The sequence below is a fragment of the Mycobacterium cookii genome, assembly GCF_010727945.1.
Taxonomy (GTDB): Bacteria; Actinomycetota; Actinomycetes; order Mycobacteriales; family Mycobacteriaceae; genus Mycobacterium; species Mycobacterium cookii.
Genome location: NZ_AP022569.1, coordinates 4,230,515 through 4,461,200, shown reverse-complemented (window position 1 = coordinate 4,461,200; position 230,686 = coordinate 4,230,515). Strand labels below are relative to the sequence as shown.

The following is a 230,686-nucleotide window of genomic DNA, read 5'->3' as shown; positions in this document are numbered from 1 at the left end:
GGCCGTTTCCACCGGGTTCTCCTTGTTGGCGTGCATCTGGAACAGCTTGCCGAGCCGCTCCTTCTTGCCCTTGGTGGAGTTGATCACCTGCGAGCCGGAGTCGACCTTGCCCGAGTACACCCGGACGTAGGTCAGCTTGCCGAAGAACGGGTGGGTGGCGACCTTGAACGCCAGCGCCGAGAACGGCTCGTCGGTCGACGGCTTGCGCGTGATCAGCTCGTCTTCCTTGCCGGGCGCGTGGCCTTCGGCCGGCGGCACGTCCAGCGGCGACGGCAGGTAGTCGATGACGGCGTCCAGCATGGGCTGCACGCCCTTGTTCTTGAACGCGCTGCCGCACAGCACCAGGTAAGCGGTGGAGCTGATGGTGAGCTTGCGCAGCGCACCCTTGATCTCCTCGACCGACAGTTCCTCGCCGCCGAAGTACTTCTCCAGCAGCGCCTCGTCGGTCTCCGCGACCGCCTCGAGCAGCTTGGTGCGGTACTCGTCGGCCTTTTCCTGCAGTTCGGCCGGGATCTCGATCGTCTCGTAGGTTTCGCCGAGCTTGGTCTCGCCACGCCACACCTTGGCGTTCATCTCGACCAGGTCCACGACGCCCTCGAAGTCGCCCTCGGAGCCGACGGGCAGCTGGATCGGGATGACGTTCGCGCCGAGGCGCTCCTCCATGGTGCGCACCGAGAAGTAGAAGTCGGCGCCGATCTTGTCCATCTTGTTGACGAAGCAGATGCGCGGGACGTCGTACTTGTCGGCCTGCCGCCAGACCTGCTCGGACTGTGGCTCGACGCCTTCCTTGCCGTCGAACACGGCCACGGCACCGTCCAGCACGCGCAGGCTGCGCTCCACCTCGACGGTGAAGTCGACGTGGCCGGGGGTGTCGATGATGTTGATCTGGTTGTCGTTCCAGAAGCAGGTGGTCGCCGCGGAGGTGATGGTGATTCCGCGCTCCTGCTCCTGCTCCATCCAATCCATGGTGGCGGCGCCGTCGTGCACCTCACCGATCTTGTAGCTGATACCGGTGTAGTAGAGGATGCGCTCGGTCGTCGTCGTCTTGCCGGCGTCGATGTGCGCCATGATGCCGATGTTCCGGACCTTCGTGAGGTCGGTCAGCACGTCCTTCTGTGCCACGGGAGTTTTCCCACTCTTTCGATTGCTCGGTTAATTCGCTGTCTTACGCCCGGCGACTCTGCCGATCTTGCCGCCTGGTGGCGGTCTACCAGCGGTAGTGCGCGAAGGCGCGGTTTGCCTCGGCCATCTTGTGGGTGTCCTCGCGTCGCTTGACGGAGGCTCCCAGGCCGTTGCTGGCATCCAGGATCTCGTTTGCCAGGCGCTCGGTCATCGTCTTCTCCCGACGCTGCCGGGAGAAGCTGACCAGCCAACGCAGCGCCAGCGTGGTCGACCGCTCCGGGCGGACCTCGACGGGCACCTGATAGGTGGCACCACCGACGCGGCGGCTACGCACTTCCAGGGCCGGCTTGACGTTGTCCAGAGCACGCTTGAGCGTGATCACCGGGTCGGTGCCGGTCTTGTCGCGGGCTTGTTCGAGCGCTGCATAAACAATGCGTTCGGCCAGCGATTTCTTCCCTTGCATCAGAATCTTGTTCACCAACTGGGTGACCAGCTGCGATCCGTAGACCGGATCGTTGACCAGCGGGCGCTTCGGCGCGGGGCCCTTGCGCGGCATTAGCTCTTCTCCTTCTTGGCGCCGTAACGGCTGCGAGCCTGCTTGCGGTTCTTGACGCCCTGGGTGTCGAGCGAACCGCGGATGATCTTGTAGCGGACACCTGGCAGGTCCTTCACCCGACCGCCACGCACCAGCACCATCGAGTGCTCCTGCAGGTTGTGCCCCTCACCGGGGATGTACGCCGTCACTTCAACCTGGCTGGTCAGCTTGACGCGCGCGACCTTCCGAAGCGCCGAGTTCGGCTTCTTCGGCGTCGTGGTGTACACGCGGGTGCAGACCCCGCGGCGCTGCGGGCTGCCCTTCAAGGCCGCGGTTTTGACCTTCGCGACCTTGTCGCGACGACCCTTGCGGACCAGCTGCTGAATAGTTGGCATCTACCGGCTTCCTACTTCGTGTGTGGTGGTGCTATTCGTTTCTGGGTGGTTCAAGTCTCTGTACTGCAGTTATGCCCTTTAGCGGTCCCCCGCGGCCGGGTGTGTCGCACGCGCTCGCCGCAGGATGAAATCCGTTGCGTCGTGGACATGCGAATTGGCCCGGCGTGCGCGCCTCAGGTCAAGCGCCTTAAGCCGCCAGGCACGAGCTTCCACAATACCCGCCGCTGGACGGGCAGGTCAAAGCGACGGCGTAGAGGTCCGGCGAGCCCGCCCGACGAGGGCCGTCACCGCGTCTATTGTGCCGCAGATTCGCTGCGGCGTTCCATGCCGGCGGCCAGTCGCAGCACCATGTCGGAGAAGACGGAGTCGGTGTCGATGTCGTCCATCACGCCGGTCATCTCCAGCAGCACGAACCCGTGCATTGCCGACCAGAATTCCAGTGCCGCATAGAAAGCCTGCTCGAGGTCCAGCCCATACGAGGACAGCACCGCGATCACCGGTGTGGCCGCAGCGCGGGTGGCGGCGGTGTACTCCGGGTCGTCGCCAACACCCAGCGGCATGCGGGTGAAGGCCGAATACCGGCCGGGGTGGTGGTGGGCGTAGCTGCGGTAGGCACTCGCCATGACCAGCACGGCGTCGTCACGGGCCCGGCCCTCGCCGACCCGGTTGAGCATCGTGATGATGTCGTCGATGACCCGGATGCGCACGGTGCGGCGCAGGTCCTCCAAGCTGTCGACGTGGTTGTACAGCGACGGGCCCTTGGTGCCAAGTTGGGTGGCCAACGCGTTGATCGTCAGTGCGTCCCAGCCCTCCCGGTCCAGGAACGTGAGCGCGGCGTTGACGATGATCTCGCGACTCAGCCTGGTCGTGCGGGTCGCTGACTTCGCCGGGGCGCCCCCTCGTCCAGCCGATGACTCCGGCTCAGCTGGCATGACGGCCGCCCTTCGGTTGCGTAGACCAACGGACTCTAGTTGAGGTCGCCCGGGAACGAAGAACTCTAGTCTGCCGAGGCGTCCGAGCACGTAGGCTCTTTTCGAGCAGATCACCCGCCACGGCGACAGGAGCACGGGCATGCAACGGTCAGTTTTCCGTCGAACATCGGTGATATGCGCGATCGCCGTCGCGTGCGCCGCGGGCGCGCCGGCCGGGCACGCCAAGAACGGCGACACCCACGTCACCGGCGAAGGTATCGAGCAGACCGTCGACTGCGGCGGCGGCACGCTGATCGTCAACGGAACCAGGAACACCGTCAACGCGCTGGGAACCTGTTGGGCGGTGTCGATGATGGGCTCGGGCAACACCGTCGTCGCCGACAACGTCATCAACGACATCACCGTCTACGGCTACAACGAGTCGGTCTTCTACAAGAACGGCGATCCGGTGGTGTGGGATCGCGGTCGCGAACTCGGCATGGTCAATCGCATCAGCCGGGTCGGGTCGTGAGCATGATGCCCAAGGCGGGCGTCCTGATCCTTTCCGCGGCAGTGGTATTGGGGGCCGCCGGCTGTGGTCCGAAGAACAACAACACGGCGCCGACGACATCGCCGGGCGCGTCGTCCTCGCCGGCACCCTCGACGACGAGCAGCGGTGCGCAATTCGACATCGGCAACACGATCAATTACGGATCACTAGGCACCACAACCACTCTCGACTGCGGCGACGGAAAATCGCTGAACGTGGGCGGCTCCAACAACACGCTGACGGTCAAGGGCACCTGCGGCACGGTCAGCATCGGTGGCGCCGACAACAAGATCACCCTGGACAAGATCGACAAGCAGCTCAACGTCGTCGGGTTCAACAACACGATCAGCTATAAATCCGGCGATCCCAAGGTCGACAACCTCGGCAGCGGTAACACCATCAACAAGGGATAGCTCACGTAGCCGTGCCGTGGCGGCCGGCGCCGGCCGCGAAACGCCCCGCACCTTCGTTCGCCTCGGCGGCCACCCGCGAGATGCTGGCGAATTCGTAGTCCAGCGCCTCGGATTCGCTGCTCCCCCACTGATGCAACGCCGAAAGCCGATCCGATCGCAAGCACTGCTGGGGCAGCACGGCAAGCTCGGCAGCGAGCTGCTCGGCGGCTGCGCGGGCCTGGCCGGTGGGCACCACCCGGTTGGCCAATCCGATCGCCAATGCCTCGTCGGCGTCGACAGCACGACCGGTCAGGATCATGTCCATCGCGCGGCTCTGGCCGATCAGCCGCGGCAGCCGGATCGTGCCGCCGTCGATCAGCGGGACGCCCCAGCGACGGCAGAACACCCCGAACACCGCGTCCTGCTCGGCCACTCGCAGATCGCACCACAACGCGAGCTCCAGTCCGCCCGCGACGGCGTAGCCGCTCACCGCGGCAATCACCGGTTTGGACAACACCATTCGGGTCGGCCCCATCGGCCCCGGGCCCGTCCGGTGCACCGCGTTGGCATCCGGTGTGCCGAACGCCTTCAAATCCGCCCCGGCGCAGAAGGTTCCGTGATCGCCCCACAGCACCGCCACCGATGCGGTGTCGTCGCGGTCGAATTCCTCGAAGGCGGCGAACAACGCGGCAGCGGTCGGGCCGTTGACGGCATTGCGTGCTTCGGGCCGGTTCAGGATCACCGTTGTCACCGGGCCGTGACGCTCTACGCGTACCGGATCGCTCATGTCGCCTCCACTAGTCGGATGTCGTCGCGCCGCGCGAGGAGTTCGGTGGCGAAGTCGTGGTACACCGACCGCAGCCGGGCGCCGGGCCAGTCGGCCGGCAGCAACTCCTCCGGCAGCACTGGGTCGGTCAGCAGGTGCCGCACGATGGCGGCGGCGACCACGAATCGGCCCGGAACATCGGTGGCGCTTGCCATGTCGGCGATCAACTGCCGGCCGGTGCGTGCCCACGACGGCAGGTCCCACAACTGGCCGGCCAACTCCGCGGGTGCGTCGTCGCGGGCCTGCACGATCCGGACGCGATCGCGGACCTCGGCGTCCACGTCGAGGGCGAGGTTGTCCGGCCGCATCCACACCCCTTCCCGGAGCTCACCGAAACGGCCGTGCTGCAGCGTGTTCCGCAGCGTCGCACGGGTCCGGGCATCGGTGCCGACGCTGGTCACGATCACCGTCGTCCAGAGTCCGTGCCAGGGGCGCAGTTGCGGTCGCATCGCATCGTCCTGTCGGCGCTGGCGGGCCAGCAGGCGGTCGGAGAGTCGATAGCCGTCAGCGGAGCGGACCAGGTCGCCCGCGCTGACCATTCGGGTCAGTGCGACCCGCAGGGTGGCTTCCTTAATGCCGAAGTCGCTGGTGAGCCGGATCAACTCGGCGGCACTCGCCCACGCCGGATGAGCGCCGAGTAGCACGCTCAGCACCACCGACCGGGCGGGCATGCGTGCCAACGATTTCGGCATGGGGTCACACCTGAGAAGCGCGCCGGCCGTGATCACCGAACGGTTCGTCGCGGTGCTTGACCGCCTCGCGGAAACCGTGCTCGACCGCGTCGGCGACGAACGCATGGCCTTCGGGGGTGTGCCGGGCCACGCCGTCGAACACCGTGCTGACCATCCTGCTGGTGGCCACACCCTGTTGCAGCAGAGCGGAATTGAGCGCGAGCTTGACCATGATCAACTGGTTGACCGGCACCGCGGCAATGCGCTCCACCAGGCGTTCGGTTCGCTCGTCGAGGTCTTGGGGATCCGGCGCCTCGATGGCCAGGCCCCACTCGGCGGCTTGGGCGCCGGTGATGCAATCCCCGGTCAGCAGAAGGCGTTTGGCGCGCTGATCGCCCAGCCGATGCGCCCACAGTCCGGCCGCCGGCACACCCCATACCCGGGTCGGCGGATAGCCGATCTTCGCATCGGACGCGGCGATCACCTGATCGGCGTGCAGCGCGATATCGGTGCCGCCGGCAACGCAGTAGCCGTGGATCTTGACCACCGTCGGCTTGTCGGCGTGCATCAGGCTGGAAAAGCCTCGCACGAAGCGGCTCATCATCTGGTAGTCGATCATCGGATCCCACGGCTGATCCGGTAAGTGGTTGACGCCCTGCGTCTTACCGTCGAGCACAGTGCCGCTGTAGGCCCCTGTGCCGCCCGCCGAGCCGGTGCGGTCGGCGTAGGCACTCAGATCGAAACCGGCACAGAATCCCTCGCCGCGGCCCGACACCAAGATGACGTGCACGCTGGGGTCCAGGTCGGCGCGTTCGACCAACGCCGACAGCTCCAGTGGAGTGTCAGCGACGATCGCGTTGCCATTTTTGGGGCGGTTGAAGGTGATTCGCGCAACCCGGCCGGTGACCTCATAGGTCATCGTCTTCAAGTTGTCGAAGTCGACCGGCCTGATCGCGTGCGTCATTGGCGCCACTCCTCCCCGTCGCTTCGCTCCGAATCGTCGTTGGCGCGTGTCATCCCTTTACTAGAGCACGCTCGATGATCGGCGCGAGATCCAGCCCGGTGGGCATGGTTCCGAACGCCCCGCCCCATTGCCGGTCGAGCCGGGTGACCAGGAACGCTTCGGCGACCGCCGGGTGGCCGTGCCGGACCAGCAGCGAGCCCTGCAGCGCCAGGCAGATGTCTTCGGCGACCTTGCGGGCCCGATACTGAATGGTCTCCAGCTCACCGAGCTGCGTGCGGAGTTTGGTGACGTGGCTGTCCAGCCGGGCATCCTGACCGGTGCTCTTGGCCAACTCGTCGAACAGCACCTCGACAGACTCCGGCCGAGTTGCCATGGCGCGCAGCGTATCCAGCGCGCTGACATTGCCGGAGCCTTCCCAGATGCCCATCAGCGGCGCCTCGCGGTACAGCCGCGGCATACCGGATTCCTCAACGTAGCCGTTGCCACCCAGGCATTCCAGCGCCTCGACGGCGTGCGGCGCGGAGCGCTTGCACACCCAGTACTTGCTGGCGGCCAAGCCGATGCGGCGAAGCAGGGTCTCGGTCTCATCGCCGCGCACGGCGTTGTCGGTGGCGCCGGCCATTCGCATCGCAACCATGGTGGCCGCCTCGGCTTCGACGGCGAGATCCGCGATCACATTGCGCATCAGCGGCTGATCGATCAAATACTCGCCAAAAGCCTTGCGGTGCTGGGCGTGATGAACCGCCTGAGTCAGCCCGGTGCGCATGCTGGTGGCGCTGCCCAGCGTGCAGTCCAGCCGGGTGAGGTTGACCATCTCGATGATGGTCGGGACACCGCGGCCCTCCTCGCCGACCAGCCACGCGGTCGCGCCGTCGTACTCGACCTCACTGGACGCGTTGGCGTTGTTGCCCAGCTTGTCCTTGAGGCGTTGCAGCAGCATCCGGTTGCGGGTGCCGTCGGGCAGCACGCGGGGCAGGAAGAAACAGGACAGCCCGCCTGGCGCCTGCGCGAGCACCAGGAACACGTCGCACATCGGCGCCGAGGTGAACCACTTGTGACCGGTCAGCGAGTAGCTGCCGTCGCCGTTGGGGGTGGCCTGCGTGGTGCCGGCACGGACGTCGGAACCACCCTGCTTCTCGGTCATCGACATGCCGGCGGTGATTCCGACTTTGGTTGTGGCGAGCCTTAATTCGGGGTCGTAGACACGACTGGTCAGCAGCGGCTCGTAGATCGCGGAGAGTTCGGGGTTGAACCGCAACGCCGGGACGACCGCGTAGGTCATCGAGATCGGGCACATGTGCCCCGGTTCGGCGGTCCACACACTGGTCTTGGCGGCGCGCACGACGTGCGCGCCCGGCCGGTCGTCGGCCCATGGTGCGGCGTGCAGGCCGTGCTCGATCGCCACCTGCATCAGCTGGTGATAGGCCGGGTCGAACTCGACCTCGTCGATGCGGTGTCCGTACCGGTCGTGGGTGCGCAGGGTGGGCCGGTTGCGGTTGGCCAGCTCACCCCAGCGCTGCGTCTGCCGGGCGCCTGAGATCGCGCCGACGGCGTTCACCTCGTCCAGGCCCCACTGGCCGCCTTCGCGGATCAGCGCCTCGATAAGGACCGGAGACGAGGCCGGGTTGTGCTCCTCGAGGAGCGGCACCTGATTGACGACGGCATGAGTTTCTGGCATGCCCACCACTGTTACATTTTTTCGACAACTGCACAAGAGGTGTAATGCTCAGCGGGGATGGGCGGCGAAGAACTCCCACAATCTTTTGCTGGCGAAGTCGGGCCAGTGGTGGCCGCCGTCCGTGACGGTGACCAGCACCACGCCGCGGTTGTCGGTGCAACCGGCGGTCGAGGTGGTGACCGGACCGCTGGTCTCGGCGGTCGGCTTCTGACAGTGATCGATGTTGCGCCAGAACGCATTCAACTCCGGTACCGGTGGACCGTTGACATGCGCGAAGCCGCGGCCGGGCCCGCCGCCGTAGGGCACCAGCGGATCCGCGGTGCCGTGCACCGCCATGACGGAGACGGGATGGGGTGAGCGGCACGAGCCTAGTTGGGTGCCGGAGACCGGGCCGATCGCAGCGAACAACGTGGTGTCGCAGGCCAGCGTGTAGGACATCATGGCGCCGTTGCTCATGCCGGTCGCATACACCCGTGCCACGTCGATGCCGACGTTTTGGGCGACATCGGCGACCGCTTTGCCGATGAACGCGACATCGTCGACGTTCTCCCGGGCCGGCCTGCCACAGCAGCCTCCGCCGTTGACGTTCCATGCCCGGTTGACACCGTCGGGATAGGCGACGACGAATTTCTCCGAATCGGCCAATTGGTCCCAGCCGTAGGATCTTTCGGCCTGCTCGGCGTTGCCGAAGCCGCCGTGCAGCACCACGACCAGCCGTGCCGACGCCCGCAGCCCTGCGGGTATGTGCAGCCGGTAATGGCGCTCGCGGCCGACGAGGTTGACGGTGTGGATGCTGGTGCCGGTCACGAAGCCCGACGGCGGCTTCGGATGCACGACCGAGCAGCCCGCGATGACCAACGCGACGCCCACCAGCGTCGCGATCCGACGAAGCATGTCAGCGGCTCGTCTTCTCCCGCAGGAAGGCGATGTCGTCTTTGCGGCCTTCCTCGGCCGTCTCGCAGATCACCGGCGCGTCCGCGGCCTCGACCACAGCCACCAGCATGTCGGGGTCGATCTGCCCGGTACCGAAATTGGCGTGCCGGTCGCGGCCCGAGCCCGCCGCGTCCTTGGAGTCGTTGCAGTGCACCAAGTCGATCCGGCCGGTGATGGCCTTGATGCGGTCGACGGCGTCGACCAACGCCTCACCGGCCGCCCAGGCGTGGCAGGTGTCGAGGCAGAAGCCAATTCCGCTGTCGCCGATGTGATCCCACAGCCGACCGATGGTGTCGAAGTGCCGGGCCATGGCGTGGTCACCGCCGGCGGTGTTCTCCAAATAGACCGGAACCTCGGACTCCAACCGGTCGAGTGCCTTGCGCCAGCGATCGAAGCCCTCGTCGAGATCGTCATCTTCGGTGACGTGGCCGCCGTGCACGATCACGGCCGCCGCGCCGATGTGAGCCGCCGCCTCGCAGGTGTCCTGCAGGATCTTGCGCGACGGGATGCGCACCCGGTTGTTCGCCGACGCCACGTTGATCAAGTAGGGCGCATGCACATAGATCGGCAGCGCCGCCGCCTTGAGCTCCGCGGCGTCGTCACGCGGTTTGGGTGCCTTCCAACTCTGCGGGTTGCCCAGGAAGATCTGCACGACGTCGGCGTCTTCGGCCGCAGCTGCGGCCAGCGGATCTTGCGGACTGACATGTGAACCGATCAGCACGCGGCCAGTCTAGTGGGGCACGTCGACGCGGCGTCCGGCCGCATTGTCGCTATGAGGCGGGCACAACGGCATGCGAAAAAGACCCCGGGAAAACCCGGGGCCTTTTTCGTGTACGCCGATAGCGGGGACTACCGGTAGTCCGAATACCCGTAATCGTCCAGCGGAACCGCGGCTCCGGTGGCCTGGCCGAAGTCCGGGCTGTAGTACTGATCCTCGTACGACGGGATCGTGTACGCCGCGGCGCGGGCTTCCTCGGTCGGCTGCACCTGGATGTTGCGGTACCGGTTGATGCCGGTACCGGCCGGGATCAGCTTTCCGATGATCACGTTCTCCTTCAGACCCTGCAGCTTGTCGCTGCGGCAGTTGATCGCCGCATCGGTCAGCACTCGCGTGGTCTCCTGGAACGACGCCGCGCTCAGCCACGAGTCGGTGGCCAGCGACGCCTTGGTGATACCCATCAGCACCGGACGGCCGGCCGCGGGCTCGCCGCTCTCGGCCACCACCCGTCGGTTGGACGCCTCGAACTCGGCACGGTCGATCAGCGAGCCGGGCAGGAACTCCGTCGAGCCCGAGTCGATGATGGTCACCCGGCGCAGCATCTGCCGGACGATCACCTCGATGTGCTTGTCGTGGATCGACACACCCTGAGCCCGGTAGACCTCCTGGACCTCCTTGGTCAGGTGGATCTGCACTTCGCGGGGGCCCTGCACACGCAGCACCTCGTGCGGGTCCGCGGAGCCCTCCATCAGCTGCTGGCCGACCTCGACGTGGTCACCGTCGGCGAGCAGCCGCTCCGAGCCGTCCTCGTGCTTGAAGACGCGCAGCCGCTGCCGTTTCGACAGCTTGTCGTAGACCACTTCCTCGCCACCGTCGTCGGGGACGATGGTGATCTTGTAGAAGCGCTCGCCGTCTTCGAGGTGCACCCGTCCGGTGACGTCGGCGATCGGTGCCTTGCCGCGCGGCACCCGAGCCTCGAACAGCTCCTGCACACGGGGCAGACCGCCGGTGATGTCCTCACCGACACCACCCTGGTGGAAGGTACGCATGGTCAGCTGCGTGCCGGGCTCACCGATGGACTGCGCGGCGACGATACCGACGGCCTCACCGATGTCGACCAGCTTGCCGGTCGCCATCGACCGGCCGTAGCAGGTCGCGCACACCCCGGTGCCGGTGGTGCAGGTCAGCACCGAACGCACCTTCACCTGAGTGATACCGGCCGCGAGCAACGCGTCGATCTCCGGGTCACCGATATCGTGCCCGCGGGCGACCACGACGTTGCCGTCGCCGTCCACCGCGTCGGTGCCCAACGTCCTTGCGTACGCCGAGGTTTCGATGAACGGGTCGCGGATCAGCGTGCCGTCGGGCTGACGCTCGGCCAGCTCGACGATGATCCCGCGCTCGGTGCCGCAGTCGGTCTCGCGGACGATGACGTCCTGGCTCACGTCGACCAGACGACGTGTCAGGTAACCCGAGTCGGCGGTACGCAATGCGGTGTCCGCCAGACCCTTCCGGGCGCCGTGGGTGTTGATGAAGTACTCCAACACCGTCAGGCCTTCACGGAACGACGACTTGATCGGGCGCGGGATGAACTCACCCTTCGGGTTGGTCACCAGACCCTTCATGCCGGCCAGCGTCCGGGTCTGGGTGAAGTTACCCGTGGCACCCGAGTCGACGATCGTGATGATCGGGTTGTCGGCGGGGTAGTGCTCGCGCAGCGCCTCACCAACCTGGTCGGTGGCTTCCTTCCAGATCTCCACCAAGGCCTCGTTGCGTTCGTCGTGGTTCAAAGCACCACGCTGGAACTGCTTTTCGACCTTGTCGGCACGCTCTTCGTACGCGTCGAGGATCTCCTGCTTGCCCGGCGGCACCAGCACGTCGGCCATCGAGACCGTGACACCGCTTCGGGTGGCCCAGTAGAAACCGGCGTCCTTGAGCTTGTCGACGGTCTGTGCGACGACGATCATCGGGTAGCGCTCGGCCAGGTCGTTGATGATCGCAGCCTGCACCTTCTTGTGCATCTGCTTGTCCACGAACGGGTACCCGACGGGCAGCAGTTCGTTGAAGATCACCCGGCCCAGCGTGGTCGACGCGATCCAGGAATCGCCCGGCTGCCAACCGTTTTGGCCGAACAGCTCAGCCTCCAGCTCGGCAGGCGGACGCAGCTGAGTCAGCCGCACCTTGATCTTCGCGCGCACGCTCAACGCACCGCGGTCCATCGCCATGATCGCCTCGGCGGGCGAGGCGTACACGCCCGACTCCGGACGGTCCTTGGCGGGAGGCTGGTATTCGCCCTTGTCACCGTCGATCTCGGTGGTCAGGAAGTACAGCCCGGTCACCATGTCCAGACGCGGCATGGCCAGCGGACGACCCGAGGCCGGCGAGAGGATGTTGTTGCTCGACAGCATCAGGATGCGGGCCTCGGCCTGCGCCTCCGCACTCAGCGGCAGGTGCACGGCCATCTGGTCACCGTCGAAGTCGGCGTTGAACGCCTCACACACCAACGGGTGCAGCTGAATTGCCTTGCCCTCCACCAGCTGTGGCTCAAAGGCCTGAATACCGAGGCGGTGCAGGGTCGGTGCGCGGTTCAGCAACACCGGGTGCTCGGCGATGACCTCTTCGAGCACGTCCCACACCTGCGGACGCTGACGCTCCACCATCCGCTTGGCGCTCTTGATGTTCTGCGCGTGGTTGAGGTCGACCAGACGCTTCATCACGAACGGCTTGAACAGCTCCAGGGCCATCAGCTTGGGCAGACCGCACTGGTGCAGCTTGAGCTGCGGACCGACCACGATGACCGAACGGCCCGAGTAGTCGACACGCTTACCGAGCAGGTTCTGACGGAACCGGCCCTGCTTGCCCTTCAGCAGATCCGACAGCGACTTGAGCGGACGGTTGCCCGGGCCAGTGACCGGACGACCGCGACGACCGTTGTCGAACAACGCGTCGACCGACTCCTGCAACATCCGCTTCTCGTTGTTGACGATGATCTCGGGCGCACCGAGGTCGATCAGCCTCTTCAGACGGTTGTTGCGGTTGATCACGCGGCGGTACAGGTCGTTCAGGTCACTGGTGGCGAACCGGCCACCGTCGAGCTGAACCATCGGACGCAGCTCCGGCGGGATCACCGGGACCGCGTCGAGCACCATGCCCATCGGCGAGTTGCTGTTGGCCTGGAACGCGGCGACGACCTTCAGACGCTTCAGGGCGCGAAGCTTCTTCTGCCCCTTGCCGTTCCGGATGACGTCACGCAGCGTCTCGGCCTCGGCCTCGATGTCGAAGTTCTCGATCAGCTTCTGGATCGACTCCGCACCCATGGCGCCGGTGAAGTATTCGCCGTAGCGGTCGACGAGCTCGCGGTAGAGCACCTCGTCGACGATCAACTGCTTGGGAGCCAACTTGGTGAAGGTGGTCCAGATCTCCTCCAGCCGGTCCAGCTCACGCTGGGCCCGGTCGCGGAGCTGACGCATCTCGCGCTCGCCGCCGTCGCGAACCTTGCGCCGCGCATCGGCTTTCGCGCCTTCGGCCTCCAACTCGGCCAGGTCGGCTTCCAGCTTCTGCGCACGGGCCTCGAGGTCAGCGTCACGCTGGTCTTCGACCGCCTTGCGCTCGACCACCATTTCGGCCTCGAGCGTGGACAGCTCGTTGTGCCGCATCTCGTCGTCGACGGCGGTGATCACATAGGCGGCGAAGTAGATGATCTTCTCGAGATCCTTCGGCGCCAGGTCGAGCAGATACCCCAACCGTGACGGCACACCCTTGAAGTACCAGATGTGGGTGACCGGTGCGGCCAACTCGATGTGGCCCATCCGCTCACGACGCACCTTGGCGCGAGTCACCTCGACGCCACAGCGCTCACAGATGATGCCCTTGAAGCGCACGCGCTTGTACTTGCCGCAGTAGCACTCCCAGTCGCGAGTCGGTCCGAAGATCTTCTCGCAGAACAGGCCGTCCTTCTCGGGCTTGAGCGTGCGGTAGTTGATCGTTTCCGGCTTTTTGACCTCGCCGTAGGACCAGTTGCGGATGTCCTCCGCGGTGGCCAGGCCGATGCGGAGTTCATCGAAGAAGTTGACGTCTAACACGTAACTCCCTTTCCCCTTTCGGGATTAGAAAACAAAACAGTTAGCGCCGCGGCTTCGCCGCGATCAGGCTAGGTCTTCTACGGACGCAGATTCGTTGCGAGACAAGTTGATTCCCAGGTTCGCAGCAGCGCGCTCCAGGTCCTCGTCGTCGCCGTCGCGCATCTCGATGGCCGCACCGTCGCTGGACAGCACCTCGACGTTGAGGCACAGCGACTGCAGTTCCTTGAGCAGCACCTTGAACGACTCGGGGATGCCCGGCTCAGGGATGTTCTCGCCCTTGACAATTGCCTCGTACACCTTGACCCGACCGACGGTGTCGTCGGACTTGATGGTCAACAGCTCCTGCAGCGTGTACGCGGCGCCGTAGGCCTGCATGGCCCAGCACTCCATCTCGCCGAACCGCTGACCACCGAACTGCGCCTTACCACCAAGCGGCTGCTGGGTGATCATCGAGTACGGGCCGGTGGAGCGAGCGTGAATCTTGTCGTCGACCAAGTGGTGCAACTTCATGATGTACATGAAGCCGACCGTCACCGGATACGGGAACGGCTCACCGCTGCGACCGTCGAACAGAACAGCCTTGCCGTCCTTGTTCACCAGCACTTCGCCGTCGCGGTTGGGCAGCGTCGAGGCCAGCAGGCCCGTCAGCTCGTCCTCCTTGGCGCCATCGAAGACCGGGGTCGCGACGATGTTGTTCGACTCGGCTTCCAGCATGCGCTCGGGCAGGTTCTCGGCCCAGCCCGGGACGCCGCCGGCGACATCGACCTTCCATCCGCTGTGAGCGCACCACCCGAGGTGGGTCTCCAGGATCTGGCCGATGTTCATCCGTCGCGGCACACCGTGGGTGTTCAGGATGATGTCGACGGGCGTGCCGTCCGGCAGGAACGGCATGTCCTCCTGCGCCAGGATCTTGCCGATGACGCCCTTGTTGCCGTGTCGACCGGCCAGCTTGTCACCGTCGGAGATCTTGCGCTTCTGGGCGACGTACACCCGCACCAGCTCGTTGACACCGGCGGGCAGCTCGTCGTCGTCCTCGCGGGAGAACACCCGGATACCGATCACCTTGCCGGACTCACCGTGCGGCACCTTCAGCGATGTGTCGCGGACCTCGCGGGCCTTCTCGCCGAAGATCGCCCGCAGCAGCCGCTCCTCCGGGGTCAGCTCGGTCTCACCCTTCGGGGTGACCTTGCCGACCAGGATGTCGCCGTCGCGGACCTCGGCGCCGATGCGGACGATGCCGCGCTCGTCGAGGTCAGCCAGCACCTCGTCGGAGACGTTCGGGATGTCCCGGGTGATCTCCTCGGCGCCCAGCTTGGTGTCGCGGGCATCGATCTCGTGCTCCTCGATGTGAATCGAGGTCAACACGTCCTCCTCAACCAGGCGGTTGGACAGGATGATCGCGTCCTCGTAGTTGTGGCCTTCCCACGGCATGATCGCCACCAGCAGGTTCTTGCCCAGCGCCATCTCACCGTTGTCGGTGCACGGCCCGTCGGCGATGACCTGTCCCGCCTCGACCCGCTCACCGGCGTCCACGATCGGACGCTGGTTGGCGCAGGTGCCGTGGTTCGACCGGGCGAACTTGCGCATCCGGTAGGTGTGCCGGGTGCCGTCGTCGGCCATCACGGTGATGTAGTCGGCGGACACCTCCTCGATGACGCCGGCCTTCTCGGCGACGACGACATCGCCCGCGTCGATCGCGGCACGCAGCTCCATACCGGTACCCACCAGCGGTGCCTCGCTGCGCACCAGCGGAACCGCCTGGCGCTGCATGTTGGCACCCATCAGGGCGCGGTTGGCGTCGTCGTGCTCGAGGAACGGGATCATCGCGGTGGCCACCGACACCATCTGGCGCGGTGACACGTCCATGTAGTCGACCTCGGACGAGGACACGTACTCGACCTCGCCGCCCTTACGGCGGACCAGGACGCGGTCCTCGGTGAAGTGGCCCTCACCGTCCAACGGCGAGTTGGCCTGGGCGACGACGTGGCGGTCTTCCTCGTCGGCGGTCAGGTACTCGATCTCGTCGGTGACCACACCGTTGACGACCTTGCGGTACGGCGTCTCGATGAAGCCGAACGGGTTGACCCGGGCGTACACCGACAGCGAGCCGATCAGACCGATGTTCGGGCCTTCCGGCGTCTCGATCGGACACATCCGGCCGTAGTGGCTGGAGTGCACGTCGCGGACCTCCAGGCCGGCGCGCTCACGGGACAGACCACCCGGGCCCAGCGCCGACAGGCGACGCTTGTGGGTCAGACCCGACAGCGGGTTGTTCTGGTCCATGAACTGCGACAGCTGGCTGGTGCCGAAGAACTCCTTGATCGCGGCGACCACCGGCCGGATGTTGATCAGGGTCTGCGGCGTGATCGCCTCGACGTCCTGGGTGGTCATCCGCTCGCGGACCACGCGCTCCATCCGGGACATGCCGACCCGGATCTGGTTCTGGATCAGCTCACCGACCGTACGCAGCCGGCGGTTGCCGAAGTGGTCGATGTCGTCGGTCTCCACCGGAACCTCGACGCCGCCGGGGACGGTCATCGAGGTCTGGCCCTCGTGCAGGCGCACCAGGTACTCGACGGTCGCGACCACGTCTTCCTCGGTCAGCGTGGTCGACGACGTCTCGGCCGGCGTGGCGCTCAGGCCCAGCTTCTTGTTGATCTTGTACCGACCAACGCGGGCCAGGTCGTAGCGCTTCTCCTTGAAGAACAGGTTCTCCAGCAGCGTCTGCGCGGACTCCTTGGTCGGCGGCTCGCCCGGACGCAGCCGGCGGTAGATCTCCAGCAGCGCCTCGTCGGAGTTCTGGGTGGGGTCACGCTCGAGGGTCTGCATCATGATCTCGGAGAAGCCGAAGCGCTCGCGGATCTGCTCGTTGCTCCAGCCCAGTGCCTTGAGCAGCACGGTGACGGCCTGGCGACGCTTGCGGTCGATGCGGACACCGACGGTGTCGCGCTTGTCGATGTCGAACTCCAGCCACGCACCGCGGCTGGGGATCACCTTGACGCTGTGCAGCACCTTCTCGGTGGACTTGTCGATGGTGTCGTCGAAGTACACACCGGGTGAGCGGACCAGCTGGCTGACCACCACACGCTCGGTGCCGTTGATGATGAACGTGCCCTTCTCCGTCATCATCGGGAAGTCACCCATGAACACCGTCTGGCTCTTGATCTCGCCGGTGTTGTTGTTGATGAACTCCGCGGTGACGAACAGCGGGGCCGCGTAGGTCATGTCCTTGTCTTTGCACTCGTCGACAGGGGCCTTGACCTCGTCGAATCGTGGGTCGGAGAAAGACAGCGACATCGAGCCCGAGAAGTCCTCAATCGGTGACAGCTCTTTGAGCACCTCTTCGAGGCCACCGGTCGGGTCCGACTCACCTCGCGCCTTGGCGATCTCGCGCCAGCCGGGCGCGCCGACCAGCCACTCGAACGAGTCGGTCTGCACGTCCAGCAAGCCCGGAACCTCAAGCGGCTCGCGCAGCTTGGCGAACGAAATGCGATCGGGCGCCCCTGGTACGGAGCTATTGGAAGAAGCGGAACCTGCAGAACCTGGTGAATTTTTCTTGCTCTGGCGGGAGAGTGCCAAGATGCATCCTTCCAGCACCTCATGCGACTAAAGACCCGGCGGCCACCGGACCCGTTCGCCGCTACAACTTGTCGGTTCGGCTGGCGAACGCTCTGCCCGGTCTCACGCACGCAGCTAGATCTCTGAACCAGAGATAGCTCAGGCTAGGACCACTGTGTCGGGTGGCAGGTGTGAGGTGGGCAGGAGGCAGCCAGCGCAACGTCCAACAATAGCGCAGGACGGCGCATTCCTCAACTACCGTGCTCGGGGGTATCGGCGCTGGCTGGCGATTCGAACTTCCCGTGCATACATACTGCCCAACAGAGTGACCCTTTGGGCCGCTTCCGTCAAGAGGTGACGCGCGGAGTCGGTGGACAAATCCTTTCGTGACGGTCGCAAGCGCGGCGAAGCCGGGTGCAGCGGGCCGGCACCATCAACTCCCGCTCAGTACCCGCGCTGGGTGGGGATGGATGCGGTGTCGGCGTCGTCGCGGTGGCGAGAGTGGGCGTCGTAGTCCTTGCTCTTGGCGGTTTCGGCCTTGTCGTTCTCGAAGGACTCCAGGATGGCCTCCTGGGCGTCTTTGGGCAGCAGGTGCAGGTTCTCCCGAACACGCGCCTGCCGGCGAGCGGCGCCTTTGCGCTCGGGCATACCGGGGGTCGCGGTGATCTGCGGCGGCACACCCTCGACTTCGTCGGTGCCACCGTCGTGGTGGCCGGCCTCCAAGTGGGCCTGCTCCTCGGCCATGGTGGCCTCGTCTTTTTCCTCCGACATACCGATCGGGCCGATACGACGACCGTTGAGGAACTGTTTGACGACCGGCTCGTCGCTGGTCAGCAGCACCTCACGAGGCCCGAACATGACCAGCTTGCGGCGGAACAGCATGCCCATGTTGTCCGGCACCGTGCGGGCGATGTTGATGTTGTGCGTCACGATCAAGATCGTGCAGTCGATCTGGGCGTTGATGTCGATCAGCAACTGGCTCAGGTAGGCCGTACGAACCGGGTCCAGGCCGGAGTCCGGCTCGTCACACAGAATGATCTGCGGGTCGAGCACCAACGAGCGGGCCAATCCGGCACGCTTGCGCATACCACCGGAGATCTCACCGGGGAACTTCTTCTCATCCCCGCCCAGACCGACCAACTCCAGCTTCTCCATGACGACGTCACGGATCTCGCCTTCCTTCTTCTTGGTGTGCTCACGCAGCGGGAACGCGGTGTTGTCGAACAGGTTCATCGACCCGAACAGCGCGCCGTCCTGAAACATGACACCGAAGAGGGTGCGGATGTCGTAGAGCTCTTTGGCCGAGCACTCGGTGATGTCGGTGCCGTCGACGATGATCGAGCCGCGCTCGGGGCGCAGCAGACCGATCAGTGACTTCAAGAAGACGGATTTACCGGTACCGGACGGGCCCAGCAGAACGCTGACCTCACCCTCGGGGATGTCCATCGTGACGTCTTCCCAGATCCGCTGGGCACCGAAGGACTTAGTCAGCCCCTCAACTTGGATACCGATACCCATCCGAAATCCTCCCGCCGACGTTGCTCAACGCAGCCCAAGCCCAGCTTGTGGCTTGAGTCACTGTAGCGCACAGGCAGATCGGTAGTGGGCTACTGCAACCATCGCCGAAAATTGGACGTGGGCGGCAATTCGATCAGTCCCGCGGCGCCCAATTGCCGTGAAACCCCATCGGCACGCGCTGCGGCAGATGAACCGTAGCAACTGATTCGCACGTCTGCGCATCGAGCAACACCAACTGACCTTCGTCACGTCCGCGGTGATAGCCGTAGCCGATCAGCACGCCGTCGTCCTCGGCCGAGTCGCCGGGGCGCGGGATGAAGGACATCTCGCCGATCAGCAGGTCGGGGTCTAGCGGGGCCACCATGCTGGACCCGTCCGCGTAGTCATGCTTGTAGAGCGACGTCGACATTTTTGTTCTGCCTGAGTCGACGAACCCGCCGGCGACACCCACGGTGTAGCCGAACCGGTGCCGGCTGCCCAGCAGCGTCTCGTTGATCCGGGGGAACTCCTGGGAGCGATCGTCCCGGCGTTCGCTGGTCACCGCGCCGGTCGTCAGGTCGATCGTCCAGCGGTCCAGCGTGGGGGCGACGTCGCCCGGCCCGCGTCGGTCGCGGTCGAACATCCGGTCGTAGCGCACCACGTCGAGCACCAGAACCTCATGGCCGCTGCGCATCTCGGAGTAGGCGTTGACCGGGTGATAGACGTAGCACGGTTCGATGTCGAACCACCGGACGTCTTTGTTGCCGCCGTCGCGGGGCATGACGCCGATCCGGGCCGGATAGCGCGGGTTCCAGGAATACGGCATCTGGTAGTCCTGTCGCTCCTTGCGGTTGATCATCGCCGCGATCGGCCCGGGCACCTTTACCCGACCGATGACGGACTGGGCCACCAACCGGGCCGGTTGCCTCAGCCACGAGGGCACCTTCACCGGCATCGCCTGCATCGGGTCGAGCGTGACCGGCAGGTCGTAGAGCACCACATACCTATCTGTCAGCGAGAAGTCGTGCATCATCGGCGATCCCGACACCTCGATGTCGACGGTCCGCCGCGCGTGACCGTGGATGTCGATCACCGAATACTGCACGGTGTTGCCGCGGGCGAACGAGTAGGACACCGCGTGCAGTTCGCCGGTGCGCGGGTCGCGATGCGGATGAGCGGCGTAGCCGCCGTAGAGGGTTCCGTCGAAATCGCAGGTGCCGACGGTGTCGAGGTCGTCGGTCAATTCGTAGTTCGCGACGCCGCCTTCGACGAGGGCCAAGGTCTTGCCGGCGTGCGCCAGCACGTTGGTGTTGGCTCCCAGGGACTGCATGCCGGTCCGCGGATCAGGGGCGTCCGTCGCCGGCTCGCCGAGCTGCGCGCGCACCGCGGCGCTGCGGACCCAGCGGTTGCGGTACCAACCGGCCTTGCCGTCCTGCAATGCGACGCCGTGCACCATGCCGTCGCCGGTGAACCAGTGGTAGGTGGCGGGGTCGACTTCGGCCACCGGGTTGGGCCCGTTGCGCAGGTAGCGCCCGTCCAGGAAGTCGGGGATGTGCCCGGTCACCGGTAGGTCGGTCGCGGTCACCTCGGCGCTGACCGGCGCCAGGAAGTCGTCGAGGTACGGGTTGGCCGGTGCTTCGGTGATGGGTGCGCTCACGAGGGCTCCTAGCTGGAATAACGTTGATATGTCATTGTTACACCGATAGTGCGCCGACTGTGTCAAGATGTCAACCGATGACTTCAGAAATTCCGCGAAACGTGCGTGACGAATTGCTCCGGGTTGCCGTCGACACGCTCAACCAGGACGGCCCCGACGGGCTGCAGACCCGCAAGATCGCCAGCGCTGCGGGCACGTCGACGATGGCGGTGTACACCTATTTCGGCGGAATGCCCGGGTTGATCGCAGCGGTTGCCGACGAGGGGTTGCGCCAATTCGACGCGGCGTTGACGATGCCGTCGACGTCGGATCCGGTCGCGGATCTGATAGCGACTCGGATCGCCTATCGGCAATACGCGATCGATCGCCCGCACATGTATCGGTTGATGTTCGGCAGCACCAGTGCAGACGGCATCAACGCGCCGGCGCACGACGTCGTCACCCTGAGCGTCGCCGAGATCAACGAGCACTATCCCAGCTTCGCCCACGTCGTACGCGGTGTGCACCGCTGCATGCTGGCCGGTCGACTGGCGGGGTCGCCCGACGACGACGCAACCGTCGTCGCTACCGCCGCACAGTTCTGGGCGGCCGTGCACGGCTTCGTGATGCTCGAGCTGGCGGGCTATTACGGCGCGCAGGGCAGCGCCGTCGACTCGGTGCTGACCGCGTTGACCACGAATCTTCTTGTCGCGCTGGGTGATTCACCGGAGCTGGTGCACAAGTCGCAGCACGACGCGGTGCAGCGGTCCTGAATGCACGAAACCCCCGGAGCCTTGCGGCGCCGGGGGTTTCGTTGTGTTGACTACTTGACGCTGACGGTGGCGCCGGCCGCCTCGAGCTTGGCCTTGGCCTCCTCGGCAGCTTCCTTGGGCGCCTTCTCCAGCACGGGCTTGGGCGCACCGTCGACCAGGTCCTTGGCCTCTTTCAGGCCCAGGCCGGAGACGATCTCCCGGACAACCTTGATGACGCCGATCTTCTTGTCGCCGGCGGCCTCGAGGATGACGTCGAACTCCGACTGCTCCTCAGCGGCCTCGGCGGGCGCGCCACCGGCGGCGGGGCCGGCAGCAGCCACGGCGACCGGAGCGGCGGCGGTGACCTCGAAGGTCTCCTCGAACTTCTTCACGAACTCCGAGAGCTCGAGCAGAGTCAGTTCCTTGAAAGCGTCGAGCAATTCGTCGGTGGACAGCTTGGACATGGTGTTGGGTCCCTTCCTGATTGATACGGGGTTTTATTCGGTGGTCTCGGCGGGGGTTTCCGCGGGAGCCTCGGTCGATTCCGCCTCGGCGGCGGGCGCCTCAGCGACGGGCGCGGCAGCTTCGGCGGGGGCCTCGGCAGCCTTCTTCTCTTGCAGCGCGGCAGCGAGCCGGGCGACCTGCGAGGCGGGCGCGTTGAACAGCCCGGCCGCCTTGGACAGGTTGGCCTTCATCGCGCCGGCCAGCTTGGCGAGCAGGACTTCGCGCGACTCCAGGTCGGCGATCTGCTCGACTTCGGCGACGGTCAGCGCGCGACCGTCCATGTAGCCGCCCTTGATGACCAGCGCCTTGTGGTCCTTGGCGAACTTCTTGATCGCCTTCGCGGCGTCGACGGCCTCGCCGCTGACGAACGCGATCGCGGTCGGGCCGACGAAGAGCTGGTCGAGCCCTTCGATACCGGCCTCCGATGCGGCACGCTTGATCAGCGTGTTCTTGGCGACCGAGTATGTCGCCGAGCCGGCCAGCGACCGGCGCAGCTCGGCCAGGTTGGCGACGGTCAGACCGCGATACTCGGTGATCACGGTGGCGGTCGACGCCTTGAACTGCTCAGCGATGTCTGCAACGGCGGTGGCCTTGTCAGCCTGGGCCATGCATCCCTCCTTGGGTTCTCGACCCGGGAATGACGAACGCCCCGACGCAGGAAGCGGTCGGGGCGTGAAGTGTCGGCCTTGGGCCGGCGACGGTCTGCCTCGTCCTCCTGCGTGGGTCGCCGGGAATTCCCGGACCTTCAACCGATTGCTCGGTGACCGACGGTCTTCGGTGGATCGCCGACCACCATACAGTGCACAGCCGTCATCAGCCAAAACGATCGGACAGCGGCCGAGGACCATATGCCCTTTTGCCCGCCTCTGAGCGACAACGGGTGCCGGGACGCGCCTCAACTGAGTGCGTTGTCGCGCAGAGGCGGGCAAACCGATGTGCGGGTCCGCCCAGTTGCTTACGTGGCAGAAGAGGCAAGCGCCGCCGCACCGATCAGCCCGGCGTCGCCGCCGAGCGCGGCCGGCACCACGCGCAGGTCGCGAATGAAGCTCAACCCGGTGTAGTCGGCCAGCGCGGCATTGAGCGGATCGAACAGCGTCCGACCCGATTTCGCCACTCCCCCGCCGATGACCACACAATTCAGGTCGCACACCGCGCCGACCGAGGCGATCATCGCGGCCAGCGCGGTAGCGCCGCGGTGGAATGCCCGCACCGCGACCGGATCACCGGCGGCAGCCGCTTCGGCCAGCACCGCGGCGTCGGCGTCCGGCGGGCCGGCCCAGCCGTTGTCCAACGCCCACCGCGTCATCCATGGGCCGGCGGCGACGGTTTCGACGCACCCGTGGCTGCCGCAGTGGCACAACTGCCCGTGGGGTTCGACGACGACGTGGCCGACGTGGCCGGCATTGCCCGTCCGCCCGTGATACGGCACCCCATCGAGCACCAGCCCCCCGCCCACACCGGTGGACACGACCATGCCGAGCATGAAACCGACGCGGCGGCCCGCGCCGCGCCAGTGCTCACCGACCGCCATACAGACAGCGTCGCCGGCCAGCACCACCCGCGCGCCTAGCACCACGCCCGCAACCCGGTCACGCAGCGGAAACTCTTGCCACGCAGGGATGTTGATCGGGCTGACCGTCCCGGCGGTCGAGTCGATGGGGCCCGCGCAACCGATGCCGACCGCGCTGATGGCGCCCTCGGCCGCTTCGACCGCGTCGGCGATCGTCTGCCGAAGTGCAATCCAAACATGTTCTGCATCATCGGTTTTCGGGGTGGGACAGGTGGTCTTGTGCACCAGCGCACCGGCCGGGTCGACAAGGCCGGCGGCGATCTTGGTGCCACCGATGTCGAGGGCGAGGGTCAACACGTCATCGCACTGTCACGTTCACCGCGTGCGAATAGACCAGGTTGCCCGCGCAACCGATCCTGACCAGCGCCCACCACCGCCCCGGCTTGATCCACGGCGGCGGAGCGACGTCGAAGGTCAACTCCGCAGTGCCACCAGCCGACAGCACTGCTCCCCGGGTCGCCGGCCCGATCCATTCCCAGGTCCCCCACGGGCTGACCAGATGCGCCTCAAGGGCCAGCTCGCCGCAGGCAGCGCTGCCGACGGTGACGGTCAACTTTGCCGAATCACCCGCTGCCACTTCGACATCAGCCGGCTCGTCGACCAAATACACCAGCGCGCGCTCGTCGACGTCCCCGACGGTCACCAGGCACACGTCCTCCACGACCTGATGCCACGACGGCGGCAGGTGATCGCCGCTGACCCGCAGCTGCGCCCGAACCGGATAGACCCCTGGCTCGACGTGCTTCGGAATCCGCACGGCCACCGGGCATTTTCTATGCCCACCGGGCGGCAGTGCGAAACGAACCGACTCCGCGGACCAATCCGGCGGGCAGACCAGTGTCACAACGCCGTTGAGCTCCGCGTCGACGCTGTCGCTGGCGATGGTCAGCCGCAGCGCCAGCTCCTCTCCGGAGGCCGCGACCCGATGTGGATGTAGATATGCGACGACCGGCAAGCCACCCAGCGGAGCGGGCCCGCGGTTGTGCAGCCAGTACCGCGCATACAGCGGCTGGCAGTTCTCGGCGTCCGGGGCCAAGGCCGTTGTCGTGCAGTCGATCAGACGCGGTATCTCCAGGCGGGCCAACTCGGTGCTGATCTGGTAGCCGTCCAGGGTGGCGTTCCGCCGGGCCGGTCGGCCGGGCAGCGGGCTCTCCAGCAGGTCGGCTGCCCGCAGGGTCGAGAGGCTACCCAGCGCGGACCGCACCTCGACGTCGACGGTGCGACCACGGGTTTCGACCAGTCGCAGGGCCACCGCCGCCGGGTCGACGGGCCGAGCACTGCTGCGCACCAACGGGTTTCCGGCCGGCTTGAGCGCGGTCAGTTGGGCGCCGTCGACCTCGAGCAGCGAGCCGGCCACGGGTAGCGTGCCGGATCCGCCGGACCGCTTGACCGCCAGTAACGGCTCGGAGAACTCGGCGCTGCGGGCCGGGATCGCCGCCTCGCGCCAATCGCCGTCGCCGGCGACGAGCGCGTAGTCGAAGCTGTGCGTCCAGTGCTGCAGCTGAAAGCTGGTGCCGTCGGGCGCGGTGCGCCGCGGGTCGTCGATCCAGGCCCGCGACGGCCATCCGGTGCACGAGCGCATCAGCGCGGTGTGCAGGGTGCCGTCGCTGTCGACCGCGAAACTCGGTGTCCCCCGGTTCAACAGCGCGACGGTCCGCGACTCGCCGTGCCGCATCCCGGAGGGCACCTTCTGGTCGATCGTTATTTCCGCGTCGGCCAAATCGGCGACCACCGAGGCCACTGCGGCGCCGAGTTCGGCGTCGTCGGCCGACGCGATCACCAGCACCGGCAGCGCGGCCGGGTCGCGCAGGTCAGCGCCGGGCACCCAGCCTTCGGTCAACGACACCGCCGCGGGCACCCACACCGCGGCGCGGCCGGAACGGGCCAGTTGGCGGTCGACCTCGGCGGCGTAGTCCCGATGCGCCCTCGCCAGAACAGTTTTGGTGAACGCATTCTGACTCGGGCCGCCGACGACGATGCGGGCGTCCGGCAGGTTGGAGTCGACGCCGAGGTAGCCGTAGCGCGGCCGGTCGGCGCCGCTGCAGGTCGCGGTGACGCCGGCCCGCGCCAACGCCACCATCAGGTCACGCGCCAACGAGCCGGACTCCGTCTCGGCCGGCACCACCACCTCGGCGACCGACACCGCCCGCACGCCGTCGCCATTGCGGACACGCAGCGCCGACGACAGCCCGAACCAGCCGTAGGCCGGGTTGTCCAGCGTCCACGGGTACACCGCGGAGTCGACCGATTCAGAACCGTTGCCCAGCAACGCGAAACCGCGGCCGATGACCGCATCGCCGACTTCGCTGACCGGCATCGCGCCCGGCACCGGACACGGCCAGCGCAGCCGGAGTAACTGGTCGGCGTCGTCGAAGTCGTCGATCGTGGTGCGACAGTCCACCCGGTCGATGCCGTACCACAGCGTCAGGGTTTGGGTGTAGCGCAACATGTTCCCGAGGCGACCGCGCACGACCATCCGGTGTCCGACCGGGCTGTACTCGGCGCTGACCCGGGCCTCGGTGTCCGAAGAGCTGACCACCATCCCGTTAGGCACCAGATGCCACGGGCCTTCGCCCTCGCGTGGGTGGGCCGCGTATTCCTGGTAGGCGGCCAGCTCGTTGCCGACCCGGCCGCCTGCGATCAGCTGTCGCCCATGGTGAATCAGCGACGACACTGCGCCGCCCCGCGACGGGTCGACGGTGAGCCGGTAGTGCTCGTTGGCGATCTCGTTGCCCGCCAACGGCTTCCAGCTGAAGGGCGCGCTGCCCCGACCCAGCTGGTAGGCCCGCCAGCCCAACGACGGCACGTCGCGGGCCAGCCAGGTCAGCGTGTGTCCGTCGTCCTCGACGACCGTCGGCAGCGCGGCGCCGTCAGCATCGACGACGCACACACCGACCTCGACAGGCGTGTCGAGGTGCACCGTCACCATGTCAGTCCGATTGTGCGTCAAAGGGTTCCACACCACCATCGACTCACCCGCATCGACTGCGCGGGACAACACGGCAAGCGAGTTGTCCCGCGCACCTCGGCCCAGTTCCCACGCATCGCGCCAACCCGTCAGCAGGTCCAGGTAGACCTGGTCGGACTCCGAGCCGGTGATCGCGTCGTGGTGGGCGCCGTAGACCAGCTGAACCCACGCCCTGGCCAGCGCCGCCGACGGATAGTCGACGCCGGCGGCCTGGGCGGCGAACACCGCGAACTTCTCCGCGGCCAACAGCGTGTGCTCGGCCGCCCGGTTGGCCAGCTTGGTGTCGATATAGGACACGTGGCAACCGGTGTAGATCGGATTCATGTCACGGGTCTGCGGCGACGGCGTCAGCCCGCGGCCGTCCAATTCGGAACGCACGGCAGCGAAGAACTCCCGCGGCAACGCGCAGACGAAGCGCGGCCAGGTGTAGCGCGACGCCCAGTCACGGTGGATCGAGGTGATCCACCGGTTCGGTGGCGTGTAGTCGGTGCCGACCGGCAACAGCACGTTGCGGGTCAGCGCGACTTTCTTCAAATCGGCGAACAATCGGTAGACGGCGTCCTCCGCGTCGGCCAGCGACGGCGAGTCGTCCATCCACCAGCCCGCCGCGTAATGCGCCGGCATGTAGTGGGTGAGCAAGCCGCGGCCAGACGGCGCGACCCATTCGAACTCGCTGGAGAACTGCATGCCGTCGACGCCGCATTCGTTGTGCACCGGACCCCATTGGTGGTGCGGCCCGCGCGCCCATGCGCTCGACGTCAACCCGGCGTCGGCCGCCATGCCGGGAAACTGCGGGTCGTGCCCGAACACGTCGAGCTGCCACGCCGTCGCCGGGTGGGCGCCCAGCACGTCGCGCTGAAAACCGAAGCCATGCACCAACGTTCGGATCGTGGTCTCGGGGCTGATCAGGTTGGTGCTGGGTTCGTTGTAGGTGCCGCCCATCACCTCGACGCGGCCTTCGGCGATCAAACGCCGCAGATCGGCCCGGTTCTCGGGATGGGTGTCCCAGTACGGCTTGAGGTAGTCGACCTCGGCCAGCACGAACTTGTATTCCGGTTCATTGCGGGCTTTTTCGAGGTGCATCCCGATGAGGTCGAAGGCGTGCGTCTGCCGGCACCGGCCGGGCGGGCTCTCGGTCCAGACGCTGGTGTAGGCACCCTGGGTGTTCCACCACACCGGATCGTAGTGAAAGTGGTTGACCATGAACATCGTCCAGCCGGGTTCGGCGACGGTGAACACGAACGACGTGACGGAATCTCTTAGACTCGCCTGCGCAGTGCGGCGTTGTCCGATCACCGGCGCCTGCACGTTCACCGGCACCTCGATGACGTTCTCGCCGGCCGCGATCACCGCCGATCCGCTCAGCCCGTCGCCCTCGACGCGCACCGGCATAGACTCGGTGACACCGTCGACCGTCACCCGCACCAGCTGCAGCGGCGCGTCCGGTGGGCCCGAGAAAAGCTCCGTCGACTCCGCCGAAATGACCTGCATTACTGCACCCTACGGCCGGATGACAGGCTTGCGCCTAAGCAACAGGAAGGATCGCCGATGCCCGCTCTCGCCTCGCCCGTATCCGACGAACGCAGCGCGCTGCGCGAGTACCTGTCCTATCACCAGAGCGCGTTCTTCGCGGTGGCCTACGGCCTGACCGACGAGCAGGCCCGCCTGGCGCCGACGGTCAGCGCGTTGTCGGTCGGTGGGCTGGTCAAGCACGTCACCGCCATGCAGCGCACCTGGATGGCACGGGTTGCGGCGGCACCGGAGGCACCGCCGAAAGATCCCCGGCCGTTCGAGGAGGTCGCCAAGGAATTCGGCGATCAGCACCTGATGCGGCCCGACGAGACGCTGGCCGGCCTGCTGGCAGCGTTCGAAACCCAGAACGCCGCGTCGCTGCGACTGGTCGAGACCGCCGACCTCGATGCGAAAGTGCCGGTGCCGCAGGATATTCCGTGGTTCCCGAAGGGCATCAAGGATTGGTCGGTGCGATGGGTCATCCTGCACGTGATCAACGAGCTGACCCGGCACTCCGGCCACGCCGACATCATCCGGGAGAGCATCGACGGCGCCACCATGTACGAGCTGCTCGCCGGGCTGGAGGGCTGGTCGATAGAGGGCTGGGTGCAGCCTTGGAAGCCCAGTGCTGACTCGTAGGGGTCTGGCGCGGCACGGCGACATCGAGCTCTATTACGAAGACCTCGGCGACCCGAATGACCCGCCGGTGCTGCTGATCATGGGCCTGGGCGCCCAGCTGCCGATGTGGCCGGACGGCTTCTGCGCACGGCTCGTCGACGCGGGCTTCCGGGTGATCCGGTTCGACCACCGCGACACCGGGCTGTCGGCCAAGCTGCACGGCCAGCGCGCGCAGGGGTCGGTCTATCGGCGGGTCGCGCGGTACGCCGTGGGCCGGCGCAGCCCGGTGCCCTACACGCTGGTCGACATGACGGCCGACGTCATCGCCCTGCTCGATCACCTCGAGATCCATCGGGCCCACGTCGTCGGCGCCTCGATGGGCGGGATGATCGCGCAGATCCTGGCCGCCACCGAGCCGGACCGGGTCGCCTCGCTGGCGGTGGTGATGTCAGGCACCGGCCGGGCGTTCTCCCGCCTTCCCGCCTGGCGGGTGATCCGGCTGGCATTCACCGCGCCCGGCGATGACGCGTCCGACGAGGAGAAGCTGGCCTTCGAGGTCCGCAACGTCGCGATCTTCAACGGCCCGAACTTCTTGCCACCGGAAGCAGAGCTGCGCAGCCGCATCGAGCGGCTCGCCGAGCGTTGCAGCTATCCCCCGGGCATGCTGCGCCAATTCGACGCGGTGCTGGGCACCGGCAGCCTGCTGGAGTTCAGCAAGGCAATCACCGCGCCGACCGTCGTGCTGCACGGCTCACACGATCCGATGCTGCGGCTCCGCAACGGCCGGGCGGTCGCCGCGGCCATCCCGGATGCCCGCTTCGTCGTGGTCGACGGTATGGGCCACGACCTCCCCCAACCGGTGTGGCGGCCGATCCTGGAGACGTTGACCGAGAACTTTGCCAGGGTCGGCCTTCGGTGAGCCGGTTCACAGCGATTGGGCTTGACACCACCGATTTGGCAGACTGCTCCAATGAGTACCAACAACCACCGCGAGGTTGCCAGGCTTGACCGGGTGCCGTTGCCGGTCGAGGCGGCGCGCATCGGCGTGACGGGTTGGCAGCTCACTCGCACTGCAGCCCGCGTCCTGACCAAGCTGCCCGGCAAGGGGCCACTTCAGCAGAAGGTCATCAAGCAGCTCCCGCAGACCTTCGCCGACCTGGGCCCGACCTACGTCAAGTTCGGCCAGATCATCGCCTCGAGCCCGGGCGCCTTCGGCGAACAGCTGTCCCGCGAATTCCGCAGCCTGCTCGACCGGGTTCCACCCGCGAACAAAGACCAGGTGCACAAGCTGTTCGCCGAGGAACTCGGCGCCGACCCGTCGGAGTTGTTCGCCAGCTTCGACGAGGAGCCGTTCGCGTCGGCATCCATCGCCCAGGTGCACTACGCCACCCTCAAGACCGGCGAGGACGTCGTCGTCAAGATCCAGCGGCCGGGTATCCGCCGCCGGGTGGCCGCCGACCTGCAGATCCTCAAGCGGTTCGCGCAGGCCGTCGAGATGGCCAAGCTGGGCCGCCGGCTGTCCGCGCAGAACGTCGTCGCCGACTTCGCCGACAATCTGGCCGAGGAGCTGAACTTCCGCCTCGAGGCGCAGTCGATGGACGCCTGGGTCTCGCACCTGCACGCGTCGCCGCTGGGCAAGAACATCCGGGTGCCCCAGGTGCACTGGAACTTCACCAGCGAGCGGGTGCTGACCATGGAACGGGTGCAAGGCATCCGCATCGACAACGTCGCCGAGATCCGCAAGGCCGGGTTCGACGGCACCGAGCTGGTCAAAGCCCTGCTGTTCAGCTTGTTCGAGGGCGGCCTGCGGCACGGCCTGTTCCACGGTGACCTGCACGCCGGCAACCTCTACGTCGACGACAAGGGCCGCATCGTGTTCTTCGACTTCGGCATCATGGGCCGCATCGACCCGCGTACCCGCTGGCTGCTGCGCGAGCTGGTGTATGCGCTGCTGGTCAAGAAGGACCACGCGACCGCAGGCAAGGTCGTCGTGATGATGGGCGCCGTCGGCAAGATGCGGCCGGAGGCCGAGGCCGCCAAGGACCTGGAGAAGTTCGCCACCCCGCTGACCATGCAGACGCTCGGCGACCTGTCATACGCCGACATCGGCAAGCAGCTCTCGGCGCTGGCCGACGCCTACGACGTCAAGCTGCCCCGCGAGCTGGTGCTGATCGGCAAGCAGTTCCTGTATGTGGAGCGCTACATGAAGTTGCTGGCTCCGCGGTGGCAGATAATGTCCGACCCGCAGCTGACCGGATATTTCGCCAACTTCATGGTCGAGGTCAGCCGCGAACACCAGTCGGATATCGAGGTCTGACGCATGCAAATCCGCACCGGCACAGCCCGTTCGGGCGACTTGGACATCTACTACGAAGACATCGGCGACCCCGACCACCCGGCGGTGCTGCTGATCATGGGGCTCGGATCGCAGCTGCTGCTGTGGCGCGACGGGTTCTGCGGGAAGCTCGTCGACGCCGGATACCGGGTGATCCGCTACGACAACCGCGACGTCGGCCTGTCCAGCAAGACCGAACGGCGCAAATCGGGTGGCTCGGTGATACCGAACATGGTCAAGTTCTGGATCGGACTGCCCGGCGACGCGGATTACCGGCTGGAAGACATGGCCGACGACGCCGCGGCGATACTCGACCACCTCGAGATCGACGGCGCGCACATCGTCGGCGCATCGATGGGCGGCATGATCGCCCAGATCTTCGCGGCGCGGTTCAATCAGCGCACCCGTTCGCTGGCGGTGGTGTTCTCCAGCAACAACCAGCCGTTCCTGCCGCCGCCGGCGCCGAAGGCCCTGCTGGCGATACTCACCGGTCCCCGGGCCGATGCACCGGTCGAGGTGATCGCCGACAACTCGGTGCGGGTCTGGCGGACCATCGGCAGCCCCCGCTACCCCGCGCCCGAGCACCGGTTGCGCGCCGAGGCGATCGAAGGCTACGAGCGTTGCCACTACCCGTGGGGCGTCGCCCGGCATTTCGGCGCGATCCTGGCCAGCGGCAGCCTGGCCCGTTACGACCGGCAGATCACCGCGCCGACCGTCGTCCTGCACGGCAAGGCAGACAAGTTGCAGCGGCCGTTCGGCGGCCGGATGGTTGCCCGGTTGATCCGCGGCGCCCGGCTGGTGCTGATCGACGGCATGGGCCATGACCTGCCCGAACAGCTGTGGGACCGGATCACCGGCGAGCTGACCGCGACGTTCGCTCAGGCCTGACCGGCGGTCCTTCCGATTCGGCCTGACCAGGCCGATCGACTAACATGGCAGTCATTGTCGGGGGGCGGGTAGCCATTCCCGCGATCGGGTGGATACCGAAAATTAGGAAGGCGCGTAGCGCAATGGCCCAAAAACTCAGGCCGCATTTCGAAGACGTCCAGGCGCACTACGACCTGTCCGACGAGTTCTTCCGACTCTTCCTCGACCCGAGCCAGACCTACAGCTGCGCCTACTTCGAGCGCGACGACATGACCCTCGAAGAGGCCCAGCAGGCCAAGGTCGACCTTGCCTTGGGCAAGCTCGGCCTGGAGCCCGGGATGACGTTGCTCGACGTCGGCTGCGGCTGGGGCAGCACGATGCGCCGCGCGGTGGACAAGTACGACGTCAACGTCATCGGCCTGACGCTGTCAAAGAACCAGGCCGGCCATGTGCAGAAGACGCTGGACGAGATGGACAGCCCGCGTACCAAGGAAATCCGGCTGGCCGGCTGGGAGGAGTTCGACGAGCCGGTCGACCGGATCGTGTCGATCGGTGCATTCGAGCACTTCGGCCACGACCGCTACGACGACTTCTTCAAGATGGCGAACAAAGCACTGCCCGACGACGGGGTGATGCTGCTGCACACGATCACCGCCCTGGTGCCGTCGCAGATGACCGAGCGCGGCATGCCGTTGACGTTTGACCTGGCCCGGTTCATGAAGTTCATCGTCACCGAGATCTTCCCTGGTGGCCGGCTGCCGTCGATCGAGATGGTGGAAGAGCGCTCGGCGAAGGGGGGCTTCACGTTGACGCGCAGGCAGTCGCTGCAGCCGCACTACGCCAAGACTCTGGACTGTTGGGCCGCCGCGCTCGAGGCACACAAGGACGAAGCGATCAAGATCCAGTCCGAAGAGGTCTACGACCGCTACATGCACTATCTGACCGGCTGCGCCAAGGGGTTCCGGGTCGGGTACTGCGACGTCAATCAATTCACCCTGGAGAAATAGCCTGCAAATGACCGCTGAGGGTCAGTCCGATGATCGCCAATCACGGGTATTGTCCTGGCACAACCCGATAACGTGCACAGTCGGCGAACACCAACTCGGTTGAGGCGAAACAAAAGCAGTAGGAAGGGCAACAAGACGATGATGACTGACAATCCAGTCTCACCGACGGACACGCGTACGCGCCCCGAGGACATCCAGGCACACTACGACCTCTCCGACGACTTCTTCGGGCTGTTCCAGGACCCGACGCGGATGTACAGCTGCGCCTACTTCGAGCGTGACGACATGACTCTGGAAGAAGCCCAGATCGCCAAGATCGACCTGAACCTCGACAAGCTGGACCTGAAGCCCGGCATGACGCTGTTGGACATCGGCTGCGGCTGGGGCACCACGATGCGCCGCGCGGTCGAGAAGTACGACGTCAACGTCATCGGGCTGACGCTGTCCAAGAATCAGCACGCCCGAACCACGAAGGTGATGGACAGCATCGACACCAATCGCTCGCGCCAGGTGCTGCTGCGTGGCTGGGAGGATTTCAGCGAGCCCGTGGACCGGATCGTGTCCATCGAGGCGTTCGAGCACTTCGGCTTCGAAAATTACGACCGGTTCTTCAAGAACACGTTCAACATCATGCCCGACGACGGCCGGATGACCGTGCAGAGCAGCGTGGCCTACCACCCGTACAACCTGCACGCGCGCGGCAAGAAGATCACCTTCGAGACCGCACGGTTCATCAAGTTCATGCTCACCGAGATCTTCCCCGGTGGCCGGCTGCCCAGCACCGAAATGATGGTCGAGCACGGCGAGAAGGCCGGTTTCGTCGTTCCCGAACCGCTGTCGCTGCAGCCGCACTACGTCAAGACGCTGCGGATCTGGGGCGACGCGCTGGAAGCCCACAAGGACGAGGCCATCGCGGTCGCCTCCCAAGAGAACTACGACCGGTACATGCGGTACCTGCGCGGCTGCGAGGCCCACTTCGCCGACGAGACGATCGACTGCAGCCTGGTCACCTATCTCAAACCCGGCGCTGTCGCGTAACTTTTTTTCTGGCCGCTGTCGGATTGCGGGCGCGCCGTTCGTCGCACAGGTAGAGAGTGGAACACAAGGTTCTGCTCACTACCGGAGGTGACGACATGCAGTACCTCGCGTTGTTGATCCGTCAGGATCGCGATCTCACGCCCGACGAGCAGGCCACCGAGATGGCGGCCTATCAGAGCTTTCACGCCAGCGCGCGCTCGGCGATCCGCGCCGGTGATGCGCTGACGCCTGAATCGACCCGGATCAGCGGTGGTCCGGACGCGCCGACCATCACCGACGGACCGTTCGCCGAGGGCGCCGAAGTCGCCGGCGGTTATTACGTGTTCGAAGCCGAAAACCTCGACGATGCACTCGAATTGGCCCGCGGCATCCCCGCCGCCCGGCACGGCGCGATCGAGCTTCGGCCGATCTTCCACACCTTCGACGCCGAGTGGTCGCGCTCGGACGCGCAGTGGTTGGCGCTGCTTCTCGAGCCGCCGTCATCGGTTAATACACCGGGCACACCGGAATGGCAGGCCGAAGCGGAGCGGCATGGTGAATTCGCCGCCGCGGCAGGCGATCACATCGTCGGGGGTGCGGCCTTGCACGAGCCCGCGACGGCGACGACGGTGCGGGTCCGCGACGGCCAGGCATTGCTCACCGACGGGCCGTTCGCCGAAAGCGCGGAGATCGCGACGGGCTTCTATCTGCTGACGGCCGCCGACCGTGACGAGGCCGTGAAGCTGGCGTCGATGATTCCCGCTTCTACGGTCGAGGTGCGACAGCTGGCCGGGGTGTCGGGGCTCTAAACCACGAATGGTCGACCTGGACGGCGTCTTTCGGCGGGAGTGGGGTCCGGCCGTGGCCGCGCTGGCGCGTTGGTCGGGGGATCTCACGGTCGCCGAGGACGCCGTCCAGGAAGCGTTCGCCGAGGCGCTGCGAACATGGCCCCGCGACCGCGTGCCGGACAACCCCGGCGGCTGGGTGCTCACCGTGGCGCGCAACCGCGCTCGCGACCGGCTGCGCCGCGAATCGGTCCGACCGGGAAAGGAATGGGGCTACGTGGTCGAAGAGATCCAGGCCATCCGGGCTCGCACCGATCACGCCGACCCGCACCCGGTTCGCGACGACGAGCTGCGGATGATGTTCACCTGTGCACATCCCGCACTCGACCGGCTGTCACAGCTGGCGTTGACGCTGCGACTGGTGTCCGGGTTGACCGTCGCCGAGATCGCCCGCGCGCTGCTGCAGACCGAAACGGCTGTCGGACAACGGATTACCAGGGCCAAGGCCAAGGTGCGACACGCGAACATCCCGCTGCGGGTGCCGCCGGCCGAATTGCTGCCCGAACGCACGCCGCACGTGCTCGGCTGCATCTATTCGGTGTTCACCGAGGGCTACTGGTCGACGGCCGGGCCGTCGGCGATTCGCGACGAACTGTGCGACGAGGGCGTCCGGCTGGCCTCGGAGCTGTGCACGCTGATGCCGAGCGAGCCGGAAGCCCACGCGCTGGCCGCCCTTGTGCTGCTACATGATTCGCGACGGTCGACCCGGGTCGACGCTGACGGCACGTTGGTGCCGCTGGAGGAGCAGGACCGCGCGCGCTGGGACCGCGGCCGGATCGCGCGCGGCCTGAATCGGCTGCGACTGGCGCAGGGTTCGACCGGACCCTACCTACCGCAGGCGGTGATCGCCGCGCTGCACGCGACGGCATCGTCGTGGGACCAGACCGACTGGCGGGCGATCTGTGCCGCCTACGACAAGCTGGCGGTGATGACGGACTCACCGGTGGTACGCGCCAACCGGGCCCTGGCGGTGGGCTTTCGCGACGGGCCGGACGCGGGCCTGGCCGCGCTGGAGAAAGTCGCCCACGATCCACGGCTGGCCCGGTCCAACCTCGTCGCGTCGGTGCGCGCCGACCTCTTGCGACGAGCCGGACGGCGCGACGACGCGCTCACCTGGTATCGAACGGCGTTGGCGTCCAACGGTTCCGAGCCGGGCCGCGACTATCTGCGCCGCCGGATCGCCGAGTGCGGCGGTTAGTGGTTGCGGTGACCCAGTTCGCCGCTGAGATAGAGGGCGCGACAGGCACGGCGCGCGAGCTTGCCGCTGGTGGTGCGCGGGATGACGCCGGCCGCGACCAGCAGTACCTCGGCCAGGGGCAGGCTGTGCCGGCGGGACACCGCGGCGCGGATGTCGTCGATCACCGGTTGCGGGTCACCTCGGCCGGCGCCCGGCGCTCGTTCGGCGACGATGACCACGCGCTCGCCGACCTCGTCGGCGGACGCCCCCGGCACCTCGTTGGCCGGCACCGAAAACGCTGCCACATAACCCGATCGGACCTTCGGCGACGCCTCCGCGGTAGTGGCCTCGATGTCCTGCGGGTAGTGGTTGCGGCCGTCGACGATGATCAGGTCCTTGATCCGGCCGGTGATGTGAAGCTCACCGCCGATGTAGACACCGAGGTCGCCGGTCCGTAGCCAGGTGGCATCGCTCGGCGCACCCTCGGCGTGGCTGCCGGTCGCCAGTCGGCGCTGCAGCTTGTTGCCGAACACCTGGTTGGTCTCTTCGCGGCGGCCCCAGTAGCCTCGGCCGATGTTGTTGCCGTGCAACCAGATCTCGCCGACCTCGCCGTCGGGCAGCTCCGCCTCGGTCTCGGTGTCGACGATGACGCCCCACTGGCTGCGGGCGATTCGACCGCAGCCGACCGATGCGATCGCGTTGGGCGCGTCGCGCGGGACCGGGACCGCATGCCCGGCACCTAGCTGCTCACGGTCCAGATAGACGACGGTGGCCGCGGCGGAGAGGTCGATGGTCGAGACGAACAAGGTCGCCTCGGCCATGCCGTAGGACGGTTTGATCGCCGTGCTTGGCAGACCGTAGGGCGCGAACGCCGTGTTGAACTTCTCCATCGAGGTGATCCGCACCGGCTCCGAGCCGTTGATCAGCGAGACGACGTTGGTCAGGTCGAGGTCCTCACCCTCGTCGGGCAGCCCTCGCTCGACGGACAATTCGAAGGCGAAGTTCGGGGCCGCGGCGAACGTGGGGCCGTGCTTGGACTCCGCGGCCAGCCGGCGAATCCAGCGTTGCGGCCGGCGGACGAATGCGGCCGGCGACATCAGCGTGACCTGGGTGCCGAACACCGCCACGCACACGATCATCAGCAGACCCATGTCGTGGTAGAGCGGCAGCCAGCTGACGCTTCGGATGTCCCAGTCGATTCCGGTCGAGATCACCATCTGCAGCACGTTGGTACCGATCGCGCGGTGAGTGATCTCCACGCCGACCGGGGCTCGGGTGGACCCCGAGGTGTACTGCAGGTAGGCGATGTCGTCGGTGTCGAGCCGAACCGGCTGATAAGTGGCACCGACCGAGTCAGGGACTTCGTCGATCGCGATGATCCGCGGTCTGCTGTCGCGCGGAAGCGAGCGGACAAAGTCCGCAACGGCCGCGGCCGCCGCAGCGGTTGTCAAGACCACCGACGGCTTGGCGTCGCTCAACACCGCGTCGAGTCGCTCGGCGTGGCCTGGAAACTCCGGCGCGAACAACGGCACCGCGATGTCGCCGGCCTTGATCGCGGCGAAGAAGCCGACGATGTAGTCGATGCCCTGCGGCGCCAAGATCGCCACCCGGTCGCCGCGGGTGGTCACCTGCTGCAGCCGAGCGCCGATGGCGCGCAGCCTGGTGCCCAGCTGTCCCCAGGTCAGCTCGATCACAGTGCCGTCGGCGTCGTGGGAGTAGTCGAGGTAGCGGTACGCGACGGCATCACCGACGCTGTCGATGTGCCGGTCCAGAAATGTCACCAGGCTGACACCGTCGGGCAGGACGATGGATCCGTCCGCGTCGAGGTAGTCGGTCAACTCCGGCCGGTCGAACCGACTGCCCTCATTCCTAAAGGCGTCTGCCATGAGGAGATTCTAAGAGATAGGGGTACCGTTCCCCGGCAGCGACTGTCGGGGAACGGTAAACGTCCTTACGCCTCGGCGAAGTTACGCGTGACCGCCGGGTCGACCGGGATGCCCGGGCCGGTGGTCGTCGACACGGTGATCTTCTTCAGGTAGCGACCCTTCGACGACGACGGCTTGTGCCGCAGCACCTCGTCGATCGCCGCGCCGTAGTTCTCGGCGAGCGCCTTCTCGTCGAACGATGCCTTGCCGATGACGAAGTGCAGGTTGGCCTGCTTGTCCACCCGGAAGTTGATCTTGCCGCCCTTGATGTCCGACACCGCCTTGGTGATGTCCGGCGTGACGGTTCCGGTCTTCGGGTTCGGCATCAGACCACGCGGCCCGAGGATGCGCGCGATGCGGCCGACCTTGGCCATCTGGTCCGGGGTGGCGATCGCGGCGTCGAAGTCCAAGAAGCCGCCCTGGATCTTCTCGATCAGGTCGTCGCTGCCGACCACGTCGGCGCCGGCTGCCGCTGCCTCTTCGGCCTTTTCACCTACGGCGAACACCGCGACGCGGGCGGTCTTACCGGTGCCGTGCGGCAGGTTGACCGTGCCGCGGACCATCTGGTCGGCCTTGCGGGGGTCGACGCCGAGTCGGATGGCCACCTCCACGGTCGAGTCCTGCTTGGTCGACGACGTCTCCTTGGCCAGCTTGGCGGCCTGCAGCGGGGTGTAGAGATTGTCGCGGTCCACCTTCTCGGCCGCGGCGCGATATGCCTTGCTGTTCTTGCTCATTCGTTCATCCAATCTGATGTTGGGTTGTGGTTGGATTTTGTCGGACTCCTCCTCAGGCCGTTGACGGCCTGCATCGTCGTCCGACGGCGGGCCGAAGCTGGCCCTCCCACGGGTATTCAGTTGTTGGGGTTCCGCCTATTCGACGGTGATCCCCATCGACCGCGCGGTGCCGGCGATGATCTTGGCGGCCGCGTCGATGTCGTTCGCATTGAGATCGGCCTTTTTGGTCTCGGCGATTTCGCGGACCTGATCCCAGCTGACCTTGGCGACCTTGTTGGTGTGCGGCTCGGCCGACCCCTTGGCGACGCCGGCAGCCTTGAGCAGCAGCCGTGCCGCGGGCGGCGTCTTGAGCGCGAAGGTGAAGCTGCGGTCTTCGTAGACGGTTATCTCCACCGGCACGACGTCGCCGCGCTGGCTTTCCGTCGCGGCGTTGTAGGCCTTGCAGAACTCCATGATGTTGACGCCGTGCTGGCCGAGCGCCGGACCGACCGGCGGGGCGGGGTTGGCCGCTCCGGCCTGGATCTGCAGCTTGATCAGCCCGACGACCTTCTTCTTCGGGGCCATGAGTGTTGGTGTTCCTTCTTTCTAAAGCCGGATTGCTCCGGCGCTCCTTAAATCTTCGAGACCTGGGTGAAGCCCAGTTCCACAGGTGTTTCGCGGCCGAAGATGGACACCAGCACCTTGAGTTTCTGCTGTTCGGCGTTGACCTCGTTGATGGTGGCCGGCAACGTCGCAAACGGTCCGTCCATCACGGTGACCGACTCGCCGACTTCGTAGTCGACCTCGACCACCGGGCGTTCCAGGCCACCTTCGCTGGCCGCGACCGCTGTGCTGGCCGCGCCCTTGGCGGGCTTCTTCGCCGCGCCTTGTGGCAGCAGGAACTTCACCACGTCGTCGAGCGTCAGCGCCGACGGGCGCGACGTCGCGCCGACGAATCCGGTAACGCCCGGCGTGTTGCGCACCGCCGACCACGAGTCGTCGGTCAAGTCCATCCGCACCAGGATGTAGCCCGGCAGCACCTTGCGGTTGACCTGCTTGCGCTGGCCGTTCTTGATTTCGGTGACCTCTTCGGTGGGCACTTCGACCTGGAAGATGTAGTCGCCGACGTCGAGGTTCTGCACACGGGTCTCGAGGTTGGCCTTGACCTTGTTCTCGTATCCCGCGTAGGAGTGGATGACGTACCAGTCGCCCGGCTTGGTGCGCAGGTCAGCCTTCAGCGCGGTGGCGGGGTCGACGTCTTCGGCCTCGTCCTCAGCGGCAGCGGGGGTCTGTTCGACCGCTGGTTCCGCTTCAGCCGTCTCGGGGACGTCGTCGGCGGAGACCTCGTGCAGCGCTGCTTCGATGTCGACCGTCTCACCCACGGGCAGATCGCCGTCGGAGGTAGTCACGGATTATGGGTCCTTCCTCAATACGTCAGTCTCGATGGCCTGTACCAGGCTCAGCCGAACACCAGGAGCACTAGCTTGGCCAAGCCCAGGTCCACCACGCTGATCAACGTCACCATGAACACCAGGAACGCCAACACCACCGAGGTGTACGTACCCATCTGCTTGCGGTTCGGCCAGATCACTTTGCGCAGCTCGGCGACAACCTGGCGCAGGTAGGTGATGACGAAGACGATCGGGTTGGTCGACTCTTCGCCGGCCTTGCCCGACGCCTTGGCTTTCTTCGCCTTCTTGGCTTTCTTGCCCGTCGCGTCGTCGGCGTCGCTGTCAGTGAGCTCGACCGCGCCGGAGCTGTCGGCGTCGTCAGCCCTGTGACGGGACCGCTTTCCGCTGGGTCGCTGCGGCCGCGTCACAACGGCCGTCCGACCGCCTTGCGTGTCGTCGGTTCCGCCGCCGTCGGCTGCGGCGTCGGCATCGTTGCGTTCGTCGCTCACCGCATGCTCCTTCGTTCCATGTCGTGCGGGGTGATCACCTTCCAGTGTCCACCATCAGCAGGGGCGACAGGACTTGAACCTGCAACCTGCGGTTTTGGAGACCGCTGCTCTGCCAGTTGAGCTACGCCCCTTCGCTGGTTGGCAGGCCAACCTGCGCGTGCCGGGGCTTCATTGACGCGCGCACTCTCCAACTTCGAAGGAAAACACGCTGGTAATGGGAAAACCCCGAGGTCCGAGTGTACAACGGAGAAAGTCTCAGGTACTAATCACGCCGTCCTGACGATCTGCCCCGACTCCTTGTCCCATTTGAGATTGATCGAGTTGTCGCCCTCGTGGCCCATCACCGTGGTGTAGGACTCCATTACGAGTTCGCCCTGCTGGTTGATCAACGTGTTTCTGGTGACGACGATGTCGGCGCCGAAGCGCTCGACGACGGACTCGATTTCCATCCGGGCATGCAGCACGTCTCCCGCGAGGATCGGCTTGTGGAAGACGAAGCGTTGGTCGACCTGAACCATCTGCAACGTTTCGTAGCCGGTGTCGACCTTCCGCATGAAGTCCGCCTGGACCAGCTTCCCGAGGATGGTGACGAATGTCGGCGGCGCGACGATGCCGTCATACCCGAGTTCGGCGGCCGCCCCCTCTTCCAGACAGGCCGGATCCTCGGCCTTGACCGACCTGGCGAATTCGCGCACTTTTTCCCGGCCGACCTCGTAGCTGTCCGGGTAGTCCCAGACCATGCCCAGGATGTCGGTGTTGATCGCCACCGTTACGCCAACTTCGCCGAAGCAATCGCTCGGCCGAAGATCTTCTTACCGTCGGTGGTGGCCGTCAGCGCGATCGTCACCGACTTGCTCTCCGGGTCGACGGACTTCACCTTGCCGCTGAACACGATCTCGGCGCCCTTGCCGTCGTTGGGCACCGGTACCACCGCGGTGAACCGCACGTTGTACTCGGTGACCGCCCCGGGATCGCCGACCCACGAGGTGACGAAGCCGCCGCCCAGGCCCATGGTCAACATCCCATGAGCGATCACGGTGTCCAGCCCGACAACCTTGGCGATCTCGTCATCCCAGTGAATCGGGTTGAGGTCTCCCGACACGCCCGCGTAGTTGACCAGGTCTTGCCGGGTCAGCGGGTAGATCTTCTCCGGAAGCTGGTCACCCACCTTCACCGAATCGAACTCACGCAGTGGCATGCTTGAAGCCCTCTTCTCCCTCTTCGGCACGACCCGCCAGGGTCGTGTAAGTCTCCTGTAGGACCTCACCCATCTCGTTGGTGATGGTCTGCTTCGTCATGATGATGTCGGTCCCGTGCGCGCGCCGAACCGATTCGATCTCCACGTCGCAGTACAGGCGATCGCCCACCACGATCGGCGCGAAAAACTTCAGCGCCTGGTCGACCTGAACGACCTGGGCGTCGTGGGTCTCGATATTGGCCCACTCGAAAAATGCCGCGACAGCTTTGTATCCGAACACCGAGATGAAGGTCAGTGGAGCGGTCAGGCCGGCGTAACCCAGCTCCGCGGCCGCCTTTTCTTCGAAGAACACCGGATCATCGTTCTTGACCGCGACGGCGTACTCCCGGATCTTCTCCCGCTCCACAATGTAGTGGTCGGGGTACCGGAACCGCTTTCCGATGACGTTTTGACCCAACGACGACACAGCTCTGGAACCTACCTAGTCAGACTGATGAATATTTGCTCGCGGGAAGTCGCTAGCGCGTCTCGCGGTGAGCTTGGTGCTTGCCGCAGTTCGGGCAGAACTTCTTCAGCTCGAGCCGGTCGGGGTCGTTGCGGCGGTTCTTCTTGGTGATGTAGTTGCGGTGTTTACACACCTCGCACGCCAAGGTGATCTTGGGCCGTACGTCTGTACTGGAGGCCACGTCAGTTCTCTTTTCCGGTGGTCGTTGTTCTCTTGTAGCGATGGCCGGACTCGAACCGGCGACCTAACGATTATGAGTCGTTCGCTCTAACCGACTGAGCTACACCGCCTCGCTGCGCGCTGCCCAACTGCTCGGCGTCCGCCGAGCCCCCTAACGGAATCGAACCGTTGACCTTTTCCTTACCATGGAAACGCTCTACCGACTGAGCTAAGGGGGCCTCACCCGTAGCGACCAATTGGGTCACGCCTCGGGCCTAAAAGAGGGTACAGCCTGGTCTGCTAGCGCACCAAACGATGAGGTTTCACCAGGATTGCCGGGCCCACTCGGCGCCGGGCTCCGGTCTACGCTGAGCGGGTGTCTGACTTCTCTTCTGGGGACCGGCTGTACTTCCGCCAACTGCTCTCTGGACGCGACTTCGCCCAAGGCGACGGGATCGCAGCGCAGATGCGCAACTTCGCGTATCTGATCGGCGACCGGCAAACCGGTGACTGCGTCGTGGTCGACCCGGCCTACGCGGCCGGCGACCTGGTCGACGCGCTCGAGGCCGACGGGATGCACCTGTCCGGCGTGCTGGTCACCCACCACCACCCCGACCACGTCGGCGGCTCGATGATGGGCTTCGAGCTCAAGGGGCTGGCCGAGTTGCTCGAACGAGTCAGCGTCCCGGTCCACGTCAATTCGCAAGAAGCGCTTTATGTCTCGCGGATCACCGGGATCCCGATGAGTGATCTCACTTCGCATGAGAACGGTGACAAGGTCAGCGTCGGCGCCATCGACATCGAGTTGCTGCATACCCCCGGGCACACGCCGGGTAGCCAGTGCTTTCTGCTCGACGGCCGGTTGGTTGCCGGCGACACCCTGTTCCTGGAGGGCTGCGGGCGCACCGACTTTCCCGGCGGCGATTCCGACGAAATATTCCGCAGTCTGCAAAAGCTGGCAAAGCTTCCGGGCGATCCGACGGTATTTCCGGGTCATTGGTATTCGGCTGAGCCGAGTGCGTCACTATCGGAGGTGAAGCGGTCGAATTACGTCTATCGAGTGGCTAACCTTGACCAGTGGCGAACGCTGATGGGTGGGTAATCATGCGCGGACAAGCGCTCCAGCGAATTCTCGCGCGCGCGTAAGCGCCGCGATTTAACCAAGGGGATGGGTTCTTCGATGGAGTGGATCCAGGAACGTTGGCACCAGGTGGCGCACGCCGGGTCAGGCGCCTGGCTCGCGTGGGCCGTCTGGGCCCTGCTCGCGCTCGGAGTGATCGCACTGCTCTATATCGGTCAGCAAAATCGGCGTAATCGTCGGCTGGCCGCCGACGAAACCCGGCCCCACGTCGGAATGTTCATGGAGCCGCACGCCGCGGATTGGCATGTGATCGAGTTGGTCGTCCGGAATTTCGGCAAGACTCCGGCCTACGACATCTCGTTCACGTTTCCGCACCCACCGACCGTCGCCGAATACGAAAACGCCACCGACGGTTATGCCGACGTCGTCGAATTGCAGCTGCCCAAGCAGGTGCCAACCTTGGCGCCCGGCCAGGAGTGGCGCACGGTGTGGGATTCTGCGCTGGACCGCAGCGAGCTCGGTGAGGGCATCGAGTCGCGCTTCCCGGGCACCGTGACCTACTACGACCGCTCCGAGACGCCGCGAGGGTGGAAGTTCTGGCGCAGCCGCCGAGCCGCATTGGAGACCAAGGTGGTGCTGGACTGGGCGTCACTACCGCCGGTGCAGCGCATCGAGTTGATGACGAACCACGACCTGGCGAAGCGGGAAAAGCAGAAGCTCGAGCTGCTGCGCAGCCTGCTGACCTATTTTCACTACGCCTCCAAGGAGACTCGGCCCGACGTGTTCCGCGGCGAGATCGAGCGGATCAACCGTGCCGTCGACGAGACCAAGGATCGCTGGCGGACCCGCCAGATCGAGGCGCCGCCGACCGATGTCAGCCTGCGCTGGGGCAACGCCGAGGAAGAACTCGGCAGGCATCACGGCGAGCGGGTCTGAGTACGCCGCTCCCATCGGCGCATTGCCGGTCTGATTGAATTCCCCCATGAGCGGACCGGTCAGCTATCGCCTCGACGAGTCCATCGCGTTCATCACCATGGACGACGGCAAGGTCAACGTCCTCGGGCCGACGATGCAGCAGGCCCTCAACGAGGCGCTCGACCACGCCGACCGCGACGGTGCCGGTGCGGTCGTGATCGCGGGAAACCACCGGGTTTTCAGTGGCGGGTTCGACCTGAAGGTCCTGACGTCCGGCGACGTCCAGCCCGCGATCGACATGCTCAAGGGCGGTTTCGAGCTGTCGTACCGGCTGTTGTCCTACCCGAAGCCGGTGGTGATGGCGTGCACCGGCCCCGCCATTGCGATGGGCGCTTTCCTGCTGGCCAGTGGAGATCACCGAATCGCGGCTCACGCCACCAGCATTCAGGCCAACGAGGTCGCGATCGGTATGACGATCCCGTACGCGGCGCTGGAAGTGATGAAGCTGCGACTGACGCGGTCGGCCTACCAGCAGGCGGCCGGGCTGGCGAAGATGTTCTTCGGCGAGACGGCGGTCGCTGCCGGCTGGCTCGACGAAATCGTATTGCCTGACATGGTTCTCAGCCGCGCCGAAGAGGCCGCTCGGGAATTTCTCACGCTCAAGCAGCACGCCCATCTGGGAACCAAACTGCGCACCCGGGCCGACGCGCTGGCGGGCATTCGCGCCGGAATCGACAATATGGCAGCCGAATTCGAGATCTAGCCGCTCAGGCGACCGGCCGCCGGAAGTGCTCGAGATAGCTTTGCCAGCTCCACCGAGACAAGAAGTCGATCGCCGCGTTGTAGCCGTTCTGGTACAGCTCCTGCATCTGTCTGGCGCCGATGTTGAAGTCGAGAAAACCGACCTTCGACGAGTCGACGCGGATGGCGCGCGAGTCGACCCATGGCTGATTCAGATACGTCTGATCGCGGCCGACGATCATCGTGGTGATCAACGCCTCGATCAGCGGCGGGCCACCGAAGAGCCAATTCACCGGCCCCAGAACCGGAATCACTTTGTCGTTGCCCTGCGGAAGGTTGGGCAGCAACGTCACTCCGAATGTGGGCCAGCGCGGCAGTTTGCCGTCCCGCCGGTCGAAGGAGTCGATCGGGAAGTTCGACAGCATCCCGCCGTCGACCAGTGTGGACGTCAAGCCCGCGGCGCTCGTCAACTTCGTGGTCCTGAAAAAGAATGGAATCGACATCGAGGCCCGGACCGCGTCGGCAACCTGCTGCTCGTCGGGGTCCAGCCCATAGAGCCGGTCGTAGTCCCACGGCAGGCGGACCATCTGCCCGGTGGTCACGTCCGCTGCGGTCACGACCAGCCGGTAGCGCTGTTCGCGCGGCAGGTGCGGGGCGTCGATGGCGAGGTCGCCGAAGGTGTGCACACCGAGGTTGGCCAGCTGTGAACGGATCCACTCGTGAGCGAAATCGCCTTTGTAGATCCCGGTTTCGCTCAACACTCCCCACGCCGGGCCGACCAGCGGGATGGCGGTGATACGAGTGGGGTCGAGGAATTTGCGGTAGGGCAGCGTCATGGTCAGCTGCTCGACCTCTTCGGGCCCCAGCTTGTCGGCGCCGGCCGCCAGGATCGCACCGACGATCGAGCCGGCCGACGTGCCGGAGACTCGCTGGATCCCATATCCGGCTTCCAGCAGCGCGACGGCAGCGCCGGCCAGGCCAATGCCCTTGACGCCACCACCGGAGAGGACCAGGTCTGCTTTCAGTGCGGGAGTCACGCCCGAACTGTAGCCGCTGGACCGACCAGCGCCATGACCGCCTCGAACCGCTGTGTGACGTCCGCCCGGTCGGAGGCATCGGCGACCGAGGCCAGATTCGACCGCTGGATCGCTTCGGCCTGGCGGATCAGCGCGGTCCGGGACGCCCGGTCGGGGACCTGTTCGATGACCTTGGCCACCGCATCGAGCTGCCGAATCATGATGGCGGGCATGCCGACTGCCGCCTGCCGGATCGTATCGAAGGTACGCTCCACCAGCCGGACGAAGTCGGGCTGGAAAGCGATGACCCGGATGTTGCCCTCGGCGTCGCGGCGGACTCGGTGCGGATGCCAGATTGGCGCGATTCGGCACAGGCAGTCGGCGATCCAGTCGACGCACGTCATCCCGGTGAAGGTGTCGTTGACCGCCGGCGACAATGCCCGCAAGGCGATCTCGACCAATTGGTCGAATCCGAATGAAACATCTTGCGGAAGCGTGCGATACGCGCCCGCAACGTGGCCGAGCGCCAGCCGCTCGGCCACGGCGTCGGCGGCCTCCGGCGGCCAGACCCGCGCGATCACCTGGCCCGCGACCATGAAATGCCCAGGGCGGTGCGGTAACTGGACGACGGCGTCGGCCGCCGTAGCGATCTTCACCAGGATGTCGTGCCGGATCACCTGGAGGTAGCCACTGCGCGGCGTGCGGATCTCGGCACCGGACTCGGCCAGGTTGTTCAGCAATTCCTCGTGCGAAGGTCCGCGCGCCGCGCCGAACCCGAACTCGCTGTACCGCTCCATCGCGGTGACCTCGTTGACCAATGTGGTGGCGATGCCGGCGATCACCACCGGCAGCTGAATCATCGTGGCGATGTGGTTGAGGAAGTAGATCAGCACCGCGACGTCGAACAACGTGAGCACCAGGGTCACCGTGATCGACAAGTGCGGAACGAAATCGCCGTGCGGTCCGCCGCCCACCGAGACCAGGGCGACCATCGCGTAGCAGAAACTTGCCACGAATGTGCCCAACGCCAACTGGGTTCCGGGGTCCCGCACGAAGTTGCGCAACATCCGCGGACCGAACTGCGTCGACGCCAGCGTCAGCGCGACGATCGTGATCGAGAAGACGATGCCGACCACCGTGATGATTGCCGCGGCAACGGTGGCCAGCAGCACCCGTGCAACGTCGGCGGTGCCGCTGAGAACCCACGGGGGCAGCGTGACCACGCCGTCGTACGCCGAGCGGTCGACCGTGTAGGTGATGACGAAGAGCACGACCACGACGACGGTTTCGGCGACCGGGACGAGCCAGAGATTGGTCCGCAGCGCCTCGCGTCGCCAATCGGCCTCGAAGTAGGGACCACGCATCTAGCAAAAGCTAAGCGTGCGCGGCCCTCGGCGCTGGTTTCTTGACGATTTATTTACGAATCTGCCGAAACCCAATCGTAGGGAAGAAATTTGCCGTCGAACGTCACGACCACCCGGTCACCGCTCGGATGAGATTTCTTCTGCAGGTCGACGCTGAAGTTGATCGCGCTCATGATGCCGTCGCCGAAGTTCTCGTGGATGAGCTCTTTGAGCGCCCCGCCGTAGACCTGCAAAGCCTCGTAGAAGCGGTAGATGGTCGGATCGGTGGGCACCGCCGTGGGCAGCCCACCGCGCATCGGCGGGGCGGCCAGCACCGCGATTGCGGACTCGTCGAGTCCCAACATGTCGACGAACACCTTGCCGATGTCGGCGGGGATCGGGTGCTGGCCGAGCAGCGCCGACGTTGTCCACACCACCGGCCGGCCTACCGCGTCGGCCAATTCCTGCCAGGTCAGGCCTTTGGTGAGGCGGGCGAGGACGATCTGTTCAGTGATCTCGTTGCGCGTCATGGGTATAAGGATGAGCCCTGGCGGCCTGTCTGGACCAACGACCGTTCTCGATTTCGTGGCCACCCGCGATATCAGTCGACCTTTGGCTGGTGAGAGGCGGCGATCAAGTGACTTTGGACTCTCGCCGCCGACAGCCCCGGCGCGAAAACATCACACACGATCAGTGAGTCGTCCGCCGGGGAAGAGAACGTATTACCAAGCCCAGCCGCCAATTGGCCGCGACGGTCGTACTTGTGGCGGCCATCGCGACCCTGTCGGCGTGGGCGCACCACAGCGTGTCCACCGCGCATCCGGCCCGGCCGAGCACTGGGACGCGGTCGGCGAGCGCGTCAGCCCATCCCCCGATGCGCGCCTGGCTCAACGAGGCCGAGCCGTCGATCAATGCGCTTTTCATCGCGGGCGACAACATCGTCACTGCCGCGACCCCACCCGAGATCGCGAATGCCTGCCACGCCGCCGCCGGCGTGATCGCACGCGCGCAGCACGACCTGACCAGTCCGGACGTAGCACTCAACAGCGTTCTGCGACAGGCGATTACCGATTATCAAGCGGGTATCCGAGACTGCATCTCGGCAACCCGCCGCGGGGACACCGTAGACACCGGCTACGTCAACCAAGCCATCACCGATTTGCAGAATGCGGTCGAGGTGCTCGAAGGTGACCTCTCCCGCGATGCGCGTCAGCCGGAGAAACTGACGGTCTAGCGTCAGGCAGAGGTGCGAACGATCAGCACATCGACCTTGGCCCGGTTCGCGACGGCTCCGGGGATGGAGAACACTCGCCCGACGATCGCGGATCGGGCGTCCAGCCCGACATTTCCGACCACCAGAAGATCAGCTCCGACTTCCTCGGCCAGGTCGACGAGCGCATGCACCGGACTGTCTTTGATCGGCCGGTCCTCGATGTTCTTCGCGCCGGCCGCCTTCGCCCGGTCGTGTGCGTCGTGCAACGCCGCATAGATCGGCGCATTGCCGCGCACCTTGTAGCCCTCTTGCCCGAGCGTGTCGGCGGCGCGCAGATCGTCGGGCGACGGAAAGTAGCCCGTCGCGATCACCAACTTTGCGTCCGAGTCGGCCGCGATCGTGGCGGCACGGTCCACCGCGCGCAGTGAAGACTCCGAGCCGTCGGTGCCGACCACCACTGTTCGATAGGTCGTCATGTGCCCTCCACAGCGTCGTTGTTGGTGGTAGAAGCGGGATTACGCTGTCCGGCGAGGCTCGTCCCTGGCGGCTGACTCAATGCGGGCGACCAGCTCGCCGCGCCGGACGACGTCAATTGTCTCTCCGGCCGCAACCCGGTCAAAACACCGCCCAGCACGTGTCCGCAGCTCGTCGAGCCCAACGACCCACCCGCCGGCCGCGGTGGCTTTCATCGACCGCTCAGGGATCGGCGCCACCCGCGCCACCAGCTTGCCGCGCCGCACGACGTCGATTGTCTCCCCGGCGCCGACTCGATCGAGATACCCACATGCGTGACTCCGGAGTTGGCCTAGGCCAATCACTTCCCGCATCTCGCTCCGATCTCTGCGCTGCGCGTCCGGCCCAGTATATGACTGTACGTGCGGTCAGTGTCAACAAACACGAGACTCAGCCGGCCGGCGCCAGCATGTCCTTCCACCCGTTGTCTCCGGTCTTTCGAGAATCTTCGATCGTGTATTTGGCGCCGTCGGGTCCTACCAGTTCACCGCTCTGTGGGCTGTAGACGGCCGTGGGCGGTCCGCCAGGGGTGTACACGCAGGGGTTCGGCTGTTGACCGTTGCACTGCACGCTCCCCGCTCCCGGCCGCTGCAACGGATCGCTGACGGGAGGCGGCGTCTGTCCCCCCGGCGGCAGCCGGTCGGCGGGCGCCGGGTTGAGGCCGGTGTTGATCGACGGCGCGGGTATCACGAAGCCCGGTTTCACCGCCTGGTCGCAGCGCCCCCCGGGGGCCGGGCAGTTCAAGATCTGGTTGGGGTCGCCGTACCACGGGTTCGTGCCCAGTGGAACGTACGGTTTTGGGTCGCGGCACTCCCGCGGCGTCGCAGCGCGTTTACCGGGAACATCGACACACGGAATGTTGCGCGCCCCGCGCACATTGTTACCTGAAGCGTCTTGTGGGACTTTGCAATACGTCCCGGACGGCAGCGGCGCCAGGCTGCTGTCCGCCGGCGACCGCCACTGGGGCGCCGGGAGAAAGCCGGTCATACACGGCGGAGGCTGGTTGATCGTCAGCGCGGTGTCCAGCGATGCGTAGCCCGGGAACGCCACTGTTGCCGTCTGAGCGGCCGCAGCGTTTTGCGGCAGGAATACCAGCAGTTGCTCGACGCCCTTGTGGTAGCGCTTGAGCATGTCCAGCACGATCTCGAGATTCGCGAACGTCTGCGGAAGCGACTCGCGGACATCGCTGAACACCGAGTTGACCTGATCGGCAGTCGGTGCCCCTTGGCTGAGGATGCTTTGCACGTGCTGGTCGTTTTCCGCGGTCTGCGCGAACAGGACATCGAGATTGTGCGACCAGCGCCGAATCGCGTCGCCCGAGTTGACCTGGCTGTCCAGGATCGGTGCGGAGTTTTCGATGATGTCGTTGATATCGGAGATGTTCGTCTTGAAGTCACCGGCGATCGCCTGGGTCGCGTCGACGAGACGTTGCAGCGCGGGCCCCAGCCCGCCGACCGCTTCGGACGTCTCATCGAGCAGCTCCGCGATCTTTTCTTTGGGCAGCGCGGCCAGCCCGCGGTTGGCGGCGTCCAGCGTCGGCCCGATCTCAACGGGCACAGTGGTTTTGGTGATCGTCTGGCCCGGCGAGAAGTATCTGCTCTGCTTGCCTTCCGACACCAGATCCACGTATTGCTCACCGACCGCCGACACCGAATGCACGTTCGCCGACGCGTCGATCGGGATCTTGAACCGGTCCGCGATACTCATGGTCGCCTGCACACCCGACTCGGTCGGCTCCACGCTGGTGACCTTGCCGATGGTCTCACCGCGGTATGTCACGTTCGACGTCTTGTACAGACCTCCCGACGTCTGTAGGTCGAGCTTCAGCGTGTACTGGCCGATCCCCACCGCAGTGGGAATCCGAAGGTAGTACCAGCCCAAGGCAATTGCCGTGACCACGCTCAGCATCGTGAAGAGAATGAGCTGACGCCAGACGAAGCGGGTCAGCATTGCCTGTCCGCCCGTTCGACCAGCGGCCCGCCGGGGACGTCATTCGGATTCGGCGTGTACCGGACGTCGGGAATCATCGTCTCGGGGTCACGGCCGTACGACTGCTCCAGTGCGCGCAGCGCTCCAGAGAATCCGGTTCCGGTGAGTACCGCGTTGTCGACAGCGCTGAGGGTCAGGTCGAGCGTCAGCGAGAGGTTGAAGTAGTCCCCGCGGAACGACTTCGGCACGGCGTCCAGATCGAACGGCTGGACGAGGATCAGCTTGAGTGCGCGGATCAAATACTGTGAGGCACGACCGAGTTCCCGCAACGGGCACTGCAGCGCCAGCAGGTCCTGATGAAGGTCGCCCCGCGACGCGGACAGGTATTGTTCGGCAACTTCACTGAGTCGTCCAATCGCGTCGACCGCATTAATCAAGAGGTTCTGTTTGTCGGCGAAATGCTTGATCAGTGGCGGGAATTCGGTCAGCACCCGTTCCAGAACGTCCGAGCGGGAAGCCACATAGGCTAGCAGCCGGTTGGTGGAGTCGATGGCGTGGGTGATGTCACCGCGTTGCTCGTCGATTCGGGCGGTGAAGGTATCCAGCTTGCCGAGGAAAGCACGGATCTGCTCGGCTCGCCCGTTCACGACGTTGTAGATCTCGTTCTGCAACGATTCGAGGTTCGGGATGCCGCCGCCGCGCAGGATCAGTGCGAGACTGGCCAGCGTCTGCTCCGTCGAGGGGTAAGCGGACGAATTCTGCAGCCGGATGGTGTCGCCGTTCTTCAATCGCGTCGGGGACGGGTTGGGTGGCGCGGCCAGCTCCACGTGCTGAGAACCCAGCAGGCTTGTCTGCCCGATCTTGGCGGTCGCGTTGCTGGGTAATTTGACGCTCTTGTCCAGACTCAGCCTCAGCGTGGCGACCCAGTTCTTGAGCGTGATCCCGCGCACCGTGCCGACGAAGACATCGGCCACCCGCACTCGGCTGTTGTCGTTGAGGGCCAGCGTGTCGGGCATCTGCACGTAGACGATGTAGGAGCCGGGTCCGCTGCCCGGGCCGCCGGGCATCGACACATTCGCGATCCCGTGCCAGCTCGCGCACGAGCTGAGCACAAGCCCGGCCACCAGCAGCGACAACCCCTGCCGGGCCCGGCACATCAGTCGCTTGTTCCTCGCGCGGATCGCGCTCGTCACGCGCCTCACGAGCCCGGCCCTGTCGAAGCGCCCGCCTCAGCGGGCAGCGGTGGACCGGGTAGCGTCGGCCCGGACAACGGCGCCGGCGTCGGCGCGACGGGACCGGGAATCACCTCGGGCCCCGGCGGCGGCGGTGGTATCGGCGCCGGATTGCCGGGTACGCCGATGAAGGGCGCCGGGCCGGGCTCCTCGTTGTAGGCGTTCGGCGGTCCCGGTGGGGTTTGCAGGTTTGATTGAACCGGTGCGATGTCGGGGCCGCCCATGAGTTCGGCCAGCGAGTCGGGGGTCAGCAGCCCCGCCGTGATCGGCCCCACCTTCACGCCCTGCATGCCCGGCGCGGTGATCCAGCCGTGCTGAGTGTTCTTGTGGGACAACGGTGTATCGGGCACCCAGATCCCGGGGACCGTGGTGTCCTTGTACCCGTTCGGCGGGTGCAGCCGGTCCTCGGAATAGGCGACCTCCTTGGGCAGCACCTCGGAGGTGCTGAATGCGTTGAGCCCGAACGGTAAGTAGTTGAACTTGATCGCATCGAGAATCGGTGCCAGGTACTGCGCACACAGTTCGGCGGATTCTTGGTAGCCGAGCCGGCTGCCGGCCTGAATCATGCTGCACATGAACTGCATCGGGTTGGTGAAGTTCGGGATCGCCGGAATGGACATCACCGCGCCGTGCGACGGGTGGTAGATCTCGCTGAGGTTCGCGCTCAGGGTCGGCAGGACGTGCAGACCGGTTTCCAAACCGTTGAGCGGCTCGGGCTGCACCAGCGTGGTGGTCACGTCGGCGAGGTTGTTGATGTCGTGTGTCAGCACCTCGCGGTTCTTGTCGAGGAACGGGCGAACTGTCGTGAGCAGACCGTCGAACTGCTGTATTGCGTTGGCCAGCTCCTGATCTGAGTTGGTCAGGTTGTCGGTGAACTGCGCCAGGTTGGTGTTCAACGCGACGAACTGCTTGTCATCTTTGTGCAGGGCGTTGACGAACATCGCCAGGCTGCGCGCCACCGCGAAGAAGTCGCCGCGGCCCTTGTTCAGCGTGGTCAGCGCCCCCGACAGGCTGTTCAGCGTGGTGTTGATCTGCTTGCCCTTGCCAGCCAGCCCGTCGGCGTAGGACTCGATGACTTCGCCGAACGGTCCCTTGGGCTGCTCGGGCGTCGGGCCGAGTTTGTTGATGATATTGGCGACGCTGCCGCGAAGTTGGTCCCACTCCGTCGGCACCTGAGTGCGTTCGATCGGGATCACCGCGTTGTCGGCCATCACCGGACCGTCTTTGTAGGGCGGCTCCAACTGAATGTTCCGCGACGCCACCAGGGTTGGGTTGAGGATCACCGCCGATGCGTTGGCGGGCACCTTGTACTTGTTGGCGTAGTGGAAGGTGACCTTCATCTTGTCGCCGGCCGGCTCGACGTCGTCGACGGTACCCACCCGAACGCCCATTATCTCGACCCGGTCACCGGAATACAGGGCGTTGGCGGCCGGGAAGTACGCCACCACAGTGTTATTCGTGGCTTTGTTGTATAGCTGAAACCCGACGAACGCGAGGATGAGCGCCAGCACAACGGCGAGCGCGCCGATGATCACCGATGCCTTAGGCCGCTTAAACGAGATGCCGCTCAATTCTGGTTACCTCCCGTCACGCCGCTGCCGCCGGCTCCACCTGTGTTGCCGATGAACGGTGCCGGCAGCTGCCCCCCGGGTCCCGGTGGGGCCGGGGGTCCGGGTGGCCATGCTGCTGGTGGGGGTGCCGCCGCGGGATTCGCCGGAGCGGGACCCGGTAGCGGTCCGAGTGGCTCGGTGCGCGCCCCGGGCGGTCCCGGCGCCATCGGCACCGGGGTGCCAGGTACGTCGGGTTGCACCTGCCCGGGTCGCCCGGCGATCGGGATTCCCGGTGTCGGCGGCAGACCGTTGGGGTTCGGCGGCGAGGAGGCAACGTTGGGTAACGCCGGATACGGCCCATTCGGTCCGAACGGCCCCACGTTTTGGTCGATACCCGCGCACGGCATCGGGTTGCCCGGGCGCGGCAACAACTCCGGCGGCGGCGCATAAGAGCACGGCGATCCCGGCGCTACAGCGGGCTCCGGGTGGTCCGGGGTGCCCTCGAGCACCGGTGGCGCGGGCGGCGGCGCACCGTTGGAGAACCGGGTGCCGTTGGGGTCGGGGAACTTGAACGCCGGCAAACCCGCACTGCGCCAGAAGTCCTCGGGGTCGATACCGCGCTTCTTGAACGCGGCGTCCACCCAGGGCTGCAGGATCCAGTACGGCAGCAGATTGGACAGGACGATCTTGAAATACGGTCCCGACGAGACGGTTTCACCCAGCGACGCCGCGAATTGGCCGACATACTTGAGGCTTTGAGCCAGATCGTCCTTGCGTGCCACCAGCACGTCGCTGATCGAGCGCAACTGCTCCAGCACGGTATTCAGATTCGGGTTGTCGTTGATGAGGTTTTTCACCTGAGCCGAAAAAGCGGACACGTTGCTCAGCAGCGCGTCGATGGCTCGTCCACGTTCGTTGAACGCGGCCAGCAGTGTCTTCGCGTTGACCAGCAGCCGGTTGATCTGTGCGCTGCGGTCACCGAGCACGCTGGCCACCTTGTCGGCCTGCGCCAGCAGATGGGTGATCTCCTCGTCGCGTTTGCCGATGGTGTCGGAGAATCTGGCCAGCCCGTCGAGGGCGGGGCTCAGATGCGAATACGTCTGATTGACCGTCTGTGACAACACATTCAGTGATTGCTTGACGGTGTCGATGTTCCAGCCCGCCGCGGCCTTGGTGATATCAGTATTCGCGTCGTAGAGCTGATACGGGATGGTGCTTTGACTCAGCGGTAACACACCCCCGGGCCGCAGCGCCTGGCTTCCCCGCGGCTCGATCTCGAGCACCTTCTTGCCCAGGATGGTGTCGGTCTTGATCGCCAGCCGGCTCTCGGTGCCTATGGTGTTGCCGCCGGTCGAGAACTCGATCACCACATGATCGCCGTCGATCTTGAGCCCCTCGACCTTGCCGACGACCACGCCGGTGATGCGGACCTTGTTACCTTTGTTCAGCTGGCCGGTGTTGGCGAACTGCCCGTAATATTTGGGCTGGGCGAAAAGCATTGGGGCACTGGTGAAGCTTTGGCCCACGACGACGACCAGCGTCAAGATGAGGGTGCCCATGAATCCGATCCGCACCCGGTTGGAAGGCTGCAGCGACCTCATTGCGGCGTGCACCTCCCCGTGGGCTGCTGCCAGAGCCTGACCGTGCGCGTCGGCCCGCCCGATTGGAGCCCGTTCCACTTGATGGTGAGGTCGCAGAGGTAGAAGTTCACCCAGTCCCCGTAGAGGCCGATGCTGCGCCCGATCAGGTTGAACGCGGTTGGCGTCTTGTGGATCAGGTCGCCGAGTTGGTCACTCTGGTCGACGAGCGGTTGCTGAAGACCCTGCAGGTAGCCAATCTCCTTGTGCAGCAGAGCGCGGTTGTCGCCCAACAGGTCTGCGACCGTGCCGGCGGCGTTGCTGATATTCGCGGTGCCGGCTGCCAGCGGATCGGCATGGTTCTTCAGCCCAGTGATCAGTCTTTCGAAATTGTCGACGGTCTGGTCGAACTCCTGCCGGTGCTTGGCCGTGATGTCCAGCACGGTGTTGAGGTTCTTGACCACCTCGCCGATCGCCTGGTCACGTTCGGCGATCTCACTGGTCGCCTCCGCGGTCTGGTCGAGGATGTCGTTGATGGTGCCGCCCTGACCCTGAAAGACCGTGATGATGGCCGACGCGATGGTGTTGACCTTCTCCGGATCGAGCGCACGGAACAGCGGCTTGAAACCGCCCAGCAGAGCGTCGAGATCCAGCGCCGGTGACGTGTGCGACAGCGGAATGAATCCGCCCGGCGGCAGTACCCGGTCAGCGCCCTCACCCTCGCCACGGTTGAGTTCGACATAGCGGTCACCGACCAGGCCGAGATAGCGGATCTCCGCGGTCGTCGACTGATAGAGCGGCACCGCGCGGTCGACGCTGAAGTCGACCCGCACCCGATGGCCGTCATCGACCAGCTTGATTTTTTTGACCTTGCCGATCTCGACACCGGAGGCGCGGACGAACTGGCCCTCGCGCAGCCCGCTGCCATTGCTGAACTCCGCCGAGTAGCCGTTGGTGCTGTTGAAGCGCATCTGACCGAACACCACGACGATCATCACGGTGAGGAACAGCAGCACCACCGAGATGATGCCGAGTTTGATTGCGGTGCCGGTGATTTTCATGGGTTGATCGTTTGATCCCCCATTTGGCGGCCCCAGACATACTCGACCGCCCACGGTGAGCCGACTTCGATGTGGTTGTAGGGCGCGAGACTGGCGCCGGTGTCCATCACCAGCATGGGCGCCGGCCACAGATCACGGGTAATGGGCTGCCAGCAACCCGGCGCTCCTCCCGGGCCGCCGCGGGCGTTCACCCGGGGCAGATTGTCCGGATAGACATAGGGATTGGGCGCCCCGCCGACCAGTCCGGCCACCCCGAGAAGTCCCGCCGTGCCAATTACGCCGGCCAACCCGGGGAGCGTCAGGATGCCTCCCAATCCAGACATCAGCTCGGTCATGGTTCTCAGCGCGTAGCCGTTGCCGCCGCCGACCGTCTGGTAGGCGGCGGGTTCGGCGTCGTGGTAATTGCGTATGGTGCAAAAGATCTCGGGACTGTAGGTGTCGAGCAGCTGGGCGGTGGGCAACAGATCGGCGACCCCCCGCTGAAAGTACGGCCCGCCGCGCCGGAAGATCTCTTCGCCGGTGTTGCCCAACCCGGTCCCGGCCAACAACGCGGCATCCAGGTCGGCTTCCTGCCGGTGCAGCGTGCGCGCCGTGATCACCGCATTTTTCAGAGAGTCGAACAGATCCGGTGCGGCGCTGGCGTAGGTGTCACCGAGCGCTGCCAGCTGCTGAAAATCGTGTCGGATCTGCGGCATCCGCGGATTGACGTCGTCGAGGATGGCGTTGCCGTTGACGATCGACTGCCCGAACTTGTCGCCCAGCCCGGTCAATGCCTGCGCGGCCGCGGCCAGCGTCAGGTTCAGCTTGACCGGATCCACCTTCTCCGCGATCGAGGTGAGGGTTTCGAACAACGTGTTGAACTCCGTCGTCACCGACCTGGCATCAATCACATGCTGTGGCGAAATACGCTGCGGAGTCGGGTGTTTCGGCGACGTCAACGACACATACTTGTTGCCGAAAACCGTGGTCCCCGCGATATTGGCATCCACATTGGAGGGAATCAGGCTGATGTACTTCGGTTTGACATCCAAGACGAACTGGGCCGCCGGCGTTCCGTCACGCTGGATCTCCGAAATGCTGGCCACCCGACCGACTTCCACCCCGTTGTAGGTGACCTTCGACCCCGGATCCATCACCAAACCCGACCGGGCAGCCACCATCGTCAAGGGCGTCTTCGGCGTGAACTCTCCCCGGAACTGCAGCCAAAAGACCGCCAAGCCAAGCGCATTGATCAACAAGAACACCAGAGCCCTGGTCTTGTACCGCGGGATACGGGGCGGGTTGATCTTTCCTGTCGGCGGCATGGCGGCTACACCGTGAGGTTGAAGTTGGGGTTTTTGCCGTAGACCGCCATCGCGGTCAGGACCACCACGACGACGATCGTGATCAGCGACAACCGCATCGACCGACCGACCGCTTCACCGACGCCGACCGGCCCGCCGCTGGCGGTGTAGCCGTAGTAGCAGTGGGTGGTCATCACGACCACCGCGACGAGGATGACCTCGGCGAACGACCAGCCAACGTCGTTGAGTCGCAGGAACGTGTGGAAGTAGTGGTTGTAGGTGCCGACGGATTGCCCATACAACAACGTGGTGGTGAACTGCGCGGACACGAAGGCCAGGGTGATCGCCAATGCGTACAGCGGGATGATGACGACGAAACCCGAGATCACCCGGGTGGACGCCAGGAAGGCGATCGACCTGATGCTCATCACTTCCAGCGCGTCGATCTCCTCGCTGATGCGCATGGCGCCCAGTTCGGCGGTAGCGCCGGCGCCGACCGTGGCGGCCAGCGCCTGACCGCAGGCCACCGGCGCCACAAATCGCACGTTGACCATCGCGGCCAGAAAGCCGGTGAACGCCTCGACGCCGATGTTGCCCAGCGACGCGAAGCCCTGGATGGCGACCAGTGAGCCCGCCGACAGGGTGATGAATCCGACGATCGCCGAGGTGCCGCCCGCGACGGCCATCGCGCCGGTGCCCATCCCCATCTGGGCGACCATCCGCAACACCTCTTTGGGGTAGCGGCGAACTGCGAACGGGATCAGCGCGAATGCAGTCATCGCAAACGAGACCATCTGTCCGATCTCGACGAGCACCTTCGCCGGGGCGCGGCCGTAGCGGTCGAGGACGCGGCCCGTTCGGAAGAGTCGGGCGAACGGTAGGACGGCCGTCGACATGTCAGCGCCCCGTCCCGAACCGGACACCGATGGTCGTCATCACGGCGTTCACCGCGAACAGCGCGATGAAACACAGCACCACGGTCTCGTTGACGGCAGTGCCCAGACCTTTGGACCCGCCGCGGGCAATCAGCCCGCGGTAACAGCCGACCAGCCCGGCGATCAGCCCGAAGATTGCGGCCTTGACGAGCGCGATGATCACCTCGGGCAGGCCGGTGAGCACCGTGAGCGTGGAGAGGTAGGCGCCGCTGGAGACGTTCTGTAGGTACACGCTGAACAAGTAGCCGCCCGTCAGGCCGACGGCGATGACCAGGCCGTTGAGCAGCACGGCGACCACTGTCGAGGCGACCACGCGGGGCACCACCAGTCGGTGGATCGGGTCGATGCCAAGCACCTCCATCGCATCGACCTCCTCGCGAATGGTGCGAGCGCCGAGGTCGGCGCAGATCGCGGTGGCCCCGGCACCGGCGACCACCAGCACCGTGACGATAGGGCCGAGTTGGGTGACCGCGGCGATCCCCGCGCCGGCGCCGGAGACGTCGGCGGCGCCGAACTCGGCCAGCAGGACGTTGAGCGTGAAGATCAGCAGCACCGTCTCCGGAATCGACACCGCGATGGTGGGCAGCAACGACACCCGCATGAGAAACCAGCCGTTCCAAATGAACTCGCGCCACTCGAACGGCTTCAGCAGGGCTTTGCCGGTCAGCGCGCACATCCGGAAGAAGCCGCCGACCACTTCGGCACCGGGCCGCAGCTGGTTGCCGATCTTGCTGGCGATCACGTTCGAGGTCGTCATCCCCGGGTTATCGCATCCGTCACGCAGTCACTATGGCATTCGACCGTCCGTACAGTCAATAAGGTAAGAATTAGCTCGAGAATCGAACGCCAGGCAACCGACGCTGCGCTGAAATTGCAGTTCAACGGCCGTTTAGGTCGATTTGGCGTGGCCGGCGAGAATCGCGGCTACGCGAATGGACCGACTATACGTACAGTCACGAGCTGCCGCGACCTGAAGCGTTCGGCGAATCGGTTACAGCTCAGTTGCGCCAGGCGTTTCCGCAGCCGCGAGGGTCAGTTCGTGGCGCCCGTTGCGGTGGCCAGGCATTGCCGAACGACGGAGACGACGTCGGCGGACGGGTCCGCCCACTTGCTGAGCTCGAGGCGGTCGAGCAGCAGCCCGCCGAGGAACACGTCGACGAATGCGGCGCCGACGTCTTCCGGAGTCCGCGGGCCGGCAGGGTCGAACCACACCCACAGCGACTGCAGCGATCCCCACAGCTGCAGTGCCGCCAGCTCGACGTCGACGTTCCGGAACACGCCGCTGTCCACGCCGTTGCGTATCTCGTCAATTGTCAATGCCTGCAACTGATCACGCAGCTTCTGCACCTGCTGCATCGATGGGTCGTCGGACAACTGCACGACCTCCCGCTGGCTTGCCACCGTCGCATCGCGGTCGATCACGTGCAGCAGCGTGGAGGTGTAGATGATCGCGACGATGCGCTCCTGCGGCGCGGCCAGCCGGTCCCACGCCGTCCGCAGGACATCGAGTTGACGGCTCAGGTGGGTCTCTTCCAGCTCCCGCAACATCTGCGATTTGGTGCCGAAGTGGTGGACGATGGTGCCCTTGGACATGCCCAGTTCGTCGGCGATATCCCCGATATTCGTCCGGTCGTAGCCGCGCTCGGCGACATAGCGGACGAATGCGTCGAGAATCTCGCTGCGCCTGCCGGGCGATCTGGGCATCTCAAACCTTCGGACTAAACTAACCGTACGAACGGTCTATCATAACTTCGGCGACGTGAATATCCCCAGACCGATGCGGCCATTGCTCGCGCAGATCCGGCAGCGTCAGTTCGGTGACAGGCGGCGTGAATCGACACGGAAGCCTGAACTCGCCGGGCCTCCGCCGGCTCAGCGGGGCCTACAGCGCCCTGCGACCACTGAACCCATCCGGCGCAGTCAAGACGTACATGTTCGCGCCGGGGACCGCTCTGATGTCACCGGTGGTGTACATGGTCATGAGTTCTCTGCCATCGCTGTCGGCGACGCACACATAGGTGTCGGACTCAGCGTCGTAATGGAAGCTGTCCCAAGCTAATACGAATGCCAAGCAGTTACCGTCGCGGTCCGTGATGACGAGCTTGTGGGCACCCGACTCCTTGAGGACCTTGGCGTCCTGAGTGCAGTGCTGTTGAGCGCCGTCCTGGACCGGCACGCTTTTTAACATCGTTCACTCCTTTGACATTGATTAGTTCGATCCGCTACCTCCGTTGAGTGCCGCGGTGTGCGGATCGACTAGGAGGGCGTTGCGCAACCGGCTTGATACCGGACGGTGTAGACGTCGGCCAGCACGCACCGCGACGCCCCGACTCATCCCAGCTATCGCGGCATTCATCATGGTCGTCTCACCTGGTCAGCGGCTAGTCACTGAAGTTTGCCAGCTGCCGGCTTGGATCGGATCAAAGTCGCGAAAGCAGTGACTTTGGTCCCCGATCTTCTCAATAACCGCACGCGTCGACCGCGTACGGTAATGCGGTGGCCGACATCGAGCGCAGCCGCACCATCGCGGCCGACCCGAAACACGTGTGGGATGTCCTCGCGGACTTCGGTGCAATCAGCTCATGGGCGGACAACATCGACCACTCGTGCATCCTTTCTGAGGCCAGCGAGCCGGTCGGCACTACGCGGCGAGTGCAGATCGGCCGCAACGCCCTGGTGGAGACCATCACCGAGTTCGACGAAACCCATGCACTCGCGTACGACGTCGAGGGCTTGCCGAAGCGCCTGCGCCGGTTCAACAATCGCTGGAGCCTGCAGCCGGCCGGCGACGGGGCAACGACCGTAACACTGACCAGCACGGTCGAGATCGGCTCTCGCCCAGTGCAAAAGCTCGCTGAACGCGCGGTGTGCCGCGTTCAGGTTCGGCAGTCCGACATCATGCTCGCCGGTCTTGCACGTCGATTGGAGAAGGCCTCGTGACTAGTCAGCCCGACATCATCGTCGTGATGACCGACGAGGAACGCGCGACACCACCCTACGAATCGCCCGAACTGCTCGCCTGGCGCGATCGAACGCTGCACGGCCGCAAGTGGTTTGACGAGCACGGCGTCAGCTTCACCCGGCACTACACCGGTTCGCTGGCCTGCGCGCCGAGTCGTCCCACCATCTTCACCGGCCACTACCCCGACCTGCATGGCGTCACCCAGACCGACGGGCTGGGCAAGATGCCCGACGACTCGCGGATGCGCTGGTTGCGTCCCGGCGAGGTGCCGACGATGGGCAATTGGTTTCGGGCCGCGGGATACGACACGCACTACGACGGCAAGTGGCACATCTCGCATGCCGACCTGCACGAGGCCAACGGTTCGGTGGTGGCCACCAACGACGCCCGCGGCGTTGTCGACCCCGCCGCGGTGCAACGCTATCTGGACGCCGATCCCCTTGGGCCGTTTGGCTTCTCAGGATGGGTCGGGCCGGAGCCGCACGGCGCGTTGTTGGGCAACTCCGGCGTGCGGCGTGACCCGCTGGTCGCCGACCGCGTCGTCACCTGGCTCATCGACCGCTACGCCGCCCGCCGCGCCGGCGACCCCGCAGCGCAGCGTCCGTTCCTGTTGGTGGCCAGCTTCGTCAACCCGCACGACATCGTGCTGTTCCCCGGCTGGGTGCGCCGCAGCCCGCTGAAGGCGTCACCGCTGGATCCGCCGCACGTGCCCGCGGCGCCGACCGCCGACGAGGATCTGGCGACCAAGCCGGCCGCGCAGATCGCGTTCCGGGAGGCATATGCCTCCGGGTACGGCCCCCCTGCGTTCGTCGACCGGGCGTACAAGCGCAACGCGCAGCGCTACCGCGACCTGTATTACCGGCTGCACGCCGAGGTGGACGGGCCGATCGACCGGGTCCGCCGCGCGGTCACCGAGGGCGGGTCGGACAACGCGGTCCTGGTGCGCACCTCCGATCACGGCGAGCTGCTCGGCGCGCACGGCGGGCTGCACCAGAAGTGGTTCAACCTCTACGACGAGGCGACCCGGGTGCCGTTCGTGATCGCCCGCATCGGTGCGCAGGCGACGTCGCCACGCGTCGTCACGGCGCCGACGTCGCACGTCGACTTGCTGCCCACGCTGCTGGCCGCCGCCGGTGTGGACGTCACCGCGACCGCCGCTCAGCTCAGCGAGAGCTTCACCGAGGTGCATCCGCTGCCGGGCCGCGACCTGACGCCGGTCGTGGGCGGCGCGGCGGCCGATGACGGCCGGGCTGTCTATCTGATGACCCGCGACAACATCCTCGAGGGCGACACCGGCGCCTCAGGTGTAGCGCGACGTCTCGGACGGACGTCGAATCCGCCTGGGCCGCTGCGCATCCGGATTCCCGCCTACGTGGCGTCCAACTTCGAAGGCCTGGTGGCCCGCGTCGACGGCCGGCTGTGGAAGCTGGTGCGCACCTTCGACGATCCGGCGACCTGGACCGAACCGGGCGTGCGTCACCTCGCGGCCAACGGGCTGGGCGGCGAGGCGTACCGGATGAGCCCGCTCGACGACCAGTGGGAGCTCTACGACCTCAATAGCGATCCGGCCGAGGCCGACAACCGGTGGACCGATCCCGGCTTGCACGAGCTACGGCAGGAACTGCGGGCGCAGTTGAAGCAGGCGCGGGCGAACTCGATACCCGAGCGAAATCAGCCGTGGCCGTATGTGTCTCGGCGGCCGAGTTAGGTCTTGGCCGCGGCCATCTGCTTGAGCATGCTGTCGTGGATGATGTCGATGCGAGAGCGGGCTTCGGCGGCCACGTAGGGATCGCGGATCACGGTCAGCTGATTGTCCTGTTTGGATTCGCCGCCGCTGGACCAGTTGGTCGACCCGGTGATGATGTCGACACCGTCGACGATCACCATCTTCAAGTGCATGATCGCCGACTTCTCGCTGTGGCCGATCGCGATGCTGTTGCCGATCTTGTGGTTGAGCCACGGTGCCAGTAGCTGATGCTCGGCCTTGCCCGCGGCCTGGCTGGAGTCGAGACTCATTTGCACATACAGCTTTTCGTCGTTCAACGCCGACAACAGCACCGAGTGCAGCTCGGGATCGTCGTAGCCGTACATCGCGACGACGATGCTCTTGTTGGCTGATTCCAAGAGGTCCTTGAGGGCGTCGTGCACCTGGTCGACCGGGCTGTAGAACGTGCGGATGGTGTCGGGATAGCCGGGCGGAAACGGCGCGGCTTTGTGCTTGTCCAGTGCGGTCAGCGAATCCAGTGCCATCGCGATTGCTCCTTACTGATCGGTCACACCCGGGACTTTAGTCGTCCCTGCGGTCACACCAGCCACCTGAGCACCAGAGAGTCGGGGGCCAAATGATCTTGGAAACGCAGGCGCCGGTGATATCACCCGGGCGCTGATATCGCATACGCGTTCAATTCGTAGAAGCAACTAGTCCTCCAGCTGGTGGCTGAAGGGGCTGGTGAGATCGCCGAAGCTCGCTAGAACGTGTTGATCAGCTGGTGTTTTTCGGCCATCTGCCGAGACATGGTGTAGTGGTGGTAGTGCATCGCGCACTTGATCACGCAGATGAACAACAGACTCGGATCGGGCCTTCGACGCAGCATGGTGGCCATCCGACGCCGATAGATCCGGCGTAATTTCGGGTCGGGCACGTTCTTCATCAGCCGCAGGAACAGGCCGGTGGCCAGCACGGCATCGACCGACTGCGACTTCAGCTTCCGCCACGGGTGTTTGCGCCAGTAGGCGTTGCGGGCGCGTGCCCAATCGAATTTCCTTGTGAGGAACAGGTTCTCGAGCCGCTCGAAGTAGAAGTCGGGATCGTAGAGTTCCTTCATCAGGTCGACGTACCCGTCGCGCAACTCTTCACGCGTCATGCCGAGCGGAATGACGTTGGTGCCGAACGGTTGTTCGTCGTCGAGGTCGAGGCGGCCCTCGTTCTTCAACCGGGCGTGCAGCGGCGTCTTCGGGATCGCCGAGAGCATGCCGACCATGGCGTGCATGATGTCGGTCTGGCGCAGGAACTCGTGCTGGGCCTTGAAGATCCGGGTGTCGTCGTGGTCGAAGCCGACGATCATGCCGCACCAGACTTCGATGCCGGCGTCCTGCACTGTGCGGACGCGGTCGACAATCGACCCGGTCTTCTTGACGTTCTGATATTTCTTCGTCTCGCGCAGCGATTCTTCGTTGGGGCTTTCGATGCCGATGAAGACGGTCACGATGTTGGCGGCGTCCATCAACTGGATCAGTTCTTCGTCTTCGGCGAGGTTGAGCGACGCCTCGGTGAAGAACGTGAAGGGATATCCCTCGGCGACTTGCCACGCGGCGAGCTCGCGCAGCAGCTCCTTGACCGCGGCCTTGTTGCCGATCAGGTTGTCGTCGACGATGAACGCGATTTTCAGGTGTTGCTTGCGCATCGCTTCCAGCTCGGCGATCACCTGCGCGCTCGTCTTCAGCCGTGGCCGGCGACCGAAGGTGACGATGATGTCGCAGAATTCGCACTGGAACGGACAGCCGCGGCTGAACTGCACACTGCCGAACAGATAGTCCTTGGCCTTCAGCAGGTCGTAGCGCGGCACCGGCACCTGCGTCATGTCGGTCGGCTCGGCCTGCTGGTAGCGGTACTGATGTCGGCCCTCGGCCCATTCTTCGAGGAACTGTGGCCAGGTCGTTTCCGCTTCGCCGACGAAGATCGCGTCGGCGAGGCCGTCGAAGTAGTCTTCCTGCACGCTGACCCAGGGACCCCCGACGATCGTGAAGACGCCACGGGTTTTCAGTTCGCGCAGGATCTCGAGCATTCGGGCGCGCTGGACCGTCATGCCGGTGAGCCCCACGATGTCGGCCCGCGCCAAACGGTCGTAGTCGATCGGCTCAACGTTCTCGTCGACGATGGTCACGGAGTGGCCGGCGGGCGTCAACGCCGCGAGCAGCGGAAGGCAGGCGGTCGGTAGGTTGCATTTCTTACCAAGCAACGGAAGTGCGTGCTCAAGGCCCCAGTAGGACACCTGGAACCGAGGATTGATCAACACGATATCGGCCACAGGACTCCTTTCGGTGCCCCCCATGGACCGCTTAGCCGGAAACACATTTTCGCACGTAAAGAGATTGCGCGTAAGTACTGAAGTGTTCTAGCTTGGCGATCGTGCAGAGAGAACCTGGGCTGGCACGACGTTTCTTCGATCGGTTCGAGCCGGTGCACGGCGTGACATACTTCGCGCCGGAAGTCCGCGAGGCGCTGGACGGGCTGGGCTACAAGGGCTACTGGATGGGCTATTTCGCCGCGCGGTCGGCGCCGCTCGGTCCGGTGCCGCCCGAGGTGGTGACGGCCATCTTCTACAACTTCGCGCCCGAGCGGGTGGCCAAGGCGCTGCCCGCCGCGTGGGCGATCGCCGGTCCCGAGGACGCTTTGCGCGTCCGCCTGGAGACCGCGGTCGCGGTGCTGCGCCGGTACGGCATCGAGTCCGACGAAAATGTCACGACCGCCGCGGAATTGGCGGGCAAGGCGGCACGCACTGCTCCGCTGTGCGGGCGGCCGCTGTTCGCCGCGAATCGCTCGCTGCCCTGGCCGGACGAACCGCTTGCCGCGCTGTGGCAGGCCACCACGTTGCTGCGCGAGCATCGCGGCGATGTGCACACGGCGGTGCTCAGTGCCGCCGGTGTCACGGGTCGCGAATGCAACGTCTTGCATGCGGCCGCCGGTGGCATCCCGCGCGAGTACATCGCCCGCACCCGCGACTACGACGACGAGGCGTGGCACGAGCAGGAGCGGCGGCTTGCCGAGCGGGGTCTGCTCGACGGCGACGGGTCGATCACCGACACCGGGCGCGCACTCAAGGATGAGATCGAGGCCCGCACCGATGCTCTTGCCGTGTCGGTGCTCGACGCGCTCAGCGACGACGAGGTGGAGACGCTGTTCCAGGCGCTCACGCCGATCACCCGCGCGGTAGTCGAAGGCGGTGACGTGCCCGCGGTCACGCCGATGGCGTTGCGCCGCAACGAATTAGACGACGGCAGCGCGCATCTGACGTCTTAGCGCGCCAGCGGTTGGTAGAACACGATCCCGTTGCCTTTGTTGTCGTAGACGACGGCGCGGCGTTCGTGCGCGTCGTCGTAGGGGCCTTTCACGATGCCGCCGCCGCTGTCCTCGACGGCCTTCGCTGCGGCGTCGACGTCGTCGGTCTTGATCCCGACGACAACCTGCCCGGGGATCGGGTGGTCGACCGAGGTGGCCAGCGCGAGCGTGACCGGCCCGCCGTCCAGGGCGGCGAAGTGGGCGCCGTCGCGAAACTTCAGTGACATGCCCAGGGTCTCGCTATAGAACCGGATCGACTCGTCCAGGTCGTCGGTCGACAAGATGACCATCTTGACTTCAGTCATGATGCGGCCTGACGCCTGCTGGCATATCCATCAATGTTTCCGATCATGATGGCCAGGCTAGTCAGCCTCGGCGCTCGGTTGGCCGATACTCAGAGGATGCTCGGTCACATCGGGATCAAACTGGAGGCGGTATGCCATCACGATCGGGACTGAGCATCGCCTGGATCGTCGGGCCGATGACGTATCTGATCCTGGAAGCCGTTGCGGCTGCGGCTTTTCCGCATTACAGCTACACCCAGAACTTCATCAGCGATCTCGGCACGAGCGCCTCCCCGCGGGCTGTCCTGATGAACATGGCGTTCTGCGTTCAGGGCACGCTGTTTCTGGTCGGCGCAATGTTCTTATACAGAGCCCCGCTGTTTCTGAGCTTTGCGGCCGAGAATGCTCTCGGCAACATTCTGGTCGCGACGTTCCACCGCGGAGTGCCCGCGCATGGCGTCGGCGCCGTGTTGGCGATCGTGGGCGGGAACGCCGCGATCCTGGCCGGATCTCGTGTCGGCGGGCCGTCCTACCGCAAGGTGTCGCTGGGACTCGGGGTGTTCGGCCTGCTCAGCTTCGCGATCTTCGCTGTGGCGCGTAACGGTGCCTGGGAGCGGTGCAGCGTCTATTCGATCCTCGCCTGGCAATTGTTGACCGCGGTCGGGGTTTTATGGTCGAGACTGGACCAATGACAGATTCCGGCGAGGGCCGTGTTGCGGTGTACCTCGACTTCGACAACATCGTCATCTCCCGCTACGACCAGGTCAACGGCCGCAACTCGTTTCAAAAAGACAAGGCCAAAGGTCTGGAGAAGCATGCCGAGCAGTTGCAGCGAGCCACCGTCGACGTCGGCGCGATCATCGACTTCGCCTCCTCGTTCGGCACGCTGGTGCTCACCCGCGCCTACGCCGACTGGTCAGCCGAGGTCAACACCGGATACCGCGAGCAATTAGTCGGCCGCGCAGTCGATTTGGTGCAGCTCTTCCCGGCTGCGGCCTACGGCAAGAACGGTGCCGACATCCGGCTGGCGGTCGACGCGGTCGAGGATATGTTCCGGCTGCCCGACCTGACCCATGTTGTGATCGTCGCCGGCGATTCCGACTACATCGCGTTGGCGCAGCGCTGTAAGCGGCTCGGCCGCTACGTGGTCGGCGTCGGGGTGGCGGGTTCGTCGAGCCGGGCGCTGGCGGCGGCCTGCGACGAGTTCGTCATCTACGACGCGCTGCCCGGGGTCCCCGTCGCGCCGAAGCCACGTCGCACGAAAGCCGAACCGGACGAGGCGCCCGCAACCGACGACCAAGCCGCTGCCACCTCGCTGCTGACTCGTGCGTTGCAGATCGGCACCGAGAAGGACGACGTCGATTGGCTACACAACTCGGCGGTGAAGGCGCAGATGAAGCGGATGGACCCGTCGTTCAGTGAAAAGTCCTTGGGATTCAAGTCTTTCAGCGACTTTCTGCGGTCCCGCACCGACATCGTGGAGCTGGACGAGAGTTCGACGACGCGGCTGGTGCGCTTGCGCTAGGTCCGCGTGGCAGAGATCAAAAGGTGCGCCGGGCCGGCATCTCCGAGTCCCTGCGCGGGCGCGCGGCCGTAGCTGGCCATCATCTGGTCGGACGGCGTCACGGTCACATCCCACCCGTGGTGGCGTAACCAGTCGCCGACATCATCGCGTTCCTCGAAATACCAGAGCTCGTCGGTCGTGGGCACCTCGATCGGCGAGTCCGTCTTCGCCATCAGCTCGCGGACCCGATCCATCCGCTGACGTCGCTGCGCGCGGGACTCGGGGTCGGCGAAGTCGGGCTCGAGCCCCTCGACGGCGAGACGACTACCGGGCGCGGTGAGCTCCTGGATGCGGGTGAACAGCAGGTCCTGGGCCGCGGCCGGCAGGTACATCAACAGGCCCTCGATCGACCAGACGCTCGGGGCCGACGGGTCAAAACCGGCCTGCCGCAACCCTGTTGGCCAGTCCTGCCGCAAATCGACTTTGACCTCGACCCGGTTGGCCTTCGGCTCTGCGCCGTGTTCGCGCAAAGTCGTGGCTTTGAAGTCCAGCACCCGGTCCTGGTCGAGCTCGTAGACCGTGGTGCCGTCGGGCCACGGCAGCCGCCACGACCGGGCGTCCAGGCCCGCAGCGAGGATCACCGCCTGACGGATGCCGGCGTTGGCGGCGTCGATGAACGACGTGTCGAAAAACTTGGTCCGCGTGGCGAAGTAGCTGACCAGCGCCTGCATGCGCTGCGGCATGTCGGGTTCGGCGGCGACCACCTCGGCGGGCAGCTCAGGGCCGCCATACCAGTTCCACACGCCGTCGCCGACGCGGTCGAGGAACACCCGCGCGAACGGGTCGTTGATAAGCGGGTCGTCGCTCTCGGTGTCGGCGGCGCGGGCGGCGGCTACGCCGAGTGCCGTCGCGCCCACGCTTTCGGTGATTTCCCAGCTGTCGTCGTCGGTTCTCGCCACGCCCCGACCTTACGTGAGGCGGTATGCGGAAGAATCACGGCCAACATGACCTCTGAAGCCACTTCCCGCCGACCTCACGTCGTACGGCTTGCGGTGTTCGTCGTCTTCCTGGTGGCGATGTTCTATCTGCTGGCCGTTCGGCATGTGGTCAACATCGAGGATGTGCGGCGCACGGTCGCGGCGACGGGGCCGTTGGCTCCGCTGACCTACGTCGTGGTGTCGGCGGTGCTGGGCGCGATCTTCGTGCCGGGCCCGATCCTGGCGGCAAGCAGCGGGCTGTTGTTCGGACCGCTGCTGGGTGTCTTCGTGACGCTGGGTGCGACGGTCGGCACCGCGGTGGTCGCGAGCCTTCTCGGCCGTCGGGCAGGCCGCGACAGTGCGCGGGCGCTGCTCGGGGCGTCACGCTCTGAACGCATCGACGGGCTGATCGAACGCGGCGGGTTGTGGGCGGTGGTCGGTCAGCGCTTCGTCCCCGGCCTGTCCGATGCACTGGCGTCCTACGCGTTCGGTGCGTTCGGAGTTCCGTTGTGGCAGATGGCTGTTGGCGCGTTCATCGGCTCGGTGCCGCGGGCATTCGTCTACACCGCGCTGGGCGCGTCGATCGGCAACAAGTCACCGGCGTTGGCCTACACCGCGATCGGAGTGTGGTGCGTGACCGCTGTGGCCGGCGCGTTCGCCGCGCGCCGGGCCGTCAAGCACTGGCGTTCCGCGCATCACGAGGCCGAGGCGCCGCCGGACGAGTAGGCGAATTGCCCGCCTCTGAGCGACTTTTCAGGGCAGCGAGATGCTACGGGTGCAGGTCGGCGTAGTCGATGCCCATGTTGACTTGGTCAATCGCCCGGTGGACCAGGTCGACCGCCATGTCGCGGTGGCCACCCTTGTCCGGGTCGGCCGTCTGCAACTCGAACAGGGCTTGGTTCAGGTGCTCCCGGGCATTGACCATGTGGGGCTGATAGGCGGCGGCCACACCGGCACCCGCGAGGCTGAAACTGGCTGCGGTCACTACGCCGGCGACGGCAAGACGGAACTTCGAGATCTGCACGATGCGTCCTCCTGGTTGAGGCTTGTCCATTCGTCCGGACGATAACGCAGCACGCGCTTCTATCAAAGGGATCGCACGCTTTCGGTGCCTGGGCCGCACGACGAGCGCGAAGCCCGTAGGTTCGAACTATGCTCCTTCGGCTTGCCGCTCTGATCGGTGTGCTGCTTGCCGTGTCGGGGTGTTGGGCGGGGGCTCGGAACGAGACCAGATTTCGGGACGGCACAAGCTTGCACACCATGGCATTTGGCGGGCTGAACCGCAGCTACCGGGTACATCAACCGGCGGGCCTGACAGCCGCGGCACCGCTTGTGGTCATGCTGCACGGGGTGTCTGGTAGCGGAGAGCAAGCCGAAAACTCTTATGGCTGGGACCCATTGGCCGATTCGGCGAAGTTCGTCGTCGCCTACCCGGACGGCGTCGGGCGGGCCTGGAACGGGCACGGCTGCTGTGGCCTGGCCGCCCGTGAGAACGTCGACGACGTCGGTTTCATCACCGCGATGGTCGGCCAGATCAGTGCCGCCATGGCGATCGACAAGTCACGGGTCTATGCCACCGGAATGAGTAACGGCGGCATCATGAGCTACACGCTGGCCTGCAACAGCGGCATCTTCGCGGCCATCGGTCCGAACTCGGCGACCCAGCTCGACGCCTGCGCCGCGCCGCACCCGACGTCGGTGATTCACATCCACGGCACCGCCGACCGGCTCGTTCCGTACGACGGCGGAAAGGGCACGAGCTTCGTCAACGGGCCACCGATCGCTGACGTCAACGCGTTCTGGCGCAATGTCGATCATTGCGGCCCACCCGATAGTGCCACCAACGCTTTGGTCACCACATCGACCGCCGCGTGCGCCGACCATCGCAACGTCATGCTGATCACCATCGACGGCGGTCGGCACGAATGGCCCGGCGGTAACACCGCTCTCGAGCGAGCCGACCCGACGTCGCACGCGCTGAACGCCACCGAGGCCATCTGGCGGTTTTTCGCGGCCCACCCTGCGTGAGCAGCGGATAATCAACGGCCCCAAGCGGATTGCGCCTTAGCCGATCGCGTCGCGCACGTGTCCGCGTGCCCGGTCGAGCCGGACGACGGCCTCGGCCGCGTCGACGCCCGCCAGCAACGCGACGATCGCGGTCTTGGCGTGACCGCCCGCAGCGGCCAGGGCGGCTGTCGCGACGTCCTCGTCGACGCCGGCAGCGTCGCGGACGATCCGCACCGCGCGGCGGCGCACCTTCGCGTTGGTCAGGCGGAGGTCGACCATCCGCGGTCCGTAGGCCTTGCCGAGGGCGATCATCACGCTCGTCGAGAGCGCGTTGAGCACGATCTTCTGGGCCGTTCCCGCGGTCAGCCGCGTCGAGCCGGCGAGTACCTCGGGCCCGGTCAGCAGCTCGATCACCAGGTCGGCGGACGCCTCGCTGCCGGGGTTGTTGACGATCGCGACGGTCAGCGCTCCGATACCGTGCGCGTGCTCCAGCGCTCCGAGCACGTAGGGCGTGCGGCCCGACGACGTGATCCCGACGAGCGCGTCGGCGGCGGTCAGATCGGCGAGATCGGCGGGATCGAACGCGTCCTCGGCGCCCTCGATCGCCTCGGTCAGCGCCGCCGGGCCGCCGGCGATCACGCCTCGCACCAGGTCGGTGCCGAACGTGGGCCCACACTCGGCCGCGTCGAGCATGCCGAGTCGCCCGGCTGTTCCGGCGCCCGCGTAGATCAGGTGGCCGCCGCGCTCCAGGCGCGCGGCGATCGCCTCGGCCGCCGCCGCGATCTGCGGGATTGCCGCCGCCACAGCGCCGTGCGCCTCGCCCTCGGCGGCGACCAGCAGCGCGACGACCTCACCGATAGGCCTCGCGTCGAGGTCGTCCAGGTCCGGCCGCGTGCCCTCGGTGGCGAGCGCGTCGAGGCTTTGCAGGACAGCGGCTTTGGCTTCTACCCGGATCACGTGCGGCTCGTGAATCGCGCGCAGGCGCAGCGCGCCGTCGAGGGCGTCGCCGGCGGCTGGGACGAGGTCGAGCTGCTCGCGTAACGCGTTAGATCCAGCCAGTCCACCGACTACCGCGACCGGGCCGTCTCCCACCGCGCGGGCGGTCGCGGCGAGCGCTTCGGCAGCGGCGCTGACGATCGCCCTCGCCGCGGTGTCGCCCTCCGCTGCGAGGACGTCGGGCGCGAAGGACGCGAGCGCGGCGGCATTGGTGAGCTGCGCGGGCCACGTCGTCGGCGGCCCGAAGCGGGCGCGGGCGGCGTCGAGCAGCGTGGTGGACGGGCCGCGGCCGTCGTGGGCGCGCAGTGCCGCGCGCAAGCCGGCGGCGCCGATCCACGCGCCGCTGCCCTCGTCGCCCAGCCACGGCCCCCAGCCGTCGGCGGTCCGCAGCGCGCCGTCCGCATCGATCGCGAGCGCCACGACGCCGGTGCCCGCAATCAGCACAACGCCCGGCTCCCCGTTCAGCGCGCCCGCGTGGGCGATCACGGCGTCGCTGGTGACCGCGACGCGTTCCGCCCGCAGCGATCTCAGCAGCGCATGGCCGAGCGCGCGCGCCGCATCCGGCGCGGCCAGCGCCCCGGCGGCGCCCACGATCACCTCGTCGACCGGGCCGAACTCGCGCGCGACGGACAGGATCGCCGCCTCCGCGGCCTGCACGCCGTCAGCCGTCGCGAGCCCCGGCGCGCCCGCACCCTCGGCCCTCCGGCCGGCTGCTGCGGCCCGGCAGGATGTCTTGCCGAGGTCGACGGCGAGGATCACCGGACAATCCTGTCACGAGGAGCGGTGAATCTTGACTGAGTTACGAAAGCCGTTGCCGCTCAGAGAGATGCGCGCATGTACTCGAGCACTTCGTCGATCTTGGCAAAGCCGCCGAGGTGGCTTTCGCCGGATCGCTCGACGAGCTCGCCGTCTTGCAGCAGTGCTACGGCTTTCTGGACGCCGGCGATGGGAACAACGTGATCGGTGTCGCCGTGCCACCACCGCACCGGCACTTTTACATCGACCAACCGAAAACCCCAATCGCGCCCCAATAGTCGAGCATCGTCGACCATCGCCAGGCAGCGACCGTGGAAAGCATTCACCATGTCGTCGACGAAGATCGCCTGAACTTCTGGATCGGCGAGCACGCGCCGGTCGTCCTCCGGCCACCGGCTGGCGTAGATCCGATAGGCGTAGTGCGCAAAGGGAATCAAGGGGGCCAGCAGGATCGTGCTGAGCACGGACAGCGGCCGGCGCAACTGCGTGAGTAGCCGGTGGAAGCGGTGCGCGACATCCACGACACCGCCTGGGGTGGCCTCGGGGCCGACCGACGGGACGGTGCCGTCCAAGACGGCCACGGCAGCCACCCGAGCGACCAGCGGGGCCAGCGCGCCGCAGGCCAGGGCGTAGGGCCCGCCGCCGGAAAGACCCACGACGCCCAGCCGCTCGACGTCGAGCGCGTCGGCCACCTGCGCGATGTCGGCGACCCAGTCGCTGACCGAGCCGTAGCGATGCGAGTCGGACCAGCCCGTGCCCGGTCGCTCGATGATGATGACCCGCAGGCCGAGCTTTTCGGCCGCGCGCCGCCCGATCATCGGGAATTGCCGTCGCGCGCCCAGCGTGCTGTGAAACCACAGCACCACCGGGCCGGTGGGGTTGCCGAACTCGGCGTAGCCCAGGCGTCGGCCGCCGGTCAGGTGGAATTGGCCCTCTGCGCGCGGCTTCTCGACGCGCGGAACTTTGGGCGGATGCCGCAGACGGCTGCTCAGGCTCATCGGTTTCCAGAGTCTAGGCGGTGTGCTGACCAGCCGATCATCGACATAACCTTGGCAACCAACAGATTTCTCACCGTTGGGGAAGTGTTCGCGCCTGGTTCAGCCGGGCTTTGTCGCGGTGACCAATCGGGTCGAAATCCACGGGCCGCCGTACCACATTCGCCAGCCGACGCTGCGGCGATTTACCTGCAACCAGCCCTGCTGCTTGAGGTGATCGGCGTGCTGGCGGGTCTCCCATAGGTCGGCGATGGCCAGGCGGCCGCCGGGCTTGAGGACGCGCATCGCCTCGTTCAGGGCGTGGCGCCGTCCCTCACGTGTTGGAATGTTGTGGATGGCAAGGCTACTGACGATGGCGTCAAAACTGTTGTCGTCGAACGGTAGTGCGGTCATGTCGCCGGTGTGCAGTTCGATGCGGTCGGCGACGCACTCCAGTTCCGCGTTGGTCAGCGTGGCCGACTCTGAGTTGTCGGTCTGGTCGGCCTGCCAAATGTCGACGCCGACGGCACGCCCGTGTGGCAGTCGCTTGGCCGCGGCCAGGAGCACGGCGCCGCGGCCGCAGCCCATGTCGAGCACGGTCTCGTCGCCCTTGAGGTTGAGGTCGTCGAGAACGCGATTCCACACTTCGAACTTGCCGGTCTTCGTGGCATAGATGTAGAGGGCGGTGCTTGCGGCGATGCCTGTTGCTGAGATGCCGGTCAGCGCAGCGGTCAGGCGCTTGCCGCGGATAAGGCTGACCGCGGACCATACCGCTAACGCCGACGCCTGGACGCCGATGCCGATCGCCTGTTGGCGGGCGGAGAGGGTGTGGAACGAACCGTCGATTCCGTAGTCAGCCTGGCGATCTGGCGGTAGAGCGTGTGACATTTAACCGACACTAGACCGGCGTAGTACGGATATGGGTGAGGTAGCTGCTTTCAAATCCGCAGGGCCTGGGCTGCCGCCGTAGCCACGTCACCTCGCAGAGCTGAGATTGGTGGTCTGCCTCGCGGATGAATTGAATTCGCAAGCAGGATTACGTACGTATCTGAGCCCGGATCCATCCACAGCGACGTCCCGGTAAACCCGGTGGCGCCAAAGCTGCCGATGGGAAAGATCAGGCCACGCGGCTTAGAAAAGTCCGTGTCGATATCCCACCCAAAGCCGAACAGTCGTTGATCCTTGATCGCCGGATAGTTCGGCGCGAGCAGAGGATCTGTTGTGTTCGGTGTCTTTGCGATGGCCTCACGGGCAGCACCGTTAGCTGCCGAGATTTGTCCGGCTGTGTGTCCGGGCTGCTGAGGAGTAGTCATCAAAGCCAGAGTCGCCTGTCCTAGTGGAAACTTGCTGGGGCGGCCGGCAAGCCGATCAAGCAACGCCTGGGCATACAGGCCGACATCGTGCGCCGTCGAGAACACACCGGCATGCCCGGCCACGCCCCCCATGCGACGTGTCGTCGGGTCATGCACGGTACCGCGAAGCAGGTAGCCAAAGTCGGGATTCTTGGTCGGGTCGGCTTTGCTTTCATCGTCAATGGCGGTTGGCGCGATGCGCGGCAACAGGCTGGTGCTCCAGGTGCCGGCAGGACAGGGCCCTTGCGGCCCCGGAGCCCAGGCAATCGCAGCTCCCCGATTCGTATGTGGGCCGCAAGCTTTGGCCAGAGGAAGGTAGCGGGTCTCGTCCATACCGAGCGGCGCAAAGACATTCCGCTGAACGTAAACGTCTTCGTCTTCGCCGGTAAGTCTTTCGATCAGCGCGCCAAGCAGGATGTAATTGATGTCGGCGTAACGGAATTCCTCACCCGGACCTGACTGCAGTGGCGTGGTGAGCGCGCGATGAACGCCTTCTGCTTTATCGGCTGCCTCCAGTCCCCAAGAATCTTGGAGGTTGACGTCGATCGGTTCGCCGGAAGTGTGCGTCAGCAACATACGGACCGTGACCAGTGCACGCAGGGGATCGTTCGCCGGATTGAACTCGGGCAGATACTTCTGCACGGGATCGTCGAACTGAACCTCGCCGTGTTCGTATCGCTGCATGACAGCGGTCGCCGTTGCAAGAGATTTCGTCAACGATGCGATGTCGAAAATCGTGTCTTCGGTCATTGGCTCGGCGGGTGCGGGTGAACCGTCCAGCCCCGGCTCGCCGGCAAGCTTGCGTGACCCGTAGGCGCGGTGGAAGGCGATTGTGCCGCCATGCCCGATCACCACCACACCACCTGGCAATTTCCCTGCCGCGATTGCGTCGTTCATAAGCGTCGAGATTGTTGCGAATTCGGTTGCGGGAGCTGGCATTCCCCTCCTGCTCACTACATACCTGGCCGAAGCCGCCGCCACGAACACCAGCAAAGCCGCTGCAATAGCGACGGCTATTCGCACCGCCCTCACCGGCTCCACAGGATCAGTCTCGTCGCGGAGCGGATCGCGCCGCAACCGGCTCGCGCGCGGCCAAAGTCACATCCGCCACATAAGCCTCTCGGATCGAGGGAACGCTCTATGCCCGCCTCATAGCGACAACTTGCGGCTGTTGTGCCCAAGTATGCGCATCCGGTGCGAAAATGAGGGATGCCGAATCACGGCACGCCTCAGCGCCCCGAGGGTGCGCAAGCCAACGCGGAGGAGTGGGCGCGGTTCTTCGAACTATTCGGCCACGCCAGGATTCGGCGCGGAATTCGGATGCTTTCGAAGCTGCCGTCCGCCCCGCGGTGCGAAGCCTGTGGCAACCCGTTCGCGGGTGTCGGCGGCTGGCTGATGCGGCGGATGGAAAAGGGCCCGTCGCGAAAGAATCCGCGTTGGTGCAAGGTGTGCTTCGAGGCGGCGCCCCAGGGCGGCATGACCATGACCATCGGGGTGCTCTTCGCCGATATCCGCAACTCGACCGCGCTTGCTGAGACGCTCCCACCGGACGAGATGGCCGAACGCCTCAATCGGTTCTACGCCGAGCTCACGCAGGTGATCGTCCAGCACGGGATCGTCGACAAGCTCATCGGTGACGAAGTGATGGGCCTCTATTTTCCGCCCCTCACGCCCGACGGCCGCTACGTCGACGCGATGGTGAGTGACGCTCACGCCATTCTGCGTAGGCAAGGTCGCGACTCGGCCAAGGGCCCGCGGCTCGAGGTGGGGATCGGCCTGGGCGTCGGCCCGGCGTTCGTCGGGGTGGTTGGCGAGGGCGAGGTCCGCGACTTCACCGCAATCGGCGACGTGGTGAACACCGCGTCGCGGCTGCAAAGCGTTGCAGCCGGGGGCCAGATCGTCATGCCCGAGAGCGTTGCGCGCATCGCTGCCGTCGACAGGGGCGAGGTGGTCACGCTCGACCTCAAGGGCAAAGCCGAACCCGTGACGGCGCGCCGGATCACGGTCGCGAGCTAGAGGTAGCGGCGCGCGCCCCAGTAGTCCTCGTCGAGTCGAACCGGGGTGATGCGCACCGGCGCCGACTTGTCGAATGCCTCGATCATCTCGCCGTTCCCGGAATACATGGCCACGTGGTACATGTCGTCGGGATTGACAGGATCCTTACCGCCGTGCGAATAGAAGAGCAGATCGCCGGGCTGCAACGCGGATTTGTCGATCGGGCGGCCCCGGCGGTCGGCGGCTTGCGGGCCGGCGTCGCGCGGCAAGGTGATGCCGTGCACCTGGTAGGCGGCGGCGGTCAGACCCGAGCAGTCGATCCCGAACCCGGAAACGCCACCCCAGACGTACGGAATGCCTACAAATGTCGCGGCGTACCGAACCAGATCGACTCCGGTGGGATGCGGTATGTCCGTGGGCTTTTCGTAGACCGATACCGTTTCGGCATCCAGCCACTCCAGGCCGCGATCGGGGGCGAATACCTGGACGGCCTTGTCGGTGCGGGTCAGGACGGGAAGCCTGGTGTTGGTGCTGATCTCGAGATCTCGATGAGACAGTGCGGAGTCGCGATAAAGCCAGGTGGTGACGCCGCGGTCGGCCACCGCGAAAGGAGCGTGGTCCTTCAGTGCGCCGTAGCTCACGTCGATGGTCAACTGCGCCTTGGGAATCCAACCGGGATAGCCCTGGGAGTCCTTGGGCGTGGGCTGGCCGGGGACCACTACCTCGTCCCAGTCGCCCTGCTCACGCACCACCAAGACGCGGTCGCCGAACAGGGCCTGCGTCTGGTTGAGATTGTCACCGGTGAGCGCTTCCTGCTGGTCCAGCGTCATGTCGGACAGCCAGCCGCGAATATCGACGGGATTGGTCAGGGCGCGACGGTCAACCGGGCGCGGGCTCTGCGGCGTGGTCCACACCGTGGCCACCGACACTGCGACGTAAGCGCTGCGCGGCGCCGGCGACGCGGAGAGGTGGGCGGGATCAGCGGTCACGGACGCCGCCGCCAGCACAGTGGACAACACACCGGCAAGCACTGCTCGGGTCGCGGCGCCGGTCACGGCTTCGACGTTATCGGAGCTGCGCCGGCGTGTCCGGTAACCGGGCGACGATCTCGCTGGCGTCGGCGCCCGACCATGGGCTCTATGGCCGATGCCTGGCGCCGCGGGTCGGGGCCCATCTCACGGCTATGCCCGAACGAGTTAGCTGTGTTGCAGTCTGCTACATTTGTAGCAGACTGCAACACCGGGAGGACTCATGACGAACACTGCCGACCGGGTAACTCGAGTTGCGGCCGACCTCATGGACAGCGCCGCGACTGAGGGCGCGCGACAGAGCCGCTCGGCCAAGCAGCAGCTTGACCACTGGGCGCGGGTGGGGCGCGCGGTATCGAGCCAGCAGACGGCGGCCCGGCGGCGGGTCGAAGCCGCGCTGGCCGGTGATCTGGAGCTGCGCGAACTCAGCGTCGAAGAGGGCGCGGTGTTCAACGCCGAGGTCGCCGCGGCCATTCAAGAGAGCCTTGCGGGATCGAATTACGGAAAGCTGCTGGCCGAACGCGGCGTCACCACCGTGGCTCTCGATGACAACGGTGACATCGTCGAGCACCGGCCTGACGGGTCGTCGGTCACGCTGACCGCGAAACGCCGCCCGGCACGGCGCAGGAAGGCCAGCGCCACGCCCACCCGATGAAGCGGCTCGATCTCGTAGTCGGACCCAACGGAGCCGGCAAGACAACGTTCGTCGAACTCACGCTGGCGCCGCTGTTGCCTGGCAGCGCCTTCGTCAACGCCGACGAGATTGCCAAACAGCGCTGGCCCGAGGACCCCGCCTCGCATTCGTATCAGGCCGCGCGGGTGGCAGCAGAAACGAGAGCCAAGCTCATCGGGATGGGCGCGTCGTTCATCGCCGAAACCGTGTTCTCCCATCCGTCGAAGCTGGAACTCATCGATGCAGCCCACGCGCGGGACTACACGGTCGTGCTGCATGTTCTGCTGATTCCCGAGGAGCTGGCGGTCGAGCGGGTCCGGCGCCGAGTCAGTGCCGGTGGACACGATGTGCCCGAGAACAAAATTCGCGAACGCTACCAACGTCTTTGGGGACTGGTCGCTACTGCGATCATCCGTTGCGATTCGGCGACGGTTTACGACAGCAGCAGGCTCAAAGGACCCCTCATCGTCGCTCAGATGAACGACGGCTTTTGCGTCGGCCCGTCGGCTTGGCCGTTGTGGACGCCTGAAGTCTTAAAGCATAACGCGACCTGATCACCAATGCCCTTGGTGCACAACCTCTTCGAACGGTCGCCGATTCGGCTTGCGGATCGGCTTGAGCGCCCGGTCAGCCGGATAGCCGACTCCGAGTAGGTAAGCCACCTGATAACCCTCGGGGACGCCGAGGATGGCGCGCGCTTTATCCTGATCCCCCACCGAGGAATGACCGGTGCCGATGCCGAGGTCGGTGGCGGCCAGCATCATCGCCATCGTGGCCTGCCCGACGTCGTACTGGTCGGTGACTCTCCGGCGCTCGTCGGGCGGTTCGGGGATCACGAAGGCGATCGCCGCCGCGGCGCCCGCGATGTGGCCGGCGCCCTGCCAGACCGTCGAAAGTTTCTTCAGCTGCGTCTTGTCGGTGACGATCACGAAATCCCACGCTTGGCGGTTCTTCGCCGACGGTGCCCGCCAGCCCGCCTCGGCGATCCGATTGAGGTCATCGTCTGACACCGGATCGGATTTGTACTGGCGCACATTGCGTCGGGCTTGGATTGCGTCCCAGGTTTCCATCTCGTTGCTCCCCTCGTATGTGCCGTTACCTACCCCGAGCTAAACCGAATGACCCACCCGTATTCCAGCGCGTTGATCACCTCGCGACGCTCGTCGACCATCCAGTTATCGACGCGCTCGGAAGACACCTCATCGCGCGAAAGGTGTGACCGGCCCGCAGGTTTTCCGGACCCGCATCATCCGCCGAGCGCGGATTCGACGCCCGTGCGACCGAAATCCTCGCCCTTCCACAACAGTGACTCCCGTAGATCGAGCGCGAGGGCATAAGTGAGGCAATCACCGAAGTTCAACCCCGCTGGGTGCCTGCCTTTGCCAAAATCTGCGTAGGCCCGACGGGCCAGGTGGGCCTGGTGCTCGGTCACCGGCTCGATCACGAACTCGGCTTCCTGGATAAGCTCGTCGAGAGCTCTGCTGATTATCGGGTCTCGCTGAGAGTCGAGGACGATCCCACATTCGAGATAGCTTGCCGCAGAGAGCCTTCGGGCGCCGGCGTGCGCGATGGCCTGCGCGTAGAGCGCGGCGTCGTCTTCGCCTTTGAGGATCGCGATCACTGCCGACGTGTCCACGATCATGCTGGCAGCCCTCGCTCGTCGTACAGCAGCGCACCGTGGTCCAGCATTTTGGTCTCGGGGCTCATCCGGCTGGCGGTCTTGTGGCCGATGGCGAGAAGCCGGGATGCGAGATCGTCGCCCTGCAGTCGGGCCAAACGCTCATTCACCGCCGTCGCTACCGCCTGCGCCTGGGACTCGCCGGTGATTTTCGCGATCTGCTTCACCGCTTCGTGCACAGACACATCTTTGATGTTCAACGCCATGGGATACCTTTCTACCACCCCGATGGTACCAAGGTGCACCGCGCGTTGCTGGAACAAAGCGCGACGACGGGAATCCTGCGACATAGGCCCTGACGTGTTGATCACCAATGCCCATGGTGCACAACCTCATTGAATGGCATTCGGTTCGGTTTGCGGATCGGCTTGAGCGAGCGGTCTGCGGGATACCCGAGACCCATGAGGTAAGCCATTGTGTGATCGTCGGGCACGCCAAGGACGGCACGGGCTCGTTCCTCGTCGCCGATTGACGAGTGGCCGGTCCCGATTCCCAGGTCGGTGGCCGCGATCATCATCGCCATCGTGGCTTGCCCGATTTCGTAATGGTCAGTCCGTGTCCGGCGGTCATCCTCCGGCGGCGGCACGACGAATGCAATCACCGCTGCAGCCTTCGCGATGTGGCCGGCGCCCTGCCATACAGTCGAAAGCTCTTGTAGCTGTGCACGATCTGTCACCACAACAAAGTCCCACCGCTGACGATTCTTCCCCGACGGCGGGCGCCACCCCGCCTCGGCGATGCGGTTTAGGTCCTCATCCGACACCGGATCGGGCGTGTACTCGCGTATGTTGCGTCGGGCGGTGATCGCGCCCAGGCTTCCATCGCATTCCCTCCGTCTGACGTTCATTCGCCATGGTGCCACCGGAGTCGAGGCGAGCCGATATGTCAGACCCCTACGAGACAATCAAGGCGTGGAAGGTTACGACATCATCGGCGACATCCATGGCTGCGCCGAGAAACTCGAGGCGCTGCTCGGCGATCTCGGCTACCAACTCGAGAGCAGCACCGGCGCGTATCGACATCCGAAGCGGCAGGCGATTTTCGTCGGCGATTTGATCGACCGCGGGACCGGTCAGCTGCGTGTCCTCGAGATCGTCAAGGCAATGGTGGACACCGACGCTGCCCAGATTGTGATGGGCAACCACGAATTCAACGCGATCGCTTACGCCACCGAGCACCCCGCCGGCAGCGGGCAGCACCTGCGACGCCACAACGAGAAAAACACCAAACAGCATCAGAGCTTCCTCGACCAACTCACCAGCGCACAGCGCAGCTTGTACCTGGAATGGTTCAAGACCCTGCCGCTCTGGCTCGATCTGGGCGATATTCGCGTCGTGCATGCGTGTTGGCACGAGGATTCGATCGGCGTCGTCGAACGCCAGTTGGGGTCAAATCGGTTCGGCACCGTGGAGGACCTGGTCCGAGCCAGCACCAAGGGCGACGAACTGTACGTGGCGATCGAGATTCTGCTCAAAGGCCCGGAGATCAGCCTGGTCGATCACCGTCAGCTGCCATACATGGATAAGGACGGTCACCTGCGCACCAACGCGAGGATTCGATGGTGGAACGGTGACGCGATGACGCTGCGCGATATCGCTGAAATAGCAAGCACTTTCACCACAGAGGATGGCGCACCGTATCCAGATCTGCCGGATATCGAGATTCCGCCGCGGGATCGCTCGTTCGTCTACACCGGGGCCGTGCCGGTGTTCTACGGCCACTACTGGCGCCAAGGGCGCCCCGATCAGCACCGCGACTGGAACTCCCGCAGCGCCTGCGTGGACTTCAGCGCCGTGAAGGGCGGAACGCTGATGGCCTACCGCTGGTCAGGCGAGAAGCAGATAGACCCTCGGCACTATTTACCGCAGCAGGCTTAGCGCCGGTCACGCGTCGTCGGATCCCGATCGCGGCTTCCGTGGACCCCAGGTCCAGCCCGGCAGTTCTTCGAGCCGTCGCGAATGATCGGGCTCGAGCATCCCCCGCTTGAAGCGATCGCGTTGCTCAACAACCCAAGCACCGAGCCGGTCGCCATCTTCGCTGATATGCGGGGGCGGAACTCGAGCGTCCCCATGATCGCGAACATATTTCAGGAGTTGCCCGTAGCTTTTCTCCCACCGCTCGATGCGGACCCGACGTTCTCCGCTCTGCCAACCCTCTCGCGGCGACGCCCTACCGGGTTCGGCTCCGACATCGTCCTTATACCAACCGTCGTAGGCAGGCTCGATGTCTTCTGTCCTGACGAGGATCCCGTCACCGACCGCTCGCAACAGTTGCCGTTTGAGTTTCTCGTCGGTGCGGTTCGTCGTGATCGCGATGTTCTTCAGTTCGTCGCGCGAAGCACTCTGCTCGAAGTACTCGATGGTTTCGCGGAACCGGTCGTCGAGGCGCTTGTCGCCGAGAGAGCCGGGGTTCGCCCGAACAAACTCGATCAGGGGATCGACAGATTTGACCATGCGAATCAACGCTGCGCGGCTTTCCCTCATCAATCGTTCGACGTCACTGAGGTACAAGTCCAGATCGGCGCGCGGGACGAGATTGTTCAATCCGAAATTCAGCACGCGGGCGATAGCCAAGGCCTCCCCGAGTCGCGGCTCCCGTTGGCCGGCCTCGATTCGCGTGATTGCCGACGTGTCGAGGCGTACCCCGGTCTCGTCTCGCAGTCGTTCAAACAGTTGCTGCTGCGTCAGACCTGCACGGAGCCGCGCAGACTTCGCCCGCTCGGCGAAAGTAGCCGTGACCTCGTCATCTGACAGCGGGAATTGACCTCCGGATTCCTGCACAGGTGCAGCTTACTCTGCGTGATTGCAGAATGTCAGTCTGAGATGCTACTGTGATGACACAGCGCACACTGCATCAGTGCAGCAGCAGACCAACCCGACGCCACCCGGCGCCGGCGAGAACACCCCCGGCGGGGGCATATCAAAGGAGGCCTGCATGACGTCGTATTTCGACATCGTCGACGGTGCCCGGCCATGGCAAAGCGTGCTGGACCCGTCGGTCATGAGCGACGACCTGGTCCGCGCCGGCCATCAACTAGCCGACGCAGCGAAAGTCGGAGATTGGCCGACGGTCATGTCCGTGCTCGATAACCAATCGAAGTGGTTGGTCATCAACCAGTGGCGTCCGGGCGGCACCGCATGGTTCACCGCGCTGCATCAAGCCGCCTGGCACGGCGCGCCAGTAGACGTCGCCAGAGACCTACTCGATCGAGGCGCACTCCGGTCGCTTCGCGATGCGAAAGGCCGCACCGCATACGACGTCGCCGTTGAACACGCGAGTTCACCAGGTTTGCAACGACTGCTGAGTCCCCCGCGCAGCCGATCGAGTTCTCGGCAGATCGAGGCTCTCGACGCACGGCTCGCCGAACTCATCGACGGACGCATCGCCGGCCGCCTTTTCGAAGGCGACTTACGCACCGTTCTCAGGTACCCGCCGGTTGAGATCCTCCACGAGTTGCCGGGTCAACGCGTGTGGTTCCCGCTTCCCGGCAAGTACGGCTTCCACATCGAGCTGCAAAACGGATCCCTCGAAGTCAAGAGCTGGTGCGGCCTGGTCGAAGGTTCCGGCCAAACTCACCTGGTGACGCCCGACGGATCGGTGCTCGTCGATCAAGGATTCGTCTGACCACATGTCCGCACAACCAAGGAGGTTGTCCATGAAATTAACTGCTGCACAACGTGACCGAGCCTGTGGCGCGCTACTCGCCTCTGCGGCCGGGGACGCCCTGGGCGCTGGCTACGAGTTCGGGCCACCGCTTGCTCCCGACACCCCCGTCGACATGATCGGCGGCGGACTCGGGGCATTCGAACACGACGAGTGGACCGATGACACATCGATGGCCATCGCCATCGCCGAGGTCGCGGCCACCGGGGCGGATCTGCGCGGCGAGCAAGCGCAGGACCTAATCGTGGAGCGTTGGAGCTTCTGGGCTCAGACGGCTAAAGACATTGGCGTGCAGACCAGCTCGGTCCTGTCGGCCGCGAAGCAGCGCGGCATCTCGGCGCGAACCGCTCACGATGAGTCCGCGGCCTTGCACAAGCGCAGCGGCCACACCGCCGGCAATGGATCGTTGATGCGGACCGCGCCGGTGGCCCTCGCCTACCTCGACGACAAGGACGCGCTCGTCGAAGCCGCCCGCGCGATCAGCGAACTGACGCACTTCGATCCCGAGGCCGGCGACGCCTGCGTGCTGTGGTGCGTGGCGATCTGCCACGCCATCCTCACTGGCGCACTCGATGCACGAGTTGGGCTCAACCGCATTCCTGTCGAGCGGCGCGATCTATGGTCGTCTCGACTGAACGAGGCTGAAGCTTCGCAGCCATCGACGTTCTCCGACAAAAACGGCTGGGTCGTCGCAGCACTGCAGGCCGCATGGTCTGCGATCGTGAATACGCCCGTCCCTATGGATGATTCGGAATCGGGCATGTTTCGCGCTGATCATCTGCGACTAGCGCTCGAAGCGGCGGTACGCGGCGGTCACGACACCGATACGGTTGCGGCCATCGCCGGCGGCCTGCTCGGCGCGACCTACGGCGCTTCCGCGGTGCCCGCGCAGTGGCGATTGATGTTGCACGGCTGGCCGGGCCTGGACACCCGCGGCTTGATTGCGCTCGCCGACAAGATCATTGACGGGGGTCGACCCGACACGTTCGACTACACCTACGGCGGGTATCCCGAAGCACGCCAACTCGTTCAACATCCGTACGACGACCAGCTGTGGATCGGCGGCGCCGCCGCGCTGTCGAAGCTGCCGAGGGAAGTAGAGGCGATCGTGTCGCTATGCCGCGTGGAAGACTCGCAGCTTCCCGACGGCATGACGCACCTGGATGTTCGGCTCATCGACTACGTCGGCGAAAACGAGAACCTCGATTTCGTGTTGCTCGATACCGTGCGCGCAGTGGAGCAGTTACGCGCCGAGGGCCGGACGGTGTTCCTGCACTGCGTGCAGGCCCAAAGCCGCACACCCACCATCTCGGCGCTGTACGGCGCCCGCAGGCGCGACGTCGACATCGCCACTGCACTGCGCGACGTGAGTGCCGTGCTACCGGGTGCCCACCCGAACGCCGATTTCAAAGTGGCGCTGGGGCGGCTGCGCCCGAAACCTTTGGAAATTCAAGTTGTCGACGCGCATCGAGTACGCCCCAAGTAGCGACCTCTAGTACCACAGGCGGTTGTGCGGGTCTTTGACGCCGAATCATGGTTAAGTCACTGACCAGCCAGGACGCGAAACTTGTAGGTGCCGACTGGCAAAATGTCCTCATGCCGTACTACCAGGAAAATCGTCGCCAAGACGATTCCCTGGCAGGGCTCGTCACCGAGCTCAGAGCCGCGCACCGGACCACGTTGTCCCGCCAGAGTCTTGTTGCCCGTATGGCCGCACTATTAGATGAGACCTGATTCGTCGGCGCCTAGGTCGCGTAATAACTCGGAGACCCGCCTCCAACCATTGCTGGATCTTATCTTTTCGTCAGCCTCGCCAGCCATTTTGACGAGTAATTTGCGGAGTGCGGCATCATGTTTTGAAAGCCCGCTCCTGTAACGTTCGTCCAGGAGGTACTCGCTCGCAAGTTTGCTCTGCGTGGCGGCCGTCCACACGAGTCGGTCGAGAAAGATCTCCAACCGTCGCGCGCCTTTCGTCGGATTTTGACTGTCCATAGACAGCATCTCGAGGTCTTTGTATTTCGCCCGCCTACATTCGTCGTCGGTCAAGGCGAGGGCCGTTCCAGGCCCCGGCAAGTCTGAATCCCGTGCTCGTGACCGAACGCTCGAAACCGCCGCGGCTAGCTCTAGAAAATTCTCGTCGGTGAGGCTGAACCCGATGAAGAAGAGGTGGCTCGTCAAGAGCAGACTCTGGACCACGCCTTCGAGCGCTTGGCGTTCGTCCGGATAACGCACGAGGTCGCTTTCGGTCAACACGATCGTCGCCGGATCCGCTACGTCGCCATTAAGCTTCAACAGCCAAGGCCAGCCACCACGCGCAAGCTGGCGCGTCAACACGCGGAAGTCGCTTCCCGTGGGCTCCTCTAAGGCGATCTCCATGCAGCGGTCGAAGTTCGTGGTGACCATGCGACTTGTGCCGAGGCTCGCCAGCAGCGCGTGACCAATACCGTAGGTCCGCCGCACCAAATGGCGACGAAGCGCATCGTGGTACTTATCGCCAAGTGCGCGCACGATCGGTTCTGCGACTTTGTAGGGGTCTCCCTCGAGCCTAGGCGCGTGATCACCTGCCGCCTCGGCCAGAGACGCAAGGAGTTCGCGCCAATCAGGCAAACCCACCGGCTTCGACACTCCAGCTCCGAGGAACAACGAGAGTTCATCCCGCGCCGCCAACTTCCCCAATCGGTCGGCGTGGTCGATAAGGTTGGTCGGCAGCTCAGCCCAATCCGTAAGCGCGCGGCGCTCTTGCACCGCAGCAAAATCGCGGCGATCAAACAGAACCAATGCGACATCGGCATCGAATAAGGTTGCGCGGAAACCATCGAGGAGCCTCTCGATCACCTCAGCACGCCGCGTTTGAAGGCCGCCGTGTCCTGTGCCCGGCAGTGGGATACCGATCAACGGCGCGGCACGGTCACCATGGCTTGCGAGTTGCTCAGAGACATACTTGAGTGCTCTCAGTGTTCGAGTGGCGACCCGCTTCGGTGTAGCACGGACACCAATGTCGACCGTGGAGAATGCCCACACCTGACGGCCGTCGACGGCTGGCAGGCGTACCACGCCAGCTTCGTTCGGACGTACTTGGAGCGTCCTCCATCCGCGATAACGCTCTGATGGTGGCAAGCCTTTCGGTAGGACCGCGTCCCACACCTCGTTCACGTTTGGAGCTGAATCACATGGAATCAGTAGGGCGTCGCAGGCCAACTTCGTCAGATCACCGCGCGCCGCAAACAAGTGGCTCACGGCCATGACTTTAGCCGGGCGCTGAATCAACGCGGCCCGTACAAAGACGTAGACGGCCTGGAGTTTTCCTACGAGGAAGCCGAGTACTGAACACGCGTCTAGTACGTTCGTACAAGAAATCCTGCGATCTCGCCAACGACGTCGGCCCGCCGTCCTAGGGTGGAAATCGATGCCACTTCATCTGCATCGTGCCGAACGCACCGACCTGCTGGCCGACGGGTTAGGGGCGTTGCTGGCCAGCCCACTGCCAGACCCCTTCGCCGAGGAACTCGTCTTGGTGCCGACCCGCGGGGTCGAACGCTGGCTGAGCCAACGGCTGTCGCATGTCCTGGGTGCCAGCGGCAGGGGTGACGGCGTCTGCGCCGGAATTTCATTCCGCAGCCCGGCCTCGCTGCTCGCCGAAATTACCGGTACGACCGACGACGATCCCTGGTCACCGGACGCCATGACCTGGCCCCTGATAGAGACCATCGACGCGTCACTCGATCAGCCGTGGTGCGCCATCCTGGCACGGCACCTCGGTCATTTCGACAGTGGCGAGGAAGCTGAGTTACGAAGGGGCCGAAGGTATTCAGTCGCGAGACGGCTAGCCGGACTATTCGCCTCCTATGCGCGGCAGCGTCCGCAACTGCTGATCGACTGGCTCGACGGCAACACGGGCGGTCTCGATGACGATCTTCATTGGCAACCCGAGCTGTGGCGGGCGCTCGTCGAGCGTGTCGACGCCGATCCTCCACACATCCGCCAGCAGAAGACCGTGTCGCGGTTGCACGAAGGACCGAGCAACCTGCCCCCACGGCTGTCGCTGTTCGGGCACACCCGGCTCACATCAACCGACATCGAGCTACTGCAGGCGGTGTCCACCCACCACCAACTGCACCTGTGGCTCCCCCACCCCAGCGACGCTCTGTGGAAGAAGCTCGTCGGACACCGTGGTGCAATCCCCCGTCGCGAGGACACCAGCCACCGCGATGTCGACCATCCGCTACTGGCCACGCTCGGCCGCGACCTGCGTGAACTGCAACGCAGCCTGCCGGCGGAGCTGCAGACCAACGAATTCCTGCCCAACGAAGACCACGAAGACTCACTGCTTGGCTGGCTGCAGCGCGATATTGCCGCCAATGCCCTCCAGCCACAAGGCCGTGTGCTTGCCGACGGCGATCGTTCGGTACAGGTGCACAGCTGCCACGGCCCGGCCCGTCAGGTCGATGTGCTGCGTGAGGTGCTGCTCGGTCTGCTGCAGGACGACCCGACGCTGGAGCCGCGCGACATCCTGGTGATGTGCCCCGACATCGAGACGTATGCGCCGCTGATCGTCGCCGACTTCGGACTCGGCGACGTGGTGCATAGCGCGCATCCGGCTCACCGACTGCGGGTCAAGCTCGCGGACCGGTCGCTGATCCAGACCAACCCACTGCTCGCGCTGGCCGCGCAACTGTTGGCGTTGGCCGACGGCAGGGTGACGGCCAGCGAGGTGCTCAACATTGCGGAGACCGCACCGGTGCGGGCCCGGTTCGGCTTCAACGATGATGACCTCGAGTCGATCACCCGGTGGGTGCGGCAAGCGAATATCCGATGGGGTTTCGACCGTGAACAGCGCAAGCCGTATCACGTCGACTTCGTCCACAACACATGGCGTTTCGGCATCGACCGAATCCTGGCCGGAGTCGCGATGTCCGACGATGCCCACGCCTGGATCGATACCACGCTGCCGCTCGACGACGTCAGCAGCAACCGCGTCGAACTCGCGGGACAGCTCGCCGAATTCGTCTGTCGGCTCGAAATGACCGCCAACGCTTTGTCCGGCGCACGACCGCTGCGCGACTGGCTGAACGGTTTGACCGAAGGAATCAGCTCGTTGACCCGGACCAGTGACGCCGATGCCTGGCAGACGCGGCAGGTCGAGCGCGAATTCGCAGAAGTGTTGGAACAGGCCGGTTCTCGCAGCGACACGCCACTACGGCTACCCGACATCCGCGCACTGCTCGACCAGCACCTGGCCGGCCGCCCCACCCGAGCCAACTTCCGCACCGGCACCCTCACCGTGTGCACGATGGTGCCGATGCGCTCGGTGCCGCACCGGGTGGTCTGCCTGGTCGGCCTCGACGATGGCGTCTTTCCGCGCCTGGGCGTTGTCGACGGCGATGACGCGCTGGCCCGCGATCCGATGACCGGTGAACGGGACATCCGGTCCGAGGACCGACAGTTGCTGCTCGACGCCATCGGCGCAGCCACTGAGAAGCTGGTCGTCACCTACACCGTGGCCAATCAATACTCGGGCCTACCCCGCCCGCCCGCGGTACCACTGGACGAGTTGCTGGACACCCTCGACATGACCACGACCGAAAAGATTCGGAAACGCGTCGTCGTCGAACATCCGTTGCAGCCGTTCGACATTCGGAATGTGGAGCCCGGCGCTCTGGTGCCGAACGTACCGTTCAGCTTCGACCCGACCGCCCTGCGCGCGGCTCGGGTCAGCGCCGGCGATCGTTGCGAGCGACCTCCGTTCATCTCCGGACCGCTGCCAGCTCCGCCCACCGACGACGTCATCCTGGCCGACTTGATCGGATTCTTCAAAGATCCGGTGAAGGGCTTTTTTCGAGCGCTGGAGTTCACGCTGCCGCGCGACGTCGACGGTATCGAAGACGCCATGCCGGTGGATCTCGACAACCTCGAAGAGTGGACGGTCGGCGACCGGATCCTCAACGATGTCCTGCGCGGCATGACCACTGACCAAGCACGCGAAGCGGAATGGCGCCGCGGCACCTTGCCGCCGGGACACTTGGGGTGGCGCAAGGCGACCGAGATCCGCGATCAGGCTGACCTGCTGGCGAAAGAAGCGCAGCAATATCGCACCACGGACGCGAAGCCCTACGACGTCGACATCAACCTTGGTGGCGGACGGCGCCTCAGCGGCACAGTGCCGGCGGTGTACGGCCAACGCCTGGTATCGGTGACCTATTCAAAGCTGGACGGTAAGCATCTGCTGGGATCATGGATTCCGTTGCTGGCGTTGTACGCCCGGGATTCCCGCCAGGATTGGTCGGCGGCATGTATCGGACGGCCGAAGCGAGGCACCACTCCACGCGTGGAAGAAATCGGCCGCCCCGATGGTGACGCCACCGAGGTGCTGCGCGAGCTGGTGGCGATCTACGACGCAGGCCGCCGCGAGCCACTCCCCTTGCCCGTCAAGACTTCGTACGCCTGGGCGGTCGCACGGCACTCGGGCGACGACCCCGAGAAGGCCGCGGGGTACCGATGGCGGAGCGGTCAGTATCCCGGCGAAGACGCGTCGCCGGCGAACGAGCGAGCCTGGGGTAAAGGCGCGTGGCTGTCTGCGCTGATGACGCCGCTGCGTCCGGGTGAGGAATTCGACAACGAAGACAACAGGCTCGGCGCCTACTCCTCCCGGCTATGGCTTCCCATACTGCGCGCCGAAAGGATTCCGACGTGATGGAACCTTTCAACCTGCTCGGCCCACTCCCGGCCGCAAACGCGACGACCGTGCTGCAAGCCAGCGCGGGCACAGGAAAGACGTTCGCGCTGGCCGGTCTGGTGACGCGCTACCTCGCCGAGGGTAAGGCGACGTTGGATCAGATGCTGCTGATCACGTTCAGTCGGTCGGCGAGCCAAGAACTCCGCGAGCGGGTTCGCCGCCAGATTGCCGATGCGGTAATCGCTTTCGATGATCCGTCGACGGTCGGCGAAAACCAGCTGGTGGCTTATCTGCTCGACGCCCCCGTCGACGAGCGCGAGGCCCGTAAACAGCGACTGCGCGACGCGCTGGCTGGGTTCGACGCGGCGACCATTGCCACCACTCATCAGTTCTGCCAACTCGTTCTCAAATCGCTTGGTGTTGCGGGCGACACCGCCTCCAACGTCACCCTGCTCGAAGGCCTCGACGACCTCACTGCCGAGATCGTCGCCGATCTGTATCTCGCGCACTTCGGCCAGCAGCGCGACGATCCGATACTGGAGTACGGCCCTGCATTGAAGTTGGCTCACGAGGCCGTCGGCAACCCCGCCGCTGAACTGCGGCCCCGGGACGCGGACCCGGGATCGGAGGCCGCTGCCCGGGTGGATTTCGCGAAAGACGTTCTGGCCGAATTGGAAACCCGCAAGCGCCGGCTCGGCGTCCTCGGTTATGACGACCTGTTGAGCCGACTGGCTGCCGCGCTGGACACCAACGACTCCCCCGCCCGGGCGCGGATGCGCCACCGCTGGCCCATCGTCATGGTCGACGAGTTTCAGGACACGGACCGGGTCCAGTGGGAGGTGATCGATCGCGCGTTCAGCGGGCACTCCACGGTGATCCTGATCGGTGACCCGAAGCAGGCCATCTACGCGTTCCGCGGCGGCGACATCGTCACGTATCTGGGGGCGGCAAAGACGGCCGATGACCGGAAGACGTTGGCCACCAACTGGCGCAGCGACTCGGCTTTACTCGAGCGCCTTCAGGTGGCGCTGGGCGGCGCGCAACTCGGCGATGCCGACATCGTGGTTGAGGATGTTGCAGCCCACCACAAAGGTCATCGGCTCGTGGGTGCGCCCCACAACGATCCGTTCCGGCTGCGTGTCGTCGCGCGAGAGACGCTGGGCCGCAGCGGTGTTACGCATCCCCCTATCGACGCGATACGGGATCACATCGGCGCCGACCTCGCCGCGGACATCCGCGCGCTGCTCGCCAGTGGCGCGACGTTCGGCGATGAGCCGCTGTGTGCCCGTGACATTGCGGTGATTGTCGAGCGGCATAAAGACGCCGAGGTCTGCTTCCAGGCGTTGAGCGGCGCAGGCATTCCGGTGGTCTACCCCGGCAACACGGACGTGTTCACCTCGGCCGCCGCGGAAGACTGGCTCTGCCTGCTGGAAGCGTTCGACCAGCCGCACCGACCCGGGATGGTGCGCGCGGCCGCAGCGACGGTGTTCTTCGGTGAAACCGCGGAAACCCTTGTGGCCGGCGGAGACGCGCTGACCGACCGCCTGGCCGAGACGTTGCGCGCATGGGCGGCGCACGCGAGAGAGCGCGGGGTCGCGGCGGTCTACGAAGCCGCGCAGTTGCGTGGGATGGGCGCACGGGTGCTTTCGTGGGTAGACGGCGCGCGGCGGATGACCGATCTCGCACACGTCACCGAGTTGTTGCAAGAAGTCGCCCATCAGGAACAGTTGGGCTTGCCGGGACTGCGCGACTGGCTGCGCAAACAACGCGAAGAGCGCAGCGGCGCAACGGAACGCAACCGTCGACTGGACAGCGACGCCACCGCCGTGCAGGTGATTACGGTGTATGGAGCCAAGGGTCTGCAGTTTCCCGTTGTGTACCTACCGTTCGCATTCAACCGCAACGTCCAGGATTACGACACAGTGGTCTTCCATGACGAAGATGTGCGCTGCCTGTACATCGGCGGGAAGAACGGCCCCGGCGTCGCGGCCGCAAAACAGCAGGGCCGCATCGAAGAAGCCAACGACGTCAGCCGACTTAGCTACGTCGCGATGACGCGCGCGCAATCCCAGGTGGTGGCATGGTGGGCGCCCACCCGCGACGAGCCCACCGGTGGCTTGTCGCGACTGCTGCGCGGCCGTCGCCCCGGCGAGGCGCACGTGCCCGATCGCTGTGATCCCCCGAAGATCGCCGACGACGATGTAATGGCCCGGTTGCGGGAATGGGAAGCCGCCGGTGGACCGGTCATCGAAATGTCGGTGATCGCAGAAGCCCCGCCGGTCCCGATCAAACCGGAACCGACGGACTTGGAGATGCGCCATTTCCATCGCTCCATCGACACCGGCTGGCGGCGCACCTCGTACTCGGGCCTCGTCCGGGTAGCCGAGGCCGTCGGGGTGACCAGTGAACCAGAGGTCACCGAACTGGATGACGAGACCGGCGATATTTCCTTGACAGAGAGCGCATCTGGACCTTTGCTGGTATCGCCGATGGCGGACCTGCCGCGCGGAGCGACGTTCGGGTCATTGGTGCATGCGGTGCTGGAGAACGCCGATCCTTCGTCGGCAGACTTTTCTTCGGAACTCGAGACTCACGCGCGTCGCGAGTTGAACTGGTATTCGGTTGACGTGACCGCGGCCGACCTGGCTGCGGCGTTGGTGCCGATGAACGACACTTCGTTGGGCTCGTTGGCCGACGGCTTAACGCTGCGGCAGATTAGCCTGTCAGACCGGTTGCGGGAGTTGGACTTCGAGATCCCGCTGGCCGGCGGCGATGTGCGTGGTGCCGTGCCGAATGTGTCGGTGTCCGATGTGGGCGAGCTGTTGCGCGCCTTCTTGCCGGACGACGATCCGTTCGCGCCATATATCGATCGTCTGACGTCGGCCGCGCTGGGCAACCAGTCGCTGCGCGGATACCTCTCTGGCTCCATCGATGCGGTGCTGCGACTGCCCGACCAGCGCTACCTGGTGGTGGACTACAAGACCAACTACCTCGGGGACAATGCCGCCGACTATAACCCCGCGCGGATAGCCGAGGCCATGCTGCATTCCGACTATCCGTTGCAGGCGCTGATGTACACCGTTGTGCTGCATCGCTTTCTGCGATGGAGGGTGCCTACTTACGATCCTGCTTCGCACCTCGGTGGAGTGCTGTATCTGTTCGTCCGGGGAATGAGCGGCGCTAACACACCGGTGACCGACGGACAGCCGTGCGGGATCTTCAGCTGGAAGCCTCCCGCCGCGCTGGTGGTCGCACTCTCGGACCTTCTTGACGAGGGAAGGCAGGCGGCGTGACCGTCACCGATGTAGAGCTTGCCGTCGGCACGTCCGGTTTGTTGGCGGCGTTCAACGAGGCTGGCGTGCTGGATGTTTCGGACGTTCGGGTGGCGGATCGAATTTGCTTCCTCGGCAAAGAGTCCGATGAGCGGGTGGCCTTGGCGGTGGCGCTACTGGTGCGCGGACTACGCGGCGGATCGGTCTGCATTGAGTTGGAGACCATCGCATCCGATATCGGCGTCGACGACTTGCCATGCCCCGAGCCGGGGGTGTGGCTCGCAGTGGTGCGGGACAGTGCGCTGCTTGGCAGCGTTCTCCATCTCTACGATGATCGGCTGCTATATCTCGACCGGTACTGGCGCGAGGAAAAGCAGGTCTGCGACGACCTGCTGGCGCTGCACGTATCCAAGCCGATAGGCGACGTGCCCGCCTCGGAGCGGCTCTTCCCCGCCGGATTTGAAGAGCAACGCGAGGCCGCGGAAATTGCTCTGGCGCAAGCGGTCACGGTGCTGACCGGAGGTCCCGGGACCGGAAAGACCACGACGGTTGCGCGGCTACTGGCGCTGTTGGCCGAGCAGGCGCAGCTTGCCGGCGCACCTCGTCCGCGGATCGCTCTTGCAGCGCCGACCGGCAAGGCTGCCGCTCGGTTGCAGGAGGCGGTGTTACTCGAGGTCGCCAAGCTGGGCGAGGCCGACCGGGCGCGGCTCGGTCAGTTGCAGGCGATGACACTGCATCGGCTTCTGGGCAGCAAGCCGGACACGGCGTCGCGGTTCCGTCACGATCGCGCAAACCGGTTGCCGCACGACGTGATTGTGGTCGATGAGACGTCGATGGTGTCGCTGACCATGATGGCACGGTTGCTGGAGGCAGTGCGGCCAGACTCCAGGCTGATCCTGGTCGGCGATGCCGACCAATTGGCGTCAGTGGAAGCCGGCGCTGTGCTGGCCGATCTGGTGGAGGGAATTTCGGCGCGCACCGATATGCGGGTGGCGACACTGAAGACCTCGCACCGCTTCGGCGAGTCGATCGGCCTTCTTGCCGAGGCGATCCGGGTCGGTGACGCTGATCGCGCGTTGGAGTTGTTGCATGCCGGCGGCGAGCACATCGAATTCATCGAGGCCGACGACGCGTCCGATGCCTTGCGCTCAGTACTGCTGCCACACGCGGTGAGGCTTCGCGAAGCGGCGCAGTACGGCGCCGACGATGTCGCGCTGGCGACGCTGGACGAGCATCGGCTGCTGTGCGCGCACCGGAAAGGTCCGTACGGGGTGCGGCACTGGAATCGGCAAGTCGAGCAATGGCTTTCCGAAGCGACCGGCCAGCCAGCGTGGTCGGAGTGGTATCCCGGACGCCCGCTGCTGGTGACTGCGAACGACCACGGGCTGCACGTGTACAACGGCGACACTGGCGTGGTCGTCGCCCGTCCCGACGGCCTTCGGGCCGTCATCGCCGCCGCCGGCGGGCCGCTGGACTTCGCGACCAGTCGGCTCTCCGACGTCGAGACCATGCACGCGATGACGATCCACAAATCTCAGGGCAGCCAGGCCGACGAGGTGACAGTGCTTATGCCAGGGGAAGATTCACGGTTGTTGACGCGGGAGTTGTTCTATACCGCGATTACTCGCGCGAAGTCGAAGGCGCGGGTCGTCGGGTCTGCAGCGTCGGTGCGGGCCGCGATCGAACGCCGGGCGGTTCGGGCAACGGGTCTACGAGCGAGGTTGCGAAAATGACATCAAGTACCAACGATCCCTGCTTCGGATACTGCCCTGACGTCAACCGGCTTGATCTACCACTCGATCGAGCAAGGTTCTCCTGCGCGCTCGTACTCGATCATCCAGTCACGGATCTATTCGATCGCGCAGACGAGTGCCGAGTTCTTTGGCAGGCCGACGTCCCTCTACCCGAAGGAATTTACTGGTTCGAGGGTCTCGAACGACCGATGCTGTTTCAAGTCGCTAGCGGAGCGCCTCCAGGCGGTTCCACAATCGTCCCGCTGACAGAGCTCGACGAAACCCATCCCCTTGCTTCAGCTTTGGCATGGGCCCAGGATTTGTGGCAGCAGGCCGTCGAAGTTCCCAAACCACAGTTTCACATCAACGAGGACCTGGTCACCGAGTCGGGCGACGTCGATGTCACCGTGCGCGACCGAAGATTCCTCAGCGGTCAATGGTCGTACACGGTCGTAGTCCAGGGTCGCAAACAAACCATCATCGAGTCGAAACTGAGGCCACGCCCGCGGATAGACGGTCCGCAGAGCTGGGTGACGGGTGAACCAACACCCGCCGACCGATTCGGCGCCACGCTGACCCGCGCGAAGCTTCTGGGCAAATTCTCCAACACCCTTTTCTCATTTCGGGCAACCAGAACAACCTTCCGCCCCTACCAGTTCAAACCAGTACTCAAACTGCTGCAAACCGGCAAGGCTCGCCTACTCATTGCCGACGAGGTCGGTCTCGGTAAAACGATTGAAGCGGGTCTCATTTGGACGGAACTCGAGGCCCGCCGGGAAGCAGATCGCGTTCTGGTCGTTTGTCCGTCAGGGCTGCTCAACAAGTGGAAGGAGGAAATGGCCGACCGGTTTGAGTTCGAACTCATGGAGCTCGACGGGAACGGACTGAAGAACTTCGCGGAGCAGCATCGCCAGAATCGGCTACCTCAAAGGCGTGCGTATATCTCCAGCCTCGAACGGCTGAGGAACTGGGATGGACTCGATGATCTGACAGAGATCCCGCCCGAGTTCGATCTTGTCATCGTCGACGAAGCCCACGCGATGCGCAACCAGGACACGAAGAGCTACGCGCTGGGGACCGAGATTGCCGAGTGGGCTGACAATCTTGTCTTCCTCACGGCGACACCGATAAACCTTCACCAACAAGACTTGCTGAATCTATTGGAATTGCTCGCACCGGAAGACTACGGGGACATCCGAGATCTCGAGCTCCGACTAGAACCCAACCGAATCACCAACAGTGTTGCGGCCAAGCTCCTCCAGAAAGGTGTAAGGGGTCGCGATCTGCTCGCAGAGCTAAACAAACTCGGCGGCACGGCTATGGGCAGACCGCTCATGCAGCGTGCTGACTTCAAGCTTCTCACCCAACTGCTTGACAGAGACACGTTGACGCCGCGCGACCTCGTCGATGCCAAAAGGTATCTCGCCGACTTGAACACTCTGTCTACCGTGATCACCCGGACCAAGAAGGTCGAGGTCGACGACCGCAAGGCCAAACGTACAGAAGATCGACAGGAAGTCTTCTGGACCGAGACCGAAGAGAACTTCTACGCGGAGTACCTTGCCTGGTGCGGAATGCGCGCAAAGGCCATGGGGCGTCCACTCCACTTCGCAATGCAGATGCCGCTGCGACTTGCCAGCGCGTGCCTGCCAATGGCCCGGCGCGCGGTGCTCGACCCCGTTTCTTTCGGAGCGATCTCCGACGCGGATTCCGGCGAATCGGCGACGAGGCTAGACCCGCATGCCGGCCTGATCGCAGCCGCTCATCTTCTCCCTGAGACCGTCGACACCAAATTCGATCTGCTCTACGAGGTCCTGCTTGGCTTGTACGAGAAGCGAAAGCGCGCATTGCTCTTCACTCATTCCAGACCAACTCTGGCGTATCTGCAGCAGCGGCTAGCGCATGAGTTCCGAGTGGCCGTCATGCATGGGGGCGTGGATCGCGAGGGCCGCCGTAAGATCATGGCTGGCTTCCGCGCCGGCGAATACGACTTCCTTCTCGCCAATCGGGTTGCGAGCGAGGGCCTCGACTTCGAATTTTGTTCTGCAGTGATCAATTACGATCTGCCCTGGAACCCGATGGAGATCGAGCAGCGAATCGGCCGCATAGACCGGATTGGTCAGCAAGAAGAAACCATCGTCGTGGTCAATTTCGTCAACGAAAGCACCATCGACGAACACATACTCGCTCGACTTCTCGACCGCATCGAGATCTTCGAATCCTCGATCGGCGCGCTCGAGCCGATCATCGCGGTCGAAGCGACCAAGGTGTTGCAGGCCGGGTTCGATTTCACATTGAGCCCGGAGCAGCGAGAGCAGCGGCTTCACGAGGCAATCACAGCCATCGAGGAGCAAAAAGCAGGCGTACAGGACATTTCAGATGCGTCGAGTGCATTGATGGTCAGCAACGACGTCGACGTCGCTGGGCTAGAACACGACCTCGTCCGCACCGGTAGCTACATCGGACAGCGTGAGCTGGCGTTGTTGATCGATGACTGGGCGCGAATCGACGGAGCCGAAGGCGTGAACTTCGCACGTGATGTTGGCAGCATCGAACTTCGGGGCAACCCCGCGATGGCCGCGAGAGTTGACGAACTCGCGAAATCGCAGCAAAGAACGCGCAACGAAGTCAGCTCGGTGACGTCCTTTCTGCGCAACGAGCTGCCGATGCAGCTCTTGCTAGACCAAGAGTTGGCACGCACTAGCGGCGGCACCCTCTTGACCGCGACAAGCCCGCTCGCGATGGCCGCGGCAGCTGTTCCTGGTCACCGGCAGGCAAGATTCGCGTCGCTCCAGATCAGAACTCAGGAAGAAGATGTCGTACCGGGCATCTATGTTGCGGTGCTAGCGACGGCTGTGTCTGCCTCTCGTGCGGGAGATGAAATCTGGGGATGCGCGGTGACTGACCAAGGACGCAACGCGGGCGAAGGGCCCGTGCATGCGCTGCTCGCCGCGCTCGCCCAGGGCGGGCTCAGTGATGCGCCCTTGCCGTCACTAGAGCGACTGGATCGACTTGCCGAGCGGGCAGCCAACCAACTTGATTTCCGGCATGTACATGAACAGGCGAAAAGGGACAGCGAGTTCAGTGCGCTAAGGGAAGCAAAGCTGATCAGCCTGGCAGCGCAGCATGAACGGCGAAGGGCTGCCATCGAAAACCGCATTACTACGACCCTCAGCCGCGGTCGGAAAGAAAGTTCCACCGACCTGTTCCGAAGTCAATTACGTAGGGCTGAAGAACGATTCGCAAGACTCAGCGGCGAGGTCTCGAATGAATCGCAACCAGAGATCCGTCTCGAACATCTAGCCGTTTGTGTCCTCGAAATCATCGCTGGAGAGCCAGAATGAGCAATAAACCTAAGGACCTTGAGCTCGAAGACGAGCGGACCTCTCAGAAGCAGTACACCGAGGTGTTGATGGCACGAGCACGTAAACCGTCTGCATATCAAGGCCCGCGTAACAGCACGTGGGTCGGCGGCAAACTACCGAAGAAGCGTGAGATCCGCAGCGGCGAACTAGTTGGGCGGGTTGCGCTCATCCGTCCAGACGAGGAAATCCTCGACGGCGAGGCCGACTTCTATATCGGCGAAACCTACGCAAATATCAACGGTATCAATGTATTTGGTTGGACAGCACCCATCGCCTGCACTTTCTTTCGTGGTTCAGACCATCACTACATGTGCGATGACGTGGCAGTCGTGCGCGCCTTCAGCCGCCAGAATGGGCAAATCGTCGATTTCATCGACGAGGCCTTGCGGGCTGATGCTCCCGAAGATCCGTTCAAGAAACGCGCGCTCACCATTCCAGCGCCTCCCAAACCGCCCAGCCTCCCCACGCTGCCGCCGGCCGTGACCGATCGCGCATCGCGTCCAAATACGATCCCTGAAGAGGCGCTCGACAGCCATCCGGCGAGCACATCGAAGGAAACCGGCGGGCCCACGGAAGAACTGCCCCCTCTGCGGGCAGAAGGTCTGCTGCGAGCCCAGATGCTGGCGCCGAGAACGAAAAGCCTTGCGCCCGTTCTTTCGACGTTGCAGCCCGACCAATATTCACTCGTCACCATTCCTGCCATGGACAGCGTGATCATCGAAGGCCAGCCCGGCACCGGCAAGACGATAGTTGCTTCGCACCGCGCCGCCTATCTCGTGAACGAAGAAACACCTCCTGAGAACGGACTTGACGGGGACGTGTTACTGGTCGGACCGACGGCCGGTTACTCGCGGCACGTTCGGCAGGTGGTTGCGCGGCTTACCGGCGACACCGAGCGAGTGAAGGTGTTATCGGTGCACGAGCTCGCCGACCTGATCATCGGTGGGAAGAAGTCCCCGCATGGAGGTGTCTCGCGCAGTTATCAAGACGTCGATTGGAGGTTGGCGAAATTCTCCCGTTCTGCGATCGTCAGATTGAAGGCCGCCAAGGGCGTGACGCCGACTCCTGAGCAGGTATACGAGTACTTGCGGTCTCACAGCGGAATAGTCACACCCGAGAAGGACTGGTCGCTCTATCTACGCCAGCTTCCGCCCTACAAGAAGGCGCTGACGCAGCGAGTTCATGCACCACTCGTCGCCTTCATCAAATGGGAGATCGCGAGGCCTACCGAATTGGCCAACATCGAGCACGTCATTGTGGACGAAGCGCAGGACGTGACCCCTTTGGAATGGCTGCTCTTGGACGAGATCAACGAGGCGGACGCCTGGACGGTCCTTGGAGATCTCCACCAGCGCCGTTCCGATCACACGCTGGGCGACTGGGCTCAAGTGCTGGAGGTGATCGCCATCGATCCAGAAACCCCGATTCGGCAGATGAAGCGGGGATATCGTTCGACGAAGCCAATTTTGGACTTCGCCAACCGCCTGCTGCCGCGAGCCGCACGCAAGACGCATGCGCTACAAGACGTAGGGCCCGACCCCGCCATTCACAAGGTGAGCCCGAAAGAACTCGATAGCAGCGTTGTTCGAGAAGTCAAGCGGTTAACGGCCGAGTATTCGACCGGCACCGTGGCCGTCATCTCCCCGACACCGTCGGTGATCGAAACCGCTTTGCGCACAGCAGGATGGCGCACATCTGACCGTGGTCCGCAGCTCTGGGAGAAAAACGGCCGGGAGGTCACCGTCACTTCTCACGACGCCGCGCGAGGCCTGGAGTTCGACGCCGTTGTGGTGGTCGAGCCGGCTGATTTTCCCGAGAACTTCAGCCGAAAAGGCCCGCTGTACACGGCGCTCACCCGAGGGAATCGCGAGCTGTCAATTGTGCACTCCAGTCCGCTTCCAAACGAACTGCGACGTAAGTAGGTCGAAATGGTCACACATTTGTCGATGCGAGTACCTTGGCGCGACCAGCCGTGGGACGACCGTCTTTGCGCGCACCCGCTGGACAACTCGTCATGTCTTCTCCTGAAGAACATCGGCGCGAAGCGCGATGACGATTACGAAGTCGCTCACGCGCTCCAAGACATCGGGACGCTGAATGCGATTCCTTGCTTGAGCGAGCGAGGGACCTTCATGTCACCGAATGGGTATCAGGTGACGAAAGTTCACCCGTATGGGACATACCCGGCGCTCAAGGGACACCTCGAGCCTACGGTTCTCAGCATGCCGCCGTACTCATTTGAGGCTGTTCCGTTTAGGTGGATGGCTCGCGAATCATTCGAAAAAGATTTGTGGCCGAACTGGCGCGGTGATTACGACCCGGACGCTGAGGCGCGCGTGGGTCAGGTGCTCGGGCTCAAGAAGCCAACGTGGATCATGGATGGCCGCAATCAACAATCAGTGATTCGTTCGTTCTTCGAACCCGTCCTGGTCGGCTCCAGTCTGGTTTTCGTCTACCTCAAACACTCTCCGCTGCAAGATGATCGGACTGACCGGCTACTGGTAGGCGCTGCGATGATCGAGTCCATCGCGTACCCCGGGTTCTGGAATCAATCCGGCGATCAGCCGTTTGACTCCTCGATGTGGGAAACGAAAGTCGTGCATTCACTGCGCGCCGACCAGCAGCAGGGTGTACTGCTCCCCTATCAGAAACTAGTCGAGCTGATGGACCAGGGTGTCGATGTTTCGCCTGCACTTGCATGGGTGCCGGAAGGACGCAATACCGAATTTTCCTTCGTGACAGAGCATGTCAGCAGTGATCTCGCTATCGACGCGCTTGCATCGCTGCGATCCGCAGCCGAGGGCATGCAGAATTTGGGCATCGAGGTGCCAGCCTCCGCTTTATCGTGGATCGACAGACAAATGCACCGGCTCTGGGATGAGCGAGGACCCGTGCCAGGTTTGGCCGCAGTGTTAGCGCACCTGCAAGTCCGGCATGCCCATGTCGTTGCACGCGAACTGACTCAGTCGCGCAAGGAGCCCTGGCAGGTACTGGACGATGGCTTTGCCGATAGCACCACTTGGCCCGAAGCGCTCCGAGGGATGATCTCGCCGTCGGTCGGTCTCGAGTGGACCCACACCGACCCTCGCGTACGAACCGTGTACAAACTGCTATCCACGATGGACGTGCGGCCAGATCAGATTGCGATGATCATGTCTGGCAAGTCGGCAGGCGGTCTCGAAGCCGTTGATCTGCTTGACGATCCGTATCTCGCAGCAGTATGCACGTACTCGGACCTGCAGCAAATCGGGCTTCGGACTGTTGACCGCGCACTGTTTCCATCGGCGCACGCCCGGTGGGCGTCGCAGGTTCCCCCGGAGTGCCGAATTACGGACCACCGCGACTGGCGCCGCGTCCGAGCATTGATGACCGACGTCTTGAGGATGGCTGCAACTAGCGGCGACACTATCGTCGCTGCATCTGACGTGATCGATCGGATCAAAGGCATGGATATCGTTGATCCGGTTACTCTTTCGCCTGCTCTACTCAAGGGGCTGAAGCTCGACGCAGAAAATCTCGAGTCTGCAGACCTCTGGTCTCCGTTCTACGGAGCAAAGCTTGGAAAAGATCAGCCTGCTTACAAACTAGCTGAGCTGATAGAAGCTAAGCGCAAGATTCTCGAGTGGACAGAGCCGCGGTTCGAGGCGTCGACGTTCCCATTCAACTTCGATCCACGCAAGCAGATCGACATCACGCTGAAAGCCGGCGGCCATGGCTCCGCGCTCGACGAGGACGAAGAAGCGGCTCGGGCGGAGAAGGCAGCCGGCCTCGTCGAGTTATTTCGTTCGCGCATTTCAGTCCTCGTCGGCCCAGCCGGCACTGGTAAAACCACATTGCTCAAGGCATTGGCCGATCTGCCAGAGATCTCCAACAAAGGTGTATTGCTGCTGGCTCCCACGGGCAAGGCCGCAGTGCAAATGAGAACGAAGGTGGGGCGCGAAGCACGAACGCTGGCATCATTTCTCGTCAAGAAGGGTGGCTTTGACCCAGATCGGGACCTCTACCGTCAAGTAGATTCCAAGTTCGCCCAGGACGCTGGCTTGGTTGTGATCGACGAAGCGTCGATGCTGACGGAAGAGATGCTTGCGGCGACGCTATCGGCCTTGGGCAACGTTCAGAGGTTGGTGCTCGTCGGCGACCCCCGGCAACTGCCCCCGATCGGCGCAGGTCGCCCCTTCGTGGACCTGGTCAACCGTCTACGACCCGAATCGTTCGATACCGCTGCGCACGTCGGCCCCTCATATGTCGAACTGACCGTTTCGCGCCGACAGGGTGGTGACGGTCGGGATGATGTCCTGCTCGCGCAGTGGTTTGGCGACGGCGAAGTAGGAGCGGGCGCGGACTCTGTGTGGGAGCGTTTGCGAGCTGGAACCACTTCGGAGCAAGTCGAATACCGACCGTGGAGCAAAGGAGACATCGTCACATCAGTCGACGAGGTCCTCAACGAGGTCGTTGACTGGTCTAAGCATTCGGACCTCGAGACCGCTTTCAAGCTCAGTTACGGCGGTAAACTGTCCGAAGACGGCAAATACCTCAACTGGGTGACAGGCAAGGGTGGGGCCGGTGAAGGGGTTGAACGCTGGCAAATACTGAGCCCTTTCAGATCGCGCGCGTTCGGTACCGTCGAGATCAACCGCCACATCAAAAGAAAACTGCGAACGCACGATCTCGCCCTCGCTTTCAGATACAAGGGATGGCGGAATCCAAAACCGTTGGGACCGGAGCAGATTGTCCGCGGCGACAAGGTCATGCAAACGCAGAACAACTCTCGAGCGAAAGCCTTCCCCAAGGAATCAGGACTAGATTACGTTGCAAACGGCGAAATCGGCGTAGTAGTCGGCCGATGGTCCAACACGCCTCGCATGCCTGCAAATGTCGAGTTCTCGTCTCAGATCGGTGCAACCTACGGCTACTGGCCGAGTTCGCAGGAAGATCCGCCACTAGAGTTGGCATGGGCCGTGACCGTTCACAAGTCGCAAGGTTCGGAGTTCGAGACCACGATCCTCGTGCTGCCCAAACGCGCTCGCGTGTCTCGCGAGCTGCTGTATACCGCTCTCACCAGGCAGCGAAACCGGGTGGTGATCCTTCATGACGGATCAGTCGAGGAACTGGTGGAGCTGGCTCACCCAAGGTATTCAGAAACGGCCCGACGACTAACCGACCTCTTTGTTGCGTCCTCTCCGACAGTGATCGAAGTCGACGGCGTCCCACAACCTTTCGATAGCAACTTGATTCACGTCGCCATCAATGGAGAAATGGTCCGCAGTAAGAACGAGGTGATCGTCGCGGACATCCTCGAAAAGGTCGTTCCCGGACGGTGGCGGTACGAAGTGCTTCTCAAAGGCGACGACGGAAGGTGGTGCCGCCCCGACTTCACGATCAGCCGGCCATCAGGAGTACCGGTCTATTGGGAGCACCTTGGAAAGATGAATCAACCGTCCTACGCGAAGCGGTGGGACGAGAAGCTCGAATGGTATCGCCGTAACGGCATCCCCCCTGCTCTGGACTCAGAGGGGCGTCCGCTCGCTGAGATCAAAGAAGGGCCGAACGGACTTTTGGTGTGGACTGATGACGCGAAAGGCGTTGATACGCCGGCATGGACGGAGATGGCACGGGCGATATTAGGCACTACCGCGGCGACTGGAAAGCCGCGTCAAGGCAGCAAGGTGGCGCGGCCTTCGTGAAATACCTCGACTGTCGCGCGCCAGCCCATGCGGATCGCGCATTTGCTTGCAATAGACATCGCCGTCGCAACGAAATTGTTCCCGGCAGATCTTCGCCGCCCATAAGTCGGCTCAGAGGTCCGCATGGTCACGAAAAATCAACTGCCGAAAAGGCTTTCGAATCGCCACGAGAGCCTTCGCCTACAACTGATCTTTCCGAGACCAGGACACTTGGCTGCCTCATGGTCGTTCCGTTCGGTACAATGCTTGAGCTGTCCATACTTGTCGACTTCAAAGCGTTCCGTCTTTACCTGCGACCGGATGCCTTCGTGCCACGCCCGCCACACTGCTATGTCAACCCATCCCAACCGGGCTGCGTCGAATTCGTCCTCACGGAGCCGGAGGTATCGGCGCGCATACGTGGAGTCGTGGCGCAGACGATCGTCTTCCACGAAAAGCTCGGCCACTTCCCAGTAACGCTTGATGTAGACCTGAGCGAGGCCGAATTTACGCGCGCGCGTCTGAGCGAACAGGCCTGCAGCCGCGATGAAAACTCCAACTGCCGTGGCGGCTCCTGCAATCTCGCCGATCAACTGATCTCCGTTCGTGACGGCTCGTGCGCTCGCCTGCCGCTGGCTCATTCGAAGAAGGCCCGCGAAACGTTGGCCGCAGGATTAGGTTAAGACGAGGCGCAAGCTAGGTGGGGATTTATGCGAAACTGCGAACGGTAACCAAGCCGTGCCTAGGTACAAATTCCGTTGGTCGAACCTGCCGGGGGTCCTACTTTGTCGACTCTTCGATCAGCTGGTCAGGGCGGCGAGGACGCTGCCGACGCCCTCGACTCAGATCTACGGAGCGCGACCGAAGGACGAGTTCGTTCGCGAGGCGTGGCCTGCGTTGCGAGAAGTATGGTTGGGCAGCAACAAACAATCACGCACCACGGTCGTTCGAGCACTGCGCAACAGACGGCGTGAGCCTGGGCAGATCTCCAATCGAAGAGCACAACTCGAATACCTCCGAAGCCTCCGAAACACGAGGGGCCTCCGTGATGTTTTGCTCGATGAGTTCATCAAATTCGGTGAGGTCGACCACAACGACAGCCGCGACTGTCCGCCAAACGACGTCAAATCCAAAGTGGCGACGCCACTGCCACAAAGATCTGGAGGTAAAGTGCTAGTCAGTTCAGCGCAGTCGAAAGATGAAACTTCGCAAGATGAAACACCCTCCACGGAACAGCTGAGCCCGTTTTCGACCGCCGTACCCGAAATCGGCCAGATCGTGAGCGTCCGGGGCGCCAACTGGGCAGTCACTGACGTCCACCAGCAGAGCCTCCCCCGGAGTGCGCATGACGACGCAGTCAGGCAACTTCAACACGCGGTGACGCTGCAGTCTGTCGAAGACGATCGCCTCGGCGACGAGCTACGCGTTGTCTGGGAACTAGAGCCTGGTCGCAGCTTGAGGCCGCCCCAAGACCTGCCAACTCACATTGACGCCAGCAAGTTCGACCCACCGGAACGGCTCGCCGCCTTCATCGATGCACTCCGATGGGGTGCGGTGACTAGCGCGGACGTGAAAACTGTTCAAGCTCCATTCCGTTCGGGGGCGAAGGTCGAGCCCTATCAACTCGACCCGCTCATGCGTGCGCTCAGCGCGCCACGCGCCAACCTATTGCTCGCTGACGATGTCGGCCTCGGCAAGACCATCGAGGCAGGGATGGTGATCCAGGAACTACTTCTCCGTCACCGCGCACGAACGGTGATCGTCGTCTGCCCCGCCGGCCTTTGTGTGAAGTGGCAGGACGAGATGCGCGACAAATTCGGCTTGGAATTCAGGATTGTCAACTCGGAAACAATGAAAGACGTCAGACGGAGCTACGGAGTTCATGCCAATCCGTTCACTCTATTTCCCCGCATCATCGTATCGATGGCATGGCTGCCCGGCCCCCGGGCGCAGCGACAGCTACGTGACGCACTCATCACGAAATCGCGTGGGACCGCATCACGATTCGCGTTCGACATCCTGGTCGTAGACGAGGCTCATCATGTTGCACCGAGCGCACCGACGAGGACGGACAAGGCGGGATTGCGCAAAGGTTATGCCGTTGACTCGCAACGCACTCGGGCAGTCCGCGACCTAGCCGAACGCTCCGAACACCGCCTCTTCCTGTCGGCCACCCCACACAACGGATACACCGAGTCATTCACAGCACTCCTCGAGATGATCGATCCGCAGCGATTTGTTCGAGGCAAGTTTCTGGACGAGCAGGCTCTCAAGGACGTGGCCGTCCGCCGGCTCAAAAAGGACCTCCCGGGGCAGTTCAAAAATCGAAAGGTCAAAGAACTTCGCTTCACACCGTCCTCTGACGAAGCATCCGCCTACGACCGCCTGATCGCCTTTACCACACGGCGCGACAAAGCGACGAAGGGCAGTGCGAATGCGGCGAAGGACATGGCTACTCTGCTGCTGAAAAAGCGATTCTTCTCCAGTCCGGTCGCGTTTGCTCGGACGATTGACGTCTACCGCGACACCCGGATGCGTGGCCTCGCAGTCGACTTCGAGGCCGAGTACGACGAAATCCTCGGCATGGACGCCGACGAGCTCGAAGAAGGCCGCGTCGAACAGCCTGAAACGCAAACGCTTCAGCTGACCAAGAACGCACTTCCCCCGCTGAACGATGAAGACAAGACCGACCTACAGTATCTGCGCGACTGGGGCCACAGCTACGAAGCGCGGCCCGACTCCAAACTCAAGGCCCTCATCGAATACGTTGAGGCAAACGCGAAGACGAGCGATGGTCTCTGGCTCAACGAACGCGTTGTCATCTTCACTGAGTACGTCGACACTCTTGAGTGGATACACGAGATCCTGCGGCAGCGAGGATACGAATCGGACCGCGTGGCAGTCATCGACGGATCGACGGACTCGGATGAGCGTGAGGTGATACGGGCACGATTCAATACCGACCCCTCGCGAGAAAAGCTCCGGGTCCTCCTGGCGACCGACGCCGCCGGCGAGGGCATCGACCTTCAGGACTATTGCTATCGACTCGTCAACTACGACATCCCATTCAACCCGAACCGGCTGGAGCAACGTATCGGCCGTGTCGACCGCTACGGACAGACGCACGATCCGGACATCCGTCACTTCGTATCGGAAAATGCGAATTCTGAACTTGCGCAGGATGTTGACCTACTTGCACGGGTAGCAAAGAAAGTCGCTCAGATCATGGCCGACCTGGGGTCGGCCAACGAGATCATCGCACCTGATTTGCAGCGTCAACTCGCCGGCATCAACGCACCGACGTCGAAACCTCAAGCGGAGAAGAGCCCAATTGGCCGGATGCTCGCCGGTGGCCGTGACGTCAGTGCTGGGCTGACACAACTTGCACAGGAAATTGCCGAAAGCCGAGAAACGCTGCATCTCAGGCCTGCGAACCTTCAACGTGTCGTCGACGTCGCATTCGAGCTCGACCGCTTACCACCGATCGACGAGGTGGGCTCGGATCGCACCAATGTTCCAGTGTTTCGGCTTCCAGCGCTCGGCAGCTCCTGGGAGCAAGTCACTCGTGGGCTGACGACTGCGCTCGATCGCGAGCATCTTCGATCTATCGCGTTCGATTCCCAGGTGCTCGTGGATGATCCCGACGTCGTCTACATGCATCTCGGCAGTCCACTACTTCAGCGCGCCACACGAAGATTGAGAGCCGCACTGTGGGGCGGCGAGCGATCGCTGGAACGCGTGACCGCGGTCGTGGTCCCCGGATTGGAGGAATCATTCGCTGCGGCGGTCACGCGGCTTGTACTCATTGGACAAGCGGGCGTCCGCCTGCATGAGGAAGTGTTCTTGGCGGGCACTCGGCTGAGCCGTCGCCAGGCAGTCGGTGAGCAGCGGGCTGAAGACCTGCTGGAGAAGGCCCTTGATCTAACGACCTTCGAAGCTCTGCCATCCCAGGTCCAGGATCAACTTGAGGAAGCTTGGAACGACGGCAAGCCCGATGGGCTTCGAGCGCGGGTGGCGCAGGCAGTCGCCGAAAGGGTCGAGCGCCGCCGGCGCGCCGTCGAATCCCTGCTGGAGGCCCGGAGAACGACCGATCGCGACCGCGTCACTGCAATCTTCGACAGATTCGGCGCGACGCTAGTGTCGGCTCTAGCCGAAGCGCAAGAGATCGAATCACAGCTGGCGCTGTTCGACGACGAGCGCCGGCAGAGCGAGCGCGATCTGCGCCAAATCCGCGCGCGTGTGGATGCATTGGCTGATGAGCGGGAGCAGGAGTTGGCAGCTGTGGATGCACGCTATCTGGATATAGAACCTCGAACTTTCCATGCGGCTGTCCTATTTGCGTTGTCGCCCAGGGATGTCGAGAAGGGTCAGGTGAGCATCCGATGAGCAAGCCTCGTCACCATGCTGGACCGGACTATGGCTGGTTACGACAGTTCGATGTCGATGGTCCGTTTTTGTCTTTGCCTGTGGTGAAGGCATTTTGGCCTAGCGGAGTTGATCGTATGGGCGACGCCGATGACCGATTGGTGTCGTTCAAGCAGGGCTTCACAGCGTGGTTGCGCGCCTACGACCAACGGTCGGTTGAGAAGCGGGACCAGTATGCCGAAGTTGCGAAAGCATGGGTTGACATCATTCTCGATCAGCTCGCCGCTTGGGACGGTCTGCGCGTGAGCGCAGACGAATTACCCGGCGAGTTCGAGACGCATTCGCCGGGTGAGCAAATCATCATCCGAGCAGATGGCGGGCTGCGGGGCCGAGAGAGCGGTGAACTGGCGGCGCTGTTGCGGGTCGTGACCCCGAGTGAAGACCTGCGCGGACCAGGGCTTGACGGGTGGGCAGCCTCCGAAATCGACCGCATGGCTGCACTTTTGCGGAAATCGGGTGTCTCGATAGGGCTTGTCACCGACGGACGGTGGTGGGCGATCGTGTGGGCCGGGGAAGGAAAGACGACGGGGTCGGGCATCGTCGACGCGGTCACCTGGGGTGAAGAGCCGCTGTTGCGCGATGCATTCCTGACCCTGATCGATCAGCGAGTTCTTCGCGCCAAGAACCCCGATCACCGGCTGCCGCAGTTGCTGGCACGCAGCGAGCTCGAAGCGGAAGAAATCACCGAAGCGCTGGGAATGCAGGTGCGACGCTCAGTCGAGCTTCTGGTGCAGGCATTTTCTGAAACCCGTTTGTCCGCAGTGGAGAACGGCGATGTAGACCCGCTGGCCGAGACCCCGGATGAGGTCTATCAGGCCGCGGTTACCGTCATGATGCGGGTCGTGTTCCTGCTGTTTGCCGAGGAACGCGGAATGCTCCCGAGCGAGCGACTCTACTGGGATTCCTACGCCGTCCGCGGTCTACTCGATGATCTCAAGCAGCAAGCCGCCGATGGCGAAGAGCACCTCGACGGATCCCACGACGCTTGGTACCGGCTACTAGCAGTCAGCGACGCACTGTATCGCGGTGTGAATTACGACGAGATGCGCATGCCTGCCTACGGCGGCTCGCTACTAGACCCCGCACGCTTTCCCTGGTTGAGCGCGACCGATCCACGTGGCCTGCGGGTGCAGGTCTCCGATCGGGTGATGCTGCACGTGCTGGAATCCGTGCAGGAGGCCAGCGTCGGAGGAGAGGCCAGGCGAATTTCGTTCCACGACATCGACGTTGAACAAATCGGCTACATCTACGAAGGCCTACTTGGGTATTCGTGCACGACGGTGACCGACGATGTCGTGATTGGGCTGGTCGGCAGGGATGGCCAAGAACCCGAGATAGCCTTGGCCGAGCTCGACCAGCTGCGCGAAAACAGCTCCAGCGCCGAGGCGTTTGCAAAGAAGCTGATCGAGTGGGTCAAAAATAATCAGCCTGCAGCGTCGACGAAGACGGCCGCTCAGCTGAAAAAATTGATCGACGCAAAGATCGACGACGCCGAGCTACGTCGCCTACTCACACCGATCGCAGGGTACGATGCGGCATTGCTTGATCGACTCATCCAATGGGGCAACGTGATTCGTCGCGACCTGCGCGGCATTCCGCTGGTCATTCCTCCGGGCGGACTTGTGGTCGTGGAAACTCCGTCGCGGCGCAATGCCGGCGCCCACTACACGCCCCGCTCGTTAGCCGAAGAAGTGGTCAAGTACGCGCTCGAGCCTGTCGTTTACGAACCTGGACCGTTGCAAAGCAACGACGCCGACGCGTGGAAGTTGAAGTCCAGCACAGCGCTTCTGGATCTCAAGGTCGCCGACATCGCCGCGGGTTCTGGAGCATTCCTAGTGGCCGCCGCACGGTTCCTCGCCAAAAGAGTCACCGAGGCTTGGACGGAAGAAAAAATGCTCAGTAAGGCCGAGTTTGCCAATCCCGCGCTGACCGAAGAGCGAGCCATTCGTGAAGTGGTGGCTCGGTGCCTCTACGGAGCCGACATCAATCCCATGGCTGTCGAGATGTGCAAGCTCTCGCTGTGGCTAGTCTCTCTCGACAAATTCAAGCCGTTCTCCTTCGTCGACGACAAGATCTTCTGCGGCAACTCGCTTCTCGGAGTCACGACGCTAGACCAGCTGCGCCATCTACACATCGATCCCGAAAAGAAGCGGAAGTTCCTGCAGCCCTTCGTCGATGTCGACGCCGTCCTCTTAGACGCCGTACGACTGCGACACGAACTGGCCTCACCGATCGACGAGAACGATCCGCAACGCTCGACGGCCGGGAAGGTCCGGTTGCTGCAACAGGCCGATGAGGTAACCGCACAACTACGGCTCATGGCAGACGGCATCGTCGCTGCCGGCCTCGCTTTCGGTGGAAAACCATGCGCTCAGCTGGAGGATGCTTACAAGTCGCTGGAATGGGCCCTCGCCGAAGCTTTCCCAAGCAACAGGTCAGACGGCAATCGGCAAAAGCTCGACGCCATCATCACCAATGGGCTGACCCCCACAGTTGACACCGATTACCAACGATGGCAGCCATTGCACTGGGCCATCGAGGTCCCCGACGTCATGGAACACAGCGGTTTCGACGCTATCATTGGCAACCCACCTTTTCTCGGTGGCATGAAGATCTCTAGCGCAATGGGGCCAAACTTCCGGGAGTGGCTGGCAAACTGCGTTGCGCATTCGCGTAGTGGTGGCCGGACCGATTTAGTCGCTTACTTCTTCTTGCGCGCTTACGCACTTCTGCGCAAGCGCGGATCGCTCGGCTTAATTGCGACAAATACGATAGCGCAAGGAGACACACGAGAGGTCGGGCTGGACAGAATGGTAAAGCTTGGCTTCACTATATTCCGCGCGATTCAAAGTCGAAGTTGGCCAGCTGCGAGCGCAAATCTCGAGTATGCTGCGGTCTGGGGGATACATGGCAACCTACCTGCAGGCGTCCGTGCAATTTGCGACGAGAACCCCGTGAGGAGTATATCGACTCTCCTTGAGCCATATGGCGGCGTAGAAGGCCAGCCACGACGGCTCAAAGAAAACCGCGGCATGACATCAAATGGCTGCGAGCCTCACGGGCAAGGATTCGTGGTCGAGGCCACCCTGGCTCAGCAGTGGATTGCTGTCGACTCCCGTAATTCGGACGTACTGTTTCCATACCTCAACGGTGACGATCTCAATTCGCGCCCCGATTGCTCGGCTTCGCGCTGGGTTATCAATTTTGGCAACCGCAGCGAGCTGGAGGCCGCTGCATACGAATTACCTTTCTTGCGCGCTGTGGCCGAGGTTAAGCCCGAACGCCAGCGCACAAGGCAAGATGGGAGCTATGTGTTGCGGCGCCCGCTGCCACAGAAGTGGTGGCAGTACGGCGATCAGCGTCAAGGACTAATGAAGGCTATTACCGAACTTGATGGAATGCTCGTTATAGCGCGGGTAAGCAGAACGATCATGCCAGTTCGTGTGCCAACTAGCCTAGTGCCAAGCGGAGCGCTTGTTGTGTTTGCTACGGATTCATTCGGTCAACAGGCAGTGCTTTCATCTACACTCCACCAATTGTGGGCAATCAAGTATGGCTCGGGAATGCGTAACGATCCGCGCTACACCTCCACTGATGTGTTTGAGACCTTTCCACGCCCTCAAGTCACAAGCGAGCTTGAGAGCATCGGAAGGCGGTTGGATTCCGAGAGACGGCAGATCATGCTTGGCCGTCGGCTCGGGCTTACTGACTTGTACCGCCTGGTGAACAGTGCCGCTATCACCGCAGACGATGACATATCGCGCTTGAGGCAGATTCATGCCGAACTCGATAGGCAGGTTACCTGCGCATATGGATGGCGAGACGTGGACCTAGCGCATGGATTTTATAGTTACCGCCAGATGGAACGCTTTACATTTCCTCCAGCCGTTCGCGTTGAAATGCTCGACCGGCTATTGAACGAGAACCTTTTACGAGCAGACGCTCCTAGCGATAGATTGTCGCGCGAACAGGAGGATCTGTTCGCATGATCGCTGGGCCGTCGACCATCGTTCGCGGTGACTTACTCGCTCTCATCGAGCTGGAGCTTCTAGGACCTCGGGGCGGCACCGAGGAAGAGATCAAGGGAACACCTCGCGCCGCGTACACAGTGGGCGCACTCGCGCCGGTAACGGTCGATCCCTCGATGCTTGCTGACCGCGTCTCGGAGTCTGGAGATCCAAATGACACCGGACTGGCGATTACCGACGCGGACGCGGAGCACGCGGAGCAACGCGGCGTGTTGGTGAATACGGACGAGGAAGCCGGCGCTGCCGACGATGAAGAAGACCGTGACGAAGGCCCGAAAGGTGCCCTCACACATCCGTCTTCGATGGGCCTCCGCTTTCAAGTCGCGCTTGACTGCAGCCTGCTTGCAGTCAAGGCAAGCTGGGGACGATACGAGACCTTCCGTCACGAAGACAACGACGGGCGAAAGGTCCAGTGGTCCCGTCGCGTTCCGGTTGAGAAAGTCGTCGAGGTCGATGTTCGCGGGTACGACAAACACGTCGCGCTGGAGCCCATCTCACTTGAGGAGTCGGTAACGTTACGGGTCGAACTGTTCCCTCGCGATGATCGCGTAATCGTCGAGCTCGCGCTGTCGAACGACAAAGTCACTGACATGAATGCGCCACCAGGCGACTGGTTGTTCCAGACCAAACTCCAGGTTGAGGCGAACAGCGGCGAAGCAGTCTTTCTGCCAACCCGTGATGTACTACAGGAGGGCTATGACGAACTCGACGAAGAACGACAACGGTTGGACCTGCAATACCGGCATCGGCTCGAATTCGCGGTCGGACGAACCACTTCCGTCAGCTGGATCGAGCCGACTGACGTAAACGGTAACGGCATCCGTCGAGCCGCTAGCGTCGAGACAAACTGGTTACCAACGGCGGATATACCTCAAACTAGGCCCGGCTCAGCTGGCGATGCGGTCACATCGATGCGTGAGCTGGCCGAACTCCAGGCAGGGGAGGTCGAGGACGCTTTTGCACCACTGATCAACGGTTACCTTGAGTGGCTTGAGAAACAACGAAGCGTTGCGAAACAGCTGCCAGACCACCTGCAGGGGCCGGCCGATGACGCGATCGCCGAGGCTGAGCTCTCGGCCGCCCGGCTACGAGAAGGCGTCGATTATCTGACTTCAAATCCTCAAGCGTTGCAGGCGTTCCGCTTCATGAATCGGGCTATGCGCGATCAGCGCACCCGCAGCCAGGTCGCCATTCGCCGCGCCGCCAATGATTCCGAATCCGTCGATGACGCATTGAGCGCTATCGAAGCGCAAGGCGATGCTGCCGCATCCTGGCGCCCATTCCAACTGGCCTTCGTCCTGCTTCAGATCCCAGCACTCACCGAACCTGCGCACCCATTCCGCAGCGGCGACGCGGCCAATGTCGAGCTGCTGTTCTTCCCCACCGGTGGCGGCAAGACCGAGGCCTATCTCGGATTGGCCGCCTACACGTTCGCGATCCGCCGACTCCAAGGCACCCTGGACACTCACGACGGTGCTCTGAATGGCGGCGACGGCGTCGCCGTACTCATGCGCTACACGCTGCGTCTGCTAACCTCGCAGCAATTTCAACGAGCAGCCGCGTTGGTCTGCGCCGCTGAGCTCATCCGTCAAGAAGACGAATCGACCTGGGGTGACAAGCCGTTTTCGATTGGGCTGTGGGTCGGAACCTCAGTCAGCCCCAAGCGTTTCGCTGATGCCAAGTCTCAAGTGGAAGAGGCTCGATCAGATACAAGCAAAGCATTCGGCCTCACGGTCCTTCAACTTCAGCGATGTCCATGGTGCGGTACCAAGATAGACCCGAAGCGCGACCTCGGAGTCGTCGCCCCGACCGAGCGCATCGCCGTGTATTGCGGCGATCGCCTGGGAGATTGCCCGTTTAGCAGCGATGGTGATGCGACTGGAGCATTGCCGATCCTCACCGTCGATGACGAAATCTATCGCAATCCACCGACTTTCCTTCTCGCGACGGTCGATAAATTTGCCCGCCTGACACGCGAAGGACCCGCCGCGAGCCTGTTCGGCTACGTCAGCGAGTGGTGTCCCCGACACGGGTACCGGCATCCTGACAGTGCCGGCTCTTGCAAGGGGGCATCGCACAATGCAGTCAACGGTGGTCGCAACTATTACCCAAAGGTCACGGTTCAACCCGTCAATCGACTTCGTCCGCCGGACTTGATCATCCAAGACGAACTTCACCTGATCACGGGCTCCCTGGGAACCGCGGTGGGACTGTTCGAGAATGCGGTCGACTTGTTGTGTTCCTATCGGCGCGGCACTGGGACGATTCGCCCCCTGATCGTCGCCTCCACCGCGACAGTGCGGAACGCAGAAAATCAGATACAGGCGCTGTACGGGCGCGGAGTGGACATGTTCCCCCCACAGGTGCTTGATGTCCGGGACACTTACTTCTCGAAAGAAGTACCTGTCTCTGACGAAGCTCCGGGCCGAAAGTATCTCGGGGTATGCGCCCACGGAATTCGGTTGACGCTAGCGGAGATCCGAGTCTCGGAGATCTTGCTGCTTGCCGGTCAAAAGCTATTTGACGAGTCGGGCGGAGACCCGACTGCCGCCGATCCCTATATGACTACGGTGGCGTACTTTTCGGCTACCCGCGAACTAGCCGGTATGCGACGCTACCTCGATGACGACGTCACGACGCGCGTCACGGGTAGAACAGAACCATTCCCCCCACGAACAAACGATCTAGAAAGGCTTGAGATTGGCGAACTAACATCACGAATCTCGTCAGAAGAAATCTCGGCGACACTTGACAAACTCTCGCTGCCATTTACCGCGCGCTGGAGTACTTCAGGTCGCAAGGAGTTCTTCAAAGAGCGCGATGCCGCGCGCGCCGCCGGCAAGCGAGAGCCCGAATGGGGAACCAAGCCTTACGATTTCGTTCTAGCCACCTCGATGCTTCAGGTCGGCGTCGACGTCCCGCGCCTTGGCCTCATGCTCGTCGTCGGCCAACCCAAGAACACCGCCGAGTACATTCAGGCCTCGTCCCGAGTCGGCCGAGACGCTTTGAAGCCCGGACTCGTGCTGGCATTGGCCAACTGGGCAAGGCCTCGCGACATGGCACACTTCGAACAGTTTCGGCACTACCACGAGACCTTCTACGCCCAAGTCGAAGCCCTCAGCGTCACACCCTATTCCGACACCGCGATGGAGCGCGGCCTCATGGGTGTGCTGGTCAGCGTTGCCCGCGTTGCGCAAGCACGGTCGGCTGCTGGGATGTCACCCGAGGCCGGCGCGGGCCAGATTCTAGGTTCGATGGCCAAGGTCGCAGACCTCATTGAACAGATCACCGCAAGAGCTATGCCGGCCGTAGAAGACGCGGACGTAGCGGAAAAGCTGAGACTCAAACTCGTTCAGCGGCAGGACCGCTGGTACGGCAAGGCCGATGAGGCAAAGGGAGCTCTCTACTATGAGCGGGTTCCTCAAAACAAGACCGCATGGCCGCTGTTGATCAGCCCCGAATCCATGTTGATCAAGCCGACCGATCAAATATTCGTGGTGGCGAACTCGATGCGAGAAGTACAACCGGAGATCAACCTGTTGGTCAGCCCGACCGCTGAAAACCTTGCATTCAGGGAGAAGTCCAGTTTCCCGCAATGGGACGTACCTGCCGAAAGTGACAAGAAATGACCGAGGCTACCGACCTGGGAGTGATCGAGGAGGCACAACCCGTAGCGGTGGGCTCTGAGACACTTGACCCCATCACCGACGTCGAGGCGAAGACGTCGAAAAACTATGCGCGAGTTGGCTCGATACGACCGTCAGCGATGTTGTACACCAATGGCATTGGTGCGACTGTCGACTTACCTCACTTCGCCGTAATGCCCTCGGGCACCGACGCGTGGGAGCGAGTTTACGCCCGTCGGGCCGGCGGTGCTGACACGATCGCAGAACCCAGACTGCTGGAACTGACCCGAGCCCATCTGGGCAGCCAAGTCGTCGAACTCCGCAAGCCACCATGGGCACCGGAAGAGAAAGGATGGTCAGCCGGTTCAGCTATCGATCTTGGCATCCCGTCGAGAATCTTCCCGCAATGGCTGCGGTGCACGGGATGTGGTCGACTGGCGCCAGTGTCGCACGAACTGTTCGTCTATCGCAACGTCGTAAAGTATCGGCCAGACCGCGCCGAATTCTTCCATGACAAGTGCAAAGGGTTCGAGGGCAGGAAGAAGCCGTTCAGAGCGGTAGCGCTGCCGGCTCGCTACCTGATCGCGTGTGTCAATGGGCATCTCGATGAGTTCCCTTACGACGCTTGGGTTCACCGCGGGGCATCTTGTCCGTCAGGTAGCCCCTTTCCCACCCTTCGGATGCGGGAATGGAAGAGCAATATCGGTCCTGACGTGCAAATCCACTGCTTGTCTTGCCAACAGAGCCGCGGCATGCTGGAGGCTGTCGGCCCGAAGGCGGCAGAGAAACTTCCGATGTGTAGGGGCCGGCATCCGCACCTCGACGCATTCTACAAATGCGGACAGCGCGGTCGATTGATGATGCTCGGCGCGGCCAATCAATGGTTTGCCTCGACGCTCGGGCTCCTGGCCCTGCCTCGTGAGGAGGTCAAGTCGGCCAAGGATCTGGTTCCTTTGCTGCGCACGTTGCAGAAAAGCGATCTGGACATGCCCAAGAGCGTGGATGACATCAAGATGTGGCGCAACTACGCCGCGTTACTTGCGAATACAGAAGACTTCGATGGTGTACCTGATGAACTCCTCTGGGAGGCAGTGCAGATTGCGCGCGATACCGCCGCCAGGGCGACACGCGAAACCCGAGAGCCACCTTCAGACCCGCGTGCGATTCTCGCCCCGGAGTGGGCGGTCCTGAGTGATGAAGCCAAGTACACCCGTCTCAGCGGTTCTCGCGACTTTCGCGCTCTGCGCCGAGATGTACCTCCGCCGCTGGAGCCGGTTCTGACAGCAGTCGCCGCGGTCGAACGGCTCAAGAAAGTCAACGCGTTTCTGGGGTTCACAAGGATCGATGCACTTGACCGCATTGATGATGCGGCGACTCGCGTTGCACCTCTTTGCGTTAACGGCAAGCCAACGTGGGTACCGGCTACCGAGGATAGAGGCGAGGGAATCTTTCTGCAGTTCGATGAGTCGTGCGTCGCTGCGTGGGAGGAGGAGGTAGTCGACCTCCAGGTGTGGACTGCATTCCGAGAAGCGCACAGAATCAATTTTCGCCGGCGAACGAGTAAGACCGCGGATGACATCGATCCGGATTCACGTTTCCCCCCTCCACGCTACTGGGCCATACATTCGTTGTCACACTTGCTCATTCGCGAAGCTGCGATGTTGAGCGGCTACGGGAGTGCCAGCTTGACGGAGCGGATCTACGCCTGGCAGGCGAGCGATGAGTATGCGCCAGCAGCAGGATTATTGATCTGTACTACCGCTTCCGACGGTGAAGGGACGCTAGGCGGTCTTGTTGAGCTTGCGCGGCCCGCAAAACTCGAGAAACTCTTCAGGGACGCAGTTCGTCGCGGACAGCGATGCTCATCAGATCCCATCTGCTCGCATCGCGCCCCAAAAGGGAAGGAGGAATTCCTGCATGGCGCCGCGTGCCACTTCTGCCTCTTCCTGAGTGAGACAAGCTGCGAGCGAACGAACCGCTTCCTTGATCGCCGGTTGCTGCTCGGGCTGCCGACCGACCCGGAAGTGCAGACTCCCGGTCTCCTAGGGGCGCTTTCGATTCTGTCATGAGCACCGGAGAGATCGCACGGCTTGGTGAGCTCCTCAGCGCCGAAGAAGCCAAGTCGATCGCTGCCGCTCTGCGTCAGGTCAAAATGCCACACGTTGCGGCCAAACGTGCTTACCCCGCCCATCGTTCCGAAGTCGAACGATTGCTGAAGCAGTTGATCTCTCGCGACACCGATGCAGCACTAGTCGCGGCAGTACTCGACGGTATCGCCGCGGTCCCAAAGGTTCATCGTCCAGTAGTTGTGTGGACTTCGCCCTCTATCCCGGGATCGACCGGCCACACAACGCTCGCCGCTCTCGACATGATCAACGATGCAACCACGCACATACACGCTGCAACGTATTCGGCAGGTAAGGATTCGCCGCACCTGGCTGCCCTCCGCAACGCTCTAGACCGAGGCGTCACCGTGACTGTCGTCGTTGATGTCAAGGAGAGAGCCGATGCCGCCGCGCTGATTGCGCAGAGGCTCGACGGCGCGCGTATTTGGACGTTGGCCGAGCCCGCAGGTGGCCAGTGGGCGATTCAGCACTCCAAGCTGATCGCAGTAGACGACAGGTGCTCGTTTGTCACTAGTGCAAACTTCTCGACTGCGGCGGCGATGCGGAGCCTTGAGTGCGGCATGTTCAGTCAGGATGCGCTTATCGCCACGGGTATCCGCGAGCATCTCGAAAACCTTCACGCGCATGGCATTTTGATCGACTTCAAGACGTGATTGAAGTTTCGACGGAAATGCTCGAGGATTCTTGTATGCGCGCGGTCGGATTGTTCTCAGGCATCGGCGGCTTCGAGGCGGGGTTGGCGCAGTCTGGAATCACCACGGATGTGATGTGTGAGAACTGGGAACCCGCGGCCCGGGTGCTTCAGCGGCGTTTTGACTCAGACATTCTAGGAGACATTCGGGACTTGCCCGCGCTACCCAGATGCGACGTCGTCACTGCCGGATTCCCGTGTACTGATCTCAGTCAGGTCGGGCGCACGGCTGGGATCGATGGGGCTGAGTCAGGTTTGATCCGCGAGGTTTTCCGACTCGCCACCAAGCGCGGACCGAGCTGGCTCGTGCTCGAGAACGTGCCCAACCTCCTCGCGTTACACCAGGGAGCGGCAATCCGTTTCATCGTTCGATGGCTTGAGGACCACCGATGGAACTGGGCATACCGAACGGTGGATTCTCAGTACTTTGGAGTGAGACAGCGACGTCGCCGCACATACCTTGTCGCTTCACGCACTGAGGACCCTCGAACCGTCTTGTTTGCGGATAACGCCACGCTAGCTCCAGTTCGCCCAATCCACCGCGCGTACGGCTTCTATTGGACCGAAGGCAACAGAGGACTCGGATGGGGCGAAGGCGTCACCCCGACGCTCAAGGGCGGATCGAAGCTCGGAATCGCTTCTCCCCCAGGCGTATGGCTTCACGAGCGCAGCGTTGGTGATGCGATCGTGAAACCCTCGATCGCTGCCGGTGAGCGGTTGCAAGGGTTTCCGTCCGGGTGGACCGATGCGGTAAATCGCGAAGGCGAGCGATGGAAGCTCGTTGGCAACGCCGTGACCGTTCCTGTCGCAGAGTGGATCGGCAGCAGATTGGTCGATCCGGGCAAGTCAGTAGACGTTGAGCGAAGGTCCTTCGACGACCGCAAGAGCTGGCCAAAGGCGGCAGCAAATGTGAGAGGAGTGCGCGAAGCCTGGACACTCAGCGAGCGCCCCCTGAAGATCGCGCCTAGGGCGTCGCTGGCGGCGGTCATGGATAAGTACGGGGCGGTTCCGTTGAGTATTGGCGCAACAACAGGATTCGCAACACGCTTGAAGGCGAGCAGGCTGCAAAGCCGTGCCGGATTCATCCAAGCGCTCGATGCTCATATAGATGCCTTCCGAAAAGCCTGAACCTCTGGATGACTCAATCCGTCGGCGGATGCAGTCGCAGCTCCGACGGGACACCGAGCTCGAGCTCAGAACACGTAAGGCTCTGCATCGCATGGGTTATCGCTACCGGGTCGACTACCGCCCCGAAAAGTCACTGCGCTGTCGAGGCGATCTCGTGTTCACTAAGCGGAAAGTAATTGTGTTCGTCGACGGCTGTTTCTGGCACGGCTGCCCTCTGCACGCAACATCACCCAAGAACAACGCTGATTGGTGGCGTGAGAAACTCGACGCAAACGTCAAGAGAGATGCGCGAAATAGTGTCGCGCTGAGCGATCTTGGCTGGACAGTAGTTCGAATCTGGGAACACGAAACGGTGGACGAGGCCGTTGCCCAAGTCCGACGGGCGCTCGAGCAGACGCAAGCCGGTTAACTCACGTTCTTGAACATTTCGAACCGCTCGGCAAGGCGGTCTTTCGAGGGCCTGTCTGCTCGCCGCTTGGGTAGCGTAAGCCCGCGTCCGTCCATCTCTTGCAGTCCGTGCAGAAGCATCGGCCCGTCAGTCTCCTCCATCAGCTCGCCGTTGATACGCACGACATAATCTGGTGAGATGCCAAGAAGATTCGCATCGTATGCCGCGTGGTGAATCTTGCAGAGACTGAGGCCGTTATCGACTGAAGGAACGCCATGGACCTCAGCATCTCCTATGATGTGAGCGGCATCCAAAAGCTTGCCATGCTTCAAAGTGCATACGGTGCAGCGTTGTTCGTAGGCATACATCACCCGACCTCGAAACTCGGGCTGGTGCAGGCGTTGCTTCATAACCCGCTCTGCGTAGACGCGCTCGATCGGCTCCAGATGAAGTGGATCAGCTACTGACTGGAGGCTCGCGTCCAACGCAATCATGAAGCGGTGGTTAGCGGCGTCGTCAGCGATGACGTAAGCAGGAAAGATAGGAACGTAGACGCCGTCTTTGATCTTGCGAAGCAAGATGATCGGCAGTCTCAGTTCTAATGCCCTGCGCATCTTCACGTTGTCGCCAGCCGTCGTGTCCCTTTGGTAGTCATACGCGAACAGCGATTCGCCGACGTGGGCGTCGGAGTATCCGCCGTCTGGGCTTGAAACGACTGACAACGTGGCGAGAAGGTCCCTGGGATTCCAGATGCCTTTACTGCGGTCGATGATGCGACGGGTTTCGCCACCGACTTGCAGAGCGTCCAGCTGCTTTCGCGTGACAACGCCATATTCCGAAACGAGCTCGGCTAGCTGGCTGAAGATGAGTTCGCGTAAATGAAGTTCGGCCGCACTATCCACTCCCACAGTTTTTCATGCATCGCAAGGAGAACTGATCGCTTTGCGAATCGAGCGACTATTCCGCTCCGAGCACGGACTCTGTGCAACGTGCCTTCGACTTGAATGGGTTGTCTTTTCGCAACTCCATATGCAGCAAACCTTGCGGTCAGCGATCTCTCTCCCAAGACGTGCGCATTGGACCGCGTACCTCGCCCCAACCCCGTGAGTGTTCTGACGAGCAGGCAAGGATGTCTTGGCGGTCCATCCGTTCACGCGCAGGCTGTTGGTCACGCCTGAGCGGCGACTAGCCGTCTTAACTGCTCACCGTGCGCGCGTAGCGGGTTCCCGATGACCCGCTGGTGCGCAAACATCGAGGCTCAACACCTTGTGCCAGCCTTATCTAGCTGCAAGTCCCTTGAATGATGTTCAATCGAGTGGTGGGGGTAGCCATAACGCCAGAAAGTTCCAAATCGCAGCCTAGCCACGCTCTACCGGGGCCGCGATCGTGACGTCGACCGACGAAGCGCCCCGCCTCGCCAATGACACCGAGCGCAAGGTGTACCAAAGTCTGCGGGACCAGCTCCAACCGCACGACGTGGTAATCCCGGGCCAGCGCGTGACGGACCACCTCAAGGACCACGAGGTCGATTTCGTCGTAGCGATCGAAAGTGCCGGCATCGTGTGCCTCGAGGTCAAAGGTGGCGAGGTCTGGCACGACGGCACTTCGTGGTGGCAAAGGCGCCACGGGCAAGACCACGAGATCAATCCGGTTCGCCAGGCCCGCGAAGCCTGCTACGCGCTGCGCACCTTCGTCGAAGACGACGATCGCTGGACCCAGGGCCGTCTGCGTTGGGACCACGTCGTGGTCTTCCCCAATGCAAAGATCGACGACGAATTCGCCCTGCCCGAGTGCCCACGCTGGAAAGTGATTGACCGCGAAGACCTTTCGAAACTCGTCGTGAACCTGAAGAGCGTATTGCTGCGACACGAGCTCGACCGCCCGCTGCTGACCAGGCGAGGCATCGAGCAGCTCTCGATAGCATTAAGCGGCAGAGGGTTGCCGCAACGTGATGTTGTCGCCCGCGCACTCGCTAGCGAGGACGCCGCTGACGCCCTGACCGAGCATCAAGCCGTCATCCTCGGCGCGATCAAATTGCTGAATCGCGTTGAGATCCGCGGCGGGGCGGGGAGCGGCAAGACCTTTCTCGCCGTGGAACAGGCTCGTCGACTGTCCGCCGCCGGCCAGCGGGTCGCTCTGGTCTGCTACTCCCATGGGCTCGCTTCCTACCTGCAACGGATCACGACCAAATGGCCGCGCCGGCAAAAGCCCGCGTACGTCGGTGGGTATCACGCGCTGGGCATGCAATGGGGAGCGCCTGTAGGACCCGACGAGTCCTTGCGCACTGACGAGACGGTCCAATTCTGGGAGCATGACCTGCCGCTCCAAATGGCTGACCTGGCAACGCAACTCGCACCAGGTTATCGTTTCGACTCGATCATCGTCGACGAAGCCCAGGACTTCGCTGATGCATGGTGGGATCCCCTTCTCGCAGCCTCAAAGACGACGAAACGGGCGGCCTGTATGTCTTCAGTGACGAAGGCCAGCGCGTTTTCAGCCGCCGCGGGTCCCTACCGGTACCACTCGTGCCACTGATTCTCGATCACAATCTCCGCAACACCCGCCAGATCGCGACGGCGTTCCAGCCGCTCGTCGATCAACCCATGCGCCTTCTCGGCGGCGATGGACCCGCCGTCAAGTTCGTCGAGTGTCGACAAGACGAGGCGATGAACGCTGGTGACGACGAGGTCGGGCTGCTATTGGAGCAGGGATGGCGGCCGGAAGACGTTGCCCTGCTTACGACGGGCACGCGTCACCCGGAGCAGAAGGAACGGCAGGCAGCGGGCAGCGCCGCCTACTGGGACAGCTTCTGGGATGCCGACCAGGTTTTCTATGGCCACGTCCTCGGCTTCAAGGGACTCGAGCGCCGCGCAGTCGTACTCGTCGTCAACGAGAAGTCCGCAGTCGAGCGCTCGCGCGAACGTCTCTACGTCGGCCTCTCGCGCGCCCGTGACCAACTCGTCGTGTGCGGTGACCTGAACTTCATCCGCGAAGTCGCCGGACCCGATGTGGCCCGCCGCCTACGGCTGGAAGCGGCCGGGTTCGAAGTTCACTGACGTCCCTATCCAGGAAGAGCTGACACGTGCCTTACGACAAAGACGGCAGTTTCGTCTCGATGAACGACGCGCTCGATGCTTGGGAACCGCAGGCCGTGTCGCTCCTGCTGGACACGGCGAAGAAATACAACGGTTTTGTCACGTACAAACAGTTGGCGGAAGCGGTTCAGCAGCAGTCGGAAATCAGACACGACGGTCTACTGACCAACTGGATCGGAAGTGTGCTGGGCCGGGTTGTTGATCATTGTGTAAAGGAAGAGATTCCACCTCTCAGTTCCCTATGCGTCAAAGAAGACGGAACAGTTGGCGATGGCTACCGACACGTCCTGCTCGCTCGCGGCGAGGTAGTTGATATGGAATACGACCAGTTGGATGACCACGCCGCGAAAATGAGGCTTGAGTGCTACCGCCACTTTGGCGCCTATCTTCCGGCGGGTGGAGGGGTTCCGACACTAACCCCCAAGGCCAAAGCAGCAAACGACTACAAGAAGGCACAGGCCAAGCTCGACGAGCCGCCGAAGTTGTGCCCGACGTGCTACACGGTGCTTCCGATGACTGGAAAGTGCGACAACTGCGAGTAGGGGCGGTCCGGCTTGACATCAAGTGGGACAACAGACCGACCCGCCCCATCCTTCGCGGGTTCGCACCGCCCCCAGCCGCCAATTCCACCCCGGACCACCGCGCGGCAGCGCTACGGTGACCTCATCCCGTTGGAGAGGTCAGGGTCGCAGCGATGGACCTGCTGGAGCCGTTGGACGTGGCGATGATGACAGCGGAGCTGCTGTCCGACCCGCTGCACGTCGCCGCGTTGCTGATCCTGTCGCCTCCCGCCGACGCGGGCCCAGGCTACGTCGACGAGCTGTACCGCGATGCGCTGACAAGCACCGCCGAGCTTGATCCGCGATTTCGCCGGTACCCGCACGTCGGCGTCGACACTGCGGGCCTGTGGGTGTGGCGCAGCGACGACAACGTCGACATGCACAACCACATCCGGCGCCGGACGCTGCCTGCGGGCGCCGATCGCGACGCGCTGTCGAAGGTGATCAGCGAGCTGCACAGCGAACGGCTCGACCGGTCGCGGCCGATGTGGATTACGTATCTGATCGACGGTCTCGAAAACGGTCAATTCGCGCTGTACATCAAGGTGCACCACACCGTGGTCGACGGCGTCGCGGGCCTGCGGATGATCACCGATGCGATGACCACCGACCCCGATCGCCGGTCGATGCCACCGCTCTACACCATCGCGCCAGGCCAACCCGCCGAGCGGTCCGCGGCCTCACGCGGACCGATCCCCAACCCGTTCCGACTCGTGCGCTCTGCAGTCAACGCCACCACGTCGGGCCTGGGCTTTGTCCGCCAACTCGCCCTCGGCGAAATATCGACCGTGGTCGCCGGCCTCGCGGGCCGAAATACGTTGCTGCCCTTCGGCGCCCCCTACACCAGGTTCAACGGCCGGCTCGGCCGCGAGCACGCCTTCGCGGGTACCAGCTGGCCGAAGTCGCGCATCCGGGCCGTGCAGAACGCGGCCGGAGTCACCGGCAACGATGTGGTGACCGCCGTGGTGGCGGGCGTGCTGCGGGAGTGGCTCACCGCGCACAACGAGCTACCCCATCAGTCACTGGTGGCCATCTGCCCGATCACGGTACGCAGCCGCGAGCACACCAACGACGACGATCAGCACGGCAACTTGTTCGGTCTGGAGTTGTGCCCGTTGGCCACCGACTCGGCTGATCCGGCCGAGCGGCTGGCCCGCATCCACCGTGCGATGACGTGGGCCAAGCGCCAGGTGGCCAGCCGCGGGTCGAACGTGACCACGCTGTTGGTCGCGCCGAGTATCGGGTCCACGGTCCTGTTGCCGATGGTGCCGCTCGCGCCGCGGCTGCGCCGCGGCTACAACTTGTCGATCTCCAATGTTCCCGGCCCGCAGGCCGACTTGTATTGGAACGGAGCACATCTGGAGGAGATCTACCCCGTGTCGACGGCGATCGGCGGGCAGGCGTTGAATGTGACGATGTGCTCCTATGCCGACCGAGTGACGTTCGGCTATGTTTCCGGCCGCAATGTGATGCCCGACATCGAGTCGCTCATACCGTTGACTGAGCGCGCACTGGTCGAGCTGGAGACCGCCGTCGGAGTGGTGGCGTGACGGCACACAGGAAGGCAAGCTGATGGGTACCTACGCGGTCACCGGCTCGGCCTCAGGCATGGGGCACCAGGTCGCGCAGAAGCTGCGCGACGCCGGGCACATCGTGATCGGAGTGGACATCAAACAGGCCGACATCGTCGCCGATCTTTCGACCCGCGAGGGACGCCAGGCGGCGGCCGCGGGCGTTCTACAAGCTGCCGGGTCCAGATTGGACGGCGCCGTGCTGGCCGCCGGGCTCGGCCCCACTCGGGACCCGGGCCGTGCGCGCCTGATCGCCCAGGTCAACTTCTTCGGCGTCGTTGAGTTGCTCAGCGCGTGGCGCCCGGCTCTGGCCGCCGCTGACCGCGCGAAAGTCGTTGTCTTCTCCAGTAATTCCACCACGACAACGCCTACCGTTCCCGCTCGCATGGTGCGGGCCTTTCTTGCGCGTGACGCCGACAAGGCGGTTCGATCCGTGAGATTTCTCGGCAAGAACGCTGCGGTGTTTGTCTACGCCGGGTCCAAGATCGCGGTGAGCCGCTGGGTTCGACGCGAGGCGGTCAAGGCCGAGTGGGCGGGCGCCGGCATCCGCCTGAACGCGCTTGCTCCGGGGGCGATCATGACGCCTCTTCTGGAGGAGTCGCTGGCATCGCCCAAGGAGGCGAAGCGCATCCGGTCGTTTCCCGTCCCGATCGGCGGTTTCGGCGACGCCGGGCAGCTGGCCGACTGGGTGCTGTTCATGCTGTCGGATGCGGCCGACTTCTTATGTGGGAGCATCGTATTCGTCGACGGCGGGTCGGATGCGTACTTCCGCGCTGACGACTGGCCGAGCAGCGTGCCGGCGTATCGACTGTTGTCCTACCTCAAGCGCTTCCGCGGGCAGTCGGGCTGAGAGCTGCGCGGTGCATCGAAAGGTCCTCACATGGTCAAACCGTCGTTGAGCCAAGTGTTCGCCATGGCGGGCGTAATGACACTCGCCGCTGGCGCCGGCATCGCGTCCGCCGATCCCGATCTGAGCCCGGCCTTCAACACCACATGCACCTACTCCCAAGTGGTTTCAGCTCTCAATGTCGAATTTCCGATAGCTGCTGCACAACTCAACGCCTCGCCGACAGCGCAGGCTGCATTGCGTGGATTCCTCGACTCGTCGCCTGATCAGCGCCGCCAGATCGCGGACGAGCTGGAAAGCAAGCCGGGAGCTCAGCCGTACGCTCAGCAGTTCGGCGGATACGTCGTGCAGATCGCCACCACCTGCAACAACTACTGAGGCGAAAAGCTCTTCGCGAGAGCCGAATCAACCACCCTCCACCCCGCCCTCCCCCACGGCGACCAGCAGCGTGAACGTCCGCTCCCCCTTACCGGCCTTCGTCGTCAGCGTCAGCGGGTAATAGCCGGCTGGCGCCGACTCTGCCACCTTGATTGTGACCGTCGCCGTCGCCGACCCGTCGTCACCAAACTTCCCCGACACCGACTTCGCCGAAATCCCGTCGTAGGGCTTCGCGCTGATCGTGTACTCCCCCGGCCCGTCGACCATCCGCTGCACATTGACGGTCACATACGTCGACCTCCCCGGATCCACCGTGACAACGGCCGGCGAAACATTCACCGTCACAGCCAGACTGCCCGCACCGAACGACGGCGGAGCCGACGATGCAGCAGTCCCCCACGTCGTGTTCGGATGAACCGACAACGAGAACGCCAACTCGCCGCCAGACTCGATAAAACCCGCAGGCAGATAGGTCTGGTCGATTGATCGCCCGTCGACATGCAGGCTGCTGATGTACTGCATCCGGTGATGCCCGGACGCCCCGGGCGCGGAGATCCGAATGGATTTGCCTGCGGGAAGAGCGATTTCGATCCGGTCAAACAGCGGCGTGTTCACGGTCAACACCGATGTACCCGGGACGCTGGGATACAGGCCCATAGCCGCCCAGACGTACCAGGCCGACATCGCACCCAAGTCGTCGTTGCCGGGTTCGCCATCGGGTGTCGGGCTGAACAGTGTGCTGCGGATCCGGTCGACCAATTCCTGTGTCTTCCAGGGCTGTCCGATGTAGTTGTACAGCCACGGCACCCCGAAATCCGGCTCGTTGCCGGCCCACAGATACGGATCCTCCGGGCCGACATTGAGCTGCGAGGTGAATTTGTCGAGCCGGTCAGCCACCGCCTGACGGCCGCCGAGCGCGGTCACTAGACCGGCGACGTTCTGCGGCACATACCAGACGTACTGCTCGGCGTTGCCCTCGTCGAACCCGACCTGGCTGAAGCAGCCCACCGCGGGCGGCACCACCGCGGGACCCACGCGGAAGAACCCGAGCGCATTGCGCGGCGAGATGGAATGCGTTGTGGGGTTGAACAGGTTCTGCCAGTATTGCGCGCGGTCCTGAAAGTCGGCCGCCGCCGCCGAATCGCCGAGTGCAGCGGCGAATTGGGAGATGGCGAAGTCGTCGACCGACCACTCCAACGAGATCGACGCCGCCGGGAACGAACCGCGGCAGGTCGCCGTCGTCGGCAGCGGAAGGTAGCCGCGCCGCAGATACGTCTCGACCTCGGGCCGCTCCACATACCCGTTGCGCCCGGCGCCGCCCTCCTTGGCCGCGTCGAGCATGAAACGCAACGCCCGATGCACGTCGAAGTCCTTGGCTCCGAACGCAAAGAAGTTCGCGATCAGCGGCACCACGCTGTCACCGGTCATCTCCGCCGTCGCGGTATTGGCCAGCGCCCAGCGGGGATACGACCCGCTCTGCTCGGCGTCGTTGACCAATGACTGCGCCATGTCGCTGGCCTCCTGCGGGAACACCAGGCCCTGCAAAGCCGCGACACCGCGATAGGTGTCCCAGTCGGAGAAGTTGGCGAACTGGGTATGGCCCTCATCCACGGTGTGGATGTTGTTGTCGAATCCGATGTAGCGTCCGTCGGCGTCGTTGAATGTGTTGGGATTCAGCAGCGCATGGTAAAGCGCGGAGTAGAACGTGACGATGTCGTCTTCGGTGTAGCCGGCAATCCTGATGCGCGACAACGCATCATTCCACTGCGTCGACGCCGCGGCGCGGACGTCGTCGAAGCTCTCCGCGGCTTCGTCGAGATTCTTGCGGGCACCGTCGACGTCGACGTAGGACAGTGCCGTACGCACCTCGACCTCCGAACCGGCCGGGAATTCCACGTAACCCCCGCTGGAGCCCTGGTAACTCGCATACGCGCTGCGACCTTTCGGGTATATCGAAGTCCCGTCCCACGTGCCGAAGTTGATGAATGGCTTGCTGAACTTCATCGCGAAGTACACCGTGTAGACGTTGTCTTTGCCGCAGAATCCGCCGGTGGTGGCCGAGCCGGTGATCGTCGTGTTGTCGCCCTCGATCTTGATCTTGTCCGCCGAGGTGCCGCCCAGCGACGACCCTGACCGCACCAAGAACCGCGCCGGCCGGTGCCGCGGGAAGTGGAACCGGCCGACACCGGTGCGTCGGGTGGCGGTGAGTTCAGCCGTCACGTCCGCGGACGGTAGCCGCACCGAGTAGTAGCCGGGCACGCCGACCTCGTGGTCGTCGTGGGCGATCTCCTCGCTGGCATCCCACGGCGCCACGCCGACCGGGCCGGTGGTCGGCAGCATCGAGATGTCACCGAACGCCGCGCACCCCACCGAGGCGTGCGTCATGCTGAACCCGGTCGCGTGGTCGTTGGAGTGGCTGTAGCCCGCATAGTTGTCGACGGTGTCCGGGGAGTACTGCACCATGCCGAACGGCACCGATGGCCCCGGGAAGTTGTTGATCTCACCAACCGTCTTGCCGCCATTGCCGGTGCCGATCAGGGTGTTGACGTGATCGACCGGTTTCGCCACCATCTCGGGTGGTTCGTAGGACGTCGGCGTGGCGCTGACCAGCATTGCGCTGACCAGCAGCGCCGCCGTCACTAGCGCCACGGCACCCCGACGTGACCGCATAGCCGAATTCTGCTCCTTCGCCGGCACTTGGTGTGGGAGCCGGGCCGGTAGCGCGAGCATTTGGCCGGGTTCAGGTGTGGCAAACGCCGCGCGAATGTCGCCGCCTCCCGGCATACTGCGTGCTGTCAGGGGAGGAGAGAGTGAGCACGGGTAGTTCACGCGCCGGGACCACGTTCGGTAAATACACACTCAACCGTTTGCTCGGCAAGGGCGGGATGGGCGAGGTCTACGAGGCCTACGACAACGAGAAGCGCAGAAGCGTAGCTCTGAAAATCCTTGCTGAGCAATATTCACAAGACGAGCAGTTTCGTACACGCTTCCAACGTGAGTCATATGCTGCCGCGGTCCTTCAAGAGCCCCACGTCATCCCGATCCACGACTGGGGTGAAATCGACGGCAACCTTTACATTGATATGCGCCTGGTTAAAGGCCAGACGCTGCACGACTTGATCGAGCAGGGACCGATCGAGCCGAAGCGGGCCGTCGCCATCGTCAATCAGGTTGCGGAAGCTTTGGACGCCGCGCACGCCGAGAGATTGATTCACCGCGACGTCAAGCCGCATAACATCATCATCACCCCCGGCGATTTCGCCTATCTCCTCGATTTTGGTATCGCCGAGGCACAGGGCGACACTCGACTGACAGTGGCCGGCTACCAGATCGGCAGCTTCGACTACATGGCGCCCGAACGATTCGGCGATCAGCCGACCACCCCCGCGGCCGATGTCTATTCCTTGGCTTGTGTGCTTCACGAGGCGTTGACCGGGAAAAAGCCATTCCCGGGCGGAAGTGTCGAGCAAGTCATGGGCGCCCAGATCGCCGCACCACCGCCGCGGCCGAGTGTCATAAACCCTTCTGTACCAGCAGCTTTCGATGATGTCATCGCACGCGGCATGGCCAAAGATCCCGATGACCGTTACGGCAACGCGGGCGCGCTCGGACGAGCCGCGCAGCGTGCGCTTGACACGAACCGCTCCAACCCCTCCCAGACCGCGACTCAGCTCGCTCCCGGCTACCCACCGCCTACCGGCAATCCCCAGCCGTACATGGGGCCATTCACCGGCCCAACGGGCGTGGCAACCGCGCAGTATTCGCGGGACCGTTCACGGGCGTGGGTCTTGCCGACTGTCGTAGCGGTCGCCGCCGCGCTTGTGCTGAGCGCGATCGGGGTTGTGATCGTCCTGCTGGTGAATCAACAGTCTGAGCATCGAGCGCCCCCTGCAACGGCGACCGCCTATCCCTCGCCTACCAACCCCGCTCCCGAATCGACGTCGGAAGAGGCCGCGCCGACGGGCACCGAGACAACAGCACCCGAAAATTCTGAAGTGGCCAGCGAGCAGCGGCTGCAGGAACTTGCCGCATCGGATCGCCCCTACGTCGGCGAAGTCCTCGCCGGCCGCTGGGTGCCCCAACTCAGTTCCAAACGACCGGGCGTTTTCGACGAAGGGCATACCTGGGACAACAGGGAGACGCTGCAAGAGCATCTTCGACTCCGAAGCCGCTTTCCCGGGGTTCGACTGCTGTGGTCGGGCGACTGGTCGACGTTCTCCGATTCCAACTTCTGGGTCACGATCGTGGGGATCACATTTCCCGATTCCTCGGGTGCCCTCTCGTGGTGCAGAAACCAAGGTTTTGACTCAGACCATTGCGCCGCCAAGGTCGTAAGCACGTCGATGCCCGTCGAAGGAAGCACCGCGTACAACTGATGTGCAGCTTCCCCGCGCCACGATGCTTCCCGAAATCTGCGCCCAAGACGAGGAAGTGACGCGGTTGCTTTCAGCGCGTCCAGATCCGAAGCGGTGTGCAGGTGGCGAGGCGGTCAAAGTCTGCGTCCGCGTGCAACAGCGGAACACCGGTACGCACACAGGGAGCTGCGATCAGACAGTCGAGAGTCTTCCGGATGGTTACACCAGCACGTCGCGCCGCGCGATACAGCTTGGCCGCCAGCACAAAATCGTCGAGCTCCGCCAAACGAAGGATTGGGAAGGCGCGTAGATGCCGCTCCACCCGCATCGCCTCCCGATCCGACCGCAGCCCCTGCAGGATCTCGGTCAAGATCACGTCGGTTAACGCAACTGGCTGTCCGGCTTCAATTAGCTCCACACAACGCGTCGCCTGAGGCGCGGGAGTGTCGTTCAGGACGTCGATCCAGACACTGGTGTCGACGACAATCACGACCGGCCGCTACGGCTCTCGGCCAAGTCGCCTTCCCAACGCACCTTTCCGCGCAGTTGCAGGATCCCGACCTGGCGATGCCGGGCAACGAGTTCGCGCAGTGCCAGATCGACGGTGTCACGCTTAGTTTTCGTACCGAGCAAGCGCTGAGCCTCGCGCAGGACGTTGTCGTCGATCTCAATATTGGTGCGCATACACCTCAATTTACACCACCTATGGTGTAAATACCGACAGGTGCGCGCAGCGCCGGATGGCGTGACAGTATCCCGATATGCGATCGAGCATTCAACGCGCCGGCGCCGTGCTGGCCGCCCTGCTGATGATCACATCGTGCGGGGGCAACGACCAAGCGGCGAACCCGTCGAAAACGTCTGAGACGCCGGGCTTGTCGGAGTCCGAAGCATCGGACATTGCGACCGAGGCCTACGTGTACGCCTACCCGCTGGTTTCGATGGAATTCACCCGGCGCGGCTTGACGAATGTCCCCACCGCCGAAGACATCAAAGCCCCGATGGGGCAGATCGCTCGTATGCGCGTCTACCCGAAGCCGTCGTCCCGCACGATCACCGCGCCGAACGCCGACACCCTGTACACCCAGGCGTGGTTCAACGTGGCCAAAGAGCCGTGGATCGTCACCGTCCCAGAAATGGGTGACCGCTACTTCCTGCTGCCCATGCTCGACGCGTGGACCAACGTCTTCGCCTCACCAGGCACCCGCAACGGCGGCGGCAAGCCGCGCACGTTCGCGATCACCGGACCGGGCTGGCACGGCACGCTACCGCCGGACGTGCTGAACTACGAGTCGCCGACGGCCCTGGTGTGGATGCTGGGCCGGATCTACTGCTCGGGCACCCCGGAAGATTACGACGCGGTGCACAAGCTGCAGGACCAGATCACCGCCGTGCCGCTGTCGTCATTCGGCCAGCCATGGCTGCCACCGTTCGCCACGGTCAACCCGAACGTCGACATGAACACCGCGGTACGCACACAGGTGAATGCCCTGCCCGCACAGGACTATCTCGCGCTGTTCGCCCGACTGCTGAAGACCAATCCGCCCGCCGAAGCCGACGCGCCGACGATCGCGAAATTCGCGAAGATCGGCCTCATTCCCGGGCAGGATTTCGACGCGACCAAACTGTCGAAGGCGGTGAACTCCGGCATCGCCAAGTCCGCAAAGCTCGGCCAGGACAGCATCAGCAAGTGGCGCGAAGACGGCGTCGTCGCAGGCGATTTCATCTCCAAGAACGGCTGGGCCTACACCATCAAGGCCGGCAATTACGGCACGAACTACCGGCAACGCGCCTACGTCACCGAGGTCGGCGTCGGCGCCAACCTGCCCGAGGACGCCGTCTATCCGACTTCCGACGGCCCGGAGGTCACCCAGAAATACAGCGGCGCAACGAAATACCTGATGCACTTCGACAAAGACCAGCTGCCGCCCGCGCGTGGGTTCTGGTCGCTCACCGTGTACGACGCCGACCACTTCTTCGTCGACAACCCGCTGAACCGCTACACGCTGAGCCTGCGAGACAAATTCACGCCGAATTCTGACGGCTCGGTGGATTTCTACATCCAGGCCGACTCCCCCGGCCCGGGCAAGGAATCGAATTGGCTGCCCGCGCCGAAGGATCAGTTCAACCTCATGCTGCGGCTGTACTGGCCGAACGACAAGAAGCCGTCGATTCTCAACGGGACGTGGCACATTCCGCCGGTCAAGGCGATGCCGTAGCTACCCTCGCTGCGCGAACACGAACTCGTTGCCCGGCACCATGTCCTTGACCGCCGGCGCAGCGGCGCGGCCGAAGTCGGCCATCAGCTCGGCGGCCGGCGTCACCGTCACATGCCAACCGTGACGCGCGTACCACTCGCCGACCGGCTCGCGCTCCTCGAAGTAGAACAGCTCTTCAGTGCGCGGAATCTCGCGCTGCGGATCCACTTTCGCTGCGAGCGTGCGCACCCGCTCCATCCGCTCGCGGCGTTTGGAACGGATCTCCTCGTCGAGGAACGTCGGCCCCAATGCCTCCACGGCGACCCGACTACCGGGGGCCGTGAGTGCGTCGATGCGCTCGAACAGCAGATCCTGCGCTGCGGCCGGCAGGTAAGGCATTAGGCCTTCGGCTGACCAGACGCTCGGCTGGGACGGGTCAAAACCGGCCTCCAGCAACGCCTTCGGCCAGTCCTGCCGCAGATCGACCGCGACCTCGACCCGGTTCGCCGCCGGCCGCGCCCCGCGCTCCGCCAACGTCGCGAGCTTGAAATCCAGCACCCGGTGCTGGTCGAGCTCGTAGACGGTCACGCCGTCCGGCCACGGCAACCGCCACGACCGGGCGTCGAGGCCCGCGGCCAGGATCACCGCCTGCCGAATGCCCGAGTTGGTGGCGGTGAGAAAGAACGAGTCGAAAAACTTGGTCCGCGAAGCCATGTAGCTGACCATCGCTTCCCTCTGCAGCGGCAACTCAGGCTCAGCCTCGACGAGCTCGGGCGGCAGATCGGGACCACCGTGCCAATTCCACACCCCGTCGCCGGCGGCGTCGAGGAACACCCGCGCGAACGGGTCCTGGATCAGTGGGTTGTCGCTCTCGGTTTCGGCCGCGCGGGCCGAGGCCACGCCCAACGCCGTCGCCCCCACGCTCTCGGTGATCTCCCAAGTGTCGTTGTCAGTTCTCGCCACGCGATTCCCCTTTCTGGCAGCAGTACTTTCGACCGTACGTGAGCGTCCTAGGTGCCGGCTGTGGGTCTCCTGCCGATTGATATCGCATGTGAGTCCGTTCTGAAAACACATGTCATGCCCACTCTCTGGTGCACCCGTGACTGCTGTGACCGCCGAGCAAGAAGGTGATACACGTCACCGCATGCGGGCGATCAGCACTTGGTCGGCTAGGCTGGCAACAACGTCGGCGCAGAAATGCCGACAGCGTCGTGGAATGCTCCGACATCCAAAGCTTCTTTCGCGGCGATCGATTTTGCCGACTGGCAATCTCGCCACCCTTGCACCCACCAGCTGCATGACAATGCGGTCGCGGCCACGCGGTGCAACCCGATGCCCGAGAGGCACCGAAAACATGACTACTGCAAGAACTTTCACCGAACTTGGCGTGCCCGAGTCCCTGTCCAATGTGCTTGCACAGCAAGGGATCACCGCGCCGTTCCCGATCCAGGTCGACACCCTGCCGGACACACTCGCCGGCCGTGACGTGCTGGGCCGCGGTAAGACCGGCAGCGGCAAGACGCTGGCGTTCTCCATCCCGCTGGTCGCCCGGCTCTCATCCGGCACGCGGCGGCCCTCACGGCCGTCCGGCCTGGTGCTGGCACCCACCCGCGAGCTGGCAACCCAGATCACCGCAACACTCATCCCGCTGGCCTCCGCCTGCGGCCTGAAGGTCAGCACGATCTTCGGCGGCGTGCCGCAAGGCCGTCAGGTGTCCGCGCTCAAGGCCGGGATCGACATCGTCGTCGCCTGCCCGGGACGCCTGGAAGACCTGATGAAGCAACGCCTGATCAGCCTCGACTCGGTGGAGATCACCGTGCTCGACGAGGCCGACCACATGGCCGACCTCGGCTTTTTGCCGGGTGTAACCCGCATCCTGGCCGCAACGCCGGCCGGCGGTCAGCGCCTGATGTTCTCCGCCACGCTCGACAACGGCGTGGACAAGCTGGTCAAGCGGTTCCTGCGCAACGAGAAGACCCACTCGGTCGACGAGGCGAACTCGCCGGTGTCGGAGATGACGCACCACGTCTTCCACGTCGCCGGTGTCGACGCCAAAAAGCAACTCGTACACCGGCTCGCGTCGGGCAGCGGCCGCCGGATCCTGTTCATGCGCACCAAGCATCAGGCCCGCAAACTGGCCCGCCAGCTCACCGAGGCCGGGGTGCCGTCAGTTGACCTGCACGGCAACCTGTCTCAGCCGGCTCGCGACCGTAACCTGGCCGCATTCACCGCCGGCACCGCGCGCGTGCTGGTCGCCACCGACATCGCCGCCCGCGGTGTGCACGTCGACGAGGTCGAGTTGGTCGTGCACGTCGACCCGCCCGCCGAACACAAGGCCTACCTGCACCGTTCCGGACGCACCGCGCGCGCCGGCAACAGCGGTGACGTCGTCACCGTCGTCCTGCCCGAGCAGCGCAGAGACCACGCGGCGCTGATGCGCAAGGCCGGCATCAACGTCCGCCCGCAGCAGGTGACCGCCGACTGCCCGCCCGTCGCCGACCTGGTCGGCGAGCCCGCGGCCTACCAGGCGCCCGCACCCAAGCCGGTGCAGCACACCCCGGCGAACAACTCCCGCCGGCCACGTCCCGCTTCCGGGGCGCGAGGGGGCCAGCGGCCACATCGGCGCAGGAAACCCGTCACCACCTAAGCCTGGGTCAGACATCCGAGGCTGGTCTCCGGTTATGTTGTCCGCGGGTCGCTGACAGGCGCGGGGCCGGAGGTTGTTAGGACATGCTCGTCGACGGGCGTCAAGTCACCGTCACCGGTGACTTGCTGCAGCCGCTGACCCGGCGCACCAACGACATCCTGCGGGTCGCGCTATCCGGGGCCTTGTTGACCGCGGTGATCACCAGTTCGCTGGTCACCCGCACGCGCTGGGACGAGCTGGAGAAGTCCATCTCCCGGATCGTCGGCGTGCTCACTCCCACCCAGTCCGACGTCGTCTACCTGGTCTACGGCCTGGCCGTGCTGGCGCTGCCGTTCATGATCCTGATCGGCCTGATCCTCGCCCGGCAATGGCGGCTGCTCGTCCCCTACGCGGCGGCCGCGTTTTTGGCCGTGCTCGCGTTGTCGATCACCGGCAAGGGGCTCGCGGCCCCGAAATGGCACTTCGACCTGTCCGACCGGCTGCGCACGGTGCTGGCCCAGTTTCTCGACGACCCGCGCTGGATCGGGATGCTCGCCGCGGTGCTTACGGTGTCCGGCCCCTGGCTGCCGGCCCGCTGGCGGCACTGGTGGTGGACGCTGCTGCTGGCGTTCATTCCGATCCATCTGGTGGTCAGCGCGATCGTGCCGGCCCGTTCGCTGCTGGGCCTGGCGGTGGGCTGGTTCGTCGGTGCTTTGGTGATCCTGGTCAGCGGCACGCCCGCGCTCGAGGTGCCGCTGGACGGGGCGGTGCGCGCGATGGCCAAACGCGGCTTCGTCGTCACCGGGCTTACGGTGCTCCGCCCGGCCGGATCCGGCCCGCTGATCCTGTCCGCGGCCACCGAGGATCCCGAAGACGACACCGCCGTCGTCGAGATGTACGGCCCGCATCAACGCAGCGGCGGCGCGCTGCGCCAAGCCTGGCTGCTCTTCCGGCTGCGCGGCAGTGAGACCGCCCCTCTGCAGGCGTCGATGCGACGCGCCGTCGAGCATCGCGCGCTGATGGCCATAGCGATCGGCGACCTCGGCGTGGCGAACACCTCGACGATCGCTGTCGGTTCCCTGGACCGCGGCTGGACGTTGTACGCGCACAAGCGCATCCGCGGGGCGCCGCTGGCGGAGTGCCACACGTCGACGCCGGTCGCCGAGGTGTGGGAGTCGCTGCACAAGCTGCAGGAGCACCAGATCTCCCACGGCGACCTGCGCGACAGGGAGATCACCGTCAGCAACGGCGCCGTCTTCTTCGGCGGGTTCGGCAGCGCGGAATACGGCGCCAACGACAACCAGCTGCAATCCGACATCGCCCAGCTGCTGGTGACGACGACCGCGCTGTACGGCGCCGACGACGCGGTGGAAGCCGCGATCAGCGTGCTCGGCAAGGACGCCGTGCTCAAGGCGTCGCGTCGGCTGACGAAAACGGCTGTGCCGAAACACATCCGCGATTCGGTGAATGACGCCAAGGGGGTGATTTCCCGCAGCCGCGCGGCGGTGATGCGCCAAACCGGCACCGAGAAGATCAAATCCGAGAACGTCACCCGGTTCAGCCGCAGCCAGCTCATTCAGATGGTGTTGCTGGTCGCGCTGGTCTACGTCGCCTACCCGTTCATCAGCACCGTGCCGACGTTCTTCAACGCGTTGAGCCGAGCCAACTGGTGGTGGGCGCTGCTGGGATTGGTCATCTCGGCGTCGACGTACGTGGGCGCCGCGGCAGCGTTGTGGGCGTCGGCCGACGAATCGGTGAACTTCTGGCGTCTGTCAATTGCTCAGGTGGCCAACACGTTTGCCGCCACTACCACTCCGGCCGGCGTCGGCGGGTTGGCGCTGAGCACCCGGATCCTGCAGAAGAGCGGGCTCAGCACCACGCGGGCCACCACGGCGGTCGCGTTGCAGCAGTCGATGCAGGTGATCATGCACGTGCTGCTGCTGATCTTCTTCAGTACCGCCGCGGGTGCCAGCACCGACCTGTCGCACTTCGTGCCGAAGTCCACCATGCTGTATCTGATCGCCGGCGTGGCTTTCGGCCTGGTCGGCATCTTCCTGCTGATCCCGAATGTGCGGCGCTGGCTGGCGGCCGAAGTCGCCCCGAAGCTCAAAGAGATCACCACCGACATCATCGAGGTCGCCCGCGAGCCCAAACGACTGTCGTTGATCGTCTTAGGCTGTGCTGGAACGACTCTTGGCGCGGCCTTGGCGTTGTGGGTCAGCGTCGAGGCCTTCGGCGGCAGCGTCTCCTTCGTCACGGTCACTGTGGTGACGATGGTCGGGGGGACGCTCGCGTCGGCCGCGCCGACGCCCGGCGGAGTGGGCGCTGTCGAAGCGGCACTCATCGGTGGCCTGGCCGCGTTCGGCGTTCCCGCGGCCGTCGCCGTGCCGTCGGTCCTGCTGTATCGCGTGCTGACCTGCTGGCTGCCGGTGTTCGTCGGGTGGCCGGTGATGCAGTGGCTGACCCGCAATGACATGGTCTAGGGCCGCGACTGCAGCGCCGGTGCGGCGGCGGCGAGGATCTCGTCGCGACTCCCGTTGAGCGGCGGATAGATTCGGCTGCCGTTGATGGTGCGCTTGGTGGCCTTGGCTTCTGCCCCGCTGGCGACCACTTGCCGATCCCAGCCTTCGGTGTAGACCGCCCCCGCCGGACCGAGGTCCAAAACGGTGACATACCAGGGGATCCGGAGGGGCAACATCGGCGCACCGAGCAGATCACTGATGACGTTGTAGCCGGCGAACCGTCCCATCGGCCTGCCGTGCTGGCACGACATCACCGACAGGTGCTCGTCGTCCATCCGCGCCGCGGCAACATCGCCGGCTGCGAACACCCCTGGCACGTCGATCACCCGCAGGTAGTCGTCGACCGCGACCCGGCCCAGACCGTCACACTGAACGCCCAGATCCGCGGTGCGCGGGTTGGCGCGCATACCGGCGCACCACACCACTGTCGACGCGGCCAGCCGCTCGCCCGTCGACAATGTCACGCCGTCGGCACCGATCGCGGCGACGCCGACACCCAACCGGGTCTGCACGCCGTTCGCCGCCAGCGCGGCCTCGATCACCGGGCGCGCCGACACACCCATGTCCGAGCCGACCTGCTCGTTGCGGTCGACGAGTACGACGCGAGGGGCAATGTCGCCGAACGCCAGCCGCGCGGGCAGCTCGCAGGCGGTCTCGATGCCGGTCAGCCCGGCGCCCACCACGATCACGGTCGCCGCGGCAACCGTGTGTGGACCGCCGGCGACCTCCTGCAGGTGCCGCTGCAGCCGCTGCGCGGCGTCGTAGGTGTCGACGTCGAAGCCGAATTCACCGAGCCCCGGCACGTCCGGTTTGACCACCCGGCTGCCCAGCGCCACCACTAGACGGTCGTAGCCGCGGGTCCCGAGCGTCGTGGACACCGTTCGGGAAACCGGGTCGATCGCCGTCACCTCGGCGGCGACGTGCTCGACGCCGACCGGGTCGAGCACATCGCGCAGTGCAATGCGGCACGCGGTCAGGTCGGCCTCGTAATTGCGCACGCGGATGTTGTGGTACGGCTGCGAGCTGATGACCGTGATGTTGACCTCGCCGGGCGCAACGCCGAGTTCGTCGAGGCGGCGGGCCGCACCCAGGGCGGCCCACAAACCGGCGAATCCCGACCCGAGCACGACGACGTCGCTCACCGGGCTCACGGTAGCCGCCGGGCATTAGGTTCTTCATATTTGCGCTTGCGAGGCCTACTCTTGGTGGATGCGGCAAATTTTGCTGCGCGCAGTTTTGCTTCTCGGATCGTGGGCGATCGGATTACTGGTCGCTGCGTGGGTAGTTCCCGGGGTTTCCTTGTCGGTGTCGGGTTTCATCGTTGCCGTGGTGGTGTTCTCGCTGACGCAGGCGCTGCTGTCCTTGCTGATCGTTAAACTGCCGCATGGCTACGCGTCGCTCCTCCTCGGGGGCACCGGCCTGGCATTGACCGTCGTCGCGTTGGGTCTGGCCGCGGCAGAGACACACGGCCTCGCCATTCACGGCTTGGCGGCGTGGGTTGCCACGACGCTCGTGGTGTGGCTCGTGACAACCATTGGGGCCGTGTCACTTCCCGAAGTGTTCCGCCGCGAACTCACCGAATCGGCCTGACCAGGCGGAGGGAATTGTCATGGGCGACACTCACCACGATCCGACGGACCACTCGCGGACCACGCAGCCGCACGCCGGCATCGCCATGAAGGACAACTTCATGTGGCCGGGCCTGATCTTGCTGGCCGTGTCCGCCCTCGGGATGATCAGCACCGCCGTCGCAGCGGCCTACCGGCACCACGAGTGGCTCGCGACGACGGTGCTCATCGCCGTGCTCGGCGCGATAGCCGGCGCGCTGTGGATCGTCGTCGAGCATCGTCGGGTGACCCGCATCGAGAAGGATTGGCACACCGCGCATCCCGACGCCCTGCTGCGCTAGCGCGCTACGCCGTAAGGGCGGCTAGGTTTGGCGCCGGACCGGCAGGCTGACCTGCGTGGTCGGCTGAGCGGACCACATCCTTGCCCTGCGCGTGGGCAGCGCGCGATGATGGCCGCATGGATCCTTTCGTAGGCCAGCTCGTACTTGTCCCATATGATTTCGCCCCCCAGGGATGGGCGCTTTGCAACGGCCAATTGTTGTCGATTGCGCAGAACGAGGCGCTGTTTACCCTCCTTGGGACCAACTATGGCGGCGACGGTGTCAGCACCTTCGCGCTGCCTGATCTCCGCGGTCGTGTGCCGGTCTCGTCCGGTCAAGGCCCTGGATTGTCGAGCTATGTCGTTGGACAAACGTATGGAGCCGAATCGGTGATGCTCGATACGACTCAGATCCCGTCTCACACGCATTCAGTAAACTGCGACTCGGCCAAGGGGAAAGAGGCTGGACCAACCGGGCACTTTCCTGCTGAAGCATCAACCAAAATCTACGCGGGTACCGCAAACGCGCAAATGAACCCAGGAATGATCGGGGGCACCGGAGGCGGGGCGGCGCATGAGAACCGTCAGCCCTCTCTCGTGCTGAATTGGATCATTGCGCTTCAGGGTGTCTTTCCCTCTCGTTGAGCCTTTCTGGGGTTCGGTCAAGTCCGGGGCACCAATTACCATCGAGCGCTATGAAGGCGACTCGTTCGAGTACCACCGCGGAGCAGATGGCGCTGTCACGAGCGATCGAGACACGCAAGCCTGCCGCCGAGCGGATCTGCTGCGATCCGTTGGCGGAACGATTTCTCGGCGCGAAATACCGAATGCTGCTGTGGGGTAGGCCGTTTCGAGATGTGGTGGAGGGACAGATCGAACGGCGCTTCGCCGGGCATCATTACTACGTCATCGCCCGTACCCGCTATTTCGACGATCTCTTGCAGCAGCGGCTGGCGGGCGGCGCTAAGCAGCTGGTGATACTGGGAGCCGGCTACGATTCGCGGCCCTATCGGTTTGCCGATCGGCTGGGTGGTGTGCAGGTGTTCGAGGTGGATCATCCCGCGACATCCACGGCGAAGCAGGCCAAGATCCGTGCCCTTATCGGTGAGATCCCGGCAAACGTGGCCTACGTTGCAGTGGATTTCACGGTGGACACGCTTGCCGACAAGCTGCTGGCGCGCGGCTACCGCGCGACGCGTCCGACGGTGTTTCTGTGGGAAGGCGTGACGCCCTACCTCGACCTGGCCGCCGTGGATCGGGTTCTGAGCTTTGTGATGGACAGCGCCGCGGGCAGCGCGATCGTGTTCGATTACATACTGCGCTCCGTGGTGGACGGTACGTGCACGCTGCGTGGGGCGGCGAACGAGTTCGCCAAGATGGGGCGCACCAGCGAGCCGCTCAGTTTCGGTATCGACGAGGGCCAGGCGCCCGCATTCCTTGCCTCACGGGGCTTCCAGAACGTGGTCGACGTGGGGGCGCAGGAGCTGTCAGACCGCTACTTCGATCCGCACGGCAAACATCGCTACATCAAACCGTGGTGGCGGATCATCTCCGGGGAAGTTGGCAGCGCCCTAGGTGTCGTAGAGCCCTAGCCCGAGTTGGTGCGCGATCTGAGTGATCGCGGCCTGAGCGCGCACACTGTTACCGGCCTTGTCCAGCGGAGGCGAGAACGCGGCGATCGCCAGTTTGCCTGGCGCCACAGCGAATAGGCCGCCGCCCACACCGCTCTTGGCGGGCAATCCGACGGTGTAGGCCCAGTCACCAGAGCTGGTGTACAGGCCTTCCATCGTCATCTCGGCCAGCACGTGCGACACGTTGGCTTTCGCGATGACGCGCTTGCCGGTGACCGGGTTGACACCGCCGTTGGCCAGGGTCGCGCCCATGACTGCAAGGTCGACTGTGGTGACCATGGTCGAGCACTGCAGCGTATAGACGTCGCAGGCCTCCATCGGGTCGCTGTACATGTATCCCCCGCACAGCAGCAGCCACGCGATGGCCCGGTTGTGAAAGTTGGTGGCCCGCTCGGATTCTGCGAGTTGTTCGTTGACGGTGATCGGACGCCCGGCGAAGTCGCTTTGGATCTTGACGACCTGGCGCTCACGGTCCATGGCGTCGGTGGCCGATATCAGGCTGGTCGCCGTCATCGCGCCCGCGTTGACCATCGGCGAGTTCGGCTTGTCGTTGTGCAGTTCCAGCGCCAGCACGGAATTGAACTCCGCGCCGGTCGGATCGGCACCAACCTTGCGGTGGAACACTTCTGGGCCTGCCTGTTCGACCGCGAGCGCGGCGGTGAACACCTTGGAGATCGACTCGAGCGCGAACTCACAGTCGGCATCGCCGGCCGAAAACGTCTGGCCGTCAACGGTCGCCGCGCAGACACCGAACAGCTTAGGGTCCACCTCGGCCAGGGCCGGTATGTAGCTGGCGTTCTTGCCATTACGGTTCGCTTTGTGACTGTCGTAGGCGGCGGCGACCGCCTCGGCGATCTGCTCGGACGTGATCATGCTGCGGTGGTCACGACGCGATGGATGAAGCCCAGTTTGGCCACGACGTGCGGGAAGATCGTGAACGGATACAGGTCGTCGCGGCCCATCGAGTTGTTGACCCGGTTGAGCACCCCCGACAGCACCAGCCAGTCCGCCATGATGTCCTCGATGGTGGCGTCGGCGTAGGACTCCCGAGCGTCGATGTTGGCGGCGAGGTCCCACTTGACCCGGTCGGCTTCGACGACGAGGCCCGAATCCGCAATGGTGGCAAGGGTTCCGGTGATGTGCAGGTAGTGCGCCCACGTTTCGGCGAAGTCCTCCCACGGGTGGGCGGTGGCGTACTCCGAGATGAAGTCGTGCTGCCAGTTCGCCGGGGCGTGGCCGTGGTAGTGCTGCTGCAACGCGGCCTGGTAGTCCTGCCGGTCGTCGCCGAACATCGCTCGGGCGTCGTCGATCAGCGGGGTGTCCTGCACCAGCAGCATCTCGTAATAATGGCCGACCTCGTGGCGGAAGTGGCCGAGCATCGTGCGATAGGGCTCACGCAGTTTGATGCGCAGCCGCTCCCGGTACAACTCCAGCGACTCGGCCAGGTCGATGGTGATGACGCCGTTGGCGTGCCCGATCGTCACCGGCCGCTTCAGCGTCTTGCTCGACAGCAGATCGAACGCCAGCCCGCACGGGTCGGCGTAGTACGGGTGGACCGGCAGGCCCAGGTCCACCAGCTCGAAGATCAACCGCCGCAACGCCTTCAACGTCGAATCGAGCTCGGCCATCGCCTCGGTGTCATCCGGTGCGGGGCCCTCCCGCACGAAGCTGTCGGCAAAGCAGCAACCGGATGCGGAGTCGTCCGCGGCCAGCCAGTTACAACCGCGCTCCCAGTGCGCGCACCGAGTCCAGTCACGGCCGTCGACCGTGACCGTCTGCGACGGTGCGCAGACCATTTGCCGCGACGGCGGGTGATAGCCGACCGTCGTCGCGCAGGTCGGGCACTGCTGAACCTCGAAGGCGACCGCCTGACCGCAGTTGGGACACCTGAAGGCACGCACAGACCCTCCTTGGTCGCAACCCCCCGCGCGATGAGCTTAGTGCACCAATCTGGTCCCGCAGCATGGATTTACCGCCTGTTGGGACCTACGGTGAATCCATGGCCGACCAGTCGAACCCGATCACGATCTCGCACCCGCCCAAGGCGCTGCTGCGCGTCGTCAACCCGACGCTGAAGGTGCTGCTGCGCACGCCATTCGCCGGCCCGGCACGCCAACAGCTGATGGCGGTGGACTTCACCGGCCGTAAAAGCGGCCGGCATTTCTCGTTGGTGCTGACCGCCCACCTGATCGACGGCATCCTCTATGCGCTGACGGGTGCGACCTGGAAGTACAACTTCCGCGACGGCGCCACCGCGAAGGTCCTGCACGGCGGAAAGACCAGGCAGATGCGCGGCGAGCTCATCGAAAACCAGCTCCTGGTCACCGACCTCTACTGCCGCTGCGTGGAGACCTACGGCGTCGCACACGCCGAGCGCGTGATGGGGATCGCGTTCCGCGACCACCGGATGCCGACCCGCAACCAATTCGCCGAGGCGGTTAACGAATTGCGTCTGATGGCGATCCGGTTCACCCCGGCATAGCACCGTCGGCGGCGAACGTCCGGGTGATCACCGGCTCGTCGTAGCCCGCGGCGCGCACCGCGGACCGCACCGCCGCGCCGACGGCGTCGGCCTGGTCCAAGGCGACCAGCGCGATCACGCAGCCGCCGAATCCGCCCCCGGTCATCCGGGCGCCCAGTGCGCCGGCAGCCACCGCGGTGTCGGCGATCAGGTCGATGTGTGCGGTGGTGATGCCGAAGTCGTCGCGCATCGACACGTGCGACGCGGTAAAAATGCGTCCAACCTTGGTGAAGTCCGAATCGTTCAATGCCGCAACGACATCGAACACCCGCTGGTTCTCGGTCAATACATGGCGGGCACGACGGGCGTCGACCGGGTCGGTGACACCGTCCAGCGCCGACAAGCCGCGGTCCTGGATCTCGCGCAACGACACCACGCCCACATCAGCGGCGGCCCGCTCGCACGACAGCCGGCGCGCGGCGTATTCGCTGTCGACGTGCCCATGCCGTTGCCGAGAGTCGATCAGCAGCAGCACGACATCCGACGCCGACGGGTCGAACGGCACCGGCGACACGCTCAACGTCCGGAAGTCGATCAGCAGCGCCGTCGACGCCGCGCCGAACAACGACGACAGCTGGTCAAGCAAACCCGTTGGCGCACCGACATACTCGTTCTCCGCGCGCTGGGCCAGACGCGCTCGGTCCAGCCGGTCGATGTGCAGACCCGACGTCAGGGCGCCCAGCGCCGCGCATTCCAGCGCCGCCGACGACGACAGCCCCGATCCGATCGGGACCTCGCTGGTGATCGATATCGATCCACCAGGCACGGAATGCCCGGCCATCCGCAGCGCCCACACCACACCGGCGACATAGGAAGCCCAGCCCGTCACGTCACCGGGCTTGGTGGTCAACGGAATTCGCACCACGCCGTCGGCGCCGTCGCTGCGCACCTCGAGGGCGTCGCTGTCCGACGGGTCAAGCGTCACCACGGTGCGCTGCGGCAGCGCGATCGGCAACGACCAGCCGAGGTTGTAGTCGGTGTGCTCGCCGATCAGGTTGACCCGGCCCGGCGCGGAGTAACGGATCGTCATGCAAGTTCTCGGAGGCGTTCGGCGACGGCCTCGGGCAGTACATCGCCGATGAACGCGTCCATCGCCGACTCGGATGCCGCCAGATACTTCAGCGCGGTCGCGCTGCGCCGGATCGACATCAACTCGACGTGAAAGTAGCCCTCGCGCAAGGCATCCGAATCCGAGTATTGATGCAGCGCCGAGATATACGGCAGCGGAAAAGGATACATCCGGTCGAACCGCCGCAGCACGTCGAGGTAAACCTCGGCGAACCCGTCCAGCTCGGCGGCCGTCAGGTCAAGAAGGTTGTGCACGAACCTGTTCGGATAGATGTGCACCTCGACCGGCCAGCGCGCCGCGAACGGGACGAAAGCGGTGAACAGCTCGGTTCGGGCGATCACGCGGCTGCCGTCGGCGACCTCCGCCGCCAAGAGGTCGGCGAACAGGTTGCCGCCGGTGTGCGCACGCGCCTGCTGCATCATCGCCGCGGTCCGCGGGGTCAGATACGAGTAGCCGTAGATCTGGCCGTGCGGATGAGCGAGCGTCACGCCGATCTCCTCGCCGCGGTTTTCGAAGCAGAACACCTGCTGAATACCGGGCATTGCAAGCAACGCCGACGTCCGGTCCCGCCACGCGTCCACAACCAGTCGTGCGTGCGGCACCGGCAGCTCGGCGAACGACCCGGTGTGCTTGCTGGAAAAGCAGATCACCTCGCAGCGGCCGACGCCGGCCTGAGGAATGAAGCCGTCGGGCACCGTCGCCGCGTGCCCCGCGCCGGACAGACTCGGGAAGCGGTTCTCGAAGACCACCACGTCGTAGTCGGGGGCGGGCACCTCGCTGGTCAACCCGGTCGGTCCGGGACACAGCGGGCACTGGTCGGGCGGCGGCTTGTAAGTGCGGTCCTGACGTCGTGCCGCGATGGCTACCCATTGGCCCGTCGTCTGGTCGTAACGCAGTTGCGACTGCCCGGGCTCGAACGGCGGCAACGGCCGGCGGTCGGCGACCGGCGCCGGGGTGTGGCCGGGCAGTGAGAAGAACAACAGCTCGCGGCCGTCGGCCAAGGTCGTTCGCACGCTCATCGGGTCTCATCTTGGCCGCTGTGTCAGAGTCAAGTCACCATAGACATGCAGTCCGCCGAAGAGAGGCTGGTCACGAGTGTTCGAGCGGGCGCGCAACTGGGCGATCGGATCCGATCCCGGCCTGCTGCGGCTGCGGATGGCCACCCGCACGACCGGCGCCCTGGCGACCGCGCTGCTGGCGCTGTTCGCGTTGACCAAGGCCGCCCATCAGCCGCTGACGGTGGCAGTGCTCGGTGCGCTGATCACGATGATGTCGGCGCGTTCGGTCAACGAGCCCGATCCGCGGGCGCAACGCATCACGATGGCGTTGCTGCCGCTGCCCACCGCGCTCGCGATCACGTTGGCCGCGCTGGTGTCACCACACCCGGTGATCGCCAACGTCCTGTTCGTCGGGGTGGTGTTCGTCGCGGCCTACGCACGTCGGTTCGGCCCACGCGGAACGTCGCTGGGCATGGTCACCTTCATGGCGTATTTCTTCTCGCTCTACCTGCAGGCGAAGTTCTCCCAGCTGCCGTGGCTGATCGGGGCGACGGTGGTGGGCACGCTGTGCAGCTACCTGTGGAGCGCGTTCATCCTGCCCGATCGGCCGGAAAGTGTTCTCCGGGGCAATATTCGGGCGCTGCGGGCGCGGATGGCGATCGTCGTCGACACCACCGCGGACACGGTGCGAATCGGCAACCCCGACGAGCGACGGCAGCGCCGGCTGCGAATACGGCTGCGCCGGCTCAACGAGACCGCGCTGACGGTGCAGGCGCAGATCGAAGACCGGGTCAATCCGGGCAAGCTGTGGCCCGGGGTCAGCGGAGATGACCTCGCGCTGTGGCTGTTCGACGCCGAATTGACCGTCGAACGACTTGCGATCGCGGGCGCCCGGGCGGCCGTGGCCGACGTTCCCGCCGCCACCCGCGCCGAATTGGCCGACACGATCGCCCTGCTGTCGCGGGCGATCCGGACGCCGCGCGCCGACGCCCTGCGGCTGACCGCGGACCTGGCTCAGCAGCAGTTCGACCGCTATGCGGACGACGTGCCGGTGCGGCGCGTGGCGCTGGCGATCGTCGACGCGGCCAAGGCCACCGCCGAGGTCCGCCAACGCATGGAGCGGGTCGCGATCGAGGCTGTCGAGCAGCCATCGCCCCCACCAGACGAGCCGCAACTCAGTGCGGGTCTGCTGCCGACCACCCGGCAGGCCATTCAGGTGGCCGTCGCCGCGGCGCTGGCCATTGTCGTCGGCGAGACGGTGTCGCCGACGCACTGGTATTGGGCGGCGATCGCCGCGTTCGTAATTTTCGCCGGCACCAATTCGTGGGCGGAGACGCTGGACAAGGGCTGGCAGCGGTTGCTCGGCACGGTGCTCGGCGTGCCCAGCGGCGTGCTGGTCGCCACGCTGGTGTCCGGCAACACCATCGCCTCGATCGCGATGATCTTCGTATGTTTGTTCTGCGCTTTCTATTTCATGAAGGTCACCTACAGCCTGATGACGTTCTGGATCAGCACCATGCTGGCGTTGATGTACGGCCTGCTTGGTGAATTCACGTATGGCCTTTTGCTGTTGCGGATCGAGGAGACCATCGTCGGCGCGGTCATCGGGATCGCCGCCGCGATGCTGGTGTTGCCGATCAACACCAGAGCGAAGATTCGCGGTGACGCGCACACGTTCTTTTTGACGCTCGCCGATCTCGTCGACGCCTCGATCGCCAGCCTGCTCGGTACCCCGGCACCCGCGCGGTTGACCGAGATGGCACGTCAACTCGGCCGCGACCTGGCGCAGTTCCGGATTACCGCGAAGCCGATGAGCGCCGGGGTGGCCGGTCTGGCCGGCCGTGCCACCATGCGGCATGGTCTGCGGATGCTCACCGCCTGCGATCGCTACACGCGAATCCTGGCCCGCGCCAGCGAGATACACATCGACACCTCGCCGGAGTTGGCCGAGGCGATCCGCTCGACGGCGGCGCAGATCCGCCGCAACATCGACGTGCTGATCACCTCGTTGGAGTTCAACCAGTCCGCGATGGTGTTTCCGTCCACCGACTACATCGACGCCGCGGAGACTCTCGCCCGCGAGCATGTCGACCAGCCGCTGGCACCGGAGCACCGACGGCTGATGAACGCATTGCATGCACTGCGCCAGCTCGACCGCGTCGTGATCAACGCTGCCGTCGACCTCGGCGCGCACGACGGCGTGTTGCTGCCGCTTTAAACCGCATGGCGGACAAGGAAATCCAACACCGCGTCAGCGAACAGATCGTTGCGGTCACCGGCCACCATGTGCCCGGCGCCCTGGACGTCGACGAACTCGACTTGCGGGAACCGGGCCAGGAAATCGTCGGCGCGGTCCTGGCTGACCAGATCACTCATCTGGCCGCGCACCAGCAGCATCGGCACGTCGCCGCCCAGGATCGTTTCCACCGCCGCGTGCAACCGGTCGACGTCGGCCACCTCGCTGGGCGGCAGCGAGGCGGTGTTGCTGATGAACTTCGGATCCCAGTGCCAGTACCAGCGATCGCCCCGGCGGCGCAGGTTCGTGCGCAGCCCGTTGAGATCGGTCGGCCGGGGCCGGTGCGGGTTGTATTCGGCGATCATGTCGGCGACTTCGTCGAGCGAGGAGAAGCCGGTCTGCATCCGGTCGGCCATGAAGTTGTGAATCCGGTTCGCCCCCGACTGGTCCATATCGGGCACGATGTCCACCAGCACCGCGGCACGGGCGATTCCGGGCGAAATCTCGCCTGCCAGAAGCATGGTCGCGAATCCACCCAGCGACGCCCCGACCAGCACCGGTCGAGGTGGCAGGTGGCGCAGCACTTCTCGGACGTCGCCTGCGAAGCTGACCAGTCGGTAGTCCCCGTCCGGCGACCAGTCCGACTCGCCGTGTCCGCGGAAGTCGACCGTGACCGCTTGCCAGCCACGCTCGGCCACGGCCGCGGCCGCCTTGCCCCACGAGCGGCGGGTCTGCCCGCCACCGTGCAGGAACACGACCGCCGGTGTGTCGGGATCACCGAGGCGGTCGGCCACGATGCGCGTGCCGCCGACACCGCTGATGGTGAAGGTCTCAGGCGTGATGGTCAACGTCGCCTCTTCTCCGCAGTTCTTCTGCCAGTTCCCGGATTTCGCCGCGAAGCTCTTCGACGTGGGCGACGGTCGCGGCCTGAATTGCGGTGTCCTCTTCGGCCACCCGCTCGATGATCCATGACGCGAGCGCCGCGGTCACGACACCGACAAGGCCGATCCCGCCGACCATGAGCAGCACCGCGATCACGCGACCGGCGTTGGTGATTGGGTAGACGTCGCCGTAGCCGACCGTGGTCACCGTCGTGATTGACCACCACAGCGCTTTTCCGAAGGTCGTGATGGTGGCGCCGGGCAGGTAGCGCTCCTTGTCGAACACGGCCAGCGACGCCGAGTAGATCAGCAGGATCACCCCGGACACGGTGTAGACGAGGATGCGTCCCCTGAATGCATCACCAACGGCTTTCTGCAGCACCTTGATCAGGACGATCAGCCGCAGCAGACGCAGTGGCCGCACGAACGGCAGCGTCACGATGGCGAAATCGAGCAGGTGCCGAACAAACCAGCGGGACCGGTTGGGGGCGAGGATGAAGCGCACCACATAGTCGACGACGAACAGGCTCCAGATGGCCCAGTCGACCGCCCAGAGGATGTGCGCTTCGCTGCCATGGGGTTCGGCGATCACCTGTCGGGAGAACAGGGCCAGAAACACGATGGCGGCCGCGGCGAGCGGCCACTCGGCGCGCCGCTCCCACCGCTGCAGTTTGGTCTCGGTCTGCATGAAGGCAGTCTCGCTGTTGGGCTGCACGTATGGTGCGAGATCTGGAAAAACCGGCTCCGGGCCGTCACAGCCAGGGCGGGACGATCCACTCTCCGTGCGGGACCACGGCGAGAATGTCGAGCAACCCGGCTTCGTCGAAAGCGCCGCCGAATTCGCCGACTCCTTCGCTGAAATGCTTCCACCCGTCGACGTGGGCCGGGATGACCAGCCGCGCGCCGAGCACTTCGGCGGCCGCCGCGGCCCGCTGACCCGTCATCGTCAACGGACGTCCACGCTCCTTGGCCGGCACCCGGGCGGCGCCCGCGAAGATCACCGCCACATCCACGGTGCCCACCCGCTCGGCGATGGTCTTGACCGCGCTGACCGACGCGTTGTCGCCGCTGAGGTACACCGTCGGCAGCCCCGCACCGGCCAGCACGAACCCGGTCACTTCGCAGTTCACGTGCCCGCCGGCGTCGCGCTGCCCGTCGGCGGGTCCATGGACCGCCGGAACAGCTTGCACGGTAATGGCTTTCGGTCCCGGCAGCTCGAACGACTCGAAGGGAGCCAAACCGACGGCGGGTGGTCCGAGCCGCTCCGCCGCACCCGGATGGGTCAACAGCAGCGGCGCCGCGAGCGCCACCCGCCTGCCCTCGTCGTCGAAGTTGTCCGGGTGTTGGTCATGGCTGACCAGCACCACATCGATGACACCGAGGTCGGCGGCAGCGACCGCCGGCCCGACCGTCTTGGTCAGGTAGTCGTGCGGGCCGGGCTCATCGAAGGTCGGGTCGATGACGAACCGGCGGCCGCCGAAGTCAACGACCGTCGTCGGGCCGCCCAGCACACTGAACGCGACCTCGCGGCGCGCGGCGTTGACTCGGCTGCTCATCCAAGCGACTGTAGATCAGCCAGGGTCGGCGGCGCCCAGCGCATCGTCGACGCGCTTCGGTGGCTTCTTCTTGGCCGGCTTGGGCGGCGACGTGTCGGGGTGATGGCCGTTGGACGGCAATCCGACCGCGGCGCCGACCATTTCGATCGCCTTCTCGGTGTACACCCGGTAACCGAAGTTCGGCACGTAGCCGTGGATCTCCTTGGTGTCCAGATCGCGCATGAACTGCAGGATTTCGCGGCTGAACACCTGGCCGGGCACCAGCACCGGGAAGCCCGGCGGATACGGCGTCACATAGGTCGCCGACACGACATCGATTCCGGCATCGAGCTTTTCGTCGACCTGCTCGCCGGTGAGGTATTCGCAGTTGGTGTCGTCGTAGGACAGGTAGAACGCGCGGCGGACATCACCTTCAGGTGTCGGCTCGGCCCCGCTGTGGTCCCGGAACGCCGGGTGGAAGCCGCTGAAATTGCACAGCGGCACCGGGCGTTTGGTCAGCCGGTACACCGCCTGCTCGAAGTGCTCGCGCTCGCCGAGGCTCATCTCCGAGATCGCCTGGTCGAGTTCGGAGGCGATGTTGACCAAAACCTCGACCAGGAACGCGACCGAGCTGCGGGTGGTGCCGATGTTGGTCATGAACAACACGCTGTTGCGCGACGTTTTGTTGATCTGAATGCCGTAGCGGTCCATCAGCTGTTCGCGCTTGAAGGTGTCACCGTCGTAGCCGGTTCGCCCGATGGACAACGTGATTCGGGACGGGTCGAGCACGAACTCGTCGTCGTGCCACGCAGCCATCATGTTCCGCAAGCCCGAGCGCAGCGGCTGGTCGATGGCCGTCGGGCGGTATCGATCCGGGATCAGATGCGCCGTGCCAAGGCAATTCATGTACTTGCTCAGCAGCGGATGGTTGTCGATCGCGTCGCGCAACTGCATGGCGTTCTCGATCTGCCGCTGCACCAACTCGGCACCCTCCAGCGCCACCTGACGGCGGCCCAGGTCCAACGACGCCAGGATCTGATAGTTCGGCGAGGTCGACGTGTGCGCCATGTAGGCCTCGTGGAACGGCTCGGCCACCTTCTGGTCGAAGTCCTGATCGTAGACGTGGATCATCGAGCCCTGCCGCAACGCGGTCAGCGTCTTGTGCGTCGACTGGGATGCGTACACCCGCACCCGCGCCCGCGCGGGGTCGGCCATCAGGCGACGGTCCAACAGGTCGTCGTCACTGGGCTTGTCGGCGGTCTGCTCGGCCAGGTACTTCTCGAAGCGGGCCTTGTACTCCGGGGTCTGCAGCCGCTCACGCAACGCCTGCGCCGAGGCCATCGCGGTGCGCGTGCGATACACCGGGTGGAACCGTGCGAACGCGAACCACGCTTCGTCCCAGAGGAATACCAGGTCGGGCTTGATCGCCAGGCACTCCTCCATGACCCGCTCGACGTCGTAGACGATTCCGTCAAAGGTGCAGTTCGTCAGCGACATCATCTTGACCCGGTCCAGCTTGCCGGCGCGCTTGAGCGCCAACAACTTTGACTTGATCTCACGCAGTGGGACCGCACCGTACATCGAGTACTCGTCGAGCGGATACGCCTCGAGATAGGTGACATTGGCGCCGGCCATCATCATGCCGTAGTGATGCGACTGGTGGCAGTTGCGGTCCAGCAGCACGATGTCGCCCGGAGCGACCAATGCCTGGGTGACGATCTTGTTGGCCGTCGACGTGCCGTTGGTGACGAAGTAGGTGTGCCGCGAGCCATAGGCTTTCGACGCGAGCTGCTGGGCTTCGCGCAGCGGACCGGTGGGCTCCAGCAGCGAGTCGAGACCACCGCAGGTCGCCGACGTCTCGGCCATGAACACTTCCAGGCCGTAGAAGCCGACCATGTCCTTGATCCAGTGCGAGTTGACGATCGACTTGCCCTGCGAGATCGGCAGCGCGTGAAAGACACCCGTCGGCCGGTGGCTGTACTGCTTGAGCGCGCTGAAGAACGGGGTGCGGTAACGCGCCGCGACGCCGTGCAGGATCGACAAGTGCAACTCGAGCATGCCTTCGCGGGCGTGGAACACCCGGCGGAAGTACTGGCCGAGCCGACCGGCGATGTCCTCGACCTCGATCTCGGTCATCAGGTAGAGATCGAGTTCGGGGCGCAACTTCCCCATCGAGGTGGCCAGAATGTGGGCGCGCTCCTCGGGTGAGTAGTGATCGGCCAGGTCATGCGACACCCCGGTGTCGACGAACTCCGTCAGCGCCGACAGATCCCGGGTCGATTTCGCGGAGAAGCGCCGCCGGATCACCACTGCCTGCAGGTTCACGTTGAGCCGTGCGGCGATCAGCGCCTCCTCGCCGCTGTCCACCACGACCAGCTCGTAGACGAATTCGTCATCCGGGCGCCGCCATTTGCGGACCTCGCTGCGCAGCGCGCGCTCCTGGGCCTCGGTCATCTTCTCGACGACGAGCACCTCGAAATACGGACGGTCGCGCTCGGCTTCGGTCTGACCTTCGAGTTGACGGGGATCGGACGGGAACATGTCCAGCTCGTCGGCGCCGGCGTTCTCCACGTCGCCGGAGCGATACGACTCCTGGGTGAGCGCCCGGTTGATCCGCGCAACCGACTGGCAGAACTTGTCGTAGCTACCGCCGGCGAAAAGCCTTTGCACACGCGCGAATTGCGGTGCACCGGGGTAGGCCCAGTACGGCTCCAGCGTGCTCAACCTGCTGAGCAGTTCCTGGCAGGTCGCCAGGCAGGTGTCTTTCAGCGCTCCCGCGGTGTCCGGACGGGTCAGCCGGTCAGCGGCCTCCTCCAGACGGCACCAGGAGTCGCTGCGGACCTGCCACAGGCTGTTGTAAGCACGCAAGTGTTCTGTCATGACGGCCCTTTCGCCGGTGCGTGGAGTCAAGGTTTGCAGACCCAGCCCGCCCGCTGGTGACGATTAACCAAACAATGAGCGTCCGTCGCGTGATGGCGATGTCCGGCGAGACCCGTCGGCCAGCTGGTTAAGTTGCTCCCATGTCGCTGCCCGAGCAGTTTCCGCAACGCCCCATTCCGCCGCTCCATCACGTCTGGGTCGCCGGACCCGGAGACGGCCGGCGGATCTTCCGCACCGCGTTGATGCGATCCGCGGGCCTGGCGCGGCTCGGGGTGCTGTGGGTGATTTCGATGGCACTGCTGATCATTTCGGCCCAGGGCAACACCGACCAGATCATCGCCTGGTTGGTCGTCGCTGTGCTGCTTCCGGTTCTTTTCGTCATCCTCCTGCTGCGACGAAGCAAGGCGCAGGAGGCGATCATGGCACCCGGCTCGGTGTGGGCGACCGGATTCGGAGCCAACGAGCTGCTGATCGTCACGCCGATCAGCACGCTCATCGTCGACTACGCGGCGCTTCGGCCGCCACAGGTCGTCGGCCCCGCGGTCCTGCTCCGCACGAGGTACGGCGCCAGCCCGGCATCGCTGCCGTTGGAGCTCTTCCCGCCGGAGGCGTTGACGTTCCTCAACCAGCGCACCGCCCGGTGATCCCGGTGGAGATCTGGGAATTGGTGGCCCGCGAGCAGATCCGCGACACGCTCGCGCGATATAACTGGTCGGGCGACGCCGGCCGACTCGACGGCTTGGTGGACACCTTCTGCGCCGACGGCGTTCTGGAGATCCGCGGCCTCAAACCGCTACACGGCCGAGCCGAGATCGTGGCGTTCTTGGGCGGTGTGACCGGGAAGGTCGCCGTCAGCACCGATGTCAAGCCGATCGTCCGGCACAACGTCACCAACGTGCTGTTCAACGAGATAACGCGAGAGCAGGCGCAGGTGTCGTGCTACTTCGCCGTCGTCACACACATCGGGCTGGACCACATCGGCCGCTACCGGGACACCCTGGTGCCCGACGGCGACACCTGGCGGATAAAACGTCGCAAGGTGTCCACCGACTGGGCTGCTCCGGATTCGGTGATGGCCCGCTGATCGCAGCCCGGAAGAATAGGGCGATTTCCCTATTTCTCGGGTTCGCTGCGGGGTGGATGATTCCTGTTTATGAAGCGACTGATCTGCGGTGCAGCGGCCGGCGTGCTGGTGTGGGGCGGGGTTGCAGGTGTGCTGGGGGCAGGGACCGCGCAGGCCTCGACGTGGTGCCCGGGCCAATACGTCTGGCCCGGATTGCGGGCCACCGGTTGGGACCTCAGCGTTTGCCATGAGTATCACGAGCAGTGTCCGATCGGGGTGCACTACCCGTGCCCGGACTATATTGCCGAGGGACCGGAGCCGCCTACTCCGCCGGGCCTCAATTTCTGCCCGATCCCGCCGTGGTGCCCGTAGATTCGGACCTGGGTAGGCGTGATCCGCATCAACGTCGTATCCGGTAACTCGCAACCGATGTGGCTGGCCCTCAGGGCGAGGCCATCGTCCGAAGTTGCTGAATTCTGTTGACGCCGTTCGCGGTCCGACCACTTGAGCAGATACTGCGTGCCGCCCGCGGACAACGCCGGCGGCAGCAGCATCACCGCGCTGTCAAAGCTGCTCACAGCCGGTACATTTCGCGAGCCATACGCGACCGCTCGAGGTAACTCGTGTCCGTCGAATAGTGCTGTCGCGGTGGCGGAAGCTGCAGCGAGGCAGCGGCGGCCCGGATCGCACCGATCCATCTGCGGGGTGCCGACGCAACTCGCGACGACGTAGCCGCCCGAGTACCGAACAACACCTCCTGTTCGGTGATGACGACAGGCGCGGCGGGCGTCCCGTCCTTCACCGTGGCTGATTCAGCTTCACTGGCGACATCGCGTGCTACGACGGATGTCTCTGCTAATTGCGACATTTCGCCTCCTAACCTTGTTGGCCTGTCCTGTGCTGGACCTGCTCGGATAGGAATCGAGTGTCGTCGGGCGACGATGCGGCGACCAGAAAGCAGACACCACAACCGTGGTGGTGTGTACCCCCCCAGTGTGTGCACCGTCGGTAATTAAGTAGCGCACTACTCTAGCGACCCGGCGCACATGCGCGGATAGTGCTAACAAATCAAGATCGAGGAAGGACGACGTTACGGTGAGTGGCCCAATTTCGGTCGTCATTGCCGAGGACAACCTCTTGGTGCGAGACAGCGTTCACCGGGCGCTGTCAACCGATCCGGACGTGACTGTCGTCGGCGTTGCCGAGGACTATGACGCCACCGTCGAACTGATCGAACAGCACCGTCCGAGACTGTTGTTCACCGATGTGCGGATGCCCCCGACCTCGACCGATGAGGGCATTCGGCTGGCCCGGTTGATGCGGACCGCACACCCCGATACCGGGGTGATCGTGCTGTCGCAGTATGCGGATCCGAGCTATGCAACCGGATTGCTGGATGGCGGCACGGCGGGCCGCGGCTACCTGCTGAAGGAACGCATATCGCATTTCGAACAGCTCAGCGAGGCGGTGCATCAGGTCGCCGGCGGCGGGACGGTGCTCGATCCACTGGTGGTGGAAGCGCTACTCGCTCAGCCGAACTCCGTCGCCACGCTCAGTCGGCTGACCCCTAGAGAGCGTGAGGTGCTGGCCGAACTTGCGACCGGGCTCAGCAACCGCACGGTGGCGAAACGGCTGGTGCTGACGCAGCGGGCCGTGGAGAAACACATCAACTCCATCTTCGCGAAACTCGGCTTGACCGTCGACGATTCCGTCGATCGGCGGGTGAAGGCGGTGCTGATGTTCCTCGATAACCATGGCTCCGTGGCGCAGAAATGATGTGCGCACCACGAAAACAGTGGTGTGTGCACCATCGTCCGCGACGACGCGGTGCGGCATCATCCGGAGATGGCGGACGATCGGGTGCGGGTCTGGGTTGTCGACGACCAGGCCAGTTTCCGGCGCGCCACCGCCGCCACCGTGGCCGCCACGAATGACTTCGACATGGCCGGCGATTGCGAATCTGCCGAAGCCGCAATGGAACTCATACCTGATGGCAGCGCAGGGATCGTGCTGATGGACATCCACATGCCGGGCATGGACGGTATCGAAGCGACCCGGCGCATCCGCGCCGCGCATCCGGACCTGATCGTGCTGCTGACGTCGACGTACGACGAAGAGGACCTTCCGCCGGGAGCGGCGGATTGCGGCGCCGCGGCCTACCTGCACAAGGAACATTTGAGTCCGGACCTGCTGACGCGGCTATGGCAAGCAAACCACTGAGCACCGCGCCGGCGGACGAATCGGCGCCCTACTGGCGGGCGCCGAAAGTGCTGCTGGATGCGGCGGTCCGATCGTCGTCACTGCTGCCGCACGACCTCGTGAACCGGTTCACGGTCGAACGCTTTCAGCTGTTCCTCACCGGCTATTTGGCCATGTACGGCGGCGCCGGTGTGCTGTTGCCGCTGTGGGAGTACCTGTTCGTGCTGCGATCAGCCTGGTTCCTGGCGATTGCCGCGATATGCACCGGCCAGTGCCTGGTGCTGGCGGTCGCGCTGCCGTTGGCGCGCCGCGGCAAGCATCGGCAATCGATCACTGTGGCCTGTATCGGTAACTGGGCCGCGGTGCTGCTCATCACGTTCGTCGCGCCGAACCTGCTGCCGGTGATGGTGTTGGCTGCCCTGGTTCCCGTGGTTTTCGCCCAGCCCTATATCCGTTGGCAGCGCGGCCTGGCGTTCGCCGTGATCACCGCGGGCTGCGTCTTGGCGCTGGCGGTGTTGGCCCGTTTTCAGCATTTCGCCCACTTGGCCGTCCAACCGCCGCGTTGGATCGAGAACGCGTTCATCCTGGTGGCGCTGCCGGTGCATGCCTTTCACCTGCTGGTGATCGCGTTCAACAACGCGGGCGCGCTGGCCGTCTCCGAACAGATGCTCGCCGAGCGGGCCGCCGAAGCCGAGGCGTCGCGCAGCAGGCTGGTCACGGCCGCCGACGAGGAGCGGCGCCGCCTCGAACGCGACCTGCACGACGGCGCCCAGCAGCACCTCGTCGCTCTGGCGGTGCTCCTCCAACTCGCGCGCACCGCCGAGAACGGAAACCACCAGTCGCTGCTCACCGAGGCGTCCGGGCTGCTGGAATCCGCGATCGCCGAAATCCGCCGCCTCGCGCATGGCATCTACCCGCCGTCGCTGGTCAGCGGCGGTCTGGCCCGGGCGTTACCGGCAGTCGCCGCGCACGCCCCGATCCCGATTCAGCTCGACCTGCAGGACCTCGGCCGCTACCCCGCCCCGATCGAGGCCGCACTCTACTTCTGCGCCATCGAGGCGTTGCAGAATGCGACCAAGCATGGCGGCGCTGACACCACCGTGACGATCACCGCCAGCGCCGACCCGCGGACACTGACCCTCACGATCAGCGACACCGGCTGCGGATTCGAGCCCACGACCGGCGGCACCGGGTTGACCAACATGACCGACCGGGTGTCCGCCATCGGCGGGAAGCTGGTGATCGACAGCGCACCCGGACGGGGCACCCGCGTCGCCGCCGTCGTCGAGACCCCCGCCTCTGCTCAGCAGGCGCCGCAGGCCTCGGGGTGAAAAGCTGCGCAGATGACTAGCGCAAGTCACCTGGCCGAATTGGAGATCGCGAATCCTGACGTGGTCGCCGCGTGGAACGCCCTCGAACCTGTGGTCGCGCGGTGTGCCGGGTCGCTTGGAGCGCCGGTCGCCAAGGGCGATTATCACGTCGGTCACTCAGACGATCAGACCGTGGCCGGGGCCGACCTTCGTGACTGCCTCGATCAGGTGGAGAGCCCCACGTCGATCTCCGTGACCTTTACCGGCAACGCGGGCCCTGATGCTCGCGGTATCGAGCTGAGGATCATGCGCTACCGGCGCTTCAAGGAGCTGAACGTTCAGCTTCGCGTCACCGGGCCCATGGATGTGCAGACGTTGGGCTACTTCGAGCGAACTAGATCGACGCTGGCCAGCACGATTGATCGCTTGAACGAAGCGTAGAGACCCGCCGTGCGGATGCAGCAGAATCCCTTTCATGACGATCACGCTGCCCGGCAGCTGGGAAGACACGCTGGGACTGGGCCTGGACGACTTCTACCGAGATCTGCACGCCAATCCTGAACTGTCCTTTCACGAACATCGGACAGCGCAGAAGGTGCAGGACGCTCTTGCACCGCTAGGGCTCGAGGTGACCGCCGGCGTCGGCAGCACCGGCGTGGTGGCGGTGCTTCGGAACGGGACGGGCCCGACGGTCCTGTTGCGCGCGGACTTCGACGCACTGCCTGTCGCCGAGAAAACCGGACTGCCCTACGCAAGCACGGCACGCGGCGTCGACGCCAACGGCGTGGACGTGCCGGTTATGCACGCGTGCGGGCATGACATGCACGCGACCGCGTTGGTGGGTGCGTTGCGACTGTTGCAAGCGCAGCGGGACTCGTGGGCGGGCACGGTCGTTGCGGTCTTTCAGCCGGCCGAGGAAATCGGCGGTGGGGCGAAGGCCATGATCGACGACGGCTTGTTCGATCGATTCCCGAAACCGGAAGTGGTGCTCGGCCAGCACGTGGTCCCGCTGCCCGCCGGGCTGATCGCCTACAAGACCGGACCGGCATTGGCCGCAGCGGACTCACTCAAGCTGCAACTGTTCGGCCGTGGTGGTCACGGCTCCCAACCGTGGGCCACGATCGACCCGATTGTGATGGCATGCAACGTCGTCCAGCGCCTGCAAACCATTGTCTCGCGCGAACTTTCGCCGTTCGACCCAGCCGTCGTCACGGTCGGGTACCTGCACGCGGGGTCGAAGGAGAACATCATTCCCGACGACGCCGAGCTGGGCATCAGCATCCGGACCTTCCGCGACGAGGTCCGCGAAACCATCCTGGCGTCCATTGCGCGAATCGCGAAGGCGGAGTCACTGGCCTCAGGCGCGGAGAAAGACCCCGCAATCACCACGACCTACAGCTTCCCCATCACCACCGTCGACGACACGGTCATGCACGAGATCGCGGTTGACTTCCGCGAGCACTTCGGCGAAGGGCGGGTGTTCGAATCCGATCAACCCCTGGCCGGTAGCGAAGACGTCGGCCTGTTCGGCAGCGAACTCGGCGTGCCGACCGCGTTCTGGTTCTGGGGCGGATTGGATCAGCAGCTGATCAAGGAAATCGCTGAAGGACGAAAGCCGCTCCCCAGCAATCACTCCCCGGAGTTCGCACCGGTGATCGAACCGACGCTGTCCACCGGCGTCGAGGCGCTGACCGTCGCAGCGCTGTCACGGCTTACCCGGCGCTGAAGGCTTCGATCAGCGCCGGGAATAACCTCTGAACTGTGGTGGCAGATCCAGGATTCGAACCTGGGTAGGCATAAGCCGACGGATTTACAGTCCGCTCCCATTGGCCGCTCGGGCAATCTGCCGTGGTGCGTGTAGCAGGATACAACGAAGATGTACTCGGACAACAAACGGCCAACATCGATGGAAGGGGACGTATCCAATGGCGGATTCATCGTTCGACGTCGTGAGCAAGCTCGACCGTCAAGAGGTCGACAACGCGCTCAACCAGGCCGCGAAGGAGCTCGGCACCCGATTCGACTTCCGCGGCACCGACACCAAGATCGCCTGGAAGGGCGACGAGGCGATCGAGCTGACCAGCTCGACCGAGGAGCGGGTCAAGGCCGCCGTCGACGTCTTCAAGGAAAAGCTGATCCGGCGTGACATCAGCCTCAAGGCGTTCGACGCCGGCGAGCCGCAGGCGTCCGGGAAGACGTTCAAAGTCACCGGCACCCTCAAAGAGGGCATCAGCAGCGAAAACGCCAAGAAGATCACCAAGCTGATCCGCGACGAGGGCCCCAAGAGCGTCAAGACCCAGATTCAGGGCGACGAGGTCCGCGTCACCAGCAAAAAGCGGGATGACCTGCAGGAAGTCCAAGCACTGCTGAAGAAGTCCGACCTGGACGTGGCGCTGCAGTTCGTGAACTACCGCTGACAGCGTGCGATTCGTGCACTATCTGTGAACGCATGATCCGCATGTAGAATCGTTCACATGAGCTCGGTCGAACAGCTGGTCACCGCAACACAGCGGGTGCGCGAAAGCGCTCAAGCCGTCGGAGCTGCCCTGGCATCGGTCGCCGTGTACGCCGAGCCCGCCATCGCCCGAGCCGTGCAGGCCGAGCACAACCTCTATGCGCGGATCGAGGCCGAGTTCGGTCTGCTGACCAGCACCGAGGCCGGCAAACGGATGGGGTCGCGGTCGCGCGCTCCACGCAATCTCGCCGCCACCGCGCACCGCAACGACCAGCTGGTCGCCGTGCGCCGCGGTAACCAGCTTGCCTATCCGGATTTCCAGTTCGGGCCGGGAGGGCAGCCGCTCGCCGTGATCGGCCGGCTGCGCGAGATCGCAGAGGCCAACGACTGGTCGGAGGCCGGCCTGGTGCAGTGGTTGTGTTCGCCGACGACATATCTCGACGGGGACCGACCGGTAGACCACCTGACCGATGACCCGGACCGGGTCGTCGCAGTGGCCACGGAAGCCCTGGCCGTTTCGTGGTGAAAGGGCCACCGAGCCCGTTCACGCCGGACATCGAGACCCTGCCCGCACAGCACCTGCTCTATCGCGTCTTCACCAACGTCAGCGCAGCCACTGACTTCAACCCCGGCGTCGGCGCCGCAACGCGGTTCGGTTTCTTCGGCAAGCCGGTAGTCCCGATCATGTATGCGGCCGACACCGAAGAAGCGGCCGTCGCCGAGACGCTGTTGCACGACATCCCGGTCGAGGGAGGCAACCTGCCCTACGACCAATACGCGCCGAAGGCCCTCGCCCGCCTCGAGGTCACCCGTGACCTACGGCTCGCGGTCTTGCACGGCATGGGGTTACGACGACTCAAGGTCGCTCCCGAAGACGTCACCTCGAGCCCCGCCTCCACCTACTCGACGACGGTGACATGGGCCGAGTCCGCGCACGGGATCGGCGTCGACGGCATGGTGTGGATGTCGCGGCTGTGCAACAACAGCAAGGCATACGTGTTCTTCGGTGACAAGTGCGCTCACGCGTTCGCTCAAGACCCGACGCACGCGCGCATCTTCGCCAGTCCCGCCGACCAGATCTGGCTCATTGATCTGTGCGCACCACTGCACGTCGATGTCCTACTCGCGACCTCGTAATGTCGACCACGGGCCTAATGTGGTGATCAGCAACACACTGCCGCCCCAGAAGCGAGGTTCGTTATGAGTGTGACCGACGTCGACGTCGTGATCATCGGGGCAGGCATTTCGGGGCTGGGCGCCGCCTACCGCATCACCGAGCGCAATCCGGGCACCAGCTACGTCATCCTGGAGCGGCGCGACCAGATCGGCGGCACCTGGGACCTGTTCCGCTATCCGGGCGTGCGCTCCGACAGCAGCATCTTCACGCTGTGCTTCCCGTGGGAACCGTGGACCGGACAGGAGCGGGTGGCCGACGGGGCGGACATCCGGGATTACCTCAGCGCCACAGCAGGCAAGTACGGCATCGACCGGCACATCCAGTTCAACACCCATGTCCGCTCGGCGGACTGGGACTCCTCGACCGACACCTGGACCGTCACCGCTGAGCGGGACGGTGCCGAGACGACCTACCGCGGCCGCTTCGTGTTCTTCGGGTCCGGCTACTACAACTACGACGAGGGCTACACGCCGGACTTCCCCGGCCTCAACGAATTCGGCGGCACCGTCGTCCATCCGCAGCACTGGCCCTCCAACCTCGACTTCCGCGACAAGAAAGTGGTGGTGATCGGCAGCGGCGCCACGGCAATGTCGCTGATCCCGTCGCTGGCCGAAAAGGCCGCCAAGGTCACCATGCTGCAGCGTTCACCGACCTACCTGTTCTCGGCGGCGAGAACCAGCAAGCCGACGAACGCGGTGCGTAAGGTGTTGCCGCGCAGGATTTCTCATCTGTTCGCCCGGCAGAGCAACGCGCTGATGGAAGGCGTGATCTGGTTCCTGGCCCGCAAGACGCCGGGCTTCGTGAAGTGGTGGATCCGCCGGATCGCACTCCGGTACCTGCCCGAGGGCTACGACGTCGACACCCATTTCAAGCCGCGCTACAACCCGTGGGACCAGCGGCTGTGCCTGATCCCCGACGCCGACTTGTACACCGCGATCGGCGAAGGCCGCGCCGAGGTGGTCACCGACCACATCGACCACTTCGATTCCACCGGAATCGATCTGACGTCGGGAAGACATCTGGATGCCGACATCGTCGTCACCGCCACCGGTCTGCAGTTGCAGGCGCTCGGTGGAGTGACGGTGTCCATCGACGGCGCCGAGATCAAGCCACAGGATCGGTTCGTCTACAAGGCGCACATGCTGGAGGACGTGCCCAACTTGTTCTGGTGCGTCGGCTACACCAACGCCTCGTGGACGCTGCGCGCCGATATGACCGCGCGTGCGACGGCGAAATTGCTGGCGCACATGAACTCTCTCGGTTACACACACGCCTACCCGCATCTGAGCGGTGAGCCGATGCCGGAGAAGCCGGCGTGGGACATCCAGGCCGGCTACGTGTTGCGGGCACCGCACGCGCTGCCGAAGTCCGGCATCAAGCGGCCGTGGAACGTGCGACAGAACTACTTCGCCGACGCCATCGACTACCGGTTCGACCGGGTCGAAGAGGCCATGGTGTTCGGCCGCGCCGAGGAGAAGTCCGCGCTGGCCGGTTAGCCGTTTCTGTTCTCGAGCAATGCGATTCGGCTGCCGCAGTTCGGGCAGAATCGTTCGTCGTGATGATGGACCGCGCCGCACTCCGCACAGAAAAACGGCTCCCCGGCCGATGCGGCCGGCAGCGCCGCCGGTTCCACCGATCCGTCGGGCAGCGTGGTGATGATGTAACTCGGTTCCCAGTCTTTCAAGTCGATTGCTCCGGCCGGCGTCCGGCGGCGCCTGCGGCGGCTCACGATCAGGCCGAGCCCGAGCAACAACACGAATCCGCCTGCGGCGTACCAGATCACCGGCCAATTGAATGACGATGCGTCACCGAACTGCTGGCGCAGGTTGGCCGCGTCGGTCCTGAACTTCGCGGCCCCGGGATAGCCGGGTGACATCAGCAGGGTTTGGTCGAAATCACCGATGGCGTCGGTGTAGCGGCCGGCGTAGTACGCGTCGAGTCCGCGGCGGTAGACCGAGTCGGCCGGGCCCAGAGTCGCCTTGACGCCCTTGGCGGCCATCAGCACCGCCAAAGGATCGGCGGGTGCGACGAAGTTGAACGGCTGCAGTTCGAGGGTTGGGCTGAAGCTGACCAATCCCAGTACTTTGCCGTCGAGGTTGGCCACCGGGCCACCACTCATACCGTTGGAGACGGCGGCGTCGATCTCGTATTCGGGGATGCCCTTCTTGGTGGCCTTTCGGCTGATCGTCCCGTTCTTGCTCGTCGGTTCCGCCGGGGAGTCGATGACCGAGTCGGTGCCATGAGGGAAGCCGACCGCGACGATCGCCTCGCCGACCTCGACCTGGCTGTCGGGGGCCAATTCGGACGAAGGCAGGTGATGCTTGTCCATCTTGAGCAACGCGACGTCGCCCTTGGCCAGCGGCCGGAAGTCCGCCAGGCTGGCTGACGCGGTGGTCACGTCGGTCCCGCTGCCGTAGTTCACCGTGTACGTGACTTGGGGCCCCACCTGGTCGGGCGCCGTGCCTTCGATCCGGGCGTTTTCGCGCAGCCATTGACTCGTGGGAAGCGGGCCCTGAGCATCGGGCGAATACAACGCCCGGCTCACGTAGACGCTCGTCGCGGCACTGATGATGTCGGACCTCGCCGAGTCGGGATCGGCACAGTGCCCCGCGGTGGCCACCCACCCGTCCGGGTTGACGATGAAACCAGAGCAGTGCCAGGTCACTTCGAACGGGGCGGCCGGGTCGGATACCAGAAGGTCACCGTTGGGCAGCCGCACGCGGCCCGCGGCGTGGACGTCGAGCTCCACCAACGCGGGCCGGATCAGGGCCGCCGCCTTCTCGGTCGGTGTCGCCTGCGGGCGGCCGTCGTCGGCGAGCGCGACGCCCGGTGACTCGAGCAGCACCGCGATCGCACATGTCGACAGCAATGCCGACCACCGATGCATGACTCCTCCTGACAGATCACCCTGCCCTCGACGATTCGGCACCGCGGTCTACTGACGTAGAGGACGAAGTCCCCTCCTCGGAGGTCGTTAGCCAATACTGTGGTCGGCATGGCTGCTACCCGCGAACCGAAGGTCGTCGTCCTGGGCGGCGGCTCCTGGGGAACCACCGTCGCGTCCATCTGTGCGCGGCGCGGACCGACGCTGCAATGGGTGCGCTCGGAGGAGACCGCCAAGGACATCAACGAGAACCACCGCAACACCAAATACCTGGCCAAGGATGTCGAGCTGTCCGAAACCCTGCGCGCCACGACGGACTTCGCCGAGGCCGCGCATGCCGCCGACGTCGTCGTGATGGGCGTGCCGTCGCACGGGTTCCGCGATGTGCTCACCGAGTTGGCGTCCGAGCTGCGGCCGTGGGTTCCGGTGGTGTCGCTGGTCAAGGGTCTCGAACAGGGCACCAACATGCGGATGTCGCAGATCGTCGACGAGGTGCTGCCCGGTCACCCCGCCGGCATCCTGGCCGGGCCCAACATCGCCCGCGAGGTCGCCGAGGGTTATGCGGCCGCCGCGGTGCTGGCGATGCCGGACCAGCATCTTGCCGCACAACTCGCACACCTGTTCCGCACCAAGCGATTCCGGGTGTACACCATCGACGACGTGCTCGGCGTCGAGATGGCCGGAGCGCTGAAGAATGTCTACGCGATCGCCGTCGGGATGGGGTATTCGCTGGGGATCGGCGAGAACACCAGGGCCATGGTGATCGCGCGCTCGGTGCGCGAAATGTCGAAGCTGGGCGAAGCGATGGGCGGGCAGCGCGACACCTTCAACGGCCTGGCCGGCTTGGGCGATCTGATCGTCACCTGCACCAGCCAGCGCAGCCGCAACCGGCACGTCGGTGAGCAGCTCGGTGCGGGCAAGCCGATCGACGAGATCATCTCGTCGATGAACCAGGTCGCCGAGGGCGTGAAGGCGGCCAGCGTGATCATGGAGTTCGCCGACAAGTACGGCCTGAATATGCCGATCGCACGCGAAGTCGACGGCGTGATCAACCACGGGTGCACCGTCGAGGACGCCTACCGCGGGCTGGCCGCCGAGACGCCCGGCCACGAGGTGCACGGCTCCGGTTTCTGAGCCCCGGCAATCACAGCAGCCTCAACTGCACCGAAGAGTCTTGGGCACACCGTTTTTCAAAACAGACCCACATGCGATATCAGAGATCGAACAAGCCGATCGGTGGTCGGTCTGAAAGCTTCTGCACCACCCACTGATTCATCGACACATTCTGTTCAGCGGCCTCAACGGCGAGCTTCGCGTGCAGCGACGGGGATGTCCTGACGAGAAACTTGCCGCTGAAGTTCCGGTCCGTGACGGGCCGCGGTGCGTCTCGCTCCTCGGCTTCGCATTCGGCCAGGTATTCATCGACCGCCTTCTCGACGGCGGCGATCGCCTGCCGCATGGTCGGCGCCCACTGGGACAGCCAGGGCAACTCGAGGCAACGGCCGACGTATTCGCGGTGTTCAGAGGACCATTCGGCGCGGTAGGTGTACCGATTCATGCTGCGGTGATACCGCATGCGCCGTCGAATCAGAAAGTCACCATATGGCCAGCTTGTGGAGACTGCTGAGGCGTGTGCGACTCAGCGCCCGGCCATTTCTTCGAGCCGGCGGATCCGGTCGGCGATCGGCGGGTGCGTGGCGAACATCGACCCGATCTTCTCACCGGCGCGGAACGGGCTGGCGATCATCAGGTGCGCCTGGGCGGCCAATTGCGGCTCCGGCGGCAGCGGCGCGGCCTGCACGCCACCGGAGATTTTGCGCAGCGCCGAGGCGAGCGCCAGCGGGTCACCGGTCAGCAGCGCGCCGGATTCATCGGCCTGGTATTCGCGCGACCGGGACACGGCCAGCCGTACCACCGTCGCCGCGATCGGCCCCAACATCGAAACCAGCAGCAGCGCAAAGGGATTGCCGCCTTCGCGGTCGTTGCCGAACGCGCCGGCGAACATCGCCATATTGGCCAGCGCGGTGATCACCGACGCCAATGCGCCCGCCACACACGAGATCAGGATGTCGCGGTTGTAGACGTGCGACAGCTCGTGCCCGAGGACAGCACGCAATTCGCGCTCGTCGAGGATGTTGAGAATTCCCGACGTACAGCACACGGCGGCGTTGCGGGGATTACGCCCGGTGGCGAATGCGTTCGGCGCCGCGGTGTCGCTGATGAACAGCCGGGGCATCGGCTGGTGGGCGGCGGTGGCCAGCTCCCGCACGATCCGGTACATCGCCGGAGCCTGCAGCTCCGACACCGGCTGCGCGTGCATCGCCCGCAGCGCCAGCTTGTCGCTGTTGAAGTAGGTGTAGAGGTTCATGCCGATGGCGAACAGCACCGCGAGGAACATCACGTTCCGGCCGAACAGGCTGCCGACGAGCACGATCAATGTCGACATGCCAACCAGCAACACGAACGTCTTGAACGTGTTGTGGTGCGGATGCCAGGTCATCACATTCCTCCTACGACCTCCCCGGGTGCTTCTGATCTAACGCCAAGCAGGCCCTGCTGAGTTCCTTCGAACTAGCCGTGTCGGTGGATTGTGTAGTCGACCAGCGTGACCAGCGCTTGCCGTCCCGGCCCGTCAGGCAACGCGGCCAGCTCCTCGCGCGCCTCGGCGGCGAACCGCGCGACGGTGGCCTTGGCCTTGGCCATGCCCTCGGAGGCCCGCAGCAGCGTCAACGCCTCGGCCAGCGCCTCGTCGTCCTCGACGGGCCCGGCCAGCAGCTCGCGCAGCCGGTCGGCGTCGGCGCCGCTGTCGTGCAACGCGTAGAGCACCGGCAGCGTGTGGACGCCTTCGCGCAGGTCGGTGCCGGGCAGCTTGCCGGACTCGTCAGGGTCGCTGTCGATGTCGATGATGTCGTCGGAGATCTGAAACGCCGTGCCGACGATGTCGCCGAGCCGGCTGAGCCGGGTGACCTGGTCGTCGCCGGCGCCGGAGAACATCGCGCCGAACCGGCCGGCGGCCCCGATCAGGCAGGCCGTCTTCTCGTGCACGACTTTCAGGTAGTGCGCGATCGGGTCGCCCGCGTGCGCGGGGCCCTGAGTCTCGCGCATCTGGCCGGTGACCAGCTGGGCGAATGTCTCGGCAATGATCCGCACCGCGTCCGGGCCCAGTCGCGACACCAGCCGGGAGGCCGTCGCGAACAGGTAATCGCCGGCCAGGATCGCGACGTTGTTGCCCCACCGCAGGTTGGCGCTGGGCGCACCGCGGCGCACCTGGGCTTCGTCCATCACGTCGTCGTGGTAGAGCGTGGCCAGGTGCACCAGCTCGATCACCGCGCCGGCGATGGTCACTGCCTCGGCGTCGGGGTGTGGCCCGAGCTGGGCGGACAGCACCGTGAACAGCGGGCGGAATCGTTTGCCGCCGGCCTCGAAGAGATGCAGGACAGCCTCGGTCATCAGGTCGTCCGAGCCGCGCAGTTCGGCTTCCATCAGCTGCTCGATGCGGGCCACCCCGTCGCGCACATCGGTGGCGAATGCGGCGTCACCGAAGTCCACGCCTGCCACCACCGTCGCGGGAGTCCTCACCCAACCAACATACTGGTGAGCATGGACTCCCATGCCGACGTGGTGGTCGTCGGCGCCGGACCAGCCGGATCGGCGGCGGCCGCCTGGGCCGCCCGCGCGGGTCGCGACGTGCTGGTCATCGACGCGGCGAACTTTCCCCGCGACAAGGCCTGCGGCGACGGGCTGACGCCGCGCGCGGTGGCCGAGCTGGAACGACTCGGGCTCGGCGACTGGCTCGACGCCCGGATCCGGCACCGCGGCTTGCGGATGAGCGGGTTCGGCGGCGAGGTGGAAGTCGACTGGCCCGGCCCGTCGTTCCCGTCCACCGGCAGCGCGGTGGCCCGCGTCGAACTGGACGACCGGATCCGCAAAGTGGCCGAGGAGTCCGGCGCACGTATGCGACTCGGCGTCAAAGCCGTTGGTGTTCATCATGATTCGTCGACACGGGTGACGGCGGTGACGCTGGCCGACGGGACGCAGGTCGGCTGCCGCGAGCTGATCGTCGCCGACGGCGCCCGGTCGCCGCTGGGCCGGGTGCTGGGCCGGCGGTGGCATCAGGAGACGGTGTACGGCATCGCCGCCCGTGGCTACCTGGCCACGCCGCGCAGCGAAGACCCTTGGCTGACTTCGCATTTGGAGCTGCGTTCGCCTGACGGGGCGGTGCTGCCCGGCTACGGCTGGATCTTCCCGCTGGGCAACGGCGAAGTGAACATCGGGGTGGGCGCGCTGTCGACTTCCAAGCGGCCGGCGGAACTCGCTTTAAGACCACTGATGTCGTATTACACCGACCTGCGACGCGACGAGTGGGGGTTCGAGGGCCAACCGCGAGCGATGTCGTCGGCGCTGCTGCCGATGGGCGGCGCGGTGTCGGGAGTGGCCGGCCGGAACTGGATGCTGATCGGCGACGCCGCGGCCTGCGTCAACCCACTCAACGGCGAAGGCATCGACTACGGACTGGAGACCGGACGGCTCGCGGTCGACATGCTGGGCAGCGGCGACTTATCGCGTGCCTGGCCCAGCCTGCTCCAATCCCATTACGGGCGAGGGTTTTCCGTGGCCCGCCGACTGGGACTGTTGCTGACGTTTCCGCGGTTTCTGCCCGCGACCGGGCCGATCGCAATGCGCTCGACGCGGCTGATGGGCATCGCGGTACGGGTGATGGGCAACCTGGTCACCGACGACGACGCCGACTGGGTCGCACGGGTGTGGCGCGGCAGCGGGCGGGTGTCGCGACTGGTCGATCGCCGAAAACCGTTCAGCTGACGGCGTTGCGCAACAGCGGCAGCACCTGATCGCCGATTCTGAACACCTCACCGGTCCCGGTGATGGCACACGAGAGTGACCCGGACCAGACCGCGAATCAGCGCGATCAGAAATCAGCGCTGGGGCTTGTATGCGGCGTGCAGCGCGACGATGCCGCCGGTCAGGTTGCGCCACCGCACCGCCGACCAGCCCGCGCCCGCGATCTGGTGGGCCAGCTCGGCCTGGTCGGGCCACGCCCGAATCGATTCGGCCAGATAGACATACGCATCGGGATTGCTCGATACCGCACGGGCCACCCGCGGCAGCGCCTGCATCAGGTATTCCTTGTACACGGTGGCGAACAGCCGATTGGTGGGCGTGGAGAATTCGCACACCACCAAACGTCCACCGGGCCGGGTGACCCGGGCCATCTCGCGCAGGGCCTCGCCGCGATTGGCGATGTTGCGCAGCCCGAAGCTGATGGTGACCGCGTCAAAGACGTTGTCGCCAAACGGCAATCGGGTGCCGTCGGCGGCGACCTTGGGCACCTTGCGAGCCTGCCCGGCGGTCAGCATCCCGACCGAGAAGTCCGCGGCCACGCACCACGCCCCGGAGGTGCCCAGTTCGACCGTCGACACCGCGGTGCCCGCGGCCAGATCCAGCACCTTCTCCCCCGCCCCGATGCCGAGCGCCTTGCGGGTGGCGCGACGCCAGTAGCGGTCCTGACCCATCGACAGCACGGTGTTGGTCACGTCGTAGCGACGGGCGACGCCGTCGAACATCGACGCGACCTCGCGGGGGTCTTTGTCCAGCGTGGCGCGGCTCATGAGGATGACGGTACCGGGCACAGGGAATGCAGGGCCGGGGCGCGCGTTGCACACGGTCATGGCTGAAAAAGTTTGGTTTATCACCGGTACCTCGCGTGGCTTCGGACGGGAATGGGCGATCGCCGCTCTGGAGCGTGGCGACAAGGTCGCGGCCACCGCTCGCGACACCGCGTCGCTGGACGATCTAGTCACCAAATACGGCGACGCGATTCTGCCGATCCAGTTGGACGTCACCGATCGCGCCGCGGACTTCGCCGCGGTCGAACAGGCCCATGACCACTTCGGACGCCTCGACGTCGTCGTCAACAACGCCGGCTACGGCCAGTTCGGCTTTGTCGAGGAAGTCTCCGAGCAGGACGCCCGGGACCAGTTCGAGACGAACGTGTTCGGGGCGCTGTGGGTCACCCAGGCCGCCCTGCCCTACCTGCGCGAACAGGGCAGCGGCCACATCGTTCAGGTGTCGTCGATCGGCGGCATCGTCGCGTTCCCGAACGTCGGCATCTACCACGCGTCGAAGTGGGCGCTTGAGGGTTTCTCGCAGTCGCTGGCCCAGGAAGTCGCGCCGTTCGGCGTGCACGTCACGCTGATCGAACCGGCCGGTTACGACACCGACTGGTCCGGGTCGTCGTCGAGGCGGGCGCAGGAACTGCCCGCCTACGCCGACGTGCACAAGGCCACCGAAGAGTGGCGTAAGAAGCGCTGGGCCGCGCCGGGTGATCCGAAAGCCTCGGCCGCGGCGGTGCTCAAAGTCGTCGATGCCGAGCAGCCGCCGTTGCGGGTGTTCTTCGGCGAGGCCCCGCTGGGGCTGGCGAAGGCCGACTACGAAGAACGGCTGCGGGTATGGGAGCAGTGGCAGCCGGTCGCCGAGTTGGCGCAGGGCTAGCTATTCGCCCTGGGCGTGCTGCCTGCGGGCCACCCGCGCCCGGGCGATCGGCGACAGCACCGCCTCATAATGGCCAAGCAGCTCGTCGCAGATCGCGGGCCAGCTGCGCTCGAGGATGCTCTTACGGGCGGCCACCGAGTAGCGCTGCCGGTCCTCGAGCAGGTGCTTGACGGCGTTGGGCAGTTGCGCCTCGAATTCCTTGACTCCCAACAGCAATCCGGTGCGCCACGGCGTCACCAGGTCGCGTGGTCCACCGGCATTGGGGGCGATCACCGGCAGCCCGGATGCCAACGCTTCCTGCACGACTTGGCAGAACGTCTCGTGCTCACCGGCATGCACGAAGACGTCCATGCTGGCATACGCCGCGGCGAGTTCTTCGCCGTACAACGCCCCGGTGAAAACCGCTGTCGGCATAGCCGATTGGAGCTTGGCACGGTCGACCCCGTCGCCGACGATGACCACCTGAACGTCGCCGCCGGAAGCCAGCGAGGCCAGGCGCTCGACGTGCTTCTCCGGCGCGAGCCGGCCGACGAAGCCGACGATCGGCTTGCCGTCCGGTGACCAGTGCCGGCGCAATGCCTCGTCGCGGGCCGACGGCGCGTAGCCGATCATGTCCACCCCGCGGGCCCACTTGTGCACCCGCGGAATACCGTGCTCGACAAGGGATTCCATTGTCGCCGTGGACGGTGCCAAGGTGCGGTCGGCTAGGCGGTGCAGGTGGCGGAACCAGGCCCAGGCCGCCTTCTCGGTGATGCCGATCCCGTAACTGGCCGCGAAACCCGGCACGTCGGTCTGGTACACCGCGACGGTCGGGACCCCGAGCCGTCGGGCGGCCTTCACTCCGCCCCAACCGAGCAGCGCCGGCGACGCCAAATGCACGACATCGGGCTCGAATCCGCGCAGCACGCGCAGAATTCGCGGCAGCGGAAGACCTAGCGGAAGGGTGGTCACCTTCGGGAACATCCATGACGGCACTCGATGCACTCGGATACCGTCGTAGAGACGATCGGCTGGTTCCTCGCCGTATGGAGTGTCGGGGGCAATGACGAGCGCCTCGTGGCCGGTGCGGCGCAGGTGCTCGAGGGTACGGATGACGGAGTTGCTCACGCCGTTGACGTGCGGGAGAAAGGACTCGGCGACAATCGCTACGCGCACACCATCAAGGTGACAGCGCCTTCTGTCGATATGGTTACCGACTGGCATACGCGACACGAACTCTGACACAAAGGGGGTCTGACAATGCGGTCCTACCTGGGCGTATTGGCGGCGGCACTGGGGATCGTGATGTTCAGCACCCCGACCGCGCATGCGCTTGTCCCACGAACCCTAGACGGTAACGGCGTTCTCGTCGGATCACCAGTGGCCCCAGTGCAGTTGGAGATCTTCTGCGACCCGCAATGCCCGTACTGCGCCGAGTTCGAGTCGACCGACGGCGACAAGCTGGCCGGCGCGGTGGCGAGCGGCCGGGTCGCGATCACCTACCGTTGGCTGACTTTCTTGGACCCTCGCCATCACAACGACGTGTCCGCGCGGGTCACCAACGCGCTGTTCGTCGCCGCTGACCTTGCCACGCCGCCGAACGCGTATCAGGCCTTCGTGCAAGACATCTACCGCCACCAGAGCAAAGACGGCCCGAGCGCCGGCGACGTCGCCGCGATGGCCCGCGAATCCGGCGTGCCAGATTGGCTGGCCGACCGAATCGCGTCTGGCGACAACGTGATCGACGCAGGCGCGGTCAACGACGCCAACAGCGCGCGCCTGAAAGACGAGAGCCCCGACAATCCCGGCACCCCGACGGTCTACAATCTCAACACCAAAAGCGTTGTCGATACTCAGGATTCGGCCTGGCTCGACGCACTGGCCAGCTGACGGTCCAATCGCTTGTCGAGGAAGGCCAGACCGGTCAGCGCGCCCGCGGCGACCAGAAAGCCGACCACCGCGATCGAGCCGGCCGGAATGATCGCCAGCTTGGCGGTGCGGTGCTGCACCCGGACCAGATTGGGATTGCGTTTGTCGTATTCGACGTAAATCCTCATCCCCGTTGCCAATTCGGATGGATACAGCACACCAAGCTCCGGCCGGTAGGTGACCCGGTCCGGCGTGACGAACTCGATCGTCGAGCGCCGCGGACCCGCGTCGAGCACCTCGGCCTCGGCCACACCCATGTCGCGCGAAATGGCAAGATCGTCGCGCATCGCGCCGGCCACCAGTAGCAGCGACTGCAGCATGACCAATCCGCCGACGATCAGGACCGCGATCCGTGCGTAGCGCACGGCGCGATGCCCCCGGGTGTTCGGAAACTCGCCGCTGCGACCGTGAATGAGGATGCGGGCCCAGGCTTTCAGCACCGCGAGAGCGCGGGCGAGTCGATTCACAGAGCGGCCTTGATCGCGGCGTGCAGCTGCCGCAGCGAGGACCGGTCGGCCTTGACCTCGAGCACCCGCAGGCCGGCGGCCGGCTCGTCGAGCGCGGCGCCGAGTTGCTCGACCTCGATCTGGCGGCTGTCGATGTGATAGGCGCGGCACAACGCGCCGACGTCGACGTCGTGCGGGGTGCCGAACACCCGGGCGGACACGTCGGAGAACCGCGGGTCGCCCTGCTCGAGCAGTTCGAAGATGCCGCCGCCGTTGTCGTTGGACACCACGATGGTCAGGTCGGCCGGCACCGGCTCGGTCGGCCCGATCAGCAGCCCGGAGCTGTCGTGCACGAAGGTCAGATCGCCGATCAGCGCCACCGTCCGACCGCCCGTCCGGTCATGTGCCAGCGCCGCCCCGATCGCGGTGGACACCGTGCCGTCGATGCCGGCAACGCCGCGGTTGGAGCGCACTTTGATGCCCTGTGGATTCAGCCCGACGAGCGCGGCGTCGCGCACCGGGTTGGAGGCGCCGAGCACCAGCTGGTCGCCGGGGCGCAGCGCGTCGGCGACGGCGGCGGCGACATGCAGGCCGGTGGTCAGCGGGTGGTCGGCCAGCTGGCCGCGCACCGCGGCGTTCGCATGCTCGTTGAGTTCGGCGCAGCGGCGCAACCACGCCGGATTCGGCTCACCCGTGGTCACCGCGCGGGTCCCGGTGGCTAGCGAGTTCCCGGAGACGTCGGGCCAGCGCGGTCCGGTGGTCAGCGCGTAGACCGGCACGGCCGAGTCGGCCAGCAACGTCGACACCGGTCGGTGCAGGGTGGGCCGGCCCAGCATGATCACCTGCTGCGGGCGCAGTAGCGGTAGCGCCAGCGGGTGCAGCGGGTTGGTGGCGGCCGGCGCGGTCGGCTCGGCGACGGTCGGCAGCGCGGCCAGGTTGGGTTGCTCGCCGGCGCCGTGACCGGCGATGACGACGGTGTCGGGGCTCAGGTCGATGTCCAGCGGCTGGTCGAAGGTGACCGCCGGGGTGTAGGTCCACGGCTTGCCGCCCGGCCGACCGGGCGGAGTGGGCCCGGGATCGCGGTCCGGCACCAGCGGCTCGCGCAACGGGATGTCGAATTGCACCGGCCCGGCGTTGGCGGTGCGGGAACCGGTGGCGGCGGCCAGCACCCGGCAGGTCGCCGACCGCCACGTCGCGTTGAGCGAATCCATCCGCTCGGGCGCGTTCTCGGCCAGGCCGAGGCTGATCATGGCGCGGACCTGGGTGCCGAAATAGCCCAGCTGCTCCATGGTCTGGTTTGCGCCGGTGCCGAGCAGTTCGTAGGGCCGGTTGGCCGACAGCACGATCAGCGGCACCCGCGCGTAGTTGGCCTCCACGACGGCGGGGCCCAGGTTGGCCACCGCGGTTCCCGACGTCATCGCGACACACACCGGCGTGCCCGCGCCGATCGCCAACCCGATCGCCAGAAAACCAGCGGTGCGCTCGTCGATGCGGACATGCAGCCGAACTCGGCCCGCCCGGTCGGCGTCCTGCAGTGCGAACGCCAGTGGGGCGTTACGCGAGCCGGGGCACAGCACCACGTCGCGGACGCCGCCGCGGATCAGTTCGTCGACGACGACGCGGGCCTGGGCCGTCGAGGGATTCACCAGACCAGCCTAGTCGGGTGACGATGCGGACCCCCTGGGTCCGCTGAGGAGCCCGACCAACAGTCCCGGTGACGTCAGGGCGGGCTCTCTAAACGTCAAGGACGGCCCTGTTTGAAAAAGTTGATGATCGTGTTGTTGATCAACTCCGGCCGCTCGAGGAACCCGAGATGACCGGTATCGGCGACTTTCAGGTAACTGGCGTTGGGCATCGCGTCGGCGACTTCTTTGCCCAGATGCGGCGGCGTCACCACGTCGTCGGCGAAGCCCAGCACCAGCGCCGGGGTCTGAATGCGCTGATAGGCGGGCACCCGGTTGCCCTGCGGCGACGCTTTGCCTTGGCACACGAACCCAGGGGTGATCTTGATCGGCCAGATGCTGAACATGCCGATCCACTCGGCGACGACTTCGTCGTTGCTCAACGTCTTCGGGGAAAAACTCTCCAGCAAACGGAACTTCGCATCGTAGGACGTCGGCATTTGCACGCCCGACGCGGCGAACTCGTCCTCGGCGCTACGGAAAAACTCGCGGGCCTTGTCGAGGCGCCCCCTGGTGGCCATCAACGCCGCCTGACTCACCAGATCGGGCCGGACCAGCAGCAGCTCTTGGGTGATGTAGGCGCCCATCGACACCGCGACGATGCGCACCGGACCGACGCCCAGAGATTCGATCAGCGCGATCGTGTCCGCGACCATCGTCTCGATGGTGAATCCGTCGGCATTGGCCGTCGCGCCTACCCCGCGGTTGTCGAACGTGATGACACGGAAACCGGCTGCCTGAAACGCCGGGACCTGATGCAGGTGCCAGGTGCGTCCCAGACCGCCGCGGCCGGCGATGAAGAGGACCGGTTCGCCGGTCCCGCTGACGTCGTAAGCCAGGTTGATCACGACGACGAAACTACGCGATGTCGCGCGTTGGCAGTATTTGGCAGCCTGCGGAGGCGACCTGGCAGCGGGTTCGGCCTTGACTGTGTGTATGACACAGCTCGCACTCAAGCAGGCCACCATCGAATACCAGCAATTCGGGCCGCAGGATTCTGCGCATCCGACGGTGTTCTTCGTCCACGGCATTCTGGTAGACGGGAACCTGTGGCGTGATGTCGCCGAAGACCTGGGACGGCGCGGTTACCGCTGCATCGTGCCGACCCTGCCGCTGGGCTCGCACCGAATCCCGGTCAACGACGTCGACGCGCTCTCGCTACAGGGTGTCGCCGGGATCGTCACCGACGCGATCGAGGCCCTCGACCTGTCCGACGTGACGCTGGTCGGCAGCAACACCGGCGGCGGGATCTGCCAGCTGGCGGTCGACGCCCACCCGGAGCGGATCGGCCGGCTGGTGCTGACCAATTGCGATGCCTTCGACAAGTGCCCGCCGTTCCCGTTCGACAAGGTGTTCGGCGTGCTGCGCGGACCCATCTCGATCAGGGCGATGTTCCGGCCCATGCAGCTGGCGGCGCTGCGGAACTCCGCGCTGGGTTTCGGGCTGCTGATCAGCCGACCCGATCCGGAGCTGACCGCGGCGTGGCTGCAGCCGTGTCTGGACGACGCCCGCATCTGCCGTGATCTGGCGGCGCTGCTGCGTCAGGTCGCCCGGACCGATCTCACCGATGTCGCCGCCCGGCTGCGACGATTCGCCAAGCCGGTGACGCTGGTCTGGGGCCAGGGCGACCGTTGCTTCACGCCGAGCTTGGGCCGACGGTTGGCCGAGGTGTTCAGCAACAGCAAGCTCATCGAGGTGCCGGGCGCCAAAACTTTTGTCTCACTCGACAATCCGAATGCGGTGATCGACGCTATCGCCGCCTAGCGACGGGCCTTGCCCCGCGCCGCCGTCAGCGCGCGATTCCACAGCAGCTGCGTACCGGCGCTCAGCGTCGCCGGTAGCGAGACGTCGCGGGCCAGCGACGCGGTGGCGACGGCCTTGGTTTTCGCCGAGGCCTTGGACATGTGGCCGGAGTCGAACGGCGGCTGCGGGTCGTATTCGATTCCCAACTGGATGGCCTTGGCGCGGTCTTCGCCGCCGATTTCGCCGGCCAACCACAACGCCAGATCGATGCCGGCCGACACCCCGGCGCTGCTGACGATGTCTCCTTCGTGCACCACCCGCTCATCGCCAACCGCATTGACGCCCAGCGTTTTCAGCAAAGGCAACACGCTCCAGTGCGAGGTGGCCCGTTTACCGTCGAGCAAGCCGGCGGCGGCCAGGATGAGCGAACCCGTGCACACCGAGGTCGTCCAGGTCGCAGTCTGGTGGGCGGTGCGCACCCAGTTCAGCAGCTTCTCGTCGCGGGCGTGTTCGACGGTGGTCGGTCCGCCCGGCACCAAAATGACATCCGGCGAAGGGGTTTCGGCAAACGAGTGGGTGGCTCCGATAACGAGTACGTCCGAGTCGGCGGTGATCGGGCCCGGCTCGTGCCAGACGAAGCGGACCTCGGCGTCGGGCAGCCGGTGCAGCACTTCGTAGGGGCCGATGAAGTCCAGTGCGGTGAATCCTGGGTACAACACGATCGCGATCTGGGTCATGCGAATGTCCTCCTGTACTGGTCGGGTGAGATGCCGATACGTCGAATAAAGTTGCGGCGCATGGTTTCCGCGGTGCCGAAGCCGCACCGGGTCGCGATGGCCACCACGGTGTCGTCGGTCTGCTCGAGTTGACGACGGGCCGCCTCGGTGCGGACGCGCTCCACATAGGCGCCGGGTGCTTCGCCGACCTCGTCGGTGAACACCCGGGTGAAGTGCCGCGGGCTCATCGCGGCCAGGCGCGCCAGCTCGGTGATGCTGTACGGGCCACCGGGCTCGGACTCGACGGCGTCCTGCACGGCGCGGATCGGTTCGCGTTTGGCGCGGGCCACCCAGACCGGCGCGGCGAATTGTGTTTGGCCGCCGGGACGCCGGAGGTAGAGCACCAGCCAGCGGGCCACCGTCTGGGCAATCTCGGTGCCGTAGTCCTCCTCGACCAGTGCCAGCGCCAGGTCGATGCCGGCGCTGACGCCCGCCGCCGTCCACACCTTCGGCGAGCTGCGCAGGAAGATCGGATCCGGGTCGACGTCGACGGCCGGGAATTCGCGCGCCAGCTGGTTCGCATAGGCCCAGTGCGTGGTCGCCCGGCAACCGTCGAGCAGGCCGGCGTGCGCGGCCAGAAACGCACCGGTGCAGACCGTGACGACGCGGCGGGCGTGCGGCGCCGCCGCGACGATCCAGTCGATCAGGCGCGGGTCGCGCCGCTCGGTGCGTGCTCCGCGACCGCCCGGCAGCACCAGGGTGTCGACGGGTTCGGTGGGGTCGGGCAGGTCGACGGCGCCGAAGCTCAGCCCGGTCTCGGTGGTCACCGGCTGCCCGTCGAGCGACACCACCATCGGCTGGTAGGCCGGCTCGCTGCCCTGCACGGCCAGCGACGCGGAGGTGAACACCTCGAACGGGCCGACCAGGTCCAGTCCCTGGATGCCGGGAAACCCGACGATCAGCACTTTTCGCGTCATGCGATCAGTGTCGACGACACAGTGCCGTGGCGTCTACGCCATGTACCCCACAAATCAGGACATCAACGGATAGCAGGCCTTCACCCGGTCGATCCACCACTGTCGCCGCTGCGGTGGCGCGGCCAGCGCCTGCAACCGCGCCGGGTCGGGCGTCACCGGCCCGACCGGCAGGTAGCCGTCGACGGCGGCGAGGGGTTCGGCGACGTCCTCGACGAACAGTCGGCCGGTGCCCAGCCCGCAGGCATGTCGCAGCTCCGGCAGCGCCGAGGCGGCGGACAGGCCAGTCGCGATGCCCACCGCCGAGTCGAGCGCGCTGGACACCACGACCGGGATGTCGATCTGCCCGGCGATGGTCAGCAACGCCGAAATACCGCCCAGCGGAGCGACTTTCAGCACCGCGATATCGGCGGCGCCGGCGCGCACCACGGCCAGCGGGTCGCCGGCCTTGCGGATACTCTCGTCGGCGGCCACCGGCACGTCGACCTGACGGCGCACCTGGGCTAGTTCCTCGACGGTGGCGCACGGTTGCTCGAGATACTCCAACGGGCCGAGGGCCCTGGCAGCTGCGACGGCCTGCTCGACCGTCCAGGCGCCGTTGGCGTCGACCCGCACGGTCGGCACCAGCGCGCGCACCGCGTCGACCCGGGACACGTCGTCGTCGAGGCTCTGGCCGGGTTCGGCAACCTTCACCTTGGCGGTGCGGGCGCCGGGAAAGCGAGCCATGATCTCGGGCACCTGCTCGGCGGGCACCGCGGGCACAGTGGCGTTCACCTCGATACGCATCCGCAGCGGCGGCGGCGGCATCCGGTAGGCCGAGTCGAGCGCGGCAGCCAGCCAGTGCGCGGCTTCGGCGTCGTCGTATTCCAGGAACGCGCCGAATTCGCCCCAGCCGCTTGGGCCGTCGATCAGCGCCACTTCGCGAGTGGTGATGCCGCGGAAGCGCACCCGCATCGGCAGCGACACCACGTGCAGGCGGTCCAGCACGTCGTCCAGTACGACGCTCACTGCGCGTAGACCCGGCGCCCCGCCAAATACGTTGCGCGAACGTCCAAGTCGGCGATGTGCTCCGGCGGCACGGCGCGCGGATCGGCCGACAGCACAACCAGATCGGCGTACTTGCCGACTTCCAGTGAGCCGACGATGTCGTCGGCGAACAGCTGCCACGCCGCGTCGATGGTCTGCGCCCGAATCGCCTGCTCGACGGTGAGCCGCTCTTCGGGGCCCAGCACCCGGCCGCTCGGCGCTGTGCGCGTCACGGCGACGCTGATGTTGCGCAGCGGCTCCTCGGGGGTGACCGGCGGATCGTTGTGCAGCGAGATGCGCATGCCGGTGGCCACCGCGGAACCTGCCGGCATCCAACGGGATCCGCGCTCTTCGCCGAACAGGCCGTCGACGATGACGTCGCCCCAGTAGTGAATCTGGTCGACGAAGATGCTGCAGGTGACGCCGAGGTTCGCGGCACGTTGAAGTTGCTCGGGCCGGATCGCGCCGACATGCTCGAGCCGCAAGCGATGGTCTGCGCGTGGATTGCGTTGCAGCGCTTGATCGTATACGTCGAGGATGGTGTCCACCCCGGCGTCGCCCTGGACGTGACAGGCCATCTGCCAGCCGTGCGGGTAGTAGGCGCCGACGATCTCGGTGAGCTGTTCGGCGGTGTAGTTGGCGCAGCCGCAGGAGCCCGGCGTCACGCCGATGGCCCGGGTCGCGGCGGTATCCAGATACGGGAACGACAGCGCGATGTTGCCCACCCACGGCGAGCCGTCGACCCAGCACTTGATGCCGACCTGACGCACCATGTCGTCACCGTCGCCTGGCGCGGCGGTGGTCGACATCGCTGCGTTAGAGACCTCATAGGTACGCAGCCGGACCGACAACTGGTCGCGCAGGTGCTCGACCAGCGGACGGAAATTCGGGTCGAACGCCATCTCCGAACACATGGTCAGGCCCGCGCGGTTGAGCCGGGCGCATTCGGCCAGCAACATCGCCGGGAAGTCGTTCGGCGAGATCGCCCCGCCCAGCAGGGGGAACACCGCGCCGATCTCTTCGGCGGAGCCGTCGAGTTCGCCGTTCGCGTCGCGGCCGTATTTGGCGCCCTTGGGGTCCGGGGTGTCGCGGTTCAGGCCGTTGAGTTTGGCGGCGAGCGAATTGAAGTAGGCCTTGTGCCCGGAGTTGTGGATGATGACCAGCGGTCCGTCCGGTGCGACGTCGTCCAGCCAGGTCAGCGTCGGCGCCGGTAGGCCGGGCTGGAGCAGCGGATCCCAGCCGTTGAGGTAGGCCCCGGCGGACCCGCGGCCGGCGACTTCGCGGCGGACCGCGTCGACGACCTCGTCGGCGCCGCGCATGATGACCGGCCGGATGTCGACGATGCGGTCCGACAGGGCGATCGCCTCCATCAGCGGATGGCCATGCGCCTCAATGAATCCCGGCATCACACAGCCGTCGCCGAGGTCGATGACCTGGGTGTCGGGGCCGACCCGGGCGGCGACGACGGACCGATCGCCGACGGCGACGATCCGGCCGTCGGCGACCGCCAGCGCCTCAGCCGTGGGCTGGGCGTCGTCGACGGTCAACACGGTTCCGTACATGACGACATCTGCGGCGGCCATGTCCACGAATGCTAGTGATGGTTGGGGTATCCCAGGGGGTTGCAGACAGAAATTGCAACACGTTCTAGTCTGGCCACATGAGTGACGATCTGTTGCGCCATCCGACCCACAACGGCCACTTGCTGGTGGGCGCGCTCAAGCGCCACAAGAACCGCCCGGTGCTGTTCCTCGGCGACACCACCCTGACCGGCGGTCAATTGGCCGAGCGGATCAGCCAGTACACCCAGGCATTCGAGGCCTTGGGCGCCGGCACCGGCGTCACCGTCGGCCTGCTGGCGCTGAACCGTCCCGAGGTGCTGATGATCCTCGGCGCCAGCCAGACCCAGGGCTACCGGCGCACCGCCCTGCACCCGCTCGGCTCACTCGATGACCACGCCTACGTACTCTCCGACTGCGGCGCCAGCTCGCTGATCGTCGACCCCAACCCGATGTTCGTCGAGCGCGCGCTGGGCCTGCTGGAGAAGGTGGACTCGCTCAAGCAGATCCTCACCATCGGCCCGGTTCCCGAGGCGCTGAAGGGGCACGCGGTCGACCTGTCGGCCGAGGCGGCCAAATACCAGCCCAAGCCGTTGGTGGTCGCCGAGCTGGCACCGGACCACATCGGGGGCATGGCCTACACCGGCGGGACCACCGGCAAGCCCAAGGGCGTCATGGGTACCACGGGGAACATCGCCGCGATGACCCAGATCCAGCTCGCCGAGTGGGAGTGGCCGGAAACCCCGCGCTTTCTGATGTGCACGCCGCTGTCGCACGCCGGTGCGGCGTTCTTCACGCCCACCGTGGTCAAGGGCGGCGAGATGGTGGTGTTGAGCAAGTTCGATCCCGCCGAGGTGCTGAAAACCATTGAAGAACAGAAGATCACGGCGACCATGCTGGTGCCGTCGATGCTCTATGCGCTGATGGACCACCCGGATTCGCACACCCGGGACCTGTCGTCGTTGGAGACCGTTTACTACGGCGCCTCGGCGATGAACCCGGTGCGGCTGGCCGAGGCGATCCGGCGGTTCGGGCCGATCTTCGCCCAGTACTACGGCCAGTCCGAGGCGCCGATGGCGATCACGTATCTGGCCAAGGCCGATCACGACGAGAAGCGGCTGACGTCGTGCGGGCGCCCGACGTTGTTCGCCCGCGTGGCATTGCTCGGCGAGGACGGCAAGCCGGTGCCGCAAGGCGAGCCGGGCGAAATCTGTGTCAGCGGGCCACTTTTGGCCGGCGGCTACTGGAATCTGCCCGAGGCGACGGCCGACACCTTCAAGGACGGCTGGCTGCACACCGGCGACATGGCCCGCGAGGACGAAGACGGCTTCTACTTCATCGTCGACCGGGTCAAGGACATGATCGTCACGGGCGGATTCAACGTGTTTCCCCGCGAGGTGGAAGACGTTGTGGCCGAACATCCTTCGATCGCCCAGGTGTGCGTGGTCGGGACACCCGACGACAAGTGGGGCGAGGCCGTCACCGCCGTGGTGGTGTTGCGGTCCGACGCGCCAACCGACGAGGCGGCGATCGACACGATGACCGCCGAGATCCAGGCCGCGGTCAAGGAGCGTAAGGGCTCGGTGCAGTCACCCAAGCGGATCGAGATCGTCGACGCGCTGCCGTTGACAGGTCTGGGCAAGCCGGACAAAAAGGCTGTGCGGGCGAGGTTCTGGGAAGGCGCGGGCCGGGCCGTCGGCTAGAGCCTCGGGGCTCGAGCGCCCGGCCAACTGGGCGCTCGCATCCCAACGCCCGGCAGGTCGGGCGCTCGACGGCTAGGTGCTAGAGCCCGACGCCGCCGACTTTGTCGATGCGGATATGGGTCACGAATCCGGGTGGCGCATCCTTCGGCGGAAACGCGTTGGGGTCCAACAACACCCCGGACAGGGCGGTGAGCAGCTCCGGTGCGCCGCCCTCTTCGATCCGCGCGGTGCCGTCGATCGCGAGATACGGCCGTAGCTTCTTGCCCATGTCGCCCGGATCGGCGATCGTCACGGCGACGCGAGGGTCGCGGCGAATGTTGCGGACCTTCTTGTGCTCGGCGAGATGTGCGGTCACCAACTCGTCGCCGTCGGGGGTCGATCGCAAGGCCACCCAGACCAGCGATACCTGGGGACTGCCGTCGGGATTCACCGTGACCAGGGTGGCGTCGACGCCGTCACCGATGAGTTCACGCGCTGCGTCGTTGAGTTTCATGTCTGCATGAAGCCACGGTCAGCGCTGAGATATTCCGGCGACCAGAAGGTCGAGCAGCCGGCCGGTCTGCTCGGGCGAGCCGCTGGCCAGGAAGATGCCGATCAGGCTGGATACCACGTCGTCGGCGCGCACGTCGGAGCGCAGGCTGCCGTCGTCGACGCCGGCTCGCAGCAGCAGGTCGACGGCGCCGACGATGCTGTCGCGAGTCGCGCTCCGCTCTATGGCGCCCGAATCGAACATCGCGTGTAGCGATTCGGCCATGCCGCGCTTGGCGGCGACGAAGCTGGCGTAGCGATCCATCCAGCGACGCAGTGCCGTCGCGGGCGGGTTCCGGCTGAGCAGCTGTTCGGCGACGGCGGCCACCTCGGCGAGCTCGGCGCGGTAAATCGCCTCGACGAGGGCTTCCCGGGTGGGGAAATGGCGGTAGAGCGTGCCGATCCCGACACCGGCATCACGCGCGATCGACTCCAGCGACACCGGCTTCCCGTCCGCGGCGGCGAACGCCGCGGTCGCCACCTCGAGCAGCTTCTCCCGATTGCGGCGCGCGTCGGACCGAACACCCCCAGCCAAAGCGGAGCCTCCTCCGGTTATGCTATGTTGGTAAGCGGAGGAACCTCCGCATTGTTTCAGTGTCGCACGAATCAGGGAGCACCATGTCAGACAAACCCGGCGGCGTCACCGTTATCGGCGGCCAGAGCGTCGCGCGAATCGGCTTCGGCGCTATGCAACTCTTCGAACCGTCGCCCGACGAGGCCGCCGCGGTGTTGCGCCGGGCCGTCGAACTCGGGGTCGACCACATCGACACCGCGTCGTTCTACGGCCCCGGCGAGGTGAATCGCCGCATCCACGCGGCGCTGGCGCCCTACCGCGACGACCTCGTTCTGGTCAGCAAGGTCGGCGCCCGATACACCGGCGGCGAGCCGGTACCGCTGGCCGCGGCCCAGCGGCCCGCCGAACTGCGCGCGGCCGTCGAAGACGACCTGGGCCAACTCGGCCTCGACCAGATACCAGTGGTGAACCTGCGCCGGATGGACCTGGGACCGGGCGTGGCCCCCGAAGGCGACCAGATCGTCGACGTGGACGACCAATTGGCCGAGATGATCGCGCTGCGCGACGAAGGCAAGATCGGTGGGATCGGGATCAGCAGTGTGCCGCTGGAGATCCTGCAGCGCGCGTTGCCCGCGGGCATTGTCTGCGTGCAGAACGCCTACAGCCTGCTCGACCGTTCACATGAGGCGATGCTCGACCTCTGTATCGCCGAAGGAATCGCCTGGGTGCCGTTCTTTCCGCTCGGGTCGGCGTTCCCCGGCTTCCCGAAGGTGGCCGACAACGACGTGGTGCGAGCGATCGCCGGCGAGCTTAACGTCACGCCGGCCCAGGTCGGGCTGGCCTGGCTGCTGGCCCATGCGCCGAACACCTTGCTGATCGCCGGCACCAAGTCGATCGACCACCTCGAGGAGAACATCGGCGCGGGCGACGTCGAGCTGAGCGCAGACCAGCTGGCGCGCTTGGACGCTGTCAGCGAGCCGAACGCCGGCCCGCCCAGTCATGGCATCGAAGAGTTCACCCAACGCCACTGAGCCCGACGAGGTGACCGATCGCGTAGGTCACCGCGAGAGCCAAGCCGCCACCGATGAAATTGCGAAGGGCCGCACGAATTTTCGGAGCGCGGCCGAGATGCGCCGACACCACTCCGGTGACCAGCAACGCGAGCAGCACGGCCACCACCGTGACCGGGATCCGCAAGGCGACCGGCGCGGTGAGGATGGCGATCAGCGGCAGCAGTGCGCCGACGGAGAACGCCGAGGCCGACGAGAACGCGGCCTGCCACGGATTGGTCAGGTCGTCGGGATCGACGCCGAGTTCGACGTCGGCGTGGGCGGCCATGACGTCGTGATCGGTGAGCTCCTCGGCGGCGGTGCGTGCGGTCGCCGCGGACAAACCCTTGGCCTCGAGCAGGGCTGTGAGTTCGTCCAGCTCGGCTTCGGGGTCGGCGTGGAGCTCGCCGCGTTCTATTGCCAGCAACGCTTGTTCGGTGTCGCGCTGCGCGCTGACCGACACGTATTCGCCCAACGCCATCGACACCGCGCCGGCGGCCAATCCGGCGACGCCCGCGGTGACGATCGGGCCGCGGGCGACGGTCGCCGCGGCGACACCGACGACAATGCCTGCCGTAGAGACGATTCCGTCGTTGGCGCCCAAGACGCCGGCCCGAAGCCAGTTCAGCCGTGACGAGAACGAGCCCAGATGCGGCTCATGGGGATGCGATCCTGCGGACACGGAGCAACACCATAAGCACCCGCGGCCCCGGCCGCCAGGAAACATAGCCTTGCCAAAGCGCCGGAAGGCCGACGAGTACCGTCGCCGTATGGGCAGCAGCAAGTCGGTTAGGCCGCCGTGGTGGCTCAAACCGGCCAACAAGCTCTTCATTCAGATGTCGCGTCTCGGCCTGAGCTTCGGCGGTGAAAGCCCGGTCGTGCTGACGGTGCCCGGACGCAAGTCGGGACGCGAACGGTCGACCCCCGTCACGCCGATGACGGTCGACGGCCAAGAGTACGTGGTTGCGGGCTTTCCCGGAGCCGATTGGGTGGCCAACGTCCGCGCAGCCGGCGAGGCGACGTTGGCCCGCGGTCGCAGTGTCCGGCGCGTGAGGATGGTCGAGTTGTCGGCCGAGGACGCCCGTCCGCTGCTGCGGGTGTTCCCCGAAGAAGTGCCCACCGGGGTGGGATTCATGAAGCGGGCCGGCCTGGTCGACGAGGGCCGGCCGGAGGAATTCGAAGCTTTGGCCGGCCGCTGCGCGGTATTTCGACTGGACGGAATTCAATAACCTTGAGCGACAATCCTTTTCACGCCGAGTCCTGGAAGCCGGTCGACGGGTTCGGTGATCTGACCGACATCACCTATCACCGTCACGTTGCCGACGCCACCGTGCGGGTGGCGTTCAACCGGCCCGAGGTGCGCAACGCGTTTCGCCCGCACAGCGTCGACGAGCTCTACCGGGTGCTCGATCACGCCCGGATGTCGCCCGACGTCGGCGTCGTGCTGCTGACCGGAAACGGGCCCTCGCCGAAAGACGGGGGCTGGGCGTTCTGCTCCGGCGGCGATCAGCGCATCCGCGGGCGCAGCGGCTATCAGTACGCAAGCGGAGACACCGGCGACACTATTGACGCCGCAAGGGCTGGAAGGCTGCACATCCTGGAAGTGCAGCGGTTGATCCGCTTCATGCCCAAGGTGGTGATCTGCCTGGTCAACGGCTGGGCAGCCGGCGGCGGGCACAGTCTGCACGTGACCTGCGACCTCACCCTGGCCAGCCGCGAGCACGCCCGGTTCAAGCAGACCGACGCCGACGTGGGCAGCTTCGACGGCGGCTACGGCAGCGCATACCTCGCCCGGCAGGTCGGCCAGAAGTTCGCCCGCGAGATCTTCTTTCTCGGCCGCCCGTACACCGCCGAGCAGATGCACGCGATGGGCGCGGTGAACGCCGTCATCGACCATGCCGATCTGGAAACCGAGGCCATCCAGTGGGCGTCGGAGATCAACGCGAAATCGCCGCAGGCGCAACGGATGCTGAAGTACGCGTTCAACCTGCTCGACGACGGGCTGGTCGGCCAGCAACTGTTCGCCGGCGAGGCCACCCGGCTGGCGTACATGACCGACGAGGCCGTCGAGGGCCGTGACGCGTTCCTGGAGAAGCGGCCCCCCGACTGGAGCGCGTTCCCGCGCTATTTCTAGGGCGGTGCTCGGCGGGTTGAGAGGCACGATTTGCCCGCCTCTGAGCGACAACGAGCGAACGCATGGATTTTTGTCGCTCGAAGGCGGGCAAAACGCCTCTCCCGTCTGACGCGACGGAGGACGTCGACAGCCGCCACCTACACTCCAGCCCTGTGAGCAAGAACCCCCTGCGCCGACTGGCCGAGCAGATCACGCTGACCTCGATGCGGCCCCCGATCACCGAATCGCTGAGGCTGTACCGACCGGCGGCCAAGCCCGTCGAACTCGACGGCAAGCGGATCCTGCTGACCGGGGCCTCCTCCGGGATCGGCGAGAGTGCCGCCGAGGAGTTCGCCCGCCGCGGCGCCACGGTGATCGCCGTCGCTCGCCGCAAGGATCTGCTCGACGAGGTGGTGGGTCGCATCACCGCACGCGGCGGCAACGCCGTCGCGATCCCCTGCGACCTGTCCGACCTGGACGCCGTCGACGCGTTGGTCGCCGACGTCGATCAGCGTTTCGGCGGCGTCGACATCCTGATCAACAACGCCGGGCGGTCCATCCGACGGCCACTGGCCGAGTCGCTGGAACGCTGGCACGACGTCGAGCGGACCATGCTGCTCAACTACTACTCGCCGCTGCGCCTGATTCGCGGCATCGCGCCGGCGATGCTGCAGCGCGGCGACGGGCACATCATCAATGTGGCGACCTGGGGCGTGTTCAGCGAGGCGTCGCCGTTGTTCGCGGTCTACAACGCGTCCAAGGCTGCGCTGTCAGCGGTCAGTCGCGTGGCCGAAACCGAGTGGGCCAGAAAGGGTGTCAGCTCGACCACGCTGTACTACCCGCTGGTGGCCACCCCGATGATCGCGCCGACCAAGGAATACGAAGGGCTGCCCGCCCTGACCACGCACGAGGCGGCCGGCTGGATGATCACCGCCGCCCGCCGCCGGCCGGTCCGTATCGCGCCGCGGATGGCGATCGTGTCCCAGGCACTGGACACCTTCGGTCCGGAACTGGCGACCAACTTGATCAGACGCCAGCGGCTTCAACCGTGATAGACACGAGGGCATGGAAATCCTGGCGAGCCGGATGCTGTTCCGCCCCGCGGATTACCAGCGGTCGCTGACCTTTTACCGAGACGAACTCGGCCTTGCGATCTTCCGCGACTACGGCGCGGGCACAGTCTTTTTCGCCGGCCAGTCGCTGATCGAGTTGGCCAGCCACGGTGCGCCGGAGCACCCGGCCGGAGCGTTTCCAGGTGCGCTGTGGCTGCAGGTGCGCGACGTCCGGGCGACCCAAGCCGAGCTGGAAGGCAGGGGCGTGCCGATCGCTCGCGAAGCCCGCCAAGAATCCTGGGGTCTGCATGAGATGCACGTGACCGATCCCGACGGCGTCACGCTGATCTTCGTCGAGATCCCGCCCGAGCACCCGCTGCGCCGCGACACGCGCCGTGACTAGGCCAAGCCCACAGGTTAACCCGAGGCGAACATCTGACGACGACTGCAAAATACCTTGGTTTCACGACCTCGTTCTTTCGACAACTACGGCCCTCTACCCCCAGAATTAGGCCCGTGAACCTTCAGCTGTTCCTATTGATCATCGTCGTGATCACTGCCCTCGCATTCGATTTCACGAACGGATTCCACGACACCGGCAATGCCATGGCCACCTCCATCGCCAGCGGCGCACTCAAGCCGAAGCAAGCGGTGACGTTGTCGGCGGTGCTGAACCTCGCAGGAGCGTTCTTGTCCACTGCCGTCGCCGGGACGATCGCCAAAGACCTCGTGAACGGTCACCTGGTGACGCTGCAGTTGGTGTTCGCCGGCCTGGTCGGTGGGATCGTCTGGAACCTGCTCACCTGGCTGCTGGGTATCCCCTCGAGCTCGTCGCACGCCCTGGTGGGTGGCATCGTCGGCGCCATGATCGCCGCGGCCGGCGCACACGGGGTGATCTGGACCGGTGTGGTGTCCCGCGTGCTGATTCCGGCGCTGGTATCGGTGGTGCTGGCAGGGATCGTCGGAGCGGTGGGCACCTGGCTGGTCTACCGGCTCAATCGCGGTGTCCCGGAGGAGCGCAGCGAAACCGCGTTCCGCCGCGGCCAGATCTTCTCGGCCTCGCTCGTCTCGCTGGCACACGGCACCAACGACGCCCAAAAGACGATGGGCGTCATCTTCCTCGCGCTGATCTCCTACGGCGCGGTCAGCCGGACCGACGCCCTGCCGCCGTTCTGGGTGATCCTGGCCTGCGCGTGCGCGATGGCGCTGGGCACCTACACCGGCGGGTGGCGGATCATCCGCACGATGGGCAAGGGCCTCGTCGAAATCAAGTCGCCGCAAGGCATGGCCGCCGAATCGTCGTCGGCCGTCATCATCCTGCTGTCGGCTCATTTCGGCTACGCGCTGTCGACCACGCAGGTGGTGACCGGATCCGTGCTCGGTAGCGGTGTCGGCAAACCCGGTGCGGAGGTTCGCTGGGGCGTCGCCGGCCGGATGGCGACCGCATGGCTGATCACCCTGCCCGCTGCCGGCCTGGTCGGGGCCGTCACCTACTGGGTGACCCACGGGATCGGCGGCTACGCCGGTGCGACCGTCGGCTTCCTCTTGCTGGCAGCGGCGGCGTCGGCCATCTACCTGCAATCGCGTAAGACGAAGGTCGACCACAACAACGTCAACGCCGAGTGGAAGGGCGACCTGACCGCCGGGCTCGACGAGCACGGCAAGCCGGGCATCGCCGGCGCTCCGATCGGCAACGGAGAGGCCGCTGAACACACCGCCGACGCCAAGAAAGCAGGCACGCTATGAGCCACTTGAACCACTGGTTCAACTACCAGGCGTCACTGAAGATCCTGATCTTCGGTCTGATCCTCGGTAGCGGGCTGCCGGCCCTGTTCGCGCTCGCCGTGCGGGCAGGCGCCGCGGGCGACGGTGTCATGGGTTCCGACGGCGCGGCCGTCAAGCACAAGAACCCGGCGCTGACCGCGATCTCGTATGCGATCTACGCGTTGGCCCTGGTTGCGGTCATAGTCGGGGTGTTGTACGTCGCCCGGGACTTCATCGGGGCGCGTACCGGCCTGTACATCCTCGGAGCCAAGCCCGCGTAGCATCGGGAATTATTTTGTCTCGAGGCTTACCGACGGCCCGGCGGGGGAAGTTGACATGCTGTGAACCGATTCTTGAGCTCGGTAGTCGCCTGGCTTCGCGCGGGATATCCAGAAGGCATCCCACCGACTGACTATTTCCCGGTGCTCGCGCTGCTCTCCCGTCGGATGAGCAATGACGAGGTCAAGCTGGTGGCCCACGAGCTGATGCAGCGAGGTGACTTCGACCATGTCGACATCGGCGTGCTGATCACGCAGGTCACCGACGAGTTGCCGTCGCCGGAAGATATCGAACGGGTCCGCGAGCGGCTGGCCGCCAAGGGCTGGCCGCTGGACGACGCCCGCGACGGCGAGGGCACCGGATAGCCGTCCTGCGCGCGTTCGCCGTGGCGCGGGGCTCCTCGGCGCGGCCGCTGTTGGCGGCACTCGAACAGGTCCTGACTGGCGGTGCGCCCGCGCTGCTGCCGGTTCCCGCCGACGGTGATCACGGGTCGGACCTGTCGTCGCTGCGGGTGGGCGACGCCATCGACGACGACGTCGCCGTGGTGGTGACGACGTCGGGCACCACCGGGGCGCCGAAAGGCGCGCTGCTCACTGCCGCCGCGCTGACCGCCAGCGCCGCGGCCACCCACGACCGGCTGGGCGGGCCAGGCCGGTGGCTACTGGTCCTGCCGCCGTATCACATCGCCGGCCTGCAGGTGCTGGTGCGAAGTCTGCTCGCCGATTCCGTGCCGGTCGAACTCGACGTCTCGACCGGCTTCGATGTCGGCCAATTGCCCTCTGCCGTCGATGAACTCGGCTCGGGGCGGCGTTATACGGCGCTGGTCGCCACGCAGTTGGCCAAGGCGCTGACCGATCCGGCGGCCACCGCTGCGCTGGCCGGCCTGGACGCCGTGCTGATCGGCGGCGGCCCGGCCCCGCAGCCGATCCTGCAGGCTGCCGCCGGGGCGGGCATCCGCGTCGTGCGCACCTACGGCATGAGCGAGACCGCCGGTGGCTGTGTCTACGACGGCGTCCCGCTCGACGGCGTCGAGGTGCGCATCAACGATGACGGACGGATCGCGATCGGTGGCGCGACGCTGGCCAAGGGCTACCGCAATCCGCCCAACCCCGACCCGTTCGCCGAGCCGGGCTGGTTTCACACCGACGACGTTGGCGCCGTTGACGATTCGGGTGTGCTCAGTGTCCTGGGCCGAATCGACGACGCGATCAGCACCGGCGGCCTGACGATCCTGCCGCAACCGGTCGAGGCGGCGTTGCGGACGCATCCCGCGGTGGCCGACTGCGCGGTCTTCGGGCGTGCCGACGAGCGACTGGGCCAGCGAGTGGTCGCCGCGGTCGTCGTCGCCGACGGCCACGCCCCACCCGCACTCGACTCGTTGCGGGCCCACGTGATGCAGACATTGGCCCACACCGCGGCGCCGCGCGAGCTGCTCATCGTGGACGCCTTGCCGATGCGCGGCATCGGCAAGGTCGACAGGCGGGCGCTGATGCGGCTGGCCGAATCAAGCCGGATGACATAATGCCCTGGTGAACCGGCCCTTAGTCACCGACTGAGCATGCATCGCCACATCATTGTCAGCGGTGACGATGCGCTCGCCACGACGATCGCCGACGAGCTGAAAAACGCCGGCGCGACCGTCGTGCGGCTCCTCGACGCCGAGACGTCGGAAGCTGGCGTCGCCGGCGAGCTCACCCTGCATGACGTGTCCCGCGCGCTTGCCGTCGTCTGCGCCGGAAACGACGACGCGCGAAACCTCGAAATCGCTTTGCTGGCAAGGAAAGCTAACCCGGACGTCCGCGTGGTGGCCAGGGTTGCCAACGACGTGCTGCGCGAAGCGGTGGCCGACGACGAAGGGCCCGGGGCGACCCTGGACGTCGCCGATCTTGCCGCACCCTCGGTGGTGGAAGCCTGCCTGGCGCAGACCACCCACCGGTTCGACGCGGCCGGCATCGAATTCGTCGTCTCGGGCACCACGGCGTCCCGCGAAGCGACGCTGCGGGAACTCTACGGCGACCTCGCCCCGGTGGCGGTCATCCATTGTCAGAATTCACCCGACCCCGGCGAGATGGATGTGTGTCCGGGCCGCGATCAACGAGTGCACCGGGGCGACACGGCAATCATGATCGGCACCGCCGACGAGATCGCCGCCCAGGGCATCAGGATTCCCAGCGCGACGCGCACGCGTACCGGTCGGCCGTGGCCGCGACGAGTGATCGACAGTGTCCGCGGTGTGCTCGGCGACTTCAACCCGACGTTCTATCCGGTCGTGGCGGCCACCACGCTGGTCTTGATCAGCTCGACGATCATCCTGCGCTTCGGGTACCAAGCGCCACCCACCATGGGCTGGATCGACGCGTTCTACTTCACCGTCGAGACGATGACCACCACCGGTTACGGCGACTTCAGCTTCGTGAACCAGCCCACCTGGCTGCGCACGTTCTCGACGATGTTGATGTTCAGCGGCGTGACCACCACTGCGTTGTTGGTGTCGTTCGTCGCCGATGTCCTGCTGTCGCGTCGCTTCGTGTTCGCCTCGGCGCGCCCCCGGGTGCGTCATCTGCGCAACCACATCGTCGTCGTCGGGTTGAGCGCCCTGGGCATGCGGGTGGTCAGCGACCTGACCGCCGCCGGATACGAAGTCGCGGTGATCGAACTCGACGAGGAAAACCGATTCCTTTCCGCGGTGCGCGACCTGGACGTTCCGGTGATCTTCGGTGACGCCACATTGCGCCAGACACTGAAGGCAGCGCGGGTGGATCGCGCTCGCGCGGTCGCGGTCCTGACCCGCGACGACATGATCAACATCGAAACCGGCATCGTGCTGACCGAGATGCTGGGCACGAGAACCGAGACCCGGGAGCACTGGACCCCAGTTCCTCTGGTGTTGCGGGTGTATGACCGCACGCTGGGCTTCGCGGTCGCGCAGCGATTCGGTTTCGAGAACGTCCGGTCCACGGTCGAGCTGGCCGCACCCTGGTTCATCGGCGGGGCGATCGGCCTGCAGGTGTTGGGCACGTTCTCGGTGGGTCAACGCTCGTTCGTGGTCGGCGGTATGCAGGTGGCCCCCGGCAGCGAGCTCGACGGGCTCCGCATGTACGAGTTGTCCACGCACACCCGGGTCATCGCGATCACGACGTCCAACGGGTTGCTGAAGCTGCACCCGCGACGCGACGCCCGGCTGCATGGCGACGACACCGTCTACCTGGTCGGGCCCTATCGCGACCTGATCGAAACGCTGCGCCGAGGACGCCCACCACGGCCACCCGCCGACGAGGGCCAACAGCAGGAAGCCAAAGCCAGCTGAGCCGTCACCCCTCGTCGAACGGCAGCGGGACACCGGCGTGCGACAGGCACTCGGTGCAGGTGTGCTCCGTTTCGACCTGACCGATCGCCTCGCGCACGAGTTTCTTGAACGGCCCGATGTTCTTCTCGAATTCGACGATGACCTCGTCGACCTTGACGCCGGCGCCCGCGTCGATGCCCGCATCCAGATCTGTCACCAAAGCGATTGTGGCATAGCACATTTCGAGTTCACGGGCCAGCACCGCCTCTGGGTAGCCGGTCATATTGACCAGCGTGAAACCCGCTGCGGCGAACCACCGGCTTTCGGCACGGGTGGAGAACCGCGGACCCTCGATGACGACCATGGTGCCGCCGTCGACGACTCCGGGTAGTCCGCTGACCGCCGAACGCAGCGTCGGGCAGTACGGGTCGGCAAACGACACGTGCGCCGCGCCGGAGTCGTAGTACGTGTCGGCGCGATGGCGGGTGCGGTCGACCAGCTGGTCGGGCAGCACGACGGCGCCCGGGCCGTGTTCGGGCGTCAGGCTGCCGACTGCGCACGGGGCGAAGACCTGCCGCACCCCCAGCGCCCGCAACGCCCACATGTTCGCCCGATACGGCACCTTGTGCGCCGGGAAGCGGTGTTCGAGGCCGTGACGCGGCAGGAACGCCACCTCGTGCTCCCCCACCATGCCGATCGTGACCGGGCCGCTGGGCTCACCGAACGGGGTGTCGAGGCTGACGCTGCGGGCGTCCGAGTCGAAGAAGGTATAGAAGCCGCTGCCACCGATCACTCCGATCATCTACCGCCGCTCCTCCTCGTTGGCGCCGCTCATGCGGCGCGAGGTCGCGTCGTCGGCGGGCACGTTGCTCATTGTCGAGCACGCGCATGGAACGATCACAGGGTGGCCACTCTTGCGCAATGGATCGCGGGCGCGCGACCGCGCACCCTTCCCAACGCCATCGCCCCGGTGATCGCCGGCACCGGCGGGGCGGCCTGGCTGCACGGCGCCATCTGGTGGAAGGCGCTGCTGGCCCTGGCGGTCGCGGTCGCCCTGATCATCGGGGTCAACTTCGCCAACGACTACTCCGACGGCATCCGCGGCACCGACGACGACCGGGCGGGCCCACTGCGGCTGGTCGGTTCGCGGTTGGCAACCCCGCATGCGGTGCGGGCGGTGGCCGTCGCGAGCTTGACCATCGGCGCGGTCGCCGGGTTGGCGCTCGCGCTGACCAGCGCGCCGTGGCTGATCGCGGTCGGCGCGTTATGCATCGCCGGCGCCTGGCTGTACACCGGCGGCGCGAAGCCGTACGGCTACGCGGGTTTCGGCGAGGTCGCGGTCTTCGTGTTCTTCGGACTGGTCGCGGTGCTGGGCACGCAGTACACCCAGGCGTTGCGGGTGGACTGGGTCGGCGCGGTGCTGGCGGTGGCGACGGGCGCTTTGTCGTCAGCGGTTTTGGTGGCCAACAACTTACGCGACATCCCGACCGATAAGGAGTCCGGCAAGATCACGCTGGCGGTCCGCCTCGGCGACCGCGGGACGCGGATCTTCTATCAGCTGCTGCTGGGCGTGGCCGCGGTCTTGACGCTGACGCTGACGGCGGCCACCCCGTGGTGCGCGGTCGGCCTGGTGGCCACACCGTTGGGGCTGCGCGCCGCGGCGCCGGTGCGATCGGGGCGAATCGGCAGCGAGCTGATCCCGGTGTTGCGCGACACCGGGCTGACGATGCTGGTCTGGTCGATCGCGGTGGCCGTAGCGTTGGCGGTCAACGCTCAAGGGTGACGACAACGTCGTAGAGGCCGGGGTGGGCGCGTCCCCGTCGAGCGACGTGACTCTGCGCTCTTGGCGGCTTTTGTCGAGACGTCGCCGCCCTCTGCGCAGAGTCAATCGGAATCCGGCGGCGCCTCCCCGCGCAGCCTGGCCCGCAACTGCTCGCGGTCGCGGCGCCGGCGTTCGGTCGCGGCGTCGATCCCCGCAGTGGCCCGGCGTCGCAGCGGGCCGAAAAGCCAGAAACCCAGCGGCATAGCGATGACGAGAGCGAACAGCGCGGCGACGACGATCGGGAATTCCCGCACGCCAAGAGCCCGGCCGGTCCAGTAGATGACCGCCGTGAGCACCACCACCAACGCGACTCGGGCCGCAGCATAGAGCGAGACGCTGACGACTGCCCGGCCGGCGGGACTCGTTCCGTCTGACACAGTGCGAGCCTAGGACGCCGCGTATATTCGGACAAAGGAGGTGTTGCGTGCTCTACCTGCTCCTGGTCCTGGCTCTCGGGACACTGGTCTACATCGGCTGGCGGGCTGTCCGTTCACAGGTCACCCGTCCGAAGAGTCGCGTCATCGGACCCGACGACGATCCGGAGTTCCTCTGGCGTCTGGGCAACGGCGACAACAAGCCCCGCTGATCTAGATGAAGTGCTCGTTCGAGCGGCGCTGATCGCTCGGAAAACCGTCGGCGACAACGGCTGCCAGCTCGATGAGCGCCTCCCGGGTTTCCCGCTTCAACCGATTCAGGTCGATCTCGGCGCCTTCCTCGAGGTGCGGATCGAACGGAACCAAACGCACTGCGCGGCAACGCCTCGAGAAGTGATCGACCACCTTTTGCATGTCGACCTTGCCTGATCGCGGCCGCACCGCGTTGATCACCGCGATCGAATTGCTGACCAGATCCTCGTGGCCGTGGGCGTCGAGCCAGTCCAGCGTGGCCGAGGCGCTGCGGGCGCCGTCGATCGAACCCGAACTGACCACGACCAGGGCGTCGGCCTTGTCCAGCACCGACGTCATCGCGGAATGCAGCAGCCCGGTGCCGCAGTCGGTGAGCACCAGACCGTAGAACCGCTCGAGGATCTCCAAGGTGCGCGCATAGTCGTCGGCGCTGAACGCCTCCGACATCGCCGGATCACTTTCCGACGCAAGGACTTCCAGCCGGCTGGGGCCCTGCGACGTGTAACTGCGGACATCGCTGTAGCGGTCGATGCCTTCGGCGTCGCGCAGCAGGTGCCGGACGGTGGCCGGTGTCTCCAACGGCACCTTCTGGCTCAGCGTGCCGCGGTCGGGATTAGCGTCGATGGCCACCACCCGGTCGCCGCGGATCGACGCGAACGTCGAACCCAGCGTGGCCGTGATGGTGGTTTTCCCGACGCCGCCCTTCAGCGAGAGCATCGCGATGCGGTAGCAGCCCCGCAACGGTTTGTTGACCTGCACCGTGAGGTCGTTGTACCGCATCGTGCGTTGGCTCTCGCCGACGTTGATCAGCTGCCCGGACAACCGGAACAGCCACCGGCGCCAACCCTCGGTCGGTGCCGGCTTGACGTGGCGCAGCAGCGTCCTGGTGGACAACTCCGGATACCGCTGCGGCGGCATGCCCGGCTGGGACGCGCCGGCGTCCCCCGGGGCCGGTGGTCCGCCGTAATTGCCGTAGACCCGTCGGGGCGCATCGCCGGATTCGACGACGCGCGGCATGCCCTGGTACGGCGTGTTCGCCCAGGCGCGCGGTTCGGAGCGGGTCTCCGGGGGTGGCACGCCCAGCGTGGTGTTGTCGGTGAAGACGCGCTCGGTGCGGAACCCGGCGAAGGCTCGGGTCGGCGGCTCCGGCGCCGGTGGTGGCGGATGAGGTGGCAATTCGGTGGTCGGATGGTCTTCGCGACCGCGCGGCGCTCCTGCATTCGCGCCGTGCGTCGGATGGTCAGACACGTGAAATTTCCCCTTGTCGCAACCCTGGGGTCGCGTTGTTAACGAACAGCCCTGCTGACCCGAAGATATCGCAGCGTTGCTGAGAGCCTGCTGATCGTGATCTAGCCCACCCCGGCGTAGGAGTGCAGACCGACGGTCACCAGGTTGACGAAGAACAGGTTGAACACCATGGCCACAAAGCCGACGACGTTGATCCAGGCCGCTTTTCTGTCCCGCCAGCCCGCTGTCGACCTGGCGTGCAGGTAGGCGGCGTAGATCACCCAGGCGATGAACGCCACAGTCTCCTTGGGATCCCAGCCCCAGTACCGACCCCAGGCCTCCTCGGCCCAGATGGCGCCAAAGATCACCCCGAAGCCGAAGACCGGGAAGCCGAAGATTGTCGTCCGGTAGGCAATCCGGTCCAGCGTCTGCGCATCGGGCAACCGATGCACCAACTGCGCCAGGCGGCCCCGGGCGTCGGGCGCGCCGAGCCGCGAGGTCCGCAGCAGAAACAGGATGCTGGCCACCCCGGCGACCAGGAAAACTCCCGAGCCCAGGCTGACCACCGAGACGTGGATGGGCAGCCAGTAGGACTGCAGCGCGGGCATCACCGGTGCGGCGTTGGTGTACAGCCAGCGTCCGGACACCGTCAACAAGATCAGCACCGGCAGCAGCAGGAACACCCACAACGGGCGGTATTGCGGGCGGCGCAGCACGATCGCGCCGGCGGTCAGCCCGCAGAAGCAGGTCAGGTTGATGAACTCGTACATGTTGCCCCACGGCACCCGCGTGGTGGCCAGACCGCGCAACACGATGCAGGCGAACAGCAGCCCGATGCCGGCGTAGACGAGAACGAGGCCGGCCCGGCCGACGCGCTCGTCGAACGGTCGGCGCGGGGCCTCGGGGGCGGGGCTGTCTGTCTTGACGGATCCGGCACTGACGAGTTCACGGTCGGGTTCTCGGCTGCGGGTGTAGGCGAGTTCGACGGCCAGCAGCAACAGGGCGACCACCAGGATCACCACCGACGACGTGAACGCCCAGTCGGAGTTGCGCGCCAAACCGATGTCGACGTGCGTGGTATTCATTGGCGCGCCCCTCCTGTCTGCCGGCTACGCCGGCGCCATCGTCGTCGGCGCAACACTGGCGCCACTCCTCGACCCCGGCTACGCCGGCGCCATCGTCGTCGGCGCAACACTGGCGCCACTCCTCGACCCCGGCTACGCCGGCGCCATCGTCGTCGGCGCGGGTAGCCCGTCTTGGAGCCTTCCGACGAGCCGTTCGAATTCGTCGCCCCAGCCGGCGTTGTCGGTCCGCGCCAAACCGCCTACCTGGACATTCACCGTACCGCGCGACGCCGTCTGCAGCCGAATCCAGATCCGCCGCCGGCGCACCAGCAGCGAGACCACCAGCCCGGCCATCATCGTGATCGCCGACACCAGCACCCAGATCTGCCCGGGATCGTGCGAGACCTGCAGGTTGACGAACGGCACGGCTCCGTCGAACCGCACGATGCTGCCCGCCGCGGGTCCCTGCTCGACGCGGACTTGCTGACCGATGCGCAAGTTGACCCGTTTCACTCGGGTGAGCCGGTGCTGGTCGATCAGGTGCGGGTCCAGCGTGTACAGCGACTGCGGCCGGCCGCTGTCCAGGCCGGTGTCGCCGGAATAGATGTCGACGGCCACCGCCGGAGCGATCAGCGCGGGGAAGCTCGACGACAGCAGGTTGCCGTCGAGTTGCTCGGTCGGCGCGAGCAGTCCCTGGATGGCGATCTGATGTTGGCGACGCTCGGCGGCGTCGGGATACGACCCGGCGGGCGGGTCGATGCGCGCAACGCCCGAGGACAGCAACGTCCGGGGGTTGTCCGGTCGCCACTGGACCGTCGAGGTGCGGCTCTGGCCGTCGGGGAAGGTGACGGTGAACGTCGGTGCGTAGCCGTGGCCCTGTAGGTAGACGCGGTCGCCGCTGACCCGCAGCGGGTGGTTGACCTCCAGCCGGTAGGGCGTCCAGCGGCCGCCGGTCAAATCGCGGCCGGCCTGGTAGTCGATGTCCGCGGCGAACGACGTGGCCTGTCCGGACGCCAGGTAACGTGCTTGAAAGTCGTTGACGCGCAAACAGATCGGGTGCAGCGACGTGCCGTCGACGGTGTTGCCCGCCCGAAACGAGTCGAACGCCGCAGGTGATGCCGAGCAGAAGCCGGGGCCACCGTCGGCGATGACGACGACGTTGCCCTCGTAGCCGAACAGTTTGCCGACGGCGACCGCGACCAGCAGGCCGAGTAGCGAGAAGTGGAAGACGAGATTGCCGAACTCGCGCAAATAGCCTTTCTCCGCGGAGATTTCGACGGTGTCGCCACGACGGACGACGGTGCGCCAACCGCGAAGCCGGGCCGTCAGCGTCGATGCCAACTCGTCGACCTCACCGGCGATCGTGGTGTCAGCGTGCTTGGGCAGCCGGGCCAGGTTGCGCGGGGCGGGCACCGGGGTTGCCCGCATGGCGCGGGCATGCTCGATCAACCGCGGCGTCAGGCAGCCGAGCAGCGACACGAACAACAGCGTGTAGATCGCGGTGAACCAGAAGCTGCCGAACACGTTGAACGCCTGCAGCCGATCCAGCCACGGCCCGATCGTCCGGTGGGCCGCGAGGTAGTCGGCGACCTTGCCGGCGTTCAGGCTGCGTTGCGGCAGTAGCGCGCCGGGCATCGCGCCCAGCGCCAGCAGGAACAGCAGCACCAGCGCGGTGCCCATCGACGTCAGCGCCCGCCAGGTGTTGCGGGCCCATGCCAGTAGCCGGCTCAAATCGGCAACCTCACATCGGATACCAGCCCGTCGCGCAGCCACGACACGAAGTCGTTCCACCCGCCGCTGACCAACGCGAACCCCACCGCGATCAGCAGCACGCCGCCGAAGATCTGCAGCGCCCTGGTGTGCCGCCGCAGCCAGTCCAGCCCGGCGACGGCCGTCGCCGAGCCGAAAGCCAACAGCACGAACGGAATTCCCAAGCCCAGGCAGTAGGCGATCACCAGCACGATCCCGCGCGCCACGCTCGCGCCGTCGGTCGCCGACGCGACGGTCACCACACCGGCCAGCGTCGGGCCCAGGCACGGCGTCCAGCCCAGCGCGAACACCGCGCCCAGCAACGGCGCCCCTGCCACCGTCGACAACTGCCGCGGCGCGAACCGGAACTGACGCTGCAGCGCCGGGACGTAGCCGACGAACACCACGCCCATCAGAATGGTCAGGACGCCCCCGACCCGTTGCAGCACAACCTGATTGGCAATCAACGTGGTGGTCATGCCCAATACCGCGACGGTGCCCAGCAGGAACACCACGGTGAATCCGGCGACGAACAACGCGGCCGACCCGGCGACCCGCCACCGCGCATTCGGCGGCGCATCGTCTGCCTCGTCGACGCCGACCACGGCGGCCAGATACGACAGATAGCCCGGCACCAGCGGGACCACGCACGGCGACCCGAAGGACACCAACCCAGCCAGCACGGACACCGCCAGCGCCAGCAAAAGGGGCCCGGCAGCGGCGGTTTCGGTGAAGCCGCTCACGGTGACCCCGGTTCTGCGGCAATCCGCTGCACCACCGGCTGCAGCTCCGCGGCGAGCAATTCACGCAGGAACACCGCGGCCACCCGGTGCTGGCGGTCGAGGATCAGCGTGGAAGGGATGACCGAGGTGGGGAATTTACCGCCGAAGGCGATCATGGTGCGCATCGCCGGGTCGTAGATCGACGGATAGGTCACCTTGTGGTCGTTGACGAAGTCCTGGGCGGCCTCGCGGTTGTTGTCGCGCACGTCGATGCCGACCAATACCACCCCGTCGGCGCGGGTCGCGTCGTACACCTGTTGCAGCGCAGTGGCTTCGGCGCGGCACGGCCCGCACCACTGCCCCCAGACGTTGATCACGACGACCTTGCCCGGAAAGTCGTCCACCGAGACGGTGCGGGCCGGGTCCGTCAGCGCGGGGCCGGCGATCGGCCCGGGCTTGCCGCGCTTGTCGGGCGGGTTGTAGTAGATGTCGGTTTTGCCTCCGGGAGAGACGAATTCGAAGGTGCCACCCTGGGCGACCGCGTCGTGACCGTGCGAGCAGCCGGCCAGTAGGCCCGCCAGTGTCACGACGACGAACGTCAGCCGCCGCACGGTCAACTGCCCGCCGGCTCGCTGTACAGCACGTCGACCAGTTGGTCGTCGTCGAACACGAACGTCGTCACCGAACCCACCGCGCACTCGCGACGTCGCGGGTCGTGCCAGAGCCGCTTACCGGTCAGCGACAGCCTCGTCGTCCACACCGGCAGTTGATGGCTGATGCACACCGCGTCGGCGCCGGCCGCCCGCGCGCGGGCCTTGAAGACGGCCGTCGTCATCCGGGCCGCGACCTGCTTGTAGGGCTCACCCCACGACGGGGTGAACGGGTTGCGCAGCTGCCACCAGAACCGCGGGTCTTTCCAGGCGCCGTCGCCCGGCCCCAGCCGCTTGCCCTCGAAGAAGTTGGCCGACTCGATCAGGTCGGCGTCGGTGTCCACCGCCAGACCGTGGCGTGCGGCGATCGGTGCGGCGGTCTCCTGCGCGCGTTGCAGCGGCGAGGCGATCACCGCGACGACCTCATGGCCGGCAAGCGCCGCGGCCACAGCTTGCGCTTGTTGGTTTCCCTTGTCCGACAAGCGGAATCCCGGCAACCTGCCGTACAGCACGCCCTCGGGGTTGTACACCTCGCCGTGGCGCACCAAGTGGACGCGGGTCTGCTCGGCCATCAGGGCGTGTCCTCCTTGGCTGCGGCCGCGGCGTTGGCGGCCGCGGGTAGCGCATCGGCGATCCGGGCGAACGCGGCGTCGTCGAGTGCCGCCGAGACGAACCACGCCTCGAAGGCACTACAGGGCGGGTAGACGCCGCCGTCGAGCAGCGCGTGGAAGAACGGCGCGAAACGCCACGTCTCGGTGGCTCGCGCCGAAGCGAAATCGGTCACCAGCGTCTCGCCGAAGAATACGCTGAGCATATTGCCGGCCTGCGGAATATGATGTACGACACCGGCATTCGACAATGCGCCGGATAACAGGTCGGCCAACCGGTTCGCGTTGTCGTCGAGCTTTTCGTACACCGCGTCGTCAGCCGCGCGCAGGGTGGCCAGCCCGGCGGCGACCGCCACCGGGTTACCCGACAGCGTGCCCGCCTGATACACCGGGCCCAGCGGCGCCAGGCGTTCCATCACCTCGGCCCGCCCGCCGAATGCCGCGGCCGGCAGGCCGCCGCTCATCACCTTGCCGAAGGTGAACAGGTCGGCATCCACCGGATCGATTCCATACCAACCACTTCGGCTGACCCGGAAGCCGGTCATCACCTCGTCGACGATCAGCAGCGCGCCGTGCTCGGCGGTGACGGCGCGAAGTTGCGCGTTGTAGCCCGGGATGGGTGGGACCACGCCCATGTTGCCGGGACTGGCCTCGGTGATCACCGCGGCGATCTGGTCGCCGAACTTCTCGAATGTCTGGGTGACCACGTCAATGTCGTTGTACGGCAACACAATCGTGTCTGCCGCGGTGGCGCCGGTGACACCCGGCGACGACGGCAGGCCCAGCGTCGCGACCCCCGAGCCGGCGTCGGCGAGCAGCGCGTCGACGTGGCCGTGGTAGCAGCCGGAGAACTTGACGATCTTGGCGCGGCCGGTGAACCCGCGGGCCAGTCGCACCGCGCTCATGGTGGCCTCGGTGCCGGAGTTGACCAGCCGGATCCGCTCCACCGGTGGCATCCGGTCGATGATCTCGCGGGCCAGTTCGCTTTCGCCCGGGGTCGGCGCGCCGAACGACAACCCGTTGGCAGCGGCCTTGGTGACGGCGTCCACCACGAGTGGGTGCGCGTGGCCCAGAATCATCGGGCCCCACGAACAGACCAGATCGACGTAGCGGTTGCCGTCGGCGTCGGTGAGCCAGTAGCCGTCGGCCGCGGTGATGAAGCGCGGGGTGCCGCCGACGGCGGTGAACGCGCGCACCGGCGAGTTCACCCCGCCGGGGATGACCGCGCAGGCGTCGTCGAACAGCTTCGCTGAGGCTTCGGTGCGCCGCGGGCGATCGGACGCGCGCTGCGACGATGCAGGCTGCGCAGCGGCCTGAGGAGGAGCCGCGCGATCGGACGCGCGCTGCGACGATGCAGGCTGCGCAGCGGCCTGAGGAGGAGCCGCGCGATCGGACGTAGGCACGTTCACCAGTGTCCCAGCCGCCGCGGCCGGCTTCACTACAGGGTGTAGTTGATCGGTGCGTATCGGCGGGCGCATGCCGGGATCTGGATCACCGGGCTAGTGCTTGCCGAAGAAGATTTCCCCGGCCTCGCGCAGCGCATAAACCACCAGCACGTACCCCGCCGCGGGGTCGGCCCACCACCACCCGGCCAAGCTGTTGAGCAGCAACCCGGTCAGCACAGCCACCGCGAGCAACCCGTCTATCAGGGTGACCCGACCCTCGGCGCTCAGCACCGGATTAGCCAAGGCAGCACCCGTGCGAGCCTTCCCCGCTGCCAGCGCGAACATCACCGCCGCGGTCACCGCGGTCCACCCGATTCCTACCGGTGAATGTCCCGGACGGAATCCGGCGACCAGCACAACCGTCGACTGGACCAGCAGATACACCGCCAACGCCGCGAACCCGATACCAATCAGTCGCAAAGCACGTCGCTGCCGAACCTCACTGGTTCCGGACAACTCCCAGATCACCACGGTCGACGCACCGATCTCGATCAGCGAGTCCAAACCAAATCCAGCCAACGCCACGGAGTGCGCCCTGAGCGCCGCGATGGCGAGCAGGACGATCCCGACGACGTTCCACCCCAACGTGGCGTATTCCAGCGCGAAGCCGCGGCGCAGCAAAGAGCGACGAGCGGCTTCGTCCATGGAAACCATCCCGGAAGTCTCACACACGTCGAAAACCGAAGCGCTGTGGACAGCAATATGACTGAGCCACAACGGCTTACGTATGACGGCAGTCAGGCGGCAGGTGAAGGACGAGTCCGCGATTGAGCGATGCGACGTTCCTCATCGACGATGGCCGCCGCCTTGGCGTCGATCGCAACCTGGTGATAAATGCGCAGATACAGCTGCGCGATGACCAGCTGACCCATGTTCGTGCACCAGTCGACAAAGTCGTCCTCGCGGCCGGAGCGAGCACCTTCGGCCAAGACCTGCCGCAATTCGGCGAGCTCAGCGGAGCTCAACCGGGTCAGCTCCGCGTCGGGCGCGGCACCTGACCGCGACAGCTCCCGGCAGACACCGAGCAGCGTGACCGTCGCTTCGCCGGGTAAATCGCTGAGATGCGTCATTGCAGTCCTCCCCTAAATCCTTTACAGGTATTCGGCGCAGATCACGCGCTGGATTTGAGTGGGTGGAAACAACGCCCTACGAGGTCCATACCTACGCGAGTAGACCCGACGGGCTCGGGCCAAACTTCTCAGTCGTTCAGGGCTCCGCCACGGCCAGCGCGAACACCGGATGGTCCGCCGGGTCAGGCAACTTGCGGAAGTAGCCGTCGACCGCCCGACCGGCCTTGCGCTGGTATTCGGTCAGGATCGGCTGGCGCTGCGTTACCGGCAGCTCGCGAGCCTCGTACGTCGCGGCGCGGGACTTGCTGGTCAGCGTGACGGTGGGTCTGGCACGCACGTTCTTGACCCACTGCGACTCACCGCGGGTGGAGACGAGATACCGGGTGCCACCGACGTCGACCGTGACGACGGGAATGTGCTGCTGCTCCCCGCTGCCCCGCTTGGTCACCGTCAAGGTCTCGGTATTGCTGATGCCGGTGGCCATCGCGATCCGGTTGAAGATCTTGGCGGTGAACCACGGGGGCTTGAGGTAGGCCATGAACTCCAGTTTGATTGGAGCATGCAACTACCGCAGCGACTTGCCCGGTTCAACCGGCACGTCACCAACCCAATTCAGCGCATGTGGGCCGGCTGGGCCCCGTCGTTCGGCATCCTCGAGCACGTCGGCCGGAAATCCGGGAAGCCGTACCGCACCCCGTTGACGGTGTTCAACGCCGACGTAGACGGCAAGCCCGGCGTCGCGATCCTGCTGACTTACGGCCCGGATCGCGACTGGCTGAAGAACCTCAACGCCGCCGGCGGCGGGCAGATGCGCCGCCACGGCAAGACCTTCCACGTCGCCAACCCGCAGACCGTCACCAAGGAAGAGGCGGCGGCGCACGTCAGGGGGGCGGCGCACCGGGTCTTCGGCAGGTTGCCGTTCGAGCAGGCGGTGCTGCTGACCAAGACTGGTTAATCGGCCCGCGCCGCAACGCGTTTGGTCACGAAGTACATTGCGACCACCACCGCCCAGGACAGCAGGCTGAGCCAGAACTGGGTGCGGGCGGAGTGGTCGAAGGCCATCTGCACCAGCACCGCGACGATCCCCAGCACCGTCAGGATCGACAGCACGGGAAAGAACCACATCTTGACCCGCAACTCCTCCGACGGCGTCCTGCGCCGTAACACGATCTGCGACAACGCAATCAACAAGTAGACGAACAGCACGATCGCGCCCGACGAGTTGAGCAGGAACGAGAACACCGTGTTGGGAGCGACGGCGGCCATGATGACGCACAGGAATCCCACCACCGAGGAGCACACGATCGCGATGTAGGGCGCCCCTCGTTCGCTGACCTCGAGCATCTTCGCCGGTGCCTCGTGCTGCCCGGCGAGCACGAACAACACCCGCGACGCGCTGTAGAGCCCGGAGTTCAAGCAGGACAACACCGCGGTGAGCACCACCGCGTTCATCACATGGTCGGCGCCCGGAATGCCGATCTGTTTCAGCGCGGCGACGAACGGCGACGACCCGGCCTGCAGTGAATTCCACGGCAGGATGACCGTCAGCAAAAAGACCGATCCCACAAAGAAAATCGCGATGCGCGCGGCCACCGCGTTCGTGGCCCGCTGGACGGCTCGCTCGGGATCCGGGGTCTCCGCGGCGGCGATGGTGGCGACCTCGGCGCCGACCATCGAGAAGATCACCACGACGACGGCGGCGAAGGCACCGTGCACACCGTTCGGGAAAAATCCGCCGTGCGCGTGCAAGTTGGAGAAATTCGCGTGGTGATGCGGCCACAGGCCCACCGCGTACAACGTGCCGAGCAGCAGGAAGATCAGGATGGTCGCGACTTTGATTCCGGCGAACCAGAATTCGAACTCGCCGTAGGACGAGACGGAGAACATATTGGTCGCGGTCATCAACACCATCAGGATCAGCGACAGTAACCACAGCGGCGCGTGGAACCAATAGGTGATCACCTTGGCGCCGGCCACCGCCTCGAAGCCGACGACGATCACCCAGTAGTACCAATACAGCCAGCCCACCGAGAAGCCCGCCCAGCCGCCCAGCGCCTGCCGGGCGTATTCGGAGAACGAGCCGGTCGACGGGTTCGCGGTGGCCATCTCCCCGAGCATGCGCATGACCAGGATGATCAGCAGGCCGCACAGCGCATAGGTGAGGAACGCGGCGGGGCCTGCCTTGCCGATGACCACACCGGACCCGACGAAGAATCCGGCGCCGATGATCCCGCCGATGGCGATCATCATCAGCTGACGCTGCGACAAGCCTTGGCGCAGTTGCGGTGTGGTGTTCATCTCAGGCCGGCCCCGATGACGCCGCCGAGGCGATCATGTTGAGCTGCCGCTGGGTAAGCCCGCGGCGCAGCGGTGACGCGCCGTCCGTGCGGGTTTCGTGGGTCGGCGGCATCACCGGACGCTAACACCCGCCGATGTCGGCGCGCTCGATTCAGACCGGCACGGCGCGCAGCGCGACGGGCAGGCTGGGCAGGAAGTGCGTGGTGGCGAATTCGCGGATGTCGTCGGCGTCGACAAGCGGCTCGCGGGCCGGTAGCAGCAGCACCATCGCGGCGTAGCGCAGAATGGTGTCGGCCAGGTCGTCGACGGCGCGAGCCCCGACTCGCTCGGCGAAGCCGTCGGGGAAGATGACCCGCAACGCGGCTGCCATCCGCTCGACGGCGGGCTCCCAATGTTGGTGGGCCAATTCCAGCATCAGGCCCGGCTCGTCGGCGATCATCCGGGTCAGCACCCGGTGTTGCCGGAACCGCATGATCGACAGCGTGAACGCCTCGACGTAGTAATTCGACTGCGGCCTTCGGCTTTTCAGCTCGTCGGCGATGTTGGCGAACAGCACCGCGTTCTCCCGGTCGATAACGGCGGCGACCAGCTCGTCTCGTCCGGCGAAGCGCCGGTAGATGGTGGTGCGGCTGACCCCGGCGCGGCGGGCTACGTCGTCGAGCGCGACCCGCCGGAAGCCGTGCTGCTGGAACTCGGCGACGGCGGCGTCGAGGATCGCATCGGTGGCCGCGTCAGGCGCGGGCATAGCCGGCTTGAGCATATCCGTTGTAGCGCAATCTCATTGGTAGACGGTCCCACGCCCAATTCACCGGCCGCAACCGGCACAACGCGGCGAATCGCTGATAGCGGCGCTCCTGCCGATCGCTCCACGGCAGGCCGAGCAGAACGCGCGCCCGGGGCGGCAGGCCACCGGTGGTCAAGAACGCCGCCATCGGATTGAACACCGGCGCGACCACACGCCAGGCCAGCGGCGAGACACCTTTGGGTCGGGGAAAGCCTTTCGTCACATATCCGACACCGTATTTGGCGGTCGGGTGCGCGATCATGACGCGCTCCATCATGTGATCCCAGTACCGCTCGAACTCGTCGTAGTCGGCAGGCATCGGCCGCTCGCTGACGCCGTAGCGGCGATACCAGGTCTTGGACTCGAGGTAGATCTGCTGCTTCTCCTCGTCGCTTAACCGCTTGACGAAGGTGTCGGCGAAGTACAGCACCTGCTCGACGAAGGTGGCGTGCGCCCAGAAGTAGGTGTCCGGGTCCAGCGCGTGATACCTACCCCCGCTGGGCATGTCACCTTTGATCTCGTGGTGGAAGTCGCGCACCTGCTGGCCGGTGTTGTCGTCGTCGGACCCGTAGACCGTCTTGAAAATTGGCGGCAGTGACCGCTTGACCCGCGCCGCGGTGTCGCTGAAGAACACCGAGTGATCCAGGACGCCCTGACCGAGCTCGGCGAGCATGTTCTGCAGCACGGCGGGTCGCGGGCCGATCAAGAACATCCTGTTGTCACCGAAATAGCGCCACACCAACGACTGTCGCCCTAACGGTAGGGCATCAGCGGTGCTGTCGGCGGTAGACGACTCACTCAGCTCGGTCATACGGGACAGTGTTACATATCTTGCACTTTGTACCAAGTCGGTCCAGGACGATGAATACGTTGCCTTATCGAGATGGCGCGGTTATCGGGGTTACGACATGTAGGCGGCATTATTGCCCTCATGCCCGAGCTGTCCCGTCGTGCTGCGCTGCGTCTTGGCGTCAGTGCCGTTGCCGGAGCGGCGGGAATCTGGTCGCTCGGCGGGTTGCTCGATCCCACCCAGGTGCCGGCCGATCCCGGCCCGTTCGAACCCGCCGCGCCGACGCCTCCGAACGCCGCTGTCCCACCGCCGATCCCCGCTCCGCTGCCGACCCGGGAGTCCGGCTCGTTCATCTCCGCGGCCCGAGGCGGGGTGCTGACGAATTGGATTCTCGCCCGTCCACCCGGGCAGATCGGGCCGTTGCGTCCGGTGATCGCGCTGCACGGGGTGCGCGGAAGTGCCAAGCAGGTCATGAGTTTCGGCGTCGAACAGGGGCTGGCCGATCTGGTCCGGGCGGGCCGGCCGCCGTTCGCCGTGATCGCGGTCGACGGCGGCGACAGCTATTGGCATCGACGGGCCGGCGGCGAGGACGCCGGATCGATGGTGCTCAATGAACTGATTCCGCTGCTGCCGGCGATGGGTCTGGACATCTCGCGGATCGGCTTCATCGGCTGGTCGATGGGCGGCTACGGCGCGATGCTGCTGGGCGCACGGCTGGGCCCGGCGCGCACCGCTGGGATCTGCGCGATCAGCCCGGCGCTGTACCAGTCGTATACCGCGAGCACGATCGGTGCTTTCGACAGCTACGACGACTGGACCAAGAACACCGTGTTCGGATTGCCGGCGCTGTCGCAGATCCCGCTGCGCATCGACTGCGGCAACGACGACCAGTTCAGCCCGGCCACCCACCAGTTCGTCGCCCAGCTGCACAAGCCACCCGCCGGCGGATTCACTCCCGGTGGACACGACGAGGCGTACTGGCGTCAGCAGCTGCCCGGCGAACTCGCCTGGTTGGCATCCTGAAACTGCTTGAGCCGCAGACTATTTGCCACGACCAATAGTGACGAACACGCCATCGCCGCGCCGGAGATCATCGGGTTGAGCAGGCCCGCCGCGGCCAACGGGATGGCCGCCGCGTTGTAGGCGAAGGCCCAGAACAAGTTCATCCGGATGGTGCGCAGCGTGCGCGCCGACAATCGCAGCGCGGTCGGCACGGCATGCACGTCGGCGCGCATCAACGTCAGATCGCCCGCGTCGATCGCGACGTCGGCGCCGCTGCCCATTGCCATGCCGATATCGGAAACCGCCAGTGCCACCGAGTCGTTGACGCCATCGCCGACCATCGCCACCGTGCGGCCGCGGGCCTGCAACTGCTGGACGACGTCGGCCTTGCCGGTCGGCAATACACCGGCGATCACGTCGGCCGAGTCGATGCCGACGGCCGCCGCGACCTGCTCGGCGACCGCGAAGCTGTCGCCGGTCAGCAGCATCGGGGTGATACCCATCGCCTTGAGTTCGGCGATCGCGGCGGCGCTGCCGGGCTTGATCTGATCGGCCAGCGTGATGACGCCGCGCAACTGTCCGCCCCACGTCACCTGCACCGCGGTCTGACGTGCCGGCGGCGCCAGCAGGTCCACCCCGGCCAGTGAGCCCGCTCTCGACACCGCGACCTCGACACCGTCGACCACGCCGGCCACGCCGGTACCCGGTTCGTTGACGAATCCTTCGACGGCACTTAGCTTTACGCCCCGGTCGAGGGCCGCCGAGACGATCGCCGCCGCCACCGGATGCTCGGAGGCCGACTCGACCGCCGCCGCGCGGGCCAGCACGACGTCGGCGTCCTCGCCGGGCTGCGGTTGGACTTCGCGCACCGCCATCGCGCCGGTGGTCAGGGTGCCGGTCTTGTCGAAGACGACGGTGTCGACGCGGTCGATGGTCTCCAGCACCCGCGGGTCCTTGATCAGGATGCCCAGCTGCGCGCCCCGCCCGGTGCCGACCAGGATCGCCGTCGGGGTGGCCAGTCCGAGCGCGCACGGGCAGGCGATGATCAGCACAGCGACGGCCGCGGTGAACGCCGATGATGCGGGTTGTCCCGCCATCACCCAGCCGGCCATCGTCAACGCGGCGATCACCAGCACCGCGGGAACGAAGATGGCGGCGACCCGGTCGGCGGTTCGCTGGATGGGTGCCTTGCCGTTCTGGGCGTCGCTGACCAGCTTGGCCATCCGGGCCAACTGGGTGTCGTCGCCGACCCTGACCGCGCGCACCAGCAGCCGGCCATAGGTGTTCAGCGATCCGCCGGTCACCGTGTCGCCCGCGGACACGTCGATGGGCATCGGCTCGCCGGTCATCGCTGAGGTGTCCAAAGCCGTTGCCCCGTCGACGATTACACCGTCGGCGGCGACCCGCTCCCCCGGTCGCACCACGACGACGTCGTCCACCCGCAGCTGGGATACCGGCACGCGGACCTCGTCGCCGTCGCGCAGCACCGCGGCGTCCTTGGCGCCCAGGCTCAACAACGACCGCAACGCTGCACCGGACGCGCGTTTGGCCCGCGCCTCGGCGTAGCGACCGGCCAGCTGGAACACCGTGACGGCGGCGGCGACCTCGAAGTACACCGGTCCGGTCCCGCGCAGCACCGCGGTCGCCGACCACAGGTACGCAGCCAGCGTGCCCAACGACACCAGGGTGTCCATCGTCGAGCTGCCACGCCGGAGCGCTCGCGCCGCAGCGACGTGAAACGGGAGGCCACCCCACGCCACGATCGGGGTGGCGAGCACCAACGCCAGCCATTGCCAGCCGGCGAACTGCCACCCCATCAGCATCGACACGGCCACCACCGGAATCGCCAGCAGCGCCGAGCCGACCAGCCGCGTCCGCAGTCGGTGGTCCGACAAGTCGTCGGGCAGACCGGAGCGGGCGACCGACGCCCGATAGCCCGTCGACTCCACCGCACGGATCAGGTCACCGGCCGACACCGCCGACCCGTGCTGCACATGAGCCCGCTCCAGCGCGAAGTTCACCGCGGCGCGCACGCCGTCGAGCCTGTTGAGCGCCCCCTCGACGCGAGCAGCGCAGGACGCACAGCTCATCCCGCGCAGGTCGAGATCGGTGGTGGTCATGCCGATGCGGGCCTGGCGGCTCGACGCAGCCGCGCGACGCCGACCACCGCCAGCATCCCGGCGGCCGTCGCCAGCAGCAGGGTCACCAACAGCAGCGACGGGTCATACACCACCGATGTGGTCGCCGGCTGATCTTTGGCCACGGGCGCGACGGCCACCGTGGTACGCACCGCCGACCAGCTGATCGCACAGCCCGCGACCGCGCCGCAGGCCAGCAGAAGTTCGACGACGGCCCGAAAACGGGTCATCACCAGCGTGATCCGTCGTCGCCGTCGTCGTCTTGGGCAAGTTCGGCAGGGCTGACGCGCTCCTCGACCAGCGGGGTGAGCGCGTTGCGCAGATGACGGTGTTTGCGCGCCCAGGCCTGGGCGGTGCGACCACCGCTGAGCCGCAGCCCGATGCCGGTACGACCCTTCGGCACGCCGACCAGCTCGCCGAGCGCACGGGCGGATTGCCAGCGTTCCAGATCCTTCTTCGACCCCAGCGGACTGTCCGGTTCGGGGTACACCTTGACGATTTCGGAGATCCGGATCGTTTCCGTGCCCTGACGCAGCGTCTGCGGGGTCAGCTCCACTGAGGTGTGGATGCGCGCCGCCTTGACTTGCAGCGCAATGAAACAGGTGACCACAACCAGGAAGAATGCCGGAACGGTGATCTGCCAGCCGTTGCCGTTGGACCTCTCGATCCACAGCATGATCCCGGCGGAGACCGGGCCGGCCAACAGCCACAACCAGCTCGCGCCGACCTCGCGAAACAGCGGGGTCGCGTCGGTGTCGGTGCCTGCGGTCACGTCGACCATCATCCCTTGCGAGCGTTCATGGCGTCGGCGGGGTGTTCCACGGTCCGGGACCGGGCGCCACGTGGTGACATCCCGTCGCACCCGACACCACCATGTCGGGAGGATTCGAGCCGTAGGGCGCTCTGATGGTGAATTCGATCGTGCCGTGCTCGCGGGGCAGCGCACCGCGCACCGACTGCCCCGGCTTCAGATCGAGGCTGTCGGCACCGTGCGCCTTGAGCACGTCCGCTGCAGCGGCGACGACGGCCTGGGCGTCGGCTTGCGACGTCGGTGCGGACGCTTGCCAGTTGGGGAGTTCGTAGATCGAGCCCGACAGAAAAACGAACGGCGGCTCGCAGCCGGCCTGACCACCGGCCGACGTCGTCCTCCAGGCGGCCGCGGGATAGAGCTTTACCACCGCGTCGCGGATGGCAGCGGCGACAGCGATCACGTCGTTGGCGGCGTCCTGCAGCGAATCACGTTGGCTCAGTTGGTTTTCCAAAGCGGTCGCCGATGGGTGGCCCGGCCGCGGCCAAGGATAGGGGTCGTTGTGGTGACACCCGGCCGCCAGCATCGCCATCAACAGAACCCACCAGCGGCTCATGTCAGCGTCCCTCCTTCGTCGCGCCGGCCACGCCGGACAGCACGGCCGCTAGGTTGTAGCCCGACATCCGCAGCTGTTGTCTGCCCGTGCCGTCGTCACGCGGATACTCCGAGTGTCCACTGGACCCGGCCCGGTCAACGTTCATCGGGTCGGTACCCGGCGACGTGGACAGCTGCGTGATGTCGGACATCTCGTCGGGCGTGGCATCGAACGGCATGTCGGTGGGAAATCCACCGGTCGCCAGCCAGTCCAGCGCCGGTCCGACGTAGGGGATCAGGCTCAGCGGGTGCTGGACGCCGCGGATCGGGTCGTCAGGCGTCTGCTCGTAGTAGGCGTGCCCACCCGGCGCCAGGTGCAGGTCGCTGGCGTGCGGGAGTTCCAGGCCGGGCGAACCGTAGAACACGACGTCATTGACCGGGGTGCCGCCCTGCAACGCCAGGCTGGTGACCAGTGAGCCGTACGAATGCCCGAACGCGGTGATCTGCTGGTTCGGGTTCTCGGTCGTGGCCCCGAGCCCGTTGAAGAAGCTGGTGAGGTGCGGGGCGGCCGCCTTGGCGAGGCCGTCGTTGGTCACCCGCAGGTCCTCCATGCCCGCGGGCGGCTCGTAGCCCACCCACGCCACGGTGGCCACCGATTCCGGGTTGGGGTCGTGCGCCCAGGTCAGGACGTCACGGGTGGTGTGTCGCAGGTTGGTGGCCTCATCGGCCATCCCGGGCAGGCTGGATGCGTTGGTGCCGACACCGCCGGTCGTGACGCCCACGTGGGTGGCGTTGTCGACGTCGCCGATGCCGATCGCGCCGAAGACGTGGCGGGGATTCGACGTCGTGTCGAGCAGGATCAGGCTGCGACGATCCTTGGGGTTGATCGCCCGGGGTGAGCCGTCCGAATTCGTCGGGTAGAGCGCGCTTTTGATGCCGATCAGGTCGTCGTACCTGGACTGCGCGCGAGCCAGGTCACCCGGCGGGTCACCGAGCTTCTCGATGTCCCCCGGATGCAGATTGACCTGCTCCCAGTAGTTCGACTCCCGGCCTTTGGCATCGCGCAGCGTCGACTCGGCGACCGCGAGTTCGTGGGGCAGCCGGATCCGGTTCCCGGCGTCGCGGATGTCGGCCGGGATGCCGTCGCGGTCGATCGCCGCCGGATCGTGGCCGATGTAGTCGGTCTGCTGCTGCGGGGTCAGGCCGTCCCACCACTTCTTGACCTCGTCCGGTTTGGCTTGTGCCGGTGGGGGTTTGGGCAGGTTCGGCGCCGGGCCGGCGCTGGGTGTCGACCCGGGCGATGCGCCGTCGGCGGTCTGGATGGCAGCGGCCAGATCCTTGTCGACGCCGTCGGCGTCGGCGATGAGCTGCCGGATGCGGTTCTCGACGTCCGCTTTGACCGCGTCCTGTTGCTTTTTCATCTCGACGGTGAGCACGGTGACCTTGGACGTGACGGCGCCGGTCTGCTCGTTGATGTTGAGCTGCGCCTGACTTGCCTCGGCCTTGATCGACGACAACCGGTATTTCAGGTCGGCGACCTCCGCGGACGCCTTGTGTGCTGCCGCCGCGACTCGCCTGCACTCCTCGGCGTGGTTGGACAGCGTCAGCTTGATGCGGGTGGCCGAGTCCCGCGCCGCATCGGCCGTCGCGCCCTGCCAGGTGACGAACGTCAGCAGGTCGCCGACGGTGTCGCCGGTGGTCTGCGCGCCCTCGGCCCGAAACGTCGCGGCGGAGAACACCTGCTCGATCGCGGCCTCATCCCACGTCTCGATGTCCGCCAGCGACAACGTCATCGAAGCTGCTGCACCCGTTCGGCGGCGTTGTTGTCCAGCTCGGAGAATGACGTCGCCGCGGTGTCCAGACGTTCGTGGTGGCTGTTGATCATCTGGTGGTGGTCGATGGCATGCGATTGCCAGCGGTCCAGCAGCCCGGACAACGCCGCACCCGAGCTGCCGACCCAACCGGACTCCGCGTCCCACCCCTGCGACTGCGTGGATGCGTAGGTGCCGCCCAGTTCTTCGTGCTGGTTGCGTCCGAGCGCCGCCGCGTGAAACACCTCTTCGGGCTTGATCTCGAGGTTGTCCACAGCCACTCCCCCTACCGATTCGACCGATTGGCCGAAATGCTATATGGCCAGCGCTGCGACCACACTTCACCTTTTTGCACGCTCACCTGGTGAAGTACTGGTGCGAGTCGAGGCGGTGCAGCAGGAACATGCCGCCCGCGATCAGCACCGATCCGGTGATGCCGGCGAGGCCGCAGACCACGGCGTACATCGGCGGCCAGGTCACGGTGAACAGCCGGATGCCGACGTAGACGATGGTGGCCATGGCGCCGCCCGTCAGTACGGTCCGGGCAAAGCGGTAACCGGCCCGCATCAGAATCAGGAACGTGACGACGATCGCGCACAGCACCCCGGTGAACAGCGCCGCCGCGACGTAGAGCGGCGCCGATCCGCGGCCGTTCGACGAGCCGACCACGTCGGCGCCGTAGCCGATCACCATCAGCGGCGTGGCCACCAGCCACAGCCAGAAGCCGGTGTCGACGTCCACCGGCCGGGCCGGCGGCTGCGGCCCGGGTGGCAGCCCTTGCCCGTACGGACCCGTCACGACAACCAGTTGGCCGCGCCGGCAGCCCAGTAAGTCAGCACGATGTCGGCGCCGGCACGCCGGATGCTGGTCAACGATTCGAGGGCCGCGGCGCGCTCGTCGATCCACCCGTTGGCGGCGGCGGCGCAGATCATCGCGTACTCCCCCGACACCTGGTAGGCCGCCACCGGCACCGTGGAAGTTGCGGCCGCGGCAGACACAATGTCCAGGTAGCCCAAAGCGGGTTTGACCATGACGATGTCGGCGCCCTCATCGAGGTCGAGTTGCACTTCGCGCAACGCCTCGCGGGCGTTGCCCGGCTCTTGCTGATAGGTGTGCCGGTCGCCGGACAGGCTCGAGCTCACCGCCTCCCGGAACGGGCCGTAGAACGCCGACGCGAACTTGGCCGCGTAGGCCAGGATGACCACGTCGCGATGGCCGGCGGCGTCCAGGCCGTCGCGGATCGCGCCGACCTGGCCGTCCATCATCCCGCTCGGGCCTACCACGTGGGCACCCGAATCCGCTTGCGCAACAGCCAGTTCCACATACCTCTTCAGGGTGGCGTCGTTGTCCACCCGGCCGCGTTCGTCGAGCACCCCGCAGTGCCCGTGGTCGGTGAATTCATCCAGGCAGGTGTCGGCCATCAGCACCGTCGCGTCGCCGAGATCCTTGGCCAGGTCACGCAACGCGACGTTGAGGATCCCGTCGGGATTTACCCCGGCCGAGCCGGCCGCATCCTTGTCCTCGGCACGCGGGACACCGAACAGCATCAGTCCACCCACCCCGGCGCTCACCGCATCGGCCGCGGCCGCCCGCAACGATTCGCGGGTGTGTTGCACCACGCCCGGCATCGAGGCGATCGGCGCCGGCTCGTCGATGCCGTCGGCAACGAACATCGGCAGCACCAAATGCCTTGGCTCCAGCGATGTTTCCGCGACCAACCGGCGTATCGCCGGAGTCGAGCGGAGCCGACGCGGACGTTGCCGGGGGAACACGGCTAGCCCCTCATCGCCCCGCGTTGACTCTGCGTCGAGGGTGGGGGCTACCCGCACTTCTTCGCCCTGGACGCAGAATCAACGCACGATAAGTCATCGCCTGCGGCTCTTCTTACGCGGCGGCGGCAGCGCACCCTCGGCGCGCAACCGGGCGGCGTGCTCGGCCAGCGCTTCGATCAGCGGGCCCACCGCGGCGGTCTCGGGTTGCACGTCGACGCGCAAACCGAATTCGGCTGCCGTCTCGGCGGTCTTGGGGCCGATACACGCGACGATCGTGCGCGCATGCGGCTTGCCGGCGATGCCGACCAGGTTGCGCACCGTCGAGCTCGACGTGAAGCACACCGCGTCGAAACCACCGGTCTTGATCATCTCGCGGGTGGCCGCCGGCGGCGGGGCAGCCCGCACGGTCCGGTAGGCGGTGACATCCTCGATCTCCCAACCACGTTCGCGCAGACCCTCGGCCAACGTCTCGGTGGCGATGTCGGCCCGCGGTAGCAGCACCCGGTTCACCGGATCGAAAATGCTGTCGTAGGGCGGGAATTCGTCGAGCAGGCCCAGCGACGATTGCTCACCGGAAGGCACCAGCTCGGGGCTGATCCCGAAAGCGCGCACCCGGTCGGCGGTCGATTCGCCGACGCAGGCGATCTTCACTCCGGAGAATGCGCGGGCGTCGAGCCCGAACTCGCCGAACTTCTCCCACACCGCACGCACCGCGTTGGTGGAGGTGAACACCACCCACTGGTAGCGGCCGTCGACCAGACCCTTGACCGCACGCTCCATCTGCGCGGGGCTGCGCGGCGGCTCGACGGCAATGGTCGGCACCTCGATCGGCAGCGCGCCGTGCGCGGTCAGCCGATCACTCATCTCGCCGGCCTGGTCCTTGGTCCGCGGCACCAGCACGGTCCAGCCGTACAGGGCGCGGCTCTCCCACCAGTTCAGCTTGGCCCGGTTGGCCACCGTCTTGCCGATGGTGACGACCACCGGCGACGGGGCGGCACCGTCGGCGCCGATGACCAGGTTGGTATCGGTCAGCCCACCCAGCGTCGACTCCAGAGAGCGCTGCGCACAGGTGGTTCCGGACGACGTCACCACACACGGAGTGGTGTCGGCCAACCCGTATTCGATCAGCGTGCGCGCCGCGTCGGCCACGTGCGAGGACGTGGCCTGCAGGATCAGTGGGCCCGGGCCTGCGGCCAACGCGCCCCAGTCCACGTCGCCACGGACGTCGGCGACGGTGTGCGACGAGCCGAGCGGCAGCCCGGCATAGGTCGGCACTGCGTCGCTGGCCGCCAGGCCCGGCACGATCTCGAAATGCAGGTGGCTGCGAGCCACCGAATTCACCTCGGTGATCACCGAGTCCACCGACAGCGGGTCACCGGACACCAGCCGCACCACGTCTGCTCCGGTGCGAGCCTCGGCGACCAGCGTCTTGGCCACCTCGGCGGGATCGCCCAGTGCGGGCCGGATGTCGGGGCCCACCGACACCACGGTGGGTTGATCTTCGGGTGCGGACCCCTCGCTGGCTCCGTTGTCCGACGGCGCAGCCGGCTCGGCCGGCGCGGGCCCGGACACTGGCGGCAGATCCTTGCCGATCAGCGCCAGCACGGGCTCGGGCACGTCGGGGTCAATGAACACCAGAGGGGCATTTGCCAGTACCGCAGCGGCCCGCGTCGTCAGCAGCGCGGGGTCCCCAGGACCCGCCCCCACGAACATGATGCGGCCGGGCCGCGGCTTGCGCCCTCGCGTCGTCATCGTCGCTCCTACCTCGTTTTCGCGCACGGCCTCACTGCCGCGCGCTCGACATGAGTTCCCGTGCCCCCAACTCGAACAGCTCGGCGGCCACTGAGAGCCCCAGCTCCCGTGCCCGATCCGGACTGCCGATACCGGACGCGCGGATCACGTCGGATCCGTCGAGTGCCGCCACGCAGCTGCGCAGCGACAGCTCCTCGAAGACGTTGCCGTCCTCGTCGATGGACTCGACCACCTCAGCGATCGCCCCCACCGGCGCGGAGCAACCCGCCTCCAGTTCGGCGAGCAGGGCACGCTCGGCGGTGACGGCCGCGCGGGTGTCGGCGTCGTCCAGCTCGGCCAGCAGTGCCGCCAGCCGGGTGTCCCCGGCGCGACACTCGACGGCGAGCGCTCCTTGAGCCGGCGCCGGCAGCATCTGCACCGGCTCCAGCGTCTCGGTGACGTCGTCAAGACGTCCCAGCCGGGTCAGACCCGCCCGGGCAACCACGATTGCGTCCAAATCACCACTGCTTACCCTGTTCAACCTGGTGTCTAGGTTGCCTCGTAGGGGGCGAATTTCCAAACCGAGACCCAGTGCTCTAAGCTGCGCGGCCCGACGGGGCGACGAAGTGCCCACAATTGCGCCGGCCGGCAGCTCTCCCAGCACTAACCCGTCGCGGGCCACCAGTGCGTCGCGGGCGTCCTCCCGTGGCGGGACGGCGGCGATCACAAACCGCGGATCCTCGGCGGTGGGTAAGTCCTTGTACGAATGCACCGCCATGTCGACCTCGTTGGCGTCGATGGCTTCCCTGAGCGCGGCGGTGAACACCCCGATCCCGATGTCGGCGACCGGCTCTTGTGACTGGTCTCCTGCGGTTTTGATGATCACCAATTCGGCCCGATGACCGTTGGCGTGCAGGGCATCTCGGATCACACCGGCCTGGGTGGTGGCCAGCAGGCTGCCCCGGGTGCCGATCCGGATCACGTCGGTCAAGCGGCTACTCAGTGGAATCGGTTGGTACGGAAGGCAGTTCGCCCGCGGTGGCGACGGCGTCGACGGCGGTCTGGTCGAGCTCGAACAGCTCGCGCAGCGCCTCGGCGTAGCTGTCGCCGCCGGGGGCGCTGGCCAATTGCTTGATGCGGACCGTGGGTGCGTGCAGCAGCTTGTCGACGACTCGTCGCACGGTGCGGGCCACTTCGTCTTTTTGCGCGGCTTCCAGGCCCGGCAGCCGACTTTCCAAGCGCAGCAGTTCGGCCTCGACGACGTCGGCGGCGCGCTGGCGCAGCGCGGTGACGGTCGGGGTGACCTCGGCCATCCGCTGTCCGGCCAGGTAGGTGGCGACTTCGGCGGCGACCAGGTGACGGGCGGCTTCGGCGTCGGCCGCTGCGGCCTTGGCCGACGGCTCGCGCTGCACGCGGTCCATGTCGATCACCCAGACGCCCGGCAGCCCCGACACCGCCGGGTCGACGTCGCGCGGCATGCCCAGGTCGCACATCACCAGCGCCTGACCGGTTTCGCGGCTCGCGGCGGCCAGGGCGTTGTGCACGTCGGCCAGCGACACCACCGGTCGCACCGCCCCGGTGCAGCTGACCACTACGTCGGCGTCGGCCAGCGCGGAGGCCAGGTTGTCGAGGCTGAAAGCTTCTGCGCCTGCGCCGGTTTCGCGGATCTTGCGGGCCAGCCGCTGCGCGCGGGGCAGCGAGCGGTTGACCACGTAGACGTTGCCGACACCGGCCCGAGTCAGGTGAGCCGCCGACAGGCCGCCCATTGCTCCGGCGCCGACGACGACCGCTGTCTTGCCTTGCAGCCCACCGACTTTGGCGTCGGCCATGCCGAGCGCGACGGAGACCACCGAGGCGCCCGCTGCGTCGATGCCGGTTTCGGAATGCACCCGCTTGCCGACCGCCAGTGCGCGTTGGGCCAGCTCGTGCAGCGTCCGCCCGACCGTGCTGTTGGCTTCGGCAGCGGCGTACGCGCGACGCACCTGGCCGAGCACCTGCTGCTCGCCAACCACCGCGGAATCCAGGCCGCCGGCCACGGCGAACAGGTGCTCGACGGCGGCCTCGCTGTAGCGCACGTAGGCGTATTTGGTGAGGTCGCCCAGCGACATCCCGGCATGCTCGGAGAGCACCTGGCCGATGGCCGACAGGCCGCCGTGGAAGGCGTCGACGACGGCGTAAACCTCGACGCGGTTGCAGGTGGAGAGCATCATCGCCTCGGTCACCAACGGTGACTGCATCACCCGGTCGATGATCTTGACTTGCTCGGATTCGTCGGTGCTGAGTTGCTCCAGGACGGAGACCGGCGCGCTGCGGTGCGAAACACCGAAAAGCAGAACGCTCACGGCTTAATCACCTGGCCTGCTCCCTTGCTACCACCGGTGAATTGACTGGTGTCCACCGTAGACGGTTACCTGATGGGCCACCAAATTCAAGGGGCTTTTACCTGCCGGCTAGGTCTCGGCGCAGCCGGGGCTCGTCGACCTCCCAGTAGCTGTGTTCGCGACCGTCGAGCAGGACGACCGGCAGCCGGTCGCCGAACTCTGCCCTCAGGGCGCTGTCGCCTTCTTCAGCGGCCTTGTCGACGTCGGTGGCCGAGAGGTCGAAGTCGAGTTCCTCGGACAGCTGCTTCAGCTGCGCGTGGACGCCGTCGCAGATCGTGCAGCCGGCGCGGGTCAGCAGCCGGACTTGAGGACGCGTCATGCGTCCAGTTTGCCGGAGCGAAATCCGGAGCGAAATGTCGACAGATCGCGTGCTGACGTTGCGGTAAAGGATTGCGATGGTGAATACCGAGTTCGGCGATCGGCGATAACATCGCAGCATGTCAGACCATCCTCCGAGCGGGCAGTCTTCCGCGCACGGCGCGGGCGGGTATCCAGCGGGCCCCGCCGGGTTTCCCGGCGCACCGGCCGGATCGACGCCGTGGTCGCCTCCGCCGACCGGCGGGACGTCACGCTGGCTCACGTTCCTCGCACTCGCGATTGCAGTTATTGCCACCGGGCTTGCAATCGTTGGATGGTTTCGCCCCACACCCGTCGCGCCGCCTCCGCACTCCACGGGCCCGACGTACACAGAGCAGCAGATTTCGGATGCGAAAACCCGCGCCTGCGCGGCATTCGAGACGGTGCTCAAGGGGGTCACTCTGCAAACCCATGGGCAGCCCTCGGATGACCCCGCAATGAGAAAAGCCCAAGCCGTGAATGGTCAACTAGCACTCGCTGCGGGCGGTTCGTACTTGCGTGACCGTTTAGACCCGGCGACGCCATCAGAGTTGGCTACAGCTGTCAGAAAGACTTCAGACATTTTGCTGGACCTTGGCGCCAACGCTCTAGCCGGTGCTCAAAACGCAGACCAGCCTCAGGCTGGCCTTCTTAGCGAGGCGCAGTCATCTTTCGCGCAGGTGCAGGAGCTTTGTAAGTGACGAGCGTCAACCAATACCGCAAACTACTGGTCGGTCTTTGGGACACTCCAGAGTCCGATTTAAGCATTGTTGGTGCTGCTGCTACCAAACGGCAAGCCACTGCCACAGAATGGCATAATTATTCCGACCAACTGACGGGTGAACTGTCGACGTCATTAAATCCAGATATCCAGAAGGGAATGACGGCCGACAGCATCCGCGAGGCCTTCGCTTGGGGGGCTGACCAGTCACGCAATGTGGCTGAGACGAACGAAACTATCGGCCGAGCACATACGGCTGCTCACCACTCAGTGACTGATCTGAACTCGCAGCTTGACACAATCGCGGACAACGGGAAAATGCAGATCGACGCAATACAAAGTTCAAAGGAATCTGCAGCGATAAAGTTTGGGAAAATCGTCGGAGTAGTTATGGACTGCCAGCAGCAAGCTAATGCTGCAGCAGCGCCGCACACTCAAAATGTATTTGAAGCTATGCAAACTATTCTGGACCGGCGTGGTATTCAGATGTCGGCGCGCCAATTCGCACAAGAACACGGCCTCGACACCACCCATATGCTCGGGTCCCCGAACAAGGACGCCGTGACAGAACAAGTGAAGGCTTTTCTTGACGGGCCAGCGCCACCGCAAGCACCGCCGCCCGCGGACGCGCCGCCGGCACCGGGAGACCTTCTTCAAGGGGACCCGCCGCCGCCCCCGGCAGTTAATCAAACACCCCAAGCGCCGGGAGCCTTAATGCAAGGCACCCCCCCGCCTGCGTCCGCCGCGGCCGATCAAACACCGCAAGCACCAGGCAACTTGATGCAGGGTCAGCTTCCAGCCGGTCCCGCCACAAACGGCGGATCTGGCCTGCGGGGTTCAGGATCATTAGGCGCCCTGCCGACCGCTAACTCCCCGCTGCCAACCAACGCTTTGACGTCTGGCGCGCCGGTCAACGCGTTCGCCCCTCCCGCGATGTCGAGCGGTCCACCGCCCAACGCCTTTACGCATGGACCCGACTCCGGCGCACCCACTTCCGCCGTGCCGAACAACCTGGCGCCGCCGGTGACCGGTCCGGTTCAGCCGCAGGTGCCTACCGAACCAGCGATTTCGAACGCGGGCGCCACCGTCCCAGCGACTGCGCACGCCCCTGTTGTCGATGCGCCGCAGGCGCCGCCCCCTGCACCCGTCAGCAGCGCGCATACCTCCGTAACCGACTCGGGCGCAGCATATTTTGCGGGACCAGCAGCGGCCGCACCGGCCGCCTCGGCAACGCCCGCGGGTCCGCTGCCAACCTACGGCTCCGATATCCGACCGCCGACGCCAACGATTTCGGCCCCGACTCTGCCGTCGGCTCCAGTAGGAACCCCGGCTACGCCGTCTGCCGCCTCCCCGGCGTCGGCTCCGGTGAGCCCGTCGTCCGGAGCAGGCGGCATTGCGCAGCCGGTCGTCCGCCAACCGGGTGCGGCATCACTCGCCCACCCGGCACCAGCCGGTGTCGGCGAGCAGGCCGTGGCAGTCACCGCGGGTGGAGCCGCCGCCGGAGCCGCCTCCGCGCACGCCACGGCTAAAGCCCGTCTGCAGCGTCTGGTCGACTTCGTCGCCCGCCAAGAACCGCGGTTGCGTTGGGCCGCAGGCGATCTCGCTGACGGCACGACTTTGCTCGTCACGGACCTTGCCAGCGGGTGGATGCCGCCGGGCATTGCCATCCCTTCTGTCGTGACCCTGCTCGAACCGGGCGAACGCCGCGGCGACATCGAGTCCATGCTTGGCCAGGTGAGCGTCGCAGCCAGTTACACACCCCTGCACTATCTTCCGGACGCCGCTGACGTCAACGAGCCCATCCCCACGTCGCCCCGTCCGCGGCAGGTGCCTGCGGTCGAGGAACTCGGATGGGAACTCGGTCAGGCCACCAACTGGCGAGACGGGCTGCCGCAGATGGCGCACACCCTCGCCAAGGCCGCATCGACCGGCACCGGCGTCATCGACAACGAAGTCGAGTTCCTCCACCAGCATCTCGCCGCGCTTAGGGAGCGTGTGCTGGATGCATATCCCGATGACGTCGACGCCGCCGCGGTGGCCAATTGGCAACTGCTCGCCTCGATCGAGGCCTTGGCGGCGGCGGACACCATCGGTGCCAACTATCACTTCGCCTGGTTTCAGGCACTGAGCCGCGTGCCATAGGGAGGGATCATGACGAACCCACAAGAGGTTCAGGCCGTGCTCGGTCAACTCGCGCACGCATTCGGCATGCCGCCGCCGCCGCCGTTGACGCCCGATCAGATCGCCTCGGGCAGCTCACTGATGAGTCAACTGCTCGCCGCGCTCGGTCTTGCTGGCAATGCCGGCGACCCGACTGACCTGGCTGCCGCTCAAGCCGGACACGCGAAGCGTGGCGAGAAAACTGGCGACGCGATGACGCAATTCCCCGCCGCCGACCAAGAGGGAAGCAAGGAACTCGAGCAGCTGATGGGCACCGTCCAGCAGATGCCTCAACAAGCCGTCCAAACCTTGAGCGGCCTCTTTCAAGGGTTGTCGCAACCACTCAATCAGGCCATGCAACAGGTTTCGCAGATCAGCTCCCAGCTGACCAGCACGCTCGGCAAAGCCGGCCAAGGCGCCGGCGGCGGCGCATCACTCCCCGCCGACGCTCTCGGCGACGCGATGGGCGCGGGTGGCGCAGCATTAGGCGCCGGCGGAGGGGCCGGTGCGGACCTCGCAGGCGCCACGGCCCCGGCCGGAAACCTTGGGCCGCCGCCGACGCCGTCCGCCGGCACCTACCCGGCCTCGTCCCCGACGCCGCAGGCGCCGGTGCCCGCTCAACCTGATTCAGGCGCTGGAACTCGCGGCCCGATGGGCGGGATGCCGATGATGCCGCCCGGCGCCGCGGGCGGCGCGGGAGGTAGCGGCAGCGATAGCAAGGCCGAGACCAAGCGGGTCGTCCCACCGTCGGTGAAGAACGGCGCTCCGGTGCAGGGACGGATCACCGCGCCGCAGACGGCACCGGAAGTCGTGAAACGTGTTGCGGGCAAGCCGGTTGCCAGCAGACGCATCCTGGCGCCGGACGACAAGCCCGAAGAGAACGAAGATGAGAACGACCGCAACCGCTGACCGCACCTGCCCAATGTTGTTGCGGCACAGTCCTAGTCCGTTGTAAGGCGCCGCCGGTTTTCACCCGGCCGGGGTGAATTGTGCAGAATGCGCCACGCCGTTAGCTTGATCGCTATGGCGGAGCGCGGAACGTTGAGGGTCCAGCCCGAGGTGATGCACAGCGCGTCACAAGCATTGTCGGCTGCGGCGAAAGACTTGCACACCAGGCTCATCGAGCTCGATGGCCAGGTCCGCGAGTTACTGGCCAGGTGGCGCGGTGGTTCGGGCGACGCGTACGGCGAGGCATGGGATCTGTGGCATCGCGGTACCGGCGAAGTCCAGCTGGGGCTGTCGACATTGGCCAAGGTTGTCGGCGTTGCCGGTGCCGAGTTTCAGGGCCACGACCAAACGGCGACTCAGGCGTTGGACGGCGTCTACCGTGGCTGACGCATTTAGCGTAGATGCTGACGCCTTGGCCGACGCGGTTCAGCAGATGAGTGAATTCGTGCGGCACACCGAGAGCGTCGTGGCTGAAATCGGCTCGCTGGTAACTCATCTGCACCAAACCTGGTCGGGAGAGGCGGCAGCTGCGCACGCCGAGGCGCATCGCCATTGGGTGCGGGGCGAGGCGACCATGCGAAAAGCGTTGAACGCGTTGAAGTCCGCCGGCAGTGCGGCACAGCACAACTACAGCAACGTGATGACAACGAATACGAGCATGTGGTCTTGAGTTAATGGCACCGCTCGCGGTAGACCCCGAGGCGCTCGACGGTGCCGGCGTCGCCGTCATCTCGGCGGGCGATGGACTGGCATCGGTCATCTCGACGCTGACCACGGCGCTCGCCGGATGCAACGGGATGGCCGGCAACGACCCAGCTGGGGCAGCGTTCGGCCGCACCTACAACGCGTCGGCGTCCAAGCTGCTGGAGGCGATGGCCACCACCCGTAATGGATTGTGCCGCTTGGGCGACGGGGTGCGGGTTTCGGCACACAACTATTCGACGGCCGAAGCGAGGTCGAACATCTCAGGACACGCCCAACCCCTTCCCGCGCCACCTCCAACCGGATCGATCTCGGCCGGCTCCGCGCCGTCAGCGGTCGGCAACGGCGTGGCCGCACCGGCAGGCTGGGGCTGGGTATCGAAATACATCGGGATGATCTGGCCGAATGGCGACTCGGCCAAGCTACGAAGCGCTGCGGCCGCATGGACAAGCGCCGGAACACAATTCGAAGTTGGCGAGATAGTCGGGTCCGTCGGCCCGATAGGCAGCATCGGCGCCCAGCAGATTCCCGAAGGCCCGGCGATTGCCGAGGCATTCTCCGCTGCCAACCGCAGCGCCGCCGGAATCCTGCAGCAGTGCGCCACGATCGCGACTCAGCTCACGTCACTGGCGACCAAGATCGACACCGTCCACGCGGCGATCCTCGATCTGTTGTCGCGCATCTGCAATCCGCTCACCGGGATCAAAGAAGTCTGGGAGTTCCTGACCGACGACGACGAAGACGAAATCAGGAAAATCGCCAACGACATTCGCATCATCGTCGATCAGTTCACCGCCGAGGTCGACGCATTGCGTCAGGAGATCGCCAGACCCCTCCACGAGGCGACCACGATTGTGTCGACAATGGCCCGCTACGCCGAAAAGGAGTGGGACCACTTCCTACACGACACCGATGTCGGCCGAGCGTTGGATCACGCCGGCCAGATATTCAAGGGGATGTTCACTGAAGTCGAAGGCTTGGTCGAAAGCTTCTGGACCTTCAACCCGGCACGAGCCGTACTCGACCCAAACGGCTTCTGGCGCTCAGTCGCTGGTGCGGTCGACAAAGCGGAGTCACTGACCGGCTTGGACGGTGAGCAGAAGCTCGCAGACTCATGGAAGGAAGTCGGCAAGGACACACTGCACTGGGATGAGTGGAATACCAACCCCTTCCAGGCCGCGGGCGAATCCGTCTTCGACGTCGCGACGTTGCTGCTCCCAGGCGGTGTCCTGTCGAAACTGCCCAAGCTCGGGCGGCTCGCTGCAGAAACCGCCGAGCGGTCCGAGGACTTTCATCCGTTCGCGCCGCTCGGCGAAGCGGCGCCGCCCCAACATAACCCGGTCCAGCGCAGCGAACCGCCCAGAGGCGGACAGCCGGCTCCCGCACCGGAGCCCAAAAAGCCGATGCCGCCGTACGGACTCACCGATTCGAAGAACGCGGTCGGCCAAAAGCCGCCCGGAACAACAGCTTCCAAGCCCGTCGAGCCGGGACATCCCAGTGCGCCGACATCGGCGCCACAGGGAGGAACGATCGGGCCGCCGTCGTCCCCGACCGCACACGCCGGAGTCACCGCCCCGCCAGCGACTCCTCCTGCCGGGCGTCTACCTGAGACGCCATCCCGTCACGCCGACAGCATCATTCAAGAGCACGGAAGCGATGACGCGGCCGTACCAGGCCTGTCCGAGGAGAAGCGCGATGAGATCCTCGCGATGCCGAAGGGCAGTCGTCCCCATCCAAGCGAATACCTCTCCCCCGAGTACATCGAGCACCATCTCGACAAGTTCCATGAAGGCGTGACTCGGTTCATGCCTGAAAGCAACCTGGCGAAGTATGGAATCGCCCAACAGGATGGAACTTCGTTTGTGATGCCGAGGAGCGAAGCAGACGCGTTGATTAGTGCGACCCACGGAGATCCGCGCGCCGTGGAGGAAGCATTGGGCCTGGCGGAGGGCTTTCTCGACTCGAACAACATCGTGAGAATCGATATAGACCATCCAGATCAATTCAATCTGCGGGTGCCATCCGGCAACGAAGCAGGTGCGAATGAGCAATGGATTCCAGGTGGTAAGTTGCCCAACGGCGCATCGGAAGCGGTCGTCGACGGCGGGAAAATACCCGAACCGGATTATCGCGCTACCAACGTATTCCCTGCAGAAGAGGGCCGGCGGTGAAATTCGAGGATACGTACTTTTCGAGGGAGGATAGATACTCCCTCGGTGTCGAGACGACGTCAGGCCGCAACTACGCCTCGATACCCGTAAGCAACGGCATCGTCGATTACGAAGAGTATTACGAAATCACCCCTGAACAATTTGACGCGTTCTCAACTGACCGTGATGCGGCGATTGCATTTATCGAGTCTTGCCGTCGCCACGAGCAAGACGACTTGCTCATCCAGAAGCCGGGAAGCAACCGAGGGACTCCGGTTTAGGCCAGTGGCCCCGCTCCGCCGACCACCCGAACGCCCCGCGGCCGGATAATGTTGACGCGTGAGCTCCCCCGACGGCCCGGACGCCGTCGAACCCGACCCCGGCGCAGCACCTGACCCTGCTGACCTGCAGTTCGAGACGTTGGCCGCCAACGCCAGCGCCGAACGCGCGCTGGTCGACGCGCACACCGAGTCCGGACCCGAGCAGCCACCCGTCGACCTCACCGCGGCGGCGTTCTTCGACGTGGACAACACCTTGGTGCAGGGCTCGTCGCTGGTGCACTTCGGCCGTGGCCTGGCCGCCCGCAAGTACTTCACCTATCGCGACGTGCTCGGATTCGTCTACGCGCAGGCCAAGTTCCAGGTGCTGGGCAAGGAGAACAGCAACGACGTCGCGGCTGGCCGCCGCAAGGCGCTGGCATTCATCGAGGGTCGGCCCACCGAAGAGCTGATGCGGCTGGGCGAAGAGGTCTATGACGAGATCATCGCCGAGAAGATCTGGGAGGGCACCCGCGATCTGGCCCAGATGCACCTCGACGCCGGCCAACAGGTGTGGCTAGTCACGGCCACGCCGTACGAACTCGCGATCACCATCGCCCGCCGCCTCGGACTCACCGGCGCACTGGGCACCGTCGCCGAATCGGTCGACGGCATTTTCACCGGCCGGCTGGTCGGCGACATCCTGCATGGCCCCGGCAAAGCGCATGCGGTGCGCTCACTGGCCATCCGCGAGGGCCTCAACCTGAAGCGCTGCACCGCCTACTCCGACAGCTACAACGACGTGCCGCTGCTGTCTCTGGTCGGCACCGCAGTGGCGATCAACCCCGACGCCGCTCTGCGGGATTACGCCCGCAAGCGTGGCTGGGAAATCCGCGATTTTCGCACCGCCCGCAAGGCCGCGCGGATTGGCGTACCGTCAGCTCTGGCGCTCGGCGCGGCAGGGGGTGCGTTAGCCGCGGTGGCATCTCGGCGGCAATCTCGCTGATAAGCTGCGCCGCTGAGCACCCATTCCAGAGCGGAGATCAGCGCAATGTCAGTTCCCGTAGGCGCCGAGGGCCTTATCGGAACGCACTACCGGTACCCGGACTACTTCGAGGTCGGCCGCGAAAAGGTCCGCGAGTTCGCCAGCGCCATCAAAGACGACCACTCGTCGCATCATTCCGAGGAAGCCGCT

Annotated in this window: 208 protein-coding genes, 4 tRNA genes and 4 pseudogenes (2 of these 216 cut by a window edge); 97 read left to right on the top strand and 119 right to left on the bottom strand. The window is 65.3% G+C overall.

Annotated features, from left to right (window positions below; all coding sequences use genetic code 11):
- The 4 genes from fusA to G6N27_RS20880 all read right to left on the bottom strand — a co-directional run.
- Window positions 1-1,122: the 5' portion of an elongation factor G gene (fusA, locus tag G6N27_RS20895; RefSeq protein ID WP_163779723.1), read on the bottom strand. 984 nt of this gene lie to the left of the window's left edge; the window shows 1,122 of its 2,106 coding nt (coding positions 1-1,122); its start codon is at window positions 1,120-1,122; its stop codon lies off the left edge, out of view.
- Window positions 1,123-1,207: 85 nt separating this feature from the next.
- Window positions 1,208-1,678, bottom strand: a complete 471-nt coding sequence (gene rpsG, locus G6N27_RS20890) for a 30S ribosomal protein S7 (RefSeq protein ID WP_163779721.1) — start codon at window positions 1,676-1,678, stop codon at window positions 1,208-1,210.
- Window positions 1,678-2,052, bottom strand: a complete 375-nt coding sequence (gene rpsL, locus G6N27_RS20885; protein WP_007767794.1) for a 30S ribosomal protein S12 — start codon at window positions 2,050-2,052, stop codon at window positions 1,678-1,680. Before rpsL ends, rpsG begins: the two co-directional genes overlap by 1 nt.
- Before the next feature lie 293 nt (window positions 2,053-2,345).
- On the bottom strand, window positions 2,346-2,984 hold the full coding sequence (locus tag G6N27_RS20880) for a TetR/AcrR family transcriptional regulator (protein WP_232064711.1): 639 nt from the start codon (window positions 2,982-2,984) through the stop codon (window positions 2,346-2,348).
- Window positions 2,985-3,123: 139 nt separating this feature from the next.
- Between G6N27_RS20880 and G6N27_RS20875 the strand changes: the two genes are divergently transcribed.
- Together G6N27_RS20875 and G6N27_RS20870 are read left to right on the top strand one after the other, a co-directional pair.
- Window positions 3,124-3,495, top strand: coding sequence for a DUF3060 domain-containing protein (locus G6N27_RS20875; protein WP_163779719.1), 372 nt, complete (start codon window positions 3,124-3,126; stop codon window positions 3,493-3,495).
- A gap of 2 nt (window positions 3,496-3,497) precedes the next feature.
- Window positions 3,498-3,926: a DUF3060 domain-containing protein gene (locus G6N27_RS20870; protein WP_163782102.1), complete on the top strand. Its 429-nt coding sequence runs from the start codon at window positions 3,498-3,500 to the stop codon at window positions 3,924-3,926.
- A 1-nt stretch (window position 3,927) separates the two neighbouring features.
- On the opposite strand, the gene G6N27_RS20865 is transcribed toward G6N27_RS20870, so the two are convergent.
- From G6N27_RS20865 to G6N27_RS20820, 10 genes are all read right to left on the bottom strand, one after another.
- Entirely contained in the window at window positions 3,928-4,692 is a 765-nt protein-coding gene (locus G6N27_RS20865; RefSeq protein WP_163779717.1) for a crotonase/enoyl-CoA hydratase family protein, read from the bottom strand.
- On the bottom strand, window positions 4,689-5,411 hold the full coding sequence (locus G6N27_RS20860) for a PaaX family transcriptional regulator C-terminal domain-containing protein (RefSeq protein WP_163782100.1): 723 nt from the start codon (window positions 5,409-5,411) through the stop codon (window positions 4,689-4,691). The genes G6N27_RS20865 and G6N27_RS20860 overlap by 4 nt, the downstream gene beginning before the upstream one ends.
- A 16-nt stretch (window positions 5,412-5,427) precedes the next feature.
- A complete protein-coding gene (locus tag G6N27_RS20855) occupies window positions 5,428-6,366 on the bottom strand; it encodes a crotonase/enoyl-CoA hydratase family protein (RefSeq protein WP_163779715.1) in 939 nt (312 codons plus the stop codon).
- A gap of 49 nt (window positions 6,367-6,415) precedes the next feature.
- A complete protein-coding gene (locus G6N27_RS20850) occupies window positions 6,416-8,044 on the bottom strand; it encodes an acyl-CoA dehydrogenase family protein (RefSeq protein ID WP_163779713.1) in 1,629 nt (542 codons plus the stop codon).
- 48 nt (window positions 8,045-8,092) lie between these two features.
- On the bottom strand, window positions 8,093-8,938 hold the full coding sequence (locus G6N27_RS20845) for an alpha/beta hydrolase family esterase (protein ID WP_163779710.1): 846 nt from the start codon (window positions 8,936-8,938) through the stop codon (window positions 8,093-8,095).
- A 1-nt stretch (window position 8,939) separates the two neighbouring features.
- Window positions 8,940-9,698 carry a deoxyribonuclease IV gene (locus G6N27_RS20840; protein WP_163779708.1) on the bottom strand — a complete coding sequence of 253 codons (759 nt, stop codon included), beginning with the start codon at window positions 9,696-9,698 and terminating at the stop codon, window positions 8,940-8,942.
- A gap of 128 nt (window positions 9,699-9,826) precedes the next feature.
- Window positions 9,827-13,777, bottom strand: coding sequence for a DNA-directed RNA polymerase subunit beta' (locus G6N27_RS20835; RefSeq protein WP_163779706.1), 3,951 nt, complete (start codon window positions 13,775-13,777; stop codon window positions 9,827-9,829).
- A gap of 63 nt (window positions 13,778-13,840) precedes the next feature.
- Window positions 13,841-17,356, bottom strand: coding sequence for a DNA-directed RNA polymerase subunit beta (gene rpoB / locus G6N27_RS20830; protein ID WP_163779704.1), 3,516 nt, complete (start codon window positions 17,354-17,356; stop codon window positions 13,841-13,843).
- Window positions 17,357-17,779: 423 nt separating this feature from the next.
- Window positions 17,780-18,853, bottom strand: coding sequence for an ABC transporter ATP-binding protein (locus G6N27_RS20825; protein WP_163779702.1), 1,074 nt, complete (start codon window positions 18,851-18,853; stop codon window positions 17,780-17,782).
- A gap of 133 nt (window positions 18,854-18,986) precedes the next feature.
- Window positions 18,987-20,489 (bottom strand): carotenoid oxygenase family protein, encoded by a 1,503-nt coding sequence (locus tag G6N27_RS20820; RefSeq protein WP_163779700.1) that lies wholly within the window; start codon window positions 20,487-20,489, stop codon window positions 18,987-18,989.
- A gap of 77 nt (window positions 20,490-20,566) precedes the next feature.
- Between G6N27_RS20820 and G6N27_RS20815 the strand changes: the two genes are divergently transcribed.
- On the top strand, window positions 20,567-21,241 hold the full coding sequence (locus G6N27_RS20815; RefSeq protein ID WP_163779697.1) for a TetR/AcrR family transcriptional regulator: 675 nt from the start codon (window positions 20,567-20,569) through the stop codon (window positions 21,239-21,241).
- 50 nt (window positions 21,242-21,291) lie between these two features.
- Here the strand turns inward: G6N27_RS20815 and rplL are convergent, their stop codons facing one another.
- From rplL to G6N27_RS20795, 4 genes are all read right to left on the bottom strand, one after another.
- A complete protein-coding gene (gene rplL / locus G6N27_RS20810; RefSeq protein WP_163779695.1) occupies window positions 21,292-21,684 on the bottom strand; it encodes a 50S ribosomal protein L7/L12 in 393 nt (130 codons plus the stop codon).
- Between the two features lie 33 nt (window positions 21,685-21,717).
- Window positions 21,718-22,332: a 50S ribosomal protein L10 gene (gene rplJ, locus G6N27_RS20805; RefSeq protein ID WP_163779693.1), complete on the bottom strand. Its 615-nt coding sequence runs from the start codon at window positions 22,330-22,332 to the stop codon at window positions 21,718-21,720.
- A 347-nt stretch (window positions 22,333-22,679) separates the two neighbouring features.
- Window positions 22,680-23,591, bottom strand: a complete 912-nt coding sequence (locus G6N27_RS20800; RefSeq protein ID WP_163779691.1) for an ROK family protein — start codon at window positions 23,589-23,591, stop codon at window positions 22,680-22,682.
- Between the two features lies 1 nt (window position 23,592).
- The gene (locus G6N27_RS20795) at window positions 23,593-27,753 is read right to left on the bottom strand and encodes a glycoside hydrolase family 38 N-terminal domain-containing protein (protein ID WP_163779688.1); all 4,161 of its coding nucleotides are present in this window, start codon (window positions 27,751-27,753) and stop codon (window positions 23,593-23,595) included.
- Window positions 27,754-27,810: 57 nt separating this feature from the next.
- Here G6N27_RS20795 and G6N27_RS20790 point away from each other — a divergent pair, with 57 nt between their 5' ends.
- The 8 genes from G6N27_RS20790 (at window position 27,811) to G6N27_RS20755 (ending at window position 35,661) form a co-directional block, all read left to right on the top strand.
- Entirely contained in the window at window positions 27,811-28,413 is a 603-nt protein-coding gene (locus G6N27_RS20790) for a DinB family protein (protein ID WP_163779687.1), read from the top strand.
- Window positions 28,400-29,311, top strand: coding sequence for an alpha/beta fold hydrolase (locus G6N27_RS20785; RefSeq protein WP_163779685.1), 912 nt, complete (start codon window positions 28,400-28,402; stop codon window positions 29,309-29,311). Before G6N27_RS20790 ends, G6N27_RS20785 begins: the two co-directional genes overlap by 14 nt.
- A 51-nt stretch (window positions 29,312-29,362) precedes the next feature.
- Window positions 29,363-30,709: an ABC1 kinase family protein gene (locus G6N27_RS20780; RefSeq protein WP_163779684.1), complete on the top strand. Its 1,347-nt coding sequence runs from the start codon at window positions 29,363-29,365 to the stop codon at window positions 30,707-30,709.
- Window positions 30,710-30,712: 3 nt separating this feature from the next.
- Window positions 30,713-31,615 carry an alpha/beta fold hydrolase gene (locus G6N27_RS20775; protein WP_163779683.1) on the top strand — a complete coding sequence of 301 codons (903 nt, stop codon included), beginning with the start codon at window positions 30,713-30,715 and terminating at the stop codon, window positions 31,613-31,615.
- 122 nt (window positions 31,616-31,737) lie between these two features.
- Complete coding sequence (locus G6N27_RS20770) at window positions 31,738-32,601, top strand: cyclopropane mycolic acid synthase family methyltransferase (RefSeq protein WP_163779682.1); 864 nt, start codon at window positions 31,738-31,740, stop codon at window positions 32,599-32,601.
- A gap of 141 nt (window positions 32,602-32,742) precedes the next feature.
- Window positions 32,743-33,639, top strand: coding sequence for a hydroxymycolate synthase MmaA4 (gene mmaA4 / locus G6N27_RS20765; protein WP_163779681.1), 897 nt, complete (start codon window positions 32,743-32,745; stop codon window positions 33,637-33,639).
- 95 nt (window positions 33,640-33,734) lie between these two features.
- On the top strand, window positions 33,735-34,427 hold the full coding sequence (locus G6N27_RS20760) for a YciI family protein (RefSeq protein WP_163779680.1): 693 nt from the start codon (window positions 33,735-33,737) through the stop codon (window positions 34,425-34,427).
- A 7-nt stretch (window positions 34,428-34,434) separates the two neighbouring features.
- A complete protein-coding gene (locus G6N27_RS20755) occupies window positions 34,435-35,661 on the top strand; it encodes an RNA polymerase sigma factor (RefSeq protein WP_163779679.1) in 1,227 nt (408 codons plus the stop codon).
- Here G6N27_RS20755 and G6N27_RS20750 read toward each other — a convergent pair.
- The 12 genes from G6N27_RS20750 to G6N27_RS20695 all read right to left on the bottom strand — a co-directional run bounded on the left by G6N27_RS20750 (window position 35,658) and on the right by G6N27_RS20695 (window position 42,279).
- Window positions 35,658-37,526, bottom strand: a complete 1,869-nt coding sequence (locus G6N27_RS20750; protein WP_163779678.1) for a fatty acyl-AMP ligase — start codon at window positions 37,524-37,526, stop codon at window positions 35,658-35,660. The genes G6N27_RS20755 and G6N27_RS20750 overlap by 4 nt on opposite strands.
- Before the next feature lie 65 nt (window positions 37,527-37,591).
- Window positions 37,592-38,299, bottom strand: coding sequence for a 50S ribosomal protein L1 (gene rplA / locus G6N27_RS20745; RefSeq protein ID WP_163779677.1), 708 nt, complete (start codon window positions 38,297-38,299; stop codon window positions 37,592-37,594).
- A gap of 135 nt (window positions 38,300-38,434) precedes the next feature.
- Window positions 38,435-38,863 (bottom strand): 50S ribosomal protein L11, encoded by a 429-nt coding sequence (rplK, locus tag G6N27_RS20740; protein WP_163779676.1) that lies wholly within the window; start codon window positions 38,861-38,863, stop codon window positions 38,435-38,437.
- Window positions 38,864-38,910: 47 nt separating this feature from the next.
- The gene (gene nusG, locus G6N27_RS20735) at window positions 38,911-39,687 is read right to left on the bottom strand and encodes a transcription termination/antitermination protein NusG (protein WP_163779675.1); all 777 of its coding nucleotides are present in this window, start codon (window positions 39,685-39,687) and stop codon (window positions 38,911-38,913) included.
- A gap of 50 nt (window positions 39,688-39,737) precedes the next feature.
- Window positions 39,738-40,178, bottom strand: coding sequence for a preprotein translocase subunit SecE (gene secE, locus G6N27_RS20730; protein WP_163779674.1), 441 nt, complete (start codon window positions 40,176-40,178; stop codon window positions 39,738-39,740).
- Between the two features lie 58 nt (window positions 40,179-40,236).
- Window positions 40,237-40,309 (bottom strand) — tRNA-Trp (locus G6N27_RS20725).
- 135 nt (window positions 40,310-40,444) lie between these two features.
- Entirely contained in the window at window positions 40,445-40,945 is a 501-nt protein-coding gene (hadC, locus tag G6N27_RS20720) for a (3R)-hydroxyacyl-ACP dehydratase subunit HadC (protein ID WP_163779673.1), read from the bottom strand.
- Between the two features lie 2 nt (window positions 40,946-40,947).
- Window positions 40,948-41,376: a (3R)-hydroxyacyl-ACP dehydratase subunit HadB gene (hadB, locus tag G6N27_RS20715; protein WP_163779672.1), complete on the bottom strand. Its 429-nt coding sequence runs from the start codon at window positions 41,374-41,376 to the stop codon at window positions 40,948-40,950.
- Window positions 41,363-41,833 (bottom strand): (3R)-hydroxyacyl-ACP dehydratase subunit HadA, encoded by a 471-nt coding sequence (gene hadA / locus G6N27_RS20710; protein WP_276045177.1) that lies wholly within the window; start codon window positions 41,831-41,833, stop codon window positions 41,363-41,365. The genes hadB and hadA overlap by 14 nt, the downstream gene beginning before the upstream one ends.
- A 61-nt stretch (window positions 41,834-41,894) precedes the next feature.
- Window positions 41,895-42,062, bottom strand: coding sequence for a 50S ribosomal protein L33 (rpmG, locus tag G6N27_RS20705; protein WP_003898538.1), 168 nt, complete (start codon window positions 42,060-42,062; stop codon window positions 41,895-41,897).
- Window positions 42,063-42,097: 35 nt separating this feature from the next.
- Window positions 42,098-42,171: transfer RNA gene (locus tag G6N27_RS20700), tRNA-Met, on the bottom strand.
- A 35-nt stretch (window positions 42,172-42,206) separates the two neighbouring features.
- Window positions 42,207-42,279: transfer RNA gene (locus G6N27_RS20695), tRNA-Thr, on the bottom strand.
- Window positions 42,280-42,416: 137 nt separating this feature from the next.
- Here G6N27_RS20695 and G6N27_RS20690 point away from each other — a divergent pair.
- The 3 genes from G6N27_RS20690 to G6N27_RS20680 all read left to right on the top strand — a co-directional run bounded on the left by G6N27_RS20690 (window position 42,417) and on the right by G6N27_RS20680 (window position 44,799).
- On the top strand, window positions 42,417-43,142 hold the full coding sequence (locus G6N27_RS20690; RefSeq protein WP_163779670.1) for an MBL fold metallo-hydrolase: 726 nt from the start codon (window positions 42,417-42,419) through the stop codon (window positions 43,140-43,142).
- A 66-nt stretch (window positions 43,143-43,208) separates the two neighbouring features.
- Window positions 43,209-44,057 (top strand): hypothetical protein, encoded by an 849-nt coding sequence (locus G6N27_RS20685; protein ID WP_179963314.1) that lies wholly within the window; start codon window positions 43,209-43,211, stop codon window positions 44,055-44,057.
- A 46-nt stretch (window positions 44,058-44,103) separates the two neighbouring features.
- On the top strand, window positions 44,104-44,799 hold the full coding sequence (locus tag G6N27_RS20680; RefSeq protein ID WP_163779666.1) for a crotonase/enoyl-CoA hydratase family protein: 696 nt from the start codon (window positions 44,104-44,106) through the stop codon (window positions 44,797-44,799).
- 4 nt (window positions 44,800-44,803) lie between these two features.
- On the opposite strand, the gene G6N27_RS20675 is transcribed toward G6N27_RS20680, so the two are convergent.
- The 3 genes from G6N27_RS20675 to cynS are packed head-to-tail and all read right to left on the bottom strand — an operon-like array spanning window position 44,804 to window position 47,666.
- A complete protein-coding gene (locus G6N27_RS20675; protein WP_163779664.1) occupies window positions 44,804-45,814 on the bottom strand; it encodes a patatin-like phospholipase family protein in 1,011 nt (336 codons plus the stop codon).
- Complete coding sequence (locus G6N27_RS20670) at window positions 45,811-47,157, bottom strand: DUF2254 domain-containing protein (RefSeq protein WP_163779662.1); 1,347 nt, start codon at window positions 47,155-47,157, stop codon at window positions 45,811-45,813. Before G6N27_RS20670 ends, G6N27_RS20675 begins: the two co-directional genes overlap by 4 nt.
- Window positions 47,158-47,210: 53 nt before the next feature.
- Window positions 47,211-47,666: a cyanase gene (cynS, locus tag G6N27_RS20665; RefSeq protein WP_163779660.1), complete on the bottom strand. Its 456-nt coding sequence runs from the start codon at window positions 47,664-47,666 to the stop codon at window positions 47,211-47,213.
- A 344-nt stretch (window positions 47,667-48,010) separates the two neighbouring features.
- On the opposite strand from cynS, the gene G6N27_RS20660 reads away from it, so the two are divergent.
- Complete coding sequence (locus tag G6N27_RS20660; RefSeq protein WP_163779657.1) at window positions 48,011-48,370, top strand: hypothetical protein; 360 nt, start codon at window positions 48,011-48,013, stop codon at window positions 48,368-48,370.
- A gap of 2 nt (window positions 48,371-48,372) precedes the next feature.
- Here G6N27_RS20660 and G6N27_RS20655 read toward each other — a convergent pair whose 3' ends face one another.
- The 11 genes from G6N27_RS20655 to G6N27_RS20605 all read right to left on the bottom strand — a co-directional run bounded on the left by G6N27_RS20655 (window position 48,373) and on the right by G6N27_RS20605 (window position 60,617).
- Window positions 48,373-48,825 carry a universal stress protein gene (locus tag G6N27_RS20655; RefSeq protein WP_163779655.1) on the bottom strand — a complete coding sequence of 151 codons (453 nt, stop codon included), beginning with the start codon at window positions 48,823-48,825 and terminating at the stop codon, window positions 48,373-48,375.
- A gap of 427 nt (window positions 48,826-49,252) precedes the next feature.
- Window positions 49,253-50,812: an MCE family protein gene (locus G6N27_RS20650; RefSeq protein WP_163779653.1), complete on the bottom strand. Its 1,560-nt coding sequence runs from the start codon at window positions 50,810-50,812 to the stop codon at window positions 49,253-49,255.
- Window positions 50,806-51,948 carry a virulence factor Mce family protein gene (locus tag G6N27_RS20645; RefSeq protein ID WP_163782098.1) on the bottom strand — a complete coding sequence of 381 codons (1,143 nt, stop codon included), beginning with the start codon at window positions 51,946-51,948 and terminating at the stop codon, window positions 50,806-50,808. The genes G6N27_RS20650 and G6N27_RS20645 overlap by 7 nt, the downstream gene beginning before the upstream one ends.
- Before the next feature lie 41 nt (window positions 51,949-51,989).
- Window positions 51,990-53,594, bottom strand: a complete 1,605-nt coding sequence (locus G6N27_RS20640) for a virulence factor Mce family protein (RefSeq protein WP_163779651.1) — start codon at window positions 53,592-53,594, stop codon at window positions 51,990-51,992.
- On the bottom strand, window positions 53,591-55,174 hold the full coding sequence (locus G6N27_RS20635; RefSeq protein WP_163779650.1) for a virulence factor Mce family protein: 1,584 nt from the start codon (window positions 55,172-55,174) through the stop codon (window positions 53,591-53,593). Before G6N27_RS20635 ends, G6N27_RS20640 begins: the two co-directional genes overlap by 4 nt.
- Entirely contained in the window at window positions 55,171-56,211 is a 1,041-nt protein-coding gene (locus G6N27_RS20630; RefSeq protein WP_163779648.1) for a virulence factor Mce family protein, read from the bottom strand. Before G6N27_RS20630 ends, G6N27_RS20635 begins: the two co-directional genes overlap by 4 nt.
- Entirely contained in the window at window positions 56,208-57,515 is a 1,308-nt protein-coding gene (locus G6N27_RS20625) for an MCE family protein (RefSeq protein ID WP_163779645.1), read from the bottom strand. The genes G6N27_RS20630 and G6N27_RS20625 overlap by 4 nt, the downstream gene beginning before the upstream one ends.
- A 5-nt stretch (window positions 57,516-57,520) precedes the next feature.
- On the bottom strand, window positions 57,521-58,390 hold the full coding sequence (locus G6N27_RS20620; RefSeq protein WP_163779643.1) for an MlaE family ABC transporter permease: 870 nt from the start codon (window positions 58,388-58,390) through the stop codon (window positions 57,521-57,523).
- Between the two features lies 1 nt (window position 58,391).
- The gene (locus tag G6N27_RS20615) at window positions 58,392-59,186 is read right to left on the bottom strand and encodes an MlaE family ABC transporter permease (protein ID WP_163779641.1); all 795 of its coding nucleotides are present in this window, start codon (window positions 59,184-59,186) and stop codon (window positions 58,392-58,394) included.
- 275 nt (window positions 59,187-59,461) lie between these two features.
- A complete protein-coding gene (locus G6N27_RS20610; protein ID WP_163779639.1) occupies window positions 59,462-60,133 on the bottom strand; it encodes a TetR/AcrR family transcriptional regulator in 672 nt (223 codons plus the stop codon).
- Between the two features lie 178 nt (window positions 60,134-60,311).
- Window positions 60,312-60,617 (bottom strand): hypothetical protein, encoded by a 306-nt coding sequence (locus tag G6N27_RS20605; protein ID WP_163779636.1) that lies wholly within the window; start codon window positions 60,615-60,617, stop codon window positions 60,312-60,314.
- A 308-nt stretch (window positions 60,618-60,925) separates the two neighbouring features.
- On the opposite strand from G6N27_RS20605, the gene G6N27_RS20600 reads away from it, so the two are divergent.
- Both G6N27_RS20600 and G6N27_RS20595 read left to right on the top strand, forming a co-directional pair.
- Window positions 60,926-61,369, top strand: coding sequence for an SRPBCC family protein (locus tag G6N27_RS20600; protein WP_163779634.1), 444 nt, complete (start codon window positions 60,926-60,928; stop codon window positions 61,367-61,369).
- Window positions 61,366-63,099, top strand: a complete 1,734-nt coding sequence (locus G6N27_RS20595) for a sulfatase-like hydrolase/transferase (RefSeq protein WP_163779632.1) — start codon at window positions 61,366-61,368, stop codon at window positions 63,097-63,099. The genes G6N27_RS20600 and G6N27_RS20595 overlap by 4 nt, the downstream gene beginning before the upstream one ends.
- On the opposite strand, the gene G6N27_RS20590 is transcribed toward G6N27_RS20595, so the two are convergent.
- Together G6N27_RS20590 and G6N27_RS20585 are read right to left on the bottom strand one after the other, a co-directional pair.
- Window positions 63,096-63,641, bottom strand: coding sequence for a phospholipase D-like domain-containing protein (locus tag G6N27_RS20590; protein WP_163779631.1), 546 nt, complete (start codon window positions 63,639-63,641; stop codon window positions 63,096-63,098). The genes G6N27_RS20595 and G6N27_RS20590 overlap by 4 nt on opposite strands.
- Before the next feature lie 218 nt (window positions 63,642-63,859).
- Complete coding sequence (locus G6N27_RS20585) at window positions 63,860-65,419, bottom strand: B12-binding domain-containing radical SAM protein (protein WP_163779629.1); 1,560 nt, start codon at window positions 65,417-65,419, stop codon at window positions 63,860-63,862.
- A 101-nt stretch (window positions 65,420-65,520) separates the two neighbouring features.
- Between G6N27_RS20585 and G6N27_RS20580 the strand changes: the two genes are divergently transcribed.
- The gene (locus G6N27_RS20580; protein ID WP_163779627.1) at window positions 65,521-66,411 is read left to right on the top strand and encodes an SCO6745 family protein; all 891 of its coding nucleotides are present in this window, start codon (window positions 65,521-65,523) and stop codon (window positions 66,409-66,411) included.
- On the opposite strand, the gene G6N27_RS20575 is transcribed toward G6N27_RS20580, so the two are convergent.
- A complete protein-coding gene (locus G6N27_RS20575) occupies window positions 66,408-66,755 on the bottom strand; it encodes a VOC family protein (protein WP_163779625.1) in 348 nt (115 codons plus the stop codon). The two genes, G6N27_RS20580 and G6N27_RS20575, sit on opposite strands and share 4 nt — an antisense overlap.
- 131 nt (window positions 66,756-66,886) lie before the next feature.
- Between G6N27_RS20575 and G6N27_RS20570 the strand changes: the two genes are divergently transcribed.
- A complete protein-coding gene (locus tag G6N27_RS20570; protein WP_163779623.1) occupies window positions 66,887-67,426 on the top strand; it encodes a DUF998 domain-containing protein in 540 nt (179 codons plus the stop codon).
- Window positions 67,423-68,259, top strand: coding sequence for an NYN domain-containing protein (locus G6N27_RS20565; RefSeq protein WP_163779621.1), 837 nt, complete (start codon window positions 67,423-67,425; stop codon window positions 68,257-68,259). Before G6N27_RS20570 ends, G6N27_RS20565 begins: the two co-directional genes overlap by 4 nt.
- Here the strand turns inward: G6N27_RS20565 and G6N27_RS20560 are convergent.
- The gene (locus G6N27_RS20560) at window positions 68,256-69,197 is read right to left on the bottom strand and encodes a class I SAM-dependent methyltransferase (RefSeq protein WP_163779619.1); all 942 of its coding nucleotides are present in this window, start codon (window positions 69,195-69,197) and stop codon (window positions 68,256-68,258) included. The genes G6N27_RS20565 and G6N27_RS20560 overlap by 4 nt on opposite strands.
- A gap of 45 nt (window positions 69,198-69,242) precedes the next feature.
- On the opposite strand from G6N27_RS20560, the pseudogene G6N27_RS20555 reads away from it, so the two are divergent.
- A pseudogene (locus G6N27_RS20555) lies at window positions 69,243-70,006 on the top strand (TVP38/TMEM64 family protein).
- Here the strand turns inward: G6N27_RS20555 and G6N27_RS20550 are convergent.
- Entirely contained in the window at window positions 69,985-70,269 is a 285-nt protein-coding gene (locus tag G6N27_RS20550) for a hypothetical protein (protein WP_163779615.1), read from the bottom strand. The pseudogene G6N27_RS20555 and the gene G6N27_RS20550 overlap by 22 nt on opposite strands.
- A gap of 98 nt (window positions 70,270-70,367) precedes the next feature.
- On the opposite strand from G6N27_RS20550, the gene G6N27_RS20545 reads away from it, so the two are divergent.
- Window positions 70,368-71,243: an extracellular catalytic domain type 1 short-chain-length polyhydroxyalkanoate depolymerase gene (locus G6N27_RS20545; protein ID WP_163779613.1), complete on the top strand. Its 876-nt coding sequence runs from the start codon at window positions 70,368-70,370 to the stop codon at window positions 71,241-71,243.
- Between the two features lie 36 nt (window positions 71,244-71,279).
- Here G6N27_RS20545 and G6N27_RS25735 read toward each other — a convergent pair whose 3' ends face one another.
- From G6N27_RS25735 to G6N27_RS20525, 5 genes and pseudogenes are all read right to left on the bottom strand, one after another.
- Complete coding sequence (locus G6N27_RS25735) at window positions 71,280-72,149, bottom strand: N-acetylmuramic acid 6-phosphate etherase (RefSeq protein ID WP_372513065.1); 870 nt, start codon at window positions 72,147-72,149, stop codon at window positions 71,280-71,282.
- Between the two features lie 105 nt (window positions 72,150-72,254).
- A pseudogene (locus tag G6N27_RS25730) lies at window positions 72,255-72,977 on the bottom strand (BadF/BadG/BcrA/BcrD ATPase family protein); the annotation flags it as partial.
- A 59-nt stretch (window positions 72,978-73,036) separates the two neighbouring features.
- Window positions 73,037-73,972 (bottom strand): alpha/beta fold hydrolase, encoded by a 936-nt coding sequence (locus G6N27_RS20535; protein ID WP_163779609.1) that lies wholly within the window; start codon window positions 73,970-73,972, stop codon window positions 73,037-73,039.
- A 99-nt stretch (window positions 73,973-74,071) separates the two neighbouring features.
- On the bottom strand, window positions 74,072-74,836 hold the full coding sequence (locus G6N27_RS20530; protein WP_163779607.1) for a class I SAM-dependent methyltransferase: 765 nt from the start codon (window positions 74,834-74,836) through the stop codon (window positions 74,072-74,074).
- Window positions 74,837-74,886: 50 nt separating this feature from the next.
- On the bottom strand, window positions 74,887-76,239 hold the full coding sequence (locus tag G6N27_RS20525) for a serine hydrolase domain-containing protein (RefSeq protein ID WP_163779605.1): 1,353 nt from the start codon (window positions 76,237-76,239) through the stop codon (window positions 74,887-74,889).
- A gap of 270 nt (window positions 76,240-76,509) precedes the next feature.
- Between G6N27_RS20525 and G6N27_RS20520 the strand changes: the two genes are divergently transcribed.
- Window positions 76,510-77,316 carry an adenylate/guanylate cyclase domain-containing protein gene (locus G6N27_RS20520; protein WP_163779603.1) on the top strand — a complete coding sequence of 269 codons (807 nt, stop codon included), beginning with the start codon at window positions 76,510-76,512 and terminating at the stop codon, window positions 77,314-77,316.
- Here G6N27_RS20520 and G6N27_RS20515 read toward each other — a convergent pair.
- The gene (locus G6N27_RS20515; protein WP_163779601.1) at window positions 77,313-78,350 is read right to left on the bottom strand and encodes a C40 family peptidase; all 1,038 of its coding nucleotides are present in this window, start codon (window positions 78,348-78,350) and stop codon (window positions 77,313-77,315) included. The genes G6N27_RS20520 and G6N27_RS20515 overlap by 4 nt on opposite strands.
- A gap of 196 nt (window positions 78,351-78,546) precedes the next feature.
- On the opposite strand from G6N27_RS20515, the gene G6N27_RS20510 reads away from it, so the two are divergent.
- The gene (locus G6N27_RS20510) at window positions 78,547-78,978 is read left to right on the top strand and encodes a TA system antitoxin ParD family protein (protein WP_163779599.1); all 432 of its coding nucleotides are present in this window, start codon (window positions 78,547-78,549) and stop codon (window positions 78,976-78,978) included.
- A complete protein-coding gene (locus G6N27_RS20505) occupies window positions 78,975-79,550 on the top strand; it encodes a zeta toxin family protein (protein WP_163779597.1) in 576 nt (191 codons plus the stop codon). The genes G6N27_RS20510 and G6N27_RS20505 overlap by 4 nt, the downstream gene beginning before the upstream one ends.
- On the opposite strand, the gene G6N27_RS20500 is transcribed toward G6N27_RS20505, so the two are convergent.
- The 4 genes and pseudogenes from G6N27_RS20500 to G6N27_RS20485 all read right to left on the bottom strand — a co-directional run bounded on the left by G6N27_RS20500 (window position 79,551) and on the right by G6N27_RS20485 (window position 81,496).
- Complete coding sequence (locus tag G6N27_RS20500; RefSeq protein WP_163779595.1) at window positions 79,551-80,066, bottom strand: nitroreductase family protein; 516 nt, start codon at window positions 80,064-80,066, stop codon at window positions 79,551-79,553.
- Window positions 80,067-80,242: 176 nt separating this feature from the next.
- Window positions 80,243-80,638: a type II toxin-antitoxin system VapC family toxin gene (locus G6N27_RS20495; RefSeq protein ID WP_163779593.1), complete on the bottom strand. Its 396-nt coding sequence runs from the start codon at window positions 80,636-80,638 to the stop codon at window positions 80,243-80,245.
- Window positions 80,635-80,880 carry a type II toxin-antitoxin system VapB family antitoxin gene (locus G6N27_RS20490; protein WP_163779591.1) on the bottom strand — a complete coding sequence of 82 codons (246 nt, stop codon included), beginning with the start codon at window positions 80,878-80,880 and terminating at the stop codon, window positions 80,635-80,637. The genes G6N27_RS20495 and G6N27_RS20490 overlap by 4 nt, the downstream gene beginning before the upstream one ends.
- Window positions 80,881-80,981: 101 nt before the next feature.
- Window positions 80,982-81,496, bottom strand: a pseudogene (locus G6N27_RS20485) (nitroreductase family protein).
- Between the two features lie 89 nt (window positions 81,497-81,585).
- On the opposite strand from G6N27_RS20485, the gene G6N27_RS20480 reads away from it, so the two are divergent.
- Window positions 81,586-82,551 carry a metallophosphoesterase gene (locus G6N27_RS20480; protein WP_232064710.1) on the top strand — a complete coding sequence of 322 codons (966 nt, stop codon included), beginning with the start codon at window positions 81,586-81,588 and terminating at the stop codon, window positions 82,549-82,551.
- Window positions 82,552-82,557: 6 nt separating this feature from the next.
- Here the strand turns inward: G6N27_RS20480 and G6N27_RS25725 are convergent, their stop codons facing one another.
- Window positions 82,558-83,454, bottom strand: coding sequence for a Helicase associated domain protein (locus G6N27_RS25725; protein WP_163779585.1), 897 nt, complete (start codon window positions 83,452-83,454; stop codon window positions 82,558-82,560).
- Window positions 83,455-83,530: 76 nt separating this feature from the next.
- Here G6N27_RS25725 and G6N27_RS20470 point away from each other — a divergent pair, with 76 nt between their 5' ends.
- Window positions 83,531-84,298 carry an ankyrin repeat domain-containing protein gene (locus G6N27_RS20470; protein ID WP_232064708.1) on the top strand — a complete coding sequence of 256 codons (768 nt, stop codon included), beginning with the start codon at window positions 83,531-83,533 and terminating at the stop codon, window positions 84,296-84,298.
- A gap of 31 nt (window positions 84,299-84,329) precedes the next feature.
- The gene (locus tag G6N27_RS20465; protein ID WP_163779582.1) at window positions 84,330-85,823 is read left to right on the top strand and encodes an ADP-ribosylglycohydrolase family protein; all 1,494 of its coding nucleotides are present in this window, start codon (window positions 84,330-84,332) and stop codon (window positions 85,821-85,823) included.
- 233 nt (window positions 85,824-86,056) lie between these two features.
- Here G6N27_RS20465 and G6N27_RS20460 read toward each other — a convergent pair whose 3' ends face one another.
- Entirely contained in the window at window positions 86,057-87,574 is a 1,518-nt protein-coding gene (locus tag G6N27_RS20460) for an SIR2 family protein (protein WP_163779580.1), read from the bottom strand.
- A 169-nt stretch (window positions 87,575-87,743) separates the two neighbouring features.
- On the opposite strand from G6N27_RS20460, the gene recC reads away from it, so the two are divergent.
- The 14 genes from recC (at window position 87,744) to G6N27_RS20390 (ending at window position 121,476) form a co-directional block, all read left to right on the top strand.
- Complete coding sequence (gene recC, locus G6N27_RS20455; RefSeq protein ID WP_163779578.1) at window positions 87,744-91,028, top strand: exodeoxyribonuclease V subunit gamma; 3,285 nt, start codon at window positions 87,744-87,746, stop codon at window positions 91,026-91,028.
- Entirely contained in the window at window positions 91,028-94,303 is a 3,276-nt protein-coding gene (gene recB / locus G6N27_RS20450) for an exodeoxyribonuclease V subunit beta (protein ID WP_163782094.1), read from the top strand. Before recC ends, recB begins: the two co-directional genes overlap by 1 nt.
- A complete protein-coding gene (gene recD, locus G6N27_RS20445; RefSeq protein WP_163779576.1) occupies window positions 94,300-96,015 on the top strand; it encodes an exodeoxyribonuclease V subunit alpha in 1,716 nt (571 codons plus the stop codon). The genes recB and recD overlap by 4 nt, the downstream gene beginning before the upstream one ends.
- Window positions 96,012-99,359, top strand: a complete 3,348-nt coding sequence (locus G6N27_RS20440) for a DEAD/DEAH box helicase (RefSeq protein WP_163779574.1) — start codon at window positions 96,012-96,014, stop codon at window positions 99,357-99,359. Before recD ends, G6N27_RS20440 begins: the two co-directional genes overlap by 4 nt.
- On the top strand, window positions 99,356-101,302 hold the full coding sequence (locus G6N27_RS20435; protein ID WP_163779572.1) for an AAA family ATPase: 1,947 nt from the start codon (window positions 99,356-99,358) through the stop codon (window positions 101,300-101,302). Before G6N27_RS20440 ends, G6N27_RS20435 begins: the two co-directional genes overlap by 4 nt.
- A gap of 6 nt (window positions 101,303-101,308) precedes the next feature.
- Window positions 101,309-105,064: an ATP-dependent DNA helicase gene (locus tag G6N27_RS20430; protein ID WP_163779570.1), complete on the top strand. Its 3,756-nt coding sequence runs from the start codon at window positions 101,309-101,311 to the stop codon at window positions 105,062-105,064.
- A 242-nt stretch (window positions 105,065-105,306) separates the two neighbouring features.
- Window positions 105,307-105,726, top strand: a complete 420-nt coding sequence (locus G6N27_RS20425) for a hypothetical protein (RefSeq protein WP_163779567.1) — start codon at window positions 105,307-105,309, stop codon at window positions 105,724-105,726.
- A 370-nt stretch (window positions 105,727-106,096) separates the two neighbouring features.
- Entirely contained in the window at window positions 106,097-109,429 is a 3,333-nt protein-coding gene (gene drmD, locus G6N27_RS20420) for a DISARM system SNF2-like helicase DrmD (protein ID WP_232064706.1), read from the top strand.
- Entirely contained in the window at window positions 109,426-113,457 is a 4,032-nt protein-coding gene (locus G6N27_RS20415; protein ID WP_163779563.1) for an Eco57I restriction-modification methylase domain-containing protein, read from the top strand. Before drmD ends, G6N27_RS20415 begins: the two co-directional genes overlap by 4 nt.
- Window positions 113,454-117,125: a DISARM system helicase DrmA gene (drmA, locus tag G6N27_RS20410; protein WP_163779561.1), complete on the top strand. Its 3,672-nt coding sequence runs from the start codon at window positions 113,454-113,456 to the stop codon at window positions 117,123-117,125. The genes G6N27_RS20415 and drmA overlap by 4 nt, the downstream gene beginning before the upstream one ends.
- Window positions 117,122-119,191 carry a DUF1998 domain-containing protein gene (drmB, locus tag G6N27_RS20405; RefSeq protein WP_163779559.1) on the top strand — a complete coding sequence of 690 codons (2,070 nt, stop codon included), beginning with the start codon at window positions 117,122-117,124 and terminating at the stop codon, window positions 119,189-119,191. Before drmA ends, drmB begins: the two co-directional genes overlap by 4 nt.
- Window positions 119,188-119,901, top strand: coding sequence for a DISARM system phospholipase D-like protein DrmC (gene drmC / locus G6N27_RS20400; RefSeq protein ID WP_163779556.1), 714 nt, complete (start codon window positions 119,188-119,190; stop codon window positions 119,899-119,901). The genes drmB and drmC overlap by 4 nt, the downstream gene beginning before the upstream one ends.
- Window positions 119,898-121,067, top strand: coding sequence for a DNA cytosine methyltransferase (locus G6N27_RS20395; protein ID WP_232064704.1), 1,170 nt, complete (start codon window positions 119,898-119,900; stop codon window positions 121,065-121,067). Before drmC ends, G6N27_RS20395 begins: the two co-directional genes overlap by 4 nt.
- The gene (locus G6N27_RS20390) at window positions 121,048-121,476 is read left to right on the top strand and encodes a very short patch repair endonuclease (RefSeq protein ID WP_163779554.1); all 429 of its coding nucleotides are present in this window, start codon (window positions 121,048-121,050) and stop codon (window positions 121,474-121,476) included. The genes G6N27_RS20395 and G6N27_RS20390 overlap by 20 nt, the downstream gene beginning before the upstream one ends.
- Here G6N27_RS20390 and G6N27_RS20385 read toward each other — a convergent pair.
- Window positions 121,473-122,357 (bottom strand): HNH endonuclease, encoded by an 885-nt coding sequence (locus G6N27_RS20385; RefSeq protein WP_163779552.1) that lies wholly within the window; start codon window positions 122,355-122,357, stop codon window positions 121,473-121,475. The two genes, G6N27_RS20390 and G6N27_RS20385, sit on opposite strands and share 4 nt — an antisense overlap.
- Before the next feature lie 481 nt (window positions 122,358-122,838).
- Here G6N27_RS20385 and G6N27_RS20380 point away from each other — a divergent pair.
- The 5 genes and pseudogenes from G6N27_RS20380 to G6N27_RS20360 all read left to right on the top strand — a co-directional run bounded on the left by G6N27_RS20380 (window position 122,839) and on the right by G6N27_RS20360 (window position 127,906).
- Window positions 122,839-124,511, top strand: a pseudogene (locus tag G6N27_RS20380) (NERD domain-containing protein).
- Window positions 124,512-124,537: 26 nt separating this feature from the next.
- Window positions 124,538-125,092, top strand: a complete 555-nt coding sequence (locus G6N27_RS20375; protein WP_163779550.1) for a hypothetical protein — start codon at window positions 124,538-124,540, stop codon at window positions 125,090-125,092.
- 152 nt (window positions 125,093-125,244) lie between these two features.
- On the top strand, window positions 125,245-126,660 hold the full coding sequence (locus tag G6N27_RS20370) for a wax ester/triacylglycerol synthase family O-acyltransferase (protein WP_163779548.1): 1,416 nt from the start codon (window positions 125,245-125,247) through the stop codon (window positions 126,658-126,660).
- A 22-nt stretch (window positions 126,661-126,682) separates the two neighbouring features.
- Window positions 126,683-127,531 (top strand): SDR family oxidoreductase, encoded by an 849-nt coding sequence (locus G6N27_RS20365; RefSeq protein WP_163779546.1) that lies wholly within the window; start codon window positions 126,683-126,685, stop codon window positions 127,529-127,531.
- Window positions 127,532-127,561: 30 nt separating this feature from the next.
- Window positions 127,562-127,906, top strand: a complete 345-nt coding sequence (locus G6N27_RS20360; RefSeq protein ID WP_179963313.1) for a hemophore-related protein — start codon at window positions 127,562-127,564, stop codon at window positions 127,904-127,906.
- Window positions 127,907-127,933: 27 nt separating this feature from the next.
- On the opposite strand, the gene G6N27_RS20355 is transcribed toward G6N27_RS20360, so the two are convergent.
- The gene (locus G6N27_RS20355) at window positions 127,934-130,576 is read right to left on the bottom strand and encodes a GH92 family glycosyl hydrolase (protein ID WP_163779544.1); all 2,643 of its coding nucleotides are present in this window, start codon (window positions 130,574-130,576) and stop codon (window positions 127,934-127,936) included.
- A gap of 140 nt (window positions 130,577-130,716) precedes the next feature.
- On the opposite strand from G6N27_RS20355, the gene G6N27_RS20350 reads away from it, so the two are divergent.
- A complete protein-coding gene (locus G6N27_RS20350) occupies window positions 130,717-132,282 on the top strand; it encodes a serine/threonine-protein kinase (RefSeq protein ID WP_163779542.1) in 1,566 nt (521 codons plus the stop codon).
- A 70-nt stretch (window positions 132,283-132,352) separates the two neighbouring features.
- On the opposite strand, the gene vapC is transcribed toward G6N27_RS20350, so the two are convergent.
- A complete protein-coding gene (gene vapC, locus G6N27_RS20345) occupies window positions 132,353-132,751 on the bottom strand; it encodes a type II toxin-antitoxin system VapC family toxin (RefSeq protein ID WP_163779540.1) in 399 nt (132 codons plus the stop codon).
- Window positions 132,748-132,945 carry a type II toxin-antitoxin system VapB family antitoxin gene (locus G6N27_RS20340; protein WP_163779538.1) on the bottom strand — a complete coding sequence of 66 codons (198 nt, stop codon included), beginning with the start codon at window positions 132,943-132,945 and terminating at the stop codon, window positions 132,748-132,750. The genes vapC and G6N27_RS20340 overlap by 4 nt, the downstream gene beginning before the upstream one ends.
- A 77-nt stretch (window positions 132,946-133,022) precedes the next feature.
- Here G6N27_RS20340 and G6N27_RS20335 point away from each other — a divergent pair, with 77 nt between their 5' ends.
- On the top strand, window positions 133,023-134,480 hold the full coding sequence (locus tag G6N27_RS20335; protein ID WP_163779536.1) for a DUF1254 domain-containing protein: 1,458 nt from the start codon (window positions 133,023-133,025) through the stop codon (window positions 134,478-134,480).
- Here G6N27_RS20335 and G6N27_RS20330 read toward each other — a convergent pair whose 3' ends face one another.
- The gene (locus tag G6N27_RS20330) at window positions 134,481-135,422 is read right to left on the bottom strand and encodes a class I SAM-dependent methyltransferase (protein WP_163779534.1); all 942 of its coding nucleotides are present in this window, start codon (window positions 135,420-135,422) and stop codon (window positions 134,481-134,483) included. It lies immediately after the preceding gene.
- A 391-nt stretch (window positions 135,423-135,813) separates the two neighbouring features.
- On the opposite strand from G6N27_RS20330, the gene G6N27_RS20325 reads away from it, so the two are divergent.
- The gene (locus tag G6N27_RS20325; RefSeq protein ID WP_163779532.1) at window positions 135,814-137,106 is read left to right on the top strand and encodes a DEAD/DEAH box helicase; all 1,293 of its coding nucleotides are present in this window, start codon (window positions 135,814-135,816) and stop codon (window positions 137,104-137,106) included.
- An 83-nt stretch (window positions 137,107-137,189) separates the two neighbouring features.
- Window positions 137,190-139,568, top strand: coding sequence for a lysylphosphatidylglycerol synthase transmembrane domain-containing protein (locus G6N27_RS20320; RefSeq protein ID WP_163779530.1), 2,379 nt, complete (start codon window positions 137,190-137,192; stop codon window positions 139,566-139,568).
- Here the strand turns inward: G6N27_RS20320 and G6N27_RS20315 are convergent.
- Entirely contained in the window at window positions 139,565-140,749 is a 1,185-nt protein-coding gene (locus G6N27_RS20315; protein ID WP_163779528.1) for an NAD(P)/FAD-dependent oxidoreductase, read from the bottom strand. The two genes, G6N27_RS20320 and G6N27_RS20315, sit on opposite strands and share 4 nt — an antisense overlap.
- 67 nt (window positions 140,750-140,816) lie before the next feature.
- Here G6N27_RS20315 and G6N27_RS20310 point away from each other — a divergent pair, with 67 nt between their 5' ends.
- From G6N27_RS20310 to G6N27_RS20295, 4 genes are all read left to right on the top strand, one after another.
- Window positions 140,817-141,197, top strand: coding sequence for a phage holin family protein (locus tag G6N27_RS20310; protein WP_163779526.1), 381 nt, complete (start codon window positions 140,817-140,819; stop codon window positions 141,195-141,197).
- Between the two features lie 19 nt (window positions 141,198-141,216).
- The gene (gene usfY / locus G6N27_RS20305; RefSeq protein WP_163779525.1) at window positions 141,217-141,516 is read left to right on the top strand and encodes a protein UsfY; all 300 of its coding nucleotides are present in this window, start codon (window positions 141,217-141,219) and stop codon (window positions 141,514-141,516) included.
- 116 nt (window positions 141,517-141,632) lie between these two features.
- The gene (locus tag G6N27_RS20300; protein ID WP_163779523.1) at window positions 141,633-142,139 is read left to right on the top strand and encodes a phage tail protein; all 507 of its coding nucleotides are present in this window, start codon (window positions 141,633-141,635) and stop codon (window positions 142,137-142,139) included.
- 50 nt (window positions 142,140-142,189) lie between these two features.
- A complete protein-coding gene (locus tag G6N27_RS20295; protein ID WP_163779521.1) occupies window positions 142,190-143,086 on the top strand; it encodes a class I SAM-dependent methyltransferase in 897 nt (298 codons plus the stop codon).
- On the opposite strand, the gene glsA is transcribed toward G6N27_RS20295, so the two are convergent.
- On the bottom strand, window positions 143,066-143,998 hold the full coding sequence (gene glsA, locus G6N27_RS20290; protein WP_163779519.1) for a glutaminase A: 933 nt from the start codon (window positions 143,996-143,998) through the stop codon (window positions 143,066-143,068). The genes G6N27_RS20295 and glsA overlap by 21 nt on opposite strands.
- Window positions 143,995-145,026 (bottom strand): zinc-binding metallopeptidase family protein, encoded by a 1,032-nt coding sequence (locus G6N27_RS20285; protein WP_232064703.1) that lies wholly within the window; start codon window positions 145,024-145,026, stop codon window positions 143,995-143,997. Before G6N27_RS20285 ends, glsA begins: the two co-directional genes overlap by 4 nt.
- Window positions 145,027-145,124: 98 nt before the next feature.
- Between G6N27_RS20285 and G6N27_RS20280 the strand changes: the two genes are divergently transcribed.
- On the top strand, window positions 145,125-145,607 hold the full coding sequence (locus tag G6N27_RS20280) for a hypothetical protein (RefSeq protein WP_163779517.1): 483 nt from the start codon (window positions 145,125-145,127) through the stop codon (window positions 145,605-145,607).
- Here the strand turns inward: G6N27_RS20280 and G6N27_RS20275 are convergent.
- Together G6N27_RS20275 and galT are read right to left on the bottom strand one after the other, a co-directional pair.
- Entirely contained in the window at window positions 145,594-146,676 is a 1,083-nt protein-coding gene (locus G6N27_RS20275) for a galactokinase (protein WP_163779515.1), read from the bottom strand. The genes G6N27_RS20280 and G6N27_RS20275 overlap by 14 nt on opposite strands.
- Window positions 146,673-147,734 (bottom strand): galactose-1-phosphate uridylyltransferase, encoded by a 1,062-nt coding sequence (galT, locus tag G6N27_RS20270; RefSeq protein ID WP_163779512.1) that lies wholly within the window; start codon window positions 147,732-147,734, stop codon window positions 146,673-146,675. Before galT ends, G6N27_RS20275 begins: the two co-directional genes overlap by 4 nt.
- A gap of 136 nt (window positions 147,735-147,870) precedes the next feature.
- Here galT and G6N27_RS20265 point away from each other — a divergent pair, with 136 nt between their 5' ends.
- Complete coding sequence (locus G6N27_RS20265; protein ID WP_163782089.1) at window positions 147,871-149,931, top strand: FUSC family protein; 2,061 nt, start codon at window positions 147,871-147,873, stop codon at window positions 149,929-149,931.
- Here the strand turns inward: G6N27_RS20265 and G6N27_RS20260 are convergent.
- The 4 genes from G6N27_RS20260 to G6N27_RS20245 all read right to left on the bottom strand — a co-directional run bounded on the left by G6N27_RS20260 (window position 149,928) and on the right by G6N27_RS20245 (window position 155,245).
- Window positions 149,928-150,791 carry an alpha/beta fold hydrolase gene (locus G6N27_RS20260; protein ID WP_163782087.1) on the bottom strand — a complete coding sequence of 288 codons (864 nt, stop codon included), beginning with the start codon at window positions 150,789-150,791 and terminating at the stop codon, window positions 149,928-149,930. The genes G6N27_RS20265 and G6N27_RS20260 overlap by 4 nt on opposite strands.
- Window positions 150,781-151,518: a potassium channel family protein gene (locus G6N27_RS20255; RefSeq protein ID WP_163779510.1), complete on the bottom strand. Its 738-nt coding sequence runs from the start codon at window positions 151,516-151,518 to the stop codon at window positions 150,781-150,783. Before G6N27_RS20255 ends, G6N27_RS20260 begins: the two co-directional genes overlap by 11 nt.
- 64 nt (window positions 151,519-151,582) lie before the next feature.
- Window positions 151,583-152,386 (bottom strand): MBL fold metallo-hydrolase, encoded by an 804-nt coding sequence (locus G6N27_RS20250; RefSeq protein WP_163779508.1) that lies wholly within the window; start codon window positions 152,384-152,386, stop codon window positions 151,583-151,585.
- Window positions 152,387-152,401: 15 nt separating this feature from the next.
- The gene (locus G6N27_RS20245; protein ID WP_163779506.1) at window positions 152,402-155,245 is read right to left on the bottom strand and encodes an aminotransferase class I/II-fold pyridoxal phosphate-dependent enzyme; all 2,844 of its coding nucleotides are present in this window, start codon (window positions 155,243-155,245) and stop codon (window positions 152,402-152,404) included.
- Between the two features lie 140 nt (window positions 155,246-155,385).
- Here G6N27_RS20245 and G6N27_RS20240 point away from each other — a divergent pair, with 140 nt between their 5' ends.
- From G6N27_RS20240 to G6N27_RS20205, 8 genes are all read left to right on the top strand, one after another.
- Window positions 155,386-155,889 (top strand): hypothetical protein, encoded by a 504-nt coding sequence (locus tag G6N27_RS20240; RefSeq protein ID WP_163779504.1) that lies wholly within the window; start codon window positions 155,386-155,388, stop codon window positions 155,887-155,889.
- A 5-nt stretch (window positions 155,890-155,894) separates the two neighbouring features.
- The gene (locus G6N27_RS20235) at window positions 155,895-156,329 is read left to right on the top strand and encodes a nuclear transport factor 2 family protein (RefSeq protein WP_163779503.1); all 435 of its coding nucleotides are present in this window, start codon (window positions 155,895-155,897) and stop codon (window positions 156,327-156,329) included.
- Window positions 156,330-156,398: 69 nt separating this feature from the next.
- Window positions 156,399-156,680, top strand: coding sequence for a hypothetical protein (locus G6N27_RS20230; protein WP_163779501.1), 282 nt, complete (start codon window positions 156,399-156,401; stop codon window positions 156,678-156,680).
- A 723-nt stretch (window positions 156,681-157,403) separates the two neighbouring features.
- The gene (locus tag G6N27_RS20225; RefSeq protein ID WP_163779499.1) at window positions 157,404-158,084 is read left to right on the top strand and encodes a response regulator transcription factor; all 681 of its coding nucleotides are present in this window, start codon (window positions 157,404-157,406) and stop codon (window positions 158,082-158,084) included.
- Window positions 158,085-158,153: 69 nt separating this feature from the next.
- Entirely contained in the window at window positions 158,154-158,528 is a 375-nt protein-coding gene (locus G6N27_RS20220) for a response regulator (RefSeq protein ID WP_163779496.1), read from the top strand.
- On the top strand, window positions 158,510-159,838 hold the full coding sequence (locus G6N27_RS20215; RefSeq protein ID WP_163779494.1) for a sensor histidine kinase: 1,329 nt from the start codon (window positions 158,510-158,512) through the stop codon (window positions 159,836-159,838). The genes G6N27_RS20220 and G6N27_RS20215 overlap by 19 nt, the downstream gene beginning before the upstream one ends.
- Before the next feature lie 12 nt (window positions 159,839-159,850).
- On the top strand, window positions 159,851-160,258 hold the full coding sequence (locus G6N27_RS20210; protein WP_163779492.1) for a hypothetical protein: 408 nt from the start codon (window positions 159,851-159,853) through the stop codon (window positions 160,256-160,258).
- A 34-nt stretch (window positions 160,259-160,292) separates the two neighbouring features.
- Window positions 160,293-161,543, top strand: a complete 1,251-nt coding sequence (locus G6N27_RS20205) for a M20 family metallopeptidase (protein ID WP_163779490.1) — start codon at window positions 160,293-160,295, stop codon at window positions 161,541-161,543.
- Between the two features lie 36 nt (window positions 161,544-161,579).
- Here the strand turns inward: G6N27_RS20205 and G6N27_RS20200 are convergent.
- A tRNA-Tyr gene (locus tag G6N27_RS20200) sits at window positions 161,580-161,665 on the bottom strand.
- A gap of 77 nt (window positions 161,666-161,742) precedes the next feature.
- Between G6N27_RS20200 and G6N27_RS20195 the strand changes: the two genes are divergently transcribed.
- The 4 genes from G6N27_RS20195 (at window position 161,743) to G6N27_RS20180 (ending at window position 164,945) form a co-directional block, all read left to right on the top strand.
- Complete coding sequence (locus G6N27_RS20195; RefSeq protein WP_163779488.1) at window positions 161,743-162,234, top strand: YajQ family cyclic di-GMP-binding protein; 492 nt, start codon at window positions 161,743-161,745, stop codon at window positions 162,232-162,234.
- Window positions 162,235-162,291: 57 nt separating this feature from the next.
- The gene (locus tag G6N27_RS20190) at window positions 162,292-162,798 is read left to right on the top strand and encodes a hypothetical protein (RefSeq protein ID WP_163779487.1); all 507 of its coding nucleotides are present in this window, start codon (window positions 162,292-162,294) and stop codon (window positions 162,796-162,798) included.
- Window positions 162,795-163,409 carry an RES family NAD+ phosphorylase gene (locus tag G6N27_RS20185; protein ID WP_163779485.1) on the top strand — a complete coding sequence of 205 codons (615 nt, stop codon included), beginning with the start codon at window positions 162,795-162,797 and terminating at the stop codon, window positions 163,407-163,409. The genes G6N27_RS20190 and G6N27_RS20185 overlap by 4 nt, the downstream gene beginning before the upstream one ends.
- Window positions 163,410-163,472: 63 nt before the next feature.
- Window positions 163,473-164,945: a flavin-containing monooxygenase gene (locus G6N27_RS20180; RefSeq protein ID WP_163779483.1), complete on the top strand. Its 1,473-nt coding sequence runs from the start codon at window positions 163,473-163,475 to the stop codon at window positions 164,943-164,945.
- Here the strand turns inward: G6N27_RS20180 and G6N27_RS20175 are convergent.
- Window positions 164,942-166,336 carry a S1 family peptidase gene (locus G6N27_RS20175; RefSeq protein WP_163779481.1) on the bottom strand — a complete coding sequence of 465 codons (1,395 nt, stop codon included), beginning with the start codon at window positions 166,334-166,336 and terminating at the stop codon, window positions 164,942-164,944. The genes G6N27_RS20180 and G6N27_RS20175 overlap by 4 nt on opposite strands.
- 108 nt (window positions 166,337-166,444) lie before the next feature.
- On the opposite strand from G6N27_RS20175, the gene G6N27_RS20170 reads away from it, so the two are divergent.
- The gene (locus G6N27_RS20170; protein ID WP_163779479.1) at window positions 166,445-167,467 is read left to right on the top strand and encodes an NAD(P)H-dependent glycerol-3-phosphate dehydrogenase; all 1,023 of its coding nucleotides are present in this window, start codon (window positions 166,445-166,447) and stop codon (window positions 167,465-167,467) included.
- 79 nt (window positions 167,468-167,546) lie between these two features.
- Here G6N27_RS20170 and G6N27_RS20165 read toward each other — a convergent pair whose 3' ends face one another.
- The 3 genes from G6N27_RS20165 to grcC1 all read right to left on the bottom strand — a co-directional run bounded on the left by G6N27_RS20165 (window position 167,547) and on the right by grcC1 (window position 169,912).
- Complete coding sequence (locus G6N27_RS20165) at window positions 167,547-167,891, bottom strand: type II toxin-antitoxin system HicB family antitoxin (protein WP_163779477.1); 345 nt, start codon at window positions 167,889-167,891, stop codon at window positions 167,547-167,549.
- A gap of 81 nt (window positions 167,892-167,972) precedes the next feature.
- Window positions 167,973-168,833: a zinc metalloprotease HtpX gene (gene htpX, locus G6N27_RS20160; RefSeq protein WP_163779474.1), complete on the bottom strand. Its 861-nt coding sequence runs from the start codon at window positions 168,831-168,833 to the stop codon at window positions 167,973-167,975.
- 71 nt (window positions 168,834-168,904) lie between these two features.
- Entirely contained in the window at window positions 168,905-169,912 is a 1,008-nt protein-coding gene (gene grcC1, locus G6N27_RS20155; RefSeq protein ID WP_163779473.1) for a nonaprenyl/(2E,6E)-farnesyl/geranylgeranyl diphosphat synthase, read from the bottom strand.
- Between the two features lie 15 nt (window positions 169,913-169,927).
- On the opposite strand from grcC1, the gene menJ reads away from it, so the two are divergent.
- Entirely contained in the window at window positions 169,928-171,154 is a 1,227-nt protein-coding gene (gene menJ, locus G6N27_RS20150; RefSeq protein WP_163779471.1) for a menaquinone reductase, read from the top strand.
- 113 nt (window positions 171,155-171,267) lie between these two features.
- Here the strand turns inward: menJ and G6N27_RS20145 are convergent, their stop codons facing one another.
- Entirely contained in the window at window positions 171,268-171,960 is a 693-nt protein-coding gene (locus tag G6N27_RS20145) for a demethylmenaquinone methyltransferase (RefSeq protein WP_163779469.1), read from the bottom strand.
- A gap of 58 nt (window positions 171,961-172,018) precedes the next feature.
- Between G6N27_RS20145 and G6N27_RS20140 the strand changes: the two genes are divergently transcribed.
- Window positions 172,019-172,843, top strand: a complete 825-nt coding sequence (locus G6N27_RS20140; protein WP_163779467.1) for an SDR family oxidoreductase — start codon at window positions 172,019-172,021, stop codon at window positions 172,841-172,843.
- On the opposite strand, the gene G6N27_RS20135 is transcribed toward G6N27_RS20140, so the two are convergent.
- A complete protein-coding gene (locus G6N27_RS20135) occupies window positions 172,844-173,998 on the bottom strand; it encodes a glycosyltransferase family 4 protein (RefSeq protein WP_197746511.1) in 1,155 nt (384 codons plus the stop codon).
- An 84-nt stretch (window positions 173,999-174,082) separates the two neighbouring features.
- On the opposite strand from G6N27_RS20135, the gene G6N27_RS20130 reads away from it, so the two are divergent.
- Window positions 174,083-174,712, top strand: a complete 630-nt coding sequence (locus tag G6N27_RS20130; RefSeq protein WP_232064701.1) for a DsbA family protein — start codon at window positions 174,083-174,085, stop codon at window positions 174,710-174,712.
- Here the strand turns inward: G6N27_RS20130 and G6N27_RS20125 are convergent.
- The 3 genes from G6N27_RS20125 to G6N27_RS20115 form a co-directional block, all read right to left on the bottom strand.
- Window positions 174,676-175,191, bottom strand: a complete 516-nt coding sequence (locus G6N27_RS20125; RefSeq protein WP_163782085.1) for a DUF3592 domain-containing protein — start codon at window positions 175,189-175,191, stop codon at window positions 174,676-174,678. The genes G6N27_RS20130 and G6N27_RS20125 overlap by 37 nt on opposite strands.
- A gap of 23 nt (window positions 175,192-175,214) precedes the next feature.
- Complete coding sequence (gene menD / locus G6N27_RS20120) at window positions 175,215-176,843, bottom strand: 2-succinyl-5-enolpyruvyl-6-hydroxy-3-cyclohexene-1-carboxylic-acid synthase (protein WP_163779463.1); 1,629 nt, start codon at window positions 176,841-176,843, stop codon at window positions 175,215-175,217.
- Window positions 176,844-176,938: 95 nt separating this feature from the next.
- Window positions 176,939-177,727, bottom strand: coding sequence for an alpha/beta fold hydrolase (locus tag G6N27_RS20115; RefSeq protein ID WP_163779461.1), 789 nt, complete (start codon window positions 177,725-177,727; stop codon window positions 176,939-176,941).
- Between the two features lie 88 nt (window positions 177,728-177,815).
- Between G6N27_RS20115 and G6N27_RS20110 the strand changes: the two genes are divergently transcribed.
- Window positions 177,816-178,643 carry an alpha/beta fold hydrolase gene (locus G6N27_RS20110; RefSeq protein WP_163779459.1) on the top strand — a complete coding sequence of 276 codons (828 nt, stop codon included), beginning with the start codon at window positions 177,816-177,818 and terminating at the stop codon, window positions 178,641-178,643.
- Here G6N27_RS20110 and G6N27_RS20105 read toward each other — a convergent pair.
- Genes G6N27_RS20105 through G6N27_RS20090 form a run of 4 tightly spaced genes read right to left on the bottom strand, consistent with a single transcriptional unit; the run spans window position 178,640 to window position 182,921 of the window.
- A complete protein-coding gene (locus G6N27_RS20105; RefSeq protein ID WP_163779457.1) occupies window positions 178,640-179,359 on the bottom strand; it encodes a DJ-1/PfpI family protein in 720 nt (239 codons plus the stop codon). The genes G6N27_RS20110 and G6N27_RS20105 overlap by 4 nt on opposite strands.
- The gene (locus G6N27_RS20100) at window positions 179,356-180,315 is read right to left on the bottom strand and encodes a GlxA family transcriptional regulator (protein ID WP_163779455.1); all 960 of its coding nucleotides are present in this window, start codon (window positions 180,313-180,315) and stop codon (window positions 179,356-179,358) included. Before G6N27_RS20100 ends, G6N27_RS20105 begins: the two co-directional genes overlap by 4 nt.
- A gap of 54 nt (window positions 180,316-180,369) precedes the next feature.
- Complete coding sequence (locus G6N27_RS20095; protein ID WP_232065144.1) at window positions 180,370-181,266, bottom strand: o-succinylbenzoate synthase; 897 nt, start codon at window positions 181,264-181,266, stop codon at window positions 180,370-180,372.
- A 50-nt stretch (window positions 181,267-181,316) separates the two neighbouring features.
- Window positions 181,317-182,921 (bottom strand): amidohydrolase, encoded by a 1,605-nt coding sequence (locus tag G6N27_RS20090; RefSeq protein ID WP_163779452.1) that lies wholly within the window; start codon window positions 182,919-182,921, stop codon window positions 181,317-181,319.
- Window positions 182,922-182,998: 77 nt separating this feature from the next.
- Between G6N27_RS20090 and fadD8 the strand changes: the two genes are divergently transcribed.
- Window positions 182,999-184,600: a fatty-acid--CoA ligase FadD8 gene (gene fadD8, locus G6N27_RS20085; protein ID WP_163779450.1), complete on the top strand. Its 1,602-nt coding sequence runs from the start codon at window positions 182,999-183,001 to the stop codon at window positions 184,598-184,600.
- Between the two features lie 79 nt (window positions 184,601-184,679).
- Here fadD8 and G6N27_RS20080 read toward each other — a convergent pair whose 3' ends face one another.
- Both G6N27_RS20080 and G6N27_RS20075 read right to left on the bottom strand, forming a co-directional pair.
- The gene (locus G6N27_RS20080; protein WP_163779447.1) at window positions 184,680-185,093 is read right to left on the bottom strand and encodes a PPOX class F420-dependent oxidoreductase; all 414 of its coding nucleotides are present in this window, start codon (window positions 185,091-185,093) and stop codon (window positions 184,680-184,682) included.
- A gap of 18 nt (window positions 185,094-185,111) precedes the next feature.
- Complete coding sequence (locus tag G6N27_RS20075; protein WP_163779446.1) at window positions 185,112-185,663, bottom strand: TetR/AcrR family transcriptional regulator; 552 nt, start codon at window positions 185,661-185,663, stop codon at window positions 185,112-185,114.
- An 83-nt stretch (window positions 185,664-185,746) separates the two neighbouring features.
- On the opposite strand from G6N27_RS20075, the gene G6N27_RS20070 reads away from it, so the two are divergent.
- Window positions 185,747-186,673: an aldo/keto reductase gene (locus G6N27_RS20070; RefSeq protein ID WP_163779444.1), complete on the top strand. Its 927-nt coding sequence runs from the start codon at window positions 185,747-185,749 to the stop codon at window positions 186,671-186,673.
- Here G6N27_RS20070 and G6N27_RS20065 read toward each other — a convergent pair.
- Window positions 186,657-187,373: a VIT1/CCC1 transporter family protein gene (locus G6N27_RS20065; RefSeq protein WP_163779442.1), complete on the bottom strand. Its 717-nt coding sequence runs from the start codon at window positions 187,371-187,373 to the stop codon at window positions 186,657-186,659. The two genes, G6N27_RS20070 and G6N27_RS20065, sit on opposite strands and share 17 nt — an antisense overlap.
- An 88-nt stretch (window positions 187,374-187,461) precedes the next feature.
- Here G6N27_RS20065 and G6N27_RS20060 point away from each other — a divergent pair, with 88 nt between their 5' ends.
- The 9 genes from G6N27_RS20060 (at window position 187,462) to G6N27_RS20020 (ending at window position 195,206) form a co-directional block, all read left to right on the top strand.
- Window positions 187,462-187,920, top strand: coding sequence for a nitroreductase family deazaflavin-dependent oxidoreductase (locus tag G6N27_RS20060; protein ID WP_163779440.1), 459 nt, complete (start codon window positions 187,462-187,464; stop codon window positions 187,918-187,920).
- Between the two features lie 2 nt (window positions 187,921-187,922).
- A complete protein-coding gene (locus G6N27_RS20055) occupies window positions 187,923-188,825 on the top strand; it encodes a 1,4-dihydroxy-2-naphthoyl-CoA synthase (protein WP_163779438.1) in 903 nt (300 codons plus the stop codon).
- 152 nt (window positions 188,826-188,977) lie between these two features.
- Entirely contained in the window at window positions 188,978-189,856 is an 879-nt protein-coding gene (locus tag G6N27_RS20050) for an SDR family oxidoreductase (protein ID WP_163779436.1), read from the top strand.
- A gap of 13 nt (window positions 189,857-189,869) precedes the next feature.
- The gene (locus G6N27_RS20045; RefSeq protein ID WP_163779434.1) at window positions 189,870-190,259 is read left to right on the top strand and encodes a VOC family protein; all 390 of its coding nucleotides are present in this window, start codon (window positions 189,870-189,872) and stop codon (window positions 190,257-190,259) included.
- 113 nt (window positions 190,260-190,372) lie between these two features.
- Window positions 190,373-191,602, top strand: a complete 1,230-nt coding sequence (locus G6N27_RS20040; RefSeq protein WP_163779432.1) for an inorganic phosphate transporter — start codon at window positions 190,373-190,375, stop codon at window positions 191,600-191,602.
- The gene (locus G6N27_RS20035) at window positions 191,599-191,901 is read left to right on the top strand and encodes a hypothetical protein (RefSeq protein ID WP_372512962.1); all 303 of its coding nucleotides are present in this window, start codon (window positions 191,599-191,601) and stop codon (window positions 191,899-191,901) included. Before G6N27_RS20040 ends, G6N27_RS20035 begins: the two co-directional genes overlap by 4 nt.
- Window positions 191,902-191,961: 60 nt before the next feature.
- Window positions 191,962-192,264, top strand: a complete 303-nt coding sequence (locus G6N27_RS20030; protein ID WP_163779429.1) for a DUF3349 domain-containing protein — start codon at window positions 191,962-191,964, stop codon at window positions 192,262-192,264.
- 50 nt (window positions 192,265-192,314) lie between these two features.
- Entirely contained in the window at window positions 192,315-193,421 is a 1,107-nt protein-coding gene (gene menE, locus G6N27_RS20025) for an o-succinylbenzoate--CoA ligase (RefSeq protein WP_372512964.1), read from the top strand.
- 36 nt (window positions 193,422-193,457) lie between these two features.
- Entirely contained in the window at window positions 193,458-195,206 is a 1,749-nt protein-coding gene (locus G6N27_RS20020; RefSeq protein WP_163779428.1) for an NAD-binding protein, read from the top strand.
- A 4-nt stretch (window positions 195,207-195,210) separates the two neighbouring features.
- On the opposite strand, the gene G6N27_RS20015 is transcribed toward G6N27_RS20020, so the two are convergent.
- On the bottom strand, window positions 195,211-195,987 hold the full coding sequence (locus G6N27_RS20015; RefSeq protein ID WP_163779425.1) for an S-methyl-5'-thioadenosine phosphorylase: 777 nt from the start codon (window positions 195,985-195,987) through the stop codon (window positions 195,211-195,213).
- Window positions 195,988-196,089: 102 nt separating this feature from the next.
- Between G6N27_RS20015 and G6N27_RS20010 the strand changes: the two genes are divergently transcribed.
- Window positions 196,090-196,968 (top strand): 1,4-dihydroxy-2-naphthoate polyprenyltransferase, encoded by an 879-nt coding sequence (locus G6N27_RS20010; RefSeq protein ID WP_163779423.1) that lies wholly within the window; start codon window positions 196,090-196,092, stop codon window positions 196,966-196,968.
- A gap of 101 nt (window positions 196,969-197,069) precedes the next feature.
- Here the strand turns inward: G6N27_RS20010 and G6N27_RS20005 are convergent, their stop codons facing one another.
- Complete coding sequence (locus tag G6N27_RS20005; RefSeq protein WP_163779421.1) at window positions 197,070-197,384, bottom strand: DUF4229 domain-containing protein; 315 nt, start codon at window positions 197,382-197,384, stop codon at window positions 197,070-197,072.
- 47 nt (window positions 197,385-197,431) lie between these two features.
- On the opposite strand from G6N27_RS20005, the gene G6N27_RS20000 reads away from it, so the two are divergent.
- Entirely contained in the window at window positions 197,432-197,593 is a 162-nt protein-coding gene (locus G6N27_RS20000) for a hypothetical protein (protein WP_163779419.1), read from the top strand.
- Between the two features lies 1 nt (window position 197,594).
- Here G6N27_RS20000 and G6N27_RS19995 read toward each other — a convergent pair whose 3' ends face one another.
- The 10 genes from G6N27_RS19995 to G6N27_RS19950 all read right to left on the bottom strand — a co-directional run bounded on the left by G6N27_RS19995 (window position 197,595) and on the right by G6N27_RS19950 (window position 206,706).
- On the bottom strand, window positions 197,595-198,881 hold the full coding sequence (locus G6N27_RS19995; RefSeq protein WP_163779417.1) for a MinD/ParA family ATP-binding protein: 1,287 nt from the start codon (window positions 198,879-198,881) through the stop codon (window positions 197,595-197,597).
- A gap of 101 nt (window positions 198,882-198,982) precedes the next feature.
- The gene (gene ccsB, locus G6N27_RS19990; RefSeq protein ID WP_163779415.1) at window positions 198,983-199,945 is read right to left on the bottom strand and encodes a c-type cytochrome biogenesis protein CcsB; all 963 of its coding nucleotides are present in this window, start codon (window positions 199,943-199,945) and stop codon (window positions 198,983-198,985) included.
- A 132-nt stretch (window positions 199,946-200,077) separates the two neighbouring features.
- Window positions 200,078-201,604: a cytochrome c biogenesis protein ResB gene (gene resB / locus G6N27_RS19985; protein ID WP_163782077.1), complete on the bottom strand. Its 1,527-nt coding sequence runs from the start codon at window positions 201,602-201,604 to the stop codon at window positions 200,078-200,080.
- Between the two features lie 47 nt (window positions 201,605-201,651).
- Complete coding sequence (locus G6N27_RS19980) at window positions 201,652-202,416, bottom strand: cytochrome c biogenesis CcdA family protein (RefSeq protein ID WP_163779412.1); 765 nt, start codon at window positions 202,414-202,416, stop codon at window positions 201,652-201,654.
- Entirely contained in the window at window positions 202,413-203,012 is a 600-nt protein-coding gene (locus G6N27_RS19975; RefSeq protein ID WP_179963312.1) for a TlpA disulfide reductase family protein, read from the bottom strand. The genes G6N27_RS19980 and G6N27_RS19975 overlap by 4 nt, the downstream gene beginning before the upstream one ends.
- The gene (locus tag G6N27_RS19970; protein WP_163779408.1) at window positions 203,009-203,617 is read right to left on the bottom strand and encodes a histidine phosphatase family protein; all 609 of its coding nucleotides are present in this window, start codon (window positions 203,615-203,617) and stop codon (window positions 203,009-203,011) included. The genes G6N27_RS19975 and G6N27_RS19970 overlap by 4 nt, the downstream gene beginning before the upstream one ends.
- On the bottom strand, window positions 203,617-204,897 hold the full coding sequence (hemL, locus tag G6N27_RS19965; RefSeq protein ID WP_232065142.1) for a glutamate-1-semialdehyde 2,1-aminomutase: 1,281 nt from the start codon (window positions 204,895-204,897) through the stop codon (window positions 203,617-203,619). The genes G6N27_RS19970 and hemL overlap by 1 nt, the downstream gene beginning before the upstream one ends.
- A 255-nt stretch (window positions 204,898-205,152) precedes the next feature.
- Entirely contained in the window at window positions 205,153-205,752 is a 600-nt protein-coding gene (locus G6N27_RS19960) for a cation transporter (protein WP_163779404.1), read from the bottom strand.
- An 83-nt stretch (window positions 205,753-205,835) separates the two neighbouring features.
- The gene (locus G6N27_RS19955) at window positions 205,836-206,168 is read right to left on the bottom strand and encodes a hypothetical protein (protein ID WP_163779402.1); all 333 of its coding nucleotides are present in this window, start codon (window positions 206,166-206,168) and stop codon (window positions 205,836-205,838) included.
- A gap of 136 nt (window positions 206,169-206,304) precedes the next feature.
- Window positions 206,305-206,706 (bottom strand): nitroreductase/quinone reductase family protein, encoded by a 402-nt coding sequence (locus G6N27_RS19950; RefSeq protein ID WP_163779401.1) that lies wholly within the window; start codon window positions 206,704-206,706, stop codon window positions 206,305-206,307.
- 21 nt (window positions 206,707-206,727) lie between these two features.
- On the opposite strand from G6N27_RS19950, the gene G6N27_RS19945 reads away from it, so the two are divergent.
- Entirely contained in the window at window positions 206,728-207,123 is a 396-nt protein-coding gene (locus tag G6N27_RS19945) for a nitroreductase family deazaflavin-dependent oxidoreductase (protein ID WP_163779398.1), read from the top strand.
- Here G6N27_RS19945 and G6N27_RS19940 read toward each other — a convergent pair.
- From G6N27_RS19940 to G6N27_RS19930, 3 genes are all read right to left on the bottom strand, one after another.
- Window positions 207,120-208,466: an amino acid permease gene (locus G6N27_RS19940; protein ID WP_163779396.1), complete on the bottom strand. Its 1,347-nt coding sequence runs from the start codon at window positions 208,464-208,466 to the stop codon at window positions 207,120-207,122. The genes G6N27_RS19945 and G6N27_RS19940 overlap by 4 nt on opposite strands.
- A 151-nt stretch (window positions 208,467-208,617) precedes the next feature.
- On the bottom strand, window positions 208,618-209,211 hold the full coding sequence (locus tag G6N27_RS19935) for a TetR/AcrR family transcriptional regulator (RefSeq protein WP_163779395.1): 594 nt from the start codon (window positions 209,209-209,211) through the stop codon (window positions 208,618-208,620).
- Window positions 209,198-210,061, bottom strand: a complete 864-nt coding sequence (locus G6N27_RS19930) for an oxygenase MpaB family protein (protein WP_163779393.1) — start codon at window positions 210,059-210,061, stop codon at window positions 209,198-209,200. The genes G6N27_RS19935 and G6N27_RS19930 overlap by 14 nt, the downstream gene beginning before the upstream one ends.
- A 120-nt stretch (window positions 210,062-210,181) precedes the next feature.
- Here G6N27_RS19930 and G6N27_RS19925 point away from each other — a divergent pair, with 120 nt between their 5' ends.
- Window positions 210,182-211,063: an alpha/beta hydrolase gene (locus tag G6N27_RS19925; protein WP_269474230.1), complete on the top strand. Its 882-nt coding sequence runs from the start codon at window positions 210,182-210,184 to the stop codon at window positions 211,061-211,063.
- Here the strand turns inward: G6N27_RS19925 and G6N27_RS19920 are convergent.
- The 12 genes from G6N27_RS19920 to G6N27_RS19865 all read right to left on the bottom strand — a co-directional run bounded on the left by G6N27_RS19920 (window position 211,024) and on the right by G6N27_RS19865 (window position 222,536).
- Window positions 211,024-213,162 (bottom strand): heavy metal translocating P-type ATPase, encoded by a 2,139-nt coding sequence (locus tag G6N27_RS19920; RefSeq protein ID WP_163779388.1) that lies wholly within the window; start codon window positions 213,160-213,162, stop codon window positions 211,024-211,026. The genes G6N27_RS19925 and G6N27_RS19920 overlap by 40 nt on opposite strands.
- Entirely contained in the window at window positions 213,159-213,413 is a 255-nt protein-coding gene (locus G6N27_RS19915) for a hypothetical protein (RefSeq protein ID WP_179963311.1), read from the bottom strand. Before G6N27_RS19915 ends, G6N27_RS19920 begins: the two co-directional genes overlap by 4 nt.
- Window positions 213,410-213,961: a DUF3093 domain-containing protein gene (locus G6N27_RS19910; RefSeq protein ID WP_163782073.1), complete on the bottom strand. Its 552-nt coding sequence runs from the start codon at window positions 213,959-213,961 to the stop codon at window positions 213,410-213,412. The genes G6N27_RS19915 and G6N27_RS19910 overlap by 4 nt, the downstream gene beginning before the upstream one ends.
- A gap of 16 nt (window positions 213,962-213,977) precedes the next feature.
- Complete coding sequence (locus G6N27_RS19905) at window positions 213,978-214,544, bottom strand: LppA family lipoprotein (RefSeq protein ID WP_163779385.1); 567 nt, start codon at window positions 214,542-214,544, stop codon at window positions 213,978-213,980.
- A gap of 1 nt (window position 214,545) precedes the next feature.
- Window positions 214,546-216,315, bottom strand: coding sequence for an alpha/beta hydrolase (locus G6N27_RS19900; protein ID WP_163779383.1), 1,770 nt, complete (start codon window positions 216,313-216,315; stop codon window positions 214,546-214,548).
- The gene (locus G6N27_RS19895; RefSeq protein WP_163779381.1) at window positions 216,312-216,608 is read right to left on the bottom strand and encodes a WXG100 family type VII secretion target; all 297 of its coding nucleotides are present in this window, start codon (window positions 216,606-216,608) and stop codon (window positions 216,312-216,314) included. The genes G6N27_RS19900 and G6N27_RS19895 overlap by 4 nt, the downstream gene beginning before the upstream one ends.
- Before the next feature lie 82 nt (window positions 216,609-216,690).
- Window positions 216,691-217,131 (bottom strand): hypothetical protein, encoded by a 441-nt coding sequence (locus G6N27_RS19890; protein WP_232064700.1) that lies wholly within the window; start codon window positions 217,129-217,131, stop codon window positions 216,691-216,693.
- Window positions 217,128-218,162, bottom strand: coding sequence for a porphobilinogen synthase (gene hemB, locus G6N27_RS19885; protein ID WP_163779379.1), 1,035 nt, complete (start codon window positions 218,160-218,162; stop codon window positions 217,128-217,130). The genes G6N27_RS19890 and hemB overlap by 4 nt, the downstream gene beginning before the upstream one ends.
- Window positions 218,163-218,198: 36 nt before the next feature.
- A complete protein-coding gene (locus G6N27_RS19880; RefSeq protein WP_163779378.1) occupies window positions 218,199-219,857 on the bottom strand; it encodes a bifunctional uroporphyrinogen-III C-methyltransferase/uroporphyrinogen-III synthase in 1,659 nt (552 codons plus the stop codon).
- 31 nt (window positions 219,858-219,888) lie between these two features.
- Window positions 219,889-220,818, bottom strand: a complete 930-nt coding sequence (gene hemC / locus G6N27_RS19875) for a hydroxymethylbilane synthase (RefSeq protein WP_163782069.1) — start codon at window positions 220,816-220,818, stop codon at window positions 219,889-219,891.
- A 13-nt stretch (window positions 220,819-220,831) separates the two neighbouring features.
- Window positions 220,832-222,178: a glutamyl-tRNA reductase gene (locus G6N27_RS19870; protein WP_163779376.1), complete on the bottom strand. Its 1,347-nt coding sequence runs from the start codon at window positions 222,176-222,178 to the stop codon at window positions 220,832-220,834.
- Window positions 222,179-222,275: 97 nt separating this feature from the next.
- Window positions 222,276-222,536: a glutaredoxin family protein gene (locus tag G6N27_RS19865; protein ID WP_163779374.1), complete on the bottom strand. Its 261-nt coding sequence runs from the start codon at window positions 222,534-222,536 to the stop codon at window positions 222,276-222,278.
- Window positions 222,537-224,639: 2,103 nt separating this feature from the next.
- Here G6N27_RS19865 and G6N27_RS19860 point away from each other — a divergent pair.
- The 8 genes from G6N27_RS19860 to G6N27_RS19825 all read left to right on the top strand — a co-directional run.
- Window positions 224,640-225,416: a DUF5632 domain-containing protein gene (locus tag G6N27_RS19860; protein WP_163779372.1), complete on the top strand. Its 777-nt coding sequence runs from the start codon at window positions 224,640-224,642 to the stop codon at window positions 225,414-225,416.
- Window positions 225,417-225,425: 9 nt separating this feature from the next.
- Window positions 225,426-226,343 (top strand): hypothetical protein, encoded by a 918-nt coding sequence (locus G6N27_RS19855; RefSeq protein ID WP_232064699.1) that lies wholly within the window; start codon window positions 225,426-225,428, stop codon window positions 226,341-226,343.
- Between the two features lie 114 nt (window positions 226,344-226,457).
- On the top strand, window positions 226,458-226,769 hold the full coding sequence (locus G6N27_RS19850) for a WXG100 family type VII secretion target (protein ID WP_163779370.1): 312 nt from the start codon (window positions 226,458-226,460) through the stop codon (window positions 226,767-226,769).
- Window positions 226,762-227,052 (top strand): WXG100 family type VII secretion target, encoded by a 291-nt coding sequence (locus G6N27_RS19845; RefSeq protein WP_163779368.1) that lies wholly within the window; start codon window positions 226,762-226,764, stop codon window positions 227,050-227,052. Before G6N27_RS19850 ends, G6N27_RS19845 begins: the two co-directional genes overlap by 8 nt.
- Before the next feature lie 4 nt (window positions 227,053-227,056).
- Window positions 227,057-229,255, top strand: coding sequence for a proline-rich domain-containing protein (locus G6N27_RS19840; protein WP_163779366.1), 2,199 nt, complete (start codon window positions 227,057-227,059; stop codon window positions 229,253-229,255).
- Entirely contained in the window at window positions 229,252-229,515 is a 264-nt protein-coding gene (locus G6N27_RS19835) for a hypothetical protein (protein WP_163779364.1), read from the top strand. Before G6N27_RS19840 ends, G6N27_RS19835 begins: the two co-directional genes overlap by 4 nt.
- Before the next feature lie 124 nt (window positions 229,516-229,639).
- A complete protein-coding gene (locus G6N27_RS19830) occupies window positions 229,640-230,497 on the top strand; it encodes an HAD family hydrolase (protein WP_163782065.1) in 858 nt (285 codons plus the stop codon).
- Window positions 230,498-230,542: 45 nt separating this feature from the next.
- Window positions 230,543-230,686, top strand: the start of a protein-coding gene (locus tag G6N27_RS19825) for an FAS1-like dehydratase domain-containing protein (protein ID WP_163779362.1). 369 nt of this gene lie beyond the right edge of the window; the window shows 144 of its 513 coding nt (coding positions 1-144); it begins with the start codon at window positions 230,543-230,545; its stop codon lies off the right edge, out of view.

What these genes read in the sequence shown, in the direction of transcription:
- G6N27_RS20775 (WP_163779683.1), top strand. Translation starts at nt 30,713, where the DNA reads ATGCAAATCCGCACCGGCACAGCCCGTTCGGGCGACTTGGACATCTAC.
- G6N27_RS20095 (WP_232065144.1), bottom strand. Translation starts at nt 181,266, where the DNA reads ATGCGGGTGCGCTTCCGCGGCATCACCACTCGCGAAGTGGCGCTGATC.
- G6N27_RS20795 (WP_163779688.1), bottom strand. Translation starts at nt 27,753, where the DNA reads ATGCAGGTCATTTCGGCGGAGTCGACGGAGCTTTTCTCGGGCCCACCG.
- G6N27_RS20355 (WP_163779544.1), bottom strand. Translation starts at nt 130,576, where the DNA reads ATGCGGTCACGTCGGGGTGCCGTGGCGCTAGTGACGGCGGCGCTGCTG.
- G6N27_RS20210 (WP_163779492.1), top strand. Translation starts at nt 159,851, where the DNA reads ATGACTAGCGCAAGTCACCTGGCCGAATTGGAGATCGCGAATCCTGAC.
- G6N27_RS20360 (WP_179963313.1), top strand. Translation starts at nt 127,562, where the DNA reads ATGGTCAAACCGTCGTTGAGCCAAGTGTTCGCCATGGCGGGCGTAATG.
- G6N27_RS20570 (WP_163779623.1), top strand. Translation starts at nt 66,887, where the DNA reads ATGCCATCACGATCGGGACTGAGCATCGCCTGGATCGTCGGGCCGATG.
- G6N27_RS20035 (WP_372512962.1), top strand. Translation starts at nt 191,599, where the DNA reads ATGAGCCACTTGAACCACTGGTTCAACTACCAGGCGTCACTGAAGATC.
- G6N27_RS20390 (WP_163779554.1), top strand. Translation starts at nt 121,048, where the DNA reads ATGCCTTCCGAAAAGCCTGAACCTCTGGATGACTCAATCCGTCGGCGG.
- G6N27_RS20660 (WP_163779657.1), top strand. Translation starts at nt 48,011, where the DNA reads ATGCGCGCCTGGCTCAACGAGGCCGAGCCGTCGATCAATGCGCTTTTC.
- G6N27_RS20295 (WP_163779521.1), top strand. Translation starts at nt 142,190, where the DNA reads ATGAAGGCGACTCGTTCGAGTACCACCGCGGAGCAGATGGCGCTGTCA.
- G6N27_RS19970 (WP_163779408.1), bottom strand. Translation starts at nt 203,617, where the DNA reads ATGGCCGAGCAGACCCGCGTCCACTTGGTGCGCCACGGCGAGGTGTAC.
- G6N27_RS19855 (WP_232064699.1), top strand. Translation starts at nt 225,426, where the DNA reads ATGACGAACCCACAAGAGGTTCAGGCCGTGCTCGGTCAACTCGCGCAC.
- G6N27_RS20180 (WP_163779483.1), top strand. Translation starts at nt 163,473, where the DNA reads ATGAGTGTGACCGACGTCGACGTCGTGATCATCGGGGCAGGCATTTCG.
- G6N27_RS20060 (WP_163779440.1), top strand. Translation starts at nt 187,462, where the DNA reads ATGGGCAGCAGCAAGTCGGTTAGGCCGCCGTGGTGGCTCAAACCGGCC.
- G6N27_RS20545 (WP_163779613.1), top strand. Translation starts at nt 70,368, where the DNA reads ATGCTCCTTCGGCTTGCCGCTCTGATCGGTGTGCTGCTTGCCGTGTCG.
- G6N27_RS20505 (WP_163779597.1), top strand. Translation starts at nt 78,975, where the DNA reads ATGAAGCGGCTCGATCTCGTAGTCGGACCCAACGGAGCCGGCAAGACA.
- G6N27_RS20205 (WP_163779490.1), top strand. Translation starts at nt 160,293, where the DNA reads ATGACGATCACGCTGCCCGGCAGCTGGGAAGACACGCTGGGACTGGGC.
- G6N27_RS20685 (WP_179963314.1), top strand. Translation starts at nt 43,209, where the DNA reads ATGGGTTCTTCGATGGAGTGGATCCAGGAACGTTGGCACCAGGTGGCG.
- G6N27_RS20245 (WP_163779506.1), bottom strand. Translation starts at nt 155,245, where the DNA reads ATGACAGAACACTTGCGTGCTTACAACAGCCTGTGGCAGGTCCGCAGC.
- G6N27_RS19920 (WP_163779388.1), bottom strand. Translation starts at nt 213,162, where the DNA reads ATGACCACCACCGATCTCGACCTGCGCGGGATGAGCTGTGCGTCCTGC.
- galT (WP_163779512.1), bottom strand. Translation starts at nt 147,734, where the DNA reads ATGAGCGTGCGAACGACCTTGGCCGACGGCCGCGAGCTGTTGTTCTTC.
- G6N27_RS19950 (WP_163779401.1), bottom strand. Translation starts at nt 206,706, where the DNA reads ATGGCCTACCTCAAGCCCCCGTGGTTCACCGCCAAGATCTTCAACCGG.
- G6N27_RS20020 (WP_163779428.1), top strand. Translation starts at nt 193,458, where the DNA reads ATGCATCGCCACATCATTGTCAGCGGTGACGATGCGCTCGCCACGACG.
- G6N27_RS20680 (WP_163779666.1), top strand. Translation starts at nt 44,104, where the DNA reads ATGAGCGGACCGGTCAGCTATCGCCTCGACGAGTCCATCGCGTTCATC.
- drmC (WP_163779556.1), top strand. Translation starts at nt 119,188, where the DNA reads ATGAGCACCGGAGAGATCGCACGGCTTGGTGAGCTCCTCAGCGCCGAA.
- G6N27_RS20070 (WP_163779444.1), top strand. Translation starts at nt 185,747, where the DNA reads ATGTCAGACAAACCCGGCGGCGTCACCGTTATCGGCGGCCAGAGCGTC.
- G6N27_RS20145 (WP_163779469.1), bottom strand. Translation starts at nt 171,960, where the DNA reads ATGAGCCGCGCCACGCTGGACAAAGACCCCCGCGAGGTCGCGTCGATG.
- G6N27_RS20045 (WP_163779434.1), top strand. Translation starts at nt 189,870, where the DNA reads ATGGAAATCCTGGCGAGCCGGATGCTGTTCCGCCCCGCGGATTACCAG.
- G6N27_RS20625 (WP_163779645.1), bottom strand. Translation starts at nt 57,515, where the DNA reads ATGCCGCCGACAGGAAAGATCAACCCGCCCCGTATCCCGCGGTACAAG.
- G6N27_RS20215 (WP_163779494.1), top strand. Translation starts at nt 158,510, where the DNA reads ATGGCAAGCAAACCACTGAGCACCGCGCCGGCGGACGAATCGGCGCCC.
- G6N27_RS20760 (WP_163779680.1), top strand. Translation starts at nt 33,735, where the DNA reads ATGCAGTACCTCGCGTTGTTGATCCGTCAGGATCGCGATCTCACGCCC.
- G6N27_RS19945 (WP_163779398.1), top strand. Translation starts at nt 206,728, where the DNA reads ATGCAACTACCGCAGCGACTTGCCCGGTTCAACCGGCACGTCACCAAC.
- G6N27_RS20880 (WP_232064711.1), bottom strand. Translation starts at nt 2,984, where the DNA reads ATGCCAGCTGAGCCGGAGTCATCGGCTGGACGAGGGGGCGCCCCGGCG.
- G6N27_RS20465 (WP_163779582.1), top strand. Translation starts at nt 84,330, where the DNA reads ATGAAATTAACTGCTGCACAACGTGACCGAGCCTGTGGCGCGCTACTC.
- G6N27_RS20240 (WP_163779504.1), top strand. Translation starts at nt 155,386, where the DNA reads ATGTCGCTGCCCGAGCAGTTTCCGCAACGCCCCATTCCGCCGCTCCAT.
- G6N27_RS20130 (WP_232064701.1), top strand. Translation starts at nt 174,083, where the DNA reads ATGCGGTCCTACCTGGGCGTATTGGCGGCGGCACTGGGGATCGTGATG.
- resB (WP_163782077.1), bottom strand. Translation starts at nt 201,604, where the DNA reads ATGGGCACCGCGCTGGTGCTGCTGTTCCTGCTGGCGCTGGGCGCGATG.
- G6N27_RS20165 (WP_163779477.1), bottom strand. Translation starts at nt 167,891, where the DNA reads ATGAATCGGTACACCTACCGCGCCGAATGGTCCTCTGAACACCGCGAA.
- G6N27_RS20655 (WP_163779655.1), bottom strand. Translation starts at nt 48,825, where the DNA reads ATGACGACCTATCGAACAGTGGTGGTCGGCACCGACGGCTCGGAGTCT.
- G6N27_RS20220 (WP_163779496.1), top strand. Translation starts at nt 158,154, where the DNA reads ATGGCGGACGATCGGGTGCGGGTCTGGGTTGTCGACGACCAGGCCAGT.
- G6N27_RS19960 (WP_163779404.1), bottom strand. Translation starts at nt 205,752, where the DNA reads ATGGTTTCCATGGACGAAGCCGCTCGTCGCTCTTTGCTGCGCCGCGGC.
- G6N27_RS20850 (WP_163779713.1), bottom strand. Translation starts at nt 8,044, where the DNA reads ATGCCAGAAACTCATGCCGTCGTCAATCAGGTGCCGCTCCTCGAGGAG.
- rplL (WP_163779695.1), bottom strand. Translation starts at nt 21,684, where the DNA reads ATGTCCAAGCTGTCCACCGACGAATTGCTCGACGCTTTCAAGGAACTG.
- G6N27_RS20845 (WP_163779710.1), bottom strand. Translation starts at nt 8,938, where the DNA reads ATGCTTCGTCGGATCGCGACGCTGGTGGGCGTCGCGTTGGTCATCGCG.
- rpsG (WP_163779721.1), bottom strand. Translation starts at nt 1,678, where the DNA reads ATGCCGCGCAAGGGCCCCGCGCCGAAGCGCCCGCTGGTCAACGATCCG.
- G6N27_RS20875 (WP_163779719.1), top strand. Translation starts at nt 3,124, where the DNA reads ATGCAACGGTCAGTTTTCCGTCGAACATCGGTGATATGCGCGATCGCC.
- recC (WP_163779578.1), top strand. Translation starts at nt 87,744, where the DNA reads ATGCCACTTCATCTGCATCGTGCCGAACGCACCGACCTGCTGGCCGAC.
- G6N27_RS20535 (WP_163779609.1), bottom strand. Translation starts at nt 73,972, where the DNA reads ATGAGCCTGAGCAGCCGTCTGCGGCATCCGCCCAAAGTTCCGCGCGTC.
- G6N27_RS20140 (WP_163779467.1), top strand. Translation starts at nt 172,019, where the DNA reads ATGGCTGAAAAAGTTTGGTTTATCACCGGTACCTCGCGTGGCTTCGGA.
- G6N27_RS20855 (WP_163779715.1), bottom strand. Translation starts at nt 6,366, where the DNA reads ATGACGCACGCGATCAGGCCGGTCGACTTCGACAACTTGAAGACGATG.
- rplK (WP_163779676.1), bottom strand. Translation starts at nt 38,863, where the DNA reads ATGGCCCCGAAGAAGAAGGTCGTCGGGCTGATCAAGCTGCAGATCCAG.
- G6N27_RS20435 (WP_163779572.1), top strand. Translation starts at nt 99,356, where the DNA reads ATGAGCAATAAACCTAAGGACCTTGAGCTCGAAGACGAGCGGACCTCT.
- G6N27_RS20780 (WP_163779684.1), top strand. Translation starts at nt 29,363, where the DNA reads ATGAGTACCAACAACCACCGCGAGGTTGCCAGGCTTGACCGGGTGCCG.
- G6N27_RS20275 (WP_163779515.1), bottom strand. Translation starts at nt 146,676, where the DNA reads ATGACGATCCGTTACTCCGCGCCGGGCCGGGTCAACCTGATCGGCGAG.
- drmA (WP_163779561.1), top strand. Translation starts at nt 113,454, where the DNA reads ATGATCGCTGGGCCGTCGACCATCGTTCGCGGTGACTTACTCGCTCTC.
- G6N27_RS20605 (WP_163779636.1), bottom strand. Translation starts at nt 60,617, where the DNA reads ATGTTAAAAAGCGTGCCGGTCCAGGACGGCGCTCAACAGCACTGCACT.
- G6N27_RS20620 (WP_163779643.1), bottom strand. Translation starts at nt 58,390, where the DNA reads ATGTCGACGGCCGTCCTACCGTTCGCCCGACTCTTCCGAACGGGCCGC.
- recB (WP_163782094.1), top strand. Translation starts at nt 91,028, where the DNA reads ATGGAACCTTTCAACCTGCTCGGCCCACTCCCGGCCGCAAACGCGACG.
- G6N27_RS20335 (WP_163779536.1), top strand. Translation starts at nt 133,023, where the DNA reads ATGCGATCGAGCATTCAACGCGCCGGCGCCGTGCTGGCCGCCCTGCTG.
- G6N27_RS20510 (WP_163779599.1), top strand. Translation starts at nt 78,547, where the DNA reads ATGACGAACACTGCCGACCGGGTAACTCGAGTTGCGGCCGACCTCATG.
- G6N27_RS20080 (WP_163779447.1), bottom strand. Translation starts at nt 185,093, where the DNA reads ATGAAACTCAACGACGCAGCGCGTGAACTCATCGGTGACGGCGTCGAC.
- G6N27_RS20525 (WP_163779605.1), bottom strand. Translation starts at nt 76,239, where the DNA reads ATGCCAGCTCCCGCAACCGAATTCGCAACAATCTCGACGCTTATGAAC.
- htpX (WP_163779474.1), bottom strand. Translation starts at nt 168,833, where the DNA reads ATGACCTGGCATCCGCACCACAACACGTTCAAGACGTTCGTGTTGCTG.
- G6N27_RS20365 (WP_163779546.1), top strand. Translation starts at nt 126,683, where the DNA reads ATGGGTACCTACGCGGTCACCGGCTCGGCCTCAGGCATGGGGCACCAG.
- G6N27_RS20770 (WP_163779682.1), top strand. Translation starts at nt 31,738, where the DNA reads ATGGCCCAAAAACTCAGGCCGCATTTCGAAGACGTCCAGGCGCACTAC.
- G6N27_RS19925 (WP_269474230.1), top strand. Translation starts at nt 210,182, where the DNA reads ATGCCCGAGCTGTCCCGTCGTGCTGCGCTGCGTCTTGGCGTCAGTGCC.
- rpsL (WP_007767794.1), bottom strand. Translation starts at nt 2,052, where the DNA reads ATGCCAACTATTCAGCAGCTGGTCCGCAAGGGTCGTCGCGACAAGGTC.
- G6N27_RS19840 (WP_163779366.1), top strand. Translation starts at nt 227,057, where the DNA reads ATGGCACCGCTCGCGGTAGACCCCGAGGCGCTCGACGGTGCCGGCGTC.
- G6N27_RS20750 (WP_163779678.1), bottom strand. Translation starts at nt 37,526, where the DNA reads ATGGCAGACGCCTTTAGGAATGAGGGCAGTCGGTTCGACCGGCCGGAG.
- G6N27_RS20635 (WP_163779650.1), bottom strand. Translation starts at nt 55,174, where the DNA reads ATGAGGTCGCTGCAGCCTTCCAACCGGGTGCGGATCGGATTCATGGGC.
- G6N27_RS19910 (WP_163782073.1), bottom strand. Translation starts at nt 213,961, where the DNA reads ATGGTCGACGTGACCGCAGGCACCGACACCGACGCGACCCCGCTGTTT.
- G6N27_RS20105 (WP_163779457.1), bottom strand. Translation starts at nt 179,359, where the DNA reads ATGACCCAGATCGCGATCGTGTTGTACCCAGGATTCACCGCACTGGAC.
- G6N27_RS19940 (WP_163779396.1), bottom strand. Translation starts at nt 208,466, where the DNA reads ATGAACACCACACCGCAACTGCGCCAAGGCTTGTCGCAGCGTCAGCTG.
- G6N27_RS20090 (WP_163779452.1), bottom strand. Translation starts at nt 182,921, where the DNA reads ATGGCCGCCGCAGATGTCGTCATGTACGGAACCGTGTTGACCGTCGAC.
- G6N27_RS20590 (WP_163779631.1), bottom strand. Translation starts at nt 63,641, where the DNA reads ATGGCACTGGATTCGCTGACCGCACTGGACAAGCACAAAGCCGCGCCG.
- G6N27_RS20310 (WP_163779526.1), top strand. Translation starts at nt 140,817, where the DNA reads ATGCGGCAAATTTTGCTGCGCGCAGTTTTGCTTCTCGGATCGTGGGCG.
- G6N27_RS20520 (WP_163779603.1), top strand. Translation starts at nt 76,510, where the DNA reads ATGCCGAATCACGGCACGCCTCAGCGCCCCGAGGGTGCGCAAGCCAAC.
- G6N27_RS20250 (WP_163779508.1), bottom strand. Translation starts at nt 152,386, where the DNA reads ATGAGCAGCCGAGTCAACGCCGCGCGCCGCGAGGTCGCGTTCAGTGTG.
- G6N27_RS20870 (WP_163782102.1), top strand. Translation starts at nt 3,498, where the DNA reads ATGATGCCCAAGGCGGGCGTCCTGATCCTTTCCGCGGCAGTGGTATTG.
- G6N27_RS19865 (WP_163779374.1), bottom strand. Translation starts at nt 222,536, where the DNA reads ATGACGCGTCCTCAAGTCCGGCTGCTGACCCGCGCCGGCTGCACGATC.
- G6N27_RS20825 (WP_163779702.1), bottom strand. Translation starts at nt 18,853, where the DNA reads ATGGGTATCGGTATCCAAGTTGAGGGGCTGACTAAGTCCTTCGGTGCC.
- G6N27_RS20170 (WP_163779479.1), top strand. Translation starts at nt 166,445, where the DNA reads ATGGCTGCTACCCGCGAACCGAAGGTCGTCGTCCTGGGCGGCGGCTCC.
- G6N27_RS19880 (WP_163779378.1), bottom strand. Translation starts at nt 219,857, where the DNA reads ATGACGACGCGAGGGCGCAAGCCGCGGCCCGGCCGCATCATGTTCGTG.
- G6N27_RS20280 (WP_163779517.1), top strand. Translation starts at nt 145,125, where the DNA reads ATGGCCGACCAGTCGAACCCGATCACGATCTCGCACCCGCCCAAGGCG.
- G6N27_RS20325 (WP_163779532.1), top strand. Translation starts at nt 135,814, where the DNA reads ATGACTACTGCAAGAACTTTCACCGAACTTGGCGTGCCCGAGTCCCTG.
- G6N27_RS20670 (WP_163779662.1), bottom strand. Translation starts at nt 47,157, where the DNA reads ATGCGTGGTCCCTACTTCGAGGCCGATTGGCGACGCGAGGCGCTGCGG.
- G6N27_RS20490 (WP_163779591.1), bottom strand. Translation starts at nt 80,880, where the DNA reads ATGGCGTTGAACATCAAAGATGTGTCTGTGCACGAAGCGGTGAAGCAG.
- G6N27_RS20440 (WP_163779574.1), top strand. Translation starts at nt 96,012, where the DNA reads ATGACATCAAGTACCAACGATCCCTGCTTCGGATACTGCCCTGACGTC.
- G6N27_RS20500 (WP_163779595.1), bottom strand. Translation starts at nt 80,066, where the DNA reads ATGGAAACCTGGGACGCAATCCAAGCCCGACGCAATGTGCGCCAGTAC.
- usfY (WP_163779525.1), top strand. Translation starts at nt 141,217, where the DNA reads ATGGGCGACACTCACCACGATCCGACGGACCACTCGCGGACCACGCAG.
- G6N27_RS20645 (WP_163782098.1), bottom strand. Translation starts at nt 51,948, where the DNA reads ATGTGCCGGGCCCGGCAGGGGTTGTCGCTGCTGGTGGCCGGGCTTGTG.
- G6N27_RS19900 (WP_163779383.1), bottom strand. Translation starts at nt 216,315, where the DNA reads ATGACGTTGTCGCTGGCGGACATCGAGACGTGGGATGAGGCCGCGATC.
- G6N27_RS20815 (WP_163779697.1), top strand. Translation starts at nt 20,567, where the DNA reads ATGACTTCAGAAATTCCGCGAAACGTGCGTGACGAATTGCTCCGGGTT.
- G6N27_RS19955 (WP_163779402.1), bottom strand. Translation starts at nt 206,168, where the DNA reads ATGACGCATCTCAGCGATTTACCCGGCGAAGCGACGGTCACGCTGCTC.
- G6N27_RS20790 (WP_163779687.1), top strand. Translation starts at nt 27,811, where the DNA reads ATGCCCGCTCTCGCCTCGCCCGTATCCGACGAACGCAGCGCGCTGCGC.
- G6N27_RS20110 (WP_163779459.1), top strand. Translation starts at nt 177,816, where the DNA reads ATGACACAGCTCGCACTCAAGCAGGCCACCATCGAATACCAGCAATTC.
- G6N27_RS20195 (WP_163779488.1), top strand. Translation starts at nt 161,743, where the DNA reads ATGGCGGATTCATCGTTCGACGTCGTGAGCAAGCTCGACCGTCAAGAG.
- G6N27_RS19850 (WP_163779370.1), top strand. Translation starts at nt 226,458, where the DNA reads ATGGCGGAGCGCGGAACGTTGAGGGTCCAGCCCGAGGTGATGCACAGC.
- G6N27_RS20650 (WP_163779653.1), bottom strand. Translation starts at nt 50,812, where the DNA reads ATGCTGACCCGCTTCGTCTGGCGTCAGCTCATTCTCTTCACGATGCTG.
- G6N27_RS20630 (WP_163779648.1), bottom strand. Translation starts at nt 56,211, where the DNA reads ATGAAAATCACCGGCACCGCAATCAAACTCGGCATCATCTCGGTGGTG.
- G6N27_RS20575 (WP_163779625.1), bottom strand. Translation starts at nt 66,755, where the DNA reads ATGACTGAAGTCAAGATGGTCATCTTGTCGACCGACGACCTGGACGAG.
- ccsB (WP_163779415.1), bottom strand. Translation starts at nt 199,945, where the DNA reads ATGAATACCACGCACGTCGACATCGGTTTGGCGCGCAACTCCGACTGG.
- G6N27_RS20755 (WP_163779679.1), top strand. Translation starts at nt 34,435, where the DNA reads ATGGTCGACCTGGACGGCGTCTTTCGGCGGGAGTGGGGTCCGGCCGTG.
- G6N27_RS20495 (WP_163779593.1), bottom strand. Translation starts at nt 80,638, where the DNA reads ATGATCGTGGACACGTCGGCAGTGATCGCGATCCTCAAAGGCGAAGAC.
- mmaA4 (WP_163779681.1), top strand. Translation starts at nt 32,743, where the DNA reads ATGACTGACAATCCAGTCTCACCGACGGACACGCGTACGCGCCCCGAG.
- hadB (WP_163779672.1), bottom strand. Translation starts at nt 41,376, where the DNA reads ATGCCACTGCGTGAGTTCGATTCGGTGAAGGTGGGTGACCAGCTTCCG.
- G6N27_RS19905 (WP_163779385.1), bottom strand. Translation starts at nt 214,544, where the DNA reads ATGAGCCGCTGGTGGGTTCTGTTGATGGCGATGCTGGCGGCCGGGTGT.
- G6N27_RS20865 (WP_163779717.1), bottom strand. Translation starts at nt 4,692, where the DNA reads ATGAGCGATCCGGTACGCGTAGAGCGTCACGGCCCGGTGACAACGGTG.
- G6N27_RS20610 (WP_163779639.1), bottom strand. Translation starts at nt 60,133, where the DNA reads ATGCCCAGATCGCCCGGCAGGCGCAGCGAGATTCTCGACGCATTCGTC.
- G6N27_RS20430 (WP_163779570.1), top strand. Translation starts at nt 101,309, where the DNA reads ATGGTCACACATTTGTCGATGCGAGTACCTTGGCGCGACCAGCCGTGG.
- G6N27_RS19935 (WP_163779395.1), bottom strand. Translation starts at nt 209,211, where the DNA reads ATGCCCGCGCCTGACGCGGCCACCGATGCGATCCTCGACGCCGCCGTC.
- glsA (WP_163779519.1), bottom strand. Translation starts at nt 143,998, where the DNA reads ATGATCACGTCCGAGCAGATCGCCGAGGCGGTCGCCGCCGCCTACGAC.
- G6N27_RS20175 (WP_163779481.1), bottom strand. Translation starts at nt 166,336, where the DNA reads ATGCATCGGTGGTCGGCATTGCTGTCGACATGTGCGATCGCGGTGCTG.
- G6N27_RS20530 (WP_163779607.1), bottom strand. Translation starts at nt 74,836, where the DNA reads ATGTCACACGCTCTACCGCCAGATCGCCAGGCTGACTACGGAATCGAC.
- G6N27_RS20340 (WP_163779538.1), bottom strand. Translation starts at nt 132,945, where the DNA reads ATGCGCACCAATATTGAGATCGACGACAACGTCCTGCGCGAGGCTCAG.
- G6N27_RS20320 (WP_163779530.1), top strand. Translation starts at nt 137,190, where the DNA reads ATGCTCGTCGACGGGCGTCAAGTCACCGTCACCGGTGACTTGCTGCAG.
- G6N27_RS20615 (WP_163779641.1), bottom strand. Translation starts at nt 59,186, where the DNA reads ATGACGACCTCGAACGTGATCGCCAGCAAGATCGGCAACCAGCTGCGG.
- G6N27_RS20100 (WP_163779455.1), bottom strand. Translation starts at nt 180,315, where the DNA reads ATGACGCGAAAAGTGCTGATCGTCGGGTTTCCCGGCATCCAGGGACTG.
- rplA (WP_163779677.1), bottom strand. Translation starts at nt 38,299, where the DNA reads ATGAGCAAGAACAGCAAGGCATATCGCGCCGCGGCCGAGAAGGTGGAC.
- G6N27_RS20370 (WP_163779548.1), top strand. Translation starts at nt 125,245, where the DNA reads ATGGACCTGCTGGAGCCGTTGGACGTGGCGATGATGACAGCGGAGCTG.
- G6N27_RS19930 (WP_163779393.1), bottom strand. Translation starts at nt 210,061, where the DNA reads ATGACCGAGCTGAGTGAGTCGTCTACCGCCGACAGCACCGCTGATGCC.
- G6N27_RS20415 (WP_163779563.1), top strand. Translation starts at nt 109,426, where the DNA reads ATGAGCAAGCCTCGTCACCATGCTGGACCGGACTATGGCTGGTTACGA.
- drmB (WP_163779559.1), top strand. Translation starts at nt 117,122, where the DNA reads ATGACCGAGGCTACCGACCTGGGAGTGATCGAGGAGGCACAACCCGTA.
- G6N27_RS20190 (WP_163779487.1), top strand. Translation starts at nt 162,292, where the DNA reads ATGAGCTCGGTCGAACAGCTGGTCACCGCAACACAGCGGGTGCGCGAA.
- cynS (WP_163779660.1), bottom strand. Translation starts at nt 47,666, where the DNA reads ATGACGCGCAACGAGATCACTGAACAGATCGTCCTCGCCCGCCTCACC.
- G6N27_RS20015 (WP_163779425.1), bottom strand. Translation starts at nt 195,987, where the DNA reads ATGATCGGAGTGATCGGTGGCAGCGGCTTCTATACCTTCTTCGACTCG.
- G6N27_RS20565 (WP_163779621.1), top strand. Translation starts at nt 67,423, where the DNA reads ATGACAGATTCCGGCGAGGGCCGTGTTGCGGTGTACCTCGACTTCGAC.
- G6N27_RS20255 (WP_163779510.1), bottom strand. Translation starts at nt 151,518, where the DNA reads ATGCAGACCGAGACCAAACTGCAGCGGTGGGAGCGGCGCGCCGAGTGG.
- rplJ (WP_163779693.1), bottom strand. Translation starts at nt 22,332, where the DNA reads ATGGCCCAGGCTGACAAGGCCACCGCCGTTGCAGACATCGCTGAGCAG.
- fadD8 (WP_163779450.1), top strand. Translation starts at nt 182,999, where the DNA reads ATGAGTGACGATCTGTTGCGCCATCCGACCCACAACGGCCACTTGCTG.
- G6N27_RS20425 (WP_163779567.1), top strand. Translation starts at nt 105,307, where the DNA reads ATGCTTGAGCTGTCCATACTTGTCGACTTCAAAGCGTTCCGTCTTTAC.
- G6N27_RS20300 (WP_163779523.1), top strand. Translation starts at nt 141,633, where the DNA reads ATGGATCCTTTCGTAGGCCAGCTCGTACTTGTCCCATATGATTTCGCC.
- G6N27_RS20265 (WP_163782089.1), top strand. Translation starts at nt 147,871, where the DNA reads ATGGCCACCCGCACGACCGGCGCCCTGGCGACCGCGCTGCTGGCGCTG.
- G6N27_RS20550 (WP_163779615.1), bottom strand. Translation starts at nt 70,269, where the DNA reads ATGGACAAGCCTCAACCAGGAGGACGCATCGTGCAGATCTCGAAGTTC.
- G6N27_RS20230 (WP_163779501.1), top strand. Translation starts at nt 156,399, where the DNA reads ATGAAGCGACTGATCTGCGGTGCAGCGGCCGGCGTGCTGGTGTGGGGC.